The organism is Brevibacterium paucivorans, from assembly GCF_016907735.1.
GTDB classification, from domain to species: Bacteria; Actinomycetota; Actinomycetes; order Actinomycetales; family Brevibacteriaceae; genus Brevibacterium; species Brevibacterium paucivorans.
Map to the genome: position 1 here is coordinate 2,244,582 of NZ_JAFBCP010000001.1, position 165,523 is coordinate 2,410,104.

Here is a 165,523-nt window from a genome sequence, read left to right on the forward strand (position 1 = left end):
TTGGTGACGGGATCGATCGTGTCATACGTCCGTGCCCGAGGTGAGGGGTTGGGTGTGCAGGCATCCGGGGGGATCGCTGAACGCGCCGACAGGCTACTGGTGACGCTGGTCGTGACGGGTTTGGTGGGGCTAGGACTTCCCGATAGTGTGCTTACTATAGCTCTCGCGATACTCGTTGTGTTGTGCTGTATCACCATCGCGCAACGTATGAGTAATGTGTATGTGCAACTTCGTTCCAAGGAGACCGATTGAAAGTCCGCTATGCAGCACGTGTTGTGCTCATGAATACCCAGGGTTCGGTGTTCATGTTGAAAGCAAAAGACCTCGGTGACTCCAGTAAAACGTGGTGGATGACATGTGGGGGTGGCGAAGAAATGGGGGAACTCCCCGCACAGACCGCAGCGCGTGAACTCGCTGAGGAAACGGGGATCGAATGTGAGCCCACCGAACTCGTGGGTCCACTCGCTCACCGGCATGCGGTCATGGAGTTCACGAGCCACACGCTCCACCAGGACGAAGTGTTCTTTGGTCTCGTGGATGACTCAGATGTGGACTTGGAAGAGGCACTGTGGACTGACGTTGAGAAAGCCTCGATCGTGGGTGCCAAATGGTGGACCCGCGAAGAGCTGGAAACCACCTCGGAGACCTTTTACCCCCGCCAGCTGGTTGACCTGATGGACTTGGTGAGTTCCGGGCAGGTGCCCGAATCCCCGCTCGTGCTCGACTAAAAGACGCAACCAGAAGAGGCGCGTACAATAGCGCTCAGATTTTACGAAAGGAACTGTTCATGGCAGGTCACTCCAAATGGGCGACGACAAAACACAAAAAAGCAGCGATCGATGCGAAGCGTGGCAAGCTCTTTGCCAAGCTCATTAAGAACATCGAAGTTGCAGCGCGCAACGGAGGGGCTGACGTAGCAGGTAACCCTACGCTGTACGACGCGATTCAGAAGGCAAAGAAGTCCTCTGTTCCAAACGACAACATCGAACGCGCGGTCAAGCGTGGAGCAGGCATTGACGGTGGCGGTGTTGACTACCAGACCATCATGTACGAAGGCTACGCACCTGGGGGAGTCGCGCTCCTCATCGAGTGTCTGACCGACAACCGTAACCGTGCGGCCTCGGAAGTTCGTGTGGCTGTGACGCGCAACAACGGAAGCATGGCAGACCCCGGTTCGGTCTCCTACAACTTCAACCGTAAGGGCGTCGTGGCTGTGCCGGTCGAAGGCACCAGCGAAGACGCCATCCTGGAAGCCACGTTGGACGCGGGAGCTGAGGAAGTGAAGGACCAGGGTGACACTCTGGAAGTCATTTCGGAAGCCACCGACCTGGTTGCTGTGCGTACCGCACTGCAGGAAGCCGACATCGACTACGACAGTGCTGAAGCCCGGTTCGTGCCTAACCTCGAAGTGCAGTTGGACGCGGAAACCGCCAAGAAAGTGTTCACGCTTATCGACGCTCTCGAAGACCTCGACGACGTGCAGAACGTGTACTCGAACGCCGACGTCACCGACGAAGTGATGGCCCAGCTGGAGGCCGAAGAGGACTAATGCGCATTCTGGGAGTCGACCCGGGGTTGACTCGCCTGGGCTTGGGTGTGATCGACGCGGGCCGTGCCAGGCAAGCGCGCATGGTGGCGGTCGACGTCATTCGCACCCCTTCACACGACTCTTCGGATGTGCGTTTGGGGCGCATCGCGGATGCGTTCGACACGTGGCTGGACGACTACCGGCCGGATGTTGTGAGTATTGAGCGGATTTTCGCGCGCAACGACGTGTCCACGATTATGGGCACCGCGCAAGCGTCCGGGCTCACGATGGGGCTGGCCGCGCGCCGGGGGATCCCCGTGGCTATGCACACACCGTCCGAGGTGAAAGCGGCTGTCACAGGAAACGGGCGGGCCGACAAGAAGCAGGTCACCCATATGGTGACGCGCATTCTTAAACTCGACAGCCCGCCAAAACCGGCTGACGCCGCCGACGCTCTCGCGTTGGCGATCTGCCACCTGTGGCGAGGCGCCTCGGCTGGTCTTTCCACCCCGGGGGCCACGAAGGACGTGGTGGACCGGCAACGCGCTAGCCGGCAGGGTGACAATCTCACACCGGCGCAACGTGCGTGGGCACAAGCGATCAGGGACGCGCGCTAGAGCGGTCCCACATCCCAGTGGATACATGCGCTAACGTAGAATTAATCGCACATATGTTCCCAAAGGATGTCCATTGATTCGGTACCTCGAAGGCACAGTTCACACAGTTTCGGCCAATTCGCTCACCGTTGTCACCTACGGGGTTGGGCGGGAAGTTTTTGTGACTCCTGCGGTAGCCGGCCGGGTGCGCACGGGTTCAGAAGTCGCGTTGCACACCGAGCTCATTGTTCGCGAAGACGCGCTGACCTTGTACGGCTTCGATACGCCCGGCGAACTGAAGCTGTTTTCCACGTTGTTGGGTGCAAACGGGGTCGGGCCCAAGCTCGCCTTGGCGATTCTTTCCGTGCTGTCACCGGACCAGGTGTACGGCGCAATTTCGGACAACACTCCTAAGGTGCTCACGGCGGTACCGGGAGTTGGCCCCAAGGTCGCCGCCAAGCTCATCGTGGACTTGCAGGGTAAGGTGCCTACCACCTCGGCCGTTCCTTCTTCCGCAGCAGGGCCCGCCAGCGCCGAGGTGGTGCAGGCTCTTGTGGGTCTGGGCTGGAAAGAAGCGGCTGCGATCAAAGCGGTGGAGACGGTGGCACCGGATATGGACGGGGCGTCGGTGGCCGACTTGCTCAAGGCGGCGTTGCGTGAACTCGGTGGTTCGCGGTGAGCGACAAGTCCTATGAGGTAGATTTTGGCGACTCCGGTCTCACGGGGGCAGAAGAAGAGCGCCTCATGCGTTCCGGGGCCGGTGATGCTGAGCGCGCGCAGGAAGCGGCTTTGCGTCCCAAGGGGCTTGCGGAGTTCGTGGGGCAGAAACAGGTGCGCGAGCAGTTGTCGCTGGTTCTCGACGCGGCGAAGGCCGGTAAGCGCACACCGGATCACGTGTTGCTGTCTGGGCCGCCCGGTCTGGGTAAGACCACGTTGGCCATGATTATTGCTGAGGAAATGGGTTCGCACATTCGCATTACGTCGGGCCCTGCCGTTCAGCATGCGGGTGATTTGGCGGCGATTCTGTCGTCGCTGGATGAGGGTGAAGTGCTGTTCATCGACGAAATTCACCGTGTTGCGCGCGCTGCCGAAGAAATGTTGTACGTGGCCATGGAGGACTTCCGTGTCGATGTGATCGTGGGGAAGGGGCCTGGAGCCACCGCGATTCCGCTGGATCTTCCGCCGTTTACATTGGTGGGGGCCACCACCCGGTCGGGGTTGTTGCCTGCGCCGTTGCGTGACCGCTTTGGATTCACGGGGCACCTGGATTTCTATACGTCGCAGGATTTGCAACGGGTGCTTGAGCGCTCAGCCGGCATGTTGGGCATCGAAGCGGATGAAGCGGGTTTGGCCGAGATTGCGCGCCGGTCGCGGGGCACTCCGCGTATTGCGAACCGACTGTTGCGGCGCGTGCGTGACTGGGCGCAGGTCCGAGGTGACGGTCACATTGATCTGCACGCGTCGCGGTCTGCGTTGAACGTGTACGAGGTGGACGAACGCGGCCTCGACCGTCTGGACCGGGCAGTTCTTTCAGTTTTGTGCGAACGGTTCAATGGGGGACCGGTGGGTCTGTCCACGTTGGCTGTGAGTGTGGGTGAGGAACCGGAGACGGTTGAAGAGGTCGCTGAACCGTTCTTGGTGCGTGAGGGCCTGATGACGCGCACGCCGCGCGGACGAATCGCCACGCAGACAGGGTGGCAACACATCGGTTTGACTCCGCCAGACGACCCGGCGTTGTTTTCGTGATGCGCGTGGTCTGTTGCTAATTGGGTGTTGCTCAGTTAGGTATTAGACTACAATTTTGGCGTTAATTGACATCGAAAGGGTTTGGTCGTGGAGATTGTTCTTCTGTTAGCTCTTGGTGGGCTCCTGCTGTTCTTTATGCTCAACACGCGCAAACGGCAGAAGACACAGCAAGAGAAACTTTCGAACAACTTGCGTGTAGGCGCAACCGTGATGACCAGCTTTGGGATGTTCGGTACGGTGACCGACGTCGACGATGACGGGATCAAAGTCACTGTCGAGACGACACCTGGAACAAGCGTGGTGATCCACCGGCAGACCATTGCGCAGATTGAGGCACCTCAGGACGAAGAGCCTGTTGCTGGTGCGGGCGCGACGACTGAAACGACCACCGAGGAAGACCTCGTTGCTGAGAAGCCTGACGCTCACACATCTGACGCCGATAAAACTGACGCCGACAAGGCGCCGCGCATCACCGACGCTGAACTCGACGCTATGAACGAAGCCAAGCGCAACGCTAAGAACACGAACGCCAAAGACAACGACCCCGCTGACAAGAACGATTCCGACAAGAAGTAATCATCGTGGCATCTATTGACAAAAAGCCTCGTCCTGTGCGCCGGTTCCTGGCGCTCGGAGCTTTTATAGTAATTATCTTCGCCCTTGTGGGCGGTGGCGCGGTTTGGTCGAACGCGACCTGGTCGCCCAAACTGGCTCTTGACCTCGAAGGTGGAACGTCCATCATCTTGGAGCCACAGCTTGAAGACCAACAGGTCACACGCGAGCAGTTGCAACAGGCGGTTGCGATTATTCGCCAACGTGTGGACTCAACTGGTGTGTCAGAAGCTGAAATTAGCACCCAGGGTGACCGCAACATTGTGGTGAACCTGCCGGGCAACCCCGATGAAGAGACTCGTAACCTCGTTCGCTCTTCAGCCCAGTTGGCATTTAGGCGAGTCGCGCTCGTAGGTGCGCCAACACCTATCGACCAGCAGCAGAAGGAAAATTCCGAAGAGGACAAGGCTCCAGAGCTGTCCGAAGAGGATCAGAAGAAGCTCGATGACCTGTTGGGTGGCCAGAATGGGCAGGGTCAGCAAGGCCAGCCTGAGCAGGGTCAGCCCGAAAAGGGAGCTCCTGAGCAGGGTCAGCCCGAAAAGGGAGCCCCTGAGCAAGGTCAGCCAGAACAAGGCCAGCCAGAACAGGGCGCACCTGCCCCCGCTCCTGGGCTTGAGGGCCCCCAGGAACCCGCGAACCCCGGTTCTACCAACATCCGCCCGGTAGCGCAGCCAGCCCCACCAAAAGAGGGCGAACAACCACAACAGAAGCCTGAAGAAGAGCCAAAGAAGGAAGAGCCTTCCAAGCTTCCTGAAGATTTCGAGCCTGGTTCCCAGGACGACGTGCCACGTTTCAAGCCGGAAGATCAGCAGTCCTGGATGAACCCCGAACTGCTTCAGGAATACGCAAAGCTTGACTGCACCAAGCCGGAAAACCGGGTTGGTGGAGACTCCGGTCCACGCGATGAACCGATGGTGTCGTGTGATCAATCGGGTGAAGCGAAGTACATTCTGGGGCCTGTTGAGCTCGCCGGTTCTCACGTGAAGGATGCGAGCTTCGGCTATGAGACGACCTCGCAGGGAACCCAGACCAACCGCTTGGCTGTTTCGATGGAGTTCGACGACTTTGGGCGCGACGTGTTCGGTAAGGTGACGTCGGCTGTCACGGGTGCTCAGCAACCGTATAACCAGTTTGCAATCGTTCTTGATGGTCTGGTGCTCTCGGCTCCGGTGTCCCAGAGCGCGGTGACTGACGGTCGCGCTCAGATCACTGGTGACTTCAGCGAAGAAGAGGCGTCAACGCTTGCGAACCAGCTGAAGAACGGTGCTCTGCCTATCAGCTTTAAGGTGCAGAGTGAGCAGCAGATTTCACCCACACTGGGTGCCGACTACCTCAAGGTGGGTCTGATCACCGGTGGAATTGGTCTGCTGTTGGTGGTCGTTTATTCGCTCCTGCAGTACCGCGTGCTGGGCTTGGTGACCGTGTCCAGTTTGGTGGTCGCCGGTGTTCTCACATGGGGACTGCTGTTGTTCGTGTCGTGGCGCTATGGCTATCGACTGTCGCTTGCCGGTGTCGCCGGTATCATCATCGGTATCGGTATGGCCGCCGACTCGTTCATCGTGTACTTCGAACGTGTGCGTGACGAGTTGCGTGAGGGCCGGAAACTTCTTTCGGCCGTTGAGGTCGGGTGGGACCGTGCCCGTCGCACGATTTACGCCTCCAAGGCCGTGAACATGTTGGCCGCCGTGATTCTGTTCATTCTGGCTGTGGGGTCCGTCCGTGGGTTCGCGTTCACGCTCGGTTTGACGGTGATCGTCGACATCGTGATCGTTGTTCTGTTCACGCACCCCATGCTCCAGGTGCTGGCGCGCACGCGCTTCTTTGGTGAGGGCCACCCCATGTCGGGTATGGACCCCCGCCAGCTGGGTGTCAAGGCGGAAGCGTACCGAGGTGCCATGGGACTGGATCTGGAAAAGGCACGGAAGAAGAGCACGGGTCGCTCCCACAAGGAAGCCAAACGACGCGATGAATCCCGTGCGCGTAAGTCGGGCCCGACCTTGGCAGAACGGAAAGCGGCTGAACGTAAAGCCTCAACCGTGGACACCAAAACGAAGACCACGGAGGAAGACGCATAATGAAGCGCTTTTTTGAGTTTGGTAACCGCCTCCACTCGGGTGAAACGTCAATCCCGTTCGTGGGAAAGGGCAAGCTGTGGCTGTCGATCGCTACAGTGCTGGTGATCCTGTCCCTGCTCATCCCCGTGGTGGGTGGCTTCAACTTGGGTATCGCCTTCCGAGGTGGTTCCGAGTTCGAGATTTCCAACGTGAAGTCCAACGACCCACAGCCCGGCATCGACGCAACCAACAAGACAGTCAACAACGCCGAGGCAACGGGCGTTCCCCGGTCGGACACCTCGGTCCGGGTAGAAACCCGCCAACTTTCCGACGAAGAGATGCAGAAGGTGCGCGAAGCCTTGGTGAAGGCGTACAGCGTGGAAAACAAGGACGTTACGTCCAACTTCGTTGGTCCGCTGTGGGGTCAGGACATCACCAACAAGATGACGCGCGCCCTGGTGATCTTCGTGGTCATTTCGATGATCGTCATGGCGTTGTACTTCCGCACGTGGAAGATGTCGCTGGCAGCTATTGCTGGTCTGTTCTTCGTCATGATCACCACCATGGGAATTTATTCGGCTTCGGGCTTTGAAGTGACGCCCGAGGCGGTGATTGGGTTCCTGACGGTCCTGTCGTTCTCGCTGTACGACACCGTGGTGGTGTTCGACAAGATCCGCGAAAATACGGCGGACTTCAAGAAGAACCGCAAGCAGACGTTTGGCGAGCTGGTGAACTTGGGTGTCAACCAGACCACGGTGCGTTCCATTAACACTACGGTGATTTCGATCCTGCCCATCGCGTCGATTCTGTTCATCGGTGTGTTCATGCTTGGTGCGGGAACCCTGGTCGATATTGCCCTGTCGCTGTTCGTAGGTACCATCACGGCAGCCGCGTCCACCCTGTTTGTTGCCTCACCGCTGTACTACTTCTTGCGGAAGAACGAGCCGGCTGTGCGTGAACAGGAAGAGGCTGTTCTGGAAGCACGCGGGTCGAAAAAGACCGCAGAGCCCGCCGCTGTGTAGTAGGGCTCAATGGCGCAACCTGACTCGACGTCCAGAAGGCCTCGCGGGATTTCTCGCCTGGCCTTTTGGACTGCCCGGAGCCAGAACGCTCCGCAAGTTCCCAAGGCTTTGGGGCCGTTGCTTTCAGCGGTGGCGGAGAACCACCCCAAGGCCGACATCAACATTGTCCTCAAGGCGTATCGAGTAGCTGAAAAAGCCCACCGCGGGCAGACGCGCAAGAGTGGCGACCCGTACATCACGCACCCGGTTGCGGTGGCCACGATTCTGGCTGAGATCGGCATGATGCCGGTGACCTTGGCGGCAGCGCTGTTGCACGACACTGTCGAAGACACCGACTACGGCATGGACCAGTGCCGTGAAGAGTTCGGTGACGAAATCGCGCTCATGGTCGATGGCGTGACCAAGCTCGACAAGATCCAGTACGGAGCGGCGGCACAGTCGGAAACCGTACGCAAAATGATCGTGGCCATGAGCCGCGACATCCGCGTCCTGGTCATCAAGCTGGCCGACCGCTTGCACAACGCACGCACCTGGAAGTACGTGCCTGCCTCGTCTTCTGAACGCAAGGCCCGCGAAACCCTGGATATCTTCGCGCCCCTGGCCCACCGCCTCGGGATGAACACCATCAAGTGGGAACTGGAGGACCTGTCATTCCAGGTTCTGTATCCCAAGGTGTACTCCGAGATTGTGCGCATGGTCGCAGAGCGCACGCCCGAACGCGAAAAGTACCTGGCGACCGTGTCTAAAGAGCTGGGACGCGAACTCACCGGGGCGAAGATCGAGGCCACCATTACGGGACGTCCCAAGCACTACTATTCGATCTACCAAAAGATGGTGGTGCGCGGGCACGAGTTCGCCGACATTTATGACCTGGTGGGTGTGCGTGTTCTGGTGGAAACGGAACGCGAATGCTACGCGGTCTTGGGTATTGTTCACGCGAAATGGTCACCGGTGGCGGGCCGTTTCAAGGACTACATCGCGATGCCCAAGTTCAACATGTACCAGAGCTTGCACACCACGGTGATCGGGCCTACGGGCAAGCCGGTTGAGATCCAGATCCGTACGCACGAGATGCACCGGCGTGCAGAGTTCGGTGTGGCTGCCCACTGGAAGTACAAGGACCGTCGCAAGGCGAGCGGAACCACCTCGGGACGCATGGCAAAAGTGGGCGACGCGGGCGAAGTCGACCAGGTTCAATGGCTACGCCAGCTGTTGGACTGGCAACGTGAGGTCACCGACCCGGACGAGTTCCTGGACAACCTGCGCTACGAGGTCAAAAGCGCGGACGTTTACGTGTTTACGCCCAAGGGTGACATCATCACGCTTCCGGTGAATTCGACTCCGGTGGACTTCGCGTACTCGGTACACACCGAGGTGGGTCACAAGACCATGGGCGCGCGCGTCAACGGGCGTTTGCTCCCGTTGGACACACAGTTGAAGAACGGCGACGTTGTCGAGGTGTTCACGTCCAAGGACGAAAACGCTGGGCCGTCGCGTGACTGGTTGGCGTTTGTCGCGTCACCGCGGGCGCGCAACAAGATTCGCCAGTGGTTCTCTAAGGAACGGCGCGAAGAGGCCGTTGAAAACGGTCGCGATCAGTTGGCACGTGCGATGCGACGCCACCACTTGTCGGCTGAGCGGCTCATGAGCCAAGAAGCGCTGGTGGTTGTCGCCAACGAGCAGCGGTTGCCCGACGTGACGGCGTTGTATGCGGCGATTGGGCAGGGCACGATTTCGGCGGCCCACGTGGTTGACTTGTTGGCCAAAGAAGTCGACAGTTCGCAGGACGATTCGAACGAGACCACGATCCCACCGGCGAACCCCACGGGTAAGTCCCGCGGCCACCACTCCTCGTCCGAAGGCGTGCGCGTCGTGGGGGTCGACGACATCCTCATCAAGCTGGCTAGGTGCTGTACCCCCGTTCCCGGTGACCCGATTACCGGGTTCGTGACGCGCGGGTCCGGGGTTTCGGTTCACCGCAAGGACTGCACAAACGTGGCGTCCTATGACACGGAGCGCTTGGTCGAGGTCGAATGGAACGACACGTCGTCGGGCGTGTACTTGGTGCAGATTCAGGTGGAAGCGTTGGACCGTGCCGGGTTGCTGTCGGACATTACGCGCGTGCTCAGCGAGACGCACGTGAATATTTTGTCCGCATCTGTTGCGACGTCGAAGGCGCGTGTGGCTCAGTCGCGGTTCGTGTTTGAGATTGGCGATGCGAGCCATTTGGACAATGTGCTCAATGCGGTGCGCAAGGTCGATGGTGTTTTCGACGTGTACCGTTTGAAATCAACCTAGGTTCGCGATCAGCGGGTCAGCGTGGCGGACCAGTCTTCGTAGGCGGGTCAAGCGCGGGCGACGGTACAGGCCTCGCAGGAAATTGGCGAAGGCCACGCGTGTTTCAGCGGGGATGCTCAGAAGCAGGTCGCGTGCGCGTTTCACGCTGGTTTCTGGTGCAACGCGGTCTTCGCACAGTTCGTACATGAGCGCGTAGAGCGTTGCGGATTCGGACGTCACGAAGTTCTCACCGAGTTTCACTGTGTGCCCCTGGGGTACCAGGTTGTCGTGGATGTGGTATCCGTTGTGAATTGTGCGGATCCGCTTGCGTCTGGTTGGGGAGACCGAGGTGGTTTCCGGCGCCATGCCTTCTCCCCACCACACCCAGTAGGCAGTTTCGTGAGAGAAAGCCACGTGTGTGAAACCGGGGGTAGTGAGCGCGTTGCACCGCACGGCGGGGGTGATGGGTTCACCTGATGCGACCCAGCACTGACCTGTCAGTGGGGTCAGTAGTCCATCCAGTTCAAGTGAGATGAGCTGGTGGTGTGAGAGTCCTTCTCCCGCTCTGAACAGTTGTGTCATGTAACAACTGTGACCGGTTTTGCGGTCAATTCATAGAGGGGGAGAAGGATCTGTGGATAACTAGCCGAGTTCCTGTGCGGTCTTGCTCAGCTGGTCGTACCACGCCTGCTTGGTGTTGAGAGCTTCTTCAGCTTGGGAGATGCGCTTGGAGTCACCCTTTTCGCGTGCGGCCTCGAGTTCCTTGCGCAGATCCTCAAGAGCGTCTTCGAGCTGAGCCATGACGCCGCTGGTGCGGGCCTTGGTTTCGGGGTTGGTGCGCTTCCATTCGTCATTTTCAGCGTCGGCGAGCGCGCGCTCAACTTCGCGCAGTCCGCCTTCCATACGGGATACATCGGCGCGTGGGACGCGGCCGGCGTCTTCCCACTTTTCCTGGATGGTGCGCAGTTTTGTGCGGGTCGCTTCAATGTCTTCGATAGGCAACAGGGCGCGTGCCTGTTCCAAAAGTTCCTCTTTAACCTTGAGGTTCTCCTGGTATTCAGCGTCGATGGCTTCGTTCTGTGCGTTTCGCGCGTTGAAGAACACGTCTTGAGCTGCGCGGAAGCGTGCCCACAGAGCGTCGTCTTCCTTGCGACGTGCGCGAGGTGCGGCCTTCCACTTGTCAACGAGCTTGCGGTACTTGGCCGCGGTTTCGCGCCAGTCGGTGGAGTTAGACAGGGACTCAGCTTCGGCTACGATGCCTTCTTTGATGCGCTTGCCTTCTGCGGAGCGCTTGTCGAGTTCGTTGAAGAACTCACGGCGGTGACGGTCAAAGCTGTTGCGGGCCTTGGAGAAGCGTCCCCACAGTTCTTGGTCCTGGTCCTTAGGCAAGCGTGGGGTGGTGGACTGGAGTTCCTTCCAGCGGTCGAACAGTTCGTTCATGCGCTTGCTGGAGTTCTTCCACTGCACGCGCGCGGGGTCGGTTCCGGCGATCGATTCGGCTTCTTCGACGATGGCCGCGCGTGCTTGGCGTCCTTCTTCGCGAGCTTGTTCGTGCTGCTTCTGTTGCTGTGCGTGGGCAACCTTTGCGCGTTCTTCGAGTTCGGTCAGAGAGGTTTCGAGAGCGTTCAGGTCACCAACGACGAGCGCGTCTGCGAGTGCTTCGCGCTGTTTGACGGCTGCCTGGCGAATGGTCTCACCGTTTGCACCGGCCTTGAGGCGTTCGGCTAGGAGGTCTGCTGATTCGACAAGTTCGAGGTACTTCTTGGCGAAGTAGTTGAGGGCCTGCTCGTGGTCAGCGTCGGGGTACTGGCCAACTTCGCGTTCACCGCCCACCACTTTGACAAAGACTGTGTTGTTTTCGTCCACACGGCCGAATGCGCGTGCTTTTTCCAGCTCCGCTTCTCGGTCTCGGGCAACGGGTGCTACCGGCTGGGTTCCCGGCTGAGGAGTTGCTCCTGGGCGTGGGATAGGACGAGGCTTGGGTGCGGGTGAGTCAGACATAGTTACCTAGGATTACTGTTTTGCGGTGCCGGTCGAATCACGTGTGATCACTCGGCAGTGTTGACAACATTTTTAGCATAGCTGTTTTCGCGGGTTATGGGGGATCTTCGTACACTTGCTTTATGTTTGTTCTTTCGAGTGTGGCCGAATTCTTGGGTGTCAACTGTTACGCGGTAGCGCGTGAAGGTGCATCGGAGTGTGTGCTGTTCGACGCTGGTCTCAACGGTGCTCCTGAACTTCACGAGTTGCTGAAAGAAGAGGGGCTCACTCCGGTGGCGCTCGTGCTCACTCACGGGCACCCGGATCACATTCTGGGGCTCCCGCATTTCTACGAAGAGTTCGGTGTTCTGCCCACGTACCTGCACTCGGACGACGTGTACCGGGTGGAACGTCCAGCTGACACCATGAATCCGCAGTTCAAGGCAATGCTCGCGCCACTCGTTGCGCAGTGGGAAGTACCTCAGGTGCAGCGCTATGAAGACGGCGATGTGTTGCAGCTTGCCGGACTGGACATCCGGATCGTTCACACGCCGGGCCACACAGAAGGCTCGTGCGTGTTCGAAGTGACGGAAGGAAGCGAGTCCCTTCTCTTCACTGGCGACGTATTGTTCGCTGGTTCGATTGGGCGCGTGGACTTGCCCGGCGGTGACCCGGAGGCCATGCAGCGGTCCTTGGAGATCGTGAAGGGGCTTGCGAACCAGCCGGTGTACCCGGGCCACGGTCCTGCTACGCGGCTTGACCACGAAAAGCGCGTGAACCCGTTTTTGTAACCGCAACGCGCTCTCATCGTGAGCGCTGACATAATAGGTATGGCCAGAAATCTGGGCATATAAGGAGTTAGTACTGTGGCAACCGCCAAACTTTCAGGTTTTCCCGAATGGTTACCCGCCGATCGCGCTGTTGAAGAACGGATTATCGATCTTCTCAAGCACACATTTGAGCTCAACGGTTTCGCGGGGATTCATACGCGCGCGGTTGAACCACTCTCGGCCTTGGCTAAAGACGGTGAGATCGACAAGGAAATTTTCGCGGTGTCGCGTCTGCACTCGGAGGGTGCCGAAAAGAACCCTATGGGGTTGCACTTCGACCTCACGGTTCCTACTGCGCGTTACGTGGTGGAAAACGCTGGTCACTTGAATTTCCCGTTTAAGCGGTATCAGATCCAGCCGGTGTGGCGTGGTGAACGACCCCAGGACGGCCGCTACCGCGAGTTTATCCAGGCCGATATCGACGTGATCGGCGAAGACACTCTGCCTGAGCACTTCGAATACGAAGTGCCGTTGGTCATCGTGCAGGCGTTTGACGCTCTGGGTGAGTTGGGAGTGCCGCCGGTGAAGGTGGTTGCGAATAACCGCAAGCTCATTGAGGGATTTGCCCGAGGTGTGGGTCTGGAAAACATCACCGCGGTCTTACGCTGTATCGACAAGTACGACAAGATCGGCCCGCAACGGGTAGCCGAACTTCTTCAGGAGGAGGCGGGGGCCACCTCGGCCCAGGCGGAGGCCTGCCTCAAACTGGCAGACATTGAGTCTGCAACGGCGGAGTTCGCCGAGCGGGTGGCGGCGTTGGGTGTCAGCAACGACATGCTGGACGAAGGCGTAGAAGCGCTGGTGAAGCTCATTGATCAGGCGCACGCGCAGTCGCCAGGGTCTGTGGTGGCGCAGTTGAAGATCGCCCGAGGTCTGGACTACTACACGGGCACCGTGTACGAAACCTTGTTGCAGGGGCACGAGTCCTTGGGCTCGGTGGCCTCCGGCGGTCGTTATGACGCGTTGGCGCGCACGGATAAGCGCGTGTATCCGGGCGTGGGAATGTCCATTGGGGTTTCGCGGTTGATGTCGCGGTTGATCGGTAAGGACCGGGTGCTCACGGCAACGCGCGAGGTTCCCACGGCTGTTCTGGTCGCTGTGACCGACGAAGAGACGCGCGCGGAAGCTAACAACGTGGCGCGGGCCTTGCGTGAGCGGGGGATTCCTGCGGATGTGTCGCCGGTGGCCTCAAAGTTCGGCAAGCAGATCAAGTTTGCAGATAAGCGGGGGATCCCGTTCGTGTGGTTTACCGACGGCGAATCGGGGCACGAAGTCAAGGACATTCGATCGGGGAAGCAGGAAGCTGCAGCTGCCGACGAGTGGCTTCCGCCGGCTGCGGATCTGTGGCCACAGGTCGTGCGCGTGGTGTAAGGCCTCTCTACTCCGGGTCCGGGGCCAGCGAGCCGTCGGGAGCGATGTGCTCGAACATTTGGGTGACCATGGTGACCACGTGCGGGTCGTCGACCACGTAGTAGATGCGGCGGCCGTCGCGCCTGGAGGACACCAGCCCAGCGAGGCGCATTTTGGCTAGGTGCTGGCTGATGGACTGGACCGAGGTGCCGGTCGCGTCGGCAAGTCCCGTCACGTCGTATTCGTTGTGGGTGAGAAACCACACGGTGAGCAGGCGGGTGGGCGAGGAGAGCATGCGGAAGGTTTCGGCCGCCACCTGCACTTGTGCCGAGGTGGGGTTGTCAACGTCCTCGGGTTGAGTTTCCATGCGTTCTCCTGGTTCGGGAATCATCCTGGATTAACCTAGGATGTGAATACTGACTTTTCTACTCTAGGAGACTCTTCGGTGCTACGTACTCACGAAGCTGGAAGCTTGCGTACTGACCACGTCGATCAGACGGTGACGGTGACGGGTTGGGTTGATCGTCGTCGCGACCACGGTGGGGTGGCGTTCATTGATCTGCGTGACGCGTCAGGCATCGTCCAGGTCGTGGTTCACGAAGACGTTGCTGATGAACTGAAGAACGAAACGGTCGTCAAGGTCACCGGAACGGTGAAGCCACGACCAGAAGGCAACACGAACGACGCACTGCCCACGGGTGAGATCGAGGTTGTCGACACGGATGTCGAGATTCTTGCGCAGTCGGCAGCGCTTCCGTTCCAGGTGTCGGAGCACGCGGAAGACTCTAAGGTGGGCGAGGAAACGCGCCTGAAGTACCGCTACTTGGATCTGCGTCGCCCGGCCTCGGGTAACGTGCTGCGTCTGCGTTCGGATGTCAACAAGACGGCTCGCCAGGTGCTGGACAAGCACAAGTTCATTGAAATTGAAACGCCTACGCTGACGCGTTCGACGCCTGAAGGTGCGCGTGACTTCGTGGTGCCTGCTCGCCTGAAGCCGGGTTCGTGGTACGCGTTGCCACAGTCGCCACAGCTGTTTAAGCAGCTGTTGCAGGTGGCCGGAATGGAACGCTACTACCAGATTGCGCGTTGCTACCGTGACGAGGACTTCCGCGCCGACCGCCAGCCTGAGTTCACGCAGTTGGACATCGAGGCCAGCTTCGTGGAGCAGGACGACATCATCGCGTTGGCCGAAGAGATTCTGGTTGAGCTGTGGAAGCTCATTGACGTTGAGATTCCTACGCCCATTGAGCGCATGACGTACAAAGACGCCATGGAAAAGTACGGAAGCGACAAGCCTGACCTGCGGTTCGGTCTGCCGTTGACGGACCTCACGGAGTACTTCGCGGGCACTGGGTTCCGCGTGTTCCAGGCGCCGTACGTGGGTGCTGTTGTGTACCCGGGTGGAGCGTCGCTGCCTCGTCGCCAGTTCGATGCGTGGCAGGAATGGGCTAAGCAGCGCGGTGCCAAGGGCTTGGCATACGTGCAGGTGGGCGAAGACGGCACGCTGGGCGGTCCGGTGGCCAAGAACCTGTCGGATGAAGAGAAGGACGGTTTGGCTGCTGCTGTTGGTGCCAACCCGGGTGACGCGATCTTCTTCGCAGCCGGTAAGGCTACGGACTCGCGTGCGCTGCTGGGTGCCGCGCGCGTTGAGATCGGTGAGCGCACGGGACTCATCAAGGAAGGCGACTGGTCGTTCGTGTGGGTCGTGGATGCGCCCATGTTCGAACCCGCCGAGGACGCAGTGGCTGCCGGGGACGTGGCAGTTGGCGACGGTAAATGGACTGCTGTGCACCACGCGTTCACCGCGCCTAAGCCAGAGTTCGCGGACACGTTCGACACGGATCCGGGTTCGGCGTTGGCGTACGCGTACGACATCGTGTGCAACGGTAACGAGATCGGTGGTGGGTCGATCCGTATCCACCGGCCCGACGTTCAGGAACGCGTGTTCAAGGTCATGGGGATCAGCCAGGAGGACGCGCAGGAGAAGTTTGGGTTCCTGCTGGACGCGTTCAAGTTCGGTGCGCCTCCGCACGGTGGTATCGCGTTCGGATGGGACCGCCTGGTGTCACTGCTGGCGGGAACCGAATCGATTCGCGACACCATTGCGTTCCCCAAGTCGGGTAACGGGTACGACCCGCTCACGGCTGCTCCTGCTCCGATTACGGACCAGCAGCGTAAGGAAGCGGGCGTGGACTACACGCCGGAAGACGACGAATAAGAGTGGATCTTTTTGACGACGCGGCCGGGGGATCGGTGCTTGATCCCCTGGCCGTTCGTATGCGCCCGCGCTCTATCGACGAACTCGTGGGGCAGGACCATCTGACGTTTAAGGGCTCGCCGCTGAGGCAACTCGCCGAGTCGGACCCGCGTGGGGTAGCCGGGGCCACCTCGGTCATTTTGTACGGCCCGCCCGGGGTGGGGAAGACCACCATTGCGCACGCGGTGTCCCACGCCGAGGGGCGCCGGTTTGTGGAGTTGTCCGCGATCACTGCGGGTGTGAAGGACGTGCGCGAGGTGATCGAGAACGCCAGGCGCGACCGGGAGGTGCGCGGGCTCACCACGGTGTTGTTCTTGGACGAGATACATAGGTTCTCCAAGGCGCAGCAAGACGCGTTGTTGCCGGCGGTCGAAAACCGGCTGGTGGTGTTGGTGGCGGCGACCACCGAGAACCCGTCGTTTTCGGTGATTGCGCCGTTGGTGTCGCGGTCGTTGGTGTTGCAGCTCAAACCGCTGACAGAGGAGCACCTGCGCACCTTGGTGACACGCGCGGTGACGGACCCGCGGGGTTTGGCGGGGCAGTTCGAACTGTCCGAGGAGGCGCTCGACTACATCGTGTCGGTCGCCAGCGGGGATGCACGCAGGTCGCTGACCGTGCTGGAAGCGGCGGCCGCCTCGGCGAAGGCTGAGGGGGACGCGGGCACTGAGGACGCTGGGAAGGACCCTGGGGCGCCCGTGATTGAGGAGAGGCACGCGGCCGAGGCGGCCCAGGCCGCCGTTGTCCGGTACGACCGGGCGGGGGACCAGCACTATGACGTGATTAGTGCGTTTATTAAGTCGATTCGGGGTTCGGACCCGGATGCGGCGTTGCACTATTTGGCGCGGATGATTTCAGCGGGTGAGGATCCGCGGTTCATTTGCAGGCGCGTGGTGATTGCGGCGTCGGAGGACATTGGCATGGCCGATCCGAACGCGTTGACGGTGGCGGTGTCCGCGCAGACGGCGGTGGAGCGGATCGGGATGCCGGAGGGCCGGATTCCGTTGGCGCAAGCGGTGGTGTATTTGGCGTTGGCGCCTAAGTCGAATGCGTCGTACATGGGGATTAACAAGGCGTTGGCCGATGTGAAGGCCGGCAAGTCGGGTGAGGTGCCGCCGCATTTGCGGGACGCGCACTACCCGGGTGCCAAAGGGCTGGGACACGGCGTGGGGTATAAGTACTCGCACGACTTCCCGCATTCGGTGTCGCCGCAGCAGTATTTGCCGGATTCGTTGGTGGGCACGCAGTACTACGACCCCACCGACAACGGTTACGAAAAGGGCATGGCTGAACGGCTGGCGATCCTGCAGCAGTTGCGGGAGCCTAAGTAGCGGGCAGTATTAGGCTTCGCTGGCATCGTCACTGGCGCCGAACTTTTCGAGCGCCCGCTGCCGGCGCAGGGCCAGCGGGATCCCGCGGAGTTGGACGCGCTCCAGGTGGGTGGCGTCGTAGTCATTTTTCACGTGGGGTGTGTTCAGTGTGTACAGGGCGGCGTCGATGAAGGCCCGTGGGGAGTCGGGGTCTTCGAGAACGCGCAGTGCGCGGTCCAGTGCCTGGTGGTGGTCGTAGCCCCACAGGGGCTGTGCGGGGACGACGACGGACATGAGGATGTGTTCGCGGTCCGCGGTGAGTTTGAGATCGGTGAACGTGGGGTCTTCGACGAGTTCCAGGGCTTCTGTTCGCGGATCGGTTCCCCGGGCGCGGGCGCGTGACAGAACGTACTGGGTGAAGAACTGGTGGGTCGCCTCCCCGTAAGGGACGGTACGGAACCGGTCGACCGCCTCGGCGTGGGTGGACGGGGCGTGCGTCATGAGTTCCACGAGCGGCTTCAGGCCGTGTTTCCACTTAGGCGTGGCTGTGTCCCACCAGGCGAGGAGCTTTTTCAGTAGCGGGTGATCGTGGCGGATGCACAGGTCGGTGAGGGCGACCATGGGGTGGCGGAAGACCCAGCTGTAGTCGTCCTTTTTGGTGAGGGTTTTGCGCCAGAGCGGGGTGCACGTGTCGATGTCGTGGGTGGTGCCGAGGTCGTGGTCAACAAGGGTGCCCAGGATGAACGCGTAAGCGGTGATGGTGCGGTCAGGTTGGGTGAGGGCGTCGCGCAACCAGGTTTCGTGGGTGGCGTCGACGGTGGTGAACTCGGCGTAGGAGTCAGCGAGTCTGTATTGGTCGCCGTTGAGCCACGGGGGTGACTGTTCGAGGAGTTGTGGGAGGACATGGCGCGCGTCGTGGGCGGCTGGTTTCCATGCGGTGGGGACGGCAGGGGCCAGTTGTGGAGCGACGTCCAGGGCGTTGAGGAGGGTTTGTGCTTTGCGTGCGGCGGGTGCGCGGAATTCTACGGGGAGGCGTTCGTCGGTCACTGTGCGCAGGGTGCCGAGGTTCCAACGGGGGTAGAAGGCATCATCGCTCATCTGGTCGGTGAACCAGTCGCTCACTGCGGTGGTCACGGCGGATCTGCGTAGGTGGGTCCAGGAGTCGGGTGGCATTTCGTCGATCGTGGCTAATGCGGCAGCGACGATGTCGGGGGCGTTTGTGCCCTGGGCGTGGGCGTTTTCCACGTGGGCGCGCACCGTGATGTAGTCGCCCAGCGCGGAGTGGTTGGTTGGGGCCAGGTCTTTGAGAATGCTGAGCGTGATGGCGTTGGGGTGGTGCTCGAGTACGTGGATTGCTTCCTTGCCCATTTCGCGGGCGTATTCGCGGGCGTTCGGGTGTTGGGCCTCCAGAAGCGCTTCGAGGAGGGTGGTGCTGTGCGGGATTGGGTAGGGCTTGGTTGTGAGTTGGTCGAGTTCGTCGTGGGTGAACAGCGCGGTCTGCAACATCACGATGAGGAGGGAGTCCGTGATGTCGGTGGTGTGGTCTGTTGGCTGGTTTGATGGGTTATCTTCGGCTTGCTGCGCGCTGGTGGTGTGTGCGAGGAGGTCGTGGAGCCATTTTTGCGTGGCCGGTGGGATGCTGTGATCGTCTAAAGGATCATCGCGATTCTCACGCTGGTCGAGCTCGTGGATCTCCCTTTTGAGTCGGTCGAGGAGCCGGTAGGTGGCGTTGTGGTCGGTGAACGCGGGGAGTTCGCGTGGGGTGTCGAGGTCGAGTTGGAATGACTGTGTGTCGGTCTCGCCACCGGTCAGCTTCCAGCCGTCGGGAAGGTTGGTCAGGTGGGCGCGGACGGTTTCGCGGTCGCCACCCCAGTGGATGTACAGGGGTTCGAGGAGTTCACCCTTCTTGGTGAATGTGCGCGAGTGGGTTTGCCAGTGCCAGCCAGCGTAGGAGATGTCCTGGGGAAGGTCGTGCTGGGCTTTAGCTTCTGCCGCGTCTTCGTGGAGGTGGCCCTGTGTGTAGCGGTCCGTGGTGGGTGGGTCGAGGGCGATGAAGTGATCGTCGCTCAGGGTTTTCCACCACGAGCGGATCTGGGATAGGTGGGACTTGGTGCGAGGTGTCTCAGCCATGTCTTCAGTGTACGAACTGGCGGTTGCTATGGCTACCGTGGTAGAGTTTTCTGCTGTTGTGCCCGTTTTCGGGCGGCCTTCGTGCGCGTGGACTCGCATGCGTCGATTGCTTTCCCACAGGGGGAAACAACTGTTGCACCACGATCCGAGTTGGGCTGTGCAGACGGCCACGTCGCGGTGTGACGCAATACCAAACCGAAAGGTAAACATGTCATCTGCAATGCGTTCACGCCGTCAGGTTCGCCTGTCGCGTGCCCTGGGTCTTCCACTGACCCCTAAAGCTGAAAAGTACTTTGAGCGCCGTCCATACCCACCGGGTGAACACGGTCGCGCTCGCCGTCGTAATGACTCTGACTACTCGATCCGTCTGAAGGAAAAGCAGCGTCTGCGTGCTCAGTACGGTATTCGCGAGGCTCAGATGCTCAAGACCTACAAGGAAGCTCGTAAAGAGTCCGGTCTGACCGGTGAAGCACTGGTTGAGCTTCTGGAAATGCGTCTGGACGCTCTGGTTCTGCGTGCAGGTTTCGCTCGCACCATTTCCCAGGCGCGTCAGTTCGTAGTTCACCGTCACATCTGTGTTGACGGTCAGCGTGTGGACCGTCCTTCCTACCGCGTGAAGGAAGGCCAGATGATCCACGTGCACGAACGTTCACAGCCAATGGACCCGTTCCAGGTGGCTGCTGCTGGTGCGCACCGCGACGTGCTTCCTGCTGTTCCTGGTTACCTCAACGTTGACCTGGAAGCTCTGCAGGCTACGTTGCTGCGTCGCCCTAAGCGCGAAGAAGTTCCAGTGACCTGTGACGTTCAGCTGGTTGTTGAGCACTACTCACGCTAAAGCTTTTTCAAAAGCCCGAGGTCGTTTATGGCCCCGGGCTTTTGTGTTTCTGAAGGTGTCACTGCACAAGCAAAGGAAACAGGGCATGACAATAAGTGCGGGCAAAACGACGCCGGGTTTACTTAAAGGTGTGACGTGGTGTTCAGCGGTTTTGATTGTGGCTGGCCTCGGACTTCTTGTCTGGTCACAGTTTGCTGGCGACGGTTGGATCAGCATTGGGGTTGCTTCGCTCGTTGTCCTGTCGCTGGGGGTGCCGTTAGCTCTGTGGGCGGGTGTTTGGCATTTGGTTGTGGCTCGTTCTCGGAGTGGTGCTGAAGAGTAAACAATCAACGAGTAGCCGTTACATGAAAGCATGAATAACATGCCCGAGGTGGTTGTCACCTCGGGTTTTGCTTTGTGCGGGTTGTTGGGTAAATAGGGAAGTGGCGAGGGTGCGCCTCACCTATTTGGAAGGAAACTATGGCTGAGCTGGAACCGGCTGGCACCTCGGGAGACAATGACCAGGAGAACGACAACCCGGGCGGGACCAACCCGGAAAACATTAACGCGGCGAATGTGTCCGGGAAGGCGCGCACGGCGATTGCGATCGTGGCGGCGATCAACTTTGTGGGGTTCCTGGGCGAGAGTGTCGTGGCGTTGGTGATCGGTTCCGCGTCGTTGTTTGCCGACGCGGCCGACTTCCTCGAGGACACGCTGATCAACCTGCTGGTGTTGACTGCGGTGGGCTGGTCGCTGGCGGGGCGGCGGAAGGCCAGTTACGCGTTGGCCGGCCTGATCTTGATACCTGCGGTGGCGGCGTTCGTGATGGTGGCGGTGAAGCTGGCGTCGGGGGAGCCGCCGGAGCCGTTTACTTTGTCGGTGACCGCGGTGGGTGCGCTGGTGATCAACGTGGTGAGCGCGGTGTTGTTGTTCCGGGTGCGGTCCGGTGGTGGTGCGCTCATGACGGGCGCGTGGCTAGCGGCGCGCAATGACGCGCTGGCGAACGTGCTGATCATCGCTGCTGGCGTGGTGACCGTGTTCTGGGCCAGCGTGTGGCCGGACGTGGCTGTGGGGCTGGTCATTGGCGTGATTAACCTGCACGCCGCCAAGGAAGTTTTTGAACAAGCCCGCGCCGAGGTGCCCGAACTCGAAGGGTGACGGTCCGGTGATGTGTCGTTCTGGGGCCATCGAGAATAAATCGAAAAACTATCATATTCACTCTTGCGCTACCGTTCGAATAATAATAGAATAGAGGCGTGAGGAGGTGAGTATCATGTATGAACGAGGCATCGAAGAGCGCAGTTGCCGTGAGATTGATGTATTGACTAAAGCTCGGCGTGTAGCCGATGCAGGTCTCGCTGCGCTGGCGCGTGTGGTCGTCCAACATTTCGTGGAATGCCTCCCGGTAATGACGCCCAAGCAGCTCGAAAAAGCGAGGCTGGAGGCATCGAAGCTGGCTGAGTTATCTGGTACCCGTGGCGCTCCCACCAAGTATGTGCGGATAGATGGTGTGGGGTATGTGCTCGTCGAAGACATTGTGCGACTCCAGTACGAACTACCCATCGAAGACGTGGGGATTTTTGCAACAGCTCTCGATTGCACCGGACGGCAGGTGACTTCCCGTCTGCGACCCATCGTGACTATGGCGCTTCTGATGCCAGGCTTGTGGAGCTACGTCCAGAACGGTCAACTGTCGTATGAACGCGTGCGCGCAACCGCCGCGCAGGTGGCAATGGCCGGTATCGACATTATTGCGTTCGATCGGTTGATGATGGATCGGCGGCTGGATGTCTCGCCAAAGGTGTTTAGGAAGTACGTCAATGAAATCATCGCGATGCTCTCCACTCCTCAAGAAACAAACGAAATCGTGAAGGAAAACCGCCGGGTAGTGTGTACGCACAATCCAGGTGGGGAATCAGTGTTGAGTTTGATCGGTCCCAGCATTGAGATCGAAGCAATGTTCAAACGGCTTGAAGGTGGAGCCCGCGCCGTTATTCATGGGGCTATCGGCAGCTTTTCGGCACACATCGGAAGTGAAGAGTTCACGCCCACGACAGAAGTCCCAGTGCGCAGCATGGGAGAGGTAGAAATAGACGAAGAGCGTTTGCTCCACCAGGTGATGTACGACATGGCCATTGGGGCTCGGCCTGCGACTCAGATAAAGGCTCGGATTACTCGTACGGGAAAGACGAAGCCAGCTAGCGTAACTCAAAATGACGATGTTCCGGCGCCACAGCGTGTTGACGAAGCCGTGGAGATGTGGCTCGGACAGGACGAGGCTCGCGGTGCTTCGGAAGTGAAAGAAGTCAAACTTACCATCTCGATTCCCACTAACGAAGAGTGGCTCAAGTCCCAAGCGGGCATCAGCGTAATGGTTCCGCTGATCCAGTTCATGGACAACGAAGGCAGGCCACCAGAAATAGGGGACAGGCCAGCAGAAATAGGTGGAGATAATCTACCGGATATAGATGAAGGCGAGCCTGGAGCAATAGATAGAGACGGGCCACACGAATTGGGCAGAACTGAGCTTCAGAAGCGAAAAGGCCCGGCGACAAGTCGAGGCTCGACAGGTCCGCCAGTGCCGGTGATGGTGAACAACGAATTCGCGTTGGATTCTTACACCACAGACAAACTATTAAGACAAGCGTCGTCGGTATACAGGTACTTCACTGACCCCTCCACGGGAGAAGTGTGCGAAATTATGCCGACCAGGTACAGGGTGACCAAGCAGATGGCTCGGACGCTCGAGGCCAGATGGGTGTACTGTTCCGCGCCGTGGTGTAGCCGGTTGGCCAAAGCGTGCGACAAAGACCACATCGTACCGTTCGATCAAGCCAACCCGCAGAACGGTGGCCAGACCATACTTGAGAACCTGCAGCCCCTATGTCGCAGGCACCACCAGGCCAAAACTGAGGGGCATCTTAGCGCTCGGCGCACAGATGATGGGGGAGTGGAGTGGGAGTTCCCACGAATCGGTACCGTGCTGTCCTACCCTCCCGCATCGCCGCTGAACCAGAGCCATTACAAGCAGCTCGAAGCGTTCGCCAAGTCATTTTCATAGTGGTGAACGGGTCACGTGATCACTGTGCGTCGCCTATGCATACCCGCCAGCCACGACAAGGTCGGTAACAAAAGCCTCAACCTGCGACTCAGTCAGCTCATGGACAGTAACGCGGATGTGATGGCTGGCAGTACCACCCTCGGTAAGCCCGAACTCATCGCCAGGACGCACAGTCCAGCCGTGACGGGCTAAGCGGGCGGCCACCTCGGTGGCGGGAGCCTTCACCGGCACCCACACGCTGATACCGTCGCCAGCACGCACAGCGCCAGCCCCAGTAGAGCCAACCCCAACATGAACTCCGCGCTCAGCAAGCGCCCGCGCGAACGCCGCGTTGTTATCCGCATACACGCCGGCGGCGCGCTCAATGAGCGCCCGCGCGTTGGCATCGGTGAGCTGCGCCAGGGCGATCCGCTGCAACAAGTGACTCACCCACGTGGTGCCCGGGCTCAACCGCAACGCCAACCGCGCCGCCGTCTCCCGGTCAGAAGCAACCAGGGCAACACAAATATCGGGCCCAATGAACTTCGACAGCGAACGCACCAGTGCCCAGCGCTGATGCTCGGGCCCCACAATCGACTCAAACGGCACCCTCGACAACAACGAGTAATAATCGTCCTCAATCACCAACACATACGGATGATCGGCCAAAACCTCACGCAACTGCCGGGCGCGCTCGGCATCAATCGACGCGCCCGTGGGATTCTGCGCACGAGGCGTACACACCACCGCGCGCACGCCTGCCTCAAGCGCGACCCGCAGCCCCGCAGGCGTCATGCCGCGCTCATCAACCGCAATCGGCACCGTGCGATACCCGCCCAACCGCACCGTCTGCTGACTCGCCAAAAAGCACGGGTCCTCCAAGCCCACCGCGTCGTCGCGCATGAGCGACTGCGCCAACAACCGCTCAATCGCATCCACCGCACCCGAGGTTACCGACAGCTCAAACGACGCCGGAGTCCCTGAATCCCCCGAAGCCCCCGGTACATCCGGCGCAAACCAGTCCCGCGCCCACCGCGCAAGCCCCGCGTCGATCACCGGCTCGCCGTACAGCACCGTGTGCCCAGCCGCGGCGGTGAGCGCCGGGCGTAGATCGGGAATCAGCGCTGGAAGCGGATTGCCACTGGCAAGGTCAACCAGCTGGGCCGAGGTGTCATCCGCCCCATCCGTCGCGTACCCGTCCTGAGGGCCGGGGGAGAGGTCGGCAACTCGGGTGCCGGCGCGCCCTTGCCCAACCACCAGTCCGGAGGTTGCCAACAGTCGGTACGCAGCCACGGTGGTGTTGCGGTTGACGCCTAAATCCCGGGCGAGCGTGCGCACGGGTGGCAACAGGTCGCCGGGGCGCAGGTGCCCGCGGTCGATGAGGGTGCGGACCGAGTCGGCGATGTCGCTCGCAGATTGCCCAGTTATTTCCACGTGGTGAGTCACAAGCCCCAGTCTAGGCTGTGACGTGGTACATTCTTTTGGCCTAGACCAAAACTAAAAGCGCTGGTACAGGCACGTACAGACAAAGGAGCCCAACATGACGAACTCGAGTGACACCTCGAATGAAAACCACCACGGCACCGGCCGCGTGAAGCGCGGACTCGCCGACATGCTCAAGGGTGGCGTCATCATGGACGTGGTGACGCCGGACCAGGCGAAGATCGCAGAGGACGCCGGTGCAGTCGCGGTCATGGCCTTGGAACGCGTGCCCGCCGACATCCGCGCCCAGGGCGGCGTGGCCCGCATGAGCGACCCGGACCTCATCGACGGCATCATCAACGCGGTGTCGATCCCGGTGATGGCTAAGGCGCGCATCGGCCACTTCGTGGAAGCGCAGGTGCTGCAGGAGCTGGGCGTGGACTACATCGACGAGTCCGAGGTCCTCTCACCTGCCGACTACGTCAACCACATCGACAAGCAGAAGTTCGACGTGCCATTCGTGTGCGGCGCCACCAACCTGGGTGAGGCACTCCGCCGCATCACGGAAGGCGCCGCCATGATCCGCTCCAAGGGTGAAGCCGGAACCGGTGACGTCTCGGAAGCAACCAAGCACATCCGCACCATCACCGCTGAAATCAACCGCCTGCGCGCCCTGACCCCAGACGAACTCTATGTCGCCGCAAAGGAACTCCAGGCCCCATACGACCTGGTCGCAGAAGTCGCCCGCACCGGCCAGCTCCCCGTTGTCCTCTTCACCGCCGGAGGAGTCGCCACCCCCGCCGACGTCGCCATGATGATGCAGCTGGGCGCCGACGGCGTGTTCGTGGGCTCGGGCATCTTCAAGTCCGGCGATCCGGCCAAACGCGCACAGGCGATCGTCAAAGCCACCGCGTTCTACGACGACCCGGCCGTCATCGCGGACGTGTCCCGTGGACTGGGCGAAGCCATGGTGGGCATCAACGTCGCTGACCTCCCAGCACCGCACCGCCTCGCCGAGCGTGGCTGGTGAACGCGCCCGTTCGCGTAGGTATCCTGGCGCTCCAGGGTGGCGTGCGAGAACATGCAAACACGTGTGAATCCCTGGGCGCTCAGGTCACTCTAGTGCGCCGCCCACGTGAACTCGCGCAGGTCGAGGCGCTGGTGCTTCCGGGCGGTGAGTCGAGCATGATCGACAAACTGTCGCGTGCGTTTGACCTGCAGAAACCCATCCAAGCAGCGATCGCGGCCGGCCTTCCCGTCTACGGCACGTGCGCGGGCCTGATCTTGCTTGCGGACCGGATCTGTGACGGCATCGAAGGGCAACAGACCTTCGGCGGTCTTGACGTGACGGTTCGGCGCAACGCGTTCGGCTCCCAAATCGACTCGTTCGAGTCGGACCTGCACGCCCCTGACCTGGGGGAGGAACCGGTGCGCGCCGTGTTCATCCGTGCGCCTATTGTCGCCGAGGTGGGCCCCGCGGCCCGCTCGCTGGCCACCCTCCCGGGAGGCGAGGTGGTCGCGGTCGAGCAGGGCAACCTTCTGGGGACGTCTTTCCACCCGGAGCTCATCGGCGAGACGCGCTTCCACGCGCGACTCATGGATAAGGCTCGCGCGCGGAGGGGCTAGCTCAACATACTGAGTATCTGCCCGGTAGCCAGCCCGAAGAACGTACCCGCAAACGCGCCAATGAGCGCATACAGTACACCCACGGGTACCAGCTGCTGGCTGTACGCGCTGGCTACCACGGGCGCAGATGCCACACCACCAATGTTGGCGGTAGAGGCGACGGCCAGGCTGAACAGTTCTGTGCGGGTGAGCTTGGCGTACAGCACCATGAGCAACAGGTGAATGGTAACCACCACGAACCCGGCCAGCAGGTACAGCGGCGCTTCGACCAGGGAGCTGAAGTCTGACCCCGCCGCGATAATCCCGATGATGATGTACAGCATGATGTGGGACACCTCGGAGGCGCCGGGCATCTTGCCAAACCGCGTGGACCCGATGATCAGCCCCAACACGCTCACGATCAGAATGGTCCACGTGGTGGAGGTGACGACCACGCCAATCTCTGGCAGCTGGTTACCCACCCACGTGGCCGCCGTTGACGCGAACAGCCCCAACGCAATGACCCGGAAGAGCGCCACCAGGTCTAGGGTCTCACCGCTGCCGTTGGTGCCACCGCCCTTGTTTTTGCCGCCTACCCCCGCCGAGGTGTCACCCGAGTTCGCGACCGCGGCGGCTTGGGTCTCGAGGTAGGAAGTGTCGGCCTTAACCCATGCGTTGAAGCGCTGGGCGATTCCCGTTCCGGAAAACATCAGCAGTAGCCACAGCGAGTACACGATGGTGTCCACGATGAGCACGTGCCCAAACAGGGATTCGGGCGCCTGAAGGATTTCCTGGACGGCCACCATGTTCGCCGAACCACCGGTCCACGAACCTGCCAGCGCCGCGAACCCTTTCCACGCCTCGGAATCCACAAGACCTCGGAACAAAAGGAACGCAACCACAAACCCGGCGAAAATCGACACGACCGCAGCCGCGTACGTGAGCATGAGCTTAGGCCCCAGTTTGATGATCTGACGCACGTCGCATTGGAACAGCAACAACATGATCATCGCCGGTAGTAGCGCGTCCTTGACCCCAGAGCCCACGGTGTCGATCGAGTCGGTCTGCCCAAACACGCCCAGCGTGTTCAACGTGGCCGCGATCAGGTACAGGAACACGAACCCGGGCACGTACTTGAACACCGCCATACCCCGACGTTTCTCCAAGTACACCAGGATCGCTGCGATGCCTATCAGGGTGGCCAGGAAGAAGAAACCGTCGGTGATCATGGCTGCTCGTCTGCTCCTCCGTTGTCGAGGTGGGTACTTACCGGGTTACGCGCACCTCGGCACCAATGCGCGACAGGTGACGCGTATCACAACCGTACAACATGTGTGGTGGTGGGCTCGGGATTTACTGAGCCCCAAGCGCACAAGCCCCTATGCTTTCTTCCGCTCCACCAGCTTGCGCTGTTCCAGACGCAGAGTGACGTCGGCGGCGCGAGCCAGCTGCCGCGAGTGGGTCACCACGATCACGCACTTGTTCTGTTCGTGGGCGGCGTCGCGCAGGATCTCGATGACACCCTGGGCGGTGTCCTCGTCCAGGTTGCCCGTGGGCTCGTCAGCCAGGATCACGGGTGCTGACGACACCAATGCGCGCCCAATCGCCACGCGCTGCTGTTGCCCACCGGACAGGGCCAACACGTTGCGCTTGGCCGCCGCCTCGTCGATTCCCAACCGTGTAAGGTCCTCAACGCTGGCCTTGGGGTTGACCAGACGCAGGTTCTCCAACGGCGTGAGGTAGTCGATCAGGTTGTAGTTCTGGAAGACCAACGCGATCTGGTCCCTGCGGTGGCGCGTGTAACCGGTGGTGGCGAGGTCCTTCCCGTCGAACAGAACCGCGCCTTGCGTTGGTGCGTCGAGCCCGGCCAGCAGGCTCAACATGGTGGTCTTACCCGCGCCTGACGAGCCCACAATCGCGTAAAACGTGCCCACCTCGAAGTCATAACTGACATTGCTGAGCACCCGCTTGGCGGCACTGGCGTAGGTGAAGTTGACGTGGTCGAGTTGCATGATGGTCATGATGTTTCCTAACTGAGTTTTGCAAGAATTCGTTTGGGGCGTTGCGTGATGAGCGGCAGCACGCCCACGGATACGCCCATGAGCACGAGGACGAACCCCAACGCCACCGCCGCAACAACGTCTCCGGCGCTGGTGGTCAGTTGCAGGGAAGAAAGCGTCTCCCCGCCAACCTGGGTAAACACCGCCCGCCCGAGGTGGTTCGACAGCACCGTGCCCGCCCCAGCTGCGATGAGGGTTGCGACGGCGGCGAAGATACTGGACTCGATCGCGAACTGGGCAAGCACATTGCCCTTACTCTTCCCCAGGGACAGGAGGATGCCGATTTCGTGGAAGCGACCTCGGGCCCAGAACGTGCTCACCAACGTGAGCACACCCGCGCCTGCCACACACAAGGTGAGCAACAGGATGGTCAGCAGCCGGTCAACCCCCGCGATCGCCTGCAGAACGGGCGCGAACTGCGCGGAGTTGTCCTCCAGGGTGAGGTCGGGGGCCGTGCGCTTAGCGGCGTCGAGTGCGCTGGTGAGTTGTTGCGCGTTGTGTGTGAAGTATCGGCCGGTGGTCAGTGGCGCGCCCAGTTTCTGAGCTGACGCCAGGTCCACGAAAACCTGGTTCTGCGACGCCCCGGAAGGCAGGCCGGTAGGGTTCTCGGTTTTGCCGTCGAAGATGCCCGCCACGGTGACGGTCACGCTGGAACCGTCTCGGGTGAGCGTGAAGGTGTCGCCGGGCCCGAGGTGGTTGTGGCTGGCGAACTCCCGGTGGATGAGCGCCTGCGTTGTGCCCGTGCCCACGTGCGTGCCCTCGGTAAGTTGGTACAGCTTGCCTTGGAACGCCGGGTTGAGTTCGGAGTTGTGAGCGCCGGTGACGCTGACGTCGCCTGCGAACTTCGGATCCAACTGGACGCCACTGGTGCCAGCCACCGGCGTGGCGTCCTTAGGGCGCGCCAGGGTGGACGCTTCCAGACTGTGCTTTGCCACCTCGGGCAGGGAAGCCAACCGGTCAGCCAGGGAAGGGTCAATGCCAGAGCTGGGGCTGTCACTGGGGTCACCGTTGTGGTTGGGGTTGGTCGCAGTGAAGCCCGCACCCACGTTGGTGTTGATGGCGTGCTTGACGTGGGCCATGGTGGAGCGCACACCGGACTGGGCGACGAGCGCGGTGAACACCACGGTCATGATGAGGATCATGAGGAGGCTGCGGCGCGGTTTGCGGGTAACGCAGCGGATTGCTCGGGACCAGGGGTGGGTCATGCCGCGTCCACGAGGATCGCGCGGGGGCTCTTACGCAACATGGGCACCGCTGTGATGGCGACGACCACGGCGATCACAGCCACGCAGATGATGGACGCCTGAATGGCCGAGGTGGGGGAGAGCCCCACGGTGAGGTTGTCCAGGGTTTGGGCGGACGCGGAGGACTCCAGGTCGGAGCCGAACTGACCGGCCTGCGCCATTTCCTGGGCCGCGGACTTGTTGACGCTGGCCAGGGTGGTGTCGCCCATCCACTGTGCGAAACGGCTGGCGGCGAAGTACGCGCAGATGAAGGCGGGTACGGCGATGAGGATGAGTTCGGCGAGGTATTGGGCGGCGATGCTGGCCTTGGTGACGCCTATAGACAGCAGAGTGCCGGTTTCTTTTTTGCGTTCGTTCAGCCACAGAAACAGGACGAGTGCGACGATCGCGGCGGCGAAAATGGTGGCGCCCACGGTGGTGTTGCGCATGATGCTCTTGATGCCGTCGACGGCGCCGGTGATGCCAGACAGGTACTGGGTGGACGGGGAGATCTGGTAGTTCTGCCAGTCGATGCGTTTGGCCTTAGCGGCCCTGGTGACGTCGTCGAAGTTGGTGTCTTTGGCTACGAAGAAGTTGGCGTCTTGGTAGATCTCGGTGTCAGGGGTGAACTGGTAGAGCTCGCGGGTGGTGTCCAGGTCAGTGAACACGGTGTTGGCGAAAAGTTCGTTGCGCATGGCCGCCGGTTTGGTGTTTTTGCCTGACACCAGGCCTACGATCTGGGTTTTGACTTCTTTGGTGGACTGGCGTTGGTTGTCGACGTCGTACTTGTTGCCCTTAAGCGTGAGGGTGTCGCCTACCTTGAGGTTGTTGGCTTTGGCGAGGTCTTCGTGAATGACGGCTTTGTGGGTGTCGTCGGGGGTGAGGTGGCGGCCCTGGGTGAGTTTGAGGGAGCCGCTGCGGAAATTGTTGTCGATCTCGCTATTGTTGACGCCCCACACGTTGACAGCGTTGCCGAACTGTTTTTCGCGCTGTTCGTCATAGTCGTCGTGGTCGAGTTTCTGGACCTTGGCGTTGACCAGGTCAGCGGTGACGTTTTGCCGGGCGACGTGGGATTCCACGCCGTCCAGTTTTGAGAGCGTGTCAATGTCCGCAGCCTTGACGGTGCCGGCACCTCGGGGTGTGCCGAGGTTGTTCTGAGGGTTGTTCTCAAGGACGAACCCGCGGCCGGTTTTCGCGTCGATCTCCTCTGACACTTGGTCAGCCGAGCGGGTGACAGCGCTGGCCGCCATGACCACTGTGGCCATGATGATGAGGACAACAAAAATGATGAGTGTTTTGACTGGCTTTCGGACACAGTAGCGCCTGGCTCTTCCTAGAAACGTCAAAGTTTCCCTTTCACGGTAAAAACGGTTGGCGCGCCCAGAGTTGTTATCGCGGTGGTGCCAACGGTGGCAGGGCTTGCGGTTCGCAAAACGGTGCGCGCCGAAAAGGTTCTGAGAAAACGTACTATTCGATTCTGAACCGATTCTGGTAGCCGTCTGCGCCGAACCTGTGGGAGGGTAAGCACCCAGAACAATCGTGGCCTTCAACGAGATCATCGGATGCACAATCGATGACCCAAAGGTCTCGCAGATTGCAAGCGATGTCGGGGTCGCTTATTGACGGCTTTGTGGCACCGGACATCACCCCAGAACGAGCCGATGCCATCTTCGAGGAACCTGAAGCTATCGGTTGTGGTAGTACTACGTGGCGACGCTACGAGATCGGCGACCACTTCATCCACTTCGATTTTCGTGAAGAGGCCCTGCACATGATCACCCTCCTCCTGGAAATCCCCTAAGCCCAGAAAAACTAGGCACACGCCGCACCTGTTTCGACTGGCAGGGTTTGAAGTTCGCAAGATGATGCGCGCCGAAAAATCCAGAGAAAATTTATTATTCGAATCTGAATCGAGTCTGGTAGCCGTCTGCGCCGATCTTGTGGGGTTGAAGGTGAGTGCGTGAGTGGGGTGTGATTGCCGGGAGAAAAACTGTGTCAGTGCCTCCGTCTACGTTGTAAATAACTACCAGAAACGGAGGAATAGCGATGAGTTACACAATCATTGACAGCACGGATACAGAACTCCCGGTCAAGCGTAACGGCGAGCCTTATCTGCACGCTATCGACATGACGGGGGAAACAATGCTCGCTGACACGCTGGGCGAGTGCATTGGATTCTTTATTCAGAATTACGACAAAATAGCTTTCACAGATGAGGGAGACGACGAGGCTCTTTTTGCGCGGGCAGATGCAGCGGTCCACTATGCGAATGTTACGCAGCAGGCGTTCATCGAACACGTAAGTATACCAGATGGCCTCACCGAAAGTGAACGTTTGGCTATCGTGTCAGATCGGTCTGTGCCGGTAGAGGTAGCAGGCAGCTGGGATCACGACATTCCACTTGTTCTTGTATCAACAGACTACGCGCCATATACCAACCTAGAGGCTCCCACCGGGGACGTCATGTTCATCAACCCACACACTGAGCTTAGTTTGCTTATATCCGGCTCAGAAATAGGACTGTGGAAATTCTATACACGCGCAAAGGGCTTAACTAGGTCCTAATCATCGGAGGTCCTCAATCGAATTCGCACTTTAACGGGCGGACGAGTCGCGCCTTTACTACTAGAAACGAATAGTATGTTCTCAGGTTCTAAATGGAGCACAAATGTTTAAAATCCCAACTCTCTATGACCTTATTGACGTGACTTCGTCTGCTACGCAGGCCGAGATTAAAAAGGCTTGTCGACGAGCTCTCCGGGAGACTCATCCAGACATGAACGGTGGCCGTGCGTCCACTCGATACATTGCCGTACAAGACGCATCTGAAGTGCTTTTGGACCCGTCTCGTCGCGCTTTGTATGACCAATCACTGGGCTTGGATGGGGCGTCACCCCAAGAGTCTCCTGTCAATACACAACCGTCAACGGCGTCTGAAGGCGATGCGAATGTGAATAGCCAAACGACATCGTCAACTCATGGTACCAACCCTGCAGGACAACCGGAATCTACAGCGCAAGATGCTCCCGGGGAACAAGATGCGCCAGGCGAGAACCCGTCATATTCTGAGTATTCGGGCCGTCGGACTGCACGAATGGCCGGGGGACGCAACGGGGATTTCGCATTCCTTTCAACGCCCGTAATTCCCAATTTCTCAGTCCCGTCAAACATGCCACCCATGCGCCCCTCGCCATCGTACGGCAGGTTTCATGCGTTTCACTGGTTGTCGATTCTTTTGTTTATCGGTTCCTATTTAGCCGAAATGTATTTTCTTGTGTTTCATGGATTGGACTTTGATGGCGGTGGAAGTCCATTCTTGACGCTTTTCCTGATGCTGCTGTGGTGGCTTCGCGGGCTGGTGTCTTTGGTCGGCTTGTTAAGCGTGTTTTCCGCGCGCGTTCGGTTCTTTGGGTGGGTATTTCCGGTCTTGCTTTTCCTGCTTTCGCGTCATCCGAACTTAGTGGATGGAGAACTCTGGTTCATCATCGCGATCGCATTGGCATGGATTGCCTTTGTAATTACAAGTGCTGCGCCCAACCGGTTACGGTCTGGTGCGTACATCATTCCTGTAGATTTTATTGCGAACGGTAATACGTTTGGGCGTCCGGGCGATGGCTTAAAAGACAGTGACTTTAGCGAAGCGAATATTCAAGCGGGGATTGCTGGAGAGAGGGCGACAGCCGAAGCCTTGTCATTCTTGCTCGACGCGCCTGGCGTGTATGTATTCCATGGCCTTCAGTTTTCAATGAGTTCAAACGCCGATGTCGACCATGCAGTTGTTTATGGAAACCGAGTTGCGCTCATTGATTCGAAACTCTGGCCGTCGGATCTGTACGAATGGGCCGACAACCAAACTATTCGTCAAGGTGACGGAACGCTTCGCACTATTCACATGGAAAAGGCGCAGCAGAACTATGAGGAGTATGTCGGCTACGCGGGTGCGACAGTTCGCTCGTGGGTATGCATCCACCCGGTCAAAGGTAGAGAGAGTTTCGTCTATGACAATTCGTATTGTCCTTCAGGTATCCGCATGGCGGACGCAAATTCTACAGTGAACGAGATTGCAGAGTTCCTTTTCGACCAGAAAAATGTCTACACCAACCGTAAGTTGCTCAATATTCTCGCGGTTCTCAAGAAAGCTTAGAATTAATCATGTGGCCGGGTGAAAGGCGAAAACTAATGACCACACAATATAGCGCTACACAAATCGCGCGAGCATATGACTGTGACTATGCATTTGTCATGAGTAACACTCCTGGCATTACAGCTCCTGAGCAAGTTGTGGACTCAACTGCAGAACGGGCCGCCGAGTTGGGCCGAGCGTATGAAACAGAACTTCTGCAGGCTTTTCAATCAGGTGGCGCCTTATTGGAGGGAATCGGTGTCGGAGTTAAACCGTACAACGTTGTTGACCTGACTGAACGCGATGACGAGCATAACGGTGGAAACATAAACGGTGTGGAACTCGCAGACCTTTTGGACAGTGAAGCAGAAGTTCTGTATCAGTTGCCCCTGAAAAGCGGGCGTTATAGAGGGACGCTTGATTTCCTTGTACGGACTGGCGACGGGTGGACAATTTTTGACGCGAAGTTAGCGCGTGAAGGCTCTGCTCAAGCGGCACTTCAGCTCGCCGTCTACTGGCGCATGTTGACAGATCTGTTTGAGTCCGTACCGGCATCAGTCCGTCCACGGCTTTGCGATTATGCTTTCGTGCTCACTGGGAACGGACGCAGTGCGGAAGTCAATGTTGCTGAGGTCTCGTTCTTACTGGATTCTCGACTTGAGCATCTGGATAGTCTTCTGGCATTACAACCGAAAGATGCAATCGAATTCTGGAAGGCGTTTGAAGTTGCAGCTTGTGAGACGTGTGAGTGGTGCCAGCAAGCTATCGACGCAACCAATGACATTAAGTTGATTGCGCGAATTCGACCAGAACAACGCAAGGTACTTCGTGACAACAAGATCTTAAGTGTGCATGATTTTGTTGAGGGTGATGTGAAGTCCTTGTCGAAACTTGGCGTTTCAAACCTTGAAGTGTTGCACCGTCAAGCGCGGTTACAGGCCGGACAGATGGCTCGCGACATCGAAAACAGCAGCCACACGACGTCCAAGGCGGCTGAGCCACCGGTAGACGTGGAATGGGAAGTGTTTGACACTGACCCAATCGCTCGAATTCCACTTGCAACGCCCCATGATATCTATTTTGACTTTGAGGGCGATCCGCTCTTCTTGAGAGACGGAGGAAGGGAAGACTGGGGACTTGAGTATCTGTGGGGTGAGTTCCATCCCGGTGCCAAAACCTCGGGTTCTGAACTCCCAGGTAGAAGTATTGACGTGTGGCGTAAGGGCCATCCACAGGTTGAACATCGTGAAGTGAACAGCCTTTCGACATCCTTCGGAGGTAGTTTTCATGCAGGCTGGTCTCATGATGAAACACAAGAGCTTGAACGTTTTGTTGAGTTCATTAGTCGCTTGCTGAAGCTCAGAGATGCTCACCCAGAGTTTCACGTTTATCACTACCATGCGTATGAAATTTCGGCACTTCGACGAATCGCAGAACGGAATGGAATCTTTGTACAAGAAGTAGAGGATCTAATTTCAAGTGGCGTTTTTGTCGACCTTTTGCCGGTAGTGCGCAACAGTGTGGCGGTCTCACAGTCGTCATACTCGATTAAGAAACTCGAACCTGCTTACATGGGCGCGATAGCTCGCCTCGAAGCTCTTGACAACGCTGGTGACTCTATCGCCATGTATGCTCAAGCAGCGCTGAAGTTAAAGGAAAATGGCTTTTCAACGCATCAAGATGAGGGTATAAGCGCTGAGCTGAAAAACGAGTTTGAAACACTTGAGCTGTATAACGAATACGACGTTGTTTCGACGATGCTTTTGCACCAGTGGCTTATTTCAGTTGCTCGTGACGCGGATCCGGAGTTGCAGCTTTGGGGCCCACTCGACAGCGGTGTGCCACCGGAACGTCAACTGCTCGACACGAGTGACATATCCGACTTAGAAAATGAGGAAGATGAAGAGACTGGTCAGAGCGAAAGTAACCCGGGTGCACAAGCCCTGGCAGAGGCCCGCGCACTCCTGACTCCAATAGTGATCAGCCCGGATGGCGATGAGTATGACAACGGAGAGATTACTGCTGATTTGAAGCTTCTGCTCGGCCTCACAAACTATTTTATTGCCGAAGACTTACCGGAGCTTTCAGACACGTTGCGTCTCATGACTGAAGATATATCCGAGTGGGAGTCAAATGCCGATTCGCTAATCCTTGATGACGTTCGCTGTGAACCGCTCGAATATCAGGATGGTGATTTTGTTGCCGCGAGTAATGAAGATGAATCAGCGGACAACGGCGTAACTAAAGTACCTGTCGAATCACTTGTAAATGACAGTAGCAAAGGTTCGGAGGATTACGACGGTTGGTGTTGGCCACGAAATCGAAAAGCTGAACGGCGCTACTTGTCTTCAAAAGTAACGTACGCGCCGAAAGATTCGACAATCTTGGATGCCAATCAGAACGAATCAGACTCAGCGGGTACGTACTTTTTGTACTACGAGACACCTGTGCCTGAGCATCTACCAGACGTTTGGGGAGCGGATTTTGCAGCTCGCGTGCGATTGAATAGTGGTGGCGTAGTGGAAAGTCGGCGTTTCAGGCGTGAAGAAGGAAGTTCAACGCTTGTTTCAGGTGACGGTCGCATCTACTTCTATGAGAATGTTAAAGACTCTAACTGTAAGCTCACATCCGAACAGCTTCCTGTCGCGGTGCGGCGCGAAGAGTTCATCGATGAAGATCCGATCAAAGAGAAGCTAGCGAACTTTATCCTTGACTCGGTTATAGCTACTCTTGCGAGCGGAATTTCTGGTGGCGAAATGGACGGCGAGGAATCTGAGTCCTCAGATTCTCTTATCCCTGGTCTGAGTGTTGGGGATCTTTCTGGCCCACTTTCTCATGAGCAAATTCATAAGCTCATGTCAACATTAGACAATGACGTTCGCTGGAACTTGATTCGTAAACGCGTCAAGTGCATTCCTGAAACCGAACACGCTCAGCACGCTGTCAACATTTTCAATACCTTGAAACGATCAGAACCTGGTACCGTACTGGCAGTTCAGGGGCCACCAGGAACCGGAAAGACTTTCGTGGGTGGCCATGTGATAGCCGCACTTGTGGCTCAGGAGAGCTGGAAGATCGGGGTTCTTTCACAAGGACATGAAACTATCGCTAACTTGTTGGCGTCAGCAAGACGAGTGACACCCTCGAGTCTTAACTCACTTGGCTTTGGAAGGGATTTCGAATCCAATGAGACTGAAATATGGGGCATCAATCCCGGCGACGAATATGACCCTAATCAGGAAAACCCTGTTCTTTATATGACGCAGGTTCTGCAGAAGCCGAAATCTAAAAAGTTTGTCAGCTACACGAAGCTTCGCAAAGCGCTTGGACTTCCCAAATTCGATAAGAACGACGCGCAGAAGCTTGCAAACCAGACGTTTGTGCGCCCACCGGTAGATCTCCACCCCGGCTGGCTTTGTTTGTTTGGCGGCTCCTCCAAGTCTCCAAACCCAATAGAAGTGAATAAGGCGGGGTGGCCCACAAATATAGGAAAGTTGCCTGAGTGCCAGGTGAGCGGGCCGAGTTTTGTTGAAACGAATCAACATCGGGGTGCCGTCTACGGTGCTACGGCCTGGGGAATCGATGCTCTTGGTGACGAGTGGGAATTTGATCTGCTTGTCATCGACGAAGCGGCGCAATACTCGTTAGCCTTTACCCTGGCGGCCGCCGGTCGTGCTAAACGTATCCTCCTTTTGGGTGACCCGCGACAGCTACCGCAAGTGGTGCAAGGAACACATTGGGGCGGAGCAGAGTCGTCTGCCCTTGGCTGGTGGGCTAACAACGAAGCCACTCTGCCTGCGGATCGGGGGTACTTTATGGAGCAGACGTGGCGGATGACACGTGATCTGACCACGAAGGTGTCAGCGCTCTCGTATCGCAACAAGTTGGTTTCGGCTGACGCTGCCAATGAACGATCTTTGAGTGTATCAGCGCCATGCACTTATCCGGTCGAAAGCGGAATCCATGGTGTTCGGCTTAAGCATGAGGGCAACTCAACTAAGTCTCAGGAAGAAGTTGACGAGGTCGTTAAGATCGCGCGCGAGCTGTTGTCTGGAGGCACTGTTTGGCACACGCCCAACGCAGATCGAGAAGTGACGCAGAGAGATGTTCTGGTGGTAGCTCCTTACAATGCTCAGGTCACTTCTCTGCGAGCCGCTCTTAAAGCGGTGGATTTGGCTGAAGTCCGGGTCGGAACAGTTGACAAGTTCCAGGGGCAGGAGGCGCCAATCGTGATTGTTTCGATGACATGTTCGAGCGCTACTGACTCTCCCCGTGGCGCGGATTTTGTGATGAACCGCAATCGTTTGAATGTAGCTGTGTCTCGCGCGCAGTGGGCTGCCTATGTGGTCTACTCGGAACACCTGGTTGAGGTGACCCCCACAAGCATTGCTGCGTCAGAGCAGCTGGGCGGTTTCATGCGAATGGTGTCTGCCGTTGAGGAGTGATGCGGTGTTCCACCGAGTGGGACTGTGTACTTCGTCAGTGAGGCAAGTTTTGGCGCGGCACCCCCTCGTTTGAGAGTGCGAGCTGTTGTGGAATTCGTCCTGGAGAATTGACGGTTTTGCTGAGGAAAAGCGTATCGCTAAACCATCGTTCATCTGGTGTCGCAGTTAGAACACCATCTAGCAAGAGCGATTTCTGAGGCATACACTTCTGCCGCGTGAACGGTTAACCGTGAACATTGTTGCCGGAGTTCATTCGTAGGTGCACTCCCTAGTTGTTCTGCTTTGCGCAATTTTGTAGGGAGAAGTCGTAACTAAAACGCATCTAAAAGGCCACTACATCGATCTAATGAATATGGCGGAGGTTCCTACGGAACAGATTTAGGAACCGATTTACAAAATGGTGACTACTTAAGAGAACATATTGTTTTTATGAGTTGTGAGTGAATTTATGTAACCGCCGTCAAAACGCAGAAGTTTGTGTATATCATCATATTCGTAAGTTCTGATGCGTGTACATCGGTAGCGTTGATCACTAGACGAAGGTGAGGTAGGCGGTGGCTTCGCAGAAAACAGCGCACTTGTTTCTGATAGACGGCACTCCCAACGGGCGGATTAAGTGTTCGCTGTCGAACTGGATAGGGAAAGTCTACCTGATTCCGCGTACCGAGATTGAACGTTCAAAGAACCGTGTACACCTCAATCAAACTGGTGTCTACCTGCTGTTCGGTACTGAGGCTGACACTGGTGAGCAATTCCTGTACGTGGGACAGGCAAAGGAACGTCAAAACGGCAAAGGTGTTCTTGGCCGTGTAGTTGAGCATATTGGAGACGAACATCTCGATTACTTCACTCATGTCGTTTGCATCATAGACTCCGAGAACTCGTTTGGGCCGACAGATGTCTCTTATCTCGAGAACGCGTTCCATCAGCTTGCGATGGTTGCTGGCCGTGTGAAGTTGAAGAACAAGAGCATTCCATCGCCAGCGAACGTTACAGAAGAGCAGCGAGCTGCGCTCGATGATTTTATACTGAACGCAAAGATTCTTATTGGAACCCTTGGCTATCGAGTGTTTGATGCTGTCGACGATGTTAAGCAGCCTGAACTGTCGCAGTCGACCGGCCCTGTTGATGAAGCTGAGCCGACGTTGTACTTAAACGCTGCGGAAGCGAACGGGACAGGTAGACAATCTACTGATGGATTTGTCCTGTTTGCAGGGTCGAAATTGCGTGCGGAAATGACAGGGTCCGTTCCTGCGGCCGCACGTGAGAATCGATTTCGGTATAGCAACCGGGTTAACAGCGCTGGAGAGTTACAACGCGACACGTTATTTGGCTCACCGTCTGCAGCGGCCTCTTTTCTTCTCGGAACTTCGGTGAATGGGCGAGTAGTTTGGAAGAATGATTCTGGCCAGACTTTGCGCGAGATTGAGGAGTCAGAGGCGAAAGCAGTGGCTGAAACGTTCTGAAAGTTGTTCTTGGTCGCCTACACTGTAGTTGGCAACGAGTCGCAAATGGCTCATTGGAAGATTGCGTAGATGAGTTCAAAGATCTGTCCAATAACGCTTGTGGCATCATTTGGTTGGCGCTTGTACGTCGAGCTTGGCAGGGCTCGTGTGTGGTAGCAGTTGAGTAGCCCTTCAGATTGAGTAAACCTATACTTCCTCGCGTATTGCGGTGGTTGGGGTGACGTTGGCTTCCTGCTCGTTCATTTATGCGCGATACCTATGTCAATGAGTAAATGGGTTATTTGGTGGCCATTCGCAATTCAGCTTTTTAACGACTTTTTAATAGGAAGACGGATGAACGCCGTTCGTATGTTCGTCTCACGGCCAGTCCGCCACTAGCTCCGGTAGCACTTAGACACGGCCTTCGTAATCGCTTAACGCGCCCTTTCGTCTGTTCTATCGCGATCAAGGGTGCCAATACTCGATTTCAGCGATGCTAAAGTACCTCAAGCTTGCTCGATGGCTCGTTCACTTTCGCGATTGTTTCTTGCGCACGACCTTTCTTTAGGCCTACCTGTCAAAGAAGCGAGCTTGTTCGCGCGAATGGAACAACGTGAAAGAAGTTGCCTCTGTAGAGGAGTACTCAAGACCGCAAGGTATGCATAGCAACAGTGTTTTGTCTGTTCCTAAGTGTGGCTAGAGACAAAAACCGTGCCCAAGTTAGTCCGCGCGACCGAATTGTGGCGTTGCGCCTCCGGAGCCACGTTGGCGCGGACTACTCGTGTGAAGCTACGGCGCTTCGAAGACGCGAAGTTTTGCAACTGGGATGTGTAGGATGTGATTATGCGATATATAGGGGCAAAAAATGGCATGCTTACTCACATTGCAGAGTTGTTAGAGCGGCATGTTGATGGTGATGAGCAGACATTTCTTGATCTTTTTGCTGGCACCAACGCTGTAGGGGCGTATTTCAAGCCACGGTACACCATGTTGTCGAATGATCTACTCTACTTTAGCTATATCAATGCGGTGGCCCGCATAGGCCTCAACCATGTGCCAACCTTTCGAGGTTTGGCACAACGAGGAATCGACACGCCTTTGAAGTTTTTGGAACAAGAAGCCGAATCGTACCTCGGACGAAACGTAGAGGGATACTACGAGTTGAGTTACAGTCCAACCGGAGGTTCAATGTACTTGACTTCTAGTAACGCAAAGCGTGTCGACTCAATCCGTTCAACAATCGCAATGTGGCACCACAATGGTTGGACTACAAATGAAGAGAATGCTTACCTTGTAGACGCGCTAATTAACGCAGTTCCATCTGTAAGCAACACCACCGGCACGTACGGTGCTTTCCTAAAACACTGGGATAAGCGTGCCTTAAATACACTACGCCTAACCCCGAGCGCCATTTACAATAATCAGTATGAAAATAAATGCTTTCAGCAGGACGCGAATGAGCTTGTAAAAGAGATCGAAGCAGACATTGTCTATATCGATCCTCCGTACAATTCGCGACAGTATGTTGCAAACTATCACGTTCTTGAAAATATCGCGCGTAATAGTGAACCAGAATTGCGTGGTGTAACGCGTCTTTTCGATTGGGCTGACGAACGAAGTTCTTATTGTTCAAAACGTAGCGTTAAAGACGCTATGGGGGACCTTATTGCCAGCGTTCAAGCGCGACACATGGTCATTAGCTACAACTCTGAAGGCCTCCTCAATGAGGAAGATCTGGTTCATCTCGCACGCAGTTGTTCACTTGATAATCAGATCGAAGTAGTTCGTGTTCCGTACAGAAGATACTCCTCAAGAAGATCGTCATCTTCGCGCTCAGTCTATGAGCTACTTCTCTATGCGCGAAAAAGCCAGCCGCCATCAAAGTCAGTGACAACCACAGGGCTCACTGAAAAAGTGTTTCCTCTTATTAAAAGTCCACTTAATTATATCGGTGGAAAGTATCGCCTTCTTCCACAAATCATGCCTTTGCTGCCACAGTCTTCACACACCTTCGTCGATCTATTCAGTGGTGGTGCAAATGTTGGCATCAATGCGAGTGCCGAGAAGCACATGTTTATCGACATGAATGAGCGTATTAACGAGTTATTTAGATATTTTCAGAAGACTCCTATTGAACAAGTTATCTCTTCGATTCATGAGACTATTGATGAGTGGGGCTTATCCAAGACTAATGAGGAGGCGTTTCTAAGATTTCGAAAACACTACAATAAGTGTCCTGACCCTATTTCGCTCTATGTGCTAACTTCATATAGCTATAATTATCAGTTTCGATTCAATTCAAATATGGAGTTTAATAATCCATTCGGCAGAAATAGAAGCTCATTCTCACGCAGCATGGAACGCAATCTGGTGCGTTTTGTTAAACGTCTCAGTTGTATCGACGCATGTTTCATAGACAGTTATTTTGAGGACCTGGACCTTAGTTTTCTCCAGCAGGATGACTTCGTTTATCTAGATCCGCCTTATCTAATTACAACTGGTAGCTACAACGATGGCAACAGAGGATTTCGCAATTGGAATGAAACGTCTGAGCTATCGTTGCTTGATCGGATGCGTCAACTTACACAGCGTGGCGTACCGTTTGCCTTGAGTAACGTTTTAGAGCATAAAGGGAGGTCCAATGAACTTCTTAAGGAGTTCATTTCGGAAGAACGACTCCATGTTTTCAACCTGCAATACAACTACGATAATGCATCTCACAACAGCAAGTCGCGAGGCAGCCGCGAGGTTCTGGTTACAAACTACAGGCTAGATAGAGATGGGCGTGCCGCGGTTGATGTTTAGAAAGTTGCAATCTGATTTCGCTTGAGTGAATCGAACAGCTCTTCTGATGTGAGTTCACCCCGGCATACCTTGTCCACTCCGATTAAGAGCTGGTCAACTGCCACAGCTCCGCCGTTTGCATTTGTTCGATGGTAAGTGGACTTCAGTTGCTCATCGAAGGCGCCTGTGAAGGTACTTGAAACCCAAAGAAAAGTCGTATTTTTGGGTGAAATTGTTTTGGGAAATGATTCCCACCATTTGGTTGGGTTGCGCTTTGGGTCGCGAAACTGATTGTCCTCAATGTACCGCACCATCTCGTCTTCCTGGCTTTTTATCTTTGAGTAACCATCAGCATACGCTTTCGTGTCAATGATGATTCCTGGACTTTGTCCGTCGGCCTGTTGGTAAACAATGCCATCTGGTCGCAAGGATCCACCAAGAACTCGAGCATTTGTATTAGTTGCTAGTTTGAACAGTTCCACTGTGAGAATCTCAAAGTCACGAGACCTCTTGGGGTCGAAAGCGATATCGTATAGCTCATAGAACTTTAACGGTAGGGAAGTCCGTTCCATGATCTTTTCTTTGCGCTTATCGTGAATTGTCCTCTGTCGTTCAGGGGTAACGCCAAGAGGTGGGATATCTAATCCTTTTATTGTGTCCTTCAGAGTTACACTGTTGCCGCTAGTGATGACTGAAATGCCGATACCCTGTAGCCCTTCAATGTCAGCGCGGACAACAGTTTCTGAATCGTGGAAGCCAAGCGATTTGAGGCGAGTCATTAGATTCTTGAACGACTTAGTTGTCGATAGAATTTCAATGATATGTGCGCGACGAGTTCTTACGTAGTCCTTTCTCTGTTTTTCTTCATCAGTATTGCCATCGATGGCTAAAAATTCCCAGTTTACATACTTGGGAATGCGTCTATTTTTTGAAGAGCCTTTTGATCGGCGTAAAGCGTGCCGTCCTTTTGCAGTTATCGAAAACTCTCTAAATCCTGCGCACACACCCAAAGAGGTTTGTATTGTGGTGGAGTGAGAAACGACGAACCCGAGTTTCTCAAGCCAGCTTGCTATTCCTCGCGCGTACTTGTCAGCGGTTCCTTCAATGTCGGACCGGATTTTCGTTTGTTCTTCTTTGGAAGTCGATAACTTGAGCCAATCACGCATTGTTGCATCTTCGTAAGAGGTAAACCCTCGCTCGCCCTTGAATCCAAGGTTGGAGCCAAGATAGAACTTGTTTACGGGTTTGCGTGACTCGTCTAGAAGCTGAAGTATTCGTATTGCTGGTGGGTAGGCTAGCAGAGAGTCTATTAGCGTTTGATCCTCTTCTGGTGACTTCTCAGACTGGGCGAATTCGCGCCCTGTTTCTGTGAGTGAACAAGTGTCGGTGGCCCGATTGTGTGTGACTAGGCCCAGACTGAGCGCCCATCGTAAGTAGCCATCTGAGGTCCAATTGTCTGTCCACTCTTTCCCTGTGGTTTTATGGTTTTGAGGAAGTATGGTCACTTGGATTAAGCCGTCCGCAACTGCATCACTTCTTCGTTTTGGCGTTTCGTTGTTTTTGTCCTTTGAGGTGCCAACTAGTTCTTTATATGTGAACGTTTCAGTGCAGTTTAGTAATTTGTCGTGCAATTGGTTTCGTAGATCGATAAAAGGGATCAGGCGGCAAACGAGATCGTCACGTAAGGCTTTGTAATGGGCAGTTGAGGAGTCAAAGATTTGAACGACAAGCTTTAAGTTCTCAAAGTTAGACGGGTTCTGCACCCACCCGTATGTTCTCCGGTGTACTTTGTTCATTGATTGCCCGCCTTTCTATTTATTCGAAGCCTACTTTAACTAACGATCTGGGTGTTTAAAGGGTAGCAATGTGTCGTCTTTGCAAGCATTAGGTGCCAGTGTAACTATGCCTAGATGTTCGGTAAGAAAAATATGTTCTATGTAATCGTTCCCTGGGCTGGTAACAGTTCAACCTGTTGCGCGTATGTCTTGAACGGTAGTCAGAGCGAATTGCGCACCTGTTGGGTAAATCAAAGACCGGCCCTGGACTCCCGCGAAAACGGGTAGCGGAACCGGTCGTGTTGTAAACAATTATAATTGTAAGCCGTACCTACTGCCTCCACACGCCGGTGGTGCCGGTCAATAACGCTGTACCGTCCACTACAGAACCGGGTCGCGGAGCAGGTTCAATATCAATCGGAAGTGCCAGGTTGACCATCATGCCGCAGTCGGCAACGACGCGGTACCACTGCTTACCCGTGAGTTGATTGGTCACCACCTCAACCTCTTCGCACACCGCTTTAAAGATACTGGCCGAACTCAACTCTTCTAGCTCAGCCGCGCCGGTCGAAAAATGAAACAGCCCCGGGCTGGCAATGAACGTTGGACCCAACGTAACTTCAGCGGGCATCCCGTCAGCCACATCGGCCAGCGACGAAGCATCAATCGGTGTCTGCTGGGCGCGCCAGTCATCAACTGACTCAAACACCTCAACATCAACGGCCACGGCACCAAGACAATACGAAGGATACGGTTCAAGCTCACCAACGTCGTTTCCCGCATACACCGGATACATAAACGGATCATCGACCGCCACCAGCACTTTAGTGAACAGAGAACCGTATGGGTCATATACATTCATCGCAGCTAATCCAGGGATCGGCTGCCACGCATCAACAGGTACGCGAGCAGGACCTGTTACTGAAACAGAATCTTCGCGTCTGCCGTCCAAGGGCTGGTATAGCGCGAGTGTGGCCCCTGACGGATCTACGTAGGCGACCATATGGTCGAAGTCGGAGGCGTCCACGCTTAAGAGCATGTCGTTCCTCAGCAATGAAAGGGTGTCATGCCAGTCCGGAAGAAAACCAAGAGATTCCAAATATGTCTGTGCCACACGTTTATTTTTTCATGCGCACAGACAACCGTGCACATCAGGCCTGGTCTCTACTAGAATCGGTGTGGCCTGTATGCAACAACCGTGGAACACGGGAAGCGCAGCGCTCAAGGCACCGCCAATCAGGGAAGGACACTCATGAAGACCGCAGAAATTAAGCGCCGCTGGCTGGAATTCTTCGAATCCAAAGGCCACACCGTGGTGCCATCTGCGTCCGTGATCTCGTCCGACCCCTCCATCCTCTTCAACATCGCAGGCATGGTGCAGTTCATCCCATACCTCACCGGCCGCGAACCCGCACCCTTCCCACGCGCCACCAGCGTGCAAAAGTGCGTGCGCACCGCCGACATCGAAGAAGTGGGCCAAACCACCCGCCACGGCACGTTCTTCCAAATGAACGGAAACTTCAGCTTTGGCGACTACTTCAAGAGCGAAGCCATCGCCATGGCCTGGGAACTGCTCACCACCCCAGAAGACAACGGTGGCCTGGGCTTTGACCCCAACCGCCTTTGGGTCACCGTCCACGAAGACGACGCCGCCTCGATCGACCTGTGGCTCGAAGAAACCAGCATGCCCCGCGAACGTATCCAAATGCGCGGCAACGAAGACAACTTCTGGCACACCGGCCAACCCGGCCCCGGCGGCTACTGCTCCGAAATCTACTACGACCGCGGGCCCGCATACGGCAAAGAAGGCGGCCCGGTCGCTGACGAAGACCGCTACATCGAAATCTGGAACCTCGTCTTCATGGAGTTCGAACTCTCCGAGGTCCGCACCAAAGTCGACTTCGACATCAAAGGCGACCTTCCCGCCAAAAACATCGACACCGGCATGGGCCTGGAACGCGTGGCGTTCCTCAAACAAGGTGTCGAGAACATGTACGAAATCGACGAAGTCTACCCCGTCATCAAAAAGGCCGAAGAACTCTCCGGCCACACCTACGGCACCAACCACAACGACGACGTCCGCATGCGCGTTGTCGCCGACCACGTGCGCTCCGCCCTCGTCATCATCGGCGACGGCGTGCGTCCCGGCAACGAAGGCCGCGGCTACATCCTGCGCCGCCTTCTGCGCCGCGCCATCCGCGCCATGCGCCTGCTGGGCGTCACTCAACCCGTGCTCCCACACCTGCTGCCCGTCTCCAAAGACGCCATGAAGCAGTCCTACCCAGAACTCGACACCGACTTCGACCGCATTTCCAAGATCGCCTACGCAGAAGAAACCGCGTTCCTGCGCACCCTGGAATCCGGCACCCAGCTGCTCACCCGCACCGTCGCCGAGGTGGGTAAAGGTGGCACTATCGACGGCGCCGTGGCATTTACCCTCCACGACACCCACGGCTTCCCGATCGACCTCACCGTGGAAATGGCCCACGAAGCAGGCGTGGAAGTCGACGTCGACGGCTTCAAAGCCCACATGGAAGAACAGCGCCAACGCGCCAAAGCCGACGCGAAGTCCAAGAAGGGCGGGGGAGCGAACCTCACCGCCTACTCCCACCTACTCGAAGCCGGCACCTCGGAATTCGTGGGCTACGACAACCTCAACACTCTGGCCACCGTGCGCGGCATCATCAAAGACGGCGAAGCCGTTCCCGTGGCACACGCCGGCGACACGGTCGACGTTGTCCTGGACATCACCCCGTTCTACGCCGAATCCGGTGGCCAAACCGCCGACATCGGCCACCTCACCGGCCCTGACCTCACCGCTCGTGTCACCGACGTTCAGAACATCCTGGCCGGGCTACCCACGCACAAGGTCACGGTTGAAACCGGTGAGCTGGAAACCGGCGCCCTCATCACCGCGCAGGTCGATCCAGACCACCGCTACCAAGCCCAGCAGGCACACTCGGCAACCCACCTCATCCACGCCGCCCTGCGTGAAGTTCTGGGCTCGAACGCCACCCAGGCCGGATCGCTCAACAACCCCGGCTACCTGCGCTTCGACTACTCGTACCCTGAAGCACTCAGCCCAGCAGCCCGCCAAGAAATCGAAGAATGTGCCAACACCGCAGTCCGCGACAACTTCGAAGTGGGCTACGACTTCCTGCCATTCGAAGAGGCCAAGAAATCCGGCGCCATGGCCCTGTTCGGTGAACGCTACCCAGAAATCGTGCGCGTGGTTGACATAAACGGCACCTGGTCCCGCGAACTTTGCGGAGGAACCCACGTCACCCGTACCGCAGAAATCGGACCCATCTCGCTAACCAGCGAAGCCTCCGTGGGCTCCGGCACCCGCCGCATCGAAGCCAGCGTGGGACTTGACGCCATGAAGCAACTGGCACGCGAACGCTCCACCGTGGCCCAGCTGTCGGAGCTTCTCAAGGTGCCCGGCCCCGAGGTTTACCAGCGCGTCACCGGCCTCATGGACCGCATCAAAGAAGCCGAACGCACCATCGCTCAACTCAACCAAGAAAAGGTCCTGGCCCGCGCAACCGACGCAGCCGCCAGCGCCCAGAAACTCGGCCCCGCAACCGTGGTCACAACGGAGCTCGGTGAGGTGGCAAACGCCGCCGACGTCCGCTCCTTCGTCCTTGACGTTCGCAACCGCCTGGACGACCCAGCCCACGTCATCGCAGCAGTTGGACTGGCCAACGACAAACCCGCCGTCGTCATCGCGGTAGGCCCTGACGCACAGCAAGCCGGTCTGAAAGCCGGAGCTCTTGTCACCTCGGCGTGCAAAACCCTGGGCGGCGGCGGAGGTGGCAAGCCCGACCTCGCACAGGGTGGTGGCCAGGACGCCACCAAGGTGACCCAAGCACTCCAAAACGTGCGCGACCAGGTAGCGAACTCGTGAGGCGCGGCCGGCGCTTAGGAATCGACGTGGGGGCGGTGCGCGTGGGAATCGCCCACAGCGACCCCGACGGGATCCTCGCCTCACCTCTTGAAGTGGTTAACCGCCGAGGTGGCGACAACTTCGCGCTGCGCCGAATCCAAGAGATCGTGGAGGAAGTCGACCCGGTCGAACTGGTGATAGGAGACCCCACGTCCTTAGACGGCACAGCGCGCCAGTCCGCGGACAAAGCTCGGCGTTTCGCCCAGAAGATCGTGGACCGCACAGGACTCCCGGTAAGGTACGTGGATGAACGTTTTACCACCACACAAGCGCACCTGATGTTACAAGCAGCAGGAAAATCGTCTAAGCAACGACGCGAAACCGTGGACGCGCAAGCCGCCGTGGTGATCCTGCAAACAGCTCTCGACGCTCTCGCACGTGAGGACAACAGTGGGGATTGACGACGTATTCGAAAACAAGGGCACCCGCAAGGACGCCCGGCAGCGCAGGCACAACCGGAAAATTCGGCGCCGTCGCATCACCGCCATCGTTGTAGTGCTCGCCCTCATAGCCGGAGTCAGCGGGGTTGTGGCAGTCAGCACGGCCTCGGGCGCGTTCTCTAACCTGTTCGGTGCCAAGAAGGACTACGAAGGCGAAGGCGAAGGCAGCATCGACGTCACTGTGATCCCGGGCGCGTCCGCCAGCCAGGTCGCCAACCAGTTGGTCGAAGAAGACGTCATCCGATCCGCCGACCCCTTCCTCAAAGAAGTCGAAAGTCGCGGCTTCGTCATCAAAGCCGGCACGTTCAAAATGCGCAAACGCATGAGCTCCAGCGCCGCCGTCGACGCCCTAGAAGACGCCACCGCCGCGCAACGCCTCACCGTGGCAGAAGGCCACACCATCAAGACCATCAAAGCCAACGCGATCAAAGCCGGCGTCAACGAACAGCAGCTCGACAAGGCCATCGACAAGAAGAAACCCAAGGACTACGGCCTCGACATCGACGCGCCCAACCTCGAGGGCTACCTGTACCCGGCCACCTACGACATCGACCCGTCACGCCCCGCCGAAGCCCTGGTCCAAGATATGGTCAACAAGACCAAGGACGAACTCAACCGGCTCGCCATTCCACACGACGACGCCCACTACTACCTGACCCTTGCCAGCCTGGTAGAAAAAGAAGCCACCAGTGACCCTGAGGTGCAAGCCAAGGTAGCGCGCGTGTTCGTCAACCGCGTGGGGAAGAAGTCCCAAACCGGCGGTCTGCTCCAGTCCGACGCCACCGTGGCCTATATCCACGGTGCGCGTCAGGACCTGACCACCACAAAGAAGGAACGCGAAAGCAACAACCCGTACAACACGTACAAACACAAAGGGTGGACGCCCGGCCCCATCAACTCACCCGGCGAACCCGCAGTGCGCGCGGCCATGAAACCCGCCAAGGGTGACTGGCAGTTCTTCGTAGCAACCGACCCAGACAACGGCACCGTGAAGTTCGCCAACAACTACCAAGAGCACCAGAAAAACGTCGAAGAGTTCCGCAAGTGGCTACGCGAACACCGCAAGAAAAATGGATAAGTTCAACGCCTGCGTGGCCGGGTCGCCCATTGCGCACTCCAAGTCTCCGGACCTGCACACGGCCGCGCTCACAGCACTGGGCATTCCGGGGGAGTACGGCTCGGTCGAACTCACGGAAGATCAACTGGCCACCCACATCGACACGCACCCGGAACTCGTGGGCATGTCGTGCACCATGCCGCTCAAAACCACCCTGGCCCAACTGGCGTACGAACGAAACTGGAACATCGACCCCACCGTGACCGCCACCCGGGTCGCCAACACGTTCGTGCGCACCCCCACGCCGTCCGTCTACAACACTGACGTCGCTGGAATCGTGGGCGCCCTGCGAACCTCTGTCACCTCGGCGGCCATTGTGGGTTCCGGCGCCACCGCAGCCAGCGCGCTTGTCGCCCTCAAAGAACTGGGTTGCGCGACCGTGGATATCTACGCCCGCAACCAACGGACCCGTGCTGACCTGGCCCAACTCGCCCAATCACTGGACATGGACGCCACCCACGCTGGCCTGGAGAAGATCAATTGGGACCACGACGTCATCGTGAGCACCTTGCCCACGGGTGTGGACCTGGACGTCCCCGCCCGTCTGTCCGCCACGGTGCTGGACGTCGCGTACGCGCACGGGTCAGTGGGGGAGAAGGCTAAGCAAGCCGGCGCCGAGGTGGTCCCCGGCCTGGCAATGTTGGTGGAGCAGGCTGTCGCCCAGTTCATTCACTTTGTGGGCGTCACCGGCAGGTCGTTAAGCGCGTCCGAGGTTCAACGGGCTACCGTTGCTATGTACGAAGCCGTCAACCTGACCCCGCCGAAAGGAGACTCATGGAGTCCGTCTCACTAGTCGCAGGACTGTCACTTGCGGTTGGGGCAGCGATCGCCGTATCCGTTGTCATCTGGTTCATGTTCCCCAAGCTCATCAACGACGAGGCGGGACTGCGCCTCCTCAACGGTCTGCGCACGGACAACCGCCCCGTGTGGCTCGTGTCCTTCGTCATGACCGCAACCGGACTGGTTCTGGCGTGGATCTCCGGGTTCTTCCTGCCCTTGTTCATGTCGCGCACCTACGCCGACATCCCCATCATCGTGGCCCTGGGCGTGTTCGCCGGAGCCACGGCGTGGCTGTTCTGGATCGACAGTGTGCTGCACCGGCTTCCCAACCTGATCGTTATGCCAATAGCCGGGTTCATGATCGTGGCCTACCTGGTGTCCATGATCTTGGGTGTTACCAGCAAGCAATCAGCGTTCGACCAACTGTGGGCACGCGGCGCAACCCCAGCACTCGCCGGGCTCGCCGGCGCCGGAATCACCGTGGTCATCTTCGCAATCGTCTACCTTTTTGGTCTGGCCCTGGGCAAAGAAACCTTGGGACTGGGCGATGTGAAACTCGCGGTTCCTGTGGGAATGGTCGCCGGAACGGCCAGCCAATGGGGCCTCATCGTAGCCCTGATCATCATGAACGTTTCGGCCCTGGTGTACTTCCTCATGCACTTTGGCAAACGCCGCAACGTTGCGTTTGGGCCACACATGCTCATTGGCGCGTGGACCGCCGCGTTACTTACACCACTCATTCTGTAGAGTTAGTTAAATGTTGAGATGGTTGACCGCAGGTGAATCGCACGGCGAAGCGCTCGTAGGAATCCTCGTAGGACTCCCCGCACACGTCGATGTCACCACTGAAGATATTTCCCGCGCACTCGCGCGCCGCCGCCTGGGCTACGGCCGAGGCGCCCGCATGAAGTTCGAAGCCGACAAGGTACGCCTCGTCGGAGGTGTTCGCCACGGCAAGACCCTGGGCGGACCCGTAGCAATCGAAGTGGGCAACACCGAATGGCCCAAATGGGAAACCGTCATGAGCCCCAACCCCGTCGACCCTGACGAGCTGGAAGGGCAGGCTCGGGCCGCTAAGCTGACGCGACCTCGGCCGGGCCACGCCGACCTCGTTGGCATGATGAAGTACGACTGGGACGAAGCGCGCCCAATCCTGGAACGCGCCTCCGCCCGCGAAACCGCAACCCGCGTGGCCCTGGGCGCTGTCGCGAGCCAGTTTCTCAAGGCCCTCGACATCGAGATCGTGTCCCACACCGTGGCCATTGGCCCGGTGGAAGGAGGACGCGATCTGGCACGCCCCACGGCCGCTGACGTTGAACAGCTGGACGCTGACCCGTTGCGTTGCTTCGATCCGGAGCTCTCGCAACGGATGGTCGCCGAGGTCGAAGACGCCAAGAAGGCTGGTGACACCTTGGGTGGGGTCGTCGAAGTTATTGTGTACGGCGCGTTCCCTGGTCTGGGATCGCACGTGACCGGGGACCGTCGTTTGGAATCGCGCCTGGCTGCCTCACTCATGGGCATCCAAGCGATCAAGGGCGTGGAGATTGGCGACGGCTTTGAAACCGCACGTCGTCGCGGCTCCGTGGCTCACGACGAGATCGACGCCGAAAACGGCGTGAAGCGTCTGACCAACCGCGCCGGCGGTATCGAAGGTGGCATGACCACCGGCGAACCCATCATTGTGCGCGCGGCCATGAAACCCATTTCCACCGTGCCTCGCGCCCTGTCCACGGTCGACGTGGCCACCCAGGAACCAGCCAAGGCACACCACCAGCGCTCCGACGTATGTGCCGTGCCCGCGGCCGGTGTGGTCGCCGAAGCCATGGTCGCGCTGGAACTTGCCCAAGCTGTGCTGGAGAAGTGCGGCGGGGATTCCGTTGATGAAGTCAAACGCAACCGCGACGCATACCTCAGCCACATCGATCCGTTCCTGTTGGGCCAATGAGTGTCGAGCCCGTCCCCAGGCCAGCACCCCCACTCAACCCAGTGCCGGCCGCGGGCGCGCGAATCGCGTTGATCGGTCCACCGGCAGCGGGGAAGTCCACAATTGGACGGTTGCTCGCTGAACGCCTGGACATTCCACTGCGCGACACCGACGCCCGCATCGTCGAACAACACGGAGATATCCAGCAGATTTTTGCCTCCCGAGGTGAAGCCCGGTTCCGCGAAATTGAGCGCGAGGTTGTGCGCAGGTCCCTGCGCGAGCTGTTGGACCGCCCCGGAGTGGTCTCCCTAGGTGGGGGAGCGATCCTCAACCCGGGAACCCGCGCCCAGCTCAAGCACCCGGCCATCAAAGTCATCACCATCATGATCGACGCCGATGTTGCGCGCGTGCGCCTGGGCGGGTCACGCCGTCCTCTCTTAGACGACGACGCCGACCCCGTAGCCGCGTGGCAAGCACTCGTGGACGAACGACGGCCACTATATGAGTCCGTGTCCACCGCAACCGTGAGTGCGTCGAACGAACCACCCTCAACAGTGGTCAACCGAGTGGTTGACGTGCTCACTAAACTGCAACGTGAAGAAGAGTACGCCCGCTTTGATCAGGAGGAGACCATTGACTGAAATCCGCGTGACCGGCGGAGGCGACTACCCCGTCATCGTCGGATCTAAACTCCTGGGCAGACTGCCCCAACTGCTGGGCTCACAAGTCCAGCGCGTCCTGGTGATCTACCCGCGCGCACTGCGCACAACCGGCGAACTCGTGCGCGAAGACCTGGCCAGCACCGGACTCGACGCAATCGCCGCTGAAATCCCCGACGCCGAAGAAGCAAAACACATTCGGGTTGCGGAGTTCTGCTGGCAAATCCTGGGCCAGTCCGACTTCACGCGCTCCGACGCAATTGTCGCCGTGGGTGGGGGAGCCATCACCGACGTCGCCGGTTTCGTGGCAGCCACCTGGTTGCGCGGCATCACCTTCGTCAACATCCCCACGACCTTCTTGGGCATGGTCGACGCCGCGGTAGGTGGCAAAACCGGAATCAACACGGCAGAAGGTAAGAACCTGGTGGGCGCGTTTCACTCACCAGCCGGCGTGCTTGTCGACACGGACACGCTGGCGACTTTGCCAGAGAACGAACTGTTCACCGGCATGGCCGAGGCCGTCAAGTGCGGTTTCATCGCTGACCCTACGATCCTCGAACTCATCGAGAACACCCCCAAGGACGTTCTGGCCAACCACGAATCACCCGAACTGCGCCAGATCATCGAACGCACCATCGAGGTCAAAGCCCGCGTGGTTTCCGGTGACTTCAAGGAATCCGGCACCCGCGAAATCCTCAACTACGGCCACACCTTGGGCCACGCAATCGAACGCAATGAGCGCTATCAGTGGCGCCACGGAGCCGCCGTGGCCGTGGGCATGATGTTCGCAGCTGAACTGGGAGTGATGCTGAAGAACCTACCCGCCGAGGTGGTGGACCGTCACCGCGCAATCTTGGAACACCTCGGGCTTCCTACCGGGTACCGTTCCGACCGCTGGCCGCAACTGCTCGACACCATGAAGCGGGACAAGAAAGCGCGCGGGAACCTCATGCGTTTTGTTGTGCTTCGTGACATTGCACAACCCGTAGTCGTCGAAGTGCCTGACACTTCGTTGCTGTACACGGCGTATCAAGCCATTGGAGTCGACTCGCCTGTGCGGACGATTTAAACCACCTGTTACAATCTTCTGGGCGCACTGGCCCTCACTTCTATGAAAGGAATCGCGTGGCAACCACCAACGATCTGAAGAACGGTATGGTTCTCAAGCTCGACAACGAACTCTGGCAGGTTGTTGAATTCCTGCACGTGAAGCCAGGAAAGGGCCCGGCTTTCGTGCGCACCAAAATCAAGAACGTGCTGTCCGGCAAGATTGTGGACCGCACCTTCAACGCAGGAACCAAGGTCGAAACCGCTAACGTGGACCGCCGCGACATGCAGTACCTGTACCACGACGGTTCCGACTACATCTTCATGGACGAACAGGACTACGACCAGGTCCCACTGTCCGACGCCCTGGTAGGCGACGCTGCGAACTTCATGCTCGAGAACCAGAGCGTCCAGGTCGCATTCCACGAAGGCAACCCGCTTTACATCGAACTTCCTGCCGCTGTGGAACTCACCATCAGCCACACCGAACCTGGCCTGCAGGGTGACCGTTCCAGCGGTGGAACCAAGCCAGCAACCGTGGAAACTGGATACGAAATCCAGGTGCCTCTGTTCCTCGAAACCGGTACTCGGGTGCGCGTTGACACCCGCACCGGAGAATACATGGGGCGCGTCAAAGAGTGAGCGCCCGGTATCGAGCACGTCGCAGGGCACTCGAACTCCTTTTTGAATCCGAAGCTCGTAACCTCCCAGAAGCGGAGCTGATTAAGCTTCGCGAAAACGACGAAGAGTACCCTCTACGGCCGTATGCACGCGAAATCGTCGACGGGGTCGTGACTCACCGTGCGCAACTGGACGAACTCATTTCGACGTACGCGCACGGTTGGACTCTGGAGAGAATGCCACGGGTCGACCGCGCTGTTCTGCGGATCGGCCTGTGGGAAATTCTTTACAACGATGACGTCGACGATCCGGTAGCGATCGACGAAGCCGTCACCCTGGCCAAGGAGTATTCCACCGACGATTCACCAGCTTTCGTCAACGCTCTGTTGGACAGGATCAGCAAACTTAAAGACACGCTTTAGGTATGCTTGTCATGAAACCACCTTTAACCACCGTCCCGTGAGGCGGAGAAGGAGGAGTCATGCGAACACGTACAGTTCTCGACGCTAACGAAATGGCTCGAGCGCTTACTCGCATAGCCCACGAAATCATTGAAGCGAACAAGGGCGCACAGAACCTTGTTCTATTAGGAATTCCCACGCGCGGAGTGCCCCTTGCACAGCGTCTGGCAGAACGCATTGGGCAGATTGAACCGGGCGTCGACGTCCCAGAAATCGTGGGTAGCCTCGACATCACCATGTACCGGGATGACCTCAAAGCGGGCAAACTGCGCACTCCCGAACCCACCAACATTCCCCGAAGTGGAGTCGACGGGAAGACCGTTGTGCTCATTGACGACGTTCTGTTCTCTGGGCGAACAATCCGTGCGGCCCTGGACTCCCTGGCCGATGTTGGCAGGCCCGAAGCCGTGCGCCTGGCCGTTCTTGTTGACCGAGGTCACCGTGCCCTGCCCATCCGTGCCGATCACGTGGGTAAGAACCTGCCCACGTCCCTTTCGGAACGTGTATCCGTCACCGTCACAGAAATTGACGGTGAGGATTCTGTCACCATCTCGGAGGCGTGATGAAACACCTGCTGTCGACCAAAGACCTCTCACGTGACGACGCCGTTGGACTCCTCGACATCGCAGAAGAAATGACGCAGGTATCCGCACGTGAAGTGAAAAAACTTCCCGTGCTACGTGGGCGCACCGTAGTCAACCTGTTCTTCGAAGACTCCACTCGTACACGAATCTCATTTGAAGCTGCCGCTAAACGCCTCTCAGCCGATGTCCTGAACTTCTCCGCCAAAGGCTCGTCCGTGTCGAAGGGTGAAAGCCTGCAAGACACCATCCAGACGCTCGGCGCCATGGGTGCTGACGCGATCGTGGTCAGGCACCCAGGATCGGGAACCCCGCACCGGATTGCCACCTCGGGCTGGTTGCACGCCCCCGTCCTCAACGCCGGGGACGGCACCCACGAACACCCCACCCAAGCCCTCTTGGACTCCTTCACATTGCGCCGGGTCCTTTCCGGGCAGCCCGCATCCGGACCGGCGGACGGCTCCCACGGGCGCACGCTTGAAGGCGCAACCGTGGCGATCGTGGGTGACGTGCTGCATTCGCGCGTGGCCCGCTCCAACGTCCACCTACTCAACACCTTGGGTGCGCGCGTGGTGCTCATTTCCCCACCCACACTGTTGCCGTGGGGCGTGGAAACCTGGCCGTGCGACGTGAGCTACTCATTCGACGAAGCGATTGCAGACTACGTCTTTGACGCCGTCATGATGCTGCGCGTGCAACTCGAACGCATGCACCAAGCGTTCTTCCCCAACCCCCGCGAATACTCACGCATGTGGGGACTCACGCAGGAACGACTGAGCGCGTTGGGCGACGACACGTGGATCATGCACCCCGGGCCCATGAACCGCGGATTCGAAATCTGCTCCGCGGCCGCTGACTCACCCCGCGCAGTCGTTCTCAACCAGGTAGAAAACGGGGTCGCCGTGCGCATGGCCGCCCTGTACCGCCTACTCACCGGACAGGAAGGTTAACCGTGTCGATCCTCATCACGTCAGTCAAACCCTTTGGTGGCGAACCCACCGACATCGCTATTGACGGCGGGCGAATCGTTTCACACGTCGACAACCCGGATAACACGATCGACGGATCCGGCCTCATCGCCCTTCCCGGCCTGGTGGACCTGCACACGCACCTGCGCGAACCCGGCAAAGAAGACGCCGAAACCGTGCTCACCGGGTCACAGTCGGCTGCCCGAGGTGGGTACACGTGCGTCCACGCGATGGCCAACACGCAACCGGTAGCAGACAACGCTGGAGTAGTTGAACAGGTGTGGAACCTGGGACGCCAGGCAGGCTACACCGAGGTCGTTCCCATTGGCGCTGTCACGGTAGGTCAAGAAGGTACCGCGTTGGCGGAGCTCGGGGCCATGTCGTCCTCGGAAGCCGGGGTTCGCATCTTCTCCGACGACGGCCTGTGTGTCCACGACCCACTGCTCATGCGCCGGGCGCTGGAATACGTCAAATCGTTCAACGGGATCATCGCGCAACACGCGCAAGAACCACGCCTCACCGAAGGCGCCCAAATGAACGAAGGCGTAGTCAGTGCCGAACTGGGACTGCCCGGCTGGCCCGCAGTGGCCGAAGAAGCCATCATCGCCCGCGACATCCTTCTGGCAGAACACGTGGGATCCCGCCTCCACGTGTGCCACCTGTCCACCAAAGGCTCCGTAGAGCTTGTCCGCTGGGCAAAGTCACGGGGAGTCAACGTCACCGCCGAAGTCACCCCACACCACCTCATGCTCACTGACGAGTTAGTCCGCTCCTACGACCCCGTCTACAAAGTGAACCCGCCACTGCGCACAGAAGCAGATGTGAAGGCGGTGCGCGACGGCCTAGCAGACGGAACGATCGACATTGTTGGAACGGACCACGCACCGCACACCGCCGAGCACAAGTGCGCCGAATGGACCGCCGCCGCAATGGGCATGGTGGGAATGGAAACAGCTTTGGCCATCGTTGTCGAAGCCATGAAAGACCACGACTTCGACTGGCACGACGTAGCCCGCGTGATGAGCGCCAGGCCCGCCCAGATTTCTGGGCTCACCACGCACGGTTCACTGGATACGGGTGCAGCGGCCAACATCGTCCTGATCGACCCAGCGGCTGACGTGACCATAGAACCGAACGACCACGCGACTCTGGGTCGCAACAACCCGTTCAAGGGCTTCAAGGTTGACACTCAAGTCGTCCACACCTTCCTGTACGGCGCCCACGTTGTACGAAACGGGGAACTCGCTGAACCACACCCCATCTCAGGAGGTGGCCAAGCGTGGATCGCCTGATTCCAGCCCTCATACTTCTAGCTGTCCTGGCCGTTCTGTTCTTCCTCATGTGGAAGGGCTGGAAGAACCGCCAAGCGTCACAGACACACATCCCTGAACCACCCAGGCCCACGGGCGAACCATCCGGACCCGGGCACCCAGGGATGTACGTCGCCACCACGTACGCAACGGATCCCCTTGAACGCATCAACGTCCACCACCTCGGCGTGCGCACCAACGGGACCCTGCACATTGAGGACGACCGCGTGGTGTTCATGCTCGACGGGATCGACGGAATTGAAATCCCGTTCACCGCGATTGACCAGGTCACCACAGCATCCGGGATGGTTGGCAAGTTCGTTGAAAAAGACGGCCTAGTGGTGATCGTATGGACCCTGGGCGACACGCAGGTCGCCACCGGTTTCCGACCACGTCTGGCCCACGCACGCACAGAAATTCTTGAAAGTTTAGCCCTGACAGAGAAGGTGAAATGAGCACTTTTGAACCTGCGGTCCTAGTCCTAGAAGACGGTTCCGTCTACGAAGGCTCCGCATACGGTGCACGAGGAACAACCTTTGGCGAGGCGGTATTTGTCACCGCAATGACCGGGTACCAAGAAACCCTCACCGACCCCTCTTACCACAAACAAGTGGTCATCCAGACGTTCCCACACGTGGGAAACACCGGGGTCAACGACGAAGACGACGAATCACGCGACTACTGGGTCGCAGGCTACGTCGTACGCGACGCCTCCCGCATCTCGTCGAACTGGCGCTCCACCGAAGACCTCGAAACCCGCCTCAAGCGCCTGGGCATCGTGGGAATCTCGGATGTGGACACGCGTGCACTCACCCTCAGGTTGCGTGAAGAAGGGTCCATGCGCGTAGGTATCTTCTCAGGGGAAGAAGCGTCACACGACCACGCCGCACTGCTCGAACAGGTCAAAGCCCAACCCCGTATGGAAGGTTCGGCTCTGGCAGGGGAGGTGAGCACCACCTCGGCGTACACCGTGGAAGCTCAAGGCGAAAAGAAATTCACCGTCGTTGCCTACGACCTGGGCATTAAGGGACGCTCACCATTCCACCTGGCCGCCCGCGGCATGGAAGTCCACGTGGTACCCGCAACCACCACGTTCGAAGAACTCCAGTCCTACAACCCAGACGGTGTGTTCTTCTCCAACGGCCCCGGTGATCCCGCAACCGCAGACCACCAAGTCGAGGTGCTCACCCGCGTGCTGGAAGAAAAGATTCCCTTCTTTGGAATCTGTTTTGGAAACCAGCTGCTGGGCCGCGCTCTGGGATTCGACACATACAAACTCCGGTTTGGACACCGCGGCATCAACCAGCCCGTCATGAACGTTGAAACCGGACGGGTCGAAATCACCTCACAAAACCACGGATTCGCCGTGGACGCACCCATCGGGGACCCCGTGACCGCACCCAACGAGAAGTTCGGGCGCGTGCAGGTGAGCCACATCGGGCTCAACGACAACGTGGTAGAAGGGCTCGCCTGCCTAGACATCCCAGCGTTCTCCGTACAGTTCCACCCGGAAGCCGCCGCGGGACCCCACGACTCAGAAAACCTTTTCGACCGGTTCGCTCGCATCATGAGCGACGCATAAGGAGGACCCGTGCCACTGCGCAAAGACCTACAGTCAGTTCTTGTCATCGGTTCGGGGCCCATCGTCATTGGCCAGGCCTGCGAATTCGACTACTCCGGTACCCAGGCGTGCCGCGTGTTGCGGTCAGAAGGCCTGCGCGTCATCTTGGTCAACTCGAACCCAGCCACCATCATGACCGACCCGGACATCGCCGATGCCACCTACGTCGAACCGATCGACCCCGAAGTCATCGAAGCGATCATCGCAAAGGAACGCCCAGACGCGCTTCTGCCCACCCTGGGTGGACAAACCGCACTCAACGCGGCCATCAACCTGCACAAGGCCGGCGTACTCGAGAAGTACGGTGTCGAACTCATCGGTGCCGACGTCGACGCAATTGAACGCGGCGAAAACCGCCAACAGTTCAAAGACGTCGTCGAAGCCTGCGGTGCTGAAGTGGCCCGCTCCCGCATCGCCCACACCATGGACGAATGCCTCGACGCAGCCAAGGAACTGGGCTACCCCATGGTGGTGCGCCCGTCGTTCACCATGGGTGGCCTGGGCTCTGGAATGGCGTACAACGAGGACGACCTGCGTCGCATCGCAGGCGACGGTCTGCACGACTCACTCACCAACGAGGTGCTGCTCGAAGAGTCGATTCTGGGGTGGAAAGAGTACGAACTCGAACTCATGCGCGACCGCAACGACAACGTCGTGGTGGTGTGTTCAATCGAAAACTTCGACCCGGTAGGCGTCCACACGGGTGACTCCATCACAGTCGCACCCGCCATGACGCTCACCGACGTCGAATTCCAGAAGATGCGCGACATCGGTATCGCGATTATCCGCGAAGTTGGCGTGGACACGGGTGGCTGCAACATCCAGTTCGCCATCAACCCCGACAACGGGCGCATCGTCGTCATCGAAATGAACCCGCGCGTGTCCCGCTCGTCGGCTCTTGCGTCGAAGGCCACCGGCTTCCCGATCGCAAAGATCGCCGCCAAACTGGCCGTGGGCTACTCGTTGGACGAGATCCGCAACGACATCACCCAAGAAACCCCGGCGTCGTTCGAACCTGCCCTGGACTACGTTGTGGTCAAGGTTCCACGCTTCGCGTTCGAGAAGTTCCCGGCCGCCGACCCCACCCTCACAACCACCATGAAGTCCGTGGGTGAAGTCATGGCGCTGGGTCGCAACTTCACCACAGCGCTGCAAAAGGCCATGCGTTCCATGGAACAGAAGGGCTCGCAGTTCGACTTCACTAAGCGCCTTGACCTGGAGGACGCGGACGTCAAGAAGCAGGTGCTGGCCCAACTGGCCCACCCAACCGCGGAACGCATCCACACCGTGATCACGGCGCTGAATTCTGGCATGAGCATCGAAGAGATCCACGAAGCCAGCGACATCGACCCGTGGTACTTGGACCAGATGAAGCTTCTGTGTGAGGTCGCCGAGGTCGTTCGCACCCAGGATCTGTCCCCGCAGGTTCTGAAGTTGGCTAAGCGTCACGGCTTCTCGGACGAACAAATTGGGGCGTTGCGTCACCTGGACGCCCAAGTGGTGACAGGCGTTCGCCACGCACTGGGCATTCGCCCGGTCTACAAGACCGTGGACACGTGTGCAGGCGAATTTGCCGCACACACGCCGTACCACTACTCGAGCTACGACCAGGAAACCGAAGTCCAACCACGCGACCGCGAAGCCGTGATCATCCTGGGCTCCGGTCCCAACCGAATCGGTCAGGGAATCGAGTTCGATTATTCGTGCGTCCACGCCACGATGGCGCTTGCCGAAGCCGGCTACGAAACCATCATGGTCAACTGCAACCCCGAAACCGTTTCCACCGACTACGACACGGCCGACCGTCTGTACTTTGAACCACTGACGTTCGAAGACGTTATGGAGATCTACAACGCAGAACTGGCGGCCGGACCTATCAAGGGAGTCGTATGTACCCTGGGTGGCCAGACCCCGCTGGGCCTTGCGGCTCGTCTGAAAGTAGCCGGTGTTCCCGTTTTGGGTACCCAACCCGAAGCCATCGACCTGGCCGAAGACCGCGGCGAATTCGGACGCGTTCTGGACCAGGCCGGTCTGCGTGCTCCAAAGCACGGAACCGCCACCACGTATGCAGAAGCTGAAACGATCGCCGAATCGATTGGCTACCCGGTTCTGGTTCGCCCGTCCTACGTGCTGGGTGGGCGCGGTATGCAGATTGTGTATGACAACGCCCAGTTGCGTTCGTACATGGATTCCGCGACCGAGGTGTCACCCACCCGCCCCGTCCTGGTAGACCGGTTCTTGGAAGACGCTGTCGAAATCGACGTTGACGCGCTGTTCGACGGCGAAGACCTCTACATCGGTGGCGTCATGGAACACATCGAGGAAGCGGGCATCCACTCGGGTGACTCAGCATGTGTCCTCCCTGCGATCACCCTGGGCGAAAACGTACTCAAGCGTGTGCGGTCCGCGACCCGCGCGATCGCAGAAGGCACCGGAGTGCGCGGTCTGCTCAACATCCAGTTCGCAATCGCAGCCGACGTTCTGTACGTCATCGAGGCAAACCCCCGCGCATCGCGTACGGTTCCTTTCGTATCCAAGGCCACGGGTACACAGCTCGCCAAGGCGGCCGCGAAGATTGCCGTGGGCGACACGATCGCGTCGATGCGTGGAACGCTACTGGAGGCCGAAGATGACGGTTCCTATGTGAACTTGGACCGCCCAGTTGCCGTGAAGGAAGCGGTTCTTCCATTCCGCCGCTTCCGCGACACCGACGGACGTGTTGTCGACTCGATTCTTGGCCCCGAGATGCGCTCAACGGGTGAAGTCATGGGTATCGCCCCCACCTTCCCAGTGGCGTTCGCGAAAGCCGAGATGGGAGCAGGTGCTTCGCTTCCGACTCAGGGTCGCGTGTTCGTTTCGGTTGCTGACCGTGACAAGCGTGCAGCGGTTCTGCCCGTGAAGAAGCTCATCGACATGGGCTTTGAAGTGATCTGCACAGAAGGCACCGCTGCAGTCATGGCACGCTACGGCATCGAAACCGTGGCCATGAAGAAGTACTTTGAACTCCAAGACGGCGAACGATCGATCCTGGACGACATCGCAGAACGCAAGATCGACCTGGTGGTCAACGTGCCGTCCGGACGTCAAGAACGCGCCGATGGATATGAAATCCGTGCAGCAGCGACGGCGGCACCTCTGCCGATTCTGACCACAACGGCCGAATTCGCGGCAGCGGTGTCCGCGATCGAAGCGATCCGCACGGCTGACTTCGGAGTCGCATCCCTGCAGGACTGGGCATGAGTTTCGCGCATCTGTGGCAATCGGCCATCGCGCGTAACCCGCTGTGTGTGGGCATCGACCCAGCTCCCGCCACGCTCGCAGCGTGGGGTCTGGAAGATTCGCCAGAAGGGCTGGCTTCATTCGCCACCACCATGTTGGAGCAATGCCACATGGAGGCGTGGTGCGTGAAGCCTCAAGCCGCGTTCTTTGAACGTCACGGCGCAGCCGGGATCGCAGTGCTGGAAAGCGTCCACCGCATTGCCAAGGACCTGGGCATGGTCGTCATCACCGACGCCAAGCGTGGAGACATTGGGTCCACCATGGACGGTTACGCCGACGCCTACCTCAATCCGGCCAGGCCACTTGCCACAGATGCGCTCACCGTGTCGCCATACTTGGGTACCGACAGCCTCACCTCGGTGTGTAAAGCCGCCGAAAAATACGGAACCGGGTTCTTCGCCCTGGCTCTCACGTCCAATCCGTCTGGGCCACAGGTGCAACATGCTCAGAACAATGGGACCGCCGTTGCCGCCCAGGTCTTTGAAACGGTACACAACTTCAACGAATCCGTTGGCGCACCGCTGGGCGGACTGGTCGTCGGTGCCACGATCGGTGACGCGGCACGCAAACTCGGAATCGACCTCGGCGCTTTTAACGGGCCCATTCTGTCACCGGGTTACGGGGCGCAGGGTGCAACTGTTGAGGACCTGCACACGGTATTCGGGAACGCGTTCGACAAAGTTTTTGTCAACGTCTCTCGAGGCATTTCAAATTCTGGACCCAAGAAAATAAAGCACCATATTCGAACAATTAGTAGCGAAATTCGTGGTGAAGCCCTATAGACTGACCGTAAGTTTCTTCTGGCTTAGGAGTACACGGTGGCACTAGAACCATTGACACCAGAACAACGGTCAGCAGCTCTGGAAAAGGCATTCCAGGCTCGACAAGCCCGAGCAAGAATCAAAGCTGAACTCAAAGAGGGAAAGACGTCTTTGAAGACGGTTTTGGACAAAGCTGTTGTCGACGAAGCATTGAGCAAGATGAAGGTCGTTGACCTACTCAGGTCCATCCCGGGTGTAGGGGAGCGGCGCGCACATGGGATCATGGAAGAAGTAGGGATCGCCCTGTCGCGTCGCATCAAAGGCCTGGGTATCCACCAAAAAGCAGCACTCTTGGAGAAATTCGACAACGCATGACACCACGACTCACCGTTCTCACTGGACCTTCCGCGGTAGGTAAAGGCACCGTTGGTGCGTATATCCGGGAACACTTTCCCCACGTGTGGTTCTCCGTTTCGGCTACCACGCGTGACCCGCGGCCCGGTGAGATCGACGGTGTGCATTACCAGTTCGTGTCGCCGGCTGAATTTGACCACATGGTGAAGTCCGGGCAAATGCTCGAAACCGCTGTGGTCCACGGCCGTAACCAGTACGGCACACCAAAAGAACCGGTCATGCAGGCGTTGGACGAAGGTAAGTACCCACTTCTGGAGATCGACCTTGCCGGAGCACGCCAAGTCAAGGAGCGCATGCCGGAAGCACGCTTCATCTTCTTGGCCCCACCCAGCTGGGACGAACTCGTGCGCAGGCTCGTGGGCCGTGGCACGGAATCAGAAGAAGAACAAGCCCGTCGCTTAGAAACCGCGAAAGTCGAATTGGCCGCCGAAGACGAGTTTGACCACACCGTGGTCAACAACGATGTTAGAACTGCGGCCCAAGAACTAGTAACATTGATGGGGCTGTCTATTGACAACCCCGAAAACTGAGCCGGAACTGCTATCGCGTTCCGCAAACCTAGATGGAGAATGAGTGTCCGTTCAACCTGAAGGCATCACCAACCCGCCTATTGACGACCTGCTCGAAAAGACCGAATCCAAGTACGAACTGGTCATCGAAGCATCCCGTCGTGCACGCCAGATCAACGCGTACTACGCACAGCTCCAGGAAGGTCTGCTCGAAAACGTGGGTCCGCTGGTGACACCAGAACCCAACGAGAAGCCTCTGTCGATCGCACTGCGTGAAATCGACGAAGACAAGATCATCATCCGCGAGGCAACCGAAGCCGACTTCGAAACTCCGGAACCTGAACCTGCTGCTACCGACGACCTCGGTTTCACTTTTGACCAGGACGTCGAAGCCTAAGTGAATATCGTTCTGGGAGTCGCCGGGGGCATCGCCGCGTACAAAGCGTGCCATGTGGTCCGGTTGCTCAAAGAACAAGGGCACAGCGTGCGTGTCGTGCCCACCGAGGCGGCCCTGAAGTTCGTGGGAGCCCCCACTTGGGAAGCGCTGTCGGGCCAACCCGTGGCCACCGACGTTTTTGACCGCGTCGAAGAAGTCCAACACGTCAACGTGGGACACGGCGCCGACCTCGTGATCGTTGCGCCCGCAACCGCCGATCTTCTTGCCCGTGCCCGAGCCGGCATGGGCAATGACATGCTCACAGCCACCCTGCTTGTGACCACCTGCCCCGTGGTGTACGTGCCGGCGATGCACACCGAAATGTGGCTCAACCCAGCCACGCAAGACAATGTTGCGACCTTGCGCGACCGCGGTGCTCATGTCATGGAACCCGCATCGGGTCGTCTGACAGGGGCGGACTCCGGCCCCGGGCGTTTGCCTGAACCAGCAGACATCGTTGAGTACGCGCTTTCGAAGGCGGGGGAGACACCTCCGGTTGGAAACCACGCTCTCGCTGGAACTCGCGTGTTGATTTCCGCCGGTGGAACCCGCGAACCCCTGGACCCCGTGCGCTACTTGGGCAACCGCTCTTCAGGAAAACAAGGCGTTGCCTTGGCACAGGTTGCCCTGGAACTGGGCGCTCACGTGACCGTATGTGCGGCAAACATCGCCAGCGATGTACTTGAGCCCATCCGTGGCCGAGCCACGATCGTGCCAGTCGAAACCACCGCGGAACTTCATGAGCAATGTGTGGCGCACGGAGAAAAGTCCGACCTCATCATCATGGCAGCCGCCGTCGCAGATTACCGGCCGGCAGAAATCGCTGAACACAAGATGAAGAAGTCCGGCGATGACGGCATGACGCTGTCCTTGGTTCAGAATCCAGACATCCTCAAAGACCTTGTCGCACGGTTCGGTGACACCAAAAACATTGTGGGCTTCGCCGCCGAAACGGGAACAGCCGACGACACACCCGAAACTCTGGCTCAACAAAAACTTTTACGCAAAGGGTGTCGTGCGCTGGTGTTTAACAGCGTGGCACAGGGGGCAGTGTTCGGTGACGATGCCACCTCGGTCATTGTGTACGAGCGCCACGGAAGCCAGGTACGTGAGCTTGTACGCGCCTCAGGTTCCAAGCAGGAAGTGTCACGCGTTGTCATGGAGTCGGTAGCTCAGTTGCTGCCCAGCTAGACTGTCTGTCGTGAAAAGCTTGCGTTACTTTACTTCCGAATCGGTTACCGAAGGGCACCCCGACAAAATCTGCGACCAGATTTCTGACGCAGTTCTGGACAATCTGCTGGCGCAAGACCAGCGGTCCCGTGTCGCAGTCGAAACCCTGGTCACAACCGGCCTCGTTCACGTAGCCGGTGAAGTTACTACCGATGGCTACGCCGATGTGGCCACGATTGCACGTGACGTCATCACCGGAATCGGATACACCAACTCAGACATGGGATTCGACGGGCACTCGTGCGGTGTCACCGTGTCGATCGGCTCGCAGTCCACCAACATCTCCGACGGTGTCACCACCTCGATCGAAGCCCGCGCCGGCGGGAACGATCCACTGGAACGTCTGGGCGCTGGAGACCAAGGACTCATGTTCGGATACGCCGACAACGCGACTTCTGAACTCATGCCCATGCCTATCCACCTCGCCCACCGCATGTCCCAACGACTCTCCGAAGTGCGCAAGAACGGCACCGTGGACTATCTGCGACCCGACGGCAAAACTCAGGTGACGATCGGCTACGACGGCGACAAGGCCGTGAGCGTGGACTGCGTGGTGCTGTCCTCGCAGCACGCGGAAGGTACCGACCACCGCCAACTGGAAAGCGACATCCGCGAGCACGTCATCAACCCCATCTTGGCAGACTCCGGACTGGACACCTCGGGCACGGAATTCTGGATCAACCCCGCAGGGCCCTTCACCGTGGGTGGCCCAATGGGTGACGCGGGGCTCACCGGCCGCAAGATCATCGTGGACACCTACGGCGGTTTCGCCCGTCACGGAGGTGGCGCGTTCTCGGGTAAGGACCCATCCAAGGTGGACCGCTCGGGCGCCTACGCGATGCGGTGGGTCGCCAAGAACGTCGTGGCAGCCGGACTGGCCGACCGCGCTGAAGTTCAGGTGGCCTACGCGATCGGGAAGTCGCACCCCGTGGGCTTGTACGTAGAAACGTTCGGCACGGAAAAAGAAGACCCCGCGCGCATCGAAAAAGCGATCGATGAAGTGTTCGACCTGCGACCGGCAGCCATCATTCGCGAACTCGCGCTCAACCGCCCCATCTACAACCTGACCAGCACGTATGGTCACTTTGGGCGCGAACTTCCCGAATTCACGTGGGAAAACACCGACCGCGCAGAAGCCCTCACACAAGCAATCTAAACCACGGTCCCTGCCCGCGGTGGCGACGCCGGGATAACCACTAGACTCGAAGAATGGAATTACCCGGCTTCGACCACCAGTTGCGGATACGTGGGGGACTCACCCCGGCGCCGTCCCAACCCGTCGCGGCCGTCCTCCTGGAAACGCCCGTGCCGCACTTAGCGCGCACGTTCGACTACGCGGTCACCGACACCCTGCACGACGAAGCCCAACCGGGTGCGCGAGTGCGCGTGAAGTTTTCCGGCCGGCTCATGAGCGGGTTCATCGTGGCGCGCACGGACACTACCGATCACGACGGCGAACTCCACGCCTTGGAGCGCGTCACCTCACCCGTGCCAGTTCTCACGCCCGAACTTCTGGACCTGTGTACCTCGCTTGCGAACAAGTATGCGGGAACTGTCCCGGACGTAGTCCGGCTCGCCATCCCACCCCGCCACGCGGGCGGCGAGAAGACAGCGTTAGGGGCGGACACCTCGGCGACCCCCACCTTCACCGACCTCCCCGCGCCCATAGCCGACAGCGAAACGGACTTCCTCACCGCCTTGCGCACGTGGGTGCAGGCGGATGGGCTGGTGCCCGGACCTCGGGCGGCGTTCGCGGTGCCACCGGGGGAGCGGCCCGGGTTGGGGTGGGTGCATGCCGCCCTGCGGGCCACCGCCGAGGTCGTCGCGGCTGACCGCTCCGTGCTTATTGTGGTGCCCGACCAGTCCAGTGTCGAAGCCGTGACGTCGTTGCTGGGCCCGGCTGCCGTGACACTCACGCACGAACAAGGCCCGCAAGCACGCTGGTCGGCCTGGGTGAAAGCCGCGACCGGGAAGGCGCGCGTGGTGGTGGGCACCCGTGCCAGCGCGTATGTTCCCATGCCGGATTTGGGTCTCATCGTCATGTGTTTTGACGATGAGGACGCGTTCATCGAACCCAGGGCGCCTTACTGCCATGCCAGAGCTGTTGTGTGTGAACGTGTCGCGCAGACGCAGGTAGCCACCCTGTTCGTTGATCACGCACGTAGCGTCGACGTGCAACGCCTGGTGGACGCGGGGTGGATGGGTGACGTGACGCTGCCACGCCCACGGATGCGGGAACTCACACCGGTGGTCCTGGACTCGGGGTTCACCCGGTCAATCGCCGACTTCTCTTCGCTACCCGAACGGGCCTTCGACCTCATGCGCCAAGCACTGGGCCGGGCAAAAACCCAAGGGCTTGTGGGTCCGGTGCTTGTGCAAGTTCCGCGCACCGGATACATCACGCTTGTGGTGTGTGAGCGGTGCCGCGAAACCGTGCGCTGCTCATGTGGAGCACCCATCAAGGCGGCCAGTGTGACCGGCCCGTTTGCGTGTTCCGCGTGCGGGAACCGCATCGACCAGGTGACGTGCGAATGCGGGTCGACCCGATTCCGTTCGGCCGGCCAAGGCTTGGAAACCGTCCACTACGAGCTGGGGCGCGCATTCCCCGGCGTGCCTGTTGTGCGCAGTGGCGGTGACCGGATTATTTCGCGCGTGGACCCCGAACCGCAGATCGTCGTGGCCACCACCGGCGCTGAGCCGTACACGGAAGGCGGGTACGCTCTGGCACTGCTCTTTGACACGCTGTGGCCCGGCCCCAGTTTGCGCTCCACGCAAACCGCAATCGCCCGTCGCATGCGAGCCGTCAACCTGGTGCGTCCCGCACCCGGGCGCGTTCTAGTGCTGGACGAAAACCCCGACATCATCCGCACACTTGTCCACTACGACCCCGTGGGATGGGCTCAGCACGAACTCGAGATCCGCGAGGAACTGGGCATGCCACCCGTGGTGCGCACCGGTGAAGTGTCCGGGACGCGCGCCGTCGTTGACCAAACGCTGGCTCAACTGAAGGCCATCGACGGGGTGAAACTGTTCGAAGAACGCGAAGGACCACCCCGCTCCCACTACACACGCAACAGCACAGACGACGACGCAACTATCACCGCCGTCATCGGTATCGAACGACACGCGTCCGCCCAGGTGACGGAACTTCTCAAGCGGATTACCACCTCGGCGATCATGCACGGCAAACCCGCCCCCCGCATCCGGATAGACGACCCCGACGCCCTGTAGCATGGAGGGCGTGAGAATCGTCTTTGCTGGAACCCCATCCGTCGCAGTGCCCGCACTCCACGCCCTGCGTGAACACCACAACGTGGTCGCCGTGCTCACCCGGCCCGACGCGCCGGTGGGACGCAAACGCATCATGACCCCCAGCCCGGTCAAAACCGCGGCCCTGGACGCCGGAATCGACGTGATCGAAGCGTCACAGGTCAACGACGAGGTGTGTGAACGCATAGCCCAGTACCAGCCAGACGCCGGAGCCGTTGTGGCCTACGGGGCGCTTCTGAAAGACAACGCGCTTTCGCTACCCACGCACGGCTGGTTCAACCTGCACTTCTCCATGCTCCCGGCTTACCGCGGCGCCGCACCCGTGCAATGGGCGCTCATCAACGGCGACACGACAACCGGCCTCACCGTGTTCCAACTGGACCGGGGCATGGACACCGGGCCGGTGCTGGACCAACGCGAATACCCGCTACCCAGCAAAGACGCTGGCGACATGCTCGAAGAGTTCGCCCACGCTGGAGCACAGCAACTCACACAGGCGCTCACGCGACTCGAAAACGGTGACGCCACTTTGGAACCACAATCGGGCGAGGCGACGTACGCACCCAAGCTCAGCGCGCAAGACGCACACCTGAACTTCGCCCTGCCGGCCCGCGAACTCGTGGCCCGCAGCCACGGCGTGTCACCCATGCCAGGGCCGTGGTCAACGATCGACGGCAAACGCGCCAAACTCGCCGGGCTCAGCGAAACCCAGGTTCAGGTTCCGGCAGGGGAGATCCGCGAACTCGACGGCCAGATTCTCATCGGAACGGGAACCACCGCAGTCCAGGTAGAACGCATCCAGCCGTTTGGAAAACCCATGATGGACGCCCACGACTTTGTGCGCGGCAACGCCAACGCCGTGTTTGACGTAGAAGGACAGTAACGTGACAGACGCATCAGATCGCAAGAATAACTCGCGTGGCTCGCGCGGAGGTCGTGGGCCAGGGGGCCGCGGCCGAGGTGGTAAGAAGTTTCAGGGTCACCGGGAACGTCCCAAGGCGAACCCCCGGGTGATCGCGTGGGAGGTTCTGCGCGATGTGGACCTCAACGATGCGTACGCAAACTTGTTGTTGCCCGCTAAACTTGAGCGCACACGCATGAGTGGGCCGGATGCGGCCATGTGTACGGAAATGACGTACGGAACCCTGCGTGCCCGACGGTTCTACGACGCCATCATCGAAAAAGTGTCTGACCGTCCCGTTGATCAGATCGAAGCCGCCGTGCTCAACGCAATGCGCCTTGGCGCCCATCAAATCCTGGCCATGCGCGTGGCAGATCACGCTGCCGTCTCTGAAACCGTGGGCGTGATCAGCAAGAACGCTGACAGTAAGATTGCGAACCGCGCCGCCGGGTTCGTCAACGCGATTCTGCGCCGGATCACGGAGAAGTCCCGCGAAGAATGGCTCGAGGTCGTGACTGAAGGGCTCAGTGACGACGAACGCCTGGAAATCTCCACCTCCCACCCGGCCTGGATCATTCGGTCACTTCGCCAAGCACTTGTTGCCAACGGGCGAAACGCCGAGGAACTCACACAACTGCTCGAAGCCCACAACACGCCTGCCCGCGTGTGCCTATCCGTTCTGGACGGAACCCGCGACCAGGTAGCGCAGAAGCACGGCGAACCCACCGAACTCTCGCCCATCGGAGTGACCCTCACCCACGGCGACCCCGCGCACGTGGATGCCGTTGCCAGCGGGCACGCCCGGGTTCAGGACGAAGGGTCACAGCTCGTCGCCCTGGCGCTCGTGGAAGCGGAAGCCCACGAAGACCCTTCTGACCCATGGCTTGACCTGTGCGCGGGCCCAGGAGGAAAGACCTCGGTGCTGGCCGCGCACGCGGGCAACAAGAAGGTGGACGCGGTCGACGCCTCGGCACACCGTACGGAACTCGTGAAAGACTCCACCCGCGCGTTCGACAACGTGCAGGCAGTTAACGACGACGGTCGCGAATTCGCGGCGGCCCACCCCAACACGTACGCCAGGGTGCTGGTCGACGTGCCGTGCTCCGGCCTCGGAGCGCTCCGACGTCGCCCCGAAGCCCGGTGGCGCCGCAAACCCAGCGACATTGGCGCGCTTGGGGGAGTCCAACGCGATCTTCTGCGCACTGCGATCGAAGCCACCAAATCCGGCGGGGTCATCGCCTACACCACATGCTCACCGCACGTGGCAGAAACCCTGATGGTGATCGAAGACATCGTGAAGAAGCAGCCGGTGACGGTCATGGACGCCCCCGAGGTGGTTGCCCAGCTGTCCGGAAAGCCGGCCCAAACTTTTGAATCAGCAACCGTAGCTTCCGGACGTGTGGTGCAACTGTGGCCACACATCCACTCGACCGACGGAATGTTCCTAGCCCTTCTGAAGAAAGACTGAGCCGTGAAAATTCACCCTTCTATTCTTTCTGCCGACTTCGCCAACCTCGAAACCGAACTCAAGCGCATCAGCAACGCCGACATGGCCCACGTCGATGTCATGGACAACCACTTCGTGCCCAACCTGACATTTGGCCCACCGGTGGTTGAACGGATCAAAGCCGTGTCGCCGGTTCCCATCGACGCTCACCTCATGATCGCCGACGCCGACCGCAACGCACCCGTGTACGCAGAAATGGGGTGCGAATCCGTGACGTTCCACCTCGAAGCCGCTACCGCTCCCGTGCGTCTAGCCCGGGAACTGCGCCGGCTGGGTGCGCAAGCCTCGGTGGCAATCAAGCCGGCCACCCCAGTCGAGCCGCTGTTCGACCTGTTAGGGGAGTTCGATCAAGTGCTCATCATGACGGTGGAGCCAGGCTTTGGCGGCCAGAAGTTCCTGGACGTGTGCCTGCCCAAGGTGAAGCGTCTGCGTGCAGCGATCTCCGAGCAGAACATGAAGGTCAACATCCAAGTTGATGGCGGAATCTCAGCTTCAACCTTGGACCAAGCAGTCGAAGCCGGGGCCAACGTTTTTGTCGCAGGCTCTGCCGTGTACGGAACCGAAAACCCCGCAGCCACGATCGACGAACTGCGCGCCCAAGCACTGGCTCACCAGTAATGGAACTTTTCACATGGCTCAACACACCGGTTTTTGAACTGCTGGGCAAACCGGTCCCGTGGTCCGACTTCCTGGGCAACATCTTCGCTCTACTGACCGTGTACCTGGCGCTCAAACGCAACATCTTGTCGTGGCCGGTGCAGATCCTGGGATCAGTACTCCTGTTTTCTGCGTCGGTGTCTGCTCACTTAGGCGGTAATGCGAGTCGGCAGGTGGTCATCATCATCGCCGCGGTGTGGGGCTGGATGACGTGGAAGAAGAGCCACGAAGAATCCGGTGAAGTGCGCGTGCGCTGGGCAACTGCGCGTGAACGCGTGGTGCTAGTGGTCGCCCTGCTCGTGGGCACGCTGGGCTTCGGATACATTTTGCACCTGGGCAACTGGTCGTGGAACCCGTTCCCGGACGCGTATATCTTCGTGGGCTCGCTGGTAGCCATGTACGCGCAAGGAAAAGCCGTCGTCGAATTTTGGTTCGTTTGGCTGGCAGTTGACCTGGTGGGAATTCCCCTAGCCATCATGGGTGGTCTGCTGTTTTCCGGGATCGTGTATTTCATCTTCCTCATCATGGTGATTGTGGGAATCGTGGACTGGGCAAAACGGAGCCGGCAGACCGTGACCCATCCCTCATCTCGGGCCACCACATTCACGTCAGATGACGTGTACTAGCATGAAGGCGTGAAGACTTTTGACGAGCTTTTTGCAGAACTTCAGCACAAAGTTGAAACAGGGGACCCGGACTCCTCAACCGTGAAAGAACACGCCGCTGGAGTCCATGCGATCGGGAAGAAGATCGTGGAAGAAGCCGCCGAGGTGTGGATGGCTGCCGAACACGAAACCGTCGAAGAATTCACCGCCGAAGCGGCCCAGCTCATTTACCACGTCCAGGTCATGATGCTCGCAAAAGGTGTCAGCCCAGAAGACGTGTACAAACAGCTTTAGCAGGAGATCCCATGTTGCGAATTGCCGTACCCAACAAGGGTGCGTTGTCAGAAGCGTCCGCGCACATGCTGCGAGAAGCTGGCTACCATCTGCGATCCAACACCAAGACGCTGGTCCACCGCGACAGCGAAAACGACGTGGAGTTCTTCTACCTGCGCCCGCGCGACATCGCGGTGTATGTAGGTTCGGGGATCCTGGACCTGGGCATCACAGGGCGTGACCTGTTGGCCGAATCGGCAGCGGATGCCCACCAGATCATGGAACTGGGCTTTGGCGCTTCCAGGTTCCACTACGCATCCCTCCCCGGGACCTTCAACAGTGTGCACGACCTGGAAGGCAAACGGATCGCCACCAGTTTCCCCACCTTGGTGAAACGGCACCTGGACGAACACGGCGTCAACGCGCAAACCGTCAAGCTCGACGGTGCCGTGGAAGTGTCGATTGAACTGGGTGTCGCCGACGCTATCGCCGATGTCGTCGAAACCGGGTCGACCCTGCGTCAAGCTGGTCTGGAAACCTTTGGGGACCCCATCATGCATTCGCAAGGGGTTCTCATCGCGCGCGACGGAGTGGAAGACAAAGACCTTCCCGAACGCGCCCACGTTCTTCTGCGTCGCCTCAAATCCGTGAGCGTTGCACGCACCTACGTCATGATGGACTACGACATCCGGGTCAAAGACTTAGAACGCGCAACCGAACTCACTCCAGGGCTGGAAAGCCCCACGGTCTCAACTCTGCAAGACCCCGAATGGTGCGCGGTGCGTTCCATGATTAAAACCAAGGACGTCCACGCAGTCATGGACAAGCTGTACGACGTTGGGGCCCGCGCGATTCTGGTGACCAACATTGGCGCCTGCAGAATTTAAACCCTTCAGAGCTCGCAAGGTGCGTGCGCTGTGCTTCACGCTCGCACCTATTGTGGTGCTGGCCTATCTGGCACTCTCGATTGCCTTAACGGTCATCGAATGGAAGTCCTGGCACGGCTACGACATCGTGTGGATGAACCTGCTTGGACTGCTCTTCGGATTCGTTGTGTGGCGTGTGGGAGCAATTGAAGCGCGCCCCAGCCCCACAGGCCTCACCGTCCGCAACATCTTCTCCACCCACTTCTACGAGTGGAACCAAATCATCGACGCCCACCTGCCCTTAAGTTCCTCCTGGGCAGTCTTGGACCTCAACGACGGAACAACCACCTCGGTCATGGCCATCCAACACTCAGATGCTGGGCGGGCACGGAGCGAGATCAACCGATTACGTACACTCATCGAAACCAACACGAAAGGCGAGCAATGACAGGACCACTGACCGGATACACTGTTGTAGACCTCTCACGCGCATTGGCTGGCCCGCACGCGGGACAATTGTTCGGCGACTTGGGAGCACGGGTCATCAAAGTCGAAAACCCGGCTGCCGGAGACGACACGCGCTCATGGGGCCCACCCTTCGTGGGGCCGGAAGACAACCAGCAAGCCACGTATTTCTTGTCGTGTAACCGCAACAAGGAATCCATCGCGCTGGACCTCAAGAGCGACGACGGAAAAGACGTCCTCACCAAGCTCATTCGCAAAGCCGATGTTCTCATTGAAAACTTCCGCGTAGGCGTTCTTGCGCGTCTGGGCTTTTCGACCGAACAGCTGCACGAAATCAACCCGCGCCTGGTGATTCTGCAAATCACCGGCTTTGGCCACGACGGACCCGAAGCGATGCGTGCGGGCTACGACCAGATCGCGCAAGGTGAAGCCGGGCTCATGAGCCTGACCGGACCCGATAAGGACAACATGCAGCGCGTGGGTGTCCCCATTGCGGACCTTCTGGCAGGTATCCACGGAACCCTGGGTGTTTTGGCGGCCCTGCTGGAGCGCGAGCGCACGGGTCAGGGAAAGGTGGTGCGCACCTCGCTCATTTCTGGCATGGTGGGCGTTCACGCCTTCCAGGGAACCCGCGCAACCGTGGCACACGAAACCCCGCTGCCCGGTGGCAACCACCACCCATCGATCTCACCGTACGGCATGTTCAACTGCAAGGACGGTGCGGTACAAATTTCGGTGGGTAATGAACGCCTGTGGCAGAAGTTCTGTGACGCTTTTGGTTTGGACGCGGGCGCCGAAGGGATGGCGACCAACACCGAACGTGTGACCAACCGTCCCGCTGTGACCGCGGCCGTGGAAGAGAAGTTTGGACAGTACCCGGCTCAGGAGTTGCTTGAGAAGCTCTCCGAGGCCGGTATCCCTGCGGGTAAGGTACGGACCCTTCCCGAGGTGTATGAATGGGAGCAGGCTCTGTCCCAGCACCTGAAGATCTCCGTTGACCACCCCGTGTTGGGCGACATTGATCTGCCCGGTCCAGCCATCCGGTTCTTTGACGTGGACGGGGGAGCCGAAACCGAAACCACCCGCCTTGAACATCAGGCTCCTCCTCTTCTCAACGCGGATGACGAGAAGATCCGCGCATGGATCGAGGAAGCATGAAACGCCTCTCAGTTTCCGAGCTCCTCGACATCGTTGTAGACCCAGGCACGTTTCAAAGTTGGGACGAAGAACCGATTGTCCCCGCGGGAGGGATTTCCGAGGACTACGCGGCTGACCTTGAGGCGGCACGCGAGAAGTCCGGGGTTGACGAAGCCGTTGTCACCGGCGAAGGCATGGTGAAAGGCCGGCGCGTGGCCCTGGTCGCGTGTGAGTTCCGGTTCCTCGCCGGCTCGATCGGTGTGGCGGCAGCCGAACGTTTAGTGCAAGCGATTGAGCGCGCAACGGCCGAAGGGCTTCCGGTTTTGGCGGGCCCGGCCTCGGGCGGAACCCGCATGCAAGAAGGAACAGTTGCGTTCCTTTCGATGGTCAAGATCACCGCGGCCGTCCACGCTCACCGCAAAGCAGGTCTGCCATTCCTGGTGTACCTGCGCCACCCCACAACCGGAGGTGTGTTCGCCTCCTGGGGTTCGCTGGGACACTTCACCGTGGCCGAACCCGGAGCCCTCGTGGGCTTCCTGGGACCACGCGTGTACGAACAGATCTACAACCAGAAATTCCCTGAAGGCGTGCAGACTTCAGACAATCTGCACCGCCACGGAATTATCGACGGAATCATTGGGCCCGAACGGATTCCGGAGACCGTCTCCAAGGTCCTGGGAATCCTCATGGGTGCCCGCGAAGTCCCCAGCCCTGTAGCCGACCCACACACGGCCCCGGAAGTTGAGCCCAAAGACACGCACGCGTGGGACATCATCACCGCGTCGCGCAACCCAGACCGGCCCGGTGTGCGCGAACTCCTGCGGTGGGGTGCCAGCGATGTAGTGCCACTGTCTGGAACCGGCCAAGGTGAAAGTGACCGAGGTCTGCTCCTGGCTCTGGCTCGCTTTGGGTCGGCGCCCGCGATCGTTCTGGGACAAGACCGACGCCGTCAGCGTAGCCACGAACCCATGGGCCCGGCGGCACTTCGCCAGGCCCGCCGCGGAATGGCCCTGGCTGGTGAACTGCACATTCCTCTTGTCACTGTCATCGACACGCCCGGTGCGGCGCTGTCGAAGGCGGCCGAAGAAGGTGGGCTCGCAGGTGAAATCGCGCGATCGCTGTCGGACCTGGTGACGCTCAAAGCGCCCACCGTGTCACTCATCATGGGTGAAGGATCCGGCGGCGGAGCACTCGCACTCATTCCCACGGATAGGGTTCTCACCGCACAGAACGGCTGGCTGTCGCCGCTTCCGCCGGAAGGGGCCTCGGCGATTGTGTACCGGGACACCGAACACGCTGCCGAGATGGCGCAATACCAAAAGGTGCAGGCGGAACACTTGAAAGCCAACGGAATTGCCGACCGCATTATTGCGGAAAAGCCCGACGCAACCGATGAGCCGCAAGAGTTCGTCAAGCGGGTGGCATCAGCTCTCGAGTACGAAATCATCGACCTCATGCGCAAACCCATCCACCGACGCTACGGCCAGCGTCTGGACCGGTACCGGGCACTGGGGCTGTAATGTCGCTCGCAGCTCGTGTCATTCCGTGCCTCGACGTCAAAGACGGTCGAGTGGTCAAGGGCGTGAACTTCATGGACCTCCGCGACGCCGGAGACCCCATCGAATGTGCCCGCGCCTACGCGGCTGAAGGCGCCGACGAACTGGTGTTCCTCGACGTCACAGCGTCCAGCTCCGGCCGCGCACCCACCTATGACATGGTCAACCAGGTGGCCCAAGAAATCTTCATCCCGTTCGCCGTGGGAGGTGGCATCCGGTCGTGTGACGACGTCGACCGCATGTTGCGCGAAGGTGCGGACAAAGTGGGGGTGAACACGGCTGCTATCGCACGTCCCGAACTCATCTCGGAGATCGCCAGGCGCTTTGGCAACCAAGTGTTGGTGTTGTCAGCCGACGTTCGCAGATCACCCGCGACCACCTCGGGCATGGAAGTCACCACGCACGGCGGGCGCACGGGAACGGGGATCGACGCGCTGGAGTGGTTGGCGCGAGCCCAGGATCTGGGAGCCGGCGAAATCTTGCTCAACAGCATGGATGCAGACGGCACCAAAAAGGGATTCGACCTCGAGATGATCGAACAGGCACGCCAGGTCGTGGACCTGCCACTCATCGCCTCCGGTGGGGCCGGCGCGGTCGAACACTTTGCGCCGGCGATTCGCGCAGGAGCCGACGCCGTGCTCGCAGCCAGCGTATTCCACTTTGGGGACTTCACGATCGGGGACGTGAAAGCGGAACTGAAACGCGAAGGAATCGACGTTCGATGAGTGAAATTGCAGTAACGGACGTGTCCTACGGCCCTAACGGGCTGGTGCCTGCAGTCGTGCAAGACACGCACACAAAGGACGTGCTCATGCTCGCCTGGATGAACGAAGAGGCCCTGCGTCTGACTCTGACAACGGGCAAGGCCACGTACTGGTCACGGTCACGACAACAGCTCTGGGTGAAAGGTGAAACCTCCGGGCACACGCAGAAGGTAGTGAGCGTGCACGTGGATTGTGACGCTGATACCGTTCTTCTCGAAGTTGAACAGACCGGGGCCGCATGCCACACGCTCACACCCACGTGCTTCACAGGAAGAAGGCTCAATGCAGATGACGTCACTGAGTGAGTTCACGCGCTTAGGCGATAAACACAGAATCGTCCCGGTGTACGCCACCGTGTTGGCTGACAACGAAACGCCACTGTCGGTGTACCGCAAGATCACACGAGGCAACCCCGGCGAGTTCCTGCTTGAGTCCGCTTCAAACGGGACGTGGTCACGGTACTCCTTTGTGGGGCGTAACCCTCTGGCCACCATCACTGCTGACGCCAACGGTGAGGTCGTGTGGTTGGGCGAGGTTCCCGAAGGTGCGCCTACGCAGGGTGACCCGTTGTCAGTAGTGGAAGATGTGCTCGAGCTTCTGCAGGCGGCTCCGCACCCATCTTTGCCGCCCATGATTTCGTCCTTAGTGGGGTACTTGGGTTGGGACATTATCCGGCGCATTGAAAACCTGGGGCCCAGCCCGTTGCGCGAGGACGCGCTTCCAGAACTGTCCATGTCGATTCCCGGCGACGTGGTGATCGTAGACCACTACACCAACGAGCTCACGTTGGTGGCCAACGTAGTCAACGTCAACGGTGAAGAGTCCGGAATCGAAGCGGCCTATCAACGTGGGGTTGAGCGGGTTGAACGTCTGCTGGCCGATATCAACACGTCCAGTGACCCGTCCTTGAGCGTCTACACGCGACCCACCCCAGAGGTCTCGTACAGGACGGAACCCGCGGATTACTTGGCAGCGATCGACGAAGCGAAGAAGCGGATTGTCGACGGCGATATTTTCCAAGTGGTGCTGGGGCAGCGATTCGACATGGACGTGGACGCCACACCACTTGACGTGTACCGCATGTTGCGCAACACCAACCCCAGCCAGTTCATGTACATCATGAACATGCCGGGAGTCGACGGCGACGACTTCACTGTCATCGGCTCGTCCCCGGAAGCGTTGGTGACCGTGAAAGACTCTGAAGTTGTTACCCACCCCATTGCGGGGTCGCGCCCACGTGGCACTACGGATGCGCAGGACGCCGCGCTGGCTCGCGAGCTCTTGGCTGATGAGAAGGAACGCGCTGAACACCTCATGTTGGTGGACCTTGCGCGCAACGACCTGGCCAAAGTGTGTGTTCCCGGGACCGTTGACGTGGTCGAATACATGGAGATTGAACGGTACAGCACCATCATGCACATCGGATCCACGGTCACGGGTCAGTTGCGCGACGGTGTGACGGGCGTGGACGTCGTCAAGGCCACGTTTCCCGCCGGCACGCTGTCAGGGGCTCCCAAGCCGTCGGCCCTTCGGATCATTGACGAACTCGAAACCGTCTCCCGCAACGTGTATGGCGGGGTCGTGGGGTACATGAGTTTCGCGGGTGACCTGGACTTGGCGATCGCGATCCGCACCGGTGTCATGCGCGCAGGCACACTCACGGTGTACGCCGGCGCCGGAATCGTGGCCGACTCCGATCCAGAATCAGAACTCACGGAATCGAAAAACAAGGCCGCCTCCGTGCTCAACGCCGGCGCGGCCGCGAACACCCTCGGTTCTGTGGGGACACGCGGGGAGGACGAGTGAAACGCTCAACCGCCGTGGTGGCCCTGCTTGTGTGTGCCGGGGTGATGTGGGTGCTGGGTTCCCAGAATTGGGGCGCCGAGGTCGTGAATCAGACACCCGAGGGCGTCCAGGATGTGGGCAGTGAGGCGGTGACGAACCGTGTGGGCATTGCTTTGGCAGCGGTGGCTGCTGTTTTGGCTGTTCTACTCGCGATGGTGGGGCGGTTTGGCCGGTGGGTCGTCGCTGTGATGTACGCGTTGAGCTCCATGGTGTTTGCTGTTGTTGCGGTTGCTCAAACCGATGCAGGCATTCTGCGGTGGGCAGGCCTTGCCGTGGGTGTTCTGGGGGCTGGACTGAGCCTGTTTATCGCACGCGCTTCAGGAGACTGGACCACGCGCAACAAGTACGACCGTGACGCGCACACGTCTACCGACGAGCCCGACTCTGTTTCCGACTGGGACGCGCTCACCAGAGGAGAAGACCCCACGTGATGCAGGCGGGTCGGTTTTCTAAACCTGAGAACTCCATGAGACAATGACCGCGAGACCAGCATAAGGAGAAGAATGAAATCTCAGTACCGCAACGGGGCCTTTGACCTCGACAAGTCAACAATTGACTACGAAGCGATTCAAGACCCCGGCCACGGACACTCGGTTGCAGGCTGGGTGCCAGCAGTCATGGTGATGCTTGCAGCGATTTCCGGAACCATTGGTTTCGTGTTTGGCCCCTTCATGCTGGTGTGGGTTGGCGTAGGTCTGGTTGTTTTGGCAATTCTTCTGGCCCCCATCCTCCACAAGGCAGGTTTGGGACCTAAGAAGCACCACAACACGCTAGCCAAGTGAGCGTACTTAACAGCATTATTGATGGAGTCCGAGCCGACCTTGCAGAACGTGAGGCTCGGATTTCTCTTTCGGAGTGCAAGAAGCGCGCAGATGACGCAAGCCCGGCACTCCCTTTTCTCCCCGTTGAAGAATTCGGGTTGATCTGCGAAGTCAAACGCTCCTCACCCTCAAAAGGGCACTTGGCGGACATCAGCAACCCCGCTGAACTGGCCGCCCAGTACGCGGCCGGGGGAGCGCTAGCGATCAGCGTGCTCACCGAACAGCGACGCTTCAACGGAAGTCTGGACGACCTCGACGCTGTGCGCGCAGCCGTGAACATTCCCATCCTGCGCAAGGACTTCACCGTCACGGAATACCAGATCTATGAAGCGCGTGCTCACGGTGCTGACCTCGTCCTCCTCATGGCATCTGCCCTGGACGATACGCAACTGAAAGATTTCTACGCACTCAGCAACGACCTCGGGATGACAGCCCTGGTTGAAACCCACACGCCAGAAGAGATGGAACGGGTGCGGGCGCTGGACGCGGGGCTCATTGGTGTCAACGCGCGCAACCTCAAGGACCTCAGCGTCGATACTGCGCGCGTGGCTCCTATCATGTCGGACGCACCGCAGGGAGCAACTCTGGTTGCGGAGTCCGGTGTGGAATCCGTCGAGGATATCCGCACATACGCAGTTGCCGGTGCTCATGTGGTGCTCTGTGGTGAAGCGCTCGTGAAAGCGGGCGACCCCAGGGCGTCGGTTGAAGAATTTACACGCGCTGGACGTCAGTAAGTCCGCGCCTGTCAGGAAGGTACATATGGGACCGTATTTTGGTGATTTCGGTGGGCGTTTTATTTCCGAAGCGCTCGTGCCTGCGTTGGACGAAATCGACGAAACCTGGCAAAAAGCGATGGTCGACCCCGAGTTTAAAGACGAACTGGCCCGCCTTCAGGCTGAGTACGTGGGTCGTCCCAGTTTGTTGACCGAAGCGACCCGGTTTAGCGCTCACTGCGGGGGAGCGCGCGTGTTCCTCAAGCGCGAGGACCTCAACCACACGGGAAGCCACAAGATCAACAACGTCATTGGTCAGGCCCTGCTCACCAAGCGCATGGGTAAAAAGCGTGTGATCGCTGAAACTGGGGCTGGTCAGCACGGTGTTGCGACGGCTACCGCGGCTGCGCTCTTTGGCCTGGAATGCACGGTGTACATGGGATATGAGGACACCCAGCGGCAGGCGTTGAACGTGGCGCGTATGCGCCTTTTGGGCGCCGAGGTCGTTGCCGTGAAGAACGGCACCGCCACCTTGAAGGACGCCATGAACGAGGCATTGCGCGACTGGGTTGCCAACGTTGCGGATACGCATTATTTGATTGGGACCGTCGCTGGGCCACACCCGTTCCCGGCCATGGTGCGCAGTTTTCAGCGGATCATTGGTGATGAGGCCCGCGCGCAGATTCTGGAAGCGACGGGCCAGTTGCCGGATGCCGTGTGCGCGTGTGTGGGTGGCGGATCGAACGCGATGGGGATCTTCGCAGCGTTCTTAGATGACTCCGACGTTCAGCTGTACGGGTTCGAAGCTGGGGGAGACGGTATCGACACGGGTCGCCACGCTGCACGTTTCTCCGGTGGTAGGCCAGGTGTGCTCCACGGTTCAAAGACCTACATTTTGCAAGACGAGGACGGCCAGACGCTCCCGTCGCACTCCGTGTCAGCCGGTCTGGACTACCCGTCCGTGGGGCCGGAACACGCGCACCTGTTCGACTCTGGTCGTGCGATTTACGAACCCGTTGTCGACGACGAAGCCATGGAAGCGTTTAAGCTTTTGTCGCGAACCGAAGGAATCATCCCAGCTATTGAGAGCTCACATGGGCTTGCAGGCGCCATGCGTGTGGGGAAGCGACTGGGTCCAGATGCCACGATTCTGGTGAATCTGTCTGGCCGTGGCGATAAAGACATGACCACTGCAGCGAAGTGGTTCAACTACATTGACGAAGGGGCGACGCAAGCATGACCGCCGTGAGTGAACTACTGGGTACAGTTGCCAACCAGGGTCGTAGTGCCGCTCTGATCGGTTACTTGCCCGTGGGCTACCCAACGGTCGATGAGTCGATTGAGGCGATGGTGGCACTGGCCAAAAACGGGTGCGACATCGTTGAGGTGGGCATGCCGTACTCTGATCCCGGCATGGATGGTCCGGTGATCCAGCATGCGGCTGAAACCGCGCTCGAAAATGGGGTCCGCACAGAAGACTTGTTCCGCGCGGTTTCAGCAGTTGCTGAGGCCGGGGCACTGCCCGTGGTCATGACGTACTGGAACATCGTCTATCAGTACGGAGTCGAAGCATTCGCCAAACGCCTGCACGAGTCCGGAGGCGCGGGGATCATCACCCCGGACTTGATTCCGGACGAAGCACACGACTGGATCGACGTGGCTAGCCGCTACGACCTCGGCCGGATCTTCTTAGCTGCGCCGTCGTCCACGCCTGAACGCATTGCCACGATTGTGAATAGTTCAAGCGGGTTCGTGTACGCGGCGTCGACCATGGGTGTCACTGGCACGCGTGACTCGGTTGATTCGCACGCCCGTAACCTGGTTGAACGACTCAAGTCAGCCGGGGCCCAGCACGTGTGCGTGGGCCTGGGTGTGAACAACGCCCAGCAGGTCGCCGAACTTGCCGAATACGCTGATGGCGTTATTGTGGGCTCGGCGCTGGTAAAAGCACTCACCTCCGGAGGGCCGGAAGCCGTGGGTGAACTCGCCGCGTCACTGCATACCGGAACACTGAAGGAACCTACCGCATGAACGGAATCCCGTCACCCACATGGAGTGGGTTTTCGCTTGGACCTCTGACGATCCACGCGTACGCGCTGTGTATTCTGACGGGAATTGCGGTTGCTCTGTGGCTCACCAACAAGCGGTGGATCGCCCGTGGCGGAACGTCCGACGACCTGTGGAACATCGCCGTGTGGACGGTGCCAGCGGGAATCATCGGTGGGCGCTTGTACCACATCTTTTCTACCCCGGCGCCGTACTTTGGCCCCGGTGGTGACCCTGTAGCCGCGCTCTACATTTGGAACGGTGGCTTAGGCATCTGGGGTGCCGTTGCGCTGGGTGTTTTGGTCGCGTATCTGGTGGCCCGGCACTATGGGATTCGGTTCTTGTCCTTCATTGACGCGGCCGCCCCGGGGCTGATCCTCGCCCAGGCGATTGGCCGCTGGGGAAACTGGTTCAATCAAGAACTGTTCGGAGCGCCCACGACTCTTCCATGGGGACTGCAGATCGACCCGGCCAGCCCCAACTGGCCCGACCCCTCACTCCCTGCAGACACGCTGTTCCACCCCACGTTCCTGTATGAAAGCGTGTGGAACGTTATTGGCGCGGTGCTCCTCATCTGGGCAGGCACAAAGTTCCAGCTCAAGCACGGGCAAGTGTTCTACGCCTACATCTGCTACTACACGCTGGGTCGCGTGTGGATCGAAGCACTGCGCATCGACACGGCAGAACACATCCTGGGCTTGCGACTCAACGTGTGGACATCCATCCTGGTGTTCGTTCTTGGCGCGGTGCTGTTCATCGTGTCCCGGAGCCGCTACGGTGCGGGCACAGACGTTGCCCACTCACGTGAGCGGGTCGCATACGACGTCGCCGCGAAATCGCACGACAACCCGGACGACTTCCCGCCCTACACTCGCGGAGCCACAGCTCCCGGCGTTCGCGAAGTGGGCTTTGGCCCTCAGACCATGTCGCTACCAATCGTCGAAGAAGCGGAGCCTGTAAGCGATAAATCATTCGGCTTTTACGGGGCTGTCACGTCTACGATTTCGATCGTTCCGCAGGTTCCAGATAAACGGGGAGACCAGACGCGCTGAGTTCGGGTTATTCGGGTTAGAGTGGCAGTATGAGGCACGCGAAAATTGTCGCAACACTAGGTCCCAAGCAAGATTCATACGAAGCAATCCGTACACTCATCGACGAAGGCACCGATGTCCTTCGTTTCAACTTCAGTCACGGCACCCACGAAGACCACCAGCGTCGCTATGAGTGGGCCCGTCGGGCGGCACTAGAAACTGGGCGCGCAATTGCAATTCTGATCGACTTGCAAGGCCCTAAGATCCGCCTCGGTGAGTTTGAGACACCTGAGCCCATTGCACTGGAACGCGGCGACCGGTTCACCATCACAACACGCGATGTCGTTGGCACCCGCGAACTTTCCGGCACCACGTACAAGAAGCTCCCCACGGATGTCGAGGTGGGGGACCCGTTGCTCATTGACGACGGTCGCGTGCGGTTGCGCGCCGTCGAGGTGACGGATACCGAGGTCGTCACCGAAGTTGAGGTTCCCGGCAACGTGTCGAACCACAAGGGGATCAACCTTCCGGGCGTTCCCGTGTCCGTGCCCGCCCTGTCGGAAAAAGACGTTGAGGACTTGCGGTTCGGTTTGCACATGGGTGCGGACTGGGTGGCTTTGTCGTTCGTGCGCGACGCACAAGACGCGGCCCACGTTCGCCAGATCATGGCGGAAGAAGAAATCTGGATCCCGGTGATCGCAAAACTCGAAAAGCCACAGGCCGTGGAAAGTTTGCGGGATGTCGTGGGTGCCTTTGACGGCATTATGGTCGCCCGAGGTGACCTGGGAGTCGAACTGCCCCTCGAGCAGGTGCCCATTGTGCAGAAGCGGGCCATCGAGTTGTGCCGTCGTCAAGCTAAGCCGGTCATTGTTGCCACGCAGATGCTGGAGTCGATGATCGATGAGTCGCGTCCGACGCGCGCCGAGGTGTCCGACTGCGCGAACGCCGTGCTGGACGGGGCCGATGCCCTCATGCTCAGTGGTGAAACCGCAGTGGGAACGTATTGGAAAGAAGCCGTGCGCACCATGGCTTCGATCATTGAGTCGACTGAAGCGCATGGCCTGGAACGCGTTCCGCCCTTGGGAACCGAACCGCACACCCGCGGTGGCGCAATTACGGCAGCGGCTGTTCAGATTGCACGTCAGCTCAAGATCGACCTGTTGTGTACGTTCACGCAGTCGGGTGACTCGGTGCGTCGCATGTCGCGTATTCGCGCAGACAAGCCCATCCTGGCTTTTACCCCCGATGTTCGCGTCCGCCACCAGCTGGCTCTGTCATGGGGTGTGCGCACGTTCTTGGTCAACCCCATGCGCCATACGGATGAAATGGCGCGTCAGGTCGATGAGATCTTGTTGAGTTCTGGTCTGGCTGAGGACGGACAGCTGTGTGTCATCGTTGCGGGTTCGCCTCCAGGAATTGCTGGATCTACGAACGCTCTGCGCGTTCACGCGGTTGGGGACACCATTAAAGGTGTGGCTCCGGTGTATCGCGAAGATCAGGATCGTAACCAATCCGGTGGTTACGGGGAGATTCCAGAACCGCCCACGGGTTCGCAACACGTGATCCGTGAGGACTGATGAAGGGAAAGCCTGGGCATTAGCCCAGGCGAGTACCGGATGTGGGACTCGAACCCACACGTCTTTCGACAACGCATTTTGAGTGCGTCGCGTCTACCAATTCCGCCAATCCGGCATGGCTCTCGCGATGAGAACCTAAGTAACAGTACCAGATGTTTTACGGTCCTTACCAATGTGAACTAGGATGAGTAGCGTGTCTAACTCAGAAAACGCGTCAGCAGAATCGCATCCAGTCCGACGAGTAGTCGTAGCAGAAGACGAATCGGTCATTCGTCTCGACATTGTGGAGATGCTCCGTGAGGTTGGTTATGACGTCGTCGGCGAGGCTGCCGACGGCGAATCCGCAATCCACCTCGCCGATGAACTGCGCCCAGACCTCGTGGTCATGGACATCAAAATGCCCAAGATGGACGGCATCACGGCTGCAGAACACATCGCAAAGGCCCGGATCGCTCCCGTTGTCCTGCTCACTGCATTTTCACAGAAGGAACTCGTGGACCGGGCGCGCGACGCCGGCGCAATGGCATACGTTGTCAAACCGTTCACCTCGGCAGACCTGGTTCCAGCCCTGGAAATCGCCCTGTCACGTCACGCAGAAATCACGGCTCTCGAAGCCGAAATTTCCGACCTCACCGACCGTTTTGAAACCCGCAAACTGGTGGAACGCGCCAAGAGCCTGCTGATTTCAAACATGGGGCTGACGGAACCCGAAGCCTTCCGGTGGATCCAGAAGACCTCGATGGACCGTCGCCTCACCATGCGTGAAGTTGCCGAAACGGTTCTCAACCAGATCGAAAAAAACTAATTCGAAAAGAACTAGTTCCACAAGAACTATTTGGACTCACGTCGCAGGAAGTTCGTGATCCGCACGATCGACAAGAGGTTCCCGTCGTCGTCGGTCATGCGCACTTCGTGGTTGATGATCGTGCGACCCGCGTGAATAGTCTCTGCGCGTCCATGCACTGTCCCTTCTCGCGCGGCACGTACGTGTGTCGCGTTGAGGTCAACACCCACCACGGGGCGCCCGTCGTTGCGGGCAAACGCATGCATCGACGCCAGTGATTCGGCCAACACCACGTGTCCGCCCCCGTGGAACAGGCCCATGGGTTGCAAGTTTCCAGCCACGGGCATGGTTCCTTCAGCAAAGTCGTACCCAATCCGCGTCAACTGCATGCCTGTGCGCTTCATGATTGTGTCGTCGCCAATATGGCCGACCTTTTTCAACACGGCGTCGAACTCTTCGGGGGTCATGTCTGGTGTGAGCATTGGCATGGCTACTCCTTTGGGCCTGTGAGCTATCGTGTGAGTGTGAGCTCTCTACTTCTGATTGACGGACATTCTTTCGCTTACCGTGCTTATTTTGCGTTGCCTCCCGAGAACTTTTCCACCTCGACCGGGCAAACCACAAACGCAGTGTACGGATTCCTTTCTATGTTGCTCACCGTGCTCGAAAATGAGAAGCCTGACCACGTAGCGGTTGCTTTCGACCTCGGGCGGCAAACGTTTCGGCTCGACGAATACCCCGAATACAAGGCCGGGCGGGCCCGCACACCGGAAGACTTCCCCGGTCAGGTGGACCTCATTCAGGACATGTTGCGCGCGCTCAACATCCCAGTCCTCACACGGGAAGGCTTCGAAGCAGACGACATCCTGGCAACGCTTGCCCGGCAGGCAACAGACCGAGGAGTCACCACCCAAATCGCGTCCGGCGACAAGGACTCGTTCCAGTTGGCCTCAGATACTGTGACTATTCTGTACCCCAAGCGTGGCGTGTCGGAGCTCAACCGGTTCACACCTCAGGCAGTTGAAGACAAATACGGTGTGACGCCTGCGAACTACCGTGGCTTGGCGGCCCTGGTGGGAGAAAAGGCCGACAACCTCCCCGGCGTGCCCGGGGTAGGTGAAAAAACGGCAGCCAAGTGGCTAGCGAAGTACGGCGACCTCGACGCGATCATCGACAACGCTGAGGACATTGGCGGGAAAGTGGGCCAAAGCCTGCGCGACCACCTCGATGACGTCAAACGAAACTACCGTCTCAACAAGCTCGTCGAAGACCTCGACCTCGACATCGACCCACTGGACACCCAGGTGGGGGAGGGCGCGCACCACGACCAGGTCACCGCGCTGTTCGACCAGTTGGAGTTCCGCCAGCTGGCTGAGCGGGTGAACGCCCTGTTTTTCGCTGACGTTGAGCAGGTCCCGCAGGTTGAACTGCCCGAGGTCGTCGCCACCTCGGGCGCGGACCTTCCGGCGTGGTTGGACGCGTCGGAAGAGCCCGTGGGCTTCGCACTCGAAGATGACACGCTGGGACTTGCCAGCAACGACTCCGCAATCTGGGTCGACTTCACCGATCTCGACGAGAAAGCGTTCAGCGCCCTCGACACCTTCCTTTCGACAAAGCGGGTAGTCGCACACGACGTCAAGCCGCAGGTACACGCGTGGGTCGAACGGGGGTTCACACAACCTCGGCCCATCATGGACACCGAACTTGCCGCCTACCTACTCGCACCCGACGCACGCGGTTACAGCCTCGCGGACATGGCCAGCGACCTCGGCGTGGTTATGGACGAAGACCGCGACCTGCTCACCGATGTGGGAGAACAGTTGGGACACCGCGCGTGGGTCACGGTGGCGCTGTACCCGCGTTTGCGTCAGGACCTGGAACGCAATCACCTGCAGGATGTTTTCGACGACATCGAGATGCCCACACAGGAAATCCTGGCGCGCATGGAGATTGCGGGCATCGGCATTGACCAGCCGGTGTTAAACGAGCTCATCACAGAGTTTGAGGCAGCGGCTCAGCAGAGTGCGTCGGAGGCGTATGCGTCGATTGGGCACGAAGTGAACCTAAATTCGCCCAAGCAGTTGCAGACCGTGCTGTTCGACGAACTCAATATGCCCAAGACCAAACGCACCAAGACCGGTTACACCACGGATGCCGACTCGCTTGCGGACCTGCTCGTCAAGACGCAGCACCCGTTCCTCGAGCACCTCCTGGCCCACCGCGACCGCACCAAACTCAAACAAACTGTGGTGGGACTGCAAAAGGTTGTGGCCGACGACGGACGCATCCACACCACGTATCTGCAGACGGTGGCGGCGACCGGACGACTGAGCTCAAAAGACCCCAACCTGCAGAACATTCCGGTCCGCACCGAGGCCGGGCGACGTATCCGTTCCGTGTTCCAAGCAGCCCAAGACGACGGGTACGAAAGCCTCATGAGCGTGGACTATTCGCAGATCGAAATGCGCATCATGGCCCACTTGTCAGGTGACGAAGCTCTCATTCAAGCGTTCAAGGACGGCGAAGACTTGCACCGGTACGTGGCTGGGCAAGTGTTTGACGTGCCCATTGAAGACGTCACTGACCAGCAGCGCTCCAAGGTCAAGGCCATGTCCTACGGACTCGTCTACGGTTTGAGCGCGTACGGGCTGTCGCGCCAGCTAGGCATTCCAACGGGCGAAGCCAGCGCACTCATGGATGACTACTTCGCGCGCTTTGGGGCCGTGAAGGAATATCTGGACCAGGTGGTCGAAGAAGCACGCGGACGTGGGTACACCGAAACCATGTACGGTCGTCGCCGGTACCTGCCACAGTTGCGATCAGACCGTCGCCAGCTTAGGGAAATGGCGGAACGCGCAGCACTCAACGCGCCCATCCAGGGCAGTGCCGCCGACATTATGAAAATAGCCATGAAGCGGGTCGATGACGCCTTGCAGGAGGCCGGACTGAAGTCCCGCATGCTCTTGCAGGTCCACGACGAAATCATCCTGGAGATCTGGGCTGGTGAAGCGACCCAGGTTGAAAAACTCGTACGCGAGAACATGAGCCAGGCGGCCCAGCTCAGCGTGCCACTCGATGTGAACGTGGGCGTTGGGCCCAACTGGCAGGACGCCGCGCACTAAGGCAACACAGTCGAGAAAATCGCGGTGCCCGGCATGAGCTCACCGCGCAGGGGTGACCAGCCACCCCACGCGGTGTGGTTGTCCTTGGGCCATTCGGGTTCGGTGATGCCACGCAGTTCAAAACCTGCATCCACAATGAGGTTCACCCAGTCGCCAATCGTGCGGTGGTGTTCCGCGTAGATGGGGTTGCCTGAACTGTCGAGCTCCACATACGGGGTTCGATCGAAGTACGAGTACTCCACGGTCAGCCCGGCCTCCGACGGTACGTCAGGGAACATCCAACGCAGAGGGTGGGTGACGGAAAACACCCACGCTCCACCCGGACGCAAGACACGGGCAACCTCACTGAGAACGACCTCGGCGTCCTTCACAAAAGGCAACGCCCCATAGGACGAAAACGCCACATCAAACGAGCCGGACGGGAACGGAAGCTTACGCGCGTCAGCCTGCAAGAACGTGGGCTCAACGGCGCCGCCGGTGAGAGGTTGCTCACGGCTGAGACGCGACGCCTGCTCGAGCATACCGGACGACAAGTCCACGCCGGTCGCAAAACCGCCCTGCTTAGCGATCCACCGCGAACACTGGCCGGCGCCGCACCCAACTTCCAGCACGTACTTGCCGGACACGTCGCCCAAAAGCCCGGCGTCGGACTCGTGAACGCCCTCTGGGCACCAGATGAAGTCGGACGCGCCCAGGAAGCTACCGTGTTCAGCGAGGTACTCCGAAGCCGAGCCATCCCAATACGTGCGGTTCGCGCGCACCGAGGTTTCTTCGTCAATGGGGATGTAGCCCCCGGAAATGATCTCTGCTGTGCTTTCGGTCTCGTCCACGCTTCACCTTTCATGGGCGTCTGACTACTGCCGAGGTGGTAGGCAGTGTCGCTGTCAAGAACTGCAAGATAGTGTTACACTTTCTTAGCGTATGCGCGAACTGTGCAATGTGCGCTGTTTACGTCATACATTGTCCATGTTGTCAACCATATTCCTGGTGACTCACGACAGACCATGAACGTGAATTACTGGGTGTAAGTCCATTTACGGAGTCCCTACCTTTATGACCACCACCACGCCGGAAACGGCGAAGAACTCGCAGGTTGCCGTTAACGACATCGGCTCTGCTGACGAATTCCTCGCGGCCGTAGACGAAACCATCAAGTACTTCAACGACGGAGATATCGTTGAAGGAACCATCGTCAAAGTAGATCGCGACGAAGTTCTGGTCGACATTGGCTACAAGACGGAAGGAGTCATCCTTTCGCGTGAACTGTCGATCAAGCACGACGTAGATCCAGCAGAGGTCGTCGAGGTGGGAGACCCCATCGAGGCTTTGGTTCTGACCAAGGAAGACAAAGACGGTCGCCTCATGCTGTCCAAGAAGCGCGCACAGTACGAGCGTGCTTGGGGAGACATTGAGAAGGTCAAGGAAGACGAAGGTGTCGTCACCGGTACCGTCATCGAAGTTGTCAAGGGTGGACTTATCGTTGACATCGGGCTTCGCGGATTCCTTCCTGCATCCCTCGTTGAGATGCGTCGCGTCCGTGACCTCGCTCCCTACATCGGCCAGAAGGTCGACGCTAAGATCATCGAACTCGATAAGAACCGCAACAACGTTGTTCTGTCGCGTCGCGCATGGCTGGAAGAAACCCAGTCCACCGTTCGCCACGACTTCCTGCAGACCCTCCAGAAGGGCCAGGTTCGTCCGGGTGTTGTTTCCTCGATCGTCAACTTCGGTGCATTCGTGGACCTGGGTGGCGTAGACGGTCTGGTTCACGTTTCCGAACTGTCCTGGAAGCACATCGACCACCCCAACGAAGTTGTTACCGTTGGCGACGAAGTCACCGTCGAGGTTCTCGACGTGGACATGGATCGCGAACGCGTCTCCCTGTCGCTCAAGGCAACTCAGGAAGACCCATGGCAGCACTTCGCTCGCACGCACGTTATCGGACAGATCGTTCCTGGTAAGGTCACCAAGCTCGTTCCATTCGGTGCGTTCGTTCGCGTTGAAGACGGAATCGAAGGTCTGGTTCACATCTCTGAACTTGCTGTTCGCCACGTTGACCTGCCTGAACAGGTTGTTTCGGTTGACGAAACCGTCTACGTCAAGGTTATTGACATCGACCTCGAGCGTCGTCGCATCTCGCTGTCGCTCAAGCAGGCTAACGAAGGTGTCGACCCTGACGCTGAAGAGTTCCTCGACCCAGCCCTGTACGGAATGGTTCAGGAATACGACGAAGACGGTAACTACAAGTACCCAGAAGGCTTCGACCCAGAAACCCAGGAATGGATGGAAGGGTACGACGAACAGCGCGAAGCTTGGGAACAGCAGTACGCTGCCGCTCAGGCCCGTTGGGAAGAGCACAAGAAGCAGGTTGCACGCGCAATCGCCGCCGACGCAGAAGCCGTTGCTGAAGCTCCAGCCGAGCCTGCAGCTAACTACAGCACGGAAGAAGCAAGCGACGAAGGTACGCTGGCCTCTGACGAAGCTCTCGCAGCTCTGCGCGAAAAGCTCGCTGGTAACTAATAGCTCTGTGTAGAAGGCTCCCGCACCGCGGTGCGGGAGCCTTTTGCATGCCACGAATTCCCGTGTTCACCTCCGACCCTTTGGACTGCCCATGACTGTCACCCGCTGGATCCCGTCACGCACACGGTTGCGTTCCTGGCTCACTGATTCACGCCGGGAATGGTTTTTGTTCTTTGCCGTGTGCGTTCTGCTGTCAGTTCTGACATACGGGCGCTTGGTGGGTGACATGGGGCATCGCGTGTTCGCCAGCAACGACGACTCGTCCCTGTTCATCTTCTGGTTCGCCCATGCAGCTGACGTGGTGCTGTCCTGGATTGGTTTAGGCTCCGGGGAACGAAACCTGCTGTACACCACTTCGATGAACTACCCGGCAGGGGTCAATGGCGGGTGGAACACCTCGGTCATGGGACTGGCCGTGCCACTGGTTCCCGTGACGCTGGTGTGGGGGCCGGTTGTTGCGTACAACGTAGCGATCATGTGCGCCCCGGTCGCGTGCGCGCTGGCGGCCGCGTGGGCAGTCGCGCAGTTCGTGTCGCGCCGGCCAGCCTTTGTTGCAGGAATCGCATACGGCTTTTCCACGTATGTGATCGCGCAGTCTGCCGGCCACTTGAACCTGGCTTTTGCGGTGTTGCCGCCTCTGGTAGTTGGGTTCGTGGAAAGGTTAGTGACCGGCCGAGGTCGTACCTGGGTGAATGCGGTTCTGCTGGGCTGTGCGGTGGGCTGGCAGTTCTATCTGTCGAATGAACTCTTGGCGCACACGTTCCTCATGGCAGTGGTGCTTCTTGTTGTCACAGTTGCTCTGCGGTGGACAGAGTTTCGCGAAGGTGTACGTCGTATCGCTGTAGGTGGTGCAGGGGCGGTAGGCGTCGCTGTTGTGTGCGGACTGCCCTTGTTGATCACGATGTTTGCTCTTCCAGGGAAGCCTGAAGGTCCCATTCGTCCCCATGGAATTTGGAATAACGACCTTTTGGACCCCGTGACACCGGGAAAGTTCACCCTCATATCTGCCGGGCGAGAGATTCAACGTGTGATTGGTATCGATGACGCCGAGATCGGGGGATACCTCGGGTGGCCGTGGCTTTTGACGGTCGCCGTGATCGTGGTGGTTCTTGGTATCAACCACGCGATGTCGGCTCGCGTTCGCACCTTCGCGGTGGTTGCCGTTGTGATGTTCATTTTGTCGATGGGCTCACCCATGTTTGTCAACGGAACTGCCACCGTGAACACCGGTCCGTTCCGTTTGGTTGAAAGCACACCGGTTCTGGAAAACGTGCTCCCCATGCGCATGAGCGTTCACGTAGCGCTCATGCTCGCACTGCTGTTGGCGATCGCATGGCACACGGTTCGCCCGCGTTTCACCCCGCTCCTGGCGGTGGCGACGGTCCTCATCGCGCTGACAACCACCTCGGGAACGGTAGAAACACGCAACATTGCCTACCCCAGCTTCTATGACGACGCCGTTCGTGAGCACATTCCGCGGGGCTCGACCGTGAAAATGATGCCCCGGCCGGTGGCGTCCGCGAGCCCTCACAGCAACGAATCGCTCGTGGGGCAGGCAGTGTCCGGCATGTGGTTCAAACAGGTGGACGGGTATTTCATTGGATCACGTGAGAACGTACCGGTGGCGTACCAGTCGGAAACGACTCAGCTGGACGAGATCATGAAGGATGACGCGATGCCGGAACCACACCAGGTGCGTGAAGCTGTGGAGGAGCTTCGCGGGGAGGGCGTGGAGTACGTCGCGGTGACGGACTCGGGTGCTGGGCTTAAACACCCGGCGAGCGATATTGCACGCGCAGTTTCGGAGTCGTCCAATGCTCAAGTCCAGTTCGTGGGCGGGGTGTACGTGATCCAGTTGTAGGCGGGTGGAGCGTCTACCATGGTGTGCATGGTGATGCTCATTGGCCTGACAGGCGGAATCGGCGCAGGAAAATCCACAGTGGCTCAGCTGTTTGAAGAGCGGGGCGTGCCCATTGTCGATGCGGACGCGATTGCCCGCGACGTGGTAAAGCCGGGGGAGCCCGCACTTGCCGAGCTGGTGGAACACTTTGGGGACAGTATTCTGGGCGCAGATGGCGAGCTCAACCGTGGGAAGCTCGCAGAAGTCGCGTTCGCGGACGCTGAGTCGCACGAAGCCCTGAATGCCATCATGCACCCAGCGATCAGTGCGGAAACGTCAAAGCGAATCGACGCGCTACGCGGTGAACACTCAGTGATTGTCCACGACGTTCCACTGTTGGTAGAAGCCGGTTTGGCAGGGAACTACGACCTGACCGTCCTGGTCGATACCCCGGCTGAAGTTCGCTTGCAGCGGCTCACAGAGCTCCGTGGCATGGATTCAGAGGACGCGAAGAAACGCATCGCCGCTCAGGCCACGGATGAACAAAGGCGCGCGGTGTGCGATGTTGCTCTCGACAATTCGGGAGACATCGAACACCTGCGCGCCCAGTTCGAACAGATGTGGGAGCGGTTTATCTCACGCGAGTGACGCAGTCACGTCAATATCGACACCCTTGAGGGCGCGTGAGACCGGGCAGTCCTTTTTAGCGCGCTGCGCGATCGTTTCGAAGTTGGCTGTTGCAAGTCCTTCAACGCGACCCACGGTGTACAGATGAATCTTGGTGATGCCCTTCTCCGGATCAAAGGTGACATCTGCACCGGTGGAAATCGATTCGACTGCGACACCTTCTTGAGCCAGCAGGTTTGCCAGAGCCATGCTGTAGCAGCTGGCGTGAGCCGCACCCAGCAGTTCTTCTGGAGTCGTTGCGTCTGCAGACGGCGCGTTTTCTGAACGGGCCTTCCACGTGAGAGGGAAGTTGCCTAGCTGTGACGAGTTCAGCGACACGGTTCCGTTGCCGGACGCAAGTGAACCCGTCCACGTTGCCTGAGCCTTAGAAATGACGGACATAAGAAGCCTTTCTGTTAGAGAGCTACTTTCATGCTAACGTCACCGGGCGTGATGTGCGTGTTCACGCGTTAGGCTTGGAGAATGATGGTGATGAAGCCAGGGTTGTCCCGGTTACTTGCATGTGTGGGCATAGTTCTGCTTGCCGTGGTCTGGTATTTAGTGGGGTGGATGCTTGCCTCCGGTTTTCCACACTATGGCCCTCTGATTTGCGCGACCATTGGTACGTGTTCATATTTCCTGTGGTCGTGGAAATACACACCCGGGCTGGCGCTGGTACTTACGGGAGTCACAGCCCTCGTTACGACCTCGGTGGGTCTCATCGCGATGAACCCGATTCCTTTTTCTGCTACATAGTCCGTTCGCGCGGGTCCGATCTACTCGGTTTTCCTCACGCGTTAGGCTGGGAGAATGAGCACTGAGCCGAGCACTCCTGCCAACATTCCCGTTCCGGCGATTGGGCACCGCCCTGACGTGCAGCGGCGCGTCGCCCCGTTCGAGGTGGTTAGCGAGTACAGCCCGTCGGGTGACCAGCCAACAGCGATTGAGGAGATCGCGCGCAGGCTCGACGACGGCGAAAAAGACGTCGTGCTCTTGGGTGCTACCGGTACCGGTAAATCGGCAACCACCGCGTGGCTGATCGAAAAAGTCCAACGACCCACGCTCATCATGGCGCCCAACAAGACCTTGGCCGCGCAGCTGGCCAACGAGTTCCGACAGCTTCTGCCACACAACGCGGTCGAATACTTCGTGTCGTACTACGACTACTACCAGCCAGAAGCGTACGTTCCACAAACCGACACATTCATCGAAAAAGACTCGTCTATCAACGATGAAGTGGAACGCCTCCGCCACTCGGCAACCAACTCACTGCTCACCCGACGCGACGTCGTCGTGGTCTCCACCGTCTCCTGTATCTACGGTCTGGGAACCCCAGAAGAGTACGTGGACCGGATGGTCTCGCTCGACGTCGGTGAAGAAGTCGACCGCGATGAGCTGCTCAAACGCTTCGTCGAAATGCAGTACACCCGCAACGACATGGCGTTCACCCGCGGAACCTTCCGGGTACGCGGCGACACGGTCGAAATCATCCCGCAGTACGAAGAACTCGCCATCCGCATCGAATTCTTCGGCGATGAAATCGAAGCACTTCACACCCTGCACCCACTCACAGGCGAAGTGATCCGTGACGAAGACATCGTGCACATTTTCCCCGCTTCCCACTATGTGGCCGGCGAAAACCGGATGGGTAAGGCGATCGCAGCGATCGAAGACGAACTGCAAGTGCGCCTGGCGGAACTTGAGAAGCAAAACAAACTTCTCGAAGCGCAACGCTTGAAAATGCGCACTACATACGACCTCGAGATGATGCAGTCGATGGGATTCACCTCGGGTATTGAAAACTACTCGCGGCACATTGACGGGCGCGCGGCAGGCACCGCTCCCAACTGCCTGCTGGACTACTTCCCGGAAGACTTCCTGCTGGTCGTCGACGAGTCCCACGTCACCGTGCCACAGATCGGTGGCATGTACGAAGGCGACATGTCCCGCAAACGCACGCTGGTAGAGCACGGCTTCCGACTGCCCAGCGCCTTGGATAACCGCCCGTTGAAGTTTGACGAGTTCCTCCAAAGGATTGGCCAGACCGTCTATCTGTCAGCGACCCCGGGTGACTTTGAACTCGAACGGTCCCGAGGTGTCGTCGAGCAGATCATTCGCCCTACCGGTCTGGTGGACCCCAAGGTCACCGTCAAACCCACGCGCGGACAGATCGACGACCTTCTGGGGGAGATCCGCGACCGTATCGAGAAAAACGAGCGTGTTCTGGTCACCACGCTCACCAAGAAAATGGCAGAGGACCTCACCGACTATCTGCTTGAACACGACATCAAAGTCCAGTATTTGCACTCGGACGTGGACACGCTCAAACGCGTTGAACTCTTAAGTGAACTGCGCGCCGGCGTGTTTGACGTGCTCGTAGGTATCAACTTGCTTCGTGAGGGTCTGGACCTTCCTGAGGTGAGCCTCGTAGCGATCTTGGACGCCGACAAAGAAGGGTTCTTGCGGTCGTCCAAGTCACTCATCCAGACGATTGGACGCGCCGCTCGTAACGTCAACGGTGAAGTACACATGTACGGAGACACCATCACTCCGAGCATGCGGGAAGCGATCGACGAAACCAACCGTCGTCGCGAGATCCAGCTCGCATACAACAAAGAGCACGGAATTGACCCCAAGCCTCTGGTCAAGAAGATTGCAGATATTACGGAACGCCTGCAACGCGAAGACGAAGACACACGCGAACTGCTCACCGAGTTTGATTACGGCAAGGGCAAACGTGGATTCAACTCTGTGAAATCTGACACGCTCAAACCCGATGTCACGACTGCGCCCAGTGAAAATCTCGCAGAACTGGCTGCCCAACTCACTGAACAAATGCACGAAGCGGCCGAACAACTTCAGTTCGAGCTGGCTGCCCGCCTGCGTGATGAACTCCAAGACATCAAGAAGGAACTGCGCACAATGCAACGCGAATCCTAAGAGGATCAGCTAGACTGAAGAAGTTTGCGAAGGGGAGTATCCCATAACGAGACTTCGTCATCACGGTGTACAGGCACCCGGAGTCTAGGCGTCACACACGCGGGAGAGACTTTCGAGTAATCGACGAAAGGCTCGCATGTCTACAGCTTTACCCTTGTGGTTCGAGGTCGGTTCGCTGATCGTCCTCGTGCTCCTCTTGGTCTTTGATCTTCTGATCATTCTCAAACGACCACACATCCCTTCGATGAAAGAAGCCACCGGGTGGGTGGTGTTCTACGTGGTCTTGGCACTCATCTTCGCGGGACTGATGTTCGCGATTGGCGACACGGACCACGGCGTTGAGTTCTTAGCGGGTTGGCTCACCGAATACTCGTTGTCAATCGACAACCTGTTCGTCTTCGTGATCATCTTGAGCAGGTTCTCGGTCCCCAAGAAATATCAACAAGAAGTGCTCATGGTGGGCATCATTGTTGCTTTGATTTTCCGCGGCGCCTTCATTCTTGCCGGGGCATGGATCATCGAATTGTTCGTGGGCGTGTTCTACATCTTCGGTATCTTCCTGCTCTACACCGCGTTTAAACAGGCATTTGGTGATGAAGAAGAAAGCGACGAAGACACCGGCTTCGTGAAATTCCTTAAGAAGCGGATCAACTACACCGACGAATACGACGGCAACAAACTCCGCACCAGAGTGAATGGTGTGAAGCACTGGACGCCCATGTTGCTAGTGTTCCTCGCGGTTGGAACTACCGACGTGATGTTCGCGCTGGACTCAATTCCCGCGATCTTCGGTATCACCCAGAGCCCGTTCATTGTGTTTACCGCGAACTTGTTCGCTCTCATGGGTCTGCGTCAGCTGTACTTCCTGCTGGGTGGTCTCTTGGACAGGCTCGAATACCTCAAGTACGGGATCGCGGCGATCTTGGCGTTCATTGGTGTCAAGCTCATCCTGCACGCCATGCACGAAACCTGGTTCCCGGGTGTTCCCGAAATCAACACATGGGTATCACTGGGCTTCATCGTCTCCGCGATGCTCATCGCAACGATCGCAAGTCTGATCAAGGCGCGTCGCACGCCAGACCGCATTACGTTCGGTTCGATGACGCACCACGAAAAAGACGACAGCTAGGCCCACATCGACTAAGCCTTAGCAAACGGTCCGAACACCGGGTTCCAGGGACGCACCTGCGTGGACGCGATCACTCCGATCTCCGCGTAGGGGTCCTGGGCTAACAGATCCTCCACATTTGCTTGATCGTCCGTACGGAAGATCAAGAGCCCGCCAGGCTGGTCCTCTGACTCCAGCGGGCCAGATGCGAGCAGAACGCACGCTTCGTTCAACCGCTTCTGCCACGCGCGGTGCTCAGGACGCGCGTTCATGCGGGTCTCGGTGTCGGGTCCGTATTCGTAAACAACGGCAAAAGTCGCCATGTGTGCCTCCCTGTTAGGGTCGATATGTAGACGAAATTGATGGAAAGTTGTTCGCCTTGCCACATCTTTATCGTGTCCCGGAAGAGTTCGCAGATTCCGACACGCTTTTTGAGACATTTGTCGAGTACACAAAGGACACGGGCATAACGCTGTACCCAGCGCAAGAAGAAGCAATTCTGGCGATCCTCACCGGCGACAACACCATCATGGCAACGCCCACAGGCTCAGGGAAATCGATGGTTGCGTTAGCCGCCGCGTTCTTTGCGCTGTGTCGCGGACAACGCACGTACTACACCGCGCCCATCAAAGCGCTCGTGAGCGAAAAATTTTTTGACCTCACTCACATCTTTGGCGCTGAGAACGTGGGAATGGTGACAGGCGACTCCACCGTCAACGCAGATGCTCCCATCATCTGTGCAACAGCCGAAATCCTCGCCAACCAGGCCCTGCGCGAAGGCGCCACCTTAGACGTGGGCATGGTCGTCATGGATGAATTCCATTACTTCGCCGACCCGCAACGCGGATGGGCGTGGCAGACACCCCTTCTCACCCTCCCCGCCGCACAGTTCGTCCTCATGTCGGCGACCCTGGGGGACACCTCGGCGATTCAAAAATCCCTCACCGAACTCACCGGACGCGAATGCTCACTCATCACGTCCGCCCACCGGCCGGTACCACTCAGCTACGCCTACTCGGAAGAACCACTCCACGAAACCCTGAGCAAACTGGTGCGCGACAACAAAGCCCCCATCTATGTGGTGTCCTTTGCGCAAGCCGCCGCGGTGGAACTGGCCAGCAGCGTGGTCAACGCCAACCTCGCAACACGTGAACAGCGCGAAGAAATCGCAGAAGAGATCCGCGGGTTTGGGTTCTCTAAAGGATTTGGCGTCACACTCAAGCGGATGCTCTTGGCGGGAGTGGGAGTCCACCACGCCGGCATGCTCCCCAAATACAGGCGACTGGTTGAACACTTGGCGTCGAACGGAAAGCTGTCCGTGATCTCGGGTACGGACACGTTGGGAGTGGGAATCAACGTGCCCATCCGCACCGTGGTGCTCACCGGCCTCACCAAATTCGACGGGTTCCGCCAACGTCGCTTGCGGGTCCGCGAATTTCAACAGATCGTCGGGCGAGCCGGGCGCGCTGGATTCGATACAGAAGGTTTTGTGGTCGCCCAAGCGCCCGAACACGTCATTGAGAACAAGAAGGCGCTACTCAAGGCCGGAGACGATCCCAAGAAACGCCGAAAAGTGGTCAAGAAGCAAGCTCCGGAAGGATTCGTGAACTGGTCAGAAACCACGTTCAACCACCTGGTCGAAGGCAAGCCCGAAGAACTCAAGAGCCGCATGCGCATTACCCACTCAACGGTAATCAACTTGCTCAGCCGTCCTCACGCCAGCGTGGACACCGTCAAGGACTTCATCGATTCCAGCCACGACGACAACACCCTCGATATGTACCTGCGTGCCCTGCGCATTGGGCGCAACTTACTGGACGCAGGCGTGATCGAGCGTCGCGTGGTGGGGGACCGGGTCGAATATGCGCCCGTGAAAGATTTGGGACCACAGTTTGCGCTCAACCAGCCACTGTCGCCGTTCGCGCTTGCCGCGCTGGAACTGTTCGACCCCGAATCCGACACGTACGCGATGGACGTCCTCTCAGTGATCGAAGCGACCACCGAGGTGTCCTACGCAGTGCTCAAAGGCCAGCTCAACCGGATCAAACGCGAAGAGTTGGCGGCGCTCAAAGCTGACGGCGTCGACTATGCCGAACGTATGGAGATCCTGGACGAAATCACCTACCCGCAACCCAACGGAGAGGTTCTTGAAGAAGCCTTTGACGCGTTCACCCACAACGCGCCGTGGCTGCGCGAAATCGGCATCACCCCCAAGGCCGTGGTTGCCGACATGGTGGAACACTCGATGAACTTCTCCCAGTTCGTCAACTACTACGGGCTAGCCCGCGTTGAAGGTGGGCTCCTGCGGTACCTCACGGACGTGTATCGCTCGCTCGTGCAGAACGTGCCCCACGACCTGCGCAATGAAGAACTCACGTCCATCATCGAATGGTTAGGTCCCACCGTGATGCGAGTGGATTCCTCGCTGGTGGAAGAGTGGGAAGCGCTCAAGAATGCCGGGGATGAGGCCGAGGTGTTACCCGCCTTGGATATGTCCCGCACGTTCTCATCTGACACCCAGGCGTTCACTCGCGCCGTGCGGAATGCCATGTTCCACCGGGTCATTCTGGCTGAGCGGGCGGCATATGACGCGCTGGGAGACCTCGACGGAGAATCCGGCTGGACACAGAAGAAGTGGGAAGACGCAATCGAAGATTTCTACGACGAATACGGCGACCTGGGCGTGAGCAACGACTCGCGCGGACCCAAGTTCTTCACGCTTCTCGACACAAACGATGAAGAATGGACGGTTCGTCAGATCCTTGACGACCCGGAAGGGGACATGGACTGGGCGATCACTGCGCGCGTGGATCTGCCCGCGAGTGACGAAGCCGGCGAGGTCGTTGTTGAGATCCTTGACGTAGGGCCGCTGACTGGGAGCTGAGGTGTTCTGCCTTGCAATTGAGGACTGAGGTTCGCACAGGTCAGGCATCTCACATCGAATATATATTCGAAAGCGCATACACTAATGAGCGTGAGTAAAGGCATTTCGCATCTGGATACATTGCTCGTCAAAGGCGCCCGCGCGCACAATCTCAAGAACGTCGACGTTTCGATTCCGCGTGATTCACTTGTCGTGTTCACGGGGCTTTCCGGCTCTGGAAAATCCTCGCTGGCGTTTGACACAATTTTCGCTGAAGGGCAGCGACGCTACGTCGAATCTCTGTCTTCGTATGCCCGCATGTTCTTGGGGCAGATGGACAAACCAGACGTCGATCTCATCGAAGGGCTGTCGCCAGCTGTTTCGATCGACCAGAAATCCACCTCACGCAACCCCCGGTCAACCGTGGGAACCATTACCGAGGTCTACGACTTCATGCGTCTGCTGTGGGCGCGTATCGGTAAGCCGCATTGCCCCACGTGTGGGGAAGCGATTACGCGACAGACCCCACAACAGATCGTTGACCAGCTCAGCGCCCTGCCGGAACGCACCAAGTTCATCGTGATGGCCCCCGTTGTGCGTCAGCGTAAAGGCGAGTTCACCGATCTGTTTCAACAGTTCCAACAAGCAGGGTTCTCACGTGCAGTTGTCGACGGAGAAACCGTCAGCCTGACCGAACCACCCACGCTCAAGAAGCAGTACAAACACGACATTTCCGTGGTTGTCGACCGCCTGATTGCCAAGGACGGCATTCACCAGCGGCTCACCGACTCTGTGGAAACCGCCCTTGCCACAGCAAACGGCCGCGTTGACGTGGAACTGGTTGAAACAGGGGAGAAGCGCACGTATTCGGAACACCTCTCGTGCCCCAATGAACACCCGTTGACCACCGACGAAATTGAGCCACGCACGTTCTCGTTCAACTCGCCTTTCGGAGCATGCCCCGTGTGCGACGGAATCGGAACGCGGCTGCACGTCGATCAGCAGCTTGTCGTCCCCAACGAAGACCTGAGCCTGGCACAAGGTGCGATCGCGCCCTGGAGCATGGGGAAGACGACAGCCAAATATTTCACTCGACTCTTGCAGGGACTTGCGGACGACCTCGGCTTTTCCATGGACACCCCGTGGAAGGACCTGAGTAAGAAACACCGCACAGCGATTCTGGAAGGCAAGGACTACCAAGTCCACGTCAAGTACCGCAACCGGTTTGGGCGCGAACGCACGTACTCCACCGGTTTCGAAGGCGTTTTCGCCTACATTCTGCGCAAGCACCAAGAGACCGAGTCGGAACACTCGCGTGCCCGCTATGAGTCGTATATGCGCGAAGTTCCGTGTGCCGAATGCGACGGTACGCGACTCAAGCCGGAAGCACTTCACGTGCTGGTGGGCGGAAAGTCGATTGCCGATGTCAGCGACATGCCACTGGACGAAGCTGCCCACTTCCTTACCAATCTGGACCTCGACGGACGCGACGCTCAGATCGCAGCGCAAGTGCTCAAGGAAATTGGCGCGCGTATGCGCTTCTTGCTCGACGTGGGGCTCGAATATCTGACCCTGCACCGCACGGCGGGCACCTTGTCCGGTGGCGAAGCGCAGCGTATTCGCTTGGCTACCCAGATCGGTTCCGGTTTGGTGGGTGTCCTGTACGTGCTGGACGAACCGTCGATCGGGCTTCACCAGCGCGACAACCGTCGCCTCATCGAAACCCTTCAGCGCTTGCGCGACATGGGCAACACGCTCATCGTGGTCGAACACGACGAAGAAACCATCGAGACCGCCGACTGGATCGTGGACATTGGTCCCGGCGCCGGGGAACACGGTGGTGAAGTCATTTACTCCGGTGACTACAAAGGACTTCTCAAAGAAAAGAAGTCCATCACCGGTGCGTACATGTCGGGAGCTAAGGCCATTGAGATCCCCCAGGATCGACGCCCGCGCGATCCCAAACGGACCGTCACGGTGGAAGGCGCACGTGCCAACAACCTGAAGAACGTCAAGGTCGACTTCCCACTGGGCGTTTTCACCGCTGTGACCGGTGTATCCGGTTCCGGTAAATCAACGCTGGTGAACGACATTCTGTACACCGTGATGGCCAACGAGCTCAACAACTCCAAACAGGTGCCCGGCCTGCACAAGCGAGTGACCGGCCTGGACAATCTGGACAAGGTCATTCACGTGGACCAGTCACCCATTGGGCGCACCCCCAGGTCCAACCCAGCCACCTACACCGGCGTATTCGACCACGTGCGCAAACTGTTCGCGGAAACCGAAACCGCGCGCATCCGCGGATACCAACCAGGGCGCTTTTCGTTCAACGTCAAGGGTGGGCGCTGCGAAAACTGTAGCGGTGACGGAACCATCAAGATCGAAATGAACTTCCTCCCCGATGTCTACGTCCCGTGCGAAGTGTGTAAGGGTCAGCGCTACAACCGCGAAACCCTGGACGTGAAATTCAAAGGCAAGTCAATCGCTGACGTTCTGGACATGCCCATCGAAGAAGCCACCGAGTTCTTCTCGGCGGTCCCTGCCATTCACCGCCACCTGTCGACCCTTGTCGAAGTGGGGCTGGGGTACGTCCGTTTGGGGCAGCCTGCCACCACGCTGTCTGGGGGAGAGGCGCAGCGCGTCAAGTTGGCGGCTGAGCTGCAAAAACGCTCCCGAGGTCGCACTGTCTACGTCCTCGACGAACCCACCACGGGTCTGCACTTCGAAGACATTCGCAAACTCTTGGGCGTTCTGCAGGGGCTGGTGAACAAGGGCAACACGGTCATTGTCATCGAACACAACCTGGATGTGATCGCGTCCGCGGACTACATCATCGACATGGGTCCGGAAGGCGGCCGAGGTGGTGGCACCGTGGTTGCCACCGGTACCCCAGAAGAGGTTGCTGGGGTAGAAGCCAGCCACACTGGACGGTTCCTTGCAAACATGCCGGCGATACGGGAACGCTTGTAGTGGATCCACAGCTCTACCGGCCTAAAACCGGGGAGATCCCCACCGACCCCGGTGTTTACACGTTTCGCGATGCCGACGGGCGCGTGATCTACGTTGGCAAAGCGAAGAACCTGCGCAACAGGTTGAATTCGTACTTTGCCGACCCCGCGGGTCTGCACCCCCGCACGTTCACCATGGTTCACACGGCTGCCAGTGTGAACTGGACCGTGGTGAAAACCGAAGTCGAGGCCCTGCAACTCGAATGGACGTGGATCAACGAATTCAATCCACGGTTCAATGTGATGTTCCGGGACGACAAGTCCTACCCGTACTTGGCGATCACGGTGCGCGACGAGTACCCGCGCGTATTTGTTACGCGAGGCAAACGCAAGAAGGGCGTGAAGTACTTTGGCCCGTTTACCGCAGTGTGGGCCATCAGGGAGTCCCTAGATTTACTGCTGAAAGCATTCCCCGTGCGTACCTGCGCCAAAACGGTGTTCGACCGGGCCCAGCGTCAAGGACGTCCATGCCTGTTGGGATACATCGACAAGTGTTCCGCACCGTGCGTGGAGAAGATCGACAGAGACGAATATGCAGAACTGGTCAAAAGCGTCATCGAATTCATGTCAGGTAACTCCGGGAAATTCATCTCGGTTCGCAAGCAGGCCATGAAGGAAGCGTCCGCGAACCTCGACTTTGAAACTGCTGCACGTTTGCGCGATGAAATCGCAGCCTTAGAAACCGTGCTGAATAAGAACGCCGTGGTGCTCTCGCAGAACGCGGACGCCGACGTCTTTGGTCTCTACGCAGAAGAGCTGGAAGCCTCGGTGCAGGTGTTCCACATTCGCGGAGGACGCATCCGGGGCCAGCGTGGCTGGATCATTGAGCGCATGGAAGACAAGGCACCCGGTGAGCTCATCGAAGACGCGATCCGACAGGCATACACCGATGTGGACACTCACGCGATCCCCACCGAGATTCTGACGAGCCACGAACCCACGGACAGTGAACTGTTAGGGGAGTGGCTCAGGTCAGTCCGTGGAGCCAAGATCGACATGCGCGTCCCTCAGCGCGGAGAAAAGAAAGCGGTCCTTGAAACCGCCGAACTCAACGCACACAAAGCACTTGCCCTGCACAAAACCCGTCGCGCCTCAGACCTCACCACGCGCTCTCAAGCCTTGAACGAGATCCACGAGGCACTCGACCTCACAGAACCACCCCTACGCATCGAATGCATCGACAACTCCCACACGTCAGGCCAAAACGTGGTGGGCTCGCTGGTGGTATTCGAAGACGGCCTGCCCAAAAAGAAGGACTACAAACGTTTTTCAGTGACCGGGGACGCCGCCCGGGATGACACCTCGGCGATGTACAACGTGGTCAGCCGGCGCTTCGAACGCTATCTGGAAAACATGGGCAAGGATGACTCCGGATTCGGATACCGCCCGTCCCTTCTCGTCGTCGACGGGGCACTTCCGCAGGTCCACGCGGCCACGCAAGCCCTTCACGACCTCGGCATTCCCGACATCACCGTGGTGGGACTTGCGAAACGCTTAGAAGAAGTCTGGGTTCCCTGGGACGAATTCCCCGTCATTCTTCCGCGTAATTCGGAGGGCCTATTCATGCTTCAGCGCATTCGCGACGAAGCCCACCGATTTGCAATCACGTACCACCGGCAAAAGCGTTCGGCATCCATGACGCGATCCGAACTCGACGCGATCGAGGGGCTCGGGGCTGCCAAACAAAAAGCCCTGCTCAAGCATTTTGGGTCACTCAAGAAGATCAAAGCCGCGTCCGTTGAAGAGCTGACGCAGGCACGCGGGATCGGCCCCCAGTTAGCTGACAAGATCCATGGTCACTTCACTCCAGCTCAACCAGATGAGCAAAATGCGGGTACGGTAGAAGAACCGACAGAAGGGCGTGCGCATGACTGAACAGACCGGGCCGATCCTGGGTGGCGACTTCGAAGTTCTTGTTCTCACGGGAATGTCCGGGGCCGGGAGGTCCACGGCTGCCAACACGCTCGAAGACCTGGGGTGGTACGTCGTTGACAACCTGCCACCGCAGATGATCATTCCGCTGGTGGAACTGGTCGCCAGGGCCGACGGCAAACTCCCCAAGGTCGCGGTCGTCGCCGATGTGCGAAGCCGGTACACGTTTAGCGAGCTAGAAAACTCCTTGGCCGACTACCAGGACCAAGGTGTACGCATCAAAATCCTGTTCCTCGACGCCTCCGATGAAGTGCTCGTGAGGCGGTTCGAATCGGTGCGACGTCCCCACCCGTTGCAGGAAGACGGAACCCTCATTGACGGAATCGACGCGGAACGCGCGATGCTTTCAGAGATTCGTAACAAAGCCGACTACCGGGTCGACACCTCGGACCTCAACGTCCACCAGCTGGGTGCCGAGATCAAGCGAATTTTCGACACCGAGAACGTGTCTGCCCTGCGCATCACAGTCATGAGCTTCGGATTCAAATACGGGCTTCCAAAGGACGCAGACAACGTTGTTGACGTGCGTTTCTTGCCCAACCCGTACTGGATTCCTCACCTGCGTTCCATGACCGGAGAAGACGAAGCCGTGTCCAGCTATGTGCTGTCACAGCCGGGGGCGCTTTCCTTTGTCGACAGGTACTTGAGTACGCTTGACGTAATTATTCACGGCTATCTGCGGGAACACCGTTCGTACGCAACCGTCGCTATCGGTTGTACGGGAGGGAAGCACCGCTCAGTAGCCATCACTGAACAACTCGCACGACGCTTAGCCGACCGCACCCAGGCACGCGTAACCGTGCGCCACCGAGACTTGGGGCGGGAATAAATGGAAATACCCACAACCGAACTACCTGTGTTTTTCTCCCGGTCAAAAATGGCCGGGCCTCGAGTGGTCGCATTTGGCGGTGGCCACGGACTCTACTCCGCGCTTCGAGCGTTCAGGTTACTGACTAAGAACCTCACCGCCGTTGTCACGGTTGCCGACGACGGCGGATCCTCCGGTCGTTTGCGCGAAGAGTTCGACGTGTTGCCACCCGGGGACTTACGCATGGCACTCGCCGCGCTGTGTGGCGACAGTGAATGGGGCCAAACCTGGCGCGACGTCATTCAGCACCGGTTCGTCTCCGACGGACCGCTCAATGACCACTCGGCAGGTAACCTGCTCATCACTGCACTGTGGCAACACTTGGGCGACCCGGTTGACGGCTTAGATTGGATGGCCCAGCTGGTGCGCGCTCAAGGGCGCGTCCTGCCCATGTCGAGTATCCCGCTCACCATTACCGCCGATGTCGACGACGGCTCTGGCAACCTCGAAAAGGTATCCGGGCAGTGCAACGTGGCAACCACCTCGGGAACGGTGAAACAGGTCCACCTGGAACCCGACTCGCCGCCCGCCCGCCGGGAAACCCTAGAATCCGTCACCAACGCCGACGTGCTCAACCTGGGGCCGGGGTCCTGGTACACCTCGGTCATGCCTCACATGCTGGTGCCCCAGCTACAGAAGGCGATCCGAGAGAGCGACGCGGTGCGAATCCTCACACTCAACCTGCCCGGAGATACGGACGAAGGGCGCGGAATGCACATGCGTGACTTCGTGCGAGTGCTCCACGAACACGCGCCTGATCTGCGCATTGACTACGTCCTCGTGGATGAAGAAGCAGGTAGCGGGCAGACCGGACTGGCGACCACCGCGTCGAACCTGTTTGGGGCTCGCACGTGGTTCGCGTCCGTGGAATCCAGCACCCCCGGCGTTCACGACAGCCTCAAACTGGCCGCGTGCTACCGTGACATTTTGTCCGATGCGGGGATTCCAACGAACGAGCAGTGGTAGAAGGGAATGGCATGGCTCTGACAGCACAAGTAAAGGATGAACTTGCGCGTTTCGTCGAACCGCGGACCGCTGCACGTAAAGCGGAAGTGTCCTCGCTTCTGCGTTTTGCCTCTGCGCTGCACATCGTTGCGGGCTCCATCGTCGTCGAGGTTGAACTGGACACGGGTGCGGCTGCCCGGAAACTGCGCGCTGAAATTAAGGACCTGTACGGTCACGTTGCCGAAATCGTCGTGGTGAACGGTTCAGGGCTGAAAAAGGGTTCGCGCTTTATGGTGCGGGTTGCCACCGACGGTGTTGCGCTTGCTCGCCAGACCGGTCTCATCGACGGTCAGGGGCGCCCAGTGCGTGGCCTTCCAGCCGCTGTTGTCAACGGTTCTCTCTCCGATGCGAAGGCTGCGTGGCGGGGAGCGTTCTTGGCGCACGGTTCATTGACCGAACCGGGTCGGTCATCTGCCCTTGAAGTGACCAGTCCGGGACCCGAGGCGGCACTTGCGCTCGTGGGGGCGGCGCGCCGTTTGGGGATTTCTGCGAAAGCCCGCGAAGTACGCGGAGTGGACCGCGTGGTGATCCGCGACGGCGAAGCGATCGGAGCTCTCTTGACCTCGATGGGTGCCGAACAGACCCGCCTGGTGTGGGAGGAACGTCGCTTGCGACGGGAAGTCCGCGCGACGGCCAACCGCCTGGCAAACTTCGACGATGCCAACCTGCGTAGGTCCGCGCGTGCTGCAGTGGCTGCCGGTGCCAGGGTGGAACGCGCTCTTGAGATCTTGGGGGACGAAGTGCCCGAACACCTCAAGTACGCGGGCAAACTCCGTTTGGAGCACAAGCAGGCGTCGCTGGAGGAACTGGGCCAGCTCGCTGAACCGCCCATGACCAAGGACGCGATCGCTGGGCGCATCCGCAGGCTCCTGGCAACGGCCGACAAAAAGGCTGCCGAACTCGGAATCCCCGACACCGAAGCTAATCTGACACCCGAAATGTTAGAAGACGTTTAACCTTTCACACATGTGCCACACACGTGTGGCGTACTACGATGGAGATGCACGACAATCTCTCTCATCAGGAGTGACATGACTCGCGTTGGCATCAATGGTTTTGGTCGTATTGGACGTTCATTTCTCCGTATCGTTTTGGAGAATGACTTGGATTTAGAGGTCGTGGCAATCAACGACCTGACAGACAACGGACAGCTCGCACACTTGCTCAAGTACGACACCGTGTGGGGTCGTTTTGACGGTGAAGTGACATATGACGACGAGTCGCTGACCGTTAACGGTAAGCGCATCGCCGCATCGGCTCACAAGGACCCGGCTGACATCGATTGGGCAGGTGCCGGTGCCGAGGTGGTTGTCGAGTGTACGGGTAAGTTCAAGAAGCGCGACCAGGCGGCCCTGCACCTGGGCGAAACGGTCAAGAAAGTCGTACTTTCCGCTCCCGGAAAAGACGTTGACGGCATGTTTGTCATGGGTGTCAACGACAACGAGTACGACCCCGCTAACCAGCACATCGTGTCCAACGCCAGCTGCACCACCAACTGCCTGGCTCCTGTGGCAAAGGTTCTGGACGAATTCTGCGGTATCGAATCGGGAATCATGACCACGGTTCACGCATACACGGGTGGACAGAACCTGGTGGACGGTCCTCACAAGGACCTGCGCCGTGGACGCGCTGCCGCTGTGAACTTGGTGCCCACCACTACGGGTGCGGCAAAAGCTGTGGGTAAGGTTTTGCCTCAGCTGGACGGTAAGCTCGACGGTTTTGCCGTTCGCGTACCGGTTCCTACCGGTTCGCTCGTCGACCTGACATTCATTCCTTCCCGCGACGTATCGGTTGAAGAGATCAACGCGGCGGTCAAGGAAGCAGCCAGCGGCGACCTCGGGCACATCCTGGAATACACGGAAGACCCCATCGTGTCTTCGGACATCGTGATGGCCAGCCACTCGTCGATCTTCGACGCTGAACTCACCCGCAAGGTGGGCAACCAGATCAAAGTTATTGCATGGTACGACAACGAATGGGGCTACTCGGAACGACTCGTTGAAATGGTCGAACTGGTAGCAGCGAAACTGGAGAAGTAAATGAAAACTCTTGACAACCTCGGCGAATTTGCCGGCAAGCGCGTCTTGGTGCGCAGTGACCTGAACGTGCCTATGGACGGCGACACGATTACGGATGCGGGCCGCATCAAGGCGTCGGCTCCTACCATCCGTGATCTCGCCGAGGCGGGCGCCCGGGTGATGGTGATGGCTCACCTGGGGCGCCCCAAGGGTGAAGTGAAGCCAGAGTTTTCGCTGGCCCCTGTGGTTGGGGAGCTTGCAAAAGAAGTGGGACGCGAAGTGAAGTTCGCCTCTGACACCGTGGGTGAGGACGCGCGCGCCAAGGCTGAACAGCTCACCGACGGTGAGGTTTTGCTTCTCGAGAACCTGCGTTTCAACCCTGGTGAAACTTCCAAGGACGACGCTGAGCGCGATGAGTTCGCACAGCAGTTGGCCAGCCTGGCCGACGTGTTCGTGTCTGACGGCTTTGGTGTTGTTCACCGTAAGCAGGCCAGTGTGTACGACATTGCGCAGAAGCTCCCGCACTACGCAGGTGGTCTCGTTGAGGCCGAGGTGCGTGTGAGCCGCCAGCTTTTGGAAGACCCCCAGCGTCCGTACACGGTTGTTTTGGGCGGTTCGAAAGTGTCGGACAAGCTGGGCGTTATCGAATCCCTGCTTGAACGTGCGGACACCCTCATTATCGGTGGTGGCATGGTGTACACCTTCCTGAAGGCTCAGGGTAAGGGCGTTGGTGCGTCGTTGCTGGAAGAAGACCAGATCGACACGGTCAAGGGTTACCTCGAGACCGCGCAGGACAAGGGCGTCACCATCATGTTGCCTACCGACATTGTGATGGCCGAAAAGTTCGCTGCTGATGCAGAGCACTGGACCGTGGGTGTCGACGAACTGGAAAACACTCCGGCTGGTGAGTCTGCACTTGGTTTGGACATTGGTCCCGAGAGCGCCAAGGCGTACGCGAAGACCATTGCCGAATCGAAGACCGTGTTCTGGAACGGCCCCATGGGTGTTTTCGAGTTCGAAGCGTTCGCAGCAGGAACCAAAGCTGTTGCCGAAGCCCTGTCAACCGCACACGGAGGAGTCGACCAGGGTCGTCTCACCGTGGTTGGGGGAGGCGACTCCGCGGCCGCTGTTCGAGCACTTGGATTTGGCGACGACGACTTCGGTCACATTTCGACCGGCGGAGGCGCTAGTCTAGAATTCCTCGAAGGCAAAGAGCTTCCCGGACTGACCGTTCTGGACTAGAACAGAACTCACACAGAGGAGACACCGTGACGAACCGCCTTCCGCTTTTGGCCGGAAACTGGAAGATGCACCACGACCACTTGGAAGCGATTTCCGTTGTCCAAAAATTGGCGTGGGCACTGCGCGACGCGAAGATCAGTGAAGACACAGCACAGGTAGCTGTTCTGGTGCCCTTCACCGACATCCGTTCCGTGCAGACCCTCATTCAAGGCGACAAGCTACCGCTGTCGTATGGGGCCCAGGATCTGTCCGAACATGCGGAAGGCGCTCACACGGGTGACATCAGCGGTCGCTTCCTGCAACAGCTCGGTTGCGACTTCGTCGTTGTGGGACACAGCGAACGACGCAACGACCACCACGAAGACAACGCGTTGGTAGGACGCAAAGTGCGTGCAGCACTTGACCACGAACTCACACCCATTCTGTGTGTGGGCGAATCCCTGACTGAGCGCGAAAACGGCGACCACGTGTCGTTCACTCTTGAGCAGTGTGAGGAAGCCCTTGCCCAGATCGATGCTCCTGAAGAACTCGTGATTGCGTATGAACCGGTGTGGGCTATTGGCACCGGCAAGACTGCCACGGCAAACGACGCGCATGAGATGGCGCAAGAAATCCGTGGGTGGTTGGCCCAGCGCTACGACGCGTCCGTTGCCGAATCGACCCGGATTCTCTACGGCGGATCCGTGAAACCTGAAAACGTGGCTGAAATTATGCAGTCCGAACACGTCGACGGGGCCCTTGTGGGTGGCGCGAGCCTCGACCCCGACACTTTCGCGCGACTCATCGCAGCGTCGGTTCGCTTGTGAACCGAACAGTGCTAAGGTAGGCGACGTGGAAATTTTGACGTGGATTCTGACTGGCGTACTCATCCTTACCAGCTTCATCCTCATTGCCTTTGTCCTCTTGCACAAAGGTAAGGGTGGCGGAATGTCCGACATGTTCGGTGGAGGAATGAGCGCTAACCTGGGTTCGTCCGGGGTTGCCGAAAAGAACCTCAACATGTACACCACACTGATCGCAATCGTGTGGGCAGCTTCGATCGTACTGCTGGGCCTGATCGCCAGCTTCCAAGCCTAAGCAGGCTCGAAGCTGGCTAGACCGCTAGTTAGCTTATAGATCAAACAACTGCGCGTAACCGTCCTCACCACTCAAGTGGAAACGGAGGACCGGTCGCCCAGCATCGTTAAGCACGTTCGCATCTCCGCGTGACTGCGCAGCAATCAACTGGCCGAAAGTAAATCCAGTTTCCGGCACATCGAAGTCTGTGGACGCTTCGTCAGTGATCTGCACAAACACACCGTTGGCGTGACCACCCTTGTGGTACTGACCCGTTGAGTGCAAGTAGCGGGGTCCAAAACCAAACGTGGTCGCAACACCCAAACGCTGAGCAAACTGAGGCCGCAACCGTACAAGATCCGACCGGCCGATCCGGTCTACAAACGCCTGCAGACCCACATAGCCGCCCTGCGGAATGACAGCACGCAAACGGTCAACGACCTCGGCGGCGGACTGTGCACCTTCCACCAGATCAGCAGGACCCGACACGGTCAGCGCGCCATCCGTAAGCGACACCGGCAACGCAGAGCCCGTCTGTTCACCACCTGCCAGAAGTTCACGCATAGCAGCCTTGGCAGACTCGACATTGGGCTGGTCAAACGGGTTGACGCCAATGACGTACGACGCGATTGCCGTCACGTACTCCCACAGAAGGAACTGGGCACCCAACGGCAGGTCGACGACAACATCGGCGTGACGGCCATCGGACGCGCCCAACGCCACAGTGGTAGCGCTTTCGCAGTCCTGCGGTGCGATCGGAAGAATGCCCTTGCCGTCCTTACCTGTGGATTCGGCAATCAACTGCTCGATCCACACGCCCAACCCCTGGAACTGTTCAGTGTGCGGGTCCAACGCGAGCTTCTCGTAGCCGTTTTCGTGGGCAGCACCCAAGAGCGCGCCCAAATACACGGCGAGGTTGTCCTCTGAGTCCTGTTCGAGTTGAGGTGCAATCGATGTGGCGTCAGCAACCACCTGAGCAATGTCGACTCCCACCAGACCAGCGGGGACCAGACCAAACGGTGTGAGTGCAGAGTAGCGCCCACCCACCGACGGATCGGCGTGGAACTCCGCCAGCCAGCCCTCTTCCGCAGCGCGCTGATCGAGAGGTGAGCCGGGGTCGGTAATAGCGATGAGACGCGAACTGGGGTCGATGCCCGCGTCACGGAACTTCTGGGTGAAGAACCGGCGGGCCGAGTCCGTTTCGACGGTGGAGCCGGACTTCGACGCGATAATTACCAGCGTGCGGTCGAGGTCCTGGGCCGTGTACGAGACCTGGTCCGGGTGGGTGGAGTCGGACACGATGAGGTCTTTTCCGTACGCGTTGCTCATGACCTCAGGGGCCAGCGAGGATCCGCCCATTCCGGCCAGAACTACGCGGTCGGGCTCACACGTCTGGGCGAGCCCAGTGACCTTCTCAATGATGTCGTTAGCGCGAGTGTGCAGGTCGACCCACCCCAGGCGCTTGCTCGCTTCGTCCTGTGCTTCGGGTCCCCACACGGTAGCGTCTTGGGCCGCGATGCGGGAAGCAATGCGGTTTTCGAGAATATCGTTGATGACAGAAGATGTAGTTGTCACTGTGCCTTCTCCAGTGCAGTAGTCACGGTTTCAACGAGCTCATTCCAGCTGGCGTCGAACTTTTCCAAGCCTTCGCGTTCAAGTTTGTCCATGACCTCGCCGTAGTGGATGCCTGCAACGGACAGCGCGTCGAGAATCCGGTCGGCTTCTTCGTAGCGACCAAACACCGTGTCGCCGGAAACCTGTCCGTGGTCGGCAAACGCCAGCAGCGTCTTTTCGGGCATGGTGTTTACTGTGTCGGCGGCGATCAGGCCATCGACGTACATGGTGTCGGAGTACGCCGGGTTTTTAGTTCCGGTCGATGCCCACAGCGGGCGCTGCTTGTGGGCGCCAGCGGCAGCGAGCACGGTGAAGCGTTCCGACTCGAAGATCTCCGACGCAATACGGTGAGCCAAGTGGCAGTTCGCGAGACCGGCCCTGCCCTTGAGCTCCAGGAGTTCCTTGTCAGCGCCGTTGTTTACCAGTTCGTCGATCCGGTTATCGATCTCGGTGTCGACGCGCGACACGAAGATCGAGGCCACCGAACGGATGTTGCTGATGTCGTGGCCTTCTTCCCGCGCCCGTTCCAGCCCGTTGACATAGGCTTCGACCACCTTGCGGTACCGATCCAGCGAAAAGATCAGCGTGACGTTGACGCTAATCCCTTCTGCAATCACGCGGGTGATTGCCAAGAGCCCCTCTTCGGTCGCAGGGATCTTAATCATGACGCCGTCTCGGTCCACCATCTGGTGAAGCTTCTTGGCGTATTCGACGGTCCCTTCCGTGTCGTGAGCCAGGTGCGGTGGCACCTCGATCGACACACGTCCGTCTTCGCCCCCGGTCGCTTGGTACACGGGTAGCAGGATGTCGCAAGCCTCCGCGACATCCTGGGTGGTGAGGGCGTCAATCGCTTCGTCGACGCTCACGCCTTTCGCCGCGAGCTGGGCGACGGCCTCTTCATAGCCGTCACCGGCAAGCGCGGCCGCGAAGATGGTGGGGTTAGTGGTCACACCCACCACAGACAGCGTTTCGATTGCGTCATTCAGACTTCCGGATGTAATCCGGGTGCGGGACAGGTCGTCGAGCCAGACCGAAACTCCGGCGTGGCTGAGTGCTTGAAGAGAAGGAACTGGAGTTGCCATGGCCTACCTCTGTCTGTTGGTGGGGGACTGGTGTTAAAGAGCTTGAACAGCGGCGATGGATTCGTGAGCTGCCTGCACAACAGCTCCCGGGGTGATTCCGAACTCACGGTAGAGCGTCTGGTAATCGGCAGATGCCCCAAAGTGGTCGAGTGCGATGCAGCGTCCTTCCGTGCCCACGTATCGGTGCCAGCTCATTGCGGACCCCGCCTCGATGCTCACGCGTGCGCGAGCGGTGACCGGAAGAACGGATTCCTTGTACTGGTCGTCCTGCTTTTCGAACCATTCGTGGCTAGGCATGGACACAACGCGGACGCGCGTGCCTTCCGCACGCAGTTGGTGGGCTGCGTCCAAGGCGATTGCCACCTCGGACCCGGAAGCCATGAGGATGACCTCAAAGTCATCCTCATCAGAAAGGACGTAGGCGCCTTGTGCCGCGCCCGAGGCGGCCGCCAGTTCCGTACGGTCTAGCACGGGGACTGCCTGGCGGGTGAGCGCCATTCCGGTTGGGCCGTCGGTGCGACGGAGCATTTCCAGCCAGCACACAGCGGTTTCGTTCGCATCAGCGGGACGCACAACGTCCAGGCCAGGGATTGCGCGCAGCGAGCTCAAGTGCTCAATCGGCTGGTGGGTTGGGCCGTCTTCGCCCAGGCCGATCGAGTCGTGGGTCCACACGAAGATGACGGGCAGTTCCTGCAGGGCAGCCAAGCGAACGGCAGGGCGCATGTAGTCCGAGAATACAAGGAACGTGCCGTTGTACGGACGGGTGAGTCCGTGCAGAGCCATTCCGTTGCACGCAAGACCGGCCGCGAATTCGCGGATACCAAAGTGGAGGTTGCGACCGTACTCGTTGCCATCAAATGCGGAGGAACTGCGGTCCTTGGGGAAGAAGGAAGGTTCTCCCTTAATGAGTGTGTTGTTGGATCCGGCGAGGTCGGCCGAACCGCCCCACAGTTCTGGCATAAGTGGTGCGATTGCGTTGAGTACCTGGCCGGAGGCCGCGCGCGTTGCGACCCCCTTGTCCGACGGTTCAAACGTTGGGAGTGCGTCTTCGAGTCCCGCCGGAAGCTCACGTGCGCTGAGTCGATCCAGCAGTTCAGCGCGTTCTGGGTTTTCGGTGCGCCACGTTTCGAAGCGGGTGTTCCATTCTTCGTGCGCCGCGCGTCCACGTTCTGCGACGGCGCGCGTGTGTTCGAGAACCTCAGGGGCAACGACGAAGGTTTCGTCGACAGGGAAGTTCAGGAGTTCTTTAGTGGCACGGATTTCGTCGTCACCCAAAGCCGATCCGTGCGAAGCGCCCGTGTTCTGCTTGTTAGGTGCAGGCCACGCGATGATGGTGGACAAGCGAATAAACGACGGACGTGGGTCCTTCTTAGCAGCCTCAATAGCCGAGTGGAGCGCGTCGACGTCTTCCGTGTAGCCGCCGTTTTCGTCGAGGAAGCTCACGTGCTGGGTGTGCCATCCGTATGCGTCATAACGGGCAGTTACGTCTTCGGTAAATGCGATAGACGTGTTGTCCTCAATGGAGATGCGGTTGTCATCCCAAATGACGATGAGGTTGTTCAAGCGTTGGGTGCCCGCAAGTGAGGACGCTTCACCGGAGACACCTTCTTGGATGTCGCCGTCACCGGCGATTACGTAGATGAAGTGGTCAAAAACGGATTCTCCGGCAGGTGCTTCAGGGTCAAAGAGCCCGCGCTCACGGCGTGAGGCCATGGCCATACCTACTGCTGATGCCAGGCCTGAGCCAAGCGGACCTGTGGTGATTTCAACACCGTCGGTGTGCCCGACTTCCGGGTGACCAGGCGTGAGCGAGCCCCATGTGCGGAGGGCCTTGAGGTCGTCGAGTTCCAGACCGTAACCGGAGAGGAACAACTGGATGTACTGGGTCAGGCTCGAGTGGCCCGCCGATAAAACAAAACGGTCCCTGCCCAGCCAGTGAGGATTGGCGGGGTCGTGGGTGAGAGCGTTCTGGTACAGGTAGTAGGCGACTGGCGCCAAGCTCATGGCGGTACCGGGGTGGCCGTGACCCGCGTTCTGTACAGCGTCTGCGGCCAAAAGACGGGCGGTGTCGACCGCCATTCGATCAGTGTCGGACCAGTTGAGCGAGCTCATGAAAGGGCGTTCCTCCTGTAGGCGGTATTCATTTCAAACTGTACAAGGTTTGAGCGACTTTGGGCGACGAGTGGAGAGGTTCTACGACATGTAGCGCTATGACTGGCAATATGCTGGGAAGCGAGTAGAATTGTTCTGTCCGTGCGCGCTGTTGATGCCCGCACGCACCGTACACATCTTGTGGAGGGAGTCAGTAGGTGAGTTCACGTCACCGTGACGTAGTCAGCACCACCGGAGGCGAAGCAACTGAAGAGGCTCCGCTCCAGCGTGTGATCGACGAACGTCGACGAGGCAGTAAGCCACGTAGCAAATTCAGGGCATACATTGCGCTGACCAAGCCGCGCGTGATCGAACTGCTCCTGGTCACAACTGCTCCCGTGATGTTCCTCGCTCAGCGCGGGCTCCCAGACTGGTGGCTCATCCTGGCTACCCTCATCGGTGGTTCTGCTGCTGCGGCATCTGCGTCCGTGTTCAACTGCTACTTGGACCGCGACATCGACGCTAAGATGCACCGTACGGAGAACCGGCCACTTGTCACAGGCGAAGTGAGCCCACGGGAAGCGCTTATCTTCGCTTTCGCATTGGGCATCGGATCAATTTTCTGGATGGGCGGATTCACCAACTGGGTCGCCGCCGGTCTGACCGCTATCGCCATCCTCCTGTACGTGGTGTTCTACACCATCATGCTCAAGCGCCACACCACACAGAACATCGTATGGGGTGGGGCCGCCGGATGTATGCCAGTGCTCATCGGTTGGTCCGCTGTTACCGGTTCGCTGGCGCTTGAACCGTTCATTCTTTTCTTGGTCGTCTTCTTCTGGACTCCACCGCACTACTGGCCACTGGCCATTAAGTACAAGCGCGACTACGACGCTGCCGGTGTCCCCATGTTGCCGTCCAAGGTACCTCCGGCTTCGGTAGGTAAGCAGATCATTCTGTACGCCTGGGCCATGGTGCTTTCAAGCCTGGTGCTTATTCCTCTTGCGCCTATGGGGCCACTCTACATTGGCGTTGCTGTTCTGGCTGGCGCGTGGTTCCTCTACGAGTGCTACACGTTCGTGCGTCGCGCCAAACAGGGTCTATCTGGAACGCGTCTGCGCGCTATGAAGGTCTTCCACGGATCGATCACATACCTTTCGGTACTGTTCCTCGCCGTTGCGATCGACCCGTTCCTCAACCCCTTCGTTTAAGCCTCACCTACGGAAGCTGCGTGTAAGTCAGCGTACTTACCACCTCGGGAAAGGAGCTCTTCATGAGTTCCCGACTCCACAATGCGCCCCGCTTCCATGACAACGATCAGATCCGCGTTGCGGATCGTTGAAAGCCGGTGAGCGATCACGAAGCTAGTGCGGCCGGAACGCAGACGGTTCATAGCTTCTTGAACCAACACCTCGGTGCGGGTATCCACCGATGACGTCGCCTCGTCTAGAACGAGAATGTCAGGGTTGGACACGAATGCGCGGGCGATCGTGATGAGTTGGCGTTCACCAGCCGAAACATTGCCACCCGTTTCGTCGATCACCGTGTCATAGCCGTTAGGGAGATGGGCTACGAACCGGTCTACATATGCGGCCTCAGCGGCAGCCATGACGTCGTCACGTGTGGCGTCGGCGCGCCCGTACGCGATGTTGTCGTAGATGGTTCCACCAAACAGCCACGTGTCCTGCAAAACCATGCCAATGGGGGAGCGAAGCTGGTGGCGGTCGATGTCGCGAATATCCACGCCGTCGAGGTAGATGGCGCCACCGGTGACGTCATAGAAGCGCAGGAGCAGGTTGACCAGGGTGGTTTTACCTGAACCGGTATGTCCCACGATCGCAACCGTCTGACCCCCGTCAACTGTGAGGTTGAGGTCGCTGATGAAGGGTTGGTCTGGGTCATAGGAGAAGTCCACCGAACGGAATTCCACCTTTCCGTGGGTGAGAGCGAAGTCGGGGTGGTGACCAGTGTCGGCGACCTCTTCTGGCTGGTTGAGGAGCTCGTAGACGCGTTCCGCGCTGGCGGCCGCTGACTGTAGCTGAGACGCAACCCCGCCCAACTGGGCCAACGGCTGCGAGAACTGGCGAGAGTATTGGATGAAGGCTTGGACGGAACCCAGAGTCATCGCGCCAGATGCCACCCGGACCGCACCCACAATTGCAATTCCCACAAACACCAGGTTCGACACAAACATCATCGACGGCATCATGGAGCCGGACAAGAACTGCGCCTTCCGTGATGCGTTGTAGACCTCATCGTTGCTGCGCGCGAACGTTTCCGTTGCCTGGGGCGTGGCGTTGTAGATTGCCAAAAGTTCGTGACCCGAGATCGACTCCTCAATGTGGGCATTGAGTTTGCCTGTTTGCGACCACTGCATGCGGAACTGGGCTTGCGACCTGACGCCCAGAATTCCGATGACAACAGCAGTGAGAGGAATCGTGGTCAACGCTACCAACGTGAGCTCCCACGAAATCCAGAACATGACGGCAAGGACACCCAACACTGTGATAACAGACGTCACGATCGTTTCCATGTTTTGGTTGAGAGCCGTGTTGAGATTGTCCAGGTCGTTGTTGAGCTTCGAGAGAAGGTCTCCGCGTTTTTGCGAATCCAAGAACTTAAGCGGAAGGCGGTGGACCTTGTTTTCGACGCGCTCACGGAGACCGTAGAGCACCCGCTGAATGGCTTCGTTGAAGAGCCAGCCGCCAGCAAAGGTGAAAGACTCGGCGACAAGGTGTAACACCACTACGATGAGCAACAGTCTGGCCAGTAATCCAAAATCAATTCCGGCGTCGCTTGTGAAGCCATCGAACACAACGTCTGTGGCAAGTCCCAAAACGTAAGGGCCTGCAATTGTGAGGCAGGTTCCTACCATGACGCCCACGAAACCAAGAATCATGGGCAGGCGTTCATACTTAAACTCCCGGGCGAGCGTCGAAACTGTTGACCAGAAATTCTGGGCCTTTTCGTGTGGTTCTTGTTCTTCGCTCACAGTGCCTCCTGGGTTGCCTGCGATTCTGCGATCTCGCGATACACCGGTGAGGTTGCCATGAGATCGTCGTGGGTTCCTTGCGCAACGACACGGCCATGATCGAGCACCACGATGATGTCGGCGGTTCGGGCTGAGGATATACGCTGCGTAATGATGAGGCTGGTTGCCGATACGTTGCTCAACGCTTGACGTAGTCGTAAGTCTGTTGCCGTGTCGAGGGCAGAAAACGAGTCATCGAAGACCAGAACGGGTGCGCGTCTGGCAAGCGCCATTGCGATTGCGATGCGCTGCCGTTGCCCACCTGAGAGGTTCTTTCCGCCTTGGTTGATTTCAAAGTCCAACTGGCCGTCGAGTTCGCGCACAAAGTCCTCTGCTTGCGCGGTGCGCAAAGCTTCCCATAGTTCCTCATCGCTGGCCTCCGGGTTTCCCAAGCGAAGGTTCTGGGCGACCGTTGCTCCAAACACGTAAGGGTTCTGTGCCACATAGCCAAACTGCGTGCCCAGGGTTTGGCGGGAAATGTCCTGGATGGGTACCCCACCTAGGAGTACGGTGCCCGAGGTGGGTTCCAGGAGCCGTACGAGAAGCTTGGCAAGGGTGGTTTTTCCGGATCCGGTAGCACCGATAACAGCGACCGTGGATCCCACCTCGGCGGAAAAACTAACATCCTGCACAACCGGTTCTTCCGCACCTGGGTAGGAAAAGGTCACGTCCCGGAACTCGAACGTTCCAGGACGGGGGAGCTCATCAACGCGCCCACTGTCCCGATCAAGGTGGACCCGCGTATCCATGACGGCGACGAGTCGGCCGGCAGCCACCTCGGCGCGGGGGACCATCATGGACATGAAGGCGAACATGAGAACGCCCATCATGATGAGCATGAGGTATTGGATAAATGCGACGACGGTACCTACCTGCGAGGTTCCTGCTTCCACCCCGCGCGCACCGAACCACACGACCGCAACGGTCCCCACATTAATGAGAGCGAAAACAATGGGGTACAGCGCAACAAAGTAACGACCAACCATGAGGCTTGCGCGAGTCATGTCGCGATTAGCCTGGGCGAAGCGTTTCTTCTCAACGTCCTCTTTGCCAAACGCGCGAATAACGCGGGTTCCAGCGAGTTGTTGGGAGAGAACCGCCCCCATTGCATCGATGCGCTGCTGCATGACTTGAAAACTTGGCACCATGCCGCGAACAGCCAACGCCATGACAATGGCAAGAATGACCACAGTCACCACAATCACCCACGACAGGGTGAGGTCCTGCGCGAAGGCCATGATGAGCCCACCAAACGCCATGACTGGGGCCATCACCATCATTGTCATGGCCATGGTGAGGAACTGCTGCACTTGGCGCACGTCGTTGGTTGACCGGGTGATGAGGCTAGAGACCCCAAAGGTCTGTGCCTCTTGGTGGCCAAAAGTCATGACTTTTGCGAAGAAGTCACGGCGAATATCACGGGCAACTGCCATCGATACGTAGGAGCCGGCTGCCACCTCGATAATGGCTGTAGCAAGCTGTGCGACGGCAACCACGAGCATGATTCCGCCCAGTTGCCACACGAGTGTCAGATTGCCGTGGGCGATTCCGTCGTCGATGACGCGCGCGTTGAGGGCCGGGAGCAACAGGGAACCCATCACCTGGGCGAGGGTAAAAACCAGAACCAGTATGAGTCCTACTGGATATGCGCTGACGTAGCGTTTAAAGATCGCGAAAAGCACAGAGCCAGTCTATGCCGAGGTGGTTGCTGGGCTTTTTGCGACCGAGGTGGGGAGTGGGTCCCGTGTGTAGACGCTGTCGACGACGAAAACCGCGGCCGTAATGACGAGGCACAGGCCCGCGATGTGCGCCATGACCACCGGGACCGGCAGTCCTGTGAAGAACTGCGTGTAACCGATGATTCCCTGTGCCACTTCGACGATGAGCAGGAAGGTGAAAGCGCGTGTGGCGCTGGCGATTTTTTCCTTGCGTGCAAGAACAAGACCGTAGATGGTACCCGCGGTCATGAGCCACACGGGGATTGCGTGGAGTCGCGACATGAGCAGGGTGTTGAGGCCGTTGCGGGCGCTGACTTCATCACCCGCGTGTGGGCCCGCCCCAGTGACCAGCATGCCCATGAGCACGATCACGGCGCACAGGATGCCCACGGCCCAAGCGACGGTGACGAGTGTGCGCGAGGCGACAGGACGAGGATTGTCGCCGGTGTCACGCGTGCGCTTGACCATGTAAGCGGAAAGAGCAACGGCTAGGGCCGAAGGAATGAAGTGGGCGGCAACGATCCACGGGTTGAGCTGAGTGCGCACCGTGACGCCACCCAGAATGGCTTGGAACGGGACGACTGCAAAGAGCAGAACGGCCATGCGGAACAGGTCGGAGCGGGTAGACCGCAGGGGCCACAGGGCGATCACGACGAAGAGCGAATACAGACCCAGAATGACACCCAGGACACGGTTGCCGAACTCGATGAACCCGTGAATACCCATCTCGGGGGTGTTGGTTAGCGAAGATTCGGTACACATGGGCCAATGTGGGCACCCCAGTCCCGAACCGGTCAGGCGTACAGCAGCACCGGTGAACACGATGAGGGCCTGCAAGAACAGGAGACCAACAGCAAGCCAGTACACGTATCGGTTGACTTCGGTTGCTTGCCAAGACGACTTCGACATGTCACTTACTTTCAAAAGAGAACCATGTGGCTCCGGCGATGATACCGAGCACAGCCCAGACCAACAAGACGAGTTGGGCACTCCAGTCTACACCTCCGGATATCAGTGCTGTGCGCAACGAATCGCCCAATGCGCCAAAAGGAGTGAGCGATGCAACTGTGCCCCACAGGTCCGGATGCTTGACTACAAGCCCACCAACTCCGGCGCCCGCAACCCAGAGGATGTTCGATCCGGCGAGTACGGCCTCGGCGCGGGCGGTTCCTGCGAAAGCAAGCGCAAGCGCGGTCAGCGCGGCGGTACCTAAAAACCACGAAAGGAAGATGCCCAGAAACTGAGTCGGGGAGGCGGTGATTTCGAAGTTCACGGGGAGAACAGCAATAACAATGAACATGACCAGTAGCTGCACTGCGGTCACGATGTAGACGGACACAATCTTGGCAAGAATTAGGCCGGTGGTGCCCAGGGGAGTAGTGGCTAATTGCCGGAGTACGCCGTAGCGACGGTCGAATCCGGTGGCGATTGCCTGACCGGTAAACGCGGAGGCGGCGATTGACAGCCCCAGGCCGGCCGACGCGGCGATGATGTTCCGCTGGTTCTCTTCGTACCCAAAAACGGTGACGACATCGGTCATTGCCAGCACCACAAGTGCGCCGATTGGCAGAGCGAAGGACAAGAAGAGCTGTTCGGCGTTGGACAGGGTGGTGCGCAACTCAAAGAGCGACTGTGCCCACACGCGCTGAGCCAGGGGTGCGATTCGCGGTGAACTCATGAGCGCAGTGTCCTTCCTGTCAGGTCGAGGAAGACGTCGTCAAGCGAGCGGGACGCCAGGGACAGGGATGTGATGTCAGCACCGGCGTCGTTGAGAAGGCCGGTGATCGCGTGGACCGTTTGGGTGGTGAAGTCACCTGTGATGGTGACGACGTCGTCCTTTGCGAGGTCCACCTCGCCATATGCGCGGAATTGGCCCAGAAGGTTCTGGCCGAGGTGGTGGGCCCGGATCGTCAGTGTCGAGCTGCCGTCGCCCGTGAGTTCGTCGACTGTGCCGTGGGAGATGACCTGGCCTTTGTCAATGATGGTGACGTAGTCAGACAGCTGGGCTGCGTCGTCCATGTCGTGAGTCGTGAGAACAACCGCCACGCCTTGTTCGCGTAGCTCTTCGACGATCGTGAACACGGCAAGGCGTGACTGTGGGTCCAGGCCGGCCGTGGGTTCGTCGAGAAACACCAGCTGGGGTTTGCCGATCAGCGCGGCTGCCATTCCTACACGTTGTTTCTGCCCACCCGACATGCGTCGTATCGTGCGGTTGGCGAACGCGGTGATGCCTAAGCGTTCAGCAAGTTCGTGGTAGTCCGCAGGGTCGGCGTACATGCGGGAAAGGTTCTTCAGAATGTTGAGTGGCTTCGACGCCATGGGCAGTCCGCCGTCTTGCAACATGACTCCCGCGAGCGCGCTGGAGTGCGTGTGCTGTTTAACAGGGTCGTATCCGAAGATGCGGGCGTGACCTGATGTGGGTTTGAGGAGGCCTACCGAGGCGGCGATGGTGGTGGATTTGCCTGCGCCGTTGGGTCCTAAGAGTGCGTGGACGGTGCCTCGCTCAACGGTGAGTGAGACGTTGTCGACTGCACGGAGGCTCCCGAAGTTCACGCTCACGGCGTCGAGTTCTAACGGATGGTTCGGCTTGGTCACGATTCCTCAGTGTAATGAGTGAAATGTGGGGAACTTAGGTCACCCTGGTTTTACGTGGAATTATTTAGGGCACAATAGTGTTGTGGAATAGCGAACCGCCCGCTTTTCAGAGAGGACTTACGTGAGCGCACGCCCCGGACAAGATCTGCGCACCCGCCAGCAAGTGCTGGCGATCGTGCTCGATCAAGGGCCCATCAGCGCCTCGGGTATTGCGCGTCTGGTTGATCTAACGCCGGCGGCTATCCGCCGCCACCTCGACGCTTTGGAAAAGGAAAACGCGATCGAGGTGCGTGAGTTAGCGGGAGTGAAAGCAGGCCGAGGTCGTCCCGCACGCCACTATGTCGTCACCTCGGCGGGTCACGCGCAGATTTCCCACGCATACGACCAAGTTGCGGTGGAGGCGCTTGACTTTGTGCGATCGGAAATGGGCCGAGAGGCGGTGGAGCGGTTCGCGCGCGAGCGAGCGCAAGAGTTGCGCGAAAAGCTTGAAGCGCGTTTAGAAGAAGGCGGGAACGTAGCCGCACGGTCGCGCGGGCTGGCGGCGGCGCTGGACAAAGAGGGATATGCGGCGTCGGCGACACCGGTTGCTGTGGGAACCCCGCTGGAAGCGATGCAGCTGTGCCAGGGGCACTGTCCCATTCAGCACGTCGCGGAAGAGTACCCAGAGTTTTGTGAAGCTGAACTTGAACAGTTTGGCGACATTTTAGGAGTGGACGTGCGACGTCTTTCGACGTTGGCGAGTGGGGCACACGTGTGTACCACGCACATTCCCACATCCACCCTGAATCGCCCTTTGCTTGGCACCCACGATGGGAAGAGCAACTCTAAAAAAGGAGGAGAAAGGTGACTGACACCACCGATTCCAATCCTATTCTGGAGATGAATCCAGAACTTAAGGACATTGGACAATACGCATACGGTTGGCACGACTCAAACGACGCCGGGGCCGATGCCCAACGTGGGTTGAACGAAGATGTTGTGCGCAATATCTCCAAGCTGAAGGAGGAACCGGAGTGGATGCTTGAGCGTCGTCTCCGTGCTCTGAAGCTGTTTGACAAGAAGCCTATGCCGCACTGGGGTGCCGACCTTAGCGGTATCAACTTCGACGACATCAAGTACTTTGTGCGTTCGACTGAGGGTCAGGCGCAGTCGTGGGAAGACCTGCCTGAAGACATTAAGAACACGTACGACCGGTTGGGGATTCCCGAGGCGGAAAAGCAACGTCTGGTTGCGGGTGTCGCCGCGCAGTACGAGTCAGAGGTCGTCTACCACAAGATCAACGAAGAGCTCGAACGTCAGGGTGTCATCTTCCTTGACACCGACACGGGTCTGCGGGAGCACCCGGAGATCTTCGAAGAGTACTTCGGTACCGTGATTCCGTCCGGTGACAACAAGTTCGCCGCCCTTAACACTGCCGTGTGGTCCGGTGGGTCGTTCATCTACGTGCCCAAGGGTGTTCACGTGGAGATCCCGTTGCAGGCGTACTTCCGCATCAACACGGAAAACATGGGTCAGTTTGAGCGCACGCTCATCATTGCTGACGAAGGCTCGTACGTTCACTACGTCGAAGGGTGTACGGCTCCGATTTACAAGTCGGATTCGTTGCACTCCGCAGTGGTCGAGATTATCGCCAAGAAGGATGCACGAGTGCGGTACACGACCATCCAGAACTGGTCGAACAACGTGTACAACCTGGTGACCAAGCGTGCGGTTGCTGAAGAAGGCGCGACCATGGAATGGGTCGATGGAAACATTGGTTCGAAGGTCACCATGAAGTACCCAGCGATCTGGCTCACGGGTGAGCACGCAAAGGGCGAAACCCTCTCCGTGGCATTCGCTGGGAACGGCCAGCACCAGGACACTGGAGCGAAAATGGTGCACGCGGCACCGCACACGCAGTCCTCGATTGTGTCGAAGTCGGTTGCCCGTAACGGAGGACGTGCCGGGTACCGCGGACTGGTTCACGTTCACCCGGGTGCTAAGGGGTCGTCGAACACGGTTCTGTGTGACGCGCTCCTGGTGGATAACGTGTCGCGCTCGGACACCTACCCGTACATCGACATTCGTGAAGATGACGTGGCGCTGGGGCACGAAGCAACCGTGTCGAAGGTGAGCGAGGACCAGCTGTTCTACCTCATGAGTCGTGGACTCGACGAAACCGAAGCGATGGCAATGATTGTGCGTGGTTTTGTCGAACCGATCGCCCGAGAACTTCCCATGGAATACGCGCTTGAGCTTAACCGTCTGATCGAACTTCAGATGGAAGGCGCGGTAGGTTAAGCGCAGAGGAGACGCATTACATGACAATTGCAACAGAACACGTTCCGGCTAAGTCGCGTTCCGAACGCACCCGGAGTTTTAACGTGGCGGATTTCCCGCAGGTGAACGGCCGTGAAGAAGAGTGGCGTTTCACTCCGGTCAAAAAGCTTACCCAGCTGCTGACCGATGAAGAAAGCACAGCGGAGCTTGCGGTCTCACGTGAACTTCCAGCCGGGGTAGACGTGTCACAGATCAGCCTCGACGAGGCGCGCCAGCTGGGTGTTTCGGCGCCGGAAGACCTGCCAGCTGTCATCGCGGCTACTCGCGCACCCAGCGTGACCCGCTACGACATCGGCGAAGGTGTTGAGCTGGAGTCCCCAGCCATCATCACTACGGAAGGTGCGGACAGCGAGAGCCCCACACATAACCACACTGTGGTGACGGTGGGAGCGAACGCTAGCGCAACCATCGTGATCAAGCACACCGGTCACGCACAGCTGTCTGAACTGCTCAGCGTGATCGTGGGGCCGGGAGCGCGGGTGAAGCTTGTGACTCTGCAGCTGTGGGATGACGAAGCGGTACACCTGGGACAGCACGACGCGGTCGTGGGCAAGGACGCGCAGTTCACGCACATTGCTATCACGCTGGGTGGCAAGATCGTGCGCCTGAACTCGAATGTGTCCTACGACGGTCCAGGGGGAGAGGCCCAGATGCTGGGGCTGTACTTCGCCGACGCCGGGCAGCACTTGGAACACCGCACGTACGTGGACCACAACACGCCGAATGCCACCTCGGACGTTCTGTACAAAGGCGCGTTGCAGGGGAAGGACGCACGCAGCGTGTGGATCGGTGACGTTCTCATTCGCCCGGAAGCCAAGGGGATCGACACGTACGAACTCAACCGCAACCTGGTGCTGACCGAGGGTGCGCGCGCGGACTCCGTGCCTAACCTCGAAATTGAGACTGGTGAAATTGAGGGAGCAGGGCACGCGTCGTCGACCGGCCGATTCGACGAAGAGCACTTGTTCTACCTCATGAGCCGAGGAATCGATGAGAAAACAGCGCGCCGGTTGGTGGTGCGTGGCTTCTTCAACGAAGTGATCCAGAAGATCGACATCGAACAGATCGAAGAAGTGCTCACAGAACAGATTGAAGAAGAACTTTCCCGGAGCGTGCTGTGAAGTCCGTTGCGAAATCTACCGATGTGACACCGGGGAGCGCGATTCGCGTGAAGGTCGACGGGGTTGAGGTGTGTGTTGCGCGCACCGAAACCGGCGAACTGCACGCTATCGACGACCTGTGTACCCACGGTGAAGTGTCACTGTCCGAAGGTGACGTGATGGGGTGTGCAATCGAATGCTGGTTGCACGGCTCCACGTTCGACCTGCGGACCGGTGAACCCCAAAACCCACCCGCTTTCGACCCCGTCGCAGTGTACGAATGCACGGAACGCGACGGCGAGATCTACGTCAAGCTTTAAAGAAAGAAGAGATTTATGTCCACACTTTCCATCCGCGACCTCAAGGTCAGCGTAGAAACCGACAAGGGATCCAAGCAGATCCTCAAGGGCGTCAACTTAGACATCAAGTCCAACGAAACCCACGCAATCATGGGGCCAAACGGTTCCGGTAAGTCCACTCTGGCGTACGCGATCGCAGGACACCCGGCATACCACATCGAAGGTGGTTCGGTGAAGCTGGACGGTGAAGAGATGCTGGAGCTCAGCGTGGACGAACGCGCACGCGCTGGTCTGTTCCTCGCTATGCAGTACCCGGTCGAAGTTCCCGGTGTCACTGTGACGAACTTCTTGCGTTCTGCTAAGACCGCGATCGATGGGGAAGCTCCCAAACTCCGTACGTGGGCCAAGGAGCTCAACCAGGCGATGAGCGAACTGAAGGTGGACCCCGAGTTCGCGTCGCGTAACGTGAATGAAGGGTTCTCTGGTGGTGAGAAGAAGCGCCACGAGATCCTGCAGATGGAACTGCTCAAGCCACGTTTTGCGATTCTGGACGAAACCGACTCCGGGCTTGACGTTGACGCGTTGCGCATTGTGTCTGAAGGTGTCAACCGTGCGCAGAGCAACACGGACGTGGGCGTTCTGCTCATTACCCACTACACGCGTATCCTGCAGTACATCAAGCCTGATTACGTACACGTGTTGGTCAACGGGCAGGTGGCCGAAGAAGGTGGCCCCGAGCTTGCGAACCAGCTCGAAGCTGAAGGCTACGACCGCTTCCAGAAGTGATGACGACGCAGGAATTCACACGTTTACGAAGCGACTTCCCGCTTTTGACGCGGGAGGTGGCGGGATCACCGCTCGCGTATTTGGATTCTGGTGCGACTTCTCAGAAGCCCGAATGCGTGATTGACGCTGAACAGGAGTTCAACACACGTCACAACTCAGCGGTTCACCGTGGCGCGCACACGCTGGCCACCGAGGCGACCGACGCCTTTGAGGGCGCGCGTGCCAAGGTGGCGGCTTTCGTGGGAGCGAAACCGTCGCAGGTGTGCTGGATGAAGAATGCGACAGAAGCGCTCAACGTTGTGGCGATGGGGATGGGTTTCGCCACCGATGGTCCGCTTGCGCTGGGGCCTGGCGATTCGATTGTCATTACGCAGATGGAGCACCATGCGAATCTGGTGCCGTGGCAGCAGATGGCGCTTCGGACCGGTGCTGAGTTGCGGTACATTCCGATCACGGACGAAGGCACGCTGGACCTGAGTGATGTGGACTCCATTGCTGATGCGTCAACCAAGGTCATGGCGTTCACGCATGTGTCTAACGTGTTGGCGACGGTAAACCCGGTTGATCAGTTGGTTGAGCACGCTAAGAAGATTGGTGCGGTCACGGTTCTTGACGCGTGCCAGTCTGTTCCGCACATGCAGGTTGACTTCCCTGCAATGGGTGTGGACTTCGCCGCGTTTTCCGGACACAAGATGCTGGGACCATCCGGCATTGGCGTGCTCTACGGCAAGCAGGACGCGCTGAACGCGTTGCCTCCGGTGTTGACGGGTGGGTCGATGATCGAAACCGTCACCATGGAGGAGTCCACGTTCCTGCCTGCGCCTCAGCGGTTTGAGGCTGGAACCCAGCCGGTCGCACAGGCCGTGGGACTCGCGGCGGCGGTCGACTACCTCACTCATGTGGGAATGGATCGAATCGCTCAGCATGAGCAGGAGTTGGCTCAGATCTTGGCTGAAGGCGTCGCGAAGATTCCTGGTGTGCGGCTGTTGGGGCCCGCCAACAGGAGCGTGTCGACCGTGGCCGTGGATGTCGAGGGCGTACACGCGCACGATGTGGGCCAGTACCTTGACGCGGACGGCGTGGCTGTGCGCGTGGGGCACCACTGTGCGATGCCACTGCACGCCCGTCTGGGCGTGCGTGCCTCGACGCGGGCGTCTGCGTACGTGTATTCGACGGTTGAAGAGTGCGAGCGGTTCTTGGATTCGCTGGCGCGTGTGCGGGGCTACTTTGGGGTGGAATCATGAATCTGGATCAGTTGTATCAGCAAGTGATTCTGGATCACTCAAAGGAACGGCACGGCAATGTCCCGTTTGATGAGCGGGAAGTGTTGGGTAAGTCCCACCAGGTGAACCCCATGTGTGGGGATGAAATTACCGCCGAGGTCGTCGCCGGGGACGATGGCGCGCTGGAGGTGCGCTGGGAAGGCGACGGCTGTTCGATCTCGATGGCGTCAGCGTCAGTGGCGTGCGAGATTTATGACGACGAGGGTCGTGAAGCGTTTGACCGTGCGGAGGCGGAGTTCCACGAGCTCATGCATTCGCGCGGTGCCGTTGAGGCCGATGAGGACGTGCTGTTTGACGCAGCCGCGTTTGCCGGGGTGAGTAAGTTCCCGGCGCGCATTAAGTGCGCGTTGCTCGCGTGGATTGCCATAAAGGACGCTCTGTCACAAGCTGAGAGTAGTAAGGAGGGAGGACAGCATGACTGAGGTCGTTGACCAACCGACGAATGCGACTCCGGAAGAAGTGATTGACGCGCTGATGGATGTCATGGACCCGGAGTTGGGTGTGAACATCGTGGACTTGGGGCTGGTGTATGGCGCGACCGTGGATGAAGAAGGTGTAGCGATCATTGAAATGACGCTGACCTCTGCCGCGTGCCCGCTCACCGATGTGATCGAAGACCAGTGTGCGCACGCGTTGGACGGAATCGTGCCAGCGTTCCGGATCAACTGGGTGTGGATGCCGCCGTGGGGTCCCGAGAAGATCACGGAAGATGGGCGTGAGCAGATGCGCGCCCTGGGCTTCAATATTTAGGGGTTTTGGTTAAAGCTGGGCGTTAGGTACCTGGTTGCTGCTCACTCGAAGCTGACCGAGTGCTGTGGCGAGGTATCAACGCTCAGCTTGAACACGTCTGGACGCGAGTAGTGCCCCGCAGAGTCGAAGTCCAGGTGACCTCGGGTTTTTGCTTCTGGGTCAATGTCAGCGTAAAGAATTGTTTCTTCATTGAAGACGGGACCTGCTAGGAGTTTTCCTGTTGGGTCAACGATGAGGCTTCCACCACGCATAACGGTATCGCCGGCTGGCAGGTCATGGTCGAGGTGATAGTTTTCTGGATATTGTTCCTTAGTGATGTATTGGCAAGCAGACAGGACGTGTACCCTTCCTTCAAGAGCGATGTGAGTCATTGTGGACACCCACGTTTCCCGGTCGTCTGCTGTGGGTGCACAGTAGACTTCGACGCCTTTTGAGTACATTGTTTGTCGGAGCAACGGCATGTAGTTTTCCCAGCAAATGACCGCACCGGTGCGTCCTGCGGGTGTGTCCATGGTGTCAAGAGTGGATCCATCCCCAAAACCCCAAATGAGACGTTCCGTGCCAGTAGGCATGAGTTTGCGGTGCTTTCCCACCACTCCGCGTTTGGGGTCGATCATGAGAGCTGTGCAGTACAGAGTATTACCGTCGCGTTCGATAATTCCTATGACGACGTTGATGGAGTGAGCAGAAGCGGCCTCGGTCAGCGTTGCGATCTCGTCGCCTTCAATACGAACAGCTCCTGCGACGTACTGCGCGTACTCGGCGCGACCCTTATCTGTACGAAATCCTACATACCCACCAAATGCAAGGCCTTTTGGGTACCCGCCTATGAATGCTTCCGGAAACACTACTAGTTTTGCTCCGGTATCTGCAGCCTCAGCTAGTAACGCAACTGCTTTTTGCGTAGATGCCTTGGCGTCGAATGGAACGCTTGCCGCTTGTACAACTGCAACTTTTGTCATGGAACTTCTCCTGTTTCAGTGTGAACATTCTATAAATGTGTGATGTAGCAAGTTCGATTACTACCCTTGGTTAATATCGACACCTTTTGTTTCTTCAAGTAGTGGAAAAAGAACGATCAGTGCAAAGCAACACACGCAAATAATGTAGAAACTAGGTGAGACCAGAACTCCAGTGGTGTTTACAAGGAAAGTCGCGATAAATGGTCCGGGGCCGGCAAGGGCAGCATAAGCAACGTTGTAGCCGATCGCAGACCCTGTCGCACGAATTGACGCAGGAAATACCTCAACGAGTAAAACGTTGTTAACAACTGCAGAACAAGCTACAAAGAAAGCAAATCCTGTCATTCCAAACAACGCGAAGAAAAAGTTTCCAGTACTCATAAGTAAGAATGCCGGTAGACTCCAAAGTATTAGACCGATTAGTGCCGTGTATAGCACTGGTCGTCGACCGAATTTGTCCGTGAGAAATCCTGCCAATGGATTAAATGCGACGTAGAAGGCTGTCGCGATTGAGCAGATCAACAGGGCATGAAACCGATTCATCCCAACTGAGCCTGACAAGAAATTGTTCATGTAGGTAATTAAGTAGTAGAGGCTGACGCCGAAAACACCAGAAAATGCTAACGTCATAACGAAAGCCTTGAGCTTTTGTTTGGTGGATATAGGCTTCACAAGGTTGTTGGCACGTCGTTTCTCTAAAGTCTCGAATACAGGGGTGTCCTCTAAGCGACGACGTATATAGACAGCGATGACTGCCATGATGATGGAAGCGACAAAAGGAATTCTCCACCCCCATGAGTAAAGCGAATCACCAGTCAACAAACCTGACAGGAAAGCTGCCGAAATAGTGCCGGAGAGGAAAGCTAGTGCAGCAGTGCCAGTGATAACGCTCGCATAGACAGCGCGTTTTTCGGAAGGAGCGACCTCGCCGATATAGGTTGCAGCGCTCGTCCATTCACTACCGGCGAAAGCACCCTGAAGAAGTCTCAGGACTACAACTGCGATCGGTGCGATGATACCGATCTGGTGAAATGAAGGAATTAGTCCTATAAGTGCAGTGACCGTTCCCATGCCTAGTACGGTTACGAAAAGTACGATTTTGCGTCCGTGTTTGTCGCCGATTGGGCCGAGTATAAAGGCCCCAAAGGGACGAGAAAGAAATCCGACCGCGAAAACGGCGAATGAGGAAAGGATTTCTGTGGTCGGATTACCCGTGGGGAAAAACTGTGAACCGATGACTGCGGCAAAGTACCCGTAAATGGCAAAGTCAAACCACTCTAAGAAGTTGCCGATACCAATTGCCGCCAATTGATGTCTGCGCTCAGTAGGCCTCTGCGCAGTTTCAGGTTGTTCGTGGTTAGCGTTGTCGATTGAACTTGAAGACATCTTTGACCTCCTTTGATGACGCCCTAACCAATAAGTACGGTCATGTGCTCCCACTTTCTCGTTGGTCTTGTAATTCGTCAAACAAATATTTATGATCGGTAACATTGACAGAATTTCTTTGAACCAGGTTGACCTGAACCTGCTCGTTGTTTTTCAAGTCCTCATGCAAGAGCGAAATGTTACGCGAGCGGGGTATAAGCTGAACCTTTCACAGAGCGCGGTGAGTGCGTCTCTCCGACGACTTCGTAAGCTCTTTGATGACCCGCTGTTTGAACGTACCCGTGGCGGTATGGCCCCTACATCAAAAGCACTGGCGCTGTCTGTAAACCTAAGTCCGAGTCTTAATGCAATTGCGAAAGCAATACTGGAAGATAGTGAGTTCGAACCATGGAAGAGCTCGAAAACGTTTCACCTGGCAATGTCCGATGACGTAGAGGTGCTGTTCGCTCCCTGGATCGCACGACAGAAAATGGACCATGATTGGAGCGTAGGGTTTTCCATTCATCAAACAAATAGTCATCTTTGGAAGATGACTATTGATAACCCACTTATCGACGTTATTCTGACCACCACTCCAGTAACCTTGCCAGCTGACGTCCAATCTGAACCTTTGTTTTCTGCGGAGTATTGCTGCCTATATAACCCACGTCAACTTAACCTTTCAGACCCGATTAGTGAACGTGAATACATTGAGACAAGGCATGCGCGTGTCTCCTTCGAAGGTCAACGTGGTTGGGTTGACGATGTTTTGTCGGTAATGGGTCATAGTCGTAAGACGTTGTGCACTACAAGTCACTTTTTGGGTCTAGTGCCGCTACTACGCGATTTACCAGTGATTGCAACTGTGCCGGAACCTGCTGCTCGACGCATCAGTGATTTGATTGATGTGAAAACTTCGTCAGTTCCAATCAAGACGAGACGCTTCACTATATCTGCGACGTGGAAGGTTTCCGATGACTCTTTGCCGGAAAGCATGTGGCTGAGGCAACTGTTGAAGAGCTTTGTCCGCAGCTATGACCTCTGACGAAATCCTTCAGTGGTAAAGAGCAATCGCGACGCAAAGTCTGCCATTTCCATACAGTGAAAACGAATAGACAAGCAAGGCACTAACGCCAAAAGAGTCAAGCATTCGTTTTAAACGCGGTCTACGTCAAAGGTGTTGCACTCGGTGGGTGAGCCGGAGTCGTAGCCGCGTTTGAACCAGGTCATGCGCTGTTCCGCTGAGCCGTGCGTGAAGTTCTCGGGTGTGACTCGACCGCCCGAGGTCTCTTGGATTCGGTCGTCACCAATCGCTTCCGCTGTGCCCAGTGCGGCTTCGATGTCTGCGTCCGTGAGAGGTTCAAGGTAGGGCTGGCCCTGAGGCCCGTGGGTCTTGGTGGCGTTGCCAGCCCACACGCCCGCGTAGCAGTCGGCCTGAAGTTCAAGGCGAACTGCGTTGGACTGCGGGCCCGTTTTTCCGTCGCGGCTCCGGGTGATGTCACCCGTGATCTTCTGAATGTGGTGCCCAAATTCGTGGGCCACCACGTACTCTTCAGGGAGCGGACCTTCCTTAGCGCCCAACTGTTGGCGCATCTGTTCGAAGAAGGACGTGTCGAAGTACGCGGTTTCATCGGCAGGGCAATAGAACGGCCCCATGTTGCTGTTCCCTTGACCGCAACCCGTGTCCCACGTGCCACTGGTGAGTTGCACGCCGGGGTTGCGGTACTGCTCGCCCAGCTCGCCTGTGCCCGTAGGCCAGTAGTCGTTTAGGCTGTTGACGGTACCCACGATGCGGCATTCGACGTCGCGGTTGGCGTCCTCGCCCGTGCGGCACTTCTCGGAGAGGTCCTCTTGGCTCTGCTGGGACTGCTCACCCGAGCCCAACTGGTTAAGGACTGCTTCTGGCCCAAAGAAGATCAAACCGAGAACCAGAAGCGCAACTCCACCAATGCCACCACCGATCATGACGGGCGCGCCACGACCTCGGGAAACCTGGGAGCTGTCAAGCTGAGAGTTCGGGTTGAAGGTCATAGGGTTAGTGTATTGGACTGATCAACAACTCCGTTCACACTTGGAGGTAATGTGCTGGAAGTCGCATGCGACGGCTCCGCGTTAGGCAACCCCGGACCAGCGGGCTGGGCGTGGGTCATTGACGACAAACGCTGGGCAGCCGGCGGGTGGGAAGAGTCGACGAACAACCGGGCCGAACTCCAAGCGGTCATCGAGATTCTCAAAGCGACTGCGCACACGCATGAAGACCTCCTGATTCTGGCCGACTCCAAGTACGTGATTAACTCGGTCACCAAATGGATGCCGGTGTGGAGGCTCAAAGGGTGGAAAAAAGCCAACGGGCAAGACGTGCTCAACCGCGACCTCATGGAAGAGCTGTGGGAGCAGGTTGATGCGCTCGAAAAGTCGGGTCGTAAGCTGAAGTTCCAGTGGGTCAAAGGGCACTCCAACCATGAGCTCAACGAAGCGGCAGACCAACGCGCCCGTGCCGTCGCAACTGCCATTCGCGACAAAGGCGAGCCAGACCTCGGGCCCGGGTTGGGGACTGGTGAAAAGACCGAGGTGACTGGGCAGCCGGTCGACACCGTGAACGTGTGGTGCCCGCTGGAGAAGGATTTGGCTGATCAGATTGTGGAGCGCGCGAAGGCGCTGGGACTGACCCCGCACGCGCTTTTGGCGCAGGTCATTGAAGTGGGGTGGAAGGAACACCGTGATAGCGGCAAGTAACTTGGAGATCATGGTGGGCTCGCGCACGCTCATGTCGGAGGTGAACTTCCGCGTGGACAAGGGTGACCGGGTTGGGCTCGTTGGCCGGAACGGTGCGGGGAAGACCACGCTTACCAAGGTGCTGATGAGCGAGGTGTTGCCGTCGGACGGGACGGTGTCGGTGTCCGGGTCCGTGGGGTACTTGCCGCAGGACCCGCGAAGCGGAAAGCCTACGGAGACCGCTAAGGAGCGCGTGTTGGGGGCGCGGGATCTGGATGTGATTGCCAGGCGGATGCGCAAGGCCGAGCGTGCCATGAGCGACCCGGATCCGGACGTGGCGGCGAAAGCGATCGACAAGTATCCGCGAATCGAGGCTGAGTTCATTGCGGCCGGTGGGTACGCGGCGGAGTCGGAAGCGTTGGCGATTGCCGCGAACCTGGGGCTGGACGAGCAGCTGATGGGGCAAGAGTTGCAGACGTTGTCGGGTGGACAGCGACGGCGAGTAGAGCTGGCGCGGATTCTGTTTCACCAGCCCGACACGATGATTCTGGACGAGCCAACGAACCACCTCGACGCGGAGTCCGTGCAGTGGTTGCGCGACTACTTGGCCAAGTACTCTGGAGGGCTGATCATTATTTCGCACGACCTCAACCTGATTGAGGAGGTCGTGAACAAGGTGTTCTACCTGGATGCGACGCGGCAGGTCATTGACATTTACGCGATGGGGTACAAGCAGTACCTGAAACAGCGTGAGGCGGATGAGCGGCGGCGCAAGCGTGAGCGTGCGAATACGGAGAAGAAGGCGTCTGCGCTGGTGGCTCAGGCCGAGAAGATGCGCGCGAAGGCCACCAAGGCGGTGGCAGCGCAGTCGATGCTCAAGCGCGCCGAACGCATGCTGGCAGGGCTTGAGGAGGAACGCCAGAGCGATAAGGTGGCGAGTTTGCGGTTTCCCACGCCTGCCGCGTGCGGAAAGGTGCCGTTGACTGGTTCGGGGTTGTCTAAGTCGTACGGGTCGACGGAAGTGTTTATGGACGTGGACTTGGCGATTGACAGGGGCTCGCGGGTCGTGATTTTGGGGTTCAACGGTGCGGGTAAGACCACACTGTTGAAGATTCTTGCTGGCTTGGAAAGCCCGGATACTGGGGGAGTGAAGGCCGGGCACGGGCTCAAACTTGGTTACTACGCGCAGGAGCACGAGACGCTTGATCTTGATCGCACCGTGCTTGAGAACATGCGGAGTAACGCGCCGGATCTCGACGACACGCAGGTGCGTACGGTGTTGGGATCGTTCCTGTTCAGTGGCGATGACGTGAGTAAGCCCGCCAAGGTGTTGTCCGGTGGCGAGAAGACGCGGTTGGCGCTGGCGACGTTGGTGGTGTCGTCGGCGAACGTGTTGCTGTTGGACGAGCCTACGAACAACCTGGATCCGGCCAGCCGGGAAGAGATTTTGTCCGCGATTCGGCGCTATGAGGGCGCGATCATTCTGGTGACACACGACGAGGGTGCGGTGCAGGCATTGGACCCCGACCGGGTGCTGCTTTTGCCCGACGGCGACGAGGACCACTGGAACGACTCGTATCTGGACCTGGTGTCGCTGGCTTAAGTGCGTGTTTGGTGCGCCGAGGCGTCTCCCGTTAAGGGAGGCGCCTTTTCGGTTTCCGAATTGAGTGTTTGTGGCTTCTTTGATTGAACATTCGTTCGAAAATAAATCGAAACAAAACGAACAAAACCCTTGACTCGCGCATTCGAACACAAATAGAATAGAAACATGCAAGGAGGTGAAACCACATGACCACAACAATCCACGACCAGCACAACGACATGTACGACGGGCCGGCTGTCGAACTATTCGAAACAGTCAAAACCACCACACGACTCATGGACGAAGCACGCGTGAAACAAGCCGAAGCAGTCGCTGCGTTGATCAGCGCCCACGTGACACCGTTGGATGACTTCACTGACGGCATGCACGCAGTATTCACCTCCAACCCCGGAACAGGCCCACTCGTGACCAACGGAGTAGCAGGGGCAAGTACAAATGCGAACCCAATTGCCTCCCGTGGTGGGTCTGTTGGTGTGGATGATGTGGTGGCGTGTGTGGCCCTGCCTTCGGGTGAAGTATGCACGGTTGCCAGTGTCGAACGTGTACCAGAGGAGCTACCGACCCCAACAGAAGGGGTGCTAGCGAAAATCTTGGATTGTACGCGCGCCCAGGTGGTGACCCAGGTGCGGAAAATCATGACAGCAGCAGTGCTCATGCCCAAACTATGGTCACTAGCCAAACAAGGCGTGATCGGATTCGACCGGGTGTTGTATACCGCTGGCAGGGCCGGTCGTGCTGGGGTGTGTATCCCGGTGTTTGATGAACTGCTCACCAGTAAACGGGTAGACGTGTCATGGAAAACCTTTAAACGGCACGTCACTGAAGTGCTCGCCATGCTCACCACCCCAGAAACCAGGGCGGAGAACGCGAAACGTAACCGGTCAGTGTCCTACTGGGTCAACGATGACGGGACAGCCACCCTGAGCCTTACTGGGCCGGTGTTGGAGATGGAAGCGTTTTATCAGCGTGTACGCGGGACTGCCAGAGCGATCATGGCGAACCACATAGAACCTTTCACTGCCACGTTGACGGATGAACAACAAGCCTTGTTCATCACCGAAAACAACGGGGACGTTTCTGAAGTACGAGTTGGTGATCTAGGTCGGGTTGAGGTTGATGATGACCGGCTGATGGACCAACTGACCCTGGATTTGATCACAGGGGCTAAACCATCAACCACGCTACGAGTCCGCGTGACCCGGACAGGCAAACAAGCCCCCATCAAAGTCACCTACACCAAACCAGATAACCCGAGCGCGGAAGACGCTGAAGCGATCCTCGAAAACGGCACCCGCATCCAAACCGGAAACCCTGCTGGTGCGCAAGCCCAAGGCGTGAACGCTACTGGTGCTGACGCGAACGGTGCTGATGTAAACGGTGTTTCTGCAACTGACGGGCCTGGTGCAGCTGCTTCTGGTCCGGGAGATTCTGGTTCTGTGTGGGCTGACAGGTGTGAAGCTAAGCAGGCTGAGCAGGTTTGTGAGCTTGAGTTGTGCGTGTCGATGCCTGAAAAAGAAGAATGGCTGAAATCCCAAGCCAGCATTAACCTCACGGTCCCGGTGCTGCACTTCCTCATGGACAACCCACCACCAGGTACAGAGGGAATACCTGAGGAACAGAGAACTGAGAGACAAAGATCCAGAAAAGCCCCCGGGCTAGATGAACACAGGCCCGAACAACAAGATGTTGGAAGACACGAAACCGAAGAACAAGTATTTGAGCACCAAGGGAGTAGCACGCCTTCAGGCGTTGGGCCGGGGCAAGGCGAACAGTTATTCAATGACCAGGGGAGAAATGCGCCGCCGGGTAGTGAAGAAACCCTAAACTCCGAAGAGTTCTTGAACACTGAGGAACCCGTGAGTGCCAGCGAGCCTGTGGGTGCTGGTAGTGAGTTTGATTTTGGGTTGCCGGTCAAGGTGGACTCGGGTGCGCGTGTGCCGGTGATGATGAATAACCGGGTGCCGTTAGACACTAAGACTGCTGATGAGGTGATTGCGCGGGCGAAGTGGTTATACAGGATGTTCACCGACCCACAAACCGGTGTGGTCTTGGAATCTGCGCCGACGAAGTATTACATACCGGCAGCTTTGAAGCGCATGGTTGAGGCTAGGCATCCTTTTTGCAGTGTCCCGTGGTGTGCGGTGCCTGCCAGGGTGTGCGAGAAAGACCATATTGAACCGTTCAACCACAAAGACCCCGAAAACGGTGGGTTGACGGTGATGGAGAATTTGCACCCGTTGTGTAAGCGGCATCATCAATTGAAAACCCAGAAACGACTCCGCGTCGACAGGATGGATGACGGTTCTTTGGCGTGCGTGTTCCCACGGATTGGTGCCATGCTGGTCTACCCGCCAGAATCCAGGATCAACCAATACCAGTACGAACGGTTAATCGAGTACTTCGACACCGGTGACCAAGACATCAGCGACACCATCAACGACTACCTAGCAACAGAACAAGCAAGCGCCCATAGTTCGCAACACGACCCCGCGGTCGCTGACGAGTACGCGCTAGCAGGGGAGGTGTTCAACGGTGACACCCGCCCATGGGAACCCAGCAACGAGCCACCCCCATTCTGATTCGCCATCACCGTTCTGATTTGGGCCGTTCTAACCAGAGCCGTTCTAAACAGGGCCCGGACACTAGAGCCCTTGTTGGTTGAGCTCGGCGTCTTCGGCGTCTTCGTCCTTGACAGGTCGGCGGGCGCGATGGGTGGCGCTGTCTCGGGTGCGGTGCAGACTGGTGCCGTACCTTGAACCGGACTTGGACCCGTGCTTGAGCGCTTCCTTGTCAACCACCACATACGTCGTGGGCGCATCCGGAGACGACTCGCGGGTCCTCTTTTCGCGCACAATCGTAAACACGATCGCAATGAGAATCATGATCCCAAACGCAATCCACTGAAACGTATACGACAAATGCGACCCCGGATCCAACGACGGCGGCGGCAAAGGCGACAACCCCGCATCGCCAGCCGGATCCTCCGCACCCGCCTGCACAAACGCATTCTTATACGGACTCTTCAACCCCGGAACGCGCTCAGTATCAATCGCGCGAATAATGCCATCCGGATTATCGTCCTTACTGCCATCCTCCGTGGGCCGCAACCAGCCCGTCACCGTCGCCTCACCCGCAGGCGGCTTAGGTACACCATCCGGGCTGGCCGACCCAGTCGACGGCGCCGGCACCCACCCGCGATTCACCAGAATCTGGTCACCCGCAACCGTCGTAAACGGCACAATCACATAAAACCCCGGCTGGTTATTCACCGTCCGGTTCCGCGCCAACACCGTAAGCTCCGGCTCGTACTTCCCGCGGACCTCCACCTTGGTCCACTCATCCTCAGCGGCCAACCCCGCCGAGGTGTCCGCCACCACCTCGGCCAGCTCAACCGGGGCAGCGTTGTAGTTGGCCTCAATCGTGGCAATCTCCGCGTCCCGCTGCTGCCTACGGTCGTTCTGCCACATCGCAAGAAACGCACACAACGTCGCCGCTACCAGTGCCAACACGATATACCGAATCCACGCAGACGACGCCAGAAACGAATAGTTCCGCAACATCAGCCCGCACCCTCCGGGATCTCATCAACCGAAACCACAGAACGCAAGAACCCTCGCAACGAAAGGAACTCACTCAAGAAATCACGGTGCTCATCACACGCCAACCACACCTTATTCCGCGCAGCTGTATGAATCGACGGGTTGTTCCACAACAAAGCGTGAACCGCACGTGCTCGGCAACCTTTCGCAGAACACACAAGCTCGCTCACGCGCGCCCCCTATCGTCTGGGTCTGGGCCCTGCTCGCCCTGAGGCTTCTCCAACACCCCAACGATCTCGCCCATCACCACATCGGGCTCCTCATCGTCATCATCCTCAGGTTCATCACCCAAAGCCTGCGGCGTAGGAGCACCCGCAATCTCGTCAGTATCCGTGTAAAAATGCCGCCGCACCGTATTCGCAATCGTGACCGCAATCCACGGCAGAACAATCGCCCCTGCAGCAGCCGTCCAGCGCACCCACCCTGACGTGAGCGCCGCGACAAAAAAGCACGCCAAGCGAATCGCCATCAGAACCATGTACTGACGCATACGCCCGTTCGACTCGGCTTCGTGGGAGTGCTGAGCATCGGTAACACGAACAGTCTGTTCCTTGCTCACACACACCTCCTGCGTTCAGTTCGATACGCCAGTCTACTCCCCGAACAACAGAAAAGCTCTGAGGTCAGAGCAATCGTTGATAGGTTAGGAAAGAAACTGTCCACTAGTCATCTATGTCCAGGAGCCTCAGTGCCACGCACAGTACTCGTCACCGGCGGTAACCGCGGAATCGGACGCACAATCGCTGAACAATTCATCGCACAAGGCGACCGCGTCGCTGTCACCTCACGTAACGGAGACGCCCCAGAAGGTGCCCTCGCCGTCGCCGCCGACGTCACCGACTCCGACTCGCTCGACGCCGCTTACACCACGGTGGAAAACGAACTGGGTCCCGTTGAAATCATCGTCGCAAACGCTGGCATCACCCGCGATAACTTGCTCATGCGCATGAGCGACGAAGAATTCGAAGACGTCATCAACACCAACCTCACTGGTGTCTACCGCACGGTCCGCCGCGGCATCACCAACCTGATCCGCTCAAAGTGGGGCCGCATCATCCTTATCTCATCGGTATCCGGTCTCTACGGGGTCGCCGGCCAAGCCAACTACTCCTCTTCAAAAGCCGGCCTGGTGGGACTCGCCCGCTCGATCACCCGCGAAGTGGGCTCGCGCGGCATCACCGCAAACGTCGTCGCCCCCGGGTTCATCCGCACCGACATGACGGACGAACTCCCTGAATCCAAGCAGAAGGAATACCTGCAGGCTGTCCCCGCAAAGCGTTTCGCGGAACCTCAAGAAGTAGCCAAGGTCGTCAGCTGGGTTGCTTCCGATGACGCAAGCTATATTTCCGGTGCTGTCATTCCCGTTGACGGCGGTTTGGGAATGGGACACTAAAGAACGAACAGAAAGGTCATCATGGGAATTCTTGAAGGAAAGCGCATCCTCGTCACCGGTGTGCTCACAGAGTCGTCAATCGCATTCGCGGCCGCACGCCTTGCGCAGGAGCAGGGAGCAGAAGTCATTCTGTCCAGCTTCGGCCGTCAGATGAAGATCACCACCATCATCGCTGAACGACTGCCCAAACCAGCCCCGGTTATCGAACTCGACGCAACCAGCGAAGAAGACCTGGCAGCGCTACCTGAGCGTCTGGGCGGAAACATCGACGGAATCGTCCACGCGATCGCATTCGCACCAAAAGACGCACTCGGTGGCGTGTTCCTCGACACCCCATTTGAATCGGTCTCCACCGCGATCCACGTGTCTGCCTACTCGCTGAAGTCCATCGCCGTCGCCGCAAAGAGCGTGCTCAACCCCGGCGCCGGAATCGTGGGCCTGACCTTCGACGCAACCGTCGCATGGCCGGCATATGACTGGATGGGTGTGGCAAAGGCAGCCATGGAATCCACCTCGCGCTACCTCGCCAAGTACATGGGACCGGACAAGATCCGCGTCAACCTGGTATCCGCCGGACCACTCAAGACCACCGCCGCCAAGTCCATCCCCGGCTTCGAAGCCTTCGAAGACGTGTGGGGCGACCGCGCGCCACTCGGGTGGGACCAAACCGACACCGAACCAGCCGGGAAAGCCATCGTCGCTCTTCTCTCCGACTGGTTCCCCGCCACCACCGGCGAAATGGTCCACGTCGACGGAGGCCTGCACTCAACAGGCGCATAGCCTCTAACGCATAACCTCCTGCACTTTTCGGGTGGGCATATCTACACTGGTAGGTATGCCCACTCTCGTTTTGGCGCGCCACGCGCACGCAACTCATGACCCCATGCCAGACTTCGACCGTCATCTCACGGATGAAGGGGAGGCCGAGGCGGCCCTCGCCGGCCGCTTTCTGTCACAGTTCCCGCTGACTCACCTGGTGTCGTCGCCGGCAAAACGCACAACCCAGACTGGGCAAGCAGTTGTTGATGCGCTCAACGACGCCTACCGCGGACGCCCAGATTTCAACGCCGTAGAACTGCAGTTCGAACCTGCTCTATACGACGCCACCGTTCAAACCTGGCTCGACACCATCAACGCGATCCCCGAAGACGTGCCCGGAGCATATATCGTGGGGCACAACCCCATCGTGTGGGAAACAGTTGAACAGCTCAGCGGTGTAAACCTCAAGAAGTTCAAACCATCATCCGTTGCAGTATTCCGGCTACCCAGTTGGGACGTCGACACATTCCCAGAACCCACTGTGCGGTACTTCGGAAACTAAAACGCACAGACCTCAAACAGGCGCTCAGCGCATGTACGGTGCGCAGAAAATCTCTACAAGCTGACGCATGTCACGGTGCCGGATGACCAAATCGGCCTTTTCAGCCAACGCGGGTTTCGCACAGAACGCGATCCCGCAGGTCGCCAGCTCGACCATGTCCAAGTCGTTCGCACCATCACCAATAGCCAAAGTCCGCGTAGCGCCTACACGTTCGGCCAGCTGCGCAAGAGTGCGGGCCTTGAACGCCCGGTCAACAACAGGCCCCGTGACCTTGCCAGTGAGCACTCCGCCGGAGGACTCCAACTGATTCGCAAACGCGTCATCGATGCCAACACTGTCCGCAAGCGGCTGAACAATCTCAATGAAGCCACCGGACACAACAGCCACGTGGCAATCCACCTCGTGCAAGGCCCCCACCCACTCGGGTACTCCAGGGGTGAGCGTCACCTGGTCAGCCACCTCGGCCAGCGCACTCACCGGGACTCCCTTGAGCAACGCCACGCGTTCGCGCAACGACTCTTCAAAATCCAACTCGCCAGCCATGGCCCGCTCCGTGATCGCTGCAACCTGGTCTTCAACACCAGCGTGAGCGGCCAGCAGATCAATCACTTCTTCGTTGATCAGTGTGGAATCCACATCCATAACCACCAGCTCAGGCGGCGCAAGACTCACCTCTGAGGGCAGGACCTGAACATCGTCGTTTTCTGAACGCAAATCAGCCAGAACCGGTGGCAAGGCATCAGGGTCAAAAACATCGTGGCGAACCTGACCAGAGTCGAAAACACATACCCGTTGCATAGCTTTATCGTATCGGTGTGGCACTTTCCCGCGTGGTCGTGGTCACCACATCGTGAGCCGCCCCATGGAGCTGAGCCAGCAACTGACCTAACTCCGGCGGCTCAACCGCGGCAGGCGCCATAACGGACCGCACTGCACTGTGGATATCAACAGCGGAAAAACACGCGGCTTCAACAGGGGAATCCATGAAGAACGACCCCGCCCGCCGGTGCTCAGCGGCAAAGTCCTCCTGCCAGTCCCTCCACGGAAGATTCCGAAACTCATCGGCAATCCCGCGCTCAACAAGCGACAACCCCCGCATGACCACCTGACGCAAGTGGCGTACAGCCTCTGCACCAGAACGCGCACCCAAGGGTGTGTACGGAACGTGCGCACACGGAAACACATCCACATTGCCCTCCGCATGGACGACCAACACCGCACGGGACTCGCCGGACACCTCGGCGACAATCACGGCGGGCGCCTGCGCAACCACGCGACTGTGCTCCCTGGACACCTGCGGAACCGTCAGCGTAAGCGCCGGATGGATCAACTCCGTACGAAACCGGTCAACCCCAAGCTCTCGCGCCGCAGCCGCCCACAACAACAGGCCGGTGTGTGGCTCGCCAAGCACGGCATCGTCGTTGATGACCGGCACCTCAAACCCGGCGTCGTGGAAGATCGTCGCCACCGAATCGGGTGGCAGTGTCCGTGCGACACACGCATTGAGCGCAGTCGTGACAAGAACAGTCTGGAAAACTCGCTGATTGTGCACACGCACAGATTACCCGTGGGGTAGGGTTTGACATATGAGCGAAGTGCTGAGCTTAGAAGATGTTGTTGTTCGCCGTGGTCCTCACCACCTGTTGGACGGACTGAGCCTCTCAGTATCTGAAGGACAGCACTGGGTGATCCTCGGCCCCAACGGCGCTGGCAAGACCACACTGTTGGAACTCGTATCCGGACGCATGCACCCCACCAGCGGAACCGTGAAGATTCTTGGTGAGCAGCTGGGCCGCATCGATGTGTTTGAACTGCGTCCGCGCATCGGATATGCATCGTCCGCACTTGCCGACCGTCTGCCACGCAGCGAAACCGCCTTCGACACCGTCATGACCGCCGCATACGGAGTGGTTGGTCGCTGGACTGAAGAGTACGACCAGATCGACGAAGAACGCGCCCACGACCTTCTGCACGCTTTTGGTATTGGTGATTTCAAAGACCGCACATTTGGTTCTCTGTCTGAAGGTGAACGTAAACGTGTGCAGATTGCCCGCTCACTCATGACTGACCCGGAGATTCTGCTCCTGGACGAACCAGCGTCGGGACTCGACCTGGGCGGCCGCGAAGACCTGCTGCAGGCGCTCACGGAGATCATCGGCGGAAAGTACGCACCTACCACCCTCATGGTCACCCACCACGTGGAAGAGATTCCGCAGGGCACCACGCACGCTCTGCTTCTTCGCGACGGAAAAGTGACAGCAGCTGGTCCTTTGGAGGAGACCCTGACCTCCCAGAACCTGTCTGAAACGTTTGGCTCGAACATCGAACTCACCACTGTCGGTGGTCGCTTCCACGCTCAGGCACAGTGACGTTTGATCTGCTCACCAGCACGCTCATCTTCCTTGCGGGGCTGGCCGCTGGCACTATCAACGCGGTGGTGGGCTCCGGAACTCTGATTACCTTTCCCGCGCTCGTGGCCTTTGGCGTGCCACCCCAAGCCGCGACCATGAGTAACGCGCTTGGGCTCATCCCAGGAAACATCGCATCGTCATTCGGATACCGTGAAGATCTCCGCGGCTCCGGCGACAAACTCAAACGCTGGATACCCGCATCGATGGCCGGCTCCCTCATCGGTGCCGCACTCTTGGTGATCCTGCCGGAAAAGTCCTTCGAGCTCATCGTGCCGGTCCTTATCGTTCTCGCGCTCGTCATGGTGGTGATACAGCCACGCCTCCAGAAATACCTCAAGGCTCGCCAATCCAACGCCGTCACACACAGCACCATCGCGGTGTATTGCGTCCTGTTCTTCACCGCCATCTACGGCGGCTACTTCGCAGCGGCCCAAGGCATTATTCTCATCGGGCTTCTAGGCATAGTCCTCGATGAGCCACTCCAAACGATCAACGGATACAAAAACGTCCTCGTCCTGTTCGTCAACCTCGTATCAGCAACCGCCTACACCGTCATCGGGTTTAACAAGATCTCGTGGATGGCCGTACTGCTCATTGCGGCCGGATCGCTCGTAGGCGGTTATGTGGGTGCGCGCATCGGCCGAAAACTCAACCCCACCGTGTTGCGCGCCGTGATCGTGATCCTGGGCATGGTCGCGTTTGTGCGCATCTTGGGAATCCACGCATGAACACACCCAAGAAAGCCGACCTGAGCCCCCAAGACATCGAAGCGCTATGCGAACAACACGGCATCGACCCCGCCCGCGTGCAACACCTGGCTCACGTACCCCCGCCTGAGGACTACACGCACCTGACCGACGTGGACCTCCGGAAGAAACTCGAACCGGAAAACGGCCTTTTCATCTCCGAATCATCCAAGATCATTCAACGCGCCCACGACGCCGGCATGAAGTTCCGTTCGTTCTTCCTCAACGCCCACTGGCTCGAACCGCTCGCCCCGGTCATCGCCCACCACGACGTCCCCATCTACGTGGGAAGCGAAGCTGATCTAGAAAAGGTTGCCGGTTTTCGCCTCCACCGAGGTGCCCTGGCAAGTACCCAGCGTCCCCACCTTCCCAACGTTGCCGAGGTGGTGAGAGACGCCTCGGTCGTTGTCGTCATTGAAGATTTGGTGGATCACACGAACGTGGGCGCGATCTTCCGTTCCGTAGCCGCCCTTGGCGCCGACGCCGTCCTGGTAACACCCCGATGCGCCGACCCCTTGTACCGGCGAGCGATCCGAGTGTCGATGGGTACGGTCTTCCAAGTGCCGTGGACAAGAATCGATCCTTGGCCAGAGAGCATCGACACCCTCCAGGATGCAGGGTTCGTCGTTGCGGGCATGACTCTAGGCGAGGGCGCGATCACTTTGGACGAGCTGGTCGCTGAAGATTATGAGAAGCTCGCTCTCGTCTTCGGCTCCGAGGGTCCTGGGCTGACTCAAGCGACTGAGCAGCGGCTCGACAGAAGAGTCACGATCCCGATGATGGGCGGAGTTGACTCGTTAAACGTCGCGGCGGCCTCGGCAATCGCGCTCTATGCGACGAGGTTGCGCCACAAGAGGTAGCGTCACTGTCCAGAGGTGGTCGAGTCAGTCCGTTTTCACCGGCGCGAATATCGTTGTGGCGAGTGTGATCTGCGCCACTAGGGCCTTTGCCCTGATGCAGTTCTGCCGACGGACTGTACTGAAGCCGGCACTCTGGTGGTGAGCTTGGAGTCCGAGCATTAAGTCAATTGAAATCCGGTCAAGCAAGTGGGGTCATCTGCGCGGGTCGATATATCCTGCTTTGTGGTGCGGCCTTCGGCTGAGACTGTGAGCGACGCGTCAATTCCGCGTGGCAGCCAGATCCCCACGAATCCGTTGTCGTAAGTCCTCAGCGTTTCATCGAGGATGGTCCTCCCAGACGTCGCCTCGACCACGGTAACGTCGACGTCAGTATTGGCGAGCTCGCCGCGACAAGTTGTGAGGCTGTGGAAGTAGCATTCGTGAGTCTGCCCGCGATAGGGAGCGATAGAGACGTAAAATTCGTCCTTTGGCATCGGCAGAGTGGTCTGCTTGTTCTGATCGTCGGTCAGGACCAACTGTTCGGGTTCAATCGAAGCAATGAGTTCAGACGAGCGATCTGACACCTTCGCTGTGTCGAGGCGCTTGATGACGTCCCGTGCATTCAGGCCGTCCAGATCGTGCTCGGCCACCAATGAGTGATCGGACCCTGCGTCGACGGACGGTTCCGCATCAGCACAGCCGCTGAGCAGGAGGACGGCGCTGGTCGCCAGCGCGGTTATGGTCGCGCAGAGTCTCAGGCGGCTCCTGGAGGGGTGGATCGGAGTAACAATGGCAAGGGGCATGGCCAACTCTTTTCTCAGGTGAAAATGTTCATATCGACCGATTCGACCTCAGGCGGCCCGATTTCGTCGGGGGCCGAGGGCCAGACGAGGGGCAGTCCACGCCAGCCCGGAGACGTCGAAAGCATAGTCTTGGTCTGGGGTGCAACAGCCTGGGAGGCGTCTGGTGTCAACCGAAATCAGATGGTGTCAGGAGCGCACGAGTCGGTTGATGGCATCGGAGGCTTCCTGGATCTTGGCGATGGCCGCGTCCTCATCGCCTTGCTTGGCGGCGTCGAGCACGCAGTGCTTGAGGTGGTCATCGAGCAGGCCGGTCGCGACCCCCTGAAGTGCCCGGGTGAGCGCGGAGACCTGAGTGAGGATGTCGATGCAGTACTTCTCGTCATCGATCATCTTCGCGATGCCGCGCGCCTGGCCTTCGATGCGCTTCATGCGGCTGCGGTAGCGGGCCTTGTCGCTGATGTAGCCGTGCTGGTGGGTCTCGGTGTCGCCGCCGGTGTCATTGGTGGCCGTGTCGGTAGTCATGATTGTGTCCTTCATTTCTGACGCTCCAGGACGGAACGAGTGCTTGCATCTGGGGTGAGGTCGATGCGACGCAACAACTGGGCGTTGAGGGCGACGACGACGGTGGAGATCGACATCAGGATCGCGCCAACCGACATCGGCATGACAAAGCCGACGGGTGCGAGCACACCGGCCGCGAGCGGCACAGAGAGCAGGTTGTACCCGGCAGCCCACCACAGGTTCTGCTTCATTTTACGGTATGCGGCACGGGAGAGTTGGATAACCGAGAGCACGCTGCGCGGGTCGGAACTGGCGAGGATGACCCCTGCTGAGGCGATGGCGACGTCGGTGCCCGCGCCGATGGCGATACCAATGTCGGACTGCGCCAGCGCCGGAGCGTCGTTGACGCCGTCACCAACCATGGCGACCTTCTTGCCTTCCTTTTGCAGCTGGTCGACCTTGGCGGACTTGTCCTCGGGGCGGACGCCGGCGAAGACCCGGTCGATGCCGAGCTCTCTTCCCACCTCGTTCGCCACGGCCTCGGCGTCGCCGGTGATCATGACGACCTCGACGCCGAGCTCATGAAGCGCGTCGACGGCGTCGCGGGACTCTGGCCGGACCTCGTCGGCAAGCTTGAGCCCGCCGATCACAGTATTGTCGCGTAGGACGTGCAGGATGATCGCGCCCGCGGCTCGCCACTCCTCGGCGGCGTCGATCTCGTGCTGCCCGGTCTCCTCGAGCAGTCGGGGGCCTCCGACGCGGATCTCCTGGCCGGCCACGGTCGCGGTGACCCCCACTGCCGGCGAGGACGAGAATCCACTGGCTGGTTCGACGGTCAGGCTCTTGTCTTTGGCGGCAGCGACGATGGCCTGGGCGAGCGGGTGCTCGCTGTCGGCCTCGGCGGCAGCGGCTAGGGCGAGTACCTGCTCGGCGTCCAGGCCGGCGATCGGCTCGACGCCGGTGACGGTGGGCTCGCCCTTGGTCAGGGTGCCGGTCTTGTCGAAGAGCACTGCGTCGACCTGGCGCATGGACTCCAGCGCGAGGCGGTCCTTGACCAGGACGCCGCCGCGGGCGGCGCGCTCGGTGGCGATGGACACGACCAGCGGGATCGCCAGACCGAGCGCGTGCGGGCAGGCGATGACGAGCACGGTGATGGTGCGGATGACGGCATCGTTGGGCAGCCCGAAGAGGGTCCAGGCGACGGCAGTGATCAGAGCGGCCCCGAGGGCGAACCAGAATAGCAAGGCAGCCGCCTTGTCGGCGATGCGCTGGGCGCGGGACGAAGACCCCTGGGCCTCGGCGACGAGCCTGTTGATGCCGGCCAGTGCCGTGTCGTCGCCGGTGGCGGTGATCTCCACCCGCAAACCGGAGTCAGTGGCCACAGTGCCGGCGGTGACCGCATCGCCCTCGCCGCGGGCGACGGGGCGCGACTCGCCGGTGATCATCGACTCGTCCATGTCAGCGCGGCCGTCGATGACGGTGCCGTCGGCGGGGACGCTGCCTCCGGGGCGGACGATGACGACGTCGCCGACGCGCAGCTCGGCCGGGTCGACCTTGACGGTTTCGTCGCCCTCGACGCGCTCCGCTTCGTCGGGCAGCAACGCGGCAAGGGAGTCCAGCGCCGAGGTTGTCTGGGCCAGGGACCGCATCTCGATCCAGTGGCCGAGCAGCATGATAACGATCAGCAGCGCCAGCTCCCACCAGAACTCGAGCTCGTGGTGGACGAGCCCCACGGTGGCGGCCCAGGAGGCGAGGAACGCCACGGTGATCCCGAGCGCGATCAGCAGCATCATGCCGGGCTTGCGGCTCTTCAGCTCGCTGACGGCACCGGTGAGGAACGGTGTGCCGCCCCAGGCGTACATGACGGTGCCGAGCACCGCGGCGACCCAGCCCGCCCAGCTGGGCACCGAGTAGCCCAGGAGCATGGCGAACATGGGGGAGAACGCGACCACCGGGATGGCGATGACGAGGTTGATCCAGAACAGTCGACGGAACTGGCTGACGTGGTCGCCATGGCCCGCATGACCACTATGACCACTGCCGTGATCGCCGTGCCCGGCGTGGGCACCGTGTTTCACGGCGTGGCCTTCGTGCTCGGCATGCGAGTCGTCAACATGGCCGGACTCGGTGGTCGCGACGCCGTCGTGGTCATGGTGATGGTGATGCGTGGTCGGGTCCGTCACTGCTCTTCGCTTCCCTTCGTTCTTCCCCGGTCTTTCCTTCGATCGGGTCGTGTCTCGCCGCGGACCCTTCAGGGCCCCAGCGGCCGGCTCAGGAGGCCGGCTTGATCTCGCTCTCGACGACCCACTTGTGGTTCGTCATGGTCATACCGTCGGACTCGTAGTCGACCATGTAGACGGTCTCGTCGGTGGAGGAGGCGATGGTGGCGTGAGTGCCCTTCATGCCCTCCATGTGTTTGGCCTCGAGGGTGACTTCGGTACCGTCGGCCAGGCGCTGGTCGCCGGCGTCCTTGATCTCCTCCTGCACGACCCACTTGTGGTCCTTGATCGGATCCCCGCCGGTGGTGGGCGTGAAGTTCACCGCATAGGTGTAGGTGTCGAACGCGCCGACGATCGTGGCGTTTGCGCCGTCCATGCCCTCCATGTGGTCGGCGGTGAGCGTGACCTTGGTGCCGGCCGGGTACTTCGGCGAGGAAGCCTTCTCGATGCCCTCTGGGGCGGGGCCGCCGTCCATCGGATGCTCCATCCCGCCGCCGTCGTTGATGCCACCGCTTCCGTGGCCCTCGTGCTGACTGGTCGACGATGGCGTCGCCTGGTCCTGGTCTCCGCCAGTACTGCAGCCGGTGAGCACGAGTGCTCCGCCGAGCACTCCCGTGGCGACGGTGGTGATAAGGCGCTTACGCATGAAATCTCCAATTCATCAGTCTGACCCGATCAAGCATATACCCCCATGGGGTATAAGTCAAATGTCGATCGGCGGGCGTGGAATCGTTTAGTTACGATCCGGTCGACCCGGGGCAATAGCAGTGATGCTGCAGGCCCGGGCCGTCGAAGGATCAGGCCATGTTGGCGGCGTACTTGGCGAGGTCGGAGTCGAAGGTCGGTCCGCAGCCGGGGCAGCAGAGCCAGTAGCGCTGCCCGTCGTAGTCACGGAAGAGGCCCTTTTCTTCGGCGTCCTGTTTGTTGACCGGATTGCCGACCATGACGGGGCAAGTGGTCATGCCGTCGCTGCCTTCGACCAAAAGGTTTTCGCGATGGCCGGAATCGGCGGCGGGGTTCTCTGTGCCGGCCGTGCCGCAGCAGCTGGAACCAGCGCTGACAGCTTCCTCGGCGACGGATGCCTCGACTGCGGGGGACGTACTGCAGCAGCTGGTGGGTGCCTGGTCTTCGTTGCTCATTCTCGGTGCATACCTTTCGTGTGTTCGGATGATGGTTGGTTCTGCGGCGTCACTGCTTGGCGACGCTGCGGAACCCGCGCAGGCGGAGGCTGTTGCCGACGACGAACACGCTGGAGAACGCCATCGCCGCGCCTGCGAGCATGGGGTTGAGCATGCCCAGCGCCGCGATCGGGATCGCAGCGACGTTGTAGGCGAAGGCCCAGAACAGGTTCGTCTTGATCGTGCCGAGGGTCTTGCGGGACAGGCGGATCGCGTCGACCGCGGCTCGCAGGTCCCCGCGCACGAGGGTGATGTCGGAGGCCTCGATGGCCACGTCGGTGCCGGTGCCCATCGCCAGGCCGAGATCGGCCTGCGCCAGCGCCGGGGCGTCGTTGACGCCGTCGCCGACCATCGCGACGACCTTGCCCTCGTTCTGGAGGCCGGTGACGACGTCGACCTTGTCCGTGGGCAGGACCTCGGCGATGACCTTCTCGATGCCGACCTCGGCGGCGATCCGGCGGGCCACGGCCTCGTTGTCGCCGGTGAGCAGGACCGGAGTGAGTCCCAGGTCCTTCAGTCCTTGGATCGCCTCGGCGCTGGTGGGCTTGACGGCGTCGGCGACGACGAGGATCCCGCGGGCCCGTCCGTCCCAGCCGACGGCGACGACGGTCTTGCCCTCGTCCTCGGCCTCGGCCCTGGCGGCTGCGACATCGGAGGAGAGCTTCTGGGACGAGTCGGCCAGCAGGGACTCTCGGCCGACGAGCACGCCGCGACCGTCGACGACGCCCTGGACGCCCTTGCCTTCGATGTTGGCGAAATCCTCCGGTGTCGGCAGCTGCCCGCCCTCCACGGCCGCGGCCTTCGCGATGGCCTGGGCGATCGGGTGTTCGGAGGCGTCCTCCAAAGCGCCAGCCAGGCGAAGCAGCTCGGTGCGGTCAATGTCCGGCTCGGTGATTGCGTCGACCAAGGTCATCTTGCCGGTGGTGACGGTGCCGGTCTTGTCGAGGACGACGGTGTCGACCTTGCGTGTGGATTCGAAGACTTCGGGGCCCTTGATGAGGACGCCCATCTGCGCGCCGCGACCGGTCCCGACCAGTAGCGCTGTCGGGGTGGCCAGGCCGAGGGCGCAGGGGCAGGCGATGACGAGGACCGCAACCGCTGCGGTGAAGGCGGCGGAGACGCCGGGTCCGAAGATCAGCCATGCGCCGAGCGTGACGAGGGCGATGGCGATGACGATCGGCACGAAGATGCCGGAGATGCGGTCGGCCAGGCGCTGGACGGCGGCCTTGCCGGACTGGGCATCCTCGACCAGCTTCGCCATCTGCGCCAGCTGGGTGTCCGACCCGACCCGGGTCGCCCGCACGACAAGACGCCCGCTGGCGTTGACCGTGGCCCCAGTCACCGCGTCGCCGGCGACGACCTCGACGGGAACGGACTCGCCGGTGAGCATGGAGGCATCCACGGCCGAGGTGCCGGTCACGACGGTGCCGTCGGTGGCGATCTTCTCGCCGGGGCGGACGGCGAACTCGTCGCCGACGGCCAACTCTCCGATCGGGATCTTGGTCTCGACGCCGTCGCGCAGGACGGAGACCTCTTTTGCCCCGAGGTCGAGCAGGGCGCGCAGCGCGGCACCGGCCTGTCGCTTGGAGCGCTTCTCGAAGTAGCGACCGGCGAGGATGAACATCGTCACACCCGCGGCGGCCTCGAGGTAGATGTTGCCCGCGCCGTCAGACGGCGCGATGGTGAACTCGAAGGGATGCGTCATCCCCGGCATGCCGGCATGGCCGAGGAACAATGCATAGAGCGACCACAGGAACGCCGCGCTCGTGCCCATCGAGACGAGCGTGTCCATCGTGGCCGTGCCGTGCTTGAGGTTGGTCCATGCGGCCTTGTGGAACGGCCAGCCCGCCCAGACGACTACCGGCGTGGCCAGAGCCAGCGAGGCCCACTGCCAGAAGGTGAACTGCAGGACCGGAACCATGGCCATCGCGATTACCGGGACGGTGAGCACGATCGACCCGATCAGCCTCTGCTTCAGCGAGGTCAGTTCGGGGTCATCGGCTGGGTCCTGATCGTTGCCTTCGGAGTCCGTCGTCGCACCTTCGGGCCGGGGCAGGGCGACGGTGTAGCCGGTCTTTTCGACCTCCGCGACCAGAAGGGCCGGGTCATAGCCGGCGGGCACGGTGACCTTGGCCTTTTCGGTGGCGTAGTTGACGCTCGCGGTGACGCCGTCGAGCTTGTTGAGCTTGCGCTCGATCCTGTTCGCGCAGGAGGCGCAGGTCATCCCACCGACCTCCAGCTCGATGTCGCTGTCCGCACTCAGTGGCCCTGGTGTGCTCATGTCACTTCCTTCTCTCTGCTCTGCCGCGGCCATGCAGTGCCGTGGGCCGCGAGGCTGGCCGGGGCCTTCATCAGGCGCGCACGGCCGAGTAGCCGGCCTCCTCGACGGCGGCCAGGACCTTCGCGTCGTCGAGGTCGCCCTCGGCGGTGACGACCAGCCGGCCGGTTTGAGCGCTGACCTCGATGCCGGTGACACCGGCGATCTCGCCGACCTCCTCGCGGACTGACGCCTCGCAGTGCCCGCAAGTCATGCCCGTTACTTGGTACTCATTGGCAGTCATCGGATAACCCTCTCTACTTGGGTACCCCCGGTGGGTACCATCTTGTGAACCATATACCCATATAGGGTATTCCTGCAAGGTGAGTCGGGCTCGCTCTTGAATGGACCCAACGTTTCGAGGTGATACGCCACCGGGGTATGCTGTGGCTGTGAAGAGCGCGACTCCTGAACCCTGTCGCGGCCAGCACTGGCTGCAGCTCGTCGTACTCACTGCACTGCTGATCATGGGTCTCCTCGGCATGCACGCGCTTATCGGCGGGTCGGTAGCGTCGACGACTTCCATGGCGTCGTCGGCTCATGCATCCTCGCAGTCGGCCGGAACGACGACTACCGCCTCCATGTCGAGCGCGTCCGGGGCGCAGCGCGCGGTGCACGGTTCCGGCGGGTGTGCAGACGCCATGAACGGCGGCGACTCTACCTGTGTCTCCGCACCTACGGCCGAGAGCATTCCGGCCCTTCCCGTTCCGTCCGCCGCGGACCAGCACGCGCACGACAGCGTCCATCACCGGCTGTGCTCCTCGGGCCACGCGGGCGGGGTTGTGGTCGTCTGAAGCACTCGGTATGCTTCCCATACGAACGTATGGTAATTGACGAAGGATGTCGTGAACCGATACCGCGCTGGAGCCGTGGCCTGGTTGGCCAGCGCCGTGCTGTTTCCGGTACAGCTGCTGGTCGCGCTGCGGTGGCCCCAGGGGTACTCGGTGAGGGACAACGCCATCAGCGATCTCGGAGTCACCGTCTGTGGAGGGTTCTCCGAGCAGGGCCAGCAGGTGCGCGAGGTGTGCTCTCCCTGGCACCAGTTGTTCAACGCCGGTATGGTCGTCTCCGGTGTGTTGATCGTGATCGGTGCGCTGTTGCTGCACGGCTGGTGGGACAGCCGCTCGGGTCGTACCGGGACGAGCGTGATCGCACTGACCGGACTGTCGGTGTCGATCGTCGGTTTGGCACCGTGGGACACGCATCCTGGCGTGCATGACTTCGCCGCACTGGGCCAGGCCGTCACGCAGTGGCTAGCCATGGGCCTGCTCGCCGTGGCCGCTGAACGCGGGCACTTCCGGCGACTCACCATCGTGGCGCTGGTGGTGTCATTGGTCGGGTTCGCAGCGTTCCTCGCCGCGCTGGAGGGCGTCGAGGTGCACTGGGTGGGTTTCGGCGGCGCCGAACGACTCTCCTTCGACACCCTCAGCCTCTGGACGGCACTCGTCGGAGCAACTCTCTTGAGACGCCGCGGACATCGCGGGCAGGCCACGGGTCCTGCTAAATCGCCGACGATCCGAACACGATGAACGGGATGTGTTCGGCGTGCCCGCTCATGGAGAGCTGCGGCCGCGATTACTTCTGTTGGCCGGATCGGCAGGGGAATCCGATGCCCTCGAGGACCGCTTCGACGTAGGCTTTCGGGTCGGTGCTTGGCGACCGGTCGCCCCAAAGCAGCATCTTGTGGATGAGGGCTCCGGCGATCTGACAGACGAGGTCGCGGGCGAAACCGTCATTCAGCGCGGTGGCGGCACGGCGGACGAACAGGTCGAGGATCGCCGTAAGCGGCCAGTCTTCCAGCGCGGGCTTCGTGGATACCCGCATCGCCGAGACTACGCGGAAGCTCGACCCGGCTGCGGTCGGAGCCGATGAGATGAACCCGGAGTACCGGCAGAAGCTCGAGCGCTTCTCGAAGCAATGCCTCCAGAGACCGAGCGCGACCGCAAGATGACGGAGATGATCGAGAAGGCCCGTCAGTAGCGTGCCCGGCACCTTGGCTGTGCTCGGTCGAATTTGCGGCTGTCCGATTCCGACTTGCCCGAATCTTCAATCGTTGGGCAGGTGGCTGCAGAACGTCGCTTTTTCCCACGCTGGGGCGGAAGCGATTCAGCATCGTGGCGACTTCGCCGACATCATTCGCAACGAGCTCGTCGGCCCGGTTCCTGACAAGGTCGACCTGACCATAGCATTCTGGTTCATGATCTAGACTAAACCGCTCCGCAGTCGTCCTCACCGTCGACTGCGGCGTGCACTCCGTCCTTCGAGCCGTAGTGCCCAATGGCGAGGCTCGGTGAAACGCTAGCCTGCGTCGTGATGTCACGGACTGGGACCGCGTCGAGGCCTGCTGGAGCGAACAATCTAACGCCTCGTCCCTTGATTCTCACTTCGGATTGTGGTGACACGATCGTACCGTTACGGTGGTGGCATGCCGAAGCTGACTGACCATGCCCGTCGCCGTGAGGAACTGGGCGATGCTGCCTGGTGGGTCCTGCTGAGGGACGGTGTTGGCCGGGTCTCGGTGCGCAACGTTGCCGCAGAGGCCGACCCGACGGTCAGTTCCCTGCGTCATGTCTTCGCGACCCAGGATGAGCTGCTGGTGTTCGCCCTGGAGCTGGTGCTCGAGAGGGTGCGCCGGCGCGTTGAGCCGTTGCTCCCTGTGACTGATCGCCGCGAAGTCGAGGCCGTTGCCTGCGAGTTCCTGCCGCTGAGTCCGGAGCGGTGGGCGGAGATGGAAGTCTATCTGTCCCTGTTCATGGCGGTCGGCAAGAATCCTGAGCTCGCGCCGCACCGCGATCGGGCGCCCGGGCCCGCGCTGGTAGGATGCCTCGGCCAGTTCGGGGAACCGTTCGGCTTCGGCGATCACCGTGCGCCGCAGACGCACCAGCTCCGGGGTCATCACCAGCTTCAACTGGCCGCATGCCAAGACGAGCAGGTCACCGGAGAGATCGCCGGAGGCCTCCGTCCGCCTGATCTGCTCGGCGACGGCGTCGACTCGCTCAACGTCGCAGCCGCAGCTGCCGTCACATGCTTCGCCCTCACCCAACATAAGGACTGAAACGTGGAAACACTCGCACAGCAACTCGAACAGGCGGCCATCACCGGAAAGGTCGCGACACCTCGGGAAATTAACCTCCTCCACATCCACCGCTTCCTCGCTGGGGAGCGTCAGTTCGACTTTGGGGTGACGCTGACCCGCGACTGGGACTATGACTCGGTGTTTCAGCTCATGGTCGACGCGTGCGGGATAAACCCAGACCCAGACTTCACGGAAGGCGTGGACACCATCTCCACGCAGCGGTGCATCGAACAATTAGACCTGATGCGGACCGCCATTCAGGACGTCGCCTCCCGAGGTGGCCGCATCCTGTTTGCGACCGGCCACCCCAGCGGGTTGTTGCCGGTACATGTGCGCATGCGGGACTGGGCTGTAAGCCTGGGCGCGCGCACGGTCGAGCAGACGGACTTTGTGCCCGTTGAGATCGGGGGAGACGCGCGCACGGTGCTGGGAGTTTGGGTGTGGCATCAGCACGGCGGACTCCCGCACACCCACCTGGCTGAGCCCGCCCAGGCGGTGCTGGAACAGGTAGAAGCGCCAGATCTGGTGGTCGCCGATCACGGGTGGGCAGGGGCTGCCGGAAGCGCCGGCATCCGCACCGTGGGATTCGCGGACTGCAATGACCCAGCGCTGTTCGTAGCGCAGGCTCAAGAGCAGGTCGAAGTGTGTGTTCCACTGGACGACAACATTCCGCCACACCTGTATGAGCCGCTCATCGCACACGTGTGTCGCGATTAACGCGCCACGGGGCTGTTCGATGTGGAACTGAGCGCACATTCGGGTATAGTTGGTTGCTGGCGTTTTACACGTCAGCCATAAGAATTTGAGCACTGGCGGGCAACCCGGTTGCATCAGGGCTCTCGAGATTCAAAGGATCACCATGAAAAAAGATATTCACCCGGAATACCGCCCGGTTGTGTTCAACGACCTGGCATCTGGAACCAAGTTCTTCACGCGCTCGACTGTGAAGACCGAAAAGACCATCGAATGGGAAGACGGAAACACCTACCCACTGGTCGACGTTGAAATTTCTTCGGCTTCGCACCCGTTCTACACCGGTAAGCAGCGCATCCTTGACTCCGCTGGACGCGTTGAGAAGTTCAAGGACCGCTACAAGGGCTTCGGAAAGCGCAAGTAACACGTATATCAATAATGGCCGGCACGTTCATGTGCCGGCCATTCTTGTTTGTTGAGCTCTTTATGGCTCCTACAGCGTGCGCGCTTCCACGGTGATGCTGTCCGTGGGTTGGGTGCGCCACGCGCAGTGGAGGAGAGAGCGCACGCCGGTCTCGTTCTGAATTGAGGCGGCAATGCCGTGAGCAATTTTTTCTTTCGCCGAGGTCGCCGCGGCTACCACGTCAAGTCCGGTTGCCAGCCCGGCAGCGATCGATGATGCGAACGAGCAACCGGCACCGTTGACCAGGTGGTTGTTGACCTTGGTTGTCGACAGTTCGGTGACGGTGGTTCCGTCGAAGATGACATCGACCGCGGTTGGCCCGTCGAGGCGCGCGCCACCCTTGACGATCACGTTCTTTGCACCCTTGCTGTGCAACGTGCGGGCCGCCTCGACCATGCCTTCCACACTGTCCAAGGACTCTGCCCCTACCAAGGTGGCTGCTTCTTCGAGGTTGGGGGTGATCACGGTGGCGTGCGGAACGAGCTTTTCCAGGAACAGGTCTCTCAGGTCCACCATGGTGCCTGCGCCCTTACATACCAGGACCGGGTCAAACACGTACGGGATATGTGCCTTCTCAATGTGGTCCGCCAGAACCAGCGCGTTGTCAACGGAACCCAGCATGCCGGATTTGATGACGTCGAAGGAGTGGACGCCCAGCACCGAAGTGAGCTGGCGTGCAACGATGTCTTCAGCCACGAACTCGATTTCGTGGACGAATTCCTTGTCTGGGTTGAACGTCACGATGCAGGTCTCGACAGTGGAGCCAAAAACTCCGTACTCTTCGAACATTTTGAGGTCTGCGGAAAGTCCTGCCCCTCCGGAAACATCGAGACCGGCAAATGTGAGCGCGCGGCGTGTCATAGGTCCTCCTGTGAGTGAACGTGTGAATGATTACGTGAACGTGCAGATTCTATATGAGCGGCCAGCGGGCTATTTTCCGCCCGGGTACCCCAGCTGGCGCCATGCTTCGTAGGTGGCGATTGAGGCCGAATTCGCCAGGTTCAAACTGCGCCTGCCTTCCAACATGGGAATGCGGACGGCTAGGTCCACGTGCGGGTCTTCTGCGACCTCGGCGGGCAACCCCGTGGACTCTTTTCCAAACAGGAGAACGTCGTCGGAGGTGTACTCCACTGTGTCGAATGTGTGGGTGGTGTGCGTGGTGAACGCGATGACGCGCTTGTGTCCCAGCTCCTCCCACAGGTGCTCGATCGTGGGGTGGACGGTGACATGCGCCAGATCGTGATAGTCCAGTCCCGCCCTGCGGAGTTTTGCGTCACTAAGGTCGAACCCCAGGGGCTCAACCAGGTGCAAGTGCGCGCCTGTCACGGCCGCTAAACGTATGGCGTTTCCGGTGTTGCCGGGAATTTCGGGGGTGTGGAACACGATCTGAATGGGCATGGTGCAATCCTAATCGGGTTGCCGGCAAACCTTGCATACTTCGAACATGTGTTCGATAATGTTTGTGTGTCTGCTCTGCGTGATTTCGATAAGCTCCGCAGCCTACCGGGCGTGCGTACCGCGGGGGACCTGGCTACGTCACGGCCAGTGTTCCCCGTGTCCGGTGCGCTGCCTTCTGTCTTTTCCCGAGGTGGTTTGCGGCGCGGCGACATCACCCAGATTGTGGGGACACATGGGTTTTCTGTTGCTCTGGCGGTCGTGTCGAAGGCAACGCAGGAACGTCATTGGTGCGCCAGCCTGGGGGTGGGCGTTCCCGCGGTCGCGGCCCTGGGGGATTTCGACGTTGCGCTGGACCATTTTGTGAATGTTGCCGTTGAGCCGGGGGATCGCGTGCAAGCTCTGTCGATTCTGATCGACACGTTTGCCATCGTCATTACGCAACCGGTACAGATGAGCCCGGGGCAACGGTCTCGCCTTCACAGCAAAGTGCGCGAAAAGAACATGTCGCTGATTGTTCTGCGCGACTTTCCCCACGCGGGGGAGAAGCTCACTGTTTCTGAACCGCGGTGGGAAGGGCTCGACCACGGGTCAGGGCACCTCAGTGGCTATTCGGTGCGCGTGACGAACCCTGCCATGGGGAGTACACGCATCGAACTACCCGGCGCGGAACAGGTGTCTTCGCAGGTGATTCGTCTTGTCTGAAGGTGCGCGTACACTCGTTCTCACGGTTCCCGACTGGCCGGCGCTTGCCGTTACGCTCCGTGAAGACATCAACGTGAGCGAACCCGTCATGGTTGTGCGGGCAGGCGTTGTGTATTCGGCGAACGCGAGCGCCAGAAAACACGGTGTTGTACGTGGAATGAACACTCGGAGTGCGCAATTGCGGTGCCCGCACGCGCACGTCTACCCGTTCGACCTGGACCGTGACCATCAAGAGTTCGCCACCGCCGTGACTGTTCTGGACCACATGGTGGCATGGTTTAGCCTGTTTCACCCCGGAACGGTCACGATCCCCATCTCTTCCCTTGAACGCACATATGAAAACGAAGAGCGTGCCGTGCATGATCTGCTGACGGAACTCATCGATGCAACCGGGTGGGAGGTTTTCGCAGGAATTGCGGACACCCCGTTCGCCGCCCTTTTGGCGGCAGACTCGCAAACCCGCGTCGAACCGGGGAGAACGGGGAAGTTTCTAGCGCCGTTAAGTGTGGATCGGCTGAGGCTTGTCGACTCCCAGTTCACTCCGCTCACCGTTCTTCTGCACCGTTTAGGAATCGACCGATTGGGCCAGTTAGCGACTCTGCCACGCACCCAGGTCTACACCCGGTTCGGGGAAACAGGTGCGCGTGCGTGGCTTCTTGCCTCCGGGCACACCTACGAACTTCCCCGGGAACATGTGCGATCTCGCGATTTTACCGTGAGCGCGCCTGTTGAACCGCCCACGGGCAGGCTCGACATCATTTCGTTTAAAGCACGCGAACTGGCCATCGATTTCGTTGAGCGCATTCGAGAAGCCGGACTGGTCTGTACGCACGTGCGCATCGTGCTACACGCATCCAACGACACGTATGAACGTACATGGCATTTAGACACGCTCACCGAAACCACGCTGGCCGACCGTGTGCGCTGGCAAGCCGCAGGATGGCAAGGGTCACGCACCGAAAAAACCCCGCACGCAGAAGACAGCGGTGGCAGTGATGCCAACGAGGACGGAATACACCACATCGAGTTCTTCGCACAAGAACTCGTCGCCCCCTTACGCGCCCAGTCGAACCTGTTTGCCCCACACACCGACGACGTCAGTGCCGCACTCGAACGCATCCAAGGACTTTTCGGAATCGACGCAGTGAACGTCCCAGCCCTGCAGGGAGGGCGATCACCTGAGGAAACGAACCTGTGGACCCCTTGGAGGCACAGCACTGAACCCGCCCGCGACCCCCAGGCGCCGTGGCCCGGAGCCTTGCCACCACCTCGGCCCACCTTGGTAGAAAACACGCCCGTAGACCTGCTCAACGAATACGGTGAGCCGGTTGTTGCCAGACCTGCCGGGCTGGACAGCACCCCGCGGGTTCTTCGCACTCGGGAAGGCACGCAGGCTGTCACCAACTTTTCTTCCGCTTGGCCCGTAGACACGCAGTGGTGGGGTAAGCACCAGTACCACGTGCGGTGCCAGATTGTGACCGAAACCGGTGAAGCGTACGTGCTGTGCAAAGAAGCCGGGCAGTGGGCCATCGTGGGGAGGTACGCGTGATGTACGCCGAACTTCATACGCATTCGAACTTCTCGTTCCTCGACGGGGCCTCAGACCCGGAAGAACTCGTGCACGCGGCACATGCTGCAGGGCTGTCCGCCTTGGCTTTGACCGATCACAACGGGCTGTACGGTGCCGTGCGTTTTGCGCAAGAAGCCCAGTGCGTGGGAATTCCCACTGTTTTTGGGGCGGAACTGTCCGTGGGGCTCACGCACAAGATTCCAGGGCAAAAAGACCCGCAGGCCACTCACCTTCTAGTGCTTGCCCGCAGTGTCGACGGGTACAGGCAACTGTCACGCGCGATCTCTCGGGGGTATGAACACGGCGAGAAAAACCGCCCGGTTTTCCACCTCGAAGAACTCGCTGCCTTAGACCCCGACTGGTACATCCTCACGGGGTGTCGCAAAGGGCCACTCATTCCCCACCTCGGCGACCCTGACGGGGGCATCAGCGCACTCCGTGGTCTGGCCGAGCTGTTTCCAGACCGGGTTGTGGTCGAACTGACCCGCTTTGGATACCCCACTGACGATGCGCGGATTGACCACCTCACCGGTTTAGCCGGCCGTGCGAAACTTCCCACCGTGGCCACGAACGCGGTTCACTATGCGCACAGGTCGGGATACCGCGGGGCACACGTGCGCGCTGCTATCAGATCGCACGCCTCCTTGGACGAACTGGCCGGGTGGCTACCGGCCGACGCCACCGCGTATATCCGCACACCCCATGACATGCAGGAACGCTTTGGGGCTGGTCCGGTGGAAACAGCCCACCGGATTGGACAAGAATGTGCGTTTGAGCTGTCGGGTGCCCAAGTGGGACTCCCGCAGGCGCCAGTTCCCCCGGGGCGGGACGCAGATGAACACCTACGTGAACTCGTATACGCGGGGGCTCGGCGCCGGTATGGTGAGCGTTCGGAATACCCGCGCGCGTGGGAACAGATCGACACCGAACTGGCCACGATCACTTCGATGGGGTTCGCCGGGTACTTCCTCATCGTGGAAGACATTGCCCGGTTTTGTCACACCAACGGCATCTACTGCCAAGGACGTGGGTCAGCCGCGAACTCAGCGGTGTGCTTTGTCTTGGGTATCACCGCAGTCGACGCGGTGAAGTTCCAGCTGCTCTTCGATCGGTTCTTAAGCCCGCAGAGAGCTGGGTACCCGGACATCGACATTGACATTGAATCGGGCCGGCGCGAAGAAGTGATCCAATACGTGTACCAGACATACGATCGGACGCGGGCAGCGCAAGTCGCCAACGTCATCACGTACCGCACAAAATCAGCGATCCGGGACGCCGCCTCGGCTTTTGGGTACAGCCCCGGCCAGCAGGACGCATTCGCAAAAACCGCCCACCGCGGAGCCCTGTCCCCAGACGCCGACGAACCACCCCACGTGCCCGGCCCTGTTCTGGAAGCGGCGCGGGACTTGCACAACTCACCACGTCACCTCGGGATCCACTCCG

Annotated in this window: 153 protein-coding genes and 1 tRNA gene (1 of these 154 running past the window's edge); 111 read left to right on the forward strand and 43 right to left on the reverse strand. The window is 59.1% G+C overall.

Annotated features, from left to right (window positions below; all coding sequences use genetic code 11):
• The 10 genes from pgsA to JOE56_RS10415 form a co-directional block, all read left to right on the forward strand.
• A protein-coding gene (gene pgsA, locus JOE56_RS10370) for a phosphatidylinositol phosphate synthase (RefSeq protein ID WP_102238139.1) crosses the window boundary here: on the forward strand, nt 1-252 show its end. The gene continues 366 nt to the left of window position 1, outside the view; the window shows 252 of its 618 coding nt (coding positions 367-618); the start codon falls outside the window, past its left edge; the stop codon is at nt 250-252.
• Nucleotides 249-728, forward strand: a complete 480-nt coding sequence (locus JOE56_RS10375) for an NUDIX hydrolase (RefSeq protein WP_204515901.1) — start codon at nt 249-251, stop codon at nt 726-728. The genes pgsA and JOE56_RS10375 overlap by 4 nt, the downstream gene beginning before the upstream one ends.
• Nucleotides 729-787: 59 nt before the next feature.
• A complete protein-coding gene (locus JOE56_RS10380) occupies nt 788-1,549 on the forward strand; it encodes a YebC/PmpR family DNA-binding transcriptional regulator (RefSeq protein ID WP_102238137.1) in 762 nt (253 codons plus the stop codon).
• A complete protein-coding gene (gene ruvC / locus JOE56_RS10385) occupies nt 1,549-2,145 on the forward strand; it encodes a crossover junction endodeoxyribonuclease RuvC (protein ID WP_204515902.1) in 597 nt (198 codons plus the stop codon). Before JOE56_RS10380 ends, ruvC begins: the two co-directional genes overlap by 1 nt.
• Nucleotides 2,146-2,218: 73 nt before the next feature.
• Entirely contained in the window at nt 2,219-2,803 is a 585-nt protein-coding gene (ruvA, locus tag JOE56_RS10390; protein ID WP_204515903.1) for a Holliday junction branch migration protein RuvA, read from the forward strand.
• On the forward strand, nt 2,800-3,870 hold the full coding sequence (ruvB, locus tag JOE56_RS10395) for a Holliday junction branch migration DNA helicase RuvB (protein WP_102238134.1): 1,071 nt from the start codon (nt 2,800-2,802) through the stop codon (nt 3,868-3,870). The genes ruvA and ruvB overlap by 4 nt, the downstream gene beginning before the upstream one ends.
• A gap of 87 nt (nt 3,871-3,957) precedes the next feature.
• On the forward strand, nt 3,958-4,446 hold the full coding sequence (yajC, locus tag JOE56_RS10400) for a preprotein translocase subunit YajC (protein ID WP_204515904.1): 489 nt from the start codon (nt 3,958-3,960) through the stop codon (nt 4,444-4,446).
• 5 nt (nt 4,447-4,451) lie between these two features.
• A complete protein-coding gene (gene secD / locus JOE56_RS10405) occupies nt 4,452-6,557 on the forward strand; it encodes a protein translocase subunit SecD (RefSeq protein WP_338028665.1) in 2,106 nt (701 codons plus the stop codon).
• Nucleotides 6,557-7,558, forward strand: a complete 1,002-nt coding sequence (gene secF / locus JOE56_RS10410) for a protein translocase subunit SecF (protein WP_102238132.1) — start codon at nt 6,557-6,559, stop codon at nt 7,556-7,558. The genes secD and secF overlap by 1 nt, the downstream gene beginning before the upstream one ends.
• A gap of 9 nt (nt 7,559-7,567) precedes the next feature.
• Nucleotides 7,568-9,856 (forward strand): RelA/SpoT family protein, encoded by a 2,289-nt coding sequence (locus tag JOE56_RS10415; RefSeq protein ID WP_204515905.1) that lies wholly within the window; start codon nt 7,568-7,570, stop codon nt 9,854-9,856.
• On the opposite strand, the gene JOE56_RS10420 is transcribed toward JOE56_RS10415, so the two are convergent.
• Both JOE56_RS10420 and JOE56_RS10425 read right to left on the reverse strand, forming a co-directional pair.
• Complete coding sequence (locus tag JOE56_RS10420; protein ID WP_204515906.1) at nt 9,848-10,417, reverse strand: hypothetical protein; 570 nt, start codon at nt 10,415-10,417, stop codon at nt 9,848-9,850. The two genes, JOE56_RS10415 and JOE56_RS10420, sit on opposite strands and share 9 nt — an antisense overlap.
• A 60-nt stretch (nt 10,418-10,477) precedes the next feature.
• A complete protein-coding gene (locus JOE56_RS10425; RefSeq protein ID WP_204515907.1) occupies nt 10,478-11,836 on the reverse strand; it encodes a DUF349 domain-containing protein in 1,359 nt (452 codons plus the stop codon).
• A gap of 122 nt (nt 11,837-11,958) precedes the next feature.
• Between JOE56_RS10425 and JOE56_RS10430 the strand changes: the two genes are divergently transcribed.
• Nucleotides 11,959-12,606, forward strand: coding sequence for an MBL fold metallo-hydrolase (locus JOE56_RS10430; RefSeq protein WP_204515908.1), 648 nt, complete (start codon nt 11,959-11,961; stop codon nt 12,604-12,606).
• Nucleotides 12,607-12,681: 75 nt separating this feature from the next.
• A complete protein-coding gene (gene hisS / locus JOE56_RS10435; RefSeq protein ID WP_204515909.1) occupies nt 12,682-14,016 on the forward strand; it encodes a histidine--tRNA ligase in 1,335 nt (444 codons plus the stop codon).
• A 7-nt stretch (nt 14,017-14,023) separates the two neighbouring features.
• On the opposite strand, the gene JOE56_RS10440 is transcribed toward hisS, so the two are convergent.
• Complete coding sequence (locus JOE56_RS10440) at nt 14,024-14,362, reverse strand: ArsR/SmtB family transcription factor (protein ID WP_204515910.1); 339 nt, start codon at nt 14,360-14,362, stop codon at nt 14,024-14,026.
• A 78-nt stretch (nt 14,363-14,440) separates the two neighbouring features.
• On the opposite strand from JOE56_RS10440, the gene aspS reads away from it, so the two are divergent.
• Together aspS and JOE56_RS10450 are read left to right on the forward strand one after the other, a co-directional pair.
• Complete coding sequence (aspS, locus tag JOE56_RS10445) at nt 14,441-16,213, forward strand: aspartate--tRNA ligase (protein ID WP_204516135.1); 1,773 nt, start codon at nt 14,441-14,443, stop codon at nt 16,211-16,213.
• Nucleotides 16,214-16,272: 59 nt separating this feature from the next.
• Nucleotides 16,273-17,580 (forward strand): replication-associated recombination protein A, encoded by a 1,308-nt coding sequence (locus tag JOE56_RS10450; RefSeq protein WP_239530848.1) that lies wholly within the window; start codon nt 16,273-16,275, stop codon nt 17,578-17,580.
• A gap of 9 nt (nt 17,581-17,589) precedes the next feature.
• Here the strand turns inward: JOE56_RS10450 and JOE56_RS10455 are convergent, their stop codons facing one another.
• Nucleotides 17,590-19,689, reverse strand: a complete 2,100-nt coding sequence (locus JOE56_RS10455; protein ID WP_204515912.1) for a hypothetical protein — start codon at nt 19,687-19,689, stop codon at nt 17,590-17,592.
• Nucleotides 19,690-19,897: 208 nt separating this feature from the next.
• On the opposite strand from JOE56_RS10455, the gene rpsD reads away from it, so the two are divergent.
• The 4 genes from rpsD (at nt 19,898) to JOE56_RS10475 (ending at nt 23,564) form a co-directional block, all read left to right on the forward strand.
• Complete coding sequence (rpsD, locus tag JOE56_RS10460; RefSeq protein WP_102238122.1) at nt 19,898-20,524, forward strand: 30S ribosomal protein S4; 627 nt, start codon at nt 19,898-19,900, stop codon at nt 20,522-20,524.
• 85 nt (nt 20,525-20,609) lie between these two features.
• A complete protein-coding gene (locus JOE56_RS10465) occupies nt 20,610-20,846 on the forward strand; it encodes a hypothetical protein (RefSeq protein WP_204515913.1) in 237 nt (78 codons plus the stop codon).
• A 137-nt stretch (nt 20,847-20,983) separates the two neighbouring features.
• The gene (locus JOE56_RS10470) at nt 20,984-21,661 is read left to right on the forward strand and encodes a cation efflux transmembrane domain-containing protein (protein WP_204515914.1); all 678 of its coding nucleotides are present in this window, start codon (nt 20,984-20,986) and stop codon (nt 21,659-21,661) included.
• Nucleotides 21,662-21,776: 115 nt separating this feature from the next.
• Nucleotides 21,777-23,564: an HNH endonuclease signature motif containing protein gene (locus tag JOE56_RS10475; RefSeq protein WP_204515915.1), complete on the forward strand. Its 1,788-nt coding sequence runs from the start codon at nt 21,777-21,779 to the stop codon at nt 23,562-23,564.
• A 33-nt stretch (nt 23,565-23,597) separates the two neighbouring features.
• On the opposite strand, the gene JOE56_RS10480 is transcribed toward JOE56_RS10475, so the two are convergent.
• Nucleotides 23,598-24,989, reverse strand: a complete 1,392-nt coding sequence (locus JOE56_RS10480; RefSeq protein ID WP_204515916.1) for an aminotransferase class I/II-fold pyridoxal phosphate-dependent enzyme — start codon at nt 24,987-24,989, stop codon at nt 23,598-23,600.
• A gap of 94 nt (nt 24,990-25,083) precedes the next feature.
• Between JOE56_RS10480 and pdxS the strand changes: the two genes are divergently transcribed.
• Together pdxS and pdxT are read left to right on the forward strand one after the other, a co-directional pair.
• Nucleotides 25,084-25,995 carry a pyridoxal 5'-phosphate synthase lyase subunit PdxS gene (gene pdxS, locus JOE56_RS10485; RefSeq protein ID WP_204515917.1) on the forward strand — a complete coding sequence of 304 codons (912 nt, stop codon included), beginning with the start codon at nt 25,084-25,086 and terminating at the stop codon, nt 25,993-25,995.
• Complete coding sequence (gene pdxT / locus JOE56_RS10490; protein ID WP_420867797.1) at nt 25,989-26,591, forward strand: pyridoxal 5'-phosphate synthase glutaminase subunit PdxT; 603 nt, start codon at nt 25,989-25,991, stop codon at nt 26,589-26,591. The genes pdxS and pdxT overlap by 7 nt, the downstream gene beginning before the upstream one ends.
• On the opposite strand, the gene JOE56_RS10495 is transcribed toward pdxT, so the two are convergent.
• From JOE56_RS10495 to JOE56_RS10510, 4 genes are all read right to left on the reverse strand, one after another.
• Entirely contained in the window at nt 26,588-27,799 is a 1,212-nt protein-coding gene (locus JOE56_RS10495; protein WP_204515919.1) for a DUF819 family protein, read from the reverse strand. The two genes, pdxT and JOE56_RS10495, sit on opposite strands and share 4 nt — an antisense overlap.
• Nucleotides 27,800-27,949: 150 nt before the next feature.
• On the reverse strand, nt 27,950-28,591 hold the full coding sequence (locus JOE56_RS10500) for an ABC transporter ATP-binding protein (RefSeq protein ID WP_204515920.1): 642 nt from the start codon (nt 28,589-28,591) through the stop codon (nt 27,950-27,952).
• An 8-nt stretch (nt 28,592-28,599) separates the two neighbouring features.
• Complete coding sequence (locus JOE56_RS10505) at nt 28,600-29,835, reverse strand: ABC transporter permease (protein ID WP_239530431.1); 1,236 nt, start codon at nt 29,833-29,835, stop codon at nt 28,600-28,602.
• Nucleotides 29,832-31,199, reverse strand: coding sequence for an FtsX-like permease family protein (locus JOE56_RS10510; RefSeq protein ID WP_204515921.1), 1,368 nt, complete (start codon nt 31,197-31,199; stop codon nt 29,832-29,834). The genes JOE56_RS10505 and JOE56_RS10510 overlap by 4 nt, the downstream gene beginning before the upstream one ends.
• A gap of 257 nt (nt 31,200-31,456) precedes the next feature.
• Here JOE56_RS10510 and JOE56_RS10515 point away from each other — a divergent pair, with 257 nt between their 5' ends.
• The 6 genes from JOE56_RS10515 (at nt 31,457) to JOE56_RS10540 (ending at nt 42,671) form a co-directional block, all read left to right on the forward strand.
• A complete protein-coding gene (locus JOE56_RS10515; protein ID WP_204515922.1) occupies nt 31,457-31,654 on the forward strand; it encodes a hypothetical protein in 198 nt (65 codons plus the stop codon).
• Between the two features lie 245 nt (nt 31,655-31,899).
• Nucleotides 31,900-32,418, forward strand: a complete 519-nt coding sequence (locus JOE56_RS10520) for a hypothetical protein (RefSeq protein WP_204515923.1) — start codon at nt 31,900-31,902, stop codon at nt 32,416-32,418.
• A 103-nt stretch (nt 32,419-32,521) separates the two neighbouring features.
• Complete coding sequence (locus JOE56_RS10525) at nt 32,522-33,997, forward strand: J domain-containing protein (RefSeq protein WP_204515924.1); 1,476 nt, start codon at nt 32,522-32,524, stop codon at nt 33,995-33,997.
• 98 nt (nt 33,998-34,095) lie between these two features.
• Entirely contained in the window at nt 34,096-38,421 is a 4,326-nt protein-coding gene (locus JOE56_RS10530; RefSeq protein ID WP_204515925.1) for an AAA domain-containing protein, read from the forward strand.
• Nucleotides 38,422-38,975: 554 nt separating this feature from the next.
• Nucleotides 38,976-39,887, forward strand: a complete 912-nt coding sequence (locus JOE56_RS11685; protein WP_204515926.1) for a DUF4357 domain-containing protein — start codon at nt 38,976-38,978, stop codon at nt 39,885-39,887.
• An 822-nt stretch (nt 39,888-40,709) separates the two neighbouring features.
• On the forward strand, nt 40,710-42,671 hold the full coding sequence (locus JOE56_RS10540) for a Dam family site-specific DNA-(adenine-N6)-methyltransferase (RefSeq protein ID WP_275577231.1): 1,962 nt from the start codon (nt 40,710-40,712) through the stop codon (nt 42,669-42,671).
• On the opposite strand, the gene JOE56_RS10545 is transcribed toward JOE56_RS10540, so the two are convergent.
• Nucleotides 42,668-44,446 carry a restriction endonuclease FokI recognition domain-containing protein gene (locus JOE56_RS10545; RefSeq protein WP_204515928.1) on the reverse strand — a complete coding sequence of 593 codons (1,779 nt, stop codon included), beginning with the start codon at nt 44,444-44,446 and terminating at the stop codon, nt 42,668-42,670. The genes JOE56_RS10540 and JOE56_RS10545 overlap by 4 nt on opposite strands.
• Nucleotides 44,447-44,756: 310 nt before the next feature.
• Nucleotides 44,757-45,539 carry a hypothetical protein gene (locus JOE56_RS10550; RefSeq protein WP_204515929.1) on the reverse strand — a complete coding sequence of 261 codons (783 nt, stop codon included), beginning with the start codon at nt 45,537-45,539 and terminating at the stop codon, nt 44,757-44,759.
• A gap of 138 nt (nt 45,540-45,677) precedes the next feature.
• Between JOE56_RS10550 and alaS the strand changes: the two genes are divergently transcribed.
• The 42 genes from alaS to pyk all read left to right on the forward strand — a co-directional run bounded on the left by alaS (nt 45,678) and on the right by pyk (nt 86,563).
• A complete protein-coding gene (alaS, locus tag JOE56_RS10555; protein ID WP_204515930.1) occupies nt 45,678-48,332 on the forward strand; it encodes an alanine--tRNA ligase in 2,655 nt (884 codons plus the stop codon).
• Nucleotides 48,329-48,772, forward strand: a complete 444-nt coding sequence (ruvX, locus tag JOE56_RS10560) for a Holliday junction resolvase RuvX (RefSeq protein WP_204515931.1) — start codon at nt 48,329-48,331, stop codon at nt 48,770-48,772. The genes alaS and ruvX overlap by 4 nt, the downstream gene beginning before the upstream one ends.
• A complete protein-coding gene (gene mltG, locus JOE56_RS10565; RefSeq protein ID WP_204515932.1) occupies nt 48,762-49,889 on the forward strand; it encodes an endolytic transglycosylase MltG in 1,128 nt (375 codons plus the stop codon). The genes ruvX and mltG overlap by 11 nt, the downstream gene beginning before the upstream one ends.
• Entirely contained in the window at nt 49,882-50,721 is an 840-nt protein-coding gene (locus JOE56_RS10570; protein ID WP_204515933.1) for a shikimate dehydrogenase family protein, read from the forward strand. The genes mltG and JOE56_RS10570 overlap by 8 nt, the downstream gene beginning before the upstream one ends.
• Nucleotides 50,703-51,455 carry an A24 family peptidase gene (locus JOE56_RS10575; RefSeq protein ID WP_204515934.1) on the forward strand — a complete coding sequence of 251 codons (753 nt, stop codon included), beginning with the start codon at nt 50,703-50,705 and terminating at the stop codon, nt 51,453-51,455. The genes JOE56_RS10570 and JOE56_RS10575 overlap by 19 nt, the downstream gene beginning before the upstream one ends.
• Nucleotides 51,456-51,465: 10 nt before the next feature.
• Entirely contained in the window at nt 51,466-52,653 is a 1,188-nt protein-coding gene (aroC, locus tag JOE56_RS10580; RefSeq protein ID WP_204515935.1) for a chorismate synthase, read from the forward strand.
• On the forward strand, nt 52,650-53,273 hold the full coding sequence (locus JOE56_RS10585) for a shikimate kinase (RefSeq protein WP_180965275.1): 624 nt from the start codon (nt 52,650-52,652) through the stop codon (nt 53,271-53,273). The genes aroC and JOE56_RS10585 overlap by 4 nt, the downstream gene beginning before the upstream one ends.
• Nucleotides 53,266-54,360, forward strand: coding sequence for a 3-dehydroquinate synthase (aroB, locus tag JOE56_RS10590; RefSeq protein WP_204515936.1), 1,095 nt, complete (start codon nt 53,266-53,268; stop codon nt 54,358-54,360). Before JOE56_RS10585 ends, aroB begins: the two co-directional genes overlap by 8 nt.
• A gap of 56 nt (nt 54,361-54,416) precedes the next feature.
• Nucleotides 54,417-54,980, forward strand: a complete 564-nt coding sequence (efp, locus tag JOE56_RS10595) for an elongation factor P (RefSeq protein WP_102238087.1) — start codon at nt 54,417-54,419, stop codon at nt 54,978-54,980.
• Nucleotides 54,977-55,381, forward strand: a complete 405-nt coding sequence (nusB, locus tag JOE56_RS10600; protein ID WP_102238086.1) for a transcription antitermination factor NusB — start codon at nt 54,977-54,979, stop codon at nt 55,379-55,381. Before efp ends, nusB begins: the two co-directional genes overlap by 4 nt.
• 59 nt (nt 55,382-55,440) lie before the next feature.
• A complete protein-coding gene (pyrR, locus tag JOE56_RS10605) occupies nt 55,441-55,983 on the forward strand; it encodes a bifunctional pyr operon transcriptional regulator/uracil phosphoribosyltransferase PyrR (protein WP_204515937.1) in 543 nt (180 codons plus the stop codon).
• Nucleotides 55,983-56,951: an aspartate carbamoyltransferase catalytic subunit gene (locus JOE56_RS10610; protein ID WP_204515938.1), complete on the forward strand. Its 969-nt coding sequence runs from the start codon at nt 55,983-55,985 to the stop codon at nt 56,949-56,951. Before pyrR ends, JOE56_RS10610 begins: the two co-directional genes overlap by 1 nt.
• 2 nt (nt 56,952-56,953) lie before the next feature.
• The gene (locus JOE56_RS10615; protein WP_204515939.1) at nt 56,954-58,261 is read left to right on the forward strand and encodes a dihydroorotase; all 1,308 of its coding nucleotides are present in this window, start codon (nt 56,954-56,956) and stop codon (nt 58,259-58,261) included.
• Nucleotides 58,249-58,734: a PH-like domain-containing protein gene (locus JOE56_RS10620; RefSeq protein ID WP_204515940.1), complete on the forward strand. Its 486-nt coding sequence runs from the start codon at nt 58,249-58,251 to the stop codon at nt 58,732-58,734. Before JOE56_RS10615 ends, JOE56_RS10620 begins: the two co-directional genes overlap by 13 nt.
• Complete coding sequence (carA, locus tag JOE56_RS10625; protein WP_204515941.1) at nt 58,731-59,861, forward strand: glutamine-hydrolyzing carbamoyl-phosphate synthase small subunit; 1,131 nt, start codon at nt 58,731-58,733, stop codon at nt 59,859-59,861. Before JOE56_RS10620 ends, carA begins: the two co-directional genes overlap by 4 nt.
• A gap of 9 nt (nt 59,862-59,870) precedes the next feature.
• Nucleotides 59,871-63,140, forward strand: a complete 3,270-nt coding sequence (carB, locus tag JOE56_RS10630; RefSeq protein WP_204515942.1) for a carbamoyl-phosphate synthase large subunit — start codon at nt 59,871-59,873, stop codon at nt 63,138-63,140.
• Nucleotides 63,137-63,961, forward strand: a complete 825-nt coding sequence (gene pyrF / locus JOE56_RS10635) for an orotidine-5'-phosphate decarboxylase (protein WP_204515943.1) — start codon at nt 63,137-63,139, stop codon at nt 63,959-63,961. The genes carB and pyrF overlap by 4 nt, the downstream gene beginning before the upstream one ends.
• Before the next feature lie 36 nt (nt 63,962-63,997).
• Nucleotides 63,998-64,315 (forward strand): integration host factor, actinobacterial type, encoded by a 318-nt coding sequence (mihF, locus tag JOE56_RS10640; RefSeq protein WP_204515944.1) that lies wholly within the window; start codon nt 63,998-64,000, stop codon nt 64,313-64,315.
• Nucleotides 64,312-64,884: a guanylate kinase gene (gene gmk / locus JOE56_RS10645; RefSeq protein ID WP_204515945.1), complete on the forward strand. Its 573-nt coding sequence runs from the start codon at nt 64,312-64,314 to the stop codon at nt 64,882-64,884. Before mihF ends, gmk begins: the two co-directional genes overlap by 4 nt.
• 43 nt (nt 64,885-64,927) lie before the next feature.
• Nucleotides 64,928-65,260 carry a DNA-directed RNA polymerase subunit omega gene (gene rpoZ / locus JOE56_RS10650; RefSeq protein WP_204515946.1) on the forward strand — a complete coding sequence of 111 codons (333 nt, stop codon included), beginning with the start codon at nt 64,928-64,930 and terminating at the stop codon, nt 65,258-65,260.
• Nucleotides 65,261-66,490 (forward strand): bifunctional phosphopantothenoylcysteine decarboxylase/phosphopantothenate--cysteine ligase CoaBC, encoded by a 1,230-nt coding sequence (gene coaBC / locus JOE56_RS10655; protein ID WP_204515947.1) that lies wholly within the window; start codon nt 65,261-65,263, stop codon nt 66,488-66,490.
• 10 nt (nt 66,491-66,500) lie between these two features.
• A complete protein-coding gene (metK, locus tag JOE56_RS10660) occupies nt 66,501-67,685 on the forward strand; it encodes a methionine adenosyltransferase (protein WP_204515948.1) in 1,185 nt (394 codons plus the stop codon).
• A 53-nt stretch (nt 67,686-67,738) separates the two neighbouring features.
• Complete coding sequence (locus tag JOE56_RS10665; RefSeq protein ID WP_204515949.1) at nt 67,739-69,760, forward strand: primosomal protein N' family DNA-binding protein; 2,022 nt, start codon at nt 67,739-67,741, stop codon at nt 69,758-69,760.
• Between the two features lie 10 nt (nt 69,761-69,770).
• The gene (gene fmt / locus JOE56_RS10670; RefSeq protein ID WP_102238072.1) at nt 69,771-70,682 is read left to right on the forward strand and encodes a methionyl-tRNA formyltransferase; all 912 of its coding nucleotides are present in this window, start codon (nt 69,771-69,773) and stop codon (nt 70,680-70,682) included.
• A gap of 1 nt (nt 70,683) precedes the next feature.
• Nucleotides 70,684-72,168: a transcription antitermination factor NusB gene (locus tag JOE56_RS11690; RefSeq protein WP_204515950.1), complete on the forward strand. Its 1,485-nt coding sequence runs from the start codon at nt 70,684-70,686 to the stop codon at nt 72,166-72,168.
• 3 nt (nt 72,169-72,171) lie between these two features.
• A complete protein-coding gene (rpe, locus tag JOE56_RS10680) occupies nt 72,172-72,825 on the forward strand; it encodes a ribulose-phosphate 3-epimerase (protein ID WP_102238070.1) in 654 nt (217 codons plus the stop codon).
• Nucleotides 72,825-73,490, forward strand: a complete 666-nt coding sequence (pnuC, locus tag JOE56_RS10685) for a nicotinamide riboside transporter PnuC (protein ID WP_102238069.1) — start codon at nt 72,825-72,827, stop codon at nt 73,488-73,490. Before rpe ends, pnuC begins: the two co-directional genes overlap by 1 nt.
• Before the next feature lie 9 nt (nt 73,491-73,499).
• On the forward strand, nt 73,500-73,763 hold the full coding sequence (locus tag JOE56_RS10690) for a phosphoribosyl-ATP diphosphatase (RefSeq protein ID WP_102238068.1): 264 nt from the start codon (nt 73,500-73,502) through the stop codon (nt 73,761-73,763).
• An 11-nt stretch (nt 73,764-73,774) separates the two neighbouring features.
• Nucleotides 73,775-74,629: an ATP phosphoribosyltransferase gene (gene hisG / locus JOE56_RS10695; RefSeq protein ID WP_102238067.1), complete on the forward strand. Its 855-nt coding sequence runs from the start codon at nt 73,775-73,777 to the stop codon at nt 74,627-74,629.
• Between the two features lie 19 nt (nt 74,630-74,648).
• A complete protein-coding gene (locus JOE56_RS10700) occupies nt 74,649-75,056 on the forward strand; it encodes a PH domain-containing protein (protein ID WP_204515951.1) in 408 nt (135 codons plus the stop codon).
• The gene (locus JOE56_RS10705) at nt 75,053-76,231 is read left to right on the forward strand and encodes a CaiB/BaiF CoA transferase family protein (protein WP_204515952.1); all 1,179 of its coding nucleotides are present in this window, start codon (nt 75,053-75,055) and stop codon (nt 76,229-76,231) included. Before JOE56_RS10700 ends, JOE56_RS10705 begins: the two co-directional genes overlap by 4 nt.
• Entirely contained in the window at nt 76,228-77,730 is a 1,503-nt protein-coding gene (locus JOE56_RS10710) for a carboxyl transferase domain-containing protein (RefSeq protein ID WP_204515953.1), read from the forward strand. Before JOE56_RS10705 ends, JOE56_RS10710 begins: the two co-directional genes overlap by 4 nt.
• Nucleotides 77,730-78,491, forward strand: coding sequence for an imidazole glycerol phosphate synthase subunit HisF (gene hisF / locus JOE56_RS10715; protein WP_204515954.1), 762 nt, complete (start codon nt 77,730-77,732; stop codon nt 78,489-78,491). The genes JOE56_RS10710 and hisF overlap by 1 nt, the downstream gene beginning before the upstream one ends.
• A complete protein-coding gene (hisI, locus tag JOE56_RS10720) occupies nt 78,488-78,835 on the forward strand; it encodes a phosphoribosyl-AMP cyclohydrolase (RefSeq protein ID WP_204515955.1) in 348 nt (115 codons plus the stop codon). Before hisF ends, hisI begins: the two co-directional genes overlap by 4 nt.
• The gene (gene trpE / locus JOE56_RS10725; RefSeq protein ID WP_204515956.1) at nt 78,813-80,336 is read left to right on the forward strand and encodes an anthranilate synthase component I; all 1,524 of its coding nucleotides are present in this window, start codon (nt 78,813-78,815) and stop codon (nt 80,334-80,336) included. Before hisI ends, trpE begins: the two co-directional genes overlap by 23 nt.
• Nucleotides 80,333-80,806: a Trp biosynthesis-associated membrane protein gene (locus JOE56_RS11695; protein WP_204515957.1), complete on the forward strand. Its 474-nt coding sequence runs from the start codon at nt 80,333-80,335 to the stop codon at nt 80,804-80,806. The genes trpE and JOE56_RS11695 overlap by 4 nt, the downstream gene beginning before the upstream one ends.
• Nucleotides 80,807-80,878: 72 nt before the next feature.
• Nucleotides 80,879-81,157, forward strand: a complete 279-nt coding sequence (locus tag JOE56_RS10735; protein ID WP_204515958.1) for an HGxxPAAW family protein — start codon at nt 80,879-80,881, stop codon at nt 81,155-81,157.
• Nucleotides 81,154-81,930 carry an indole-3-glycerol phosphate synthase TrpC gene (gene trpC, locus JOE56_RS10740; protein ID WP_204515959.1) on the forward strand — a complete coding sequence of 259 codons (777 nt, stop codon included), beginning with the start codon at nt 81,154-81,156 and terminating at the stop codon, nt 81,928-81,930. The genes JOE56_RS10735 and trpC overlap by 4 nt, the downstream gene beginning before the upstream one ends.
• 25 nt (nt 81,931-81,955) lie before the next feature.
• Nucleotides 81,956-83,149: a tryptophan synthase subunit beta gene (gene trpB / locus JOE56_RS10745; protein WP_204515960.1), complete on the forward strand. Its 1,194-nt coding sequence runs from the start codon at nt 81,956-81,958 to the stop codon at nt 83,147-83,149.
• Nucleotides 83,146-83,940, forward strand: coding sequence for a tryptophan synthase subunit alpha (gene trpA, locus JOE56_RS10750; RefSeq protein WP_204515961.1), 795 nt, complete (start codon nt 83,146-83,148; stop codon nt 83,938-83,940). Before trpB ends, trpA begins: the two co-directional genes overlap by 4 nt.
• The gene (gene lgt, locus JOE56_RS10755) at nt 83,937-85,007 is read left to right on the forward strand and encodes a prolipoprotein diacylglyceryl transferase (protein ID WP_204515962.1); all 1,071 of its coding nucleotides are present in this window, start codon (nt 83,937-83,939) and stop codon (nt 85,005-85,007) included. Before trpA ends, lgt begins: the two co-directional genes overlap by 4 nt.
• Nucleotides 85,008-85,036: 29 nt before the next feature.
• Nucleotides 85,037-86,563 carry a pyruvate kinase gene (gene pyk, locus JOE56_RS10760; protein WP_204515963.1) on the forward strand — a complete coding sequence of 509 codons (1,527 nt, stop codon included), beginning with the start codon at nt 85,037-85,039 and terminating at the stop codon, nt 86,561-86,563.
• A 33-nt stretch (nt 86,564-86,596) separates the two neighbouring features.
• Here pyk and JOE56_RS10765 read toward each other — a convergent pair.
• Nucleotides 86,597-86,678, reverse strand: a tRNA-Leu gene (locus JOE56_RS10765).
• Nucleotides 86,679-86,747: 69 nt separating this feature from the next.
• Between JOE56_RS10765 and JOE56_RS10770 the strand changes: the two genes are divergently transcribed.
• Nucleotides 86,748-87,368 carry an ANTAR domain-containing response regulator gene (locus JOE56_RS10770; protein ID WP_102238053.1) on the forward strand — a complete coding sequence of 207 codons (621 nt, stop codon included), beginning with the start codon at nt 86,748-86,750 and terminating at the stop codon, nt 87,366-87,368.
• A 26-nt stretch (nt 87,369-87,394) separates the two neighbouring features.
• Here the strand turns inward: JOE56_RS10770 and JOE56_RS10775 are convergent, their stop codons facing one another.
• The gene (locus tag JOE56_RS10775) at nt 87,395-87,835 is read right to left on the reverse strand and encodes a PaaI family thioesterase (protein WP_204515964.1); all 441 of its coding nucleotides are present in this window, start codon (nt 87,833-87,835) and stop codon (nt 87,395-87,397) included.
• 30 nt (nt 87,836-87,865) lie between these two features.
• On the opposite strand from JOE56_RS10775, the gene polA reads away from it, so the two are divergent.
• Nucleotides 87,866-90,469, forward strand: coding sequence for a DNA polymerase I (gene polA, locus JOE56_RS10780; RefSeq protein ID WP_204515965.1), 2,604 nt, complete (start codon nt 87,866-87,868; stop codon nt 90,467-90,469).
• Here the strand turns inward: polA and JOE56_RS10785 are convergent.
• Nucleotides 90,466-91,299 carry a class I SAM-dependent methyltransferase gene (locus JOE56_RS10785; RefSeq protein WP_204515966.1) on the reverse strand — a complete coding sequence of 278 codons (834 nt, stop codon included), beginning with the start codon at nt 91,297-91,299 and terminating at the stop codon, nt 90,466-90,468. The genes polA and JOE56_RS10785 overlap by 4 nt on opposite strands.
• Nucleotides 91,300-91,522: 223 nt before the next feature.
• Here JOE56_RS10785 and rpsA point away from each other — a divergent pair, with 223 nt between their 5' ends.
• From rpsA to coaE, 3 genes are all read left to right on the forward strand, one after another.
• Complete coding sequence (rpsA, locus tag JOE56_RS10790; protein WP_204515967.1) at nt 91,523-92,989, forward strand: 30S ribosomal protein S1; 1,467 nt, start codon at nt 91,523-91,525, stop codon at nt 92,987-92,989.
• Between the two features lie 91 nt (nt 92,990-93,080).
• Nucleotides 93,081-94,850, forward strand: a complete 1,770-nt coding sequence (locus JOE56_RS10795; RefSeq protein WP_204515968.1) for a YfhO family protein — start codon at nt 93,081-93,083, stop codon at nt 94,848-94,850.
• A gap of 27 nt (nt 94,851-94,877) precedes the next feature.
• Nucleotides 94,878-95,477, forward strand: coding sequence for a dephospho-CoA kinase (gene coaE / locus JOE56_RS10800; protein ID WP_239530433.1), 600 nt, complete (start codon nt 94,878-94,880; stop codon nt 95,475-95,477).
• Here coaE and JOE56_RS10805 read toward each other — a convergent pair.
• Nucleotides 95,466-95,897 carry an OsmC family peroxiredoxin gene (locus JOE56_RS10805; RefSeq protein ID WP_204515970.1) on the reverse strand — a complete coding sequence of 144 codons (432 nt, stop codon included), beginning with the start codon at nt 95,895-95,897 and terminating at the stop codon, nt 95,466-95,468. The two genes, coaE and JOE56_RS10805, sit on opposite strands and share 12 nt — an antisense overlap.
• A 408-nt stretch (nt 95,898-96,305) precedes the next feature.
• On the opposite strand from JOE56_RS10805, the gene uvrB reads away from it, so the two are divergent.
• Both uvrB and JOE56_RS10815 read left to right on the forward strand, forming a co-directional pair.
• Complete coding sequence (gene uvrB, locus JOE56_RS10810) at nt 96,306-98,435, forward strand: excinuclease ABC subunit UvrB (protein WP_239530434.1); 2,130 nt, start codon at nt 96,306-96,308, stop codon at nt 98,433-98,435.
• A gap of 136 nt (nt 98,436-98,571) precedes the next feature.
• The gene (locus tag JOE56_RS10815; RefSeq protein ID WP_102238045.1) at nt 98,572-99,564 is read left to right on the forward strand and encodes a TerC family protein; all 993 of its coding nucleotides are present in this window, start codon (nt 98,572-98,574) and stop codon (nt 99,562-99,564) included.
• An 11-nt stretch (nt 99,565-99,575) separates the two neighbouring features.
• On the opposite strand, the gene JOE56_RS10820 is transcribed toward JOE56_RS10815, so the two are convergent.
• Nucleotides 99,576-99,866 carry a YciI family protein gene (locus JOE56_RS10820; protein ID WP_204515971.1) on the reverse strand — a complete coding sequence of 97 codons (291 nt, stop codon included), beginning with the start codon at nt 99,864-99,866 and terminating at the stop codon, nt 99,576-99,578.
• Nucleotides 99,867-99,913: 47 nt separating this feature from the next.
• Between JOE56_RS10820 and JOE56_RS10825 the strand changes: the two genes are divergently transcribed.
• The 10 genes from JOE56_RS10825 to secG all read left to right on the forward strand — a co-directional run bounded on the left by JOE56_RS10825 (nt 99,914) and on the right by secG (nt 113,559).
• Nucleotides 99,914-102,427, forward strand: coding sequence for a DEAD/DEAH box helicase (locus JOE56_RS10825; protein ID WP_204515972.1), 2,514 nt, complete (start codon nt 99,914-99,916; stop codon nt 102,425-102,427).
• A gap of 84 nt (nt 102,428-102,511) precedes the next feature.
• Entirely contained in the window at nt 102,512-105,379 is a 2,868-nt protein-coding gene (uvrA, locus tag JOE56_RS10830; RefSeq protein ID WP_204515973.1) for an excinuclease ABC subunit UvrA, read from the forward strand.
• Nucleotides 105,379-107,292, forward strand: a complete 1,914-nt coding sequence (uvrC, locus tag JOE56_RS10835) for an excinuclease ABC subunit UvrC (protein ID WP_204515974.1) — start codon at nt 105,379-105,381, stop codon at nt 107,290-107,292. The genes uvrA and uvrC overlap by 1 nt, the downstream gene beginning before the upstream one ends.
• The gene (rapZ, locus tag JOE56_RS10840) at nt 107,285-108,178 is read left to right on the forward strand and encodes an RNase adapter RapZ (RefSeq protein ID WP_204515975.1); all 894 of its coding nucleotides are present in this window, start codon (nt 107,285-107,287) and stop codon (nt 108,176-108,178) included. The genes uvrC and rapZ overlap by 8 nt, the downstream gene beginning before the upstream one ends.
• A complete protein-coding gene (locus JOE56_RS10845) occupies nt 108,179-109,183 on the forward strand; it encodes a gluconeogenesis factor YvcK family protein (protein WP_204515976.1) in 1,005 nt (334 codons plus the stop codon).
• An 11-nt stretch (nt 109,184-109,194) separates the two neighbouring features.
• The gene (gene whiA / locus JOE56_RS10850; RefSeq protein WP_204515977.1) at nt 109,195-110,178 is read left to right on the forward strand and encodes a DNA-binding protein WhiA; all 984 of its coding nucleotides are present in this window, start codon (nt 109,195-109,197) and stop codon (nt 110,176-110,178) included.
• A 75-nt stretch (nt 110,179-110,253) separates the two neighbouring features.
• Entirely contained in the window at nt 110,254-111,261 is a 1,008-nt protein-coding gene (gap, locus tag JOE56_RS10855) for a type I glyceraldehyde-3-phosphate dehydrogenase (RefSeq protein WP_204515978.1), read from the forward strand.
• Complete coding sequence (locus JOE56_RS10860; RefSeq protein ID WP_204515979.1) at nt 111,262-112,482, forward strand: phosphoglycerate kinase; 1,221 nt, start codon at nt 111,262-111,264, stop codon at nt 112,480-112,482.
• 26 nt (nt 112,483-112,508) lie between these two features.
• Nucleotides 112,509-113,288, forward strand: coding sequence for a triose-phosphate isomerase (gene tpiA, locus JOE56_RS10865; protein ID WP_204515980.1), 780 nt, complete (start codon nt 112,509-112,511; stop codon nt 113,286-113,288).
• A 25-nt stretch (nt 113,289-113,313) separates the two neighbouring features.
• Nucleotides 113,314-113,559 carry a preprotein translocase subunit SecG gene (gene secG / locus JOE56_RS10870; protein WP_005883401.1) on the forward strand — a complete coding sequence of 82 codons (246 nt, stop codon included), beginning with the start codon at nt 113,314-113,316 and terminating at the stop codon, nt 113,557-113,559.
• Nucleotides 113,560-113,592: 33 nt separating this feature from the next.
• Here the strand turns inward: secG and JOE56_RS10875 are convergent, their stop codons facing one another.
• The 3 genes from JOE56_RS10875 to tkt are packed head-to-tail and all read right to left on the reverse strand — an operon-like array spanning nt 113,593 to nt 118,346.
• A complete protein-coding gene (locus JOE56_RS10875) occupies nt 113,593-115,113 on the reverse strand; it encodes a glucose-6-phosphate isomerase (RefSeq protein ID WP_204515981.1) in 1,521 nt (506 codons plus the stop codon).
• Complete coding sequence (tal, locus tag JOE56_RS10880) at nt 115,110-116,234, reverse strand: transaldolase (protein ID WP_204515982.1); 1,125 nt, start codon at nt 116,232-116,234, stop codon at nt 115,110-115,112. Before tal ends, JOE56_RS10875 begins: the two co-directional genes overlap by 4 nt.
• A 33-nt stretch (nt 116,235-116,267) precedes the next feature.
• Nucleotides 116,268-118,346, reverse strand: a complete 2,079-nt coding sequence (tkt, locus tag JOE56_RS10885; protein ID WP_204515983.1) for a transketolase — start codon at nt 118,344-118,346, stop codon at nt 116,268-116,270.
• A gap of 197 nt (nt 118,347-118,543) precedes the next feature.
• On the opposite strand from tkt, the gene JOE56_RS10890 reads away from it, so the two are divergent.
• Nucleotides 118,544-119,536, forward strand: coding sequence for a heme o synthase (locus JOE56_RS10890; protein ID WP_420867790.1), 993 nt, complete (start codon nt 118,544-118,546; stop codon nt 119,534-119,536).
• Here JOE56_RS10890 and JOE56_RS10895 read toward each other — a convergent pair.
• The 5 genes from JOE56_RS10895 to JOE56_RS11525 are packed head-to-tail and all read right to left on the reverse strand — an operon-like array spanning nt 119,533 to nt 125,669.
• Nucleotides 119,533-121,317 (reverse strand): ABC transporter transmembrane domain-containing protein, encoded by a 1,785-nt coding sequence (locus JOE56_RS10895; protein ID WP_204515984.1) that lies wholly within the window; start codon nt 121,315-121,317, stop codon nt 119,533-119,535. The genes JOE56_RS10890 and JOE56_RS10895 overlap by 4 nt on opposite strands.
• Nucleotides 121,314-123,038 carry an ABC transporter transmembrane domain-containing protein gene (locus JOE56_RS10900; protein ID WP_204515985.1) on the reverse strand — a complete coding sequence of 575 codons (1,725 nt, stop codon included), beginning with the start codon at nt 123,036-123,038 and terminating at the stop codon, nt 121,314-121,316. The genes JOE56_RS10895 and JOE56_RS10900 overlap by 4 nt, the downstream gene beginning before the upstream one ends.
• 9 nt (nt 123,039-123,047) lie before the next feature.
• Nucleotides 123,048-123,983 (reverse strand): COX15/CtaA family protein, encoded by a 936-nt coding sequence (locus JOE56_RS10905; protein WP_239530435.1) that lies wholly within the window; start codon nt 123,981-123,983, stop codon nt 123,048-123,050.
• A 1-nt stretch (nt 123,984) separates the two neighbouring features.
• On the reverse strand, nt 123,985-124,752 hold the full coding sequence (locus tag JOE56_RS10910) for an ABC transporter permease (protein ID WP_204515987.1): 768 nt from the start codon (nt 124,750-124,752) through the stop codon (nt 123,985-123,987).
• Nucleotides 124,749-125,669, reverse strand: a complete 921-nt coding sequence (locus tag JOE56_RS11525; RefSeq protein ID WP_204515988.1) for an ATP-binding cassette domain-containing protein — start codon at nt 125,667-125,669, stop codon at nt 124,749-124,751. The genes JOE56_RS10910 and JOE56_RS11525 overlap by 4 nt, the downstream gene beginning before the upstream one ends.
• A 121-nt stretch (nt 125,670-125,790) precedes the next feature.
• Here JOE56_RS11525 and JOE56_RS10920 point away from each other — a divergent pair, with 121 nt between their 5' ends.
• Genes JOE56_RS10920 through JOE56_RS10955 form a run of 8 tightly spaced genes read left to right on the forward strand, consistent with a single transcriptional unit; the run spans nt 125,791 to nt 132,206 of the window.
• Nucleotides 125,791-126,516 carry a winged helix-turn-helix transcriptional regulator gene (locus tag JOE56_RS10920; RefSeq protein ID WP_204515989.1) on the forward strand — a complete coding sequence of 242 codons (726 nt, stop codon included), beginning with the start codon at nt 125,791-125,793 and terminating at the stop codon, nt 126,514-126,516.
• Nucleotides 126,517-126,548: 32 nt separating this feature from the next.
• A complete protein-coding gene (sufB, locus tag JOE56_RS10925; protein ID WP_204516138.1) occupies nt 126,549-127,949 on the forward strand; it encodes a Fe-S cluster assembly protein SufB in 1,401 nt (466 codons plus the stop codon).
• Between the two features lie 20 nt (nt 127,950-127,969).
• Nucleotides 127,970-129,109, forward strand: coding sequence for a Fe-S cluster assembly protein SufD (gene sufD / locus JOE56_RS10930; protein WP_204515990.1), 1,140 nt, complete (start codon nt 127,970-127,972; stop codon nt 129,107-129,109).
• Entirely contained in the window at nt 129,106-129,408 is a 303-nt protein-coding gene (locus tag JOE56_RS10935; RefSeq protein ID WP_204515991.1) for a non-heme iron oxygenase ferredoxin subunit, read from the forward strand. The genes sufD and JOE56_RS10935 overlap by 4 nt, the downstream gene beginning before the upstream one ends.
• A gap of 15 nt (nt 129,409-129,423) precedes the next feature.
• Complete coding sequence (sufC, locus tag JOE56_RS10940) at nt 129,424-130,173, forward strand: Fe-S cluster assembly ATPase SufC (protein ID WP_204515992.1); 750 nt, start codon at nt 129,424-129,426, stop codon at nt 130,171-130,173.
• Entirely contained in the window at nt 130,173-131,417 is a 1,245-nt protein-coding gene (locus JOE56_RS10945; protein ID WP_204515993.1) for a SufS family cysteine desulfurase, read from the forward strand. The genes sufC and JOE56_RS10945 overlap by 1 nt, the downstream gene beginning before the upstream one ends.
• On the forward strand, nt 131,414-131,878 hold the full coding sequence (gene sufU / locus JOE56_RS10950; protein WP_204515994.1) for a Fe-S cluster assembly sulfur transfer protein SufU: 465 nt from the start codon (nt 131,414-131,416) through the stop codon (nt 131,876-131,878). Before JOE56_RS10945 ends, sufU begins: the two co-directional genes overlap by 4 nt.
• Nucleotides 131,871-132,206, forward strand: a complete 336-nt coding sequence (locus JOE56_RS10955) for a metal-sulfur cluster assembly factor (protein WP_102238022.1) — start codon at nt 131,871-131,873, stop codon at nt 132,204-132,206. The genes sufU and JOE56_RS10955 overlap by 8 nt, the downstream gene beginning before the upstream one ends.
• A gap of 41 nt (nt 132,207-132,247) precedes the next feature.
• Here JOE56_RS10955 and JOE56_RS10960 read toward each other — a convergent pair whose 3' ends face one another.
• Together JOE56_RS10960 and JOE56_RS10965 are read right to left on the reverse strand one after the other, a co-directional pair.
• On the reverse strand, nt 132,248-133,168 hold the full coding sequence (locus JOE56_RS10960; RefSeq protein ID WP_204515995.1) for a carbon-nitrogen hydrolase family protein: 921 nt from the start codon (nt 133,166-133,168) through the stop codon (nt 132,248-132,250).
• A 60-nt stretch (nt 133,169-133,228) separates the two neighbouring features.
• Nucleotides 133,229-134,554: an MFS transporter gene (locus tag JOE56_RS10965; protein WP_204515996.1), complete on the reverse strand. Its 1,326-nt coding sequence runs from the start codon at nt 134,552-134,554 to the stop codon at nt 133,229-133,231.
• 91 nt (nt 134,555-134,645) lie between these two features.
• On the opposite strand from JOE56_RS10965, the gene JOE56_RS10970 reads away from it, so the two are divergent.
• A complete protein-coding gene (locus tag JOE56_RS10970) occupies nt 134,646-135,578 on the forward strand; it encodes a LysR family transcriptional regulator (RefSeq protein ID WP_204515997.1) in 933 nt (310 codons plus the stop codon).
• 110 nt (nt 135,579-135,688) lie between these two features.
• On the opposite strand, the gene ypfJ is transcribed toward JOE56_RS10970, so the two are convergent.
• Nucleotides 135,689-136,564 (reverse strand): KPN_02809 family neutral zinc metallopeptidase, encoded by an 876-nt coding sequence (gene ypfJ, locus JOE56_RS10975; protein WP_204515998.1) that lies wholly within the window; start codon nt 136,562-136,564, stop codon nt 135,689-135,691.
• Nucleotides 136,565-136,615: 51 nt separating this feature from the next.
• Here ypfJ and JOE56_RS10980 point away from each other — a divergent pair, with 51 nt between their 5' ends.
• The 3 genes from JOE56_RS10980 (at nt 136,616) to JOE56_RS10990 (ending at nt 141,430) form a co-directional block, all read left to right on the forward strand.
• Nucleotides 136,616-137,269, forward strand: a complete 654-nt coding sequence (locus JOE56_RS10980; RefSeq protein WP_204515999.1) for an RNase H family protein — start codon at nt 136,616-136,618, stop codon at nt 137,267-137,269.
• Nucleotides 137,253-138,851, forward strand: a complete 1,599-nt coding sequence (locus JOE56_RS10985) for an ATP-binding cassette domain-containing protein (protein WP_204516000.1) — start codon at nt 137,253-137,255, stop codon at nt 138,849-138,851. The genes JOE56_RS10980 and JOE56_RS10985 overlap by 17 nt, the downstream gene beginning before the upstream one ends.
• Before the next feature lie 185 nt (nt 138,852-139,036).
• Nucleotides 139,037-141,430: an HNH endonuclease signature motif containing protein gene (locus tag JOE56_RS10990; RefSeq protein WP_204516001.1), complete on the forward strand. Its 2,394-nt coding sequence runs from the start codon at nt 139,037-139,039 to the stop codon at nt 141,428-141,430.
• Between the two features lie 63 nt (nt 141,431-141,493).
• Here the strand turns inward: JOE56_RS10990 and JOE56_RS10995 are convergent, their stop codons facing one another.
• On the reverse strand, nt 141,494-142,411 hold the full coding sequence (locus JOE56_RS10995) for an SURF1 family cytochrome oxidase biogenesis protein (RefSeq protein ID WP_239530436.1): 918 nt from the start codon (nt 142,409-142,411) through the stop codon (nt 141,494-141,496).
• A gap of 205 nt (nt 142,412-142,616) precedes the next feature.
• A complete protein-coding gene (locus JOE56_RS11000; protein WP_204516002.1) occupies nt 142,617-143,009 on the reverse strand; it encodes a DUF3099 domain-containing protein in 393 nt (130 codons plus the stop codon).
• A gap of 129 nt (nt 143,010-143,138) precedes the next feature.
• Between JOE56_RS11000 and fabG the strand changes: the two genes are divergently transcribed.
• From fabG to JOE56_RS11015, 3 genes are read left to right on the forward strand one after another with little or no spacing between them, the layout of a single operon-like run.
• Nucleotides 143,139-143,843 (forward strand): 3-oxoacyl-ACP reductase FabG, encoded by a 705-nt coding sequence (fabG, locus tag JOE56_RS11005; RefSeq protein WP_293877192.1) that lies wholly within the window; start codon nt 143,139-143,141, stop codon nt 143,841-143,843.
• A 21-nt stretch (nt 143,844-143,864) separates the two neighbouring features.
• Nucleotides 143,865-144,623, forward strand: a complete 759-nt coding sequence (gene fabI, locus JOE56_RS11010) for an enoyl-ACP reductase FabI (protein ID WP_005882293.1) — start codon at nt 143,865-143,867, stop codon at nt 144,621-144,623.
• A gap of 55 nt (nt 144,624-144,678) precedes the next feature.
• Nucleotides 144,679-145,164, forward strand: a complete 486-nt coding sequence (locus tag JOE56_RS11015; protein ID WP_204516003.1) for a SixA phosphatase family protein — start codon at nt 144,679-144,681, stop codon at nt 145,162-145,164.
• A 24-nt stretch (nt 145,165-145,188) separates the two neighbouring features.
• Here JOE56_RS11015 and serB read toward each other — a convergent pair whose 3' ends face one another.
• Nucleotides 145,189-145,962: a phosphoserine phosphatase SerB gene (serB, locus tag JOE56_RS11020; RefSeq protein ID WP_204516004.1), complete on the reverse strand. Its 774-nt coding sequence runs from the start codon at nt 145,960-145,962 to the stop codon at nt 145,189-145,191.
• Between the two features lie 4 nt (nt 145,963-145,966).
• Nucleotides 145,967-146,716 (reverse strand): hypothetical protein, encoded by a 750-nt coding sequence (locus JOE56_RS11025; RefSeq protein WP_204516005.1) that lies wholly within the window; start codon nt 146,714-146,716, stop codon nt 145,967-145,969.
• Nucleotides 146,717-146,750: 34 nt separating this feature from the next.
• On the opposite strand from JOE56_RS11025, the gene JOE56_RS11030 reads away from it, so the two are divergent.
• The 3 genes from JOE56_RS11030 to JOE56_RS11040 are packed head-to-tail and all read left to right on the forward strand — an operon-like array spanning nt 146,751 to nt 149,181.
• Entirely contained in the window at nt 146,751-147,533 is a 783-nt protein-coding gene (locus tag JOE56_RS11030; RefSeq protein WP_204516006.1) for an ABC transporter ATP-binding protein, read from the forward strand.
• Nucleotides 147,530-148,303, forward strand: coding sequence for a TSUP family transporter (locus JOE56_RS11035; protein ID WP_204516007.1), 774 nt, complete (start codon nt 147,530-147,532; stop codon nt 148,301-148,303). Before JOE56_RS11030 ends, JOE56_RS11035 begins: the two co-directional genes overlap by 4 nt.
• A complete protein-coding gene (locus JOE56_RS11040; protein WP_204516008.1) occupies nt 148,300-149,181 on the forward strand; it encodes a TrmH family RNA methyltransferase in 882 nt (293 codons plus the stop codon). Before JOE56_RS11035 ends, JOE56_RS11040 begins: the two co-directional genes overlap by 4 nt.
• Before the next feature lie 158 nt (nt 149,182-149,339).
• Here the strand turns inward: JOE56_RS11040 and JOE56_RS11045 are convergent, their stop codons facing one another.
• The 7 genes from JOE56_RS11045 to JOE56_RS11075 all read right to left on the reverse strand — a co-directional run bounded on the left by JOE56_RS11045 (nt 149,340) and on the right by JOE56_RS11075 (nt 156,422).
• Nucleotides 149,340-149,963, reverse strand: a complete 624-nt coding sequence (locus JOE56_RS11045) for a CueP family metal-binding protein (protein ID WP_204516009.1) — start codon at nt 149,961-149,963, stop codon at nt 149,340-149,342.
• Nucleotides 149,964-150,149: 186 nt separating this feature from the next.
• Nucleotides 150,150-150,485, reverse strand: a complete 336-nt coding sequence (locus JOE56_RS11050) for a metal-sensitive transcriptional regulator (RefSeq protein WP_229577523.1) — start codon at nt 150,483-150,485, stop codon at nt 150,150-150,152.
• 11 nt (nt 150,486-150,496) lie between these two features.
• Entirely contained in the window at nt 150,497-152,647 is a 2,151-nt protein-coding gene (locus tag JOE56_RS11055; RefSeq protein ID WP_204516010.1) for a heavy metal translocating P-type ATPase, read from the reverse strand.
• Between the two features lie 88 nt (nt 152,648-152,735).
• Complete coding sequence (locus tag JOE56_RS11060) at nt 152,736-153,329, reverse strand: YdhK family protein (RefSeq protein ID WP_204516011.1); 594 nt, start codon at nt 153,327-153,329, stop codon at nt 152,736-152,738.
• A 151-nt stretch (nt 153,330-153,480) separates the two neighbouring features.
• Nucleotides 153,481-153,822, reverse strand: coding sequence for a hypothetical protein (locus JOE56_RS11700; protein WP_005885503.1), 342 nt, complete (start codon nt 153,820-153,822; stop codon nt 153,481-153,483).
• A 49-nt stretch (nt 153,823-153,871) separates the two neighbouring features.
• Nucleotides 153,872-156,142: a heavy metal translocating P-type ATPase gene (locus tag JOE56_RS11070; protein WP_204516012.1), complete on the reverse strand. Its 2,271-nt coding sequence runs from the start codon at nt 156,140-156,142 to the stop codon at nt 153,872-153,874.
• A gap of 70 nt (nt 156,143-156,212) precedes the next feature.
• The gene (locus JOE56_RS11075; RefSeq protein ID WP_204516013.1) at nt 156,213-156,422 is read right to left on the reverse strand and encodes a heavy-metal-associated domain-containing protein; all 210 of its coding nucleotides are present in this window, start codon (nt 156,420-156,422) and stop codon (nt 156,213-156,215) included.
• 601 nt (nt 156,423-157,023) lie between these two features.
• On the opposite strand from JOE56_RS11075, the gene JOE56_RS11080 reads away from it, so the two are divergent.
• Nucleotides 157,024-157,707 carry a DUF998 domain-containing protein gene (locus JOE56_RS11080; RefSeq protein WP_338028667.1) on the forward strand — a complete coding sequence of 228 codons (684 nt, stop codon included), beginning with the start codon at nt 157,024-157,026 and terminating at the stop codon, nt 157,705-157,707.
• A 46-nt stretch (nt 157,708-157,753) separates the two neighbouring features.
• Here JOE56_RS11080 and JOE56_RS11085 read toward each other — a convergent pair whose 3' ends face one another.
• Nucleotides 157,754-158,002, reverse strand: coding sequence for a hypothetical protein (locus JOE56_RS11085; protein WP_204516015.1), 249 nt, complete (start codon nt 158,000-158,002; stop codon nt 157,754-157,756).
• A 229-nt stretch (nt 158,003-158,231) separates the two neighbouring features.
• Here JOE56_RS11085 and JOE56_RS11090 point away from each other — a divergent pair, with 229 nt between their 5' ends.
• The gene (locus JOE56_RS11090) at nt 158,232-158,384 is read left to right on the forward strand and encodes a hypothetical protein (protein WP_204516016.1); all 153 of its coding nucleotides are present in this window, start codon (nt 158,232-158,234) and stop codon (nt 158,382-158,384) included.
• A gap of 1 nt (nt 158,385) precedes the next feature.
• Here JOE56_RS11090 and JOE56_RS11755 read toward each other — a convergent pair whose 3' ends face one another.
• Together JOE56_RS11755 and JOE56_RS11760 are read right to left on the reverse strand one after the other, a co-directional pair.
• On the reverse strand, nt 158,386-158,580 hold the full coding sequence (locus JOE56_RS11755; protein WP_420867791.1) for a TetR family transcriptional regulator: 195 nt from the start codon (nt 158,578-158,580) through the stop codon (nt 158,386-158,388).
• A complete protein-coding gene (locus tag JOE56_RS11760) occupies nt 158,559-159,224 on the reverse strand; it encodes a TetR/AcrR family transcriptional regulator C-terminal domain-containing protein (RefSeq protein WP_420867792.1) in 666 nt (221 codons plus the stop codon). The genes JOE56_RS11755 and JOE56_RS11760 overlap by 22 nt, the downstream gene beginning before the upstream one ends.
• A 12-nt stretch (nt 159,225-159,236) precedes the next feature.
• Here JOE56_RS11760 and JOE56_RS11105 point away from each other — a divergent pair, with 12 nt between their 5' ends.
• Nucleotides 159,237-159,971 carry a phosphatase gene (locus JOE56_RS11105; protein WP_204516019.1) on the forward strand — a complete coding sequence of 245 codons (735 nt, stop codon included), beginning with the start codon at nt 159,237-159,239 and terminating at the stop codon, nt 159,969-159,971.
• Between the two features lie 142 nt (nt 159,972-160,113).
• Complete coding sequence (locus JOE56_RS11110) at nt 160,114-160,371, forward strand: type B 50S ribosomal protein L31 (RefSeq protein ID WP_005884373.1); 258 nt, start codon at nt 160,114-160,116, stop codon at nt 160,369-160,371.
• A gap of 69 nt (nt 160,372-160,440) precedes the next feature.
• Here JOE56_RS11110 and thiD read toward each other — a convergent pair whose 3' ends face one another.
• Nucleotides 160,441-161,271 carry a bifunctional hydroxymethylpyrimidine kinase/phosphomethylpyrimidine kinase gene (thiD, locus tag JOE56_RS11115; protein WP_204516020.1) on the reverse strand — a complete coding sequence of 277 codons (831 nt, stop codon included), beginning with the start codon at nt 161,269-161,271 and terminating at the stop codon, nt 160,441-160,443.
• Nucleotides 161,272-161,340: 69 nt separating this feature from the next.
• Entirely contained in the window at nt 161,341-161,808 is a 468-nt protein-coding gene (locus JOE56_RS11120) for a tRNA (cytidine(34)-2'-O)-methyltransferase (RefSeq protein ID WP_005884377.1), read from the reverse strand.
• 66 nt (nt 161,809-161,874) lie between these two features.
• Here JOE56_RS11120 and JOE56_RS11125 point away from each other — a divergent pair, with 66 nt between their 5' ends.
• The 3 genes from JOE56_RS11125 to JOE56_RS11135 all read left to right on the forward strand — a co-directional run.
• A complete protein-coding gene (locus tag JOE56_RS11125) occupies nt 161,875-162,510 on the forward strand; it encodes a hypothetical protein (RefSeq protein ID WP_204516021.1) in 636 nt (211 codons plus the stop codon).
• Nucleotides 162,503-164,059, forward strand: a complete 1,557-nt coding sequence (locus JOE56_RS11130) for a DNA polymerase Y family protein (protein ID WP_204516022.1) — start codon at nt 162,503-162,505, stop codon at nt 164,057-164,059. Before JOE56_RS11125 ends, JOE56_RS11130 begins: the two co-directional genes overlap by 8 nt.
• On the forward strand, nt 164,059-165,523 hold a 1,465-nt coding region (locus JOE56_RS11135; protein WP_204516023.1), incomplete at its 3' end, for a PHP domain-containing protein. The genes JOE56_RS11130 and JOE56_RS11135, both read left to right, overlap by 1 nt.

What these genes read in the sequence shown, in the direction of transcription:
- tkt (WP_204515983.1), bottom strand. Translation starts at nt 118,346, where the DNA reads ATGAGCTCGCTCAACTGGTCCGACACTGATCGAATGGCGGTCGACACC.
- pnuC (WP_102238069.1), top strand. Translation starts at nt 72,825, where the DNA reads ATGGAACTTTTCACATGGCTCAACACACCGGTTTTTGAACTGCTGGGC.
- JOE56_RS10570 (WP_204515933.1), top strand. Translation starts at nt 49,882, where the DNA reads ATGGATAAGTTCAACGCCTGCGTGGCCGGGTCGCCCATTGCGCACTCC.
- JOE56_RS11030 (WP_204516006.1), top strand. Translation starts at nt 146,751, where the DNA reads ATGAGCGAAGTGCTGAGCTTAGAAGATGTTGTTGTTCGCCGTGGTCCT.
- JOE56_RS10455 (WP_204515912.1), bottom strand. Translation starts at nt 19,689, where the DNA reads ATGGCTGAGACACCTCGCACCAAGTCCCACCTATCCCAGATCCGCTCG.
- JOE56_RS10710 (WP_204515953.1), top strand. Translation starts at nt 76,228, where the DNA reads ATGAAACGCCTCTCAGTTTCCGAGCTCCTCGACATCGTTGTAGACCCA.
- pyrF (WP_204515943.1), top strand. Translation starts at nt 63,137, where the DNA reads ATGAGTTTCGCGCATCTGTGGCAATCGGCCATCGCGCGTAACCCGCTG.
- JOE56_RS10775 (WP_204515964.1), bottom strand. Translation starts at nt 87,835, where the DNA reads ATGCCAATGCTCACACCAGACATGACCCCCGAAGAGTTCGACGCCGTG.
- JOE56_RS11760 (WP_420867792.1), bottom strand. Translation starts at nt 159,224, where the DNA reads ATGTTGGGTGAGGGCGAAGCATGTGACGGCAGCTGCGGCTGCGACGTT.
- JOE56_RS10470 (WP_204515914.1), top strand. Translation starts at nt 20,984, where the DNA reads ATGGCTGAGCTGGAACCGGCTGGCACCTCGGGAGACAATGACCAGGAG.
- secF (WP_102238132.1), top strand. Translation starts at nt 6,557, where the DNA reads ATGAAGCGCTTTTTTGAGTTTGGTAACCGCCTCCACTCGGGTGAAACG.
- JOE56_RS10905 (WP_239530435.1), bottom strand. Translation starts at nt 123,983, where the DNA reads ATGTCGAAGTCGTCTTGGCAAGCAACCGAAGTCAACCGATACGTGTAC.
- hisI (WP_204515955.1), top strand. Translation starts at nt 78,488, where the DNA reads ATGAGTGAAATTGCAGTAACGGACGTGTCCTACGGCCCTAACGGGCTG.
- JOE56_RS11015 (WP_204516003.1), top strand. Translation starts at nt 144,679, where the DNA reads ATGCCCACTCTCGTTTTGGCGCGCCACGCGCACGCAACTCATGACCCC.
- JOE56_RS10525 (WP_204515924.1), top strand. Translation starts at nt 32,522, where the DNA reads ATGTTTAAAATCCCAACTCTCTATGACCTTATTGACGTGACTTCGTCT.
- JOE56_RS11050 (WP_229577523.1), bottom strand. Translation starts at nt 150,485, where the DNA reads ATGACTACCGACACGGCCACCAATGACACCGGCGGCGACACCGAGACC.
- sufC (WP_204515992.1), top strand. Translation starts at nt 129,424, where the DNA reads ATGTCCACACTTTCCATCCGCGACCTCAAGGTCAGCGTAGAAACCGAC.
- tal (WP_204515982.1), bottom strand. Translation starts at nt 116,234, where the DNA reads ATGGCAACTCCAGTTCCTTCTCTTCAAGCACTCAGCCACGCCGGAGTT.
- JOE56_RS10705 (WP_204515952.1), top strand. Translation starts at nt 75,053, where the DNA reads ATGACAGGACCACTGACCGGATACACTGTTGTAGACCTCTCACGCGCA.
- sufU (WP_204515994.1), top strand. Translation starts at nt 131,414, where the DNA reads ATGAATCTGGATCAGTTGTATCAGCAAGTGATTCTGGATCACTCAAAG.
- pdxS (WP_204515917.1), top strand. Translation starts at nt 25,084, where the DNA reads ATGACGAACTCGAGTGACACCTCGAATGAAAACCACCACGGCACCGGC.
- pyrR (WP_204515937.1), top strand. Translation starts at nt 55,441, where the DNA reads ATGCGAACACGTACAGTTCTCGACGCTAACGAAATGGCTCGAGCGCTT.
- pyk (WP_204515963.1), top strand. Translation starts at nt 85,037, where the DNA reads ATGAGGCACGCGAAAATTGTCGCAACACTAGGTCCCAAGCAAGATTCA.
- JOE56_RS10495 (WP_204515919.1), bottom strand. Translation starts at nt 27,799, where the DNA reads ATGATCACCGACGGTTTCTTCTTCCTGGCCACCCTGATAGGCATCGCA.
- JOE56_RS10910 (WP_204515987.1), bottom strand. Translation starts at nt 124,752, where the DNA reads ATGAGTTCACCGCGAATCGCACCCCTGGCTCAGCGCGTGTGGGCACAG.
- JOE56_RS10425 (WP_204515907.1), bottom strand. Translation starts at nt 11,836, where the DNA reads ATGTCTGACTCACCCGCACCCAAGCCTCGTCCTATCCCACGCCCAGGA.
- JOE56_RS10515 (WP_204515922.1), top strand. Translation starts at nt 31,457, where the DNA reads ATGTCGGGGTCGCTTATTGACGGCTTTGTGGCACCGGACATCACCCCA.
- JOE56_RS10610 (WP_204515938.1), top strand. Translation starts at nt 55,983, where the DNA reads ATGAAACACCTGCTGTCGACCAAAGACCTCTCACGTGACGACGCCGTT.
- alaS (WP_204515930.1), top strand. Translation starts at nt 45,678, where the DNA reads ATGAAGACCGCAGAAATTAAGCGCCGCTGGCTGGAATTCTTCGAATCC.
- JOE56_RS11700 (WP_005885503.1), bottom strand. Translation starts at nt 153,822, where the DNA reads ATGAGCAACGAAGACCAGGCACCCACCAGCTGCTGCAGTACGTCCCCC.
- JOE56_RS10505 (WP_239530431.1), bottom strand. Translation starts at nt 29,835, where the DNA reads ATGACCCACCCCTGGTCCCGAGCAATCCGCTGCGTTACCCGCAAACCG.
- JOE56_RS10945 (WP_204515993.1), top strand. Translation starts at nt 130,173, where the DNA reads ATGACGACGCAGGAATTCACACGTTTACGAAGCGACTTCCCGCTTTTG.
- JOE56_RS10440 (WP_204515910.1), bottom strand. Translation starts at nt 14,362, where the DNA reads ATGGAAACTCAACCCGAGGACGTTGACAACCCCACCTCGGCACAAGTG.
- JOE56_RS10420 (WP_204515906.1), bottom strand. Translation starts at nt 10,417, where the DNA reads ATGACACAACTGTTCAGAGCGGGAGAAGGACTCTCACACCACCAGCTC.
- carA (WP_204515941.1), top strand. Translation starts at nt 58,731, where the DNA reads ATGAGCACTTTTGAACCTGCGGTCCTAGTCCTAGAAGACGGTTCCGTC.
- aroC (WP_204515935.1), top strand. Translation starts at nt 51,466, where the DNA reads ATGTTGAGATGGTTGACCGCAGGTGAATCGCACGGCGAAGCGCTCGTA.
- JOE56_RS11070 (WP_204516012.1), bottom strand. Translation starts at nt 156,142, where the DNA reads ATGAGCACACCAGGGCCACTGAGTGCGGACAGCGACATCGAGCTGGAG.
- ypfJ (WP_204515998.1), bottom strand. Translation starts at nt 136,564, where the DNA reads ATGACCTTCAACCCGAACTCTCAGCTTGACAGCTCCCAGGTTTCCCGA.
- JOE56_RS11045 (WP_204516009.1), bottom strand. Translation starts at nt 149,963, where the DNA reads ATGCCCCTTGCCATTGTTACTCCGATCCACCCCTCCAGGAGCCGCCTG.
- JOE56_RS10475 (WP_204515915.1), top strand. Translation starts at nt 21,777, where the DNA reads ATGTATGAACGAGGCATCGAAGAGCGCAGTTGCCGTGAGATTGATGTA.
- thiD (WP_204516020.1), bottom strand. Translation starts at nt 161,271, where the DNA reads ATGACACGCCGCGCGCTCACATTTGCCGGTCTCGATGTTTCCGGAGGG.
- JOE56_RS10380 (WP_102238137.1), top strand. Translation starts at nt 788, where the DNA reads ATGGCAGGTCACTCCAAATGGGCGACGACAAAACACAAAAAAGCAGCG.
- JOE56_RS10805 (WP_204515970.1), bottom strand. Translation starts at nt 95,897, where the DNA reads ATGTCCGTCATTTCTAAGGCTCAGGCAACGTGGACGGGTTCACTTGCG.
- JOE56_RS11060 (WP_204516011.1), bottom strand. Translation starts at nt 153,329, where the DNA reads ATGCGTAAGCGCCTTATCACCACCGTCGCCACGGGAGTGCTCGGCGGA.
- JOE56_RS10860 (WP_204515979.1), top strand. Translation starts at nt 111,262, where the DNA reads ATGAAAACTCTTGACAACCTCGGCGAATTTGCCGGCAAGCGCGTCTTG.
- JOE56_RS10545 (WP_204515928.1), bottom strand. Translation starts at nt 44,446, where the DNA reads ATGAACAAAGTACACCGGAGAACATACGGGTGGGTGCAGAACCCGTCT.
- JOE56_RS10960 (WP_204515995.1), bottom strand. Translation starts at nt 133,168, where the DNA reads ATGACAAAAGTTGCAGTTGTACAAGCGGCAAGCGTTCCATTCGACGCC.
- JOE56_RS10465 (WP_204515913.1), top strand. Translation starts at nt 20,610, where the DNA reads ATGACAATAAGTGCGGGCAAAACGACGCCGGGTTTACTTAAAGGTGTG.
- sufB (WP_204516138.1), top strand. Translation starts at nt 126,549, where the DNA reads ATGAATCCAGAACTTAAGGACATTGGACAATACGCATACGGTTGGCAC.
- JOE56_RS10520 (WP_204515923.1), top strand. Translation starts at nt 31,900, where the DNA reads ATGAGTTACACAATCATTGACAGCACGGATACAGAACTCCCGGTCAAG.
- uvrB (WP_239530434.1), top strand. Translation starts at nt 96,306, where the DNA reads ATGAGCACTGAGCCGAGCACTCCTGCCAACATTCCCGTTCCGGCGATT.
- JOE56_RS10970 (WP_204515997.1), top strand. Translation starts at nt 134,646, where the DNA reads ATGATCGGTAACATTGACAGAATTTCTTTGAACCAGGTTGACCTGAAC.
- rpsA (WP_204515967.1), top strand. Translation starts at nt 91,523, where the DNA reads ATGACCACCACCACGCCGGAAACGGCGAAGAACTCGCAGGTTGCCGTT.
- hisG (WP_102238067.1), top strand. Translation starts at nt 73,775, where the DNA reads ATGTTGCGAATTGCCGTACCCAACAAGGGTGCGTTGTCAGAAGCGTCC.
- JOE56_RS10735 (WP_204515958.1), top strand. Translation starts at nt 80,879, where the DNA reads ATGAAATCTCAGTACCGCAACGGGGCCTTTGACCTCGACAAGTCAACA.
- JOE56_RS10575 (WP_204515934.1), top strand. Translation starts at nt 50,703, where the DNA reads ATGGAGTCCGTCTCACTAGTCGCAGGACTGTCACTTGCGGTTGGGGCA.
- JOE56_RS10995 (WP_239530436.1), bottom strand. Translation starts at nt 142,411, where the DNA reads ATGTTGCGGAACTATTCGTTTCTGGCGTCGTCTGCGTGGATTCGGTAT.
- rapZ (WP_204515975.1), top strand. Translation starts at nt 107,285, where the DNA reads ATGACTGAACAGACCGGGCCGATCCTGGGTGGCGACTTCGAAGTTCTT.
- JOE56_RS10955 (WP_102238022.1), top strand. Translation starts at nt 131,871, where the DNA reads ATGACTGAGGTCGTTGACCAACCGACGAATGCGACTCCGGAAGAAGTG.
- fabI (WP_005882293.1), top strand. Translation starts at nt 143,865, where the DNA reads ATGGGAATTCTTGAAGGAAAGCGCATCCTCGTCACCGGTGTGCTCACA.
- JOE56_RS10530 (WP_204515925.1), top strand. Translation starts at nt 34,096, where the DNA reads ATGAGTAACACTCCTGGCATTACAGCTCCTGAGCAAGTTGTGGACTCA.
- gmk (WP_204515945.1), top strand. Translation starts at nt 64,312, where the DNA reads ATGACACCACGACTCACCGTTCTCACTGGACCTTCCGCGGTAGGTAAA.
- gap (WP_204515978.1), top strand. Translation starts at nt 110,254, where the DNA reads ATGACTCGCGTTGGCATCAATGGTTTTGGTCGTATTGGACGTTCATTT.
- JOE56_RS10585 (WP_180965275.1), top strand. Translation starts at nt 52,650, where the DNA reads ATGAGTGTCGAGCCCGTCCCCAGGCCAGCACCCCCACTCAACCCAGTG.
- JOE56_RS10845 (WP_204515976.1), top strand. Translation starts at nt 108,179, where the DNA reads ATGGAAATACCCACAACCGAACTACCTGTGTTTTTCTCCCGGTCAAAA.
- JOE56_RS10990 (WP_204516001.1), top strand. Translation starts at nt 139,037, where the DNA reads ATGACCACAACAATCCACGACCAGCACAACGACATGTACGACGGGCCG.
- JOE56_RS10415 (WP_204515905.1), top strand. Translation starts at nt 7,568, where the DNA reads ATGGCGCAACCTGACTCGACGTCCAGAAGGCCTCGCGGGATTTCTCGC.
- trpE (WP_204515956.1), top strand. Translation starts at nt 78,813, where the DNA reads ATGCAGATGACGTCACTGAGTGAGTTCACGCGCTTAGGCGATAAACAC.
- rpsD (WP_102238122.1), top strand. Translation starts at nt 19,898, where the DNA reads ATGTCATCTGCAATGCGTTCACGCCGTCAGGTTCGCCTGTCGCGTGCC.
- serB (WP_204516004.1), bottom strand. Translation starts at nt 145,962, where the DNA reads ATGCAACGGGTATGTGTTTTCGACTCTGGTCAGGTTCGCCACGATGTT.
- JOE56_RS11120 (WP_005884377.1), bottom strand. Translation starts at nt 161,808, where the DNA reads ATGCCCATTCAGATCGTGTTCCACACCCCCGAAATTCCCGGCAACACC.
- JOE56_RS10770 (WP_102238053.1), top strand. Translation starts at nt 86,748, where the DNA reads ATGAGTAGCGTGTCTAACTCAGAAAACGCGTCAGCAGAATCGCATCCA.
- lgt (WP_204515962.1), top strand. Translation starts at nt 83,937, where the DNA reads ATGAACGGAATCCCGTCACCCACATGGAGTGGGTTTTCGCTTGGACCT.
- JOE56_RS10450 (WP_239530848.1), top strand. Translation starts at nt 16,273, where the DNA reads ATGCGCCCGCGCTCTATCGACGAACTCGTGGGGCAGGACCATCTGACG.
- trpB (WP_204515960.1), top strand. Translation starts at nt 81,956, where the DNA reads ATGGGACCGTATTTTGGTGATTTCGGTGGGCGTTTTATTTCCGAAGCG.
- JOE56_RS10540 (WP_275577231.1), top strand. Translation starts at nt 40,710, where the DNA reads ATGCGATATATAGGGGCAAAAAATGGCATGCTTACTCACATTGCAGAG.
- whiA (WP_204515977.1), top strand. Translation starts at nt 109,195, where the DNA reads ATGGCTCTGACAGCACAAGTAAAGGATGAACTTGCGCGTTTCGTCGAA.
- trpA (WP_204515961.1), top strand. Translation starts at nt 83,146, where the DNA reads ATGACCGCCGTGAGTGAACTACTGGGTACAGTTGCCAACCAGGGTCGT.
- ruvC (WP_204515902.1), top strand. Translation starts at nt 1,549, where the DNA reads ATGCGCATTCTGGGAGTCGACCCGGGGTTGACTCGCCTGGGCTTGGGT.
- hisF (WP_204515954.1), top strand. Translation starts at nt 77,730, where the DNA reads ATGTCGCTCGCAGCTCGTGTCATTCCGTGCCTCGACGTCAAAGACGGT.
- JOE56_RS10665 (WP_204515949.1), top strand. Translation starts at nt 67,739, where the DNA reads ATGGAATTACCCGGCTTCGACCACCAGTTGCGGATACGTGGGGGACTC.
- JOE56_RS10815 (WP_102238045.1), top strand. Translation starts at nt 98,572, where the DNA reads ATGTCTACAGCTTTACCCTTGTGGTTCGAGGTCGGTTCGCTGATCGTC.
- sufD (WP_204515990.1), top strand. Translation starts at nt 127,970, where the DNA reads ATGACAATTGCAACAGAACACGTTCCGGCTAAGTCGCGTTCCGAACGC.
- JOE56_RS11075 (WP_204516013.1), bottom strand. Translation starts at nt 156,422, where the DNA reads ATGACTGCCAATGAGTACCAAGTAACGGGCATGACTTGCGGGCACTGC.
- coaE (WP_239530433.1), top strand. Translation starts at nt 94,878, where the DNA reads ATGGTGATGCTCATTGGCCTGACAGGCGGAATCGGCGCAGGAAAATCC.
- JOE56_RS11085 (WP_204516015.1), bottom strand. Translation starts at nt 158,002, where the DNA reads ATGCGGGTATCCACGAAGCCCGCGCTGGAAGACTGGCCGCTTACGGCG.
- JOE56_RS10430 (WP_204515908.1), top strand. Translation starts at nt 11,959, where the DNA reads ATGTTTGTTCTTTCGAGTGTGGCCGAATTCTTGGGTGTCAACTGTTAC.
- uvrA (WP_204515973.1), top strand. Translation starts at nt 102,512, where the DNA reads ATGAGCGTGAGTAAAGGCATTTCGCATCTGGATACATTGCTCGTCAAA.
- JOE56_RS11040 (WP_204516008.1), top strand. Translation starts at nt 148,300, where the DNA reads ATGAACACACCCAAGAAAGCCGACCTGAGCCCCCAAGACATCGAAGCG.
- JOE56_RS11110 (WP_005884373.1), top strand. Translation starts at nt 160,114, where the DNA reads ATGAAAAAAGATATTCACCCGGAATACCGCCCGGTTGTGTTCAACGAC.
- JOE56_RS10795 (WP_204515968.1), top strand. Translation starts at nt 93,081, where the DNA reads ATGACTGTCACCCGCTGGATCCCGTCACGCACACGGTTGCGTTCCTGG.
- JOE56_RS10820 (WP_204515971.1), bottom strand. Translation starts at nt 99,866, where the DNA reads ATGGCGACTTTTGCCGTTGTTTACGAATACGGACCCGACACCGAGACC.
- JOE56_RS10500 (WP_204515920.1), bottom strand. Translation starts at nt 28,591, where the DNA reads ATGACCATCATGCAACTCGACCACGTCAACTTCACCTACGCCAGTGCC.
- JOE56_RS10965 (WP_204515996.1), bottom strand. Translation starts at nt 134,554, where the DNA reads ATGTCTTCAAGTTCAATCGACAACGCTAACCACGAACAACCTGAAACT.